This window comes from Sphingomonas sp., assembly GCF_965227385.1.
Classification (GTDB): Bacteria; Pseudomonadota; Alphaproteobacteria; order Sphingomonadales; family Sphingomonadaceae; genus Sphingomonas.
Map to the genome: position 1 here is coordinate 2035935 of NZ_OZ245750.1, position 221162 is coordinate 2257096.

At 66.3% G+C, this 221162-nt stretch carries 227 protein-coding genes, 2 tRNA genes and 3 pseudogenes (2 of these 232 cut by a window edge); 129 read left to right on the top strand and 103 right to left on the bottom strand.

Features of this window, described 5'->3' with window-relative positions; all coding sequences use genetic code 11:
* Together ACO05N_RS09805 and ACO05N_RS09810 are read left to right on the top strand one after the other, a co-directional pair.
* On the top strand, positions 1-680 hold the end of the coding sequence (locus ACO05N_RS09805) for a ribonuclease R family protein (protein ID WP_422056924.1). Its footprint begins 1669 nt before the window's first position; the window shows 680 of its 2349 coding nt (coding positions 1670-2349); the start codon falls outside the window, past its left edge; its stop codon occupies positions 678-680.
* A gap of 127 nt (positions 681-807) precedes the next feature.
* Entirely contained in the window at positions 808-1122 is a 315-nt protein-coding gene (locus ACO05N_RS09810) for a hypothetical protein (protein ID WP_422056925.1), read from the top strand.
* Here ACO05N_RS09810 and ACO05N_RS09815 read toward each other — a convergent pair.
* The gene (locus ACO05N_RS09815) at positions 1119-2288 is read right to left on the bottom strand and encodes a saccharopine dehydrogenase family protein (protein ID WP_422056926.1); all 1170 of its coding nucleotides are present in this window, start codon (positions 2286-2288) and stop codon (positions 1119-1121) included. The two genes, ACO05N_RS09810 and ACO05N_RS09815, sit on opposite strands and share 4 nt — an antisense overlap.
* Positions 2289-2347: 59 nt before the next feature.
* On the bottom strand, positions 2348-3022 hold the full coding sequence (locus ACO05N_RS09820; protein WP_422056927.1) for an HPP family protein: 675 nt from the start codon (positions 3020-3022) through the stop codon (positions 2348-2350).
* Positions 3023-3156: 134 nt separating this feature from the next.
* On the opposite strand from ACO05N_RS09820, the gene ACO05N_RS09825 reads away from it, so the two are divergent.
* On the top strand, positions 3157-3453 hold the full coding sequence (locus ACO05N_RS09825) for a hypothetical protein (protein WP_422056928.1): 297 nt from the start codon (positions 3157-3159) through the stop codon (positions 3451-3453).
* 14 nt (positions 3454-3467) lie between these two features.
* On the opposite strand, the gene ACO05N_RS09830 is transcribed toward ACO05N_RS09825, so the two are convergent.
* Positions 3468-5261 (bottom strand): ABC transporter transmembrane domain-containing protein, encoded by a 1794-nt coding sequence (locus ACO05N_RS09830; RefSeq protein ID WP_422056929.1) that lies wholly within the window; start codon positions 5259-5261, stop codon positions 3468-3470.
* Positions 5262-5410: 149 nt separating this feature from the next.
* Between ACO05N_RS09830 and ACO05N_RS09835 the strand changes: the two genes are divergently transcribed.
* A complete protein-coding gene (locus tag ACO05N_RS09835) occupies positions 5411-6640 on the top strand; it encodes a polyhydroxyalkanoate depolymerase (protein WP_422056930.1) in 1230 nt (409 codons plus the stop codon).
* Between the two features lie 16 nt (positions 6641-6656).
* Here the strand turns inward: ACO05N_RS09835 and ACO05N_RS09840 are convergent, their stop codons facing one another.
* The 5 genes from ACO05N_RS09840 to ACO05N_RS09860 all read right to left on the bottom strand — a co-directional run bounded on the left by ACO05N_RS09840 (position 6657) and on the right by ACO05N_RS09860 (position 11198).
* The gene (locus ACO05N_RS09840) at positions 6657-7031 is read right to left on the bottom strand and encodes a YkvA family protein (RefSeq protein WP_422056931.1); all 375 of its coding nucleotides are present in this window, start codon (positions 7029-7031) and stop codon (positions 6657-6659) included.
* 124 nt (positions 7032-7155) lie between these two features.
* The gene (locus ACO05N_RS09845; protein WP_422056932.1) at positions 7156-8331 is read right to left on the bottom strand and encodes an acetyl-CoA C-acyltransferase; all 1176 of its coding nucleotides are present in this window, start codon (positions 8329-8331) and stop codon (positions 7156-7158) included.
* Positions 8332-8356: 25 nt separating this feature from the next.
* Positions 8357-8830 (bottom strand): MaoC family dehydratase, encoded by a 474-nt coding sequence (locus ACO05N_RS09850; RefSeq protein WP_422056933.1) that lies wholly within the window; start codon positions 8828-8830, stop codon positions 8357-8359.
* 157 nt (positions 8831-8987) lie between these two features.
* Complete coding sequence (locus ACO05N_RS09855; protein WP_422056934.1) at positions 8988-10181, bottom strand: mechanosensitive ion channel family protein; 1194 nt, start codon at positions 10179-10181, stop codon at positions 8988-8990.
* A 9-nt stretch (positions 10182-10190) separates the two neighbouring features.
* Positions 10191-11198 carry a DNA topoisomerase IB gene (locus ACO05N_RS09860; protein WP_422058731.1) on the bottom strand — a complete coding sequence of 336 codons (1008 nt, stop codon included), beginning with the start codon at positions 11196-11198 and terminating at the stop codon, positions 10191-10193.
* A gap of 102 nt (positions 11199-11300) precedes the next feature.
* Here ACO05N_RS09860 and ACO05N_RS09865 point away from each other — a divergent pair, with 102 nt between their 5' ends.
* Together ACO05N_RS09865 and ACO05N_RS09870 are read left to right on the top strand one after the other, a co-directional pair.
* Positions 11301-11852: a type 1 glutamine amidotransferase domain-containing protein gene (locus ACO05N_RS09865; RefSeq protein ID WP_422056935.1), complete on the top strand. Its 552-nt coding sequence runs from the start codon at positions 11301-11303 to the stop codon at positions 11850-11852.
* Positions 11853-11935: 83 nt separating this feature from the next.
* Positions 11936-12868: a right-handed parallel beta-helix repeat-containing protein gene (locus tag ACO05N_RS09870; protein ID WP_422056936.1), complete on the top strand. Its 933-nt coding sequence runs from the start codon at positions 11936-11938 to the stop codon at positions 12866-12868.
* Between the two features lie 2 nt (positions 12869-12870).
* Here the strand turns inward: ACO05N_RS09870 and ACO05N_RS09875 are convergent, their stop codons facing one another.
* Genes ACO05N_RS09875 through acnA form a run of 3 tightly spaced genes read right to left on the bottom strand, consistent with a single transcriptional unit; the run spans position 12871 to position 16261 of the window.
* A complete protein-coding gene (locus ACO05N_RS09875; protein ID WP_422056937.1) occupies positions 12871-13230 on the bottom strand; it encodes a hypothetical protein in 360 nt (119 codons plus the stop codon).
* Positions 13227-13595, bottom strand: coding sequence for a hypothetical protein (locus ACO05N_RS09880; protein WP_422056938.1), 369 nt, complete (start codon positions 13593-13595; stop codon positions 13227-13229). The genes ACO05N_RS09875 and ACO05N_RS09880 overlap by 4 nt, the downstream gene beginning before the upstream one ends.
* Positions 13592-16261, bottom strand: coding sequence for an aconitate hydratase AcnA (acnA, locus tag ACO05N_RS09885; RefSeq protein WP_422056939.1), 2670 nt, complete (start codon positions 16259-16261; stop codon positions 13592-13594). The genes ACO05N_RS09880 and acnA overlap by 4 nt, the downstream gene beginning before the upstream one ends.
* 422 nt (positions 16262-16683) lie before the next feature.
* On the opposite strand from acnA, the gene ACO05N_RS09890 reads away from it, so the two are divergent.
* Together ACO05N_RS09890 and ACO05N_RS09895 are read left to right on the top strand one after the other, a co-directional pair.
* On the top strand, positions 16684-18390 hold the full coding sequence (locus ACO05N_RS09890; protein WP_422056940.1) for a hypothetical protein: 1707 nt from the start codon (positions 16684-16686) through the stop codon (positions 18388-18390).
* 298 nt (positions 18391-18688) lie between these two features.
* A complete protein-coding gene (locus ACO05N_RS09895) occupies positions 18689-19450 on the top strand; it encodes a hypothetical protein (RefSeq protein ID WP_422056941.1) in 762 nt (253 codons plus the stop codon).
* A 36-nt stretch (positions 19451-19486) separates the two neighbouring features.
* Here the strand turns inward: ACO05N_RS09895 and ACO05N_RS09900 are convergent.
* Positions 19487-19918, bottom strand: a pseudogene (locus ACO05N_RS09900) (methyl-accepting chemotaxis protein); the annotation flags it as partial.
* The gene (locus ACO05N_RS09905) at positions 19849-20223 is read right to left on the bottom strand and encodes a hypothetical protein (protein ID WP_422056942.1); all 375 of its coding nucleotides are present in this window, start codon (positions 20221-20223) and stop codon (positions 19849-19851) included. The gene ACO05N_RS09905 and the pseudogene ACO05N_RS09900, both read right to left, overlap by 70 nt.
* A 132-nt stretch (positions 20224-20355) precedes the next feature.
* Between ACO05N_RS09905 and purT the strand changes: the two genes are divergently transcribed.
* Together purT and ACO05N_RS09915 are read left to right on the top strand one after the other, a co-directional pair.
* Complete coding sequence (purT, locus tag ACO05N_RS09910; RefSeq protein ID WP_422056943.1) at positions 20356-21522, top strand: formate-dependent phosphoribosylglycinamide formyltransferase; 1167 nt, start codon at positions 20356-20358, stop codon at positions 21520-21522.
* A 181-nt stretch (positions 21523-21703) separates the two neighbouring features.
* Complete coding sequence (locus ACO05N_RS09915; protein WP_422056944.1) at positions 21704-24019, top strand: hypothetical protein; 2316 nt, start codon at positions 21704-21706, stop codon at positions 24017-24019.
* A 177-nt stretch (positions 24020-24196) separates the two neighbouring features.
* Here the strand turns inward: ACO05N_RS09915 and ACO05N_RS09920 are convergent, their stop codons facing one another.
* Positions 24197-25711: a fumarate hydratase gene (locus tag ACO05N_RS09920; protein WP_422056945.1), complete on the bottom strand. Its 1515-nt coding sequence runs from the start codon at positions 25709-25711 to the stop codon at positions 24197-24199.
* 74 nt (positions 25712-25785) lie between these two features.
* Here ACO05N_RS09920 and ACO05N_RS09925 point away from each other — a divergent pair, with 74 nt between their 5' ends.
* Positions 25786-26178, top strand: a complete 393-nt coding sequence (locus tag ACO05N_RS09925; RefSeq protein ID WP_422056946.1) for a hypothetical protein — start codon at positions 25786-25788, stop codon at positions 26176-26178.
* A 71-nt stretch (positions 26179-26249) separates the two neighbouring features.
* Positions 26250-28280: a TonB-dependent receptor family protein gene (locus ACO05N_RS09930; protein ID WP_422056947.1), complete on the top strand. Its 2031-nt coding sequence runs from the start codon at positions 26250-26252 to the stop codon at positions 28278-28280.
* On the opposite strand, the gene ACO05N_RS09935 is transcribed toward ACO05N_RS09930, so the two are convergent.
* The 6 genes from ACO05N_RS09935 to ACO05N_RS09960 all read right to left on the bottom strand — a co-directional run bounded on the left by ACO05N_RS09935 (position 28277) and on the right by ACO05N_RS09960 (position 32763).
* Complete coding sequence (locus ACO05N_RS09935; protein WP_422056948.1) at positions 28277-29302, bottom strand: hypothetical protein; 1026 nt, start codon at positions 29300-29302, stop codon at positions 28277-28279. The two genes, ACO05N_RS09930 and ACO05N_RS09935, sit on opposite strands and share 4 nt — an antisense overlap.
* A 120-nt stretch (positions 29303-29422) precedes the next feature.
* Positions 29423-30715 (bottom strand): ATP-dependent protease ATPase subunit HslU, encoded by a 1293-nt coding sequence (hslU, locus tag ACO05N_RS09940; protein ID WP_422056949.1) that lies wholly within the window; start codon positions 30713-30715, stop codon positions 29423-29425.
* 7 nt (positions 30716-30722) lie between these two features.
* Positions 30723-31130: a hypothetical protein gene (locus ACO05N_RS09945; protein ID WP_422056950.1), complete on the bottom strand. Its 408-nt coding sequence runs from the start codon at positions 31128-31130 to the stop codon at positions 30723-30725.
* Positions 31127-31678: an ATP-dependent protease subunit HslV gene (gene hslV, locus ACO05N_RS09950; protein WP_422056951.1), complete on the bottom strand. Its 552-nt coding sequence runs from the start codon at positions 31676-31678 to the stop codon at positions 31127-31129. Before hslV ends, ACO05N_RS09945 begins: the two co-directional genes overlap by 4 nt.
* A 92-nt stretch (positions 31679-31770) precedes the next feature.
* Complete coding sequence (locus ACO05N_RS09955; RefSeq protein WP_422056952.1) at positions 31771-32184, bottom strand: holin family protein; 414 nt, start codon at positions 32182-32184, stop codon at positions 31771-31773.
* A 36-nt stretch (positions 32185-32220) separates the two neighbouring features.
* On the bottom strand, positions 32221-32763 hold the full coding sequence (locus ACO05N_RS09960; protein WP_422056953.1) for a glycoside hydrolase family 108 protein: 543 nt from the start codon (positions 32761-32763) through the stop codon (positions 32221-32223).
* A gap of 202 nt (positions 32764-32965) precedes the next feature.
* Here ACO05N_RS09960 and ACO05N_RS09965 point away from each other — a divergent pair, with 202 nt between their 5' ends.
* Both ACO05N_RS09965 and ACO05N_RS09970 read left to right on the top strand, forming a co-directional pair.
* Positions 32966-33727 (top strand): TlyA family RNA methyltransferase, encoded by a 762-nt coding sequence (locus tag ACO05N_RS09965; protein WP_422056954.1) that lies wholly within the window; start codon positions 32966-32968, stop codon positions 33725-33727.
* Between the two features lie 192 nt (positions 33728-33919).
* Complete coding sequence (locus tag ACO05N_RS09970; protein ID WP_422056955.1) at positions 33920-34072, top strand: hypothetical protein; 153 nt, start codon at positions 33920-33922, stop codon at positions 34070-34072.
* Positions 34073-34112: 40 nt separating this feature from the next.
* Here ACO05N_RS09970 and ACO05N_RS09975 read toward each other — a convergent pair whose 3' ends face one another.
* From ACO05N_RS09975 to ACO05N_RS10030, 12 genes are all read right to left on the bottom strand, one after another.
* Positions 34113-35609 (bottom strand): helicase HerA domain-containing protein, encoded by a 1497-nt coding sequence (locus tag ACO05N_RS09975; RefSeq protein WP_422056956.1) that lies wholly within the window; start codon positions 35607-35609, stop codon positions 34113-34115.
* Between the two features lie 182 nt (positions 35610-35791).
* Entirely contained in the window at positions 35792-36640 is an 849-nt protein-coding gene (locus ACO05N_RS09980) for a dienelactone hydrolase family protein (protein ID WP_422056957.1), read from the bottom strand.
* Position 36641: 1 nt separating this feature from the next.
* Positions 36642-38357 (bottom strand): gamma-glutamyltransferase family protein, encoded by a 1716-nt coding sequence (locus ACO05N_RS09985; protein WP_422056958.1) that lies wholly within the window; start codon positions 38355-38357, stop codon positions 36642-36644.
* Entirely contained in the window at positions 38354-40072 is a 1719-nt protein-coding gene (gene ggt, locus ACO05N_RS09990; RefSeq protein ID WP_422056959.1) for a gamma-glutamyltransferase, read from the bottom strand. Before ggt ends, ACO05N_RS09985 begins: the two co-directional genes overlap by 4 nt.
* Before the next feature lie 44 nt (positions 40073-40116).
* A complete protein-coding gene (locus ACO05N_RS09995) occupies positions 40117-41418 on the bottom strand; it encodes a dicarboxylate/amino acid:cation symporter (protein WP_422056960.1) in 1302 nt (433 codons plus the stop codon).
* Positions 41415-43001 carry an N-acyl-D-amino-acid deacylase family protein gene (locus tag ACO05N_RS10000; RefSeq protein ID WP_422056961.1) on the bottom strand — a complete coding sequence of 529 codons (1587 nt, stop codon included), beginning with the start codon at positions 42999-43001 and terminating at the stop codon, positions 41415-41417. The genes ACO05N_RS09995 and ACO05N_RS10000 overlap by 4 nt, the downstream gene beginning before the upstream one ends.
* Positions 43001-46069 (bottom strand): TonB-dependent receptor domain-containing protein, encoded by a 3069-nt coding sequence (locus ACO05N_RS10005; RefSeq protein ID WP_422056962.1) that lies wholly within the window; start codon positions 46067-46069, stop codon positions 43001-43003. Before ACO05N_RS10005 ends, ACO05N_RS10000 begins: the two co-directional genes overlap by 1 nt.
* Before the next feature lie 53 nt (positions 46070-46122).
* Positions 46123-47340 carry an FAD-dependent oxidoreductase gene (locus ACO05N_RS10010; protein WP_422056963.1) on the bottom strand — a complete coding sequence of 406 codons (1218 nt, stop codon included), beginning with the start codon at positions 47338-47340 and terminating at the stop codon, positions 46123-46125.
* Between the two features lie 150 nt (positions 47341-47490).
* The gene (locus ACO05N_RS10015) at positions 47491-48387 is read right to left on the bottom strand and encodes a LysR family transcriptional regulator (RefSeq protein WP_422056964.1); all 897 of its coding nucleotides are present in this window, start codon (positions 48385-48387) and stop codon (positions 47491-47493) included.
* A gap of 9 nt (positions 48388-48396) precedes the next feature.
* The gene (locus tag ACO05N_RS10020) at positions 48397-49221 is read right to left on the bottom strand and encodes a phytanoyl-CoA dioxygenase family protein (protein ID WP_422056965.1); all 825 of its coding nucleotides are present in this window, start codon (positions 49219-49221) and stop codon (positions 48397-48399) included.
* A 76-nt stretch (positions 49222-49297) separates the two neighbouring features.
* Positions 49298-49465 (bottom strand): hypothetical protein, encoded by a 168-nt coding sequence (locus ACO05N_RS10025; protein WP_422056966.1) that lies wholly within the window; start codon positions 49463-49465, stop codon positions 49298-49300.
* A gap of 52 nt (positions 49466-49517) precedes the next feature.
* The gene (locus ACO05N_RS10030; RefSeq protein ID WP_422056967.1) at positions 49518-49799 is read right to left on the bottom strand and encodes a hypothetical protein; all 282 of its coding nucleotides are present in this window, start codon (positions 49797-49799) and stop codon (positions 49518-49520) included.
* Between the two features lie 181 nt (positions 49800-49980).
* On the opposite strand from ACO05N_RS10030, the gene ACO05N_RS10035 reads away from it, so the two are divergent.
* The 4 genes from ACO05N_RS10035 to ACO05N_RS10050 all read left to right on the top strand — a co-directional run bounded on the left by ACO05N_RS10035 (position 49981) and on the right by ACO05N_RS10050 (position 53443).
* On the top strand, positions 49981-50637 hold the full coding sequence (locus tag ACO05N_RS10035) for a DUF1013 domain-containing protein (protein ID WP_422056968.1): 657 nt from the start codon (positions 49981-49983) through the stop codon (positions 50635-50637).
* A gap of 80 nt (positions 50638-50717) precedes the next feature.
* Entirely contained in the window at positions 50718-51815 is a 1098-nt protein-coding gene (locus ACO05N_RS10040; protein WP_422056969.1) for an MBL fold metallo-hydrolase, read from the top strand.
* A 43-nt stretch (positions 51816-51858) separates the two neighbouring features.
* Entirely contained in the window at positions 51859-52719 is an 861-nt protein-coding gene (locus ACO05N_RS10045) for a dienelactone hydrolase family protein (RefSeq protein WP_422056970.1), read from the top strand.
* Positions 52720-52816: 97 nt separating this feature from the next.
* On the top strand, positions 52817-53443 hold the full coding sequence (locus ACO05N_RS10050; RefSeq protein WP_422056971.1) for a glutathione S-transferase family protein: 627 nt from the start codon (positions 52817-52819) through the stop codon (positions 53441-53443).
* A 41-nt stretch (positions 53444-53484) separates the two neighbouring features.
* On the opposite strand, the gene ACO05N_RS10055 is transcribed toward ACO05N_RS10050, so the two are convergent.
* The 3 genes from ACO05N_RS10055 to ACO05N_RS10065 are packed head-to-tail and all read right to left on the bottom strand — an operon-like array spanning position 53485 to position 56769.
* Positions 53485-55230: a hypothetical protein gene (locus ACO05N_RS10055; RefSeq protein ID WP_422056972.1), complete on the bottom strand. Its 1746-nt coding sequence runs from the start codon at positions 55228-55230 to the stop codon at positions 53485-53487.
* Between the two features lie 17 nt (positions 55231-55247).
* Complete coding sequence (locus ACO05N_RS10060) at positions 55248-56609, bottom strand: putative O-glycosylation ligase, exosortase A system-associated (protein ID WP_422056973.1); 1362 nt, start codon at positions 56607-56609, stop codon at positions 55248-55250.
* Positions 56602-56769 (bottom strand): hypothetical protein, encoded by a 168-nt coding sequence (locus tag ACO05N_RS10065; RefSeq protein WP_422056974.1) that lies wholly within the window; start codon positions 56767-56769, stop codon positions 56602-56604. Before ACO05N_RS10065 ends, ACO05N_RS10060 begins: the two co-directional genes overlap by 8 nt.
* Positions 56770-56814: 45 nt before the next feature.
* Here ACO05N_RS10065 and ACO05N_RS10070 point away from each other — a divergent pair, with 45 nt between their 5' ends.
* Together ACO05N_RS10070 and ACO05N_RS10075 are read left to right on the top strand one after the other, a co-directional pair.
* Positions 56815-58056: a TIGR04063 family PEP-CTERM/XrtA system glycosyltransferase gene (locus ACO05N_RS10070; RefSeq protein WP_422056975.1), complete on the top strand. Its 1242-nt coding sequence runs from the start codon at positions 56815-56817 to the stop codon at positions 58054-58056.
* Positions 58057-58064: 8 nt separating this feature from the next.
* On the top strand, positions 58065-58955 hold the full coding sequence (locus ACO05N_RS10075) for a hypothetical protein (RefSeq protein WP_422056976.1): 891 nt from the start codon (positions 58065-58067) through the stop codon (positions 58953-58955).
* Positions 58956-59020: 65 nt separating this feature from the next.
* On the opposite strand, the gene ACO05N_RS10080 is transcribed toward ACO05N_RS10075, so the two are convergent.
* Positions 59021-59335 (bottom strand): hypothetical protein, encoded by a 315-nt coding sequence (locus tag ACO05N_RS10080; RefSeq protein ID WP_422056977.1) that lies wholly within the window; start codon positions 59333-59335, stop codon positions 59021-59023.
* On the bottom strand, positions 59332-59532 hold the full coding sequence (locus tag ACO05N_RS10085) for a hypothetical protein (protein ID WP_422056978.1): 201 nt from the start codon (positions 59530-59532) through the stop codon (positions 59332-59334). The genes ACO05N_RS10080 and ACO05N_RS10085 overlap by 4 nt, the downstream gene beginning before the upstream one ends.
* A gap of 102 nt (positions 59533-59634) precedes the next feature.
* Between ACO05N_RS10085 and ACO05N_RS10090 the strand changes: the two genes are divergently transcribed.
* On the top strand, positions 59635-60255 hold the full coding sequence (locus tag ACO05N_RS10090; RefSeq protein WP_422056979.1) for a S24 family peptidase: 621 nt from the start codon (positions 59635-59637) through the stop codon (positions 60253-60255).
* A gap of 4 nt (positions 60256-60259) precedes the next feature.
* Here the strand turns inward: ACO05N_RS10090 and ACO05N_RS10095 are convergent, their stop codons facing one another.
* Positions 60260-60445, bottom strand: a complete 186-nt coding sequence (locus ACO05N_RS10095) for a hypothetical protein (RefSeq protein ID WP_422056980.1) — start codon at positions 60443-60445, stop codon at positions 60260-60262.
* Positions 60446-60623: 178 nt separating this feature from the next.
* Between ACO05N_RS10095 and ACO05N_RS10100 the strand changes: the two genes are divergently transcribed.
* The 3 genes from ACO05N_RS10100 to ACO05N_RS10110 all read left to right on the top strand — a co-directional run bounded on the left by ACO05N_RS10100 (position 60624) and on the right by ACO05N_RS10110 (position 63104).
* On the top strand, positions 60624-60836 hold the full coding sequence (locus tag ACO05N_RS10100; RefSeq protein ID WP_422056981.1) for a hypothetical protein: 213 nt from the start codon (positions 60624-60626) through the stop codon (positions 60834-60836).
* A 73-nt stretch (positions 60837-60909) separates the two neighbouring features.
* Positions 60910-62682 (top strand): SLC13 family permease, encoded by a 1773-nt coding sequence (locus tag ACO05N_RS10105; RefSeq protein ID WP_422056982.1) that lies wholly within the window; start codon positions 60910-60912, stop codon positions 62680-62682.
* 56 nt (positions 62683-62738) lie between these two features.
* On the top strand, positions 62739-63104 hold the full coding sequence (locus tag ACO05N_RS10110; protein WP_422056983.1) for a zf-TFIIB domain-containing protein: 366 nt from the start codon (positions 62739-62741) through the stop codon (positions 63102-63104).
* A gap of 174 nt (positions 63105-63278) precedes the next feature.
* On the opposite strand, the gene ACO05N_RS10115 is transcribed toward ACO05N_RS10110, so the two are convergent.
* Positions 63279-64703, bottom strand: a complete 1425-nt coding sequence (locus ACO05N_RS10115; protein ID WP_422056984.1) for an aldehyde dehydrogenase family protein — start codon at positions 64701-64703, stop codon at positions 63279-63281.
* A gap of 89 nt (positions 64704-64792) precedes the next feature.
* On the opposite strand from ACO05N_RS10115, the gene ACO05N_RS10120 reads away from it, so the two are divergent.
* Entirely contained in the window at positions 64793-65767 is a 975-nt protein-coding gene (locus tag ACO05N_RS10120) for a quinone oxidoreductase family protein (RefSeq protein WP_422056985.1), read from the top strand.
* Between the two features lie 3 nt (positions 65768-65770).
* On the opposite strand, the gene ACO05N_RS10125 is transcribed toward ACO05N_RS10120, so the two are convergent.
* On the bottom strand, positions 65771-66382 hold the full coding sequence (locus tag ACO05N_RS10125) for a flavodoxin family protein (protein WP_422056986.1): 612 nt from the start codon (positions 66380-66382) through the stop codon (positions 65771-65773).
* Positions 66383-66417: 35 nt separating this feature from the next.
* A complete protein-coding gene (locus ACO05N_RS10130) occupies positions 66418-67713 on the bottom strand; it encodes a M20/M25/M40 family metallo-hydrolase (protein WP_422056987.1) in 1296 nt (431 codons plus the stop codon).
* 125 nt (positions 67714-67838) lie between these two features.
* Between ACO05N_RS10130 and ACO05N_RS10135 the strand changes: the two genes are divergently transcribed.
* Positions 67839-68630 (top strand): hypothetical protein, encoded by a 792-nt coding sequence (locus ACO05N_RS10135; RefSeq protein ID WP_422056988.1) that lies wholly within the window; start codon positions 67839-67841, stop codon positions 68628-68630.
* Between the two features lie 154 nt (positions 68631-68784).
* On the opposite strand, the gene ACO05N_RS10140 is transcribed toward ACO05N_RS10135, so the two are convergent.
* The 6 genes from ACO05N_RS10140 to ACO05N_RS10165 all read right to left on the bottom strand — a co-directional run bounded on the left by ACO05N_RS10140 (position 68785) and on the right by ACO05N_RS10165 (position 74949).
* A complete protein-coding gene (locus ACO05N_RS10140; protein WP_422056989.1) occupies positions 68785-69834 on the bottom strand; it encodes a phytase in 1050 nt (349 codons plus the stop codon).
* Between the two features lie 2 nt (positions 69835-69836).
* On the bottom strand, positions 69837-72173 hold the full coding sequence (locus ACO05N_RS10145; protein ID WP_422056990.1) for a TonB-dependent receptor plug domain-containing protein: 2337 nt from the start codon (positions 72171-72173) through the stop codon (positions 69837-69839).
* A gap of 96 nt (positions 72174-72269) precedes the next feature.
* Complete coding sequence (locus ACO05N_RS10150; protein WP_422056991.1) at positions 72270-72620, bottom strand: hypothetical protein; 351 nt, start codon at positions 72618-72620, stop codon at positions 72270-72272.
* A 116-nt stretch (positions 72621-72736) separates the two neighbouring features.
* A complete protein-coding gene (glnA, locus tag ACO05N_RS10155; protein WP_422056992.1) occupies positions 72737-74149 on the bottom strand; it encodes a type I glutamate--ammonia ligase in 1413 nt (470 codons plus the stop codon).
* A 130-nt stretch (positions 74150-74279) separates the two neighbouring features.
* On the bottom strand, positions 74280-74714 hold the full coding sequence (locus ACO05N_RS10160) for a DUF6968 family protein (RefSeq protein ID WP_422056993.1): 435 nt from the start codon (positions 74712-74714) through the stop codon (positions 74280-74282).
* Positions 74611-74949, bottom strand: a complete 339-nt coding sequence (locus ACO05N_RS10165; protein ID WP_224923404.1) for a P-II family nitrogen regulator — start codon at positions 74947-74949, stop codon at positions 74611-74613. The genes ACO05N_RS10160 and ACO05N_RS10165 overlap by 104 nt, the downstream gene beginning before the upstream one ends.
* A gap of 288 nt (positions 74950-75237) precedes the next feature.
* Here ACO05N_RS10165 and ACO05N_RS10170 point away from each other — a divergent pair, with 288 nt between their 5' ends.
* A complete protein-coding gene (locus ACO05N_RS10170; protein WP_422056994.1) occupies positions 75238-77049 on the top strand; it encodes a DUF885 domain-containing protein in 1812 nt (603 codons plus the stop codon).
* A 135-nt stretch (positions 77050-77184) separates the two neighbouring features.
* On the opposite strand, the gene ACO05N_RS10175 is transcribed toward ACO05N_RS10170, so the two are convergent.
* The 4 genes from ACO05N_RS10175 to map all read right to left on the bottom strand — a co-directional run bounded on the left by ACO05N_RS10175 (position 77185) and on the right by map (position 81670).
* Positions 77185-79161: a hypothetical protein gene (locus ACO05N_RS10175; protein WP_422056995.1), complete on the bottom strand. Its 1977-nt coding sequence runs from the start codon at positions 79159-79161 to the stop codon at positions 77185-77187.
* A gap of 131 nt (positions 79162-79292) precedes the next feature.
* The gene (locus ACO05N_RS10180) at positions 79293-80492 is read right to left on the bottom strand and encodes an NAD(P)/FAD-dependent oxidoreductase (protein WP_422056996.1); all 1200 of its coding nucleotides are present in this window, start codon (positions 80490-80492) and stop codon (positions 79293-79295) included.
* Positions 80493-80658: 166 nt separating this feature from the next.
* Complete coding sequence (locus ACO05N_RS10185; RefSeq protein ID WP_066660511.1) at positions 80659-80841, bottom strand: hypothetical protein; 183 nt, start codon at positions 80839-80841, stop codon at positions 80659-80661.
* Between the two features lies 1 nt (position 80842).
* The gene (gene map / locus ACO05N_RS10190; RefSeq protein ID WP_422056997.1) at positions 80843-81670 is read right to left on the bottom strand and encodes a type I methionyl aminopeptidase; all 828 of its coding nucleotides are present in this window, start codon (positions 81668-81670) and stop codon (positions 80843-80845) included.
* A 63-nt stretch (positions 81671-81733) separates the two neighbouring features.
* Here map and ACO05N_RS10195 point away from each other — a divergent pair, with 63 nt between their 5' ends.
* The 6 genes from ACO05N_RS10195 (at position 81734) to ACO05N_RS10220 (ending at position 89468) form a co-directional block, all read left to right on the top strand.
* Positions 81734-82489, top strand: coding sequence for a competence/damage-inducible protein A (locus ACO05N_RS10195; protein WP_422056998.1), 756 nt, complete (start codon positions 81734-81736; stop codon positions 82487-82489).
* A gap of 70 nt (positions 82490-82559) precedes the next feature.
* On the top strand, positions 82560-83666 hold the full coding sequence (locus tag ACO05N_RS10200) for a hypothetical protein (protein WP_422056999.1): 1107 nt from the start codon (positions 82560-82562) through the stop codon (positions 83664-83666).
* A 152-nt stretch (positions 83667-83818) separates the two neighbouring features.
* Positions 83819-85219, top strand: a complete 1401-nt coding sequence (locus ACO05N_RS10205) for a M16 family metallopeptidase (protein ID WP_422057000.1) — start codon at positions 83819-83821, stop codon at positions 85217-85219.
* Position 85220: 1 nt separating this feature from the next.
* Positions 85221-86636: a M16 family metallopeptidase gene (locus ACO05N_RS10210; protein WP_422057001.1), complete on the top strand. Its 1416-nt coding sequence runs from the start codon at positions 85221-85223 to the stop codon at positions 86634-86636.
* A gap of 212 nt (positions 86637-86848) precedes the next feature.
* On the top strand, positions 86849-88180 hold the full coding sequence (locus ACO05N_RS10215; protein WP_422057002.1) for a hypothetical protein: 1332 nt from the start codon (positions 86849-86851) through the stop codon (positions 88178-88180).
* Positions 88181-88289: 109 nt separating this feature from the next.
* Positions 88290-89468: a hypothetical protein gene (locus ACO05N_RS10220; RefSeq protein WP_422057003.1), complete on the top strand. Its 1179-nt coding sequence runs from the start codon at positions 88290-88292 to the stop codon at positions 89466-89468.
* A 19-nt stretch (positions 89469-89487) separates the two neighbouring features.
* Here the strand turns inward: ACO05N_RS10220 and ACO05N_RS10225 are convergent, their stop codons facing one another.
* The 11 genes from ACO05N_RS10225 to rplK form a co-directional block, all read right to left on the bottom strand.
* On the bottom strand, positions 89488-89853 hold the full coding sequence (locus ACO05N_RS10225; protein WP_422057004.1) for a hypothetical protein: 366 nt from the start codon (positions 89851-89853) through the stop codon (positions 89488-89490).
* Between the two features lie 119 nt (positions 89854-89972).
* Complete coding sequence (locus ACO05N_RS10230) at positions 89973-90350, bottom strand: hypothetical protein (protein WP_422057005.1); 378 nt, start codon at positions 90348-90350, stop codon at positions 89973-89975.
* 99 nt (positions 90351-90449) lie between these two features.
* Entirely contained in the window at positions 90450-90830 is a 381-nt protein-coding gene (rplL, locus tag ACO05N_RS10235; RefSeq protein WP_257845036.1) for a 50S ribosomal protein L7/L12, read from the bottom strand.
* A 56-nt stretch (positions 90831-90886) separates the two neighbouring features.
* A complete protein-coding gene (rplJ, locus tag ACO05N_RS10240) occupies positions 90887-91402 on the bottom strand; it encodes a 50S ribosomal protein L10 (protein WP_422057006.1) in 516 nt (171 codons plus the stop codon).
* A gap of 438 nt (positions 91403-91840) precedes the next feature.
* Complete coding sequence (locus ACO05N_RS10245; protein WP_422057007.1) at positions 91841-92158, bottom strand: hypothetical protein; 318 nt, start codon at positions 92156-92158, stop codon at positions 91841-91843.
* Between the two features lie 19 nt (positions 92159-92177).
* Positions 92178-93653 carry a L,D-transpeptidase family protein gene (locus tag ACO05N_RS10250; protein ID WP_422057008.1) on the bottom strand — a complete coding sequence of 492 codons (1476 nt, stop codon included), beginning with the start codon at positions 93651-93653 and terminating at the stop codon, positions 92178-92180.
* A gap of 91 nt (positions 93654-93744) precedes the next feature.
* Positions 93745-94065, bottom strand: coding sequence for a DMT family transporter (locus tag ACO05N_RS10255; protein ID WP_422057009.1), 321 nt, complete (start codon positions 94063-94065; stop codon positions 93745-93747).
* Between the two features lie 126 nt (positions 94066-94191).
* Entirely contained in the window at positions 94192-94650 is a 459-nt protein-coding gene (locus ACO05N_RS10260) for a YaiI/YqxD family protein (protein WP_422057010.1), read from the bottom strand.
* Between the two features lie 157 nt (positions 94651-94807).
* A complete protein-coding gene (locus ACO05N_RS10265; RefSeq protein WP_422058732.1) occupies positions 94808-96550 on the bottom strand; it encodes a DEAD/DEAH box helicase in 1743 nt (580 codons plus the stop codon).
* Between the two features lie 173 nt (positions 96551-96723).
* Positions 96724-97422: a 50S ribosomal protein L1 gene (gene rplA, locus ACO05N_RS10270; RefSeq protein WP_066663143.1), complete on the bottom strand. Its 699-nt coding sequence runs from the start codon at positions 97420-97422 to the stop codon at positions 96724-96726.
* Positions 97423-97426: 4 nt separating this feature from the next.
* The gene (gene rplK / locus ACO05N_RS10275; RefSeq protein WP_422057011.1) at positions 97427-97858 is read right to left on the bottom strand and encodes a 50S ribosomal protein L11; all 432 of its coding nucleotides are present in this window, start codon (positions 97856-97858) and stop codon (positions 97427-97429) included.
* A gap of 271 nt (positions 97859-98129) precedes the next feature.
* Here rplK and ACO05N_RS10280 point away from each other — a divergent pair.
* The 8 genes from ACO05N_RS10280 (at position 98130) to ACO05N_RS10315 (ending at position 102251) form a co-directional block, all read left to right on the top strand.
* Positions 98130-98206, top strand: a tRNA-Trp gene (locus ACO05N_RS10280).
* A 45-nt stretch (positions 98207-98251) separates the two neighbouring features.
* Positions 98252-98824: a YqaA family protein gene (locus tag ACO05N_RS10285; protein WP_422057012.1), complete on the top strand. Its 573-nt coding sequence runs from the start codon at positions 98252-98254 to the stop codon at positions 98822-98824.
* Positions 98821-99231 carry a ketosteroid isomerase-related protein gene (locus tag ACO05N_RS10290; protein ID WP_422057013.1) on the top strand — a complete coding sequence of 137 codons (411 nt, stop codon included), beginning with the start codon at positions 98821-98823 and terminating at the stop codon, positions 99229-99231. Before ACO05N_RS10285 ends, ACO05N_RS10290 begins: the two co-directional genes overlap by 4 nt.
* A complete protein-coding gene (locus tag ACO05N_RS10295) occupies positions 99228-99815 on the top strand; it encodes a GNAT family N-acetyltransferase (protein ID WP_422057014.1) in 588 nt (195 codons plus the stop codon). The genes ACO05N_RS10290 and ACO05N_RS10295 overlap by 4 nt, the downstream gene beginning before the upstream one ends.
* Positions 99812-100708, top strand: a complete 897-nt coding sequence (locus ACO05N_RS10300) for a carbon-nitrogen hydrolase family protein (protein WP_422057015.1) — start codon at positions 99812-99814, stop codon at positions 100706-100708. Before ACO05N_RS10295 ends, ACO05N_RS10300 begins: the two co-directional genes overlap by 4 nt.
* Before the next feature lie 169 nt (positions 100709-100877).
* Entirely contained in the window at positions 100878-101075 is a 198-nt protein-coding gene (secE, locus tag ACO05N_RS10305; RefSeq protein ID WP_422057016.1) for a preprotein translocase subunit SecE, read from the top strand.
* 25 nt (positions 101076-101100) lie between these two features.
* A complete protein-coding gene (gene nusG / locus ACO05N_RS10310) occupies positions 101101-101640 on the top strand; it encodes a transcription termination/antitermination protein NusG (RefSeq protein WP_422057017.1) in 540 nt (179 codons plus the stop codon).
* A 278-nt stretch (positions 101641-101918) separates the two neighbouring features.
* Positions 101919-102251, top strand: coding sequence for a hypothetical protein (locus ACO05N_RS10315; protein ID WP_422057018.1), 333 nt, complete (start codon positions 101919-101921; stop codon positions 102249-102251).
* Between the two features lie 64 nt (positions 102252-102315).
* On the opposite strand, the gene ACO05N_RS10320 is transcribed toward ACO05N_RS10315, so the two are convergent.
* The 3 genes from ACO05N_RS10320 to ACO05N_RS10330 all read right to left on the bottom strand — a co-directional run bounded on the left by ACO05N_RS10320 (position 102316) and on the right by ACO05N_RS10330 (position 107519).
* Positions 102316-103167 (bottom strand): hypothetical protein, encoded by an 852-nt coding sequence (locus tag ACO05N_RS10320; protein WP_422057019.1) that lies wholly within the window; start codon positions 103165-103167, stop codon positions 102316-102318.
* A gap of 87 nt (positions 103168-103254) precedes the next feature.
* Complete coding sequence (locus ACO05N_RS10325; protein WP_422058733.1) at positions 103255-105504, bottom strand: putative bifunctional diguanylate cyclase/phosphodiesterase; 2250 nt, start codon at positions 105502-105504, stop codon at positions 103255-103257.
* Positions 105505-105755: 251 nt separating this feature from the next.
* Positions 105756-107519 (bottom strand): fatty acyl-AMP ligase, encoded by a 1764-nt coding sequence (locus ACO05N_RS10330; protein ID WP_422057020.1) that lies wholly within the window; start codon positions 107517-107519, stop codon positions 105756-105758.
* A 135-nt stretch (positions 107520-107654) separates the two neighbouring features.
* On the opposite strand from ACO05N_RS10330, the gene ACO05N_RS10335 reads away from it, so the two are divergent.
* The 5 genes and pseudogenes from ACO05N_RS10335 to ACO05N_RS10355 all read left to right on the top strand — a co-directional run.
* The gene (locus ACO05N_RS10335) at positions 107655-108188 is read left to right on the top strand and encodes a regulatory protein RecX (RefSeq protein ID WP_422057021.1); all 534 of its coding nucleotides are present in this window, start codon (positions 107655-107657) and stop codon (positions 108186-108188) included.
* A 65-nt stretch (positions 108189-108253) separates the two neighbouring features.
* Complete coding sequence (locus ACO05N_RS10340) at positions 108254-108844, top strand: cold-shock protein (RefSeq protein WP_422057022.1); 591 nt, start codon at positions 108254-108256, stop codon at positions 108842-108844.
* Positions 108845-108854: 10 nt separating this feature from the next.
* Entirely contained in the window at positions 108855-109310 is a 456-nt protein-coding gene (locus ACO05N_RS10345) for a DUF192 domain-containing protein (RefSeq protein WP_422058734.1), read from the top strand.
* Between the two features lie 57 nt (positions 109311-109367).
* Positions 109368-109760 (top strand): NADH:ubiquinone oxidoreductase subunit NDUFA12, encoded by a 393-nt coding sequence (locus ACO05N_RS10350; protein WP_422057023.1) that lies wholly within the window; start codon positions 109368-109370, stop codon positions 109758-109760.
* 194 nt (positions 109761-109954) lie between these two features.
* Positions 109955-110188, top strand: a pseudogene (locus tag ACO05N_RS10355) (DUF2155 domain-containing protein); the annotation flags it as partial.
* A gap of 35 nt (positions 110189-110223) precedes the next feature.
* Here the strand turns inward: ACO05N_RS10355 and aat are convergent.
* The 7 genes from aat to ACO05N_RS10390 form a co-directional block, all read right to left on the bottom strand.
* Positions 110224-110979, bottom strand: coding sequence for a leucyl/phenylalanyl-tRNA--protein transferase (aat, locus tag ACO05N_RS10360; RefSeq protein ID WP_422057024.1), 756 nt, complete (start codon positions 110977-110979; stop codon positions 110224-110226).
* Positions 110976-111713 carry a ParA family protein gene (locus ACO05N_RS10365; protein ID WP_422057025.1) on the bottom strand — a complete coding sequence of 246 codons (738 nt, stop codon included), beginning with the start codon at positions 111711-111713 and terminating at the stop codon, positions 110976-110978. Before ACO05N_RS10365 ends, aat begins: the two co-directional genes overlap by 4 nt.
* A 76-nt stretch (positions 111714-111789) precedes the next feature.
* A complete protein-coding gene (locus tag ACO05N_RS10370; protein WP_422057026.1) occupies positions 111790-112647 on the bottom strand; it encodes a sigma-70 family RNA polymerase sigma factor in 858 nt (285 codons plus the stop codon).
* Positions 112644-113102 carry a carboxymuconolactone decarboxylase family protein gene (locus ACO05N_RS10375; RefSeq protein WP_422057027.1) on the bottom strand — a complete coding sequence of 153 codons (459 nt, stop codon included), beginning with the start codon at positions 113100-113102 and terminating at the stop codon, positions 112644-112646. The genes ACO05N_RS10370 and ACO05N_RS10375 overlap by 4 nt, the downstream gene beginning before the upstream one ends.
* A 119-nt stretch (positions 113103-113221) precedes the next feature.
* The gene (locus ACO05N_RS10380) at positions 113222-113605 is read right to left on the bottom strand and encodes a hypothetical protein (protein WP_422057028.1); all 384 of its coding nucleotides are present in this window, start codon (positions 113603-113605) and stop codon (positions 113222-113224) included.
* Between the two features lie 98 nt (positions 113606-113703).
* On the bottom strand, positions 113704-115008 hold the full coding sequence (locus ACO05N_RS10385) for a DNA polymerase Y family protein (protein ID WP_422057029.1): 1305 nt from the start codon (positions 115006-115008) through the stop codon (positions 113704-113706).
* Between the two features lie 179 nt (positions 115009-115187).
* Positions 115188-115727, bottom strand: coding sequence for a DNA-deoxyinosine glycosylase (locus ACO05N_RS10390; RefSeq protein ID WP_422057030.1), 540 nt, complete (start codon positions 115725-115727; stop codon positions 115188-115190).
* A gap of 25 nt (positions 115728-115752) precedes the next feature.
* On the opposite strand from ACO05N_RS10390, the gene ACO05N_RS10395 reads away from it, so the two are divergent.
* From ACO05N_RS10395 to ACO05N_RS10500, 22 genes and pseudogenes are all read left to right on the top strand, one after another.
* Entirely contained in the window at positions 115753-116082 is a 330-nt protein-coding gene (locus tag ACO05N_RS10395; protein ID WP_422057031.1) for an Mpo1-like protein, read from the top strand.
* Between the two features lie 46 nt (positions 116083-116128).
* On the top strand, positions 116129-117121 hold the full coding sequence (locus tag ACO05N_RS10400; RefSeq protein WP_422057032.1) for a cysteine synthase A: 993 nt from the start codon (positions 116129-116131) through the stop codon (positions 117119-117121).
* A 50-nt stretch (positions 117122-117171) separates the two neighbouring features.
* Complete coding sequence (locus tag ACO05N_RS10405; protein ID WP_422057033.1) at positions 117172-117489, top strand: hypothetical protein; 318 nt, start codon at positions 117172-117174, stop codon at positions 117487-117489.
* 384 nt (positions 117490-117873) lie between these two features.
* Complete coding sequence (locus tag ACO05N_RS10410; protein WP_422057034.1) at positions 117874-118344, top strand: division/cell wall cluster transcriptional repressor MraZ; 471 nt, start codon at positions 117874-117876, stop codon at positions 118342-118344.
* A 53-nt stretch (positions 118345-118397) separates the two neighbouring features.
* Entirely contained in the window at positions 118398-119303 is a 906-nt protein-coding gene (gene rsmH / locus ACO05N_RS10415; protein ID WP_422058735.1) for a 16S rRNA (cytosine(1402)-N(4))-methyltransferase RsmH, read from the top strand.
* Positions 119266-119940, top strand: coding sequence for a hypothetical protein (locus ACO05N_RS10420; protein WP_422057035.1), 675 nt, complete (start codon positions 119266-119268; stop codon positions 119938-119940). Before rsmH ends, ACO05N_RS10420 begins: the two co-directional genes overlap by 38 nt.
* Positions 119937-121679: a peptidoglycan D,D-transpeptidase FtsI family protein gene (locus ACO05N_RS10425; RefSeq protein WP_422057036.1), complete on the top strand. Its 1743-nt coding sequence runs from the start codon at positions 119937-119939 to the stop codon at positions 121677-121679. Before ACO05N_RS10420 ends, ACO05N_RS10425 begins: the two co-directional genes overlap by 4 nt.
* A complete protein-coding gene (locus tag ACO05N_RS10430) occupies positions 121676-123091 on the top strand; it encodes a UDP-N-acetylmuramoyl-L-alanyl-D-glutamate--2,6-diaminopimelate ligase (protein ID WP_422057037.1) in 1416 nt (471 codons plus the stop codon). Before ACO05N_RS10425 ends, ACO05N_RS10430 begins: the two co-directional genes overlap by 4 nt.
* Entirely contained in the window at positions 123088-124464 is a 1377-nt protein-coding gene (locus ACO05N_RS10435) for a UDP-N-acetylmuramoyl-tripeptide--D-alanyl-D-alanine ligase (RefSeq protein WP_422057038.1), read from the top strand. The genes ACO05N_RS10430 and ACO05N_RS10435 overlap by 4 nt, the downstream gene beginning before the upstream one ends.
* A complete protein-coding gene (gene mraY, locus ACO05N_RS10440; RefSeq protein WP_066659781.1) occupies positions 124464-125534 on the top strand; it encodes a phospho-N-acetylmuramoyl-pentapeptide-transferase in 1071 nt (356 codons plus the stop codon). Before ACO05N_RS10435 ends, mraY begins: the two co-directional genes overlap by 1 nt.
* Positions 125531-126847, top strand: a complete 1317-nt coding sequence (gene murD, locus ACO05N_RS10445) for a UDP-N-acetylmuramoyl-L-alanine--D-glutamate ligase (RefSeq protein ID WP_422057039.1) — start codon at positions 125531-125533, stop codon at positions 126845-126847. The genes mraY and murD overlap by 4 nt, the downstream gene beginning before the upstream one ends.
* Complete coding sequence (locus ACO05N_RS10450) at positions 126844-128073, top strand: FtsW/RodA/SpoVE family cell cycle protein (RefSeq protein ID WP_422057040.1); 1230 nt, start codon at positions 126844-126846, stop codon at positions 128071-128073. Before murD ends, ACO05N_RS10450 begins: the two co-directional genes overlap by 4 nt.
* A complete protein-coding gene (gene murG / locus ACO05N_RS10455) occupies positions 128070-129233 on the top strand; it encodes an undecaprenyldiphospho-muramoylpentapeptide beta-N-acetylglucosaminyltransferase (RefSeq protein ID WP_422057041.1) in 1164 nt (387 codons plus the stop codon). Before ACO05N_RS10450 ends, murG begins: the two co-directional genes overlap by 4 nt.
* The gene (gene murC, locus ACO05N_RS10460; RefSeq protein ID WP_422057042.1) at positions 129230-130660 is read left to right on the top strand and encodes a UDP-N-acetylmuramate--L-alanine ligase; all 1431 of its coding nucleotides are present in this window, start codon (positions 129230-129232) and stop codon (positions 130658-130660) included. The genes murG and murC overlap by 4 nt, the downstream gene beginning before the upstream one ends.
* A complete protein-coding gene (locus ACO05N_RS10465) occupies positions 130657-130851 on the top strand; it encodes a hypothetical protein (protein WP_422057043.1) in 195 nt (64 codons plus the stop codon). The genes murC and ACO05N_RS10465 overlap by 4 nt, the downstream gene beginning before the upstream one ends.
* Positions 130824-131732: pseudogene (gene murB / locus ACO05N_RS10470) on the top strand (UDP-N-acetylmuramate dehydrogenase); the annotation flags it as partial. The gene ACO05N_RS10465 and the pseudogene murB, both read left to right, overlap by 28 nt.
* 45 nt (positions 131733-131777) lie before the next feature.
* Positions 131778-132710, top strand: coding sequence for a D-alanine--D-alanine ligase (locus ACO05N_RS10475; RefSeq protein WP_422058736.1), 933 nt, complete (start codon positions 131778-131780; stop codon positions 132708-132710).
* Complete coding sequence (locus ACO05N_RS10480) at positions 132707-133618, top strand: cell division protein FtsQ/DivIB (protein WP_422057044.1); 912 nt, start codon at positions 132707-132709, stop codon at positions 133616-133618. Before ACO05N_RS10475 ends, ACO05N_RS10480 begins: the two co-directional genes overlap by 4 nt.
* 3 nt (positions 133619-133621) lie before the next feature.
* Complete coding sequence (gene ftsA, locus ACO05N_RS10485) at positions 133622-134884, top strand: cell division protein FtsA (protein ID WP_422057045.1); 1263 nt, start codon at positions 133622-133624, stop codon at positions 134882-134884.
* Positions 134885-134996: 112 nt separating this feature from the next.
* Complete coding sequence (ftsZ, locus tag ACO05N_RS10490) at positions 134997-136484, top strand: cell division protein FtsZ (RefSeq protein ID WP_422057046.1); 1488 nt, start codon at positions 134997-134999, stop codon at positions 136482-136484.
* Positions 136485-136614: 130 nt separating this feature from the next.
* Positions 136615-138489: a hypothetical protein gene (locus tag ACO05N_RS10495; RefSeq protein ID WP_422057047.1), complete on the top strand. Its 1875-nt coding sequence runs from the start codon at positions 136615-136617 to the stop codon at positions 138487-138489.
* Positions 138490-138529: 40 nt separating this feature from the next.
* Entirely contained in the window at positions 138530-139693 is a 1164-nt protein-coding gene (locus ACO05N_RS10500) for a deoxyguanosinetriphosphate triphosphohydrolase (protein ID WP_422057048.1), read from the top strand.
* Positions 139694-139778: 85 nt separating this feature from the next.
* Here the strand turns inward: ACO05N_RS10500 and ACO05N_RS10505 are convergent, their stop codons facing one another.
* On the bottom strand, positions 139779-140054 hold the full coding sequence (locus ACO05N_RS10505; RefSeq protein ID WP_422057049.1) for a hypothetical protein: 276 nt from the start codon (positions 140052-140054) through the stop codon (positions 139779-139781).
* Positions 140051-140287: a hypothetical protein gene (locus tag ACO05N_RS10510; protein ID WP_422057050.1), complete on the bottom strand. Its 237-nt coding sequence runs from the start codon at positions 140285-140287 to the stop codon at positions 140051-140053. The genes ACO05N_RS10505 and ACO05N_RS10510 overlap by 4 nt, the downstream gene beginning before the upstream one ends.
* Between ACO05N_RS10510 and ACO05N_RS10515 the strand changes: the two genes are divergently transcribed.
* Together ACO05N_RS10515 and ACO05N_RS10520 are read left to right on the top strand one after the other, a co-directional pair.
* Entirely contained in the window at positions 140286-141731 is a 1446-nt protein-coding gene (locus ACO05N_RS10515; RefSeq protein WP_422057051.1) for a DUF1800 domain-containing protein, read from the top strand. The two genes, ACO05N_RS10510 and ACO05N_RS10515, sit on opposite strands and share 2 nt — an antisense overlap.
* Positions 141732-141735: 4 nt before the next feature.
* On the top strand, positions 141736-142890 hold the full coding sequence (locus tag ACO05N_RS10520) for a DUF1501 domain-containing protein (protein ID WP_422057052.1): 1155 nt from the start codon (positions 141736-141738) through the stop codon (positions 142888-142890).
* 4 nt (positions 142891-142894) lie between these two features.
* Here ACO05N_RS10520 and ACO05N_RS10525 read toward each other — a convergent pair whose 3' ends face one another.
* Positions 142895-143704 carry a class I SAM-dependent methyltransferase gene (locus tag ACO05N_RS10525; RefSeq protein ID WP_422057053.1) on the bottom strand — a complete coding sequence of 270 codons (810 nt, stop codon included), beginning with the start codon at positions 143702-143704 and terminating at the stop codon, positions 142895-142897.
* Between the two features lie 76 nt (positions 143705-143780).
* Between ACO05N_RS10525 and ACO05N_RS10530 the strand changes: the two genes are divergently transcribed.
* The 10 genes from ACO05N_RS10530 to tatC all read left to right on the top strand — a co-directional run bounded on the left by ACO05N_RS10530 (position 143781) and on the right by tatC (position 151825).
* Complete coding sequence (locus ACO05N_RS10530) at positions 143781-144362, top strand: hypothetical protein (RefSeq protein ID WP_422057054.1); 582 nt, start codon at positions 143781-143783, stop codon at positions 144360-144362.
* A 79-nt stretch (positions 144363-144441) separates the two neighbouring features.
* On the top strand, positions 144442-145359 hold the full coding sequence (rarD, locus tag ACO05N_RS10535) for an EamA family transporter RarD (protein WP_422057055.1): 918 nt from the start codon (positions 144442-144444) through the stop codon (positions 145357-145359).
* A gap of 56 nt (positions 145360-145415) precedes the next feature.
* Entirely contained in the window at positions 145416-147146 is a 1731-nt protein-coding gene (gene argS / locus ACO05N_RS10540; RefSeq protein WP_422057056.1) for an arginine--tRNA ligase, read from the top strand.
* Positions 147147-147857 carry an SPOR domain-containing protein gene (locus ACO05N_RS10545; protein WP_422057057.1) on the top strand — a complete coding sequence of 237 codons (711 nt, stop codon included), beginning with the start codon at positions 147147-147149 and terminating at the stop codon, positions 147855-147857.
* Positions 147858-147952: 95 nt separating this feature from the next.
* Positions 147953-148954 (top strand): beta-N-acetylhexosaminidase, encoded by a 1002-nt coding sequence (nagZ, locus tag ACO05N_RS10550; protein ID WP_422058737.1) that lies wholly within the window; start codon positions 147953-147955, stop codon positions 148952-148954.
* Positions 148951-149682 (top strand): segregation and condensation protein A, encoded by a 732-nt coding sequence (locus ACO05N_RS10555; protein WP_422057058.1) that lies wholly within the window; start codon positions 148951-148953, stop codon positions 149680-149682. The genes nagZ and ACO05N_RS10555 overlap by 4 nt, the downstream gene beginning before the upstream one ends.
* Positions 149679-150281 (top strand): SMC-Scp complex subunit ScpB, encoded by a 603-nt coding sequence (gene scpB / locus ACO05N_RS10560; RefSeq protein ID WP_422057059.1) that lies wholly within the window; start codon positions 149679-149681, stop codon positions 150279-150281. The genes ACO05N_RS10555 and scpB overlap by 4 nt, the downstream gene beginning before the upstream one ends.
* A gap of 28 nt (positions 150282-150309) precedes the next feature.
* The gene (locus ACO05N_RS10565) at positions 150310-150558 is read left to right on the top strand and encodes a twin-arginine translocase TatA/TatE family subunit (protein WP_422057060.1); all 249 of its coding nucleotides are present in this window, start codon (positions 150310-150312) and stop codon (positions 150556-150558) included.
* Positions 150559-150605: 47 nt separating this feature from the next.
* Positions 150606-151046: a Sec-independent protein translocase protein TatB gene (tatB, locus tag ACO05N_RS10570; RefSeq protein ID WP_422057061.1), complete on the top strand. Its 441-nt coding sequence runs from the start codon at positions 150606-150608 to the stop codon at positions 151044-151046.
* Positions 151043-151825, top strand: coding sequence for a twin-arginine translocase subunit TatC (gene tatC, locus ACO05N_RS10575; RefSeq protein WP_422057062.1), 783 nt, complete (start codon positions 151043-151045; stop codon positions 151823-151825). Before tatB ends, tatC begins: the two co-directional genes overlap by 4 nt.
* Positions 151826-151838: 13 nt before the next feature.
* Here tatC and ACO05N_RS10580 read toward each other — a convergent pair whose 3' ends face one another.
* The 3 genes from ACO05N_RS10580 to ACO05N_RS10590 all read right to left on the bottom strand — a co-directional run bounded on the left by ACO05N_RS10580 (position 151839) and on the right by ACO05N_RS10590 (position 154054).
* Positions 151839-151973: an entericidin A/B family lipoprotein gene (locus ACO05N_RS10580; protein ID WP_294018957.1), complete on the bottom strand. Its 135-nt coding sequence runs from the start codon at positions 151971-151973 to the stop codon at positions 151839-151841.
* Positions 151974-152285: 312 nt separating this feature from the next.
* A complete protein-coding gene (locus tag ACO05N_RS10585; RefSeq protein ID WP_422057063.1) occupies positions 152286-153815 on the bottom strand; it encodes a sensor histidine kinase in 1530 nt (509 codons plus the stop codon).
* Between the two features lie 53 nt (positions 153816-153868).
* A complete protein-coding gene (locus ACO05N_RS10590; RefSeq protein WP_422057064.1) occupies positions 153869-154054 on the bottom strand; it encodes a NepR family anti-sigma factor in 186 nt (61 codons plus the stop codon).
* Positions 154055-154286: 232 nt separating this feature from the next.
* On the opposite strand from ACO05N_RS10590, the gene ACO05N_RS10595 reads away from it, so the two are divergent.
* The 3 genes from ACO05N_RS10595 (at position 154287) to ACO05N_RS10605 (ending at position 155974) form a co-directional block, all read left to right on the top strand.
* Entirely contained in the window at positions 154287-155093 is an 807-nt protein-coding gene (locus tag ACO05N_RS10595) for a response regulator (protein WP_422057065.1), read from the top strand.
* Between the two features lie 49 nt (positions 155094-155142).
* Complete coding sequence (locus ACO05N_RS10600) at positions 155143-155280, top strand: hypothetical protein (protein ID WP_422057066.1); 138 nt, start codon at positions 155143-155145, stop codon at positions 155278-155280.
* A gap of 79 nt (positions 155281-155359) precedes the next feature.
* Positions 155360-155974: a sigma-70 family RNA polymerase sigma factor gene (locus ACO05N_RS10605; protein WP_422057067.1), complete on the top strand. Its 615-nt coding sequence runs from the start codon at positions 155360-155362 to the stop codon at positions 155972-155974.
* 17 nt (positions 155975-155991) lie between these two features.
* On the opposite strand, the gene ACO05N_RS10610 is transcribed toward ACO05N_RS10605, so the two are convergent.
* Positions 155992-156192 (bottom strand): hypothetical protein, encoded by a 201-nt coding sequence (locus ACO05N_RS10610; RefSeq protein ID WP_422057068.1) that lies wholly within the window; start codon positions 156190-156192, stop codon positions 155992-155994.
* A gap of 80 nt (positions 156193-156272) precedes the next feature.
* Between ACO05N_RS10610 and glnE the strand changes: the two genes are divergently transcribed.
* The 7 genes from glnE (at position 156273) to ACO05N_RS10645 (ending at position 163212) form a co-directional block, all read left to right on the top strand.
* A complete protein-coding gene (glnE, locus tag ACO05N_RS10615) occupies positions 156273-158960 on the top strand; it encodes a bifunctional [glutamate--ammonia ligase]-adenylyl-L-tyrosine phosphorylase/[glutamate--ammonia-ligase] adenylyltransferase (protein WP_422057069.1) in 2688 nt (895 codons plus the stop codon).
* Positions 158957-159433, top strand: coding sequence for a peroxiredoxin (locus ACO05N_RS10620; protein WP_422057070.1), 477 nt, complete (start codon positions 158957-158959; stop codon positions 159431-159433). The genes glnE and ACO05N_RS10620 overlap by 4 nt, the downstream gene beginning before the upstream one ends.
* Entirely contained in the window at positions 159430-160242 is an 813-nt protein-coding gene (locus ACO05N_RS10625) for a ferritin-like domain-containing protein (RefSeq protein WP_422057071.1), read from the top strand. The genes ACO05N_RS10620 and ACO05N_RS10625 overlap by 4 nt, the downstream gene beginning before the upstream one ends.
* A 99-nt stretch (positions 160243-160341) precedes the next feature.
* On the top strand, positions 160342-161517 hold the full coding sequence (locus ACO05N_RS10630) for a M23 family metallopeptidase (RefSeq protein WP_422057072.1): 1176 nt from the start codon (positions 160342-160344) through the stop codon (positions 161515-161517).
* A 103-nt stretch (positions 161518-161620) separates the two neighbouring features.
* Positions 161621-161962: an iron-sulfur cluster insertion protein ErpA gene (gene erpA / locus ACO05N_RS10635; RefSeq protein ID WP_422057073.1), complete on the top strand. Its 342-nt coding sequence runs from the start codon at positions 161621-161623 to the stop codon at positions 161960-161962.
* Positions 161963-161969: 7 nt separating this feature from the next.
* Entirely contained in the window at positions 161970-162743 is a 774-nt protein-coding gene (xth, locus tag ACO05N_RS10640; protein ID WP_422057074.1) for an exodeoxyribonuclease III, read from the top strand.
* A 223-nt stretch (positions 162744-162966) separates the two neighbouring features.
* Positions 162967-163212, top strand: coding sequence for a hypothetical protein (locus ACO05N_RS10645; RefSeq protein WP_422057075.1), 246 nt, complete (start codon positions 162967-162969; stop codon positions 163210-163212).
* A gap of 56 nt (positions 163213-163268) precedes the next feature.
* Here the strand turns inward: ACO05N_RS10645 and ACO05N_RS10650 are convergent, their stop codons facing one another.
* Positions 163269-164429: an N-acetyltransferase gene (locus ACO05N_RS10650; protein WP_422057076.1), complete on the bottom strand. Its 1161-nt coding sequence runs from the start codon at positions 164427-164429 to the stop codon at positions 163269-163271.
* A gap of 160 nt (positions 164430-164589) precedes the next feature.
* Between ACO05N_RS10650 and ACO05N_RS10655 the strand changes: the two genes are divergently transcribed.
* On the top strand, positions 164590-165711 hold the full coding sequence (locus tag ACO05N_RS10655) for a fatty acid desaturase family protein (RefSeq protein ID WP_422057077.1): 1122 nt from the start codon (positions 164590-164592) through the stop codon (positions 165709-165711).
* A 159-nt stretch (positions 165712-165870) separates the two neighbouring features.
* Here ACO05N_RS10655 and lptG read toward each other — a convergent pair whose 3' ends face one another.
* The 12 genes from lptG to ACO05N_RS10715 form a co-directional block, all read right to left on the bottom strand.
* The gene (gene lptG, locus ACO05N_RS10660) at positions 165871-166974 is read right to left on the bottom strand and encodes an LPS export ABC transporter permease LptG (RefSeq protein WP_422057078.1); all 1104 of its coding nucleotides are present in this window, start codon (positions 166972-166974) and stop codon (positions 165871-165873) included.
* Entirely contained in the window at positions 166971-168170 is a 1200-nt protein-coding gene (gene lptF / locus ACO05N_RS10665; RefSeq protein ID WP_422057079.1) for an LPS export ABC transporter permease LptF, read from the bottom strand. The genes lptG and lptF overlap by 4 nt, the downstream gene beginning before the upstream one ends.
* Positions 168171-168255: 85 nt before the next feature.
* Positions 168256-170214, bottom strand: coding sequence for an ATP-binding protein (locus ACO05N_RS10670; protein ID WP_422057080.1), 1959 nt, complete (start codon positions 170212-170214; stop codon positions 168256-168258).
* A gap of 40 nt (positions 170215-170254) precedes the next feature.
* Positions 170255-171445, bottom strand: a complete 1191-nt coding sequence (gene spt / locus ACO05N_RS10675; protein WP_422058738.1) for a serine palmitoyltransferase — start codon at positions 171443-171445, stop codon at positions 170255-170257.
* A 68-nt stretch (positions 171446-171513) separates the two neighbouring features.
* Entirely contained in the window at positions 171514-171756 is a 243-nt protein-coding gene (locus ACO05N_RS10680; protein ID WP_422057081.1) for an acyl carrier protein, read from the bottom strand.
* Positions 171757-171982: 226 nt separating this feature from the next.
* Complete coding sequence (locus tag ACO05N_RS10685; protein ID WP_422058739.1) at positions 171983-172885, bottom strand: NAD-dependent epimerase/dehydratase family protein; 903 nt, start codon at positions 172883-172885, stop codon at positions 171983-171985.
* Between the two features lie 2 nt (positions 172886-172887).
* Positions 172888-173991, bottom strand: coding sequence for a glutamate 5-kinase (gene proB / locus ACO05N_RS10690; protein ID WP_422057082.1), 1104 nt, complete (start codon positions 173989-173991; stop codon positions 172888-172890).
* 164 nt (positions 173992-174155) lie between these two features.
* Complete coding sequence (locus ACO05N_RS10695) at positions 174156-174710, bottom strand: hypothetical protein (RefSeq protein WP_422057083.1); 555 nt, start codon at positions 174708-174710, stop codon at positions 174156-174158.
* Between the two features lie 117 nt (positions 174711-174827).
* Complete coding sequence (locus ACO05N_RS10700) at positions 174828-175742, bottom strand: alpha/beta hydrolase (RefSeq protein WP_422057084.1); 915 nt, start codon at positions 175740-175742, stop codon at positions 174828-174830.
* Between the two features lie 69 nt (positions 175743-175811).
* Positions 175812-176600 (bottom strand): MipA/OmpV family protein, encoded by a 789-nt coding sequence (locus ACO05N_RS10705; protein WP_422057085.1) that lies wholly within the window; start codon positions 176598-176600, stop codon positions 175812-175814.
* 77 nt (positions 176601-176677) lie between these two features.
* On the bottom strand, positions 176678-177727 hold the full coding sequence (gene obgE, locus ACO05N_RS10710) for a GTPase ObgE (RefSeq protein ID WP_422057086.1): 1050 nt from the start codon (positions 177725-177727) through the stop codon (positions 176678-176680).
* A 2-nt stretch (positions 177728-177729) separates the two neighbouring features.
* On the bottom strand, positions 177730-178362 hold the full coding sequence (locus tag ACO05N_RS10715; protein ID WP_422057087.1) for a TetR/AcrR family transcriptional regulator: 633 nt from the start codon (positions 178360-178362) through the stop codon (positions 177730-177732).
* Positions 178363-178410: 48 nt separating this feature from the next.
* On the opposite strand from ACO05N_RS10715, the gene ACO05N_RS10720 reads away from it, so the two are divergent.
* From ACO05N_RS10720 to ACO05N_RS10735, 4 genes are all read left to right on the top strand, one after another.
* Complete coding sequence (locus ACO05N_RS10720) at positions 178411-179271, top strand: metal-dependent hydrolase (RefSeq protein ID WP_422057088.1); 861 nt, start codon at positions 178411-178413, stop codon at positions 179269-179271.
* Between the two features lie 107 nt (positions 179272-179378).
* A complete protein-coding gene (locus ACO05N_RS10725; RefSeq protein WP_422057089.1) occupies positions 179379-180563 on the top strand; it encodes an efflux RND transporter periplasmic adaptor subunit in 1185 nt (394 codons plus the stop codon).
* 12 nt (positions 180564-180575) lie between these two features.
* Positions 180576-183761 carry an efflux RND transporter permease subunit gene (locus tag ACO05N_RS10730; RefSeq protein ID WP_422057090.1) on the top strand — a complete coding sequence of 1062 codons (3186 nt, stop codon included), beginning with the start codon at positions 180576-180578 and terminating at the stop codon, positions 183759-183761.
* Positions 183758-185212, top strand: coding sequence for an efflux transporter outer membrane subunit (locus tag ACO05N_RS10735; RefSeq protein ID WP_422057091.1), 1455 nt, complete (start codon positions 183758-183760; stop codon positions 185210-185212). Before ACO05N_RS10730 ends, ACO05N_RS10735 begins: the two co-directional genes overlap by 4 nt.
* A gap of 987 nt (positions 185213-186199) precedes the next feature.
* Here ACO05N_RS10735 and ACO05N_RS10740 read toward each other — a convergent pair.
* From ACO05N_RS10740 to hspQ, 4 genes are all read right to left on the bottom strand, one after another.
* The gene (locus ACO05N_RS10740) at positions 186200-186754 is read right to left on the bottom strand and encodes a GNAT family N-acetyltransferase (protein ID WP_422057092.1); all 555 of its coding nucleotides are present in this window, start codon (positions 186752-186754) and stop codon (positions 186200-186202) included.
* Positions 186755-186925: 171 nt separating this feature from the next.
* Positions 186926-187195 carry a 50S ribosomal protein L27 gene (rpmA, locus tag ACO05N_RS10745; protein ID WP_257845123.1) on the bottom strand — a complete coding sequence of 90 codons (270 nt, stop codon included), beginning with the start codon at positions 187193-187195 and terminating at the stop codon, positions 186926-186928.
* 13 nt (positions 187196-187208) lie between these two features.
* On the bottom strand, positions 187209-187577 hold the full coding sequence (gene rplU, locus ACO05N_RS10750) for a 50S ribosomal protein L21 (RefSeq protein ID WP_066656559.1): 369 nt from the start codon (positions 187575-187577) through the stop codon (positions 187209-187211).
* Between the two features lie 238 nt (positions 187578-187815).
* The gene (gene hspQ, locus ACO05N_RS10755; RefSeq protein WP_422057093.1) at positions 187816-188196 is read right to left on the bottom strand and encodes a heat shock protein HspQ; all 381 of its coding nucleotides are present in this window, start codon (positions 188194-188196) and stop codon (positions 187816-187818) included.
* 133 nt (positions 188197-188329) lie between these two features.
* Here hspQ and ACO05N_RS10760 point away from each other — a divergent pair.
* Positions 188330-188419: transfer RNA gene (locus tag ACO05N_RS10760), tRNA-Ser, on the top strand.
* A gap of 210 nt (positions 188420-188629) precedes the next feature.
* Positions 188630-189565 carry a 50S ribosomal protein L11 methyltransferase gene (locus ACO05N_RS10765; RefSeq protein ID WP_422057094.1) on the top strand — a complete coding sequence of 312 codons (936 nt, stop codon included), beginning with the start codon at positions 188630-188632 and terminating at the stop codon, positions 189563-189565.
* Between the two features lie 145 nt (positions 189566-189710).
* Here ACO05N_RS10765 and ctrA read toward each other — a convergent pair whose 3' ends face one another.
* A complete protein-coding gene (gene ctrA, locus ACO05N_RS10770; protein WP_224920516.1) occupies positions 189711-190418 on the bottom strand; it encodes a response regulator transcription factor CtrA in 708 nt (235 codons plus the stop codon).
* A 330-nt stretch (positions 190419-190748) separates the two neighbouring features.
* Here ctrA and ACO05N_RS10775 point away from each other — a divergent pair, with 330 nt between their 5' ends.
* Complete coding sequence (locus tag ACO05N_RS10775) at positions 190749-193781, top strand: TonB-dependent receptor domain-containing protein (protein WP_422057095.1); 3033 nt, start codon at positions 190749-190751, stop codon at positions 193779-193781.
* A 62-nt stretch (positions 193782-193843) separates the two neighbouring features.
* Here the strand turns inward: ACO05N_RS10775 and ACO05N_RS10780 are convergent, their stop codons facing one another.
* Positions 193844-194746 carry a LysR family transcriptional regulator gene (locus ACO05N_RS10780; protein WP_422057096.1) on the bottom strand — a complete coding sequence of 301 codons (903 nt, stop codon included), beginning with the start codon at positions 194744-194746 and terminating at the stop codon, positions 193844-193846.
* Between the two features lie 114 nt (positions 194747-194860).
* On the opposite strand from ACO05N_RS10780, the gene ACO05N_RS10785 reads away from it, so the two are divergent.
* The 8 genes from ACO05N_RS10785 (at position 194861) to ACO05N_RS10820 (ending at position 200192) form a co-directional block, all read left to right on the top strand.
* Positions 194861-195559 (top strand): pirin family protein, encoded by a 699-nt coding sequence (locus ACO05N_RS10785; protein WP_422057097.1) that lies wholly within the window; start codon positions 194861-194863, stop codon positions 195557-195559.
* Positions 195560-195639: 80 nt separating this feature from the next.
* A complete protein-coding gene (wrbA, locus tag ACO05N_RS10790) occupies positions 195640-196242 on the top strand; it encodes an NAD(P)H:quinone oxidoreductase (RefSeq protein WP_422057098.1) in 603 nt (200 codons plus the stop codon).
* Between the two features lies 1 nt (position 196243).
* Complete coding sequence (locus tag ACO05N_RS10795; protein WP_422057099.1) at positions 196244-197032, top strand: DODA-type extradiol aromatic ring-opening family dioxygenase; 789 nt, start codon at positions 196244-196246, stop codon at positions 197030-197032.
* A gap of 40 nt (positions 197033-197072) precedes the next feature.
* The gene (locus ACO05N_RS10800) at positions 197073-197759 is read left to right on the top strand and encodes an RluA family pseudouridine synthase (RefSeq protein ID WP_422057100.1); all 687 of its coding nucleotides are present in this window, start codon (positions 197073-197075) and stop codon (positions 197757-197759) included.
* Positions 197749-198153 (top strand): alternative ribosome rescue aminoacyl-tRNA hydrolase ArfB, encoded by a 405-nt coding sequence (arfB, locus tag ACO05N_RS10805; protein WP_422057101.1) that lies wholly within the window; start codon positions 197749-197751, stop codon positions 198151-198153. The genes ACO05N_RS10800 and arfB overlap by 11 nt, the downstream gene beginning before the upstream one ends.
* Positions 198154-198195: 42 nt before the next feature.
* A complete protein-coding gene (locus ACO05N_RS10810; RefSeq protein ID WP_422057102.1) occupies positions 198196-198627 on the top strand; it encodes a hypothetical protein in 432 nt (143 codons plus the stop codon).
* Between the two features lie 46 nt (positions 198628-198673).
* A complete protein-coding gene (locus ACO05N_RS10815) occupies positions 198674-199159 on the top strand; it encodes a GAF domain-containing protein (protein WP_422057103.1) in 486 nt (161 codons plus the stop codon).
* 139 nt (positions 199160-199298) lie between these two features.
* Positions 199299-200192 carry an RcnB family protein gene (locus ACO05N_RS10820; protein WP_422057104.1) on the top strand — a complete coding sequence of 298 codons (894 nt, stop codon included), beginning with the start codon at positions 199299-199301 and terminating at the stop codon, positions 200190-200192.
* Positions 200193-200289: 97 nt separating this feature from the next.
* Here the strand turns inward: ACO05N_RS10820 and ACO05N_RS10825 are convergent, their stop codons facing one another.
* Positions 200290-201606 carry a M28 family peptidase gene (locus tag ACO05N_RS10825; RefSeq protein WP_422057105.1) on the bottom strand — a complete coding sequence of 439 codons (1317 nt, stop codon included), beginning with the start codon at positions 201604-201606 and terminating at the stop codon, positions 200290-200292.
* Between the two features lie 6 nt (positions 201607-201612).
* Positions 201613-202068, bottom strand: a complete 456-nt coding sequence (locus tag ACO05N_RS10830; protein ID WP_422057106.1) for a universal stress protein — start codon at positions 202066-202068, stop codon at positions 201613-201615.
* Positions 202069-202207: 139 nt separating this feature from the next.
* On the opposite strand from ACO05N_RS10830, the gene ACO05N_RS10835 reads away from it, so the two are divergent.
* From ACO05N_RS10835 to ACO05N_RS10855, 5 genes are all read left to right on the top strand, one after another.
* On the top strand, positions 202208-203491 hold the full coding sequence (locus ACO05N_RS10835) for a pyruvate dehydrogenase complex dihydrolipoamide acetyltransferase (RefSeq protein ID WP_422057107.1): 1284 nt from the start codon (positions 202208-202210) through the stop codon (positions 203489-203491).
* A 10-nt stretch (positions 203492-203501) separates the two neighbouring features.
* On the top strand, positions 203502-203723 hold the full coding sequence (locus ACO05N_RS10840; RefSeq protein ID WP_422057108.1) for a hypothetical protein: 222 nt from the start codon (positions 203502-203504) through the stop codon (positions 203721-203723).
* Positions 203716-204099, top strand: coding sequence for an acyl-CoA thioesterase (locus ACO05N_RS10845; RefSeq protein WP_422057109.1), 384 nt, complete (start codon positions 203716-203718; stop codon positions 204097-204099). The genes ACO05N_RS10840 and ACO05N_RS10845 overlap by 8 nt, the downstream gene beginning before the upstream one ends.
* 50 nt (positions 204100-204149) lie before the next feature.
* Positions 204150-205550, top strand: coding sequence for a dihydrolipoyl dehydrogenase (lpdA, locus tag ACO05N_RS10850; protein WP_422057110.1), 1401 nt, complete (start codon positions 204150-204152; stop codon positions 205548-205550).
* Positions 205551-205621: 71 nt separating this feature from the next.
* Positions 205622-206896, top strand: coding sequence for an amidohydrolase family protein (locus tag ACO05N_RS10855; protein ID WP_422057111.1), 1275 nt, complete (start codon positions 205622-205624; stop codon positions 206894-206896).
* Between the two features lie 55 nt (positions 206897-206951).
* On the opposite strand, the gene ACO05N_RS10860 is transcribed toward ACO05N_RS10855, so the two are convergent.
* The 3 genes from ACO05N_RS10860 to ACO05N_RS10870 form a co-directional block, all read right to left on the bottom strand.
* Positions 206952-207770, bottom strand: coding sequence for a lectin ESA-2 (locus ACO05N_RS10860; RefSeq protein ID WP_422057112.1), 819 nt, complete (start codon positions 207768-207770; stop codon positions 206952-206954).
* Positions 207771-208037: 267 nt separating this feature from the next.
* The gene (locus ACO05N_RS10865) at positions 208038-208517 is read right to left on the bottom strand and encodes a bactofilin family protein (protein WP_422057113.1); all 480 of its coding nucleotides are present in this window, start codon (positions 208515-208517) and stop codon (positions 208038-208040) included.
* Between the two features lie 2 nt (positions 208518-208519).
* Positions 208520-209755, bottom strand: coding sequence for a hypothetical protein (locus ACO05N_RS10870; protein ID WP_422057114.1), 1236 nt, complete (start codon positions 209753-209755; stop codon positions 208520-208522).
* A gap of 96 nt (positions 209756-209851) precedes the next feature.
* Between ACO05N_RS10870 and ACO05N_RS10875 the strand changes: the two genes are divergently transcribed.
* From ACO05N_RS10875 to rplN, 18 genes are all read left to right on the top strand, one after another.
* Positions 209852-210484 (top strand): SAM-dependent methyltransferase, encoded by a 633-nt coding sequence (locus ACO05N_RS10875; RefSeq protein WP_422057115.1) that lies wholly within the window; start codon positions 209852-209854, stop codon positions 210482-210484.
* 181 nt (positions 210485-210665) lie between these two features.
* Entirely contained in the window at positions 210666-211037 is a 372-nt protein-coding gene (rpsL, locus tag ACO05N_RS10880; RefSeq protein WP_066664461.1) for a 30S ribosomal protein S12, read from the top strand.
* Between the two features lie 59 nt (positions 211038-211096).
* The gene (gene rpsG, locus ACO05N_RS10885; protein WP_422057116.1) at positions 211097-211567 is read left to right on the top strand and encodes a 30S ribosomal protein S7; all 471 of its coding nucleotides are present in this window, start codon (positions 211097-211099) and stop codon (positions 211565-211567) included.
* 94 nt (positions 211568-211661) lie between these two features.
* Positions 211662-213755: an elongation factor G gene (fusA, locus tag ACO05N_RS10890; RefSeq protein WP_422057117.1), complete on the top strand. Its 2094-nt coding sequence runs from the start codon at positions 211662-211664 to the stop codon at positions 213753-213755.
* A gap of 90 nt (positions 213756-213845) precedes the next feature.
* Complete coding sequence (tuf, locus tag ACO05N_RS10895; RefSeq protein WP_422057118.1) at positions 213846-215042, top strand: elongation factor Tu; 1197 nt, start codon at positions 213846-213848, stop codon at positions 215040-215042.
* A gap of 101 nt (positions 215043-215143) precedes the next feature.
* Positions 215144-215461 (top strand): hypothetical protein, encoded by a 318-nt coding sequence (locus ACO05N_RS10900; RefSeq protein WP_422057119.1) that lies wholly within the window; start codon positions 215144-215146, stop codon positions 215459-215461.
* Positions 215462-215596: 135 nt separating this feature from the next.
* Positions 215597-215905, top strand: coding sequence for a 30S ribosomal protein S10 (gene rpsJ / locus ACO05N_RS10905; RefSeq protein WP_066664400.1), 309 nt, complete (start codon positions 215597-215599; stop codon positions 215903-215905).
* 267 nt (positions 215906-216172) lie between these two features.
* Positions 216173-216931: a 50S ribosomal protein L3 gene (gene rplC / locus ACO05N_RS10910; RefSeq protein WP_422057120.1), complete on the top strand. Its 759-nt coding sequence runs from the start codon at positions 216173-216175 to the stop codon at positions 216929-216931.
* Between the two features lie 2 nt (positions 216932-216933).
* On the top strand, positions 216934-217548 hold the full coding sequence (gene rplD, locus ACO05N_RS10915; protein ID WP_422057121.1) for a 50S ribosomal protein L4: 615 nt from the start codon (positions 216934-216936) through the stop codon (positions 217546-217548).
* The gene (locus ACO05N_RS10920) at positions 217541-217852 is read left to right on the top strand and encodes a 50S ribosomal protein L23 (RefSeq protein ID WP_294019504.1); all 312 of its coding nucleotides are present in this window, start codon (positions 217541-217543) and stop codon (positions 217850-217852) included. Before rplD ends, ACO05N_RS10920 begins: the two co-directional genes overlap by 8 nt.
* A gap of 2 nt (positions 217853-217854) precedes the next feature.
* Positions 217855-218700 (top strand): 50S ribosomal protein L2, encoded by an 846-nt coding sequence (gene rplB / locus ACO05N_RS10925; RefSeq protein ID WP_422057122.1) that lies wholly within the window; start codon positions 217855-217857, stop codon positions 218698-218700.
* 3 nt (positions 218701-218703) lie between these two features.
* Positions 218704-218982, top strand: coding sequence for a 30S ribosomal protein S19 (gene rpsS / locus ACO05N_RS10930; protein WP_422057123.1), 279 nt, complete (start codon positions 218704-218706; stop codon positions 218980-218982).
* Position 218983: 1 nt separating this feature from the next.
* A complete protein-coding gene (gene rplV, locus ACO05N_RS10935) occupies positions 218984-219364 on the top strand; it encodes a 50S ribosomal protein L22 (RefSeq protein ID WP_066664412.1) in 381 nt (126 codons plus the stop codon).
* A gap of 3 nt (positions 219365-219367) precedes the next feature.
* Positions 219368-220075, top strand: a complete 708-nt coding sequence (rpsC, locus tag ACO05N_RS10940) for a 30S ribosomal protein S3 (protein WP_422057124.1) — start codon at positions 219368-219370, stop codon at positions 220073-220075.
* A gap of 12 nt (positions 220076-220087) precedes the next feature.
* Positions 220088-220519, top strand: a complete 432-nt coding sequence (gene rplP, locus ACO05N_RS10945; RefSeq protein WP_066664424.1) for a 50S ribosomal protein L16 — start codon at positions 220088-220090, stop codon at positions 220517-220519.
* A gap of 3 nt (positions 220520-220522) precedes the next feature.
* Positions 220523-220726, top strand: a complete 204-nt coding sequence (gene rpmC / locus ACO05N_RS10950) for a 50S ribosomal protein L29 (RefSeq protein WP_257845155.1) — start codon at positions 220523-220525, stop codon at positions 220724-220726.
* A 14-nt stretch (positions 220727-220740) separates the two neighbouring features.
* Positions 220741-221010: a 30S ribosomal protein S17 gene (gene rpsQ / locus ACO05N_RS10955; RefSeq protein WP_066574429.1), complete on the top strand. Its 270-nt coding sequence runs from the start codon at positions 220741-220743 to the stop codon at positions 221008-221010.
* A 78-nt stretch (positions 221011-221088) separates the two neighbouring features.
* Positions 221089-221162: the beginning of a 50S ribosomal protein L14 gene (rplN, locus tag ACO05N_RS10960; RefSeq protein WP_066574426.1), read on the top strand. The gene runs 295 nt beyond the window's last position; 74 of the gene's 369 nt are visible here — the first part of the coding sequence; the start codon lies at positions 221089-221091; the stop codon falls past the right edge of the window.

A 221162-nucleotide genomic window follows, 5' to 3' on the forward strand; every position in this document is an offset into this window, starting at 1 on the left:
TCCACGCCGAGGTGATGACGCAGGTGCTGCGGACGCAGACCCAGGCCTATTACGGCCCGCAAAATGCCGGACATTTCGGGCTGGCGCTGGGCAGCTATGCGCACTTCACCTCGCCGATCCGCCGCTATGCCGACCTTGTCGTCCACCGCGCGCTGACCGAGGCGTTCAAGCTGGGGCCGGGCGGCGAGTTGCCGGCGGACAAGGACATGGAGCGGACCGGCGAGCTGATCAGCAAGCTCGAGCGCCGTGCGATGGAGGCGGAGCGCGATACGATCGACCGCTATGTCGCCGCCTATCTGGCCAGCCATGTCGGCGAGGTGCTGGATGCGCGGATCACCGGGGTGCAGTCGTTCGGGTTCTTTGCGACGGTCGATGGCATCGGGGGCGACGGGCTGGTTCCGGCGCGCGATCTGGGGCGTGAATATTTCCGCTATGACGAGGCCGGGCAGCGGCTGGTGGGCGAGGATACTGGCGCTGAGTTCGCGCTGGGGCAGCGGTTGCAGCTCAAGCTGGTCGAAGCGAACCCGGTATCGGGCGCGCTGCGCTTCGAACTGCCCGACGGCAAGGGCAGCGGATCAGGCCCGCGTCCGGACGGCGAGCGGCGCAAGTCCGGCCCGCCGCGTCCGCTGAAGCGGCGCGGGCGTCCAGCGAACATCAAGCATCAGGGGCGCAAGCGCTAAAAATGTTGGTCATCCCGGACTTGTTCCGGGGTCCACTGTGCGGCAAGCGCAGCGCATGCGGCTCAAGGTTTGAGCTCGCGTCGCGGTGGACCCCGGCACGAGGCCGGGGTGACGAAGGGGGTTTGGCATGGCCGTCGTCGAATCGGTGCCGATCACGAAGTTCGCGCGCGGGCGCCGGCGCATCGTCGATCATTTCTGCGCCGAGCACGCGATCACGCCGCTCAGCACCATCCTCTATACCCCGCCTGCCGAGCTCAAGCCGGTGTTCGACAAGCTGATCGCGCAACGTGTGATCCGGCGCGAGGGGCAGGGCTATTACTGGCTCGACCTGCGCGCGCACGATGCGGTGATCGCGCACCACCGCCGCAAGCGCGCCCCGGTGCTGATCGCGGTATCGGTCGCGCTCGCGCTGGTGCTGACGACGTTCTTCTACGTCGGCTAGGGCTTCACCACGAACTTCAGCCCGGCATTCGCCTCCAGTCGCGCCTTCAGCGGCTGCGCCATCAGCGCGCCCGGCGTCCACACCCCGCCTTCACCCGCGACATCGCGGATCAGGCAGAGTGCGGCCTCGGCGATCATCTTGCTGGTTGAGCCATAGCCGGGATCGCGGTCGCCGGTGACGGTGCAGGTCAGCGACTCCCCGGTCGGCATCTCCGCGATGAAGTCGATTTCGTAGAAGCCCGCCTCGCGCTCTTCCTTTGACGGGCCTTCGCCGGGAGCGGGGCCCTTGTCGGCATTCATCGGGTTCATCTTGGCGATCGCCTCGGCCGCAGCCTTGCCGATGTCGCCAAGGCCCGGGGCGACCATCATCTCGTCATAACGGAAGTCGGTGCCATAGGGGTGGCCGGCGAGAAAGTTGGTGCGATGGACATTCTTGGTGTTGATCACCGCCATCACGAACGGGGCGACCCAGCCGCCGGCCGCCGCGTCATATTCGGGCATCACCCCCTTGGGCTGGTCCGGGCCGGTGAAGCCGGGCGTAAGCGCGAAGGGATCGAGCAGAACCTTGAACACCGCCGGGTTCTTCGCCGCCGCCGCCGCCGTCGCCTTCCCGCTGGCGAAGGTGCCGCCGGAGAAGGTGCCCTGCATCTTGCGCACGCGGCCCTTCACGCGCGGGGCGGGGCGGCCCCATTTGGCGATCGCCGCCTGCTCGGCGGTCCACACGCCCAGGTCGAAGGGGATCGAATCGAACCCGCACGACAGCACGATGCGCGCGCCGCTCGCCTTCGCCGCATCCTGATGCCGCGCGATCACGTCGTGCATCCAGTTGGGCTCGCCGCACAGGTCGACATAGGCGGTGCCGGTCTCGACGCACGCCGCGACCAGATCATTGCCATAGAGCTGATACGGCCCGACCGTGGTCAGCACGACGGTCGCCCGCGCGGTCAAGGCGCGCAGTGCGGCGGGATCGTCGGCATTGGCGGTGAGCAGCGGGGTGTCCGCGGGCGCGCCGATCTCGTCGCGGACCCGTTCGAGCTTAGTTAGCGAGCGGCCGGCCATTGTCCATTTGAGCGAACCATCATTGTAACGCTGCGCCAGATATTCGGCGACGAGGCGACCGGTGAAGCCGGTCGCGCCATAAACGATGAGATCGAATTCGCGGGTCATGCCATCCTCTCAAGCTTTTGCCCGAGCGTACCGCACTTTCCAAAAATTGAAAGGCCGGGTCAGTGCCCGCGTCGCGCCCGCGCGTGGGTTTCCGCCAGCGACAGCAGCACGTCCAGATCCTCGCGACTGATGTCGAAACTGTCGGGCAGCTCCGCGAGCGCCCGGTCGATATCGTCGAGGTGCAGCCCGCTTGCCACTGGGGGCATCGCCACAGGCGCCGCGCGATGCGGGTAGCTGTGCGTCGACAGCCGGTGGAACACCATCGCCAGCATCACCAGCGCGACCGAATTGAGCGCGACCGGAGCAAGGGCGAAGGAATAGCCCGCCGCATGCACGCTCTCGCCTCCGATCACGGCGGTGAGCGCAGCGGCGCCACCCGGCGGGTGCAGGCACCGGCACAGCGACATCGCCAGGATGGCCAGCCCGACGGCAAGTCCCGCGGCGATCATCGGATCGGGGATGTGCCGATAGACCGCGATCCCGACCAGTGCCGAAAGGGTGTTCCCGCCCACCACCGGCCAGGGCTGCGCCAAGGGGCTGGCAGGCACGGCAAAGATCAGCACCGCCGACGCCCCCATCGGCGCGACGATCAATGGCAGGTCCGCTGCGGTCAGCTCCAGCCCTGCGCCGATCGCCATGGTCAGCGCGAGACAGATCGTCGCTCCGATACAGGCAATGACCCGGTCGAGCGGCCGTGCACCGGCGAGAATCGGCTGGAACAGGCGAAAGCGCATGCCGCGCTCTACCGTCCGACCCGCGCACAGGCGAGCAGGGGAATTCTGCGTCGGGCAAAGGTCCATCTATCCGTGGCCTTGAAACCGCGCGCTCGCTTTCCGACTATCGGCGCTTCAACGGAGAATCGCACACCATGCCGCTCAACGGCGCATCCGATCTTGGCCAGTTTCGTGTCCAGCGCCATTTCGCCGAGCATCGCGCGATCTCGCCTGGTACCGCGATCGAATATGCGCCAGGTCCGGTCGAGCGCGCCGCGTTCGATCGATTGCGCGCGACCGGCGTGATCCGCGAAGCGCATCCGGCACATTACTGGTTCGACCTCGACCGCATGGGTCGCGAGCGCGAATCGACGCGTAATCCGAAGCTAAAGGTTGCGCTCGCGCTCGGTGCGGTGCTCGCCTTCGCTGCCTGGTATCTCTCGCGCTACTAGAGCCCGACTAGGCTCTAGACCGTTTCGCTGAATTGCAGGCTGGCGAGCCGGGCATAGAGGCCGCCCTTCGCGACCAGTTCGCCATGCGTGCCGGTCTCAACGATGCGCCCCTCATCCATCACGATGATGCGCTGCGCCGCACGCACGGTGGCGAGGCGGTGGGCGATGACCAAAGTCGTGCGCCCCTGCATCAGCCGCTCGAGCGCATCCTGCACCAGCCGCTCGCTTTCCGCATCGAGCGCGCTGGTCGCTTCGTCGAGCAGCAGGATCGGCGCATCGCGCAGCAGCGCTCGGGCGATGGCGATGCGCTGGCGCTGCCCGCCCGACAGCCGCGCGCCGTCTTCGCCAAGGAAGGTGTCAAGCCCTTGTGGCAGTTCGCGCAGAAACTCGGCGGCATTGGCGGCCTCGGCGGCCTGCCAGATCTGCTCCTCGGTCGCGTCCCAGCGGCCATAGCGCAGATTGTCGCGGGCGCTGGCGGCAAAGATCACCGTCTCCTGCGGCACCATCGCCATGCGCGCGCGCACCTGCGCCGGATCGGCCTTGGGCAGCGGCACGCCATCGACGCGCACTTCGCCCGCCTCGGGGTCGTAGAAGCGCTGGACCAGCTGGAACAAGGTCGACTTGCCCGCGCCTGACGGCCCGACCACCGCCACCGTCTCGCCCGGCGCGACCGACAGGGTGAAGTCGTTCAGCGCCGAAACCTCGGGCCGCGTCGGGTAGCGGAAGGTGACGTGATCGAACGCGATCGCACCCTGCGCCGGCTCGGGCAGCGCCACCGGATTGGCGGGGGCAGCGATCTCCGGCTCCTCCGACAACAGCTCGGCCAGCCGCGCGGCGGCGCCCGATGCGCGCAACAGATCGCCATAGACTTCGGTCAGCGCGCCGAACGCACCGGTCACCAGGCCGGCGGTGATGACGAAGGCGGTGATCGACCCGCCCGAAATCCGCCCCTGCGCGACGCCATAGACCGCGTCCCACATGATGAGGGTAATCGCGGTGAACAGCGCGAAGATGACCAGCGCGGTCATCAGCGCGCGGGTCGCGAACCGCTTGCGCGCGGTCGAGAAGCCGCGATCGACCGCGTCCTGGAACCGCGCACTCTCCCGATCTTCCTGCCCGAATGCCTGCACGATCCGCATCGCGCCGAGCGTTTCCGACGCGATCGAGCCGATGTCGGCGACACGATCCTGACTGGTGCGCGAAAAGCGGCGCACGCGCCCGCCCAGCCACATGATCGGCAGCACGATCACCGGAATCCCGACCAGAAGATAGGCGGCGATTTTCGGCGCCAGCACGAACAGGTACAGCGTGCCGCCGATCGCGATCAGCAGGTTGCGCAGCGCGACCGAGACGGTGGTACCGACGATCTGCTCCACCACGGCGGTATCTGCGGTGAGGCGGCTGGCGATTTCCGACGGGCGGTTCTCCTCGAACCAGCGCGGGGGCAGGCGCAGCAGGTTGCGATGCACCGCCGCCCGCATGTCCGCCACGGTGCGCTCGCCCAGCCACGACACGAAATAGAAGCGCATCGCGGTGGCAAAGGCGAGCACCACCACGACCAGCAACAGCCCCTGGAAATAGCCGCCGATCTGCGCCGGATCGGAAGTCGGGCCGAAGCCCTTGTCCACCACTTCCTTGAACGTGCGGGGGATCCACAGCGTCGCACCGGCGGCCAGCAGCAGCGCGACGATCGCCAGCGTCAGCTGGAGCGGATAGCGGCGCGTATAGCCCCACACGATCGTCAGGCTCGACAGCTTGCGCTGCGGCGGGGCGGGGGCAGGGGCGGGGGGCGGTGTGGGCTGGGCCATGCCGCCGCCTAACGCGAAGCGGGATGCAAGGGAACAGGCTTCACGGATCGAAAATCCGGTACGCCGCGTTTGCACTGCAGCATGAGCGCGCTATAAAGTCTGTGAGACCGTTGTCATTGCCCCGCCCGGGGCGGGGATGTTGATTGCCGATGCTGTATAACGCCTACGAACTTCAGCGCTCGATGCTGGCCGGCGCGAGTGCGCTGGCGAATTTCAGCGCGGGCCTGCTCAACAATCCGGCCAATCCCTTTGCCTATTTCGGCGGCGGCCCGATCCTCGCCTCCGCTCTGGAAGTGTTCGCGCATGCTTCGGCACCGCGCGGCAAGCCCGAATTTGGGCTGGATTTCACGGAGATCGACGGCAAGCGGGTCGAGGTCCGTGAGGAAATCGTGCTGCGCAAACCGTTCGGCCAGCTCAAGCGCTTCGTGCGCGAGGGCGTCGCGGGCGGTCCCAAGCTGCTGATCGTCGCGCCGATGAGCGGCCATTTCGCGACGCTGCTGCGCGGCACGGTGCAGCGGATGCTGCCGGTTGCCGATGTCTACATCACCGACTGGCGCGACGCGCGGCAGGTGCCGCTTAGCGATGGGCGGTTCGATCTCGATGACTATGTCGATTATGTCATAGAATTTCTCGCCACGATCGGCGCGGAGGGCGATGCTCGCCCGCATGTGCTCGCCGTCTGCCAGCCCTCGGTGCCGGTCTATGCCGCTGTCGCGCTGATGAACGCCGACAAGCATCCCAACACGCCGCGCACGCTGACCATGATGGGCGGCCCGATCGACACGCGTGAGGCACCGACCGCCGTCAACACGCTCGCGACCGAACGTCCGCACAGCTGGTTCAGTCAGAATGTGATCGCAACCGTGCCTGGAACCTACCCGGGCGCGGGGCGCACCGTCTATCCGGGCTTCCTCCAGCTCGCCGGGTTCATGACGATGAACCTGGGCAACCACATGAATTCCCACTGGGAAATGTTCAAGCATCTGGTCAAGGGCGATGATGAGAGCGCCGAGGCGACGATGCGTTTCTACGACGAATATCGCTCGGTGTGCGACATGACGTCGGAATTCTACCTCCAGACGATCGATGTCGTGTTCCAGTCGCACGCGCTGCCCAAGGGCGAGATGATGCACCGCGGCCGCCGCGTCGATCCGGCCGCGATTACCGACACTGCGATCCTCGCGATCGAGGGTGAGAAGGACGATATCTCGGGCCTTGGCCAGACCAAGGCCGCGCTGACCATTGCGACCAACTTGCCGGCCAAGATGAAGAAATACCACATGGCCCCGGATGTCGGCCATTACGGCATCTTCAACGGCAGCAAATGGCGCAACCGCATCGCCCCGGTGCTGGAAGAGTGGATCGCGACGCACAGCTGAGCGGGCCGCGCCCGCGTCAGTCGTAGCCCAGCATCAGGAACTCGTAGACCACGAACGCGATCAGCGCCCAAAGCGCGATCACGATGGCGATGCCCCAGCGGCTCACCGGGCGCTCGGCGGCCCGCTCCGCCGTCGCGCGGTGCTCCGCCATTAGCACGGCGGGAACCAGCTTTTCGAACAGCCACACGCCTGCCGGGATCAGGATTGCGTCATCGACCAGCCCCAGCACCGGGATGAAGTCGGGGATCAGGTCGATCGGCGACAGCGCATAGGCGGCGACCAGCAGGCCGACCAGCTTGGCAAACACCGGCGTGCGCGGATCGCGCACCGCGAGCCACACGGCATGCGCCTCAACCCGGATGCGATGCGTGAAGGACTGTCGGTTCGCCATCCGCCTGCGATGTGCCACCACCTGCGCGGCGTCAAGCGCGGCCAAGTTTTGCGTGGCATCCAACCCACAGGAAAAAAGCCGGCGGATCGCTCCGCCGGCTTTTCGATTTCAGTCGGGGGAGCCGTTAGAGAACCTCGAACAGCCCCGCCGCGCCCATGCCGCCGCCGACGCACATCGTCACGACGACGTACTTGGCACCTCGGCGCTTGCCCTCGATCAGTGCGTGGCCGGTGCAGCGTGCGCCGGTCATGCCATAGGGGTGGCCGATCGAGATCGACCCGCCATTGACGTTGAGCAGCTCGTCCGGGATGCCGAGCTTGTCGCGGCAGTACAGCACCTGTACCGCGAACGCCTCATTCAGCTCCCACAGGCCGATATCGTCCATCTTGAGGTTGAAGCGGTCGAGCAGTGCGGGGATCGCATAGACCGGGCCGATGCCCATCTCGTCGGGCTTGGTGCCGGCGACCGCCATGCCGACATAGCGGCCGAGCGGGGTCAGGCCGCGCTTTTCGGCGACCTTTTCCTCCATCAGCACGCTGGCCGAAGAGCCGTCCGACAGCTGCGAGGCGTTGCCCGCGGTGACGGTGCCGTTCGGGACGACCGGCTGGAGCGACTGAAGCCCCTCCAGCGTGGTCTCGGGGCGATTGCCCTCGTCCTTGGTCAGCGTCACTTCCTTTTGCGAGACTTCCTTCGTCTCCTTGTTGACGATGTTCATCGTCGCGGTGACGGGGATGATCTCGTCGTCGAACTTGCCGGCGGCCTGGGCGGCGGCGGTGCGCTGCTGCGACTTGAAGCCATATTCGTCCTGCGCCTCGCGGCTGACGCCATAGCGCGCGGCGACCACTTCGGCGGTCTGCAGCATCGGCATGTATACGTCATTGTGCATCGCCAGCAGTTCGGGATCCATCGCGACGCGCATCTGCGGCGTCTGGACCAGGCTGATGCTCTCCACGCCCCCGCCGATGGTGATGTCCATGTTGTCGACCACGATCTGCTTGGCGGCGGTGGCGATCGCCATCAGGCCGCTGGCGCACTGGCGGTCGACCGACATGCCCGACACGCTGGTGGGCAAGCCCGCACGCAGCAACGCCTGACGCGCGATATTGCCAGCCTGATGTCCCTGCTGCAGCGCAGCGCCCAGGATCACGTCCTGCACCTCGGCGCCATCGATACCGGCGCGCGCGACCGCGGCCTCGATCGACTTGGCGGCAAGCGTCTGGGACGGAAGCGCGTTGAACGCACCGCGATAGGCGCGGCCGATCGGGGTGCGGGCAGTGGAAACGATAACGGCAGAACGCATGCGGACAGTCCCTTCGGTTTATTGTCTATACAAAAAGCTGGCTGATCCATTCGGCGATCAAGGCAGGCTTGTCCTGCCCCTCGATCTCGATGGTGAATTCGACGGTCTGCTGCCACTGGCCGGGACGCTTCTCGACCAGTTCGAGCGTCTTGAACCGCCCGCGCACCCGGCTGCCCGACCGTACCGGCGTCAGGAACCGGACCTTGTTGCCCCCATAATTGACGCCCATTTTCAGCCCCTCGATCCGGGGCTGGGGCGTTTTCTGGCTGAGCAGCGGCATCAGCGACAGGGTCAGAAACCCGTGCGCGATCGTGCCGCCGAACGGGGTCATCGCGGCCTTGGCCGGATCGACATGGATGAACTGATGATCGCCGGTCGCATCGGCGAACTTGTCGATCATCTCCTGCGACACGGTCACCCAGTCCGACACGCGTTCGTCGCCCGCCTGCGCCGCAAGCTGCTGGATGGTGACGCGGTCCTGCGTGTCGGTATCGGCCATGACAAACCCCTGCGGCAAGCTCTCCCCCGCATCTAAGGCGAAGCGGGGCGCGGGGCAAGTGGGGCCTACTGGAAATGCGAAACGATCGCCTTCCGTAAGGGAAGATGGGGCCGGATCGCCAAACCCGATCTTCTAAAACCATGAGGGGAGCGCCGAATCAGCGCTCTCCCGCGTCCTTGTCCACCCGCATGACCGGCTGCACCTCGGGATAGGGCAGGATCAGCTTGCCGCTCGGGTCCGCAGTGTAGGTGGTCTGGGTCGGATAGGGGATCGAGATGCCTTCTGCGGCAAAGCGGCGCAGGATGCCAATAATGACCTTGTCCCGCACCTTGTGCGCGGTCGGCCAGTCGTCGCCCGGGATGTCGAACCATAGGTTGAAGTCGACCGAACTTGCGCCGAGCCCTTCGTAGCTGGCCCGCGCCACGTTGCCGCCTGCCTCTTCGACGATGCCCGTCAGGATTTCGGGGAGAGCCTCAAGCTGCTCCGGCGGGGTCTCATAGGCGACACCCACCGGCAGCTTGATGCGGATATGGTCGCGATTGGAGATGTTCTGGATCTCCTTGTCGAGCAACTGCTTGTTGGCGATGATCCGCACTTCGCCATCGAACGATCGCACACGGGTGGACTTGAGGCCGATCTGTTCAACCACGCCGGTGGTCTGGTCGTAGGTCACCTTATCACCACGTCGGAACGGCTTGTCGAAGATAATCGCGAGCGCGGCGAACAGGTCGGCAAAGATGCCCTGCGCCGCCAGACCGATCGCGATGCCGCCGACGCCCAGACCGGCGACCAGACCGGTCACGTTGACGCCGAGATTGTCGAGCACCACCACCAAGGCGATCGCGAAAAGCGCGACGGTGACGAGCAGGCGGATCAGGCCCAGCGCGGACAACAGCGCCTCGCCGTGATAATTTTCGGCCTCGGTCTTCTTCTCGATCGCGCCCAGAATGATCTCGCGCGCCCAGATCGCCCCCTGAAACACCGCCGCGACGGTGAACAGGAAATTGATCGTCCGCGCGACCATCTCCGGCGGCATGGCATAGCCCGACACCAGTTTGGCCGAGGTCATGATGATGAAGAAATTGCCGGTGCGCGATACTGCGCGCCCGATGATCGTGCCCCAGCCAGCCGGGCCGACCGAGCGATCGCACAGCTTCATCCCCCAGCGGCGCAATCCATGCAGCAGGAAGAAAATTCCGGCGGCAATCCCCGCCGCGATCAAGATTTGGAGCCAGTGGGTTTGCACCCACAGGCTTGAATCGGTGAAGAAGGCGCGCGTTTGTACCTCAAGCGCTTCGCTGGAGTTGGCGGCGGCCTGTTCGGCGGCGGCGGCGGTATTGGAAACGGTCATGTAGATCCTTCAGGCAGCCTGGGCTGTGATCCCGTCACGCTCGAGAAAGGCGATGAGCCCGCGTTCCGCGCGTGACAGGTAGCGCGTGGTGCGCGGGAGCGCGAGAGTCTCGCGAAACGCGGCCTGCGCATCGCGGTCCTTGGCGAGTTCGATCAGATTGGGGTGGACATAGGATTTGCGGGCGATGCTCGGCGTATTGCCCAGCGCAGCGGTCACCGGCTCCAGCAGCGTCTTCAGTCCCACGTGGCCGGGCGCGGTCGCCAGCGTCTCGAACGCGATCACGCTCGCGCCCCAGGTGCGGAAATGCTTGGCGGTGAAATCATCGCCCATCGCGTCGCGGATATAGGCGTTGACGTCGCTCGACGTCACGGGATGCGCCTCGCCCGCATCGTCGAGCCAGCCGAACAGATGCTGGCCCGGCAGATCCTGGCATTTCCTGACGAAGCCGATCAGGCTGCCGTCGGTGATGCGCAGCACGCGAATGCGGCCCGACTTGGCGCGATATTGCAGCTTGAGGCTCCGGCCCTCCAGCTTGGCGTGGCGGCGGCGCAGCGTGGTCGCGCCGAAACTCTTGTTCGCCTTGGCATAGCCCTCATTCCCGACACGGATATGGCCAAGGTCGAGCAGCCGCACCACCGCCGCTACCGCGCGGTCACGGCTCAGCGCGCGCTTGCGCAGGTCGGTTTCGATCTTCGCGCGCAGGCGCGACAGGCGATGGCCAAAACTGGCGCAGCGGTCGTACTTCGCCGCTTCCTGCGCGGCGCGGAAATCGGGGTGGTAGCGATATTGCTTGCGCCCGCGCGCATCGATCCCGGTCGCTTGCAGATGCCCGTCGGCATGCGGACAATACCAGGCGTCGGTATAGGCCGGGGGCAGGGCGATCGCGTTCAGCCGGTCGATCTCGTCGCGATCGGTGATGCGGTTGCCATCCGCATCCCAATAGCCCCAGCCGCCGCGCACCGCCTTTCGCGTGATGCCGGGTTGCCGATCGTCGCAATAGCGCAGCGCGCCGCTCATTTCGCCCTCGTCATGGCGGATCAATGCGCATCCCGCCGCATCGTTCCGGAACCCGCGCGCAACTGACCTGTTGAGGGGGCAACCCCCACGAGGAGAATGAATATGGCCGAGCTTTCCCAGGCACGCGTGCTGATGATCGCAACCGACGGATTCGAACAATCCGAACTGATGAAGCCGCGTCAGGCGCTGATCGACGCGGGCGTTCAGGTGACGCTGGCGTCGCTGAAGCTGGACCCGATTACCGGCGAAAGCGGCGGTGAAAAGGGTGAGAGCATCACCCCCGACACGCTGGTCAGCGATGTCGACAGCGAGGATTTCGACGCGCTGGTGCTGCCCGGCGGCGTTCACAATCCCGACACGCTGCGCATGGACGACACCACTATCGGGCTGATCCAGGAGTTCTTCGACGACGGCAAAACCGTCGCCGCGATCTGCCACGCACCCTGGCTGCTGATCGAGGCCGACATCGTCGACGGCAAGCGCGCGACGAGCTGGCCCAGCCTGCGCACCGATCTGGAAAATGCCGGCGCGACGGTGGTGGATGAAGAGGTCGTGGTCGATGAGAACCTGATCACCAGCCGCAATCCCGACGACATCCCTGCCTTTATCGACGCAATCAAGACCGCGTTGACCAAGGAAACGGCCGACGCCTGACCCATCCGAGCCCCTCCCGCACGCGGGAGGGGCTTTTTAACATTCCGGGCGCATATCCTCCGGCAAACCGCCGGAGCTTCCCCATGCGCCTGTTCACGCTCGCCGCCGCATTGTTCGCCACCACCGCCCCCGCGCTACCACAGGGGCAGGAGGCGCCGTTCACCATCGCGGAAACCGGCCAGTCCTTCTCCAGCCTCCAGGAAGCGGTCACCGCGATCGGCGAGCGCCGCGGCACGATCCGCATTGCACCGGGCCGCTATGGCGAATGCGCGGTGCAGGAGGCGGGCGACATCACCTATGTCGCGCAGGTGCCAGGCAAGGCGGTGTTCGATCGCGCAATCTGTGAGGGCAAGGCGACCTTGGTCCTGCGCGGCCGGGCCGCGAAGGTCGACGGCATCGTGTTCATGCGCACGCTGGTGGAGGACGGCAACGGCGCCGGCATCCGGCTCGAAACCGGCAATCTCTTTGTCACCAACGCAATGTTCATCGACGGCCAGTGCGGCATCCTCACCGCCAGCGACCCGCGCGGATCGATCACCATCGAGCGCTCGACCTTCGCTGGCCTGGGCAAGGACCCGACCGGCAATGGCGCGCACGCCATCTATGTCGGCAATTACGGCAGCCTGCGCGTGTTCGAATCCCGCTTCGAGCGCGGGACGGGCGGCCATTATGTGAAGGTCCGCGCGCCGCGCGTGGAAATCCTCAACTCCAGCTTCGATGACAGCCTGGGTCGCAACACCAATTACGCGATCGACCTGTCCAACGGCGCATCGGGCCGGATCGCGGGTAATGCGTTCGAACAGGGACCGGCCAAGGACAATTACGGCACGATCATCGCCGTCGCGCCGGAAGGGGCAAAGCACAGCTCTGCAGGGCTGGTGATCGAGGGAAACAAGGCGTGGCTGTCGCCGGGCTTCAAGGAGTCGACGACCTTTGTCGGGAACTGGTCGCGCGACGCGGTGACGGTGCGCAATAACGTTCTGGCCGATCGGATCGCGGTGATGGCGCGGCGCTAAGGTTACCCTCGACAGACGATCCGGAACGCCGGATCCTTGGCGGGATTTGCGATCTTCTGGCGCGGGCGCTTGCCGACCGGGAATGCGCGCTCGCGCACGACACGGCCGCGCGCCAGCAGGCGCTGTCCGCGCAATTCGGTGATCCCGGCGGCGCAATCCATCGCGACCGTGCCGATGATCGTCCCCTCCACGCCAAGTGACGTGGTGCGGGTGCGGAACACGCGCCATTTGCCCTCGCGCTTGATCCCCGCCGTGTCGATCGACAGCGATGCGTTGGCGGCGCCGGGGACCTGTTTCCACGTTTGCGCGGCGGCGGGAAGGGCGAGGGCGATCAGGCCGAGCATAAGCGTGACGCGGATCATTCGAGCGGCTTTCCGTTGCAGACGAAGTCGATGAGCTTGCGCATGAACGGATGGTCGGGATCCGCCGGTTCGCGATTTTCAGGTGCGACGTCGGTCGTCTTGCCCGATTTCACGTCGGTAAGCCGAATGATCATCGCCTGGCGCTTCGCACACGACACCGAGAGATCGATATAGACGTCGCTGGTCGCCGGCGTTTCTGCGGTGTCGAGCAGGCGGATGACCTTCCCTCCGCCCGCGTCCTTGACGCTGGTCGGATCGACAAACACCGGCCCCTGGCCCTTTTCCTGGAACCGGATCCATGGCGCCCCCGGCTCACGGTCGAGGCACAGCCCGGCCGCGAACAACGGGAGCGCCATGCAGATCATGCCGCCAGCTTCCGCAGGACGTACTGCAGGATGCCGCCGTTGAGGAAATATTCCAGCTCGTTGACCGTATCGATGCGGCAACGGGTCAGGAAGGTTTCGGTGGTGCCATCGGCGCGGGTCAGCTTGACCTCGACATCCTGACGCGGGCGCAGGGCCGATACGCCGGTGATGGTGAAGGTCTCGTCGCCCTTGAGGCCGAGCGTTTCGCGGGTCACGCCCTCTGCGAACTGGAGCGGGAGGACGCCCATGCCGACCAGGTTGGAGCGGTGGATACGCTCGAAGCTTTCGACAATAACTGCCCGGACGCCAAGGAGATTTGTGCCCTTCGCCGCCCAGTCGCGCGACGATCCGGTGCCATATTCCTTGCCGCCGATGACGACCAGGGGGGTGCCGTCGGCCTTGTGGCGCATTGCCGCGTCGTAGATCGGCATGACTTCGCCGTGATAGTGGGTCATGCCGCCTTCGACGCCGTCAAGCATCTGGTTCTTGATGCGGATATTGGCGAAGGTGCCGCGCATCATGACTTCGTGATGGCCGCGGCGGGCGCCGTAGCTGTTGAAGTCGGCCTTGCTAACCTGATGTTCTTGCAGCCATTTTCCGGCCGGGCTGTCCGCCTTGATCGAGCCGGCGGGGGAGATGTGATCGGTGGTGATCGAATCGCCAAAGATCGCCAGTGGCTTGGCTTCGATGATGTCGGTCACCGGCTTCGGGCCCATCGTAAGCCCCTCGAAATACGGGGGATTTGCGACGTAGGTCGATCCGGCGCGCCAGCTGTACGTGTCGGATCCGGTGACGTCGATTGCCTGCCAGCGCGCGTCGCCGGAAAAAACGGTCGAATAGCGGCTAACGAACATGTCGCGGGTTAGCGCGCCATCCATCACCGACTGGACTTCCGCGGTCGAGGGCCAGATGTCCTTCAAGTAGACGGGACCGTCCGTCCCCTCGCCGATGGGCGTGGTGATGAAGTCCTGAACCACCGTGCCCTTGAGCGCATAGGCGACCACGAGCGGGGGCGAGGCGAGGAAGTTGGCGCGCACGTCGGGCGACACGCGGCCTTCGAAGTTGCGGTTGCCCGACAGGACCGACGCGGCGACGATGTCGTTGCCGTTGATCGCGGCGCTGATCGGCTCGGCCAGCGGGCCGCTATTGCCGATGCAGGTGGTGCAGCCATAGCCGACCAGGTTGAAGCCGACCTGGTTCAGATAATCCTGCAGCCCGGCCTTGATCAGATAGTCGGTCACGACCTGCGACCCCGGGGCGAGCGAGGTCTTGACCCACGGCTTGGGGCTCAGGCCCTTTTCGACCGCCTTCTTGGCGACGAGGCCGGCGGCGATCAGCACGCTGGGGTTCGAGGTGTTGGTGCAGCTGGTGATCGCGGCGATCACGACGTCGCCGTCGCCGATGTCATGGTCGCGGCCTTCGACCGGCACGCGGACGGCCTCGTCCTTCTTGTAGACCGAGGTCAGGTCGGCGTTGAACACGTCATCGACGCTGCCCAGCAGCACCTTGTCCTGCGGACGCTTCGGACCGGCGAGCGAGGGCTGGACGCTGCCCAGATCGAGTTCGAGCACGTCGGTGAACACCGGCTCTGCATTCGGATCGAGCCAGAAGCCCTGTGCCTTGGCATAGGCCTCGACCAGCGCGACATTCTCTTCCGAGCGACCGGTCAGGCGCATGTAATCGAGCGTCTTGTCGTCGATGCCGAAGAAGCCGCAGGTCGCGCCATATTCGGGCGCCATGTTGGCGAGCGTCGCGCGGTCGGCCAGCGACAGCGAGGCGAGGCCCGGGCCGAAATATTCGACGAAGCGGCCGACCACGCCGCGCGCGCGCAGCATCTGGGTGCAGGTCAGCACCAGATCGGTCGCGGTGATGCCCTCGGCCAGTTCGCCGGTAAACTTGAAGCCGACGACTTCGGGGATCAGCATCGACACCGGCTGTCCGAGCATCGCGGCCTCCGCCTCGATCCCGCCGACGCCCCAGCCGAGCACGCCCAGGCCGTTGATCATCGTGGTGTGGCTGTCGGTGCCGACGCAGGTATCCGGATAGGCGACCAGATCGCCCTCCGGCGTGGTCGAGGACCACACCGCCTGCGCGATATTTTCGAGGTTCACCTGATGGCAGATGCCGGTGCCGGGGGGTACGACCTTGAAGTTGTCGAGGCTCTTGCTGCCCCACTTCAGAAAGTCATAACGCTCCATGTTGCGCTGATATTCCAGCTCGACGTTATCCTCGAACGCCTGGGGCGTGCCGAATTCGTCGACCATGACCGAGTGGTCGATGACGAGGTGGACGGGCACCTGAGGATTGATCTTCGACGCATCGGCGCCGAGCGCGTTCATCGCGTCGCGCATCGCGGCGAGGTCGACCACGCAGGGAACGCCGGTGAAATCCTGCATCAGCACGCGCGCGGGGCGATACTGGATCTCACGCTCCGGCGCGCGCGGGTTGTTCTGCCAGTCGACGATCGCCTGGGCATCCTCCGTGCTGACGGTCACGCCGTCTTCGAAGCGGAGCATGTTTTCCAGCAGCACCTTCATGCTGAACGGCAGACGGCTGACATCGCCCAGCTTCTCGGCCGCCTTGGCAAAGCTGAAATAGGTGTAGCTCTTGCCACCCACGGTAAGCGTGTCGCGCGTCCCGAGGCTGTCCTGACCGATGGCTGTCATGTGCGGGTCCCTTTCCCTGTCGTGTTGACGCCGGGCGTCACGGGGAGGCGGCAAATGCCGCGCGAGCGCGCCGGTGTGCGAATGCGAAGATTCGCGTGGCCGATAGCAGGCAGGGGGCGTGGGGGGAAGGGGAGGGGGTGTGGGGAGAGGGGTGGGGATTTTGTTGGGGGGCAAGTCGATAAATGACCACACGTCTCGTCTCCCCACTCAGTCGCTCGGAAAATGAAGGGAAGGGGTAGCTTCCATTCATGCCTCGGGCCCTAGCGCACGTGCACTTCCACTAAATCTCGGCTGGCGGCGAGGTATTGTCAGATGCGTTGATAAGTGACTAGTTTTTGGGAGGGGAGGCCGATTTGAAACCACCGACAAACGCATGGCCGAATTCCGAGGTTGCTCGCGGCGTCCTATTTTTTGCGCAGCACATGCGTGAAATGCTAACGCAATCATCCTTCGAAAGTTTTCGCGTCTCAACGCTCGACCTTATGTCCCGCCTTACCGAGTTGCTCGACACTCTTCAGGCCGTAGAAGAAACGCGTTTACCGATGGCGACGATTGAGCCCGTACTCGCCGAGGTTCTGGCGTCGCTTAAGAGTGATCCCGTTGCTCGTACGGTGGTGCAAAACGAGATTGAGATACTAGCGGGCTATAAGAGGCCGAGCGATCTCAAGAAGCCGGAGGCTGCGTCTCTATTCGGTCTGGGCGCGCTGCTGATCAAGCGCGTTGGGAGTGATTACGGTCACAAGCTCGAATCGGCCATTCTCGAATGCTATGGCGATAAGCAGCGTCGAAATCGCCTCCGCCAGTCCTGCTCTGCCTACTGCAGCTACCTAGTAAACATCGGCTACAGTAAGAAACATCTCGTTGAAATAATTGATCAACGTTTCTTCTCTGAAGACATAGGAAAAATAGAAAAGCGGACATTGCAGCGATTTTTTACCAGTTTATCCAAGGTGGATCGGCAATTTCGGATCTGGGTCGCGGCCCCTGCCACTACTGCAAACTTTATCAGTAAGCTTGGCCTTGAGGGGTTCGACGTTCATACCCACCGCAACTTGCCCGCGGATGTTCGCGCGGCGTTCGGCGCTAAACCCGGATTCGCCCCCGTCAAGCGGTACATTTCGCGCTGTATTGAGGCTAAGGATCGATATTCCGCTGTGGGAAGGCTTAGTCAGTCGCTGGCCTCTATCGACTCATTTGTTATCCTCGGGCGCGAAAGTATCGATCTGACATGGGATGACCAAGCGTACGTCCGGACACCACGGGCAACTCAGGGTGAGTTCCTCTCTGGCGATGTATTTTCGCTTCAGGGGCCGACCCGGCCGGTAAAGGGGGGGGCGGCACGCATCGTACGTTCGCAGGCACGGCGCGCAATGAGTAACTTTGACGAACCGTCGACTGAACGGTTGCTGAGTGCAGTAAATACGGCGGCGCTGGCGAGGACCTCGCCCAATCTTGAAAACCACCTGATCTCACTCTGGTCAGCGATTGAAGTGCTGCTTAGCAACCCTCCTGCAGGTGTGCCGAGAATCATACACTATGTTGATCTACTGGCGCCCTGCATCTGCAGCAAATATGTACGGCGCTACATCGTCGCAATTTATGACGCGATTCATGCCTCTTACACGGCGCCCTTCACTCGATTGATTCGCGGGCTGGCCTTGCCAGTTGAGGTCGATGAGTACACCCGATTTACTCACATCGCGTTCGATCCAGCGTTCAAGGGTGAGCAGACGGCACTGCTAGCAATGCTCTCTGGCAATCCGCTTGCGCTGCACCGGCTTTGGAAGCTCGAAAACAACTTCGGAAGGCCGTCCGCGTATAGCTCCGCTCTTTTAAGCCATGAAGAGCGGGTGCGATGGCAGCTCCACCGCATTTATCGAACGCGTAATCAGTTAGTTCATTCTGGATCGGTCCCAGTATATCTCGAGCCTCTGGTCCTAAATATGCTTGAATATTTTCGATCGACAATAGGACCGGTAATAGGGCGGGCGAGTAAGGAGGAAAATTTGGCCGATATCGATCAGATGGTCTCCGAAATCGGCGTTGATTTTCAAATTGTAAAGCGGCGGGTCGCGAGTTATGGAAAGCCTGAATTTGATGTATCGGATTATCCATTTTTTTACCGTTAGTATTATACTTAGAATGTTAAATTATTCTAAAGGAGATTGGTGCCGCTGCCAAATCAAGATGTCCTCGTGGATTCGAATCAAATAATATGTCTTATGGTAATACGTATTCTAAGCATCGTTTAATATTAAATATGCGGCCTTCTATCCACAGGAATTTGTTATAAACGTTTCCGTATTGTGCAAACTTCTATAAGCAAGCGATGTTGATCACCAGTCACGCCCGTTCCCAAAATGTTCTTTCCTACAAGCCCCGTCGCGTATAACTGGTTCCCCCTCAACGTGACGGACGGGGTGGGGGATGATCAAGCAACCGTATATGCGCTGGACGCAGGATACCGAGACGGCGTTTCTGCTGGCGCTCAAGGCGACGGGGACGGTGCGGGCGGCGGCGGATGCGGTCGGGCGGTGTGTCGGGTCGGCCTATAAACGGCGGCAGCGGCGGCCGGAGTTTCGCGAACGCTGGGACGCGATGGTTGCCGAGTGGCAGGCGCAGTGGATCGAGCAGCGCGGGACCAAGGTCGCGGAGACTGCGCCGCGCGAACGCTGGGACGGGTGGTCGGACGTGCGGCGGCGGGCGTTTCTGCGCGCGCTGGCCGAGACGGGCGCGATTGCCGAAGCGGCGCAGCGGGTGGGGATGTCGCGCAGTGCGGTGACGCGGCTGAAGGCGCGCTCACCCGAATTTGCGGCGGCGTGCGATGCGGCGCTGGCGCGGGCGCTGCCGTGCCTGGAGCAGGTGGCGTGGGAGCGCGCGGTCGAGGGCTGGGACGAGCCGATCGTCCATGGCGGCAAGGTGACGGGGACGCGGCGACGCTATTCTGAGACGCTGCTGCGCACGCTGCTGGTCCGCGAACAGGCGGCGCGGCAGGCGGAGCGGGTGGTGGCGGCGAAGGCGCGGACGGTGCCGGACTATGCTGCGCCGGATGAGACCGATGCGGCGTTGCTGAAGGCGCTGGACCGGATCGCGCAGGGGCGGCGGCGTGAGGCGGTGGTGCGGGCGGATGCGTGGCAGAACTATGAGCGCGCGGTGATCGCGGGGGAGCGGCCGGGGCTGGTGCCGTGAGGGCCTGGCCTTGATCCTCCCCCTGGCGGGGGAGGATCAGGCGCGTGACCGGATCAGAATGTGTCCCAGGGATCGCCACCCGCGACGGCCCGCCGGGGGGGGGCGGGGCTGGCGCGGCGGTACGCGGCGTCTTGCGGGCCGGTTGACGCGCTGGGGCTGCAGGGCGCGGGCGGAGGCGGAGGTTTGTTCGACCATCGCGGCATTCTGTTGCGTCGACTGGTCCATCGCGGTGACGGCGACGCTGATCTTGCGGATCGCGGTCGCCTGTGCCTCGTTCGCGCGGGCCATGTCGGCGAGGAGGACGTGGACTTCGCCGACATCGCCCGAGATGTGGGCGAAGGCGGAGTCGACGTTGCGGACCATGTCGACGGCGGTGCCGATATCGGTTTGGGTCGCAGTCAATTGTTCGCGGGCGCGGCCGGCCTCTTCCTCGGCGCGCATCGCGAGGGCGGAGACCAGGTCGGCGATTCGAGGCTGGCGCGCATGCGGCCCACGCAATCCTGATAGGCGGTACAGGCGATCGGACCGGTCAGATCGCCGGCCGCCAGCGCCTCCATGCAGACGACGGTGTTCACATAGGGGTCGCAGATCGAGCGGCGGAACTTCAGGCCGAGGATGGTGCCGATGGCTGCGGTGACCGCGCCGGTTGCGGCCATGATCCAGTCGCCACGGACCAGGCCGATCAGGCTGGTCAGCAGCATCAGGCCGATGAGGCTTCCGAAGGCGACGAGCATCTTTTGCCGGATGGGCGCGACCGCTTTAGGCCAGCGCATCAAGATTGGAGCGCTTTCGCTTGTTCTACCAGCATTTCGGACCGTTATTGCGGGACGGCGGCAGCGGCGGTCGCTGCTGGGGGGATAAATTCGCCGTTTCCTGCGCGTACCGCATCGCCTAACGCTCTCCGCATGACCTTTACCGCGAAAATCCTGCTGCTGGGCTCCGGGGAACTGGGGCGTGAGTTCGTCATTTCGGCCAAGCGGCTGGGGGCGCAGGTGATTGCGTGCGACAGCTATGCGGGCGCGCCGGCGATGCAGGTGGCGGACGGGTGCGAGGTGTTCTCGATGCTCGAAGGCGATGCGCTGCGCGCCGCGATCGATCGGCACGCACCCGACCTGGTGGTGCCGGAGATCGAGGCGATCCGGACGGAGGTGCTGGCCGAAGTCGAGGCTGCGGGGGTGACGGTGGTGCCGTCGGCGCGCGCGACGATGATGACGATGAACCGCGACGCGATCCGCGAGGTGGCGGCGGTGGAGCTGGGGCTGCGCACGTCGCGCTATCGCTATGCCGAGAGCCTGGAGGAGGTGCTGGCGGGCGCCGCGCACACGGGGCTGCCGTGCGTGATCAAGCCGGTCATGTCCTCATCGGGCAAGGGGCAGACGACGGTGCGCGAGGCGCACGCGCTGGAGGCGGCGTGGGACTATGCCGTGGCGAACATGCGCGGCGACCGGCGACGGGTGATCGTCGAGGAGTTCGTCGATTTCGATTACGAGATCACGCTGCTGACCGTGCGGACGCGCGAGGGCGTCGTCTTCTGTCCGCCGATCGGGCACCGGCAGGAGCGGGGCGACTATCAGGAGAGCTGGCAGCCGGCGGCGATGACTCCCGGCGCGATCGCGGCGGCGCAGGAGATGGCGCGCAAGGTGGTCGACGATCTGGGCGGCTATGGGCTGTTCGGGGTCGAGTTCTTCGTGAAGGGGGAGGAGGTGATCTTCTCCGAACTGTCGCCGCGGCCGCACGACACCGGGATGGTGACGCTAATCTCGCAGAATCTGACCGAGTTCGACCTGCATGCGCGCGCGGTGATGGGGCTGCCGGTGCCGGAGGTGGTGCTGCGCGGGGCGGCGGCTTCGGCGGTCATCCTGGCGGACCGGGACAGCGAAGCGCCGGGCTATGACGGACTGGCCGACGCGTTGGCCGTTCCGGGCGGCGAGGTCGATGTGCGCATCTTTGCCAAGCCGACGACGCGGCCATACCGCCGGATGGGGGTGGCGCTGGCACTGGCGGAGGACATCGATGCCGCGCGGCGCGTAGCGGTAGAGGCAGCGGGCAAGGTGCGGATCGTCTATTGGTGAAGTAGAGGTTGTCGCCGAATTCTAATTGATCTCATGGTTAGTCCGCGCGAACCATGATCTTACCATAACGGAGCATATTCGGATCGACTTATTCGCGTCAGCTATCCGATACGTAAGTAAGCAGCTAGTCTTTCCTTCAAACTGACCTATTCTACCCCTGAGAATCGAAAAGGGGGTCGCGATGAGGGGCTATCGTTACAGCCTTGCAGGGGTCGTCTTTATGTCTCTGGCATTGGCTGGATGCATCACGGCCCCTCAATATGAGGCGCCAGCCCGGGTCAAATGGGCGGACGAGGCCGGTTCGGTCACCGTATCGCCGATATCCGTGACACGCTGGGAAGATGTCGCGGCCAGCCTTCAGCCGAAGTTCAAGATGGACAGCGATGTCGCGCTGGCGGCGTCGATTCCGATGACGCAAACGCTCGACCAACGGTTTTCCGACATTCTTGCCGCCAGTCTTCAGGCCGCGCTGCCAACGGCGACCGCGAGCCGTAGTGTGACCACCACGACGGATCCTGAAACCGGCGAGACCACTACCAGCATCGATGCCACGCGCACGCGCCGCAGTGGCGATCCCGCAAATGCTCCCGCCGCCGCCGCAGTGCCGGCCACAACCGCAGCGGCGCTGGCAGCACTAGCCGCCGATAAGCCGGGTCGCGATCCGATGCTGCGCTATCTGGCGGCGACGGCCCTGTTGCAGGAAGTCACGCTGCTCAACCGCTATGTCACCGACAAGATTCAAACGCCCGGCGACCAGGCGTTTCTGGTCAGGCTTCAGCTGGCGGTCCTGCCGAACCGTCGCGGCATGCCGTATGACGTGCTGACCGACGTCACCCTGCACGCGGACGATGTGCAGGCACATGCCGGGCTGGCACCTAAAGGGACGGCGGCGTCGGGCTGCAAGGGCTCGTATGACTCATTGAGCATCGTACCGATGGTCGTTACCGACAATCTGGAAGGGCTGCAGGCGTCGCGTTCGTCCGACGTCGCGCGGCAGATCGGGATTGCGTTGCTGGGCACGGTTCAGGGCATTGGGGCCAGTGGTTCCTTTGGCCGAACAACCAACTTGTTACGCGCCACCCAGGGCAATGAAACCAACAGCCTGCTCACGATCGCCAAGCTGGCCGACGATACCGTTCGGGTCCGGCTGGGTGCGGTCCAAAGCCCGACCTACCAATATGCGACCTTGCCGCGCACGCATAACATCTCGCTGCTCGTGATCTATCGCCCGTGCAAGGACGCGGCGGGGAAGTTCGAAACTGCGCAGCAAAGAACGATCACCGCGATCACCCGGACTACGTTTCGCGATGCGATGTCGGGTGCGGCACTGCCATACGAAGATGCGTCAAATCGGCTGTATCGTCAGATGGGTGAGCTGCGCGCCAAATACCCAGGGCGGTTCAGCTATCTTGAATTCGCCAGGCTTTACCAATGGGCGAACCAGCAGGACCGCAAGAGGTTCTTCGACTATATCGACCGGAAGGCGCTGCGCACCCAGGGCTGTGGCGGTGGCATTGGCGACACGCTGATTGGCGTAAAGCGATATCCGGATGATCCCAAACTTCTGGACATGCCGGACGACAGCAATCTGGTCGATTTGACAGAAAACTTGGATGGCGATGCGGTCAATGAGACGGTAGATCCGCCGCTGTCTGCCGAGTGCCGGGAACTGTCCCTCGCACGGTATCGCATGATCGCCGCTGCGCTGTGGACCGATCTGCTCAGTGTCAGGCCTGTCGGCGAGTTTGCGTATACACGCATCCCGCTGGCGCTGCGCACGACGAACCGGACATTACCAGTCGATCAGACGGCGCTGGTGACCTACTCACAATCGGAAACCAGCGTCACGCTCAGTCAGGCTCAGGATCTGATCGGCTTGCAACGGCTGCGTGCGACGTTGCTCGACGGTACCAACAATCGCAGTATCGCGGCGACCGAGACAACGATCGCCGCCGATGGTGCCTCGGTGTCGGCAAAATTTCCCCCGCTGAAGCGGTTCGGAGACGTCGCCAAAAGCGGTTACAGCGTCGAGTTGTCGGTCGAGGACTACGGGACCGATGACCCGTGCAATCGCAACCCGCCGCCGGCTCCCGCAACCGCTTGCAGGAAAACCTATTCGGCTGTCGTGTTCGATGGCGCGCCGACAACGACTTCGCCCTATTCGGTGAGCGCAACCGCCAGCGGGATCGTGGCGGACGGCAACGGCAAGGGCCGGTTGAACGTCAGCATTGCACAGAAGGGGACCGACCCGATCTCGCCGAAGCTTTTCCTGCGTATCGAGGGGGCGGAGCTTTCAAAGATCGACGTGTTGCGCGGCGCGAGCGTCGAGGTGAAGTCGGACGGATGGAGGATCACCGGAAGCGGCGAGCTGACCTTGTGGATGGAGAATCTCATTCCGAACCAGGTCGTTACAATCTCGCTGGAGGACAACGGTACCGCGGTTCCGAATGCGGTCAAAAAGACCGTGCTCAGTGCCGCGCCCGTAAAGCGGGATTAGGACGCGGCTCTGCCGAAGATCCAGCTTGGCCTAGTAGCGCAGCGCGTGCGGTTTATGCGGTGCGCCGGGTTGGAAGAGTGCTGCGAGCAGCGTGGCGGGGAGCCAGATGGGGAGGCGATCCTGGATTGTCTGTTCGCTACTGCCTCTGACGGCCCCGGCCTGCGCCGGGCCCACGGGTCAGGCGAGCAGCTTTTCCTTCGCGATCTTGTCCTTCCACACCAAGGGCGCGAGCTGGTGGACGTTGTTGCCCTCGGCATCCACCGCGACGGTGACCGGGAAGTCCTGCACCTCGAATTCGTAGATCGCTTCCATGCCGAGGTCTTCGAAACCGACGACCTTGCTGCCCTTGATGGCGCGGGCGACGAGGTAGGCGGCGCCGCCGACGGCCATGAGGTAGGCGCTCTGGTGATCGCGGATCGCTTCGGTGGCGGCGGGGCCGCGTTCGGCCTTGCCGACCATCGCGAGCAGGCCTTGCTCCAGCATCATGCGGGTGAATTTGTCCATGCGCGTCGCCGTGGTGGGGCCGGCGGGGCCGACCACTTCCTCACCCACCGGATCGACCGGGCCGACATAATAGATGACGCGGCCCTTGAACTCGACCGGGAGTTCCTGGCCCGCCGCGAGCATATCGGCGATGCGCTTGTGCGCGGCGTCGCGGCCGGTGAGCATCTTGCCGTTCAAGAGCAGGCGGTCGCCCTGTTTCCAGCTCTGCACGACCTCGGGCGTCAGCGTGTCGAGGTCGACGCGGATCGCGGCCTTGTCCGGCGTCCAGTTGACGTTGGGCCATTCGTCGAGCTTGGGGGCTTCGAGATAGGCCGGGCCGGAGCCATCAAGCGTGAAATGCGCGTGGCGGGTGGCGGCGCAGTTGGGGATCATCGCGACCGGCTTGCCGGCGGCGTGGCAGGGGGCATCCATGATCTTGACGTCGAGGATCGTGGCGAGGCCGCCGAGACCCTGTGCGCCGATGCCGAGCGCGTTGACCTTGTCGAAAATCTCGATGCGCAGCGCCTCGAGGTCGTTCTGGGGCCCGCGCTGCTTGAGGCTGGCCATGTCGATCTGCTCCATCAGCGCCTTCTTGGCGAGCAGGACGCAATGTTCGGCGGTGCCGCCGATGCCGATGCCGAGCATGCCGGGCGGGCACCAGCCGGCGCCCATCTGGGGCAGCATTTCGAGCACCCAGTCAACGATCGAGTCGCTGGGGTTCATCATCTTGAACTTCGACTTGTTCTCGCTCCCGCCGCCCTTGGCCGCGACGTCGACATGGACCTTGTCGCCCGCGACCAGCTCGACATGCAGAACGCAGGGGGTGTTGTCGCGGGTATTGCGACGCGTGAAGGCCGGGTCGGCGAGGACCGAGGCGCGCAGCTTGTTTTCGGGGTTGAGATAGGCGCGGCGCACGCCCTCATCGACCACGTCCTGAAGGCTGCGCGAGGTGTCGTCGAGCTGGCAGTTCATGCCCCATTTGACGAAGACGTTGACGATGCCGGTGTCCTGGCAGATCGGGCGATGCCCTTCCGCGCACATGCGGCTGTTGGTCAGGATCTGCGCGATCGCATCCTTGGCGGCGGGGGACTGTTCGGCCTCATACGCCACGCCCAAAGCGCGGATATAGTCCATCGGGTGATAGTAGCTGATGAACTGAAGCGCGTCGGCGACGCTGTCGATAAGGTCGTCGGTCTTGATCGTAACCATTGCCTGTCCCTGTCCACTTTTGTCCGCTCCTTTAGCGGATGACAGGCGGGTTTCCAGCCGCTAACCGCGCTCCCGTGTTCCGGGGGCTGATCCTTTCGCATCGTTGGTGGGCCGCGGCGCTGATCGCGCTGGCGCTGGCGATGAAACTTGCCGTGCCGGCGGGGTTCATGCCGGTCGAGCGCGCTGGCACGATCGTCGTGATGGTCTGCACCGGCATGGGCCAGCAGCAGGTCGAAATCGACGTGCCGGGCATGCCGGTCAAGGAGGATGGCGCGACGCGGGCCGCGGGACAGCCCTGCGCCTTTGCCGGGCTGGGCATCGACATGATGCCGGGGGTGGACCCGGTGCTGCTGGCCGGAGCGCTGGCGTTCATTCTGGCGCTCGGCTTTGCTGGCGTCGCGGTGGTGCGCGTCGAGCGGGTGCGGCAGCTGTGGCCGCCATTGCGCGGGCCGCCGCTGATTTCCTGATCCCTTCGTAACCTTACACGAACCAGCGCGCGGGACAGTGATCCTGCGCGCCGATCAGGAATACCCATATCATGAACACTCAGTTTGCGGCCGCGCTGCTTGCGGCCACTTGCCTTGCGACTCCCGCTCTTGCCGATGACAGCGATCAGGTGCCGGTGATCATCGTCACCGCCAAGGCCAACCCCGAAGACCCGCCCATCGTCGCCGAGGCGCGTGAGCGGCTGGCGCGGACGCCGGGGTCGGTGTCGGTGGTGGCGGCCGAAGCCCATGAGGACCGGTTTGCGGTCGGGACGCCCGACATCCTGCGCGACGTGCCGGGTGTGCTGGCACAGAAGCGCTATGGCGAGGAGGGGCGGTTGTCGATCCGGGGATCGGGGCTGGACCAGAGTTTCCACCAGCGCGGCGTGCTGCTGGCGCAGGATGGCGTGCCGTTCGCCGATGCCGACGGTTTTTCGGACTTTCAGAAGATCGACCCGCTGGGGGCGCGCTTTGTCGAGGTCTATAAGGGCGGCAACGCGCTGCGCTTTGGTGGCGCACAGCTGGGTGGGGCGATCAATTTCGTGACGCCTAACGGGAAGACCGCGCAGTCGCCGGTGCTGGTGCGGGTTGAAGCCGGGAGCGACGACAGCGTGCGCGGCGTCGCGCAGGTCGCGGGCAAATCGGGGGCGTTCGATTTCTACGCCGGGGTCAATGCGTTTCACACCGACGGCTATCGCGTGCAGGGTTATCAGGATCAGATCCGCGGGACGCTCAATCTGGGCTGGTCGTTCGGTGACGATAATGAGGTGCGGGCGATCCTCTACGCCGCCGACATTTATCAGGGGGTGCCGGGGACGGTGACGCTGGACCAGGCGCTGTCCAACCCGCGCGCGCCGGGGACGACGGCGGTGTTGCAGAACCAGCGGCGCAACCAGGGCGTGTTTCGCGGAACGCTCCAGACGCGGCTGCGGCTGACGGACAGCCTGGTGTTCGAGGGCGGGGTCTATGCGACGCAGACCGATCTGTATCACCCGGTCGGCATCTTCATCGTGCAGGACACCGATACGCAGGGCGCGTTCGGGCGGTTTGACTGGAAGGGCGAGCTGGGCGGCATGAAGGCCGACCTGTTCTTTGGCGCATTCTATCGCGAGGGCGGGACCGAGCAGGATCTGTTCGTCAATGCGGCGAGCGCACAGGGACCGCGGATCGGCGATGCGCGGCAGGTCGCCAATGCGATCGACCTGTTCGCCGAGGGGCGGCTGTTCGTGACCGAGGGGCTGGCGCTGGTCGGCGGGGCGAGCTGGGGCCATGCCGGGCGCGATTATCTGAACCGGCTCAACGGGCGCACCGCCGAGCAGGAGTATGAGTGGTTCGCGCCGCGCGTCGGGCTGCTTTACGAGACTGGCGACGCGCAGGTGTATGCGAACTTCACCCGCTCGGTCGAGCCGCCGCATTTCGGGGCGCTGGCGCAGACGAACCTGCTGGGGTCGGTGTTCGTGCCGCTCGACCCGCAGCGCGCCTGGACGGCGGAGATCGGGACGCGCGGGCGCAGTGGCGCGGTCGCGTGGGACGTCACTGCCTATCGGGCGTGGGTGAAGGGAGAGCTGCTGAGCTTCTCCACCTCGCCGACCATTCCCTCGACCATCTTCAACGCCGACAGGACGGTGCATCAGGGGATCGAGGCGAGCCTGGACTGGTGGATCCTGGATGGGTCGGAGGGCAAGCTGCGGCTGCGCCAGACCTATGCCTGGTCGGATTTCCGGTTCGACAACGATCCGGTCTATCGCGACAACCGCCTGCCGATCGCGCCGGTGCACAGCTATCGCGCCTCGCTGCGCTACGAGGGCGGGAGCGGGCTGTTCGTCGAGCCCAACCTCGACTGGCGGCCGCAATCGACCTGGGCGGATTATCGCAACACGTTGAAGGTGCCGGGCTATGCGCTGTTGGGCATCGGGGCGGGGTTCGAGCTGGGCGGGGTGACGTTGTTCGCCGATGCCCGGAACCTGACCGACAAGCGCTATGTGTCGGATCAGTCGGCGGCGATCACTGCGACTGCGGCGAGCGCGATCTTCCACCCCGGTGAGGGGCGGACGGTGATGTTCGGGCTGCGGACGCGGTTCTAACCTGCGGGCGACGGGGCGGCGGGGCAACCGCCGTCCCTCACTCCACTCACGCTGCCCACACCCAGAATGATCTTGGCTCGGCGGGAGAAGGTGAGGGCTTGCCAGCGGCCGGCATTGCCGGTGGCGGTGCGGCTGCGCAGATAGGTGAGGTGGAGCAGTTCATATTGCTCGTCGTCGATCTGGCCGGCGTCGATCAGGCAGGTCCATTGCGCGACGTTCCAGGCATAGTCGCGGCTGACGCCGTCCTGATCGACCGCTTCGCTCAGCCCCTGATACCAGGCGAGCATCGCTTTCAGCCGCTGCGGGCGCTGGTCGGGGGTGAGGTCGGCGAGCTTGCGGCGCAGGCGGGCGGCGTCTTCGTCGTTGGGCAGTGTCTTTTGCTGGACGCGGGTGTCGATCGCCCATTTGACCTTGCGCGGGGTGATCGGGCCGGTGGGCCAGAGGCGAAAGAGTTCGGCGCGGACTTCGAGCAGCAGGGCGACATAGGTGTCGGTCTGGACCTGAAGCATCGCGTCATGGTCGAAGATCGCGGTGAGTTCGGCGATGGCGACGGGGTTGAGCTTACCGTCCGGGCCGTGCGCCGCGAGGATGCCGTCGCGGCATTTCTGGCGGACTGGGGTTTTGAGACAGTCTTTCGAGAAGAACAGCTTGCCGTAGGTTGGCGCGAGATCCTTCAGGGTTCGCTTGAAGCGGCGGCGGCTGTGGAAGCTGTCGCGCCAGGCGGTGAGGACGGGTTGCAGGCTGCCGGTGCCGTAATTCCATTGCGACATGCCGACCGAGACCAGCATCGAATCGAAATTGCCGACCGGCATCGCCCAGCAGCCCATGGTTTCGGGGATCGATGTTTCGCGCATCCGGGCGAAGATCGCGGTGCGGTCGAGGCCGATCTGGGCGAGCTGGGTTGCGGCCTGCGGGTCGATGCGGATGTGTGGGGTGTCGGCGACTTCGCGGCAGGGGGGACGGTCTTGGGCTGCGGCGGGGAGGGCGGCGGTGAGCGCTGCGAGGATGGCCCAGAGTTTCATTTTGGCTTCCCCTCTTGTCGCCCCGGGCTTGACCCGGGGCTGGGCTGTCTTGCTGGCGGTTAGAACAGAAGAAGCCTTGGCCCGGGTCAAGCCCGGGCAGACGAAAGAGGCGGCGAGGGGTTACAGCACGTAGCGGCTGAGGTCGGTGTTGCGGGCGATGCTTGCCAGTTGCGAATCGACATAGGCGGCGTCGACCACCAGTTCGGTCCCGCTGCGGTCCTCGGCGTCGAAGCTGACTTCTTCGAGCAGCTTTTCCATTACCGTCTGGAGGCGGCGGGCGCCGATGTTTTCGACTTCGCCATTCACCTCCGCCGCGATGCGGGCGACGGCGCGGATGCCGTCGTCGGTGAAGCGCACATCGACGCCTTCGGTGCCGATCAGCGCGCGGTACTGTTCGGGCAAAGATGCCTTGGTGTCGGAGAGGATCGCGACGAAATCATCCTCGGTCAGGCCCTTGAGCTCGACGCGGATCGGCAAGCGGCCCTGCAGTTCGGGGAGCAGGTCGCTGGGCTTGGCGACGTGGAACGCGCCGGACGCGATGAACAGGATGTGGTCGGTCTTCATCGGGCCGTATTTTGTGGCGACCGTGGTCCCCTCGATCAGCGGGAGCAGATCGCGCTGGACGCCCTCGCGGCTGACGCTGCCGCCGCGCACGTCGCTGACCGCGATCTTGTCGATTTCGTCGAGGAAGACGATGCCGTTGGCTTCGGCGTCGGCGAGCGCGACGCGGGCGACGTCGTCCTGATCGAGGCGCTTGTCGGCCTCTTCCTCGACCAGCTTGGCCCAGGCGGCGTGGACGTTCATCTTGCGGCGCTTGAGCTGGGGGCCGCCAAGGCCCTTCATCATTTCGCCCAGATTGATCATCTGCGGCCCCGCGCCGGGGATGTCGAACGGCATGCCGCCCGAGGCTTCGACCTCGATCTCGATCTCGGTATTGTCGAGATGGCCTTCGTTGAGGCGCGCGCGGAAGGCTTCGCGGGTGGCTTGCGAGCTGTCTTTGCCGGTCAGTGCGTCGAGCAGGCGGGTCATCGCCGCAGCCTCGGCCTTGTCCTTAACCGCAGCGCGGCGGCGTTCCTTCTCCAGCCGGATCGCTTCCTCGACCAAGTCGCGGGCGATCTGTTCGACGTCGCGGCCGACATAGCCGACTTCGGTGAATTTGGTCGCCTCGACCTTCACGAACGGAGCGTCGGCGAGCTTGGCGAGGCGGCGGCTGATCTCGGTCTTGCCGCAGCCGGTCGGGCCGATCATCAGGATGTTCTTGGGCGTCACTTCGTCGCGCAGATCGGCCTTGAGCTGCTGGCGGCGCCAGCGGTTGCGCAGCGCGACGGCGACTGCGCGCTTGGCGTCGCGCTGGCCGATGATATGCGCGTCGAGCGCGGCGACAATGGCTTTGGGGGTAAGGCTGTCGGTCATGTCTGGGTCAGATTCTCTGGTTCGGTGCGGTCAGTTCAAGTTCGGCGGCGGGCGCTGCGGCGAGCCATGCTTCGGCCTCGGCCATGGCCATGAAGATGCGCAGGCGCGGATGACTCTGGGTGCGTTCGGCCTGCAGCTTGTTGAGGCGGCTGCCGACGACCGACGCGGCGCGACCGGTGGTGAGCGCGAGCCCGCCCTCGGCGATCTGCGGCAGTAAGTCGGCGACGTCGTTTGCCTGGACCGGAAAGTCGCGCGAGTCGACAAGGATGTCATAATCCCGTCGGAACGTGCGCACCTCGCCTGCCTTGGCACCGGCCGCGGCGGCGAAGGCGTGAACCGTCTCCACCGTCCAGAAACCGTGGATCACGGCAACGATGCGGTTGCGCCGAGCGTCGTAGTCGATCTGGAAGTTCATGCCGTGGCGTCGAGGCTTTCGACGGTCAGCCGATCATTGGTATAGACGCACAGCTCGGCGGCGATGGCCATGGCCTTGCGGCACATCGTTTCGGCGTCGGGCTCGTAATCGTTGAGGGCGCGCGCGGCGGCGAGGGCGAAGTTGCCGCCCGATCCGATCGCGGCGATCCCGGCTTCGGGCTCGAGCACGTCGCCGTTTCCGGTGACGATCAGCGTCGTCGCCTTGTCCGCGACGATCAGCATCGCTTCGAGGTTGCGGAGATATTTGTCGGTGCGCCAGTCCTTGGCCAGTTCCACCGCGGCGCGGAGCAGCTGGCCCTGATGGCGCTCGAGCTTGCTTTCCAGCCGTTCGAACAGGGTGAAGGCGTCGGCGGTGGCGCCGGCGAACCCGGCGATGACACTGCCGTCACCCAGCGGGCGCACCTTGCGGGCATTGGGTTTCATCACGGTCGAACCCTGCGAGACCTGGCCGTCGCCGGCGATGACCACGCGGCCGCCCTTGCGCACGGAGAGGATCGTTGTGCCGTGCCACTGTATCTTGTCGCTCATGCGCCGGGATATGGGGAGGGGGTCTTGGACTTGCCAAGACCCCCGGCGCAAACTGACGAAGTTACGCGGAACGACCGCGATTCTGTCAGCTTCTATTTCTCCACGCCCTTTATCTTCCCCCACTGGCGCGCGGCGGTGTAGCCGAGATAGCCGGTGCCGAAGAGCGCGTAGAGCGATTCCGGGATGCCGGTGAGATAGGCGTTCATGGCGGCGGCGATCCCCTTGGCCATGTCGGGCTGGACCGCGCCGATCAGGCCCATCGGGATCGCCCAGAGCAGCAGTGCGTACATGACGTAGAGGAAGCTGGGGCGGGCGCGGCTGGTCCAGGGGTCGGAGGATTGCGCCTCGGCGACGATGGCGGAGAGCTGGGTGCGGACCGCCTCCATCTCCTGCGTGCCTTGCAGCTTGAGCAGTTCGAGCTTGGCGGCGTCGCGCGCCTTGGGGTCGGGGATGATCTTGTCGATCAGGCCGGCGATGGGGCCGATCAGGCTGGCAATGACACTCATGATGGATCTCCTGACAATGCTGACGAAATTGCAGGCTTACGAACCGATCCGGTTCGCGAGCCAGCCATAGAGAAAGGCTTCGTTGGCGGGGCGGCTTTCGGCGAGCGCGATGTAGCGTTCGCCCTGCAGCGCCTCGACCGCTTTCAGCAGCACGCGTTCGCCGGGCGGGCCGCGCGTGTCGAGGAAGGCGGCGAGTGCGGCGAGGGTGACCGGGCCGATCTTCCCGTCGACGCCCATGTCGGGATAGTCGCGGCCGTTGCGGTTGAGGCCGTTGAGCGCGCGTTGCAGGAAGCGCGCGGCGACGGCGGGGCCCATGTTGACGCCGGTATCGAACAGCTCTGCCGCCAGCGCTGGCGCGCGTTCGGCGACCTGGTCGAGGCGCGGGCGGAGCCAGTAGAGGCGGCGGTAGATGGCGGCGGCTTCGCTGCGCGGAAAGACGCGCATGTCGCCGGAATAGCCGTGCGCGCGGGCGACGCGTTCGGTGACGCCCCAGCGGGTTGCGCCGCCGCGATCGGCGGGGTGGTCGCTATAGCCGCCCTCGCGGACGATCACGTCGTCGATCAGTTGGTCGATGGTCATGATTTGTTCCTCCTTCCCGACTCGCGATAACCTATATGGTTCGTTGTAGGAAAGGGGTGTTTGTCGTTCCGGGCTTGGGCCGGGACCGAGCTGCTTCGGCCGGCGAGAAGAACAGCCCTGCCCCGGGTCGAGCCCGGGGCGACGAAGGGGGTGTGGTGCGTGCTGGGCGTGACGGCGGCGGCGGGAGGCGTTAGGGCAGGCCATGGCCAAGACACGACCCGATCAGCTGCTCGTCGAACGCGGACTCGCGGAGAGCCGCACGCGGGCGCAGGCGTTGATTCTGGCGGGGCTGGTGTTCAGCGGCGACAAGCGCGTGGACAAGCCGGGGCAGGCGATCGCGCCCGATGCGCCGCTGACGGTCAAGGGCCGCGACCATCCGTGGGTGTCGCGCGGCGGGGTGAAGCTGGCGCATGCGCTGGATCATTTCGCGATCGATCCGAGCGGCATGGTGGCGATCGATGTGGGGTCGTCGACCGGCGGCTTTACCGATGTGTTGCTGAGCCGGGGCGCGGTTCGGGTCTATGCGGTGGACAGCGGGACGAACCAGCTGGCGTGGAAGCTGCGCCAGGATGAGCGCGTGGTGGTGCATGAGCAGACCAGCGCGCGGGTGCTGACGCCGACGCATATCCCGGAGCCGATCGACATCGTGGTGTGCGATGCGAGCTTCATTTCGCTGGCCAAGGTGCTGGAGCGGCCGTTCGCGTTCGTGCGCGAGGGGGCGTGGGTGGTCGCGCTGATCAAGCCGCAGTTCGAGGCGGGACGCGGCGAGGTCGGCAAGGGCGGCGTGGTGCGCGATGCCGCCGTGCATGAACGGGTGTGCGCGGAGGTGGTCGGCTGGCTGGAGGGGCTGGGGTGGAGCGTCGCGGGAGTGACGACGAGCCCGATCACCGGGCCGGAGGGGAATGTCGAATTTCTAGTCGCCGCGCGCGCCGGGGCGGCGGGGGAGATGGCGACTGGCGCCTGATGCCGCAGGTTCGTCGTCCCGGTCTTGAGCCGGGACTGGGCTGCCTGTGGCGAGCGCGAGAATAGCCGGGGCCGGCGACGAGGGCGATTTGCGAAATCCTGTTTTGGGTACGTGCAAACCCCTATGACGATTCTGTGACTCGACAGCGCCGGGGACGAAGCGCAGCATGAGTCTTCCTGTGGGGAGGATGTCATGCGGATGTCGCTAATTGATACCGCTACCGAACTGTTTCGCGAGACGCCGGCTGAGGCGTTGGCGCCTGAGCCGGCGGTCCGGTGGTGCGCCTATGTCGAGGCGATCGGGGCGTGCGCGGTGCTGGTGATGGTGGGGCTGGTGCTGGCCTGAGGCTTTATCCTCCCCCTGGCGAGGGAGGATTAGCGTGTCATTAGAGCAGCTTCGCACGTTCGGCTGCGCGCACCGCGGTGCGGCCGACCGGCGGGGGCTTGGCGGGATCGGGCCAGGATGGCGCGGTGGTCCAGCCGAGATGGGGGAGGCTGACGCTGCGCTTGCCGGACAGGTCTGTGCGCGCGACGATCAGGCCCTTTTCCTCGATATGCGCCATCATGCGCTTGGCGCGGCCCATCGAGCTGGTGCCGTAGAGCGCGGCGATCCGCGCGTCCGAGGGGCAGGGTTCACCGGCGCGCGCCGCCTTGGCGATGCCGAGGAAGGGGGCAAGCATCTCCTCGGGCAAGGAGGCCGCGAGGGTGAGCGCGTCGTCCCAGCCGGTGCGATCGGTGATGCCGGCGCGGGCGAGCGCGAGCGCGCTGCGGAACGCGGGCAGGTCGAGCCCCGCATCGACGCCGCGCATTTTGCAGCGCACGCCATAATCCTGAAAGATCGTGGCGAGCGGCGCGCGGCTGTCTTCGGCACCGATTTCGGCGAGGATCGCGCGGCGGATATCTTCCTGCTCGCCTTCCTCCAGCACCGGCATGTCGGGGACCGGGGCGGGCGCGGGGATGGCGACGGCGCGCATCAGGTCGGCCATCGGCACCGGCGCTGGCGGCGGCGGGGGTGGCAGCTCGTCCTCGGTCGGCGGGGCGAAGAGCATGTCGCGCATGTCTTCGGTCGGGGCGGTCGGGAGCGGGGTGAGCTTGGGGCTCACCGCCTTTGATCCGGTTTGCACCGCGCCGATCCGCACGCTGATCGGGCGACGGGTGATCGCCGGGCCGAGCGCGAGGAACTCGCCGCGCGCGAGGTCGCGGATCGTGTCGGCCTGACGCCGGTCCATGCCGAGCAGGTCGGCGGCGCGGGACATGTCGATGTCGAGAAAGGTGCGGCCCATCAGGAAGTTCGACGCTTCGGCGGCGACATTCTTGGCGAGCTTGGCGAGGCGCTGGGTGGCGATGACGCCGGCGAGGCCGCGCTTGCGGCCGCGGCACATGAGGTTGGTCATCGCGGCGAGCGAGGTGCGGCGGGCTTCCTCGGTCACTTCGCCGGCGGCGGCGGGGGCGAAGAGCTGGGCTTCGTCGACGACGGTGAGGACCGGATACCAATGTTCGCGCGGGGCGTCGAACAGCGCCGAGAGGAAGGCGGCGGCGGCGCGCATCTGGCCGTCGATCTCGAGTCCCTCAAGGTTGAGGACCACCGACGCGCGGTGTTCGCGGACGCGGAGCGCAAGGCGGGCGAGTTCGGTGAGGCTGTATTCGGCGGCGTCGACCGCAATATGGCCGAAGGCTTCGGAGAGGCTGACGAAATCGCCCTCCGGGTCGACCACGACCTGCTGCACGTAAGCGGCGCTGCCTTCGAGCAGGCGGCGCAAAAGGTGCGACTTGCCCGAGCCCGAATTGCCCTGAACGAGCAGACGGGTGGCGAGCAACTCCTCCAGATCGACGGCAACCGGGTTGCCGCCGCTGTCGAGTCCCATGTCGATACGGGCGGTCATCGCTGGGGGCTTTGGCGTATGCCGGGGGGTGGGGGCAAGGGGGTTGCGGTGCAATTCCTCCTCGGAACGGGGAGCTGGCAGCGCGTAGCGCCGACGGAGGGGGCCCGAGGCAACGGAATCGCTTGCCGTGAGCCCCCTCCACCATGCTGCGCATGGTCCCCCTCCCCGTTCCGGGGAGGATTTTACGTCTTCAGCCGCTCGGCCAGGGAGGCGAGGATATCGGCCTCCGTCGCAGCCTTTGCCGTCACGTTTGCCTCGACCGACTGGCGGGATTTGGTGGGGGTGTCGTAGCTGTGCGTCGCGCCTTCGAACATGCGCAGGGCGATGTCGTGGCCGTTGCCCTTGCTGCGCGCGACGAAGGTTTCGCAGAGCTTGGGCGAGACCTCTTCATCCGCCGTGCCCATGAAGACGCGGACGGGGTGGTAGGGTTTGTAGCCGTCCTTGTCGAAGCGCTTCTTGAGGCCGCAGCCGGGGTAGAGCGCGACGCCGGCGGCGAAGCCGATCTTGCGCATGTCGCCGGGCTTGTCGTCGGCCATCGCGGCGAGCGTGGCGCTGGCGCCGTTGGACCAGCCGAGCAGGGCGACGCGGTTGGGCACGATATCGGGGCGCGACTGGAGGTAGCGGAGCGCGCCATAGGCGTGGAGCGGGCGGAAATTGACTTCGTCCACTTCGGGTGGGCGATCGGCATAGGTGCCGGCGGCAAAGCCGGTGGGGTGGCCGACCGCGCCGAAGTCATCGACCATCAGCGCGAGATAGCCGTTCTCGGCCAGCAATTTGCCCCATGCCTTGTGGCGTGAGGCGAGGGTGGTGGCGTCGTACTTGCCCTTCGCCAGCGACGAATAGGCGCCGCCGCGACCGTGCATCATCACCACCGCCGGTGCCTTGGCGGGGGCGTTGGCGGGCTTGAACAGGTAGCCCTTGACCTGCGTCTTGCCGTCCCGGCTGAGGAACTGGACTTCCTCGACCTGCACCTGCTGGGCGGCGACGGGGGCGGCGATGATCAGGGCGATGGGGGCTACAGACAAACGCATCCTATTTCCTCGCTGGCAAAGTGATGGTTTTCGCGACGCCGTCGCGGCGGGGATCGGCGCCGCCGTCGACCTTGCCGTTGCGGATCATGACGCCGTGCAGGCCCGAATCCTCGCCGGTGCCGCCGCGCACCGTGACGCCGCGTTCGGCCATGGCGGCGCGGAGGTCGGGGCTGAACTTGTCCGCCTCGCCATTGAAGCTGCCGCCGCGTGCGACGAGGTTGGGGAGCGCGATGGCGTCGGCGACGGGGAGTTTCCAGTCGATTATGCCGACCAAAGCCTTGGACACGTAACCCAGGATCGCGTTGCCGCCGGGCGATCCGATCGCGCCGGCCAGGCTGCGGTCGGGGTTCAGGATGACCGTGGGCACCATCGACGAGCGCGGGCGCTTGCCGGGGGCTATCACGTTCGGGCCGGTCGGTACGAACGAGAAATCGGTCATCTGGTTGTTGAGGAAGAAGCCGTCGACCATGCGCCCGGTGCCGAAGAAGCTTTCAACCGTGGTGGTCATCGACACCGCGTTGCCGTCACCGTCGATGACGATGAAGTGCGAGGTTCCGGCGACTTCTTTGGTGGCGTCGATGCGCGCGGCGATGGCGCCGGGGGGCGTGCCGGCGCTGGGTGCGGGACCGGCGCGGTCGCCGATCAGCGCGGCGCGGCTGGCGACATAGGTGGGGTCGAGCATGCCCTTGACCGGGACCGTCGCGACATCGCCGACATAGGCGTCGCGGTCGGCGTACATCAGTCGGCTGGCCTCGGCGTACTTCACCCAAGCGACGGGGTCCTTGGGGCCGCGCGATGCGATGTCGGTGCGCTCGATCATCGCCATCAGCTGCAACAGGCCGACGCCCGAGGAGGGCGGGGGCGGGGCGCAGAGGATGTAGCTGCGGTAGGGGTTGCACAGGCCTTCGCGCACGACCGGCTTGTAGGCGGCGAGATCCGCCTCGGTCATGGAGCTGGCGAGATCGCCTTCGCGAACGCGGGCGACGATGCGGCGGGCGGTTTCGCCCCGGTACATCGCGTCCGGCCCTTGCGCGGCGAGGCGGCGGAGGAAGGCGGCGTAGGCGGGGTTGCGCAGCGTGTCGCCCGCCTTGATCTTGCTGCCATCGGCGTTGCGGAAATAGGCGAGCGAGTCCGGGGTGTTCGCCTGCGGGCCGCCGGAATTGACGAAGCGGCCGAGCCGAGCGGTCACGGTGAAGCCGTTGGCGGCGGTCTGCTCCGCATCGGTGAACAGCTCGCGCCATTTGAGCTTGCCATGCTGGCCCTGCGCCAGTGCCATCATGCGCACGACGCCGGGGACGCCGGTGGCGCGTCCCGACAGGACGGCGGTGCGGAAGGACAGCGGCTTGCCGTCTGGGCCCATCAGCATGTCGGGGGTGGCACCCGCCGGGGCGGTTTCGCGGCCGTCATAGACGGTGACGGCTTTGGACTTCGCGTCGTAGCGGACCATGAATGCGCCGCCGCCAAGACCGCTGCTCTGCGGCTCGACCAGGCTGAGCATCGCCTGCACCGCGACCGCGGCGTCGACCGCGCTGCCGCCCTTGCGCAGGACATTCAGGCCAGCCTCGACCGCGAGCGGGTGGGCGGCGGCGACGAAGGCCTGGCGCTCGGGCGCGGCGACGGGCGCGGGGGCGGCGGTCTCGACCGCACCGCGCGGGGCGCAGGCGGTGAGGCCCGCCGCGGCCAGCGCGAGCAGGAAATGGGCGCGGGTCAGCTTCATGGTTCGATGGCCTTTGCGCCAGGGCGGCGGGGGTCGGCGGCGCCGAGGAAGAGATTGTCGGTGATCATGATCGAGTGCGCGCTTCCCATGGTTTCGTCCGAAGTGATGCGATGCCCCTTTGCCTTGAGCGCCGCAACCGTGTCAGGGTTGAAGCCGGGTTCAACGCGCAACGACGCATTGTTGCCCTGATAGATGCGCGGGCGGTGGGTCGCCTCATCGACGTTCAGGCCATAGTCGATCGCGTTGACGACCACCTGAACCACCGTGGTCGGGATCGTGCTGCCGCCCGGCGTGCCGGTGACGAGCCAGGGCTTGTCGCCCTTGAAGATGATCGTCGGCATCATCGTGGACAGCATGCGCTTGCCCGGCGCCATCGCGTTGAGCGGGGGCGGGGTGCCGGTGCGCTGTGCCTCCCACGCCTGTTCATGGCTGAAATTGTTCATCTGGTTGTTGAGCAGGATGCCGGTGCGCGCGATCATCACGCCCGAGCCGAAGTCCGAGCCGAGCGTGGTGGTGAGCGAAACGGCATTGCCATCGGCATCCGCGACCGAAAGGTGGGTGGTCGACGGGCTTTCGAACTTGAGCGGATCGCCGACCGGAGCGTCGGCACCGGGGATCACCCTGTCGGTCGAGATCAGCTTTGCGCGTTCGGCGGCATAGGCCTTTGACGTGAAGCCCTTGACCGGGGCGGTGACGAAGGCCGGGTCGCCGAGCACGCGGTAGCGGTCGGCATAAGCGAGCTTCATCGTTTCGGCGAGGAGGTGGAGCGAGGCGGCGCTGCCTTGCCCTGCGGCTTTCAGGTCGAACTGCTCGAGGATGTTGAGGATGTTGAGCAGGGTCGCGCCGCCCGCGCTGGCCGGGGGCGGGGTGTAGACGGTATAGCCGCGATAGCTGCCGACCAGCGGGTCGCGCTCGACCGGCTTGTAGGCGGCGAGGTCCTCCAGCGTGATCAGGCCGCCATTGGCCTTCATGTCCGCGACGATGCGGCGGGCGATTTCGCCGGTGTAGAAGGCCTTGGCGCCGCCCTTCTGGATCTCGCCCAGCGTCCAGGCGAGGTCGGGCTGTTTCAGCACATCGTCCTTGGCATAGAGGCTGCCATCGGGCTTGTAGAAGGTTGCCTTGCCCGAGACGCTGTTGCTCAGGCGCTCACGGCCCCAGCCGAAGACGAAGGCTTCGTCGGCGGTGAGCTTGACGCCGTCGCGGGCGAGGCGGAGCGCGGGTTCGACGACCTTGGCCCAGGGGAGCTTGCCCCATTTGCGGTGCGCGTGCTCGAGACCGGCGACGCTGCCCGGGACCGAGGGGGCGAGATAACCATAGGAGGCGATGCCGCGTTCCTTGCCCTTGTTATCGACGAACATTGCGGCGGTCGCGGCGCGCGGGGCGATGCCGCGGAAATCGATCACGCGGACCTGTTTCGACCTGGCGTCATAGACGGTGATGAAGCCATCGCCGCCGACATTGCCTGCGCGTGGCAGGGTTACGGCGAGCGCGAAGGCAACTGCGACCGCCGCGTCCACCGCGTTGCCGCCGTCGCGCAATATCTGCGCGCCGACGCTGCTCGCCATCTCGTTCTGGCTGACCACCATCCCGCGCGTGCCGACGACCGGCGAGTGGATCGAGGGATATTCGAGGAGGTGGCGGCTCTGCGCGGCGACCGGGACGGGCAGCGCGAGCGCGAAGGTGGCGAGGGCGAGGGTGAGGTTACGCAGGAACATGGGCGGGGTCCGTTTCATCGATTCTTGGCCTTGAGTAATCGGCCTCAAACATCGTCTTTCGAATTGTAGCGATCCACGTCCATCTCGCCCTCCCAGCGGGCGACCGCGGTCGCGATCGAGAGGTCGGAGGTGACGTTGGGGATGGTGCGGATCATGTCGAGGATGCGGTCGAAGGGAAGGATGAAGCCGACGACGATCGCGGTCTGCTCCGGCGTGATGCCGATCGCGTGGAGCACGGCGGCGAGCACGAACAGCGAGCCCGACGGGACCGGGGCGACGCCCATGGCGACGATGGTCGTGGTCGCGGCGATGACCAGATAATCGGCGAGCTGCAGGTCGACGCCGAATGCCTGTGCCGAAAACAGCGTAAGCATCGCGACATACATCGCCGCGCCGTCCATGCCGATCGTTGCGCCCAGCGGAAGCACGGTCGATGCGACGGGGGGCGAAACGCCAAGGTTACGCTCGGCAACGCGGATCGCGACCGGGAGGGTGGCGCTGCTGGACGAGGTCGAGAAGCCGACCATGATCGCATCGGCAATGCCGCGGAAGAAGGGGAGCGGCGACAGCCACGCCATCAGCCGCACGACGATCAGGCCGTGGATCAGCAGCGTGACGATCGCCGAGCCGACGACGACGCACAGGCCAAGCTTGAGCACCGCGATGAAGCTGGACGGGCCGGTGGTGCCCATGACGACCGCGATGAGGGCAAACACGCCGAACGGAGCGGTTTCCATCACGAAGCCGACGATGCGGAGCATGACTTCGGAACCGGCGTTGAGCAGCTGGCGCACTGGCTCCGCGCCCTTGCCCGCCGCGATCACGCCCGCGCCGACGAGGATCGCGAAGAAGATCACCGCGAGCGTCTTGCCCTCTGCCATCGCGCCGATCGGATTGTCGGGGATGATTTCCATGAACATCTGCGCGGTGTCGGGCGGGGTGCCCATCGCCTTGGGAATCGCGCCGGCAAAGCTCGCGCCGAGGCCGGGGGCGATCAGCGTGGCGACGATCAGGCCGGTGGTGACCGCGAGTGCGGTGGTGAAGACATACATCGCCAGCGTCTTGACGCCGATGCTGCCGAGCCGCTTCGGGTCGGCGAGCGCGGCGACGCCCGAGGCGATCGTGAGGAACACCAGTGGCACGACCAGCATGCGGATCAGGCGGACGAAGGCGGTGCCGATCCAGCCGATCGACGTCGCGCCCTCACCCCAGGCGAGACCCACCGCTGCGCCGAGGACCAGCGCGGCGAGAATGCGCTTCCACAGCGCGACGCCGAACCACCAGGCAAAGGCGCGCTTGATCGGGCCGCGGCGTTCGGCGGGATCGAACAGGGTCGTGTCGGTCATGCGGGGCAGGTCCATTCGGTTTGGCGCGGTTTGGGCAGCGGGCGGCCGGCGAGGGTGCCGGTGAGCTGGCCCTTGTCCACCGCGAGGCGGCCGTTGACCAGCACGTAGCGGACGCCGGTGCTGGGGAGGTCGGGCCGGTCATAGGTGGCGCGTTCGGCGTAGGTGGCGGGATCGAGGATCGCGATGTCGGCGAACTTGCCGGGGGCGAGGACGCCGCGATCGGGCAGGCCCAGAATCTGCGCGGTCTGGGCCGAGGAGCGCTGGACGAAGCGTTCGGGCGTCATCAGCTTTGCCTGACGCACGAACATGCGCCAGCCGCGCGCGAAGCTGCCCATGCGGCGGGGGTGGCCGCTGGTGGCGTCGGAGCTGCCGACGACCCAGCTCTGGCGCGCAAAGGCGTCGATGTCGCGCTGCGTCATGTTGAAGCTGGCGATGCTGGTGCCGGGATCGGCGATCAGGATGCGCGCGGCGGCGTCGAGCGGGTCGCGCTTCCATTGCGTGGCGAGCGCATCGAGCCGCTGGCCCTTATGCGGGCCGCTGACCATCAGGATCGCGTGCGCGCCGCCGCGGATGCGCAGTTGTTCGGCCATCTCCTTGCGGAGTTGCGGTTCGAGCGCCTTGAGGTTGGCGACCATCGCGGGTGCGCCGCCATCCTGCGCGCGGCGGGGCACGAGCGCGGCGGCGAGCGAGGTGCTGGAGGCTTCCCACGGATATTGGTCGGCGGTGATGGCGACGCCGGATTTCTGCGCGGTGGCGATATGGGCAATGACCTTGGGGGCCATGCCCTGAACATCCGCGCCGAGCGCCTTGATATGCGCGATGTGCAGCGGGAGCCTGCCGTCGCGGGCGATGGCGATGGCTTCGTCGATCGCGGGGATCAGGCCGATGCTCGCGCTGCCCTCGTCGCGCAGATGGGTTTCGTAGATGCCGTTGAAGCGGCCCGCGACGCTGGCGAGCGCGGCGACTTCGCCGGTCTTTGCGAAGCTTTGCGGGGCGTAATAGAGCCCGGCGGATAGGCCGAGCGCGCCGTCGCACATGGCGCGGGCGACGTGAGCCTGCATCTGTTCGAGTTCGGCGGAGGTCGGCGCGCGATCGCGGTTGCCGACGACTTGCAGCCGGATCGTGCCGAAGCCGGTGAAGCTGGCGACATTGGGACCGGTGGGGTTGGCGGAGAGGCGCGCGAACAGGCCCGCGATGTCCGCCTCGCCGCCGCCGTCATTGCCGATGGCGATGCTGGTGACGCCCTGCAGCAGGTGGTTGGCGAGCTGACGCCGCATCGCATCGGGCGCGCGGGCGTCGGGGCCGCTGTGCGTGTGGGGGTCGATGAAGCCGGGGGTGACGGTGAGGCCCCGGGCGTCGAGGGTGCGCCGCGCGGTGACCCCATGCGGACGCTGGCCGATATAGAGGATGCGGTCGCCGTCCACGCCGATCTCCGCCACCCGCGCCGGGGTGCCGGTGCCGTCGATGACCTGGCCATTGGTGATGACCAGATCGATCGTGCGGGGTGCGGGGACCCGGTCCTGACCTGCCCCAAGGGGCAGGAGCAGGAGCGGGGCCGCCATGACGCGGACGGCTGTTCGCATCAGAACCGCTTGCTGATCGAGAAATAGATCTGGCGGCCGCGGTTGCTGTAGAGGTCGCCGATATAGCCGTTGCTGTTATCGGCGATCGGGGCGAGCGTGTTGAACAGGTTGCGCGCGCCCACGCGCAGGCGGAGATTGTCCATCGGACCGCCATCCACCTCATATTGTGCGTACAGGCTGTGCGTCATGTAGTCGTCAACGCGGAAGCGGGTGCCGTCCGCGAGCGAGGCCGAGGTATCGTCCACCGCGCCGACATAGCCGCCATAATAGCCGATGCCGAAGCCGTCATAGCGCCAGGTGACGCTGGCCGAGGCGCGCCATTTCGGACGACCGTTCTGCTCGATCAGATCCTGCGCGCCGGCAATGATGATCGACGAATCGATCGTCCCCGCCGCCTGTGCGTCGACCAGCGCCTGCGCCGCCGGACCGGGCACCTGATAGAATTCGAGCAGGCGTGCGGCGTTCACGCGGACGCTGAAGTCGCCGATGCCGGTGTCCTTGACCTGGTAATAGACGCCAAGGTCATAGCCGCGCACCGAACGCGGCGAGAGGTTGGTGTAGTTGTCGATCACCTGGACGATGCGCCCGACCGGGGCGATTCCGGTGCCGGCGACCGCGTCGATGTCCGCCTGGGTCGGCGCGACACGCTGGACGTTCGGGTTGGACGACCCCTGCAGGCGCAGCAGGTAGTCGAGGATCAGCGCGTTGCCGTCGCCGAACAGGCCGATCACGTTCTTTTGCCGGATTTCCCAGTAATCGGCGGTGAAGGTCAGGCGTCCGGCCTTGCCCATGTTGAGCTGGAAGGTGCCGCCGACCGAGAGGTTGTCGGATTCCTCCGGCTTCAGATCCTGGCTGCCCGACCGGTTGCTGACCACGCCCTGGCTGCGCGAGCACGCGTCGAAATTGGCGATCGCGCCCGAGCGCAGGTCCGCCTCGCAGCGGATCCAGTCGGTGCGGGTGTTCGAACGCTGGATGCCGTTTTCGAACAGCTGTGGCAGGTTGGGCGCGCGGAAGCCCTGCGACCAGCTGCCGCGCAGCTGGAGGTTGGCAAAGGGGTACCAGGATGCCGCAACCTTCGGCTTCGCGACGGTGCTGAACCCCTGATAGGATTCGACGCGGCCGGCGAGCTGGAGGTCGAGCGAGCGGATCAGCGGCACGTTCATGTCGGGCGCGACCAGAGGCACCGCGAATTCGAGGAAGCCCGAGAAGGTGTCGCGCGATCCGCCGCTGTCCGGGGTCGGGCTGGCGCCCATTGTGTCGCTGCCGTTCGAGCTGCCGTCGAGCGCGACGAACCGGATCGTGCCGTCGAGCCGGTCGTCGCGGTCGTCGGCAAATGTTTCGTGGCGGAACTCGACGCCCGCCGCCATGCCGACGCGGCCGCCGGGCAGGGTGAACAGGTCGTTCTTGCTGATCTTGAAATCGCCCATCGCCAGTTCGGTCGTGCTGACACGGCCGATATCGACCATGAAGCCATCGATGACGCTTTGCGGGTTGGGCGTGCTGTCATAGCGACCCGGGTTGAGCGGATCGCCGCCGTTGAACGGGTTGTACGCGCTCGCGTCGAGGCGGCTGAGGGCTTCCTGGAACTTGGTCAGGCTGACCGTGCGCATGCTGTCGGCGGTGCGCGCGCGCGAATAGAGTGCGGCGCTGTCGAAGTCGAAGCCGAGCACTTCGCCGCGGAACCCGGCGAGGAAGCGGGTGGTGTCGTTGCGGACATTCACCACCAGCGGGCCGGCATCGACCGGGCGATAGTCGATCAGCTCGATCGGCACGCCGGAGGCGGCGACGCCGCTGAGGCCGGGGATGCGGAACGCGCTGCCGGTCGGACCGAACGGATTGTAGTAGCCGTTGGCCGGAATGATCAGCCGCTGGCTGGCGAGCGCGGTGTCCTGCTCGCGCTGCGACTGAAAATCGGCGCGATACCATCCCGCCTCGGCGAAGAATTCGAGGCCGCCGTCGAATTCATGGTTGAAGAAACCGAACAGGTTGATGCGGTCGTTGCGCCCCTGAATGGTGCGGACATCGTTGATGTCGTATTTCAGATTATTGTCGGAGGTCAGGGTCGACAGCGAGCTGTTGTCGAAGCAGGTCCCGGCATAGCCGCTGGCGACGATGCACCCGTCATTGGTGTTCGGCTGAATGTGGAAGATGCCGCTGCTGGTCAGCGAGGTGCCGTTGACCGACGCGGTTGTGGTGGAGGCAACGAAGCTGTTGGTCAGCCGCTGGAACTCGCCCCAGATGCTGTCGACCGAGGTGTTGTCGAAATCGCTGTCGCCCGCGAACGGCGTACCCGCAACCAGCGGACGCAGATCGGCCGATTGCGAATTGCGGCGTTCGCGCGCGTAGAGCGGGTCGCGATGGTTATACGAGCCGAACACCGAGATGTTCGACTTGCCACCGTTGAAGCGGTGGCCGAATTCAAACGCGAACTCCGCCTCGACCTGGCCGGAATCTTCGGTGAAGCCGATTTCGGCGGTGGTGCGCAGGCCGCGGAAATTGTCCTTGAGCACGGTGTTGATCACGCCTGCGACCGCGTCCGAGCCGTAGATGGCGGCGGCGCCGTCGAGCAGCACTTCGACCCGACGCACGCCGAGCACGGGGATGGTGTTGGTGTTGACGCTCTGCACCGGCACGAGGTTCTCGCTCTGCGTGCCGGGGTGGAGGACCATGCGTCGGCCGTTGAGCAGGACCAGCGTGTTGCCGGTGCCGAGCGCGCGCAGGTTGATCGATGCGGTGTCGCCGCGCGCGTCGTTGATGCCGCCCGCGTCGCGGCTTTCGTTGAAGGCGACGTCGCCGGCCTGGGGGATCGAGCGGAACAGATCATCGCCGCTGGTCGCCGCAGTGGCGGCGATGTCATCTTCGTTCAGCACGGTGACGGGCAGCGCGCCGGCGACGTCCGCGCCCTTGATCTGCGAACCGATGACGACGACTTCCTCGGTCGAATCCTCCTGGACATCGGCGGCGGTCTGCGGCGCGTCGGCGGGCGATTCCTGGGCCATGGCGGCGGTGGCGGAGGCGAGCAGCGAGATACTCCCCAACAGGCTGGCGATCCGGTTCGTGGTCTTCATGGTCGTGTCTTCCCTGTTTCCTGTTGTCATGTGCCTTGGCGTCTGGTGCGCCTTCAGCTCCCCTCTGCGATGAGTTCTGCGACGCGTTCTGCGCTGCCGGCGGCGTAGGTCCAGCCTAGCGCGCCATGCCCGGTCGCCGCGATCACGCCCGGCGCGATGGTCCGGGTGATCGGAAGCGAGTTCGGGGTCATCGGTCGCAGGCCGGCCCAGCTCGTTTCGATTTGGTCATAATCGGCGGCGTGAGGCAATGCCGCGCGCGCACTGTCGACCAGTACGCGCAGCCGCGCCGGTTCGACGCGCGTGTCGCGCTTGCCCAGCTCGGCCAGGCCGGCGATGCGCATGCGATTGCCGATGCGCGCGAAGACGACGCGATTGGCAACGTCGGTGATGCTCGCGCTCGGCGCGGCGGGGCCGGGAGGCAGGGTGATCGAATAGCCCTTCATCGGCTGAATGGGCAGGCGCACGCCGAGCTGACGGGCGAGCGCGACCGATCCGGTCCCGGCGGCGAGGATGATGCGGTCCGCCCCGACCCGTGCGCCATCGCTGGTGACGATCGCGGGCCCCGCGCCATTGGCGATGATCCGGGCGACGCCGGTTCCCATCATCGAGCTGCCCCCCGCGCGCAGCAGCGCGTCGTGCGCACTGACGCAGAAGCGGTGGGGGTCGCCGACCTCTTCGTCGCGGGTGTGCAGCGCGCCGACCATCGCCTCACGGATCGGGGCGAGCATCGGTTCGGCAGCCACCGCACCATCGGGGTCGAGGATCGACTGGCTGATGCCATGCGCGGCCTTGAGCGCGGCCATGTCCTGCGCTGCGGCGAAGGAGGCTTCGCTGCGGTAGATGTGGATCTTGCCCGGCGCGCCATGGCCGAAGTCGAGCGCGTGGCGCGCGGCAAGCCCGGCCAGCGCGCTGCGCGAGCGGGCGGCAAGGTCGAGGCCGGCTATCGTGTTGTCGCGGAAGCGCGTCGCGGTGCCATTGCGCAGAAAGGCGATCGCCCAGGCGATGAAGTCAGGATCGAGCCTGAGATGGAAGCGCAGCGCACGGTCGAGGCCCAGCAGCACGCGCGGGATCTGCGCCAGTGTCGACGGGCTCGCCAGTGCATCGGTATAGCCATAGCTGAGCTGGGCGCCGTTGGCGAAGGAGGTGCCGAGGCCGGGACCGGCCGCGGAATCGATCACCGTGACGCGGTGGCCGCGCTCGGCGAGGGTCAGCGCCGTCGCCATGCCGACCACGCCTGCGCCCAGCACGATAACCTCGCGCGGGACGGTCATGCCGCCAGCTCCGGGTTCCGGTTGATCAGAATGCGTCTCCCCCAACCCGCAGCAGCTGGACGGACATTCCAACCGCGCGGTGAAAAGCGACATTAAAGTTCAAGACGCCGACGAAAAGCGCGCAATCGCTGCTTTAGGTATAGACTGCGTTTATGGCTTGGCGCGGTTTTCCTCGAGTACCTGCTGGAAGGTGCGCAAGAAGGCGCGGGCCGCGCGCGACGGCTGGCGCTCCTCCAGCGTGACCCAGGAAATGGTGAAGCGCAGCGGCGGGTTGGTAGGCAGCCACGTAAAGCCCGGTGCGCGCCAGGCGCGGGCGGTGAATTCGTCGATCACCGTGACGCCGCGCTCGAGCTGGGCAAGGCGGGCGGCGATGAAGAAGGTTTGCACCGACACGGTTTCGCGAAAGGCGATGCCGCGCGCGCGGGCGGCTTCGGTCAGCACCGCCCCGATCGGCCCGGCGGCGGCGACGCCGATGACGTCGCGGTCGGCGAGCTGTTCGAGCGGGAAGCGCTCGCCCGGATCGGGGAACATGCCCTCGGGGTACTGAACGACGAGTTCGCCCTCCGCCATCGCCGCACGTGCCAGCCGGGGGTGAGGCGGGGGCGTGTAGGCGATGGCGAGATCCAGCTCGCGCTCGATCAGCGAACGGAGCAGGTCGTCATGGTGATGCGTATGCACCTCGAACGTCACGCGCGGCCAGTCGCGCCGGAACTGCGCCATCGCCAGGGGCACCATGTCGAGCGCGAGGCTGGGGACGATGCCCAGCCGGACATGCCCGCCGCCGGAGTGCGACAGGTTGCGCGCGGTCTGCTGCAACGTGCCGAGCCGGTCGAACAGGTCTCCGGCCTCCCGCATCAGCGCATGCGCCTCGTCGGTCGGGATCAGGCGGCCGCGCGACAGCTGAAACAGGCGCAGGCCAAGGCTGTCCTCGGCATGGTGCAGCGTTTTCGAAACCGAGGGTTGCGACACGCCGAGCGCGCGCGCCGCGGCGCTGATCGACCCGTGCTGATAGACGGCGTGGACGATCTCCAGCTGGCGCAGACGCATCAGGCGGGGTCAGACATAATGGGGTTCAGGGTGCTCGTGCAGCGCCTCGTAATGGACCAGCACCGGTTCGGGACCGAGCGGCACCGGGCGGCCATCGCGGAACGCCCATTCGCCGCGGTCGCAATCCTCAGCGCGGACATAGCCGTTGATGTAGAAGCGGCGCTGGTGATCGGCGGTGTTGCGGCCCGATCCATGGACCAGATAGGGGCTCCACATCGCGACATCGCCGGGCTCCAGCTCCAGATCGATAACGCTGGCGGGGTCGATTCCGGCGGTGCGCAGCGCGTCGTCGGTCATCTCGTTGCCCAGCACTTCGGTCGATGTGTCGAGCGCGAGCGGACCGCTGCGGTGGCTGTCGGGGATCATCCGCATCGCGCCGCTGGCGCGGGTATGCGGATCGATGGCGAGGCCGGTCTGGATGTAGGAATCGCCCAGATTGCGATAGGCTGCGTCGGGCTTGCGGAAGCGCGAATCCTGATGCCAGGCGAAGTCGCCCTTCGATCCCGGCGCCTTCCAGTGGAGCTGGTTGATGATCTGTTTGATTTTGCCGCCGATCAGCGGAGAGAGCAGGTCGACCCAGCGCGGGTCGAGCCGGACGGAATCCAGCACCGCATTGTGATAGGACGGCCATTGCACCATCGGCACGAGCGGGGTGCCGGTGTCGTCGGGACGGACATTGTAGAACAGGTTGCCGTGCCGGAAGCTGCGGCCATGCGCCACGCCCTCCGCATGTACGGCATCGACGGCGGCGGCGATGTCCGCAACCTCTGCCGGTGAAAAGACGCCACGAACAACGGCATAACCGTGTTCGCGATACTGGGCGACGTGATCCATAGCGGCCTCCGCACACGCGTTACGCGTGCGAGGCTTTCACTGGATCGGGAGTGCGTCAACCCTGTGACGGCACGCGTCACTCGGTTGCGGCGGTCGGTTCTGCGCCGGCATCGGTGGCGTTGGCGTCAAGCATGTCGGCGGCGGCATTGAGCTGCGCAGCCTCATCGGGCGATACGCCGGTCGTGTCGTCGGCGCCGTTGCAGGCGTCGAGCAGGATGAGTGGCAGCAGGATGATGGCGCGCATGGTTCCCCCCGGAGATGCGCGGGGCCGTCAGTGCGACGGCCCCGGCGACAAATCAGTTGTTCTTGTCGAGTTCGTCCTCGGCCGCATCGGCGGCGTTGCCGGCGCGGTCGGCGCCTTCCTCGATCGCTGCACCCGCGCGGTCTGCCGCGTTTTCGGCGGTGCTGAGCGCGCCATCGGTCGCGGCCTCGACGTCGTCAGCCGCCTCGCTCATCGTCGCGTTCGCGTCGGCGCCGATCGCCTCTGCAGCCTCGGCGGTTTCGTTCTGCGCCTTGTCGCTGCATGCGGCGAGACCGAGCGCGGCAACGGCGGCGAGCGGGAGAAGGGCCTTTTTCATCTGATATCCTCTCTGAAACGGAGTCTGTTCGGGGCACGACGCCTGAACCGAAACTAGGTTCCGTTTCGGATCAGGGCAATCCGGGGGCAAACCCCTTGCCTATATCGGTCCTTTTGCCTAGATCGAGCCTGTGGTCGGCCGCCCGTGGAGGGCGGCCCTTATTGTTTCTGGAGACTTTGACGTGGCTCAGCCGCTCATGCCGCATGCGACCGCTTCCTGGCTGGTCGACAATACCGCGCTCAGCTTCGAGCAGATCGCCGATTTTTGCGGCCTGCACATCCTGGAGGTGCAGGCGATCGCGGACGATACCGCATCGACCAAGCTGACCGGTCGCGATCCGGTGCGCGCGCACGAGCTGACGATGGAGGAAATCGAGAAGGGTCAGGCCGATCCCGATTACCGCCTGAAGATGAGCAAGGGGCCCGAGCAGGTGCGTCGGACCAAGGGCCCGCGCTACACCCCGGTCAGCAAGCGCCAGGACAAGCCCGACGGCATCGCCTGGATCATCCGCAACCATCCGGAGATTTCGGACGGCGCGATCGGCAAGCTGATCGGTACCACCCGTACCACCATCGCCGCGATCCGCGATCGTTCGCACTGGAACATCGCCAATATCGTGCCCAAGGACCCGGTCACGCTGGGCCTGACCAGCCAGCGCGAGCTGGACGCTGCGGTCGCCAAGGCGGCGAAGGCGGCTGGGATCGAGGCGCCGGTCGACACCCGTCTGGAGGGCGACCGCGAGGCGCTGCTCGAGCAGCTGCGCGCCGAGCGCGAGGCGGCGTCGCGCGAGTCGACGACGGGCGTCGAGCTGGATCGGGATACGCTGTTCAAGAGCTGATCGCCCCCATTTTCGGTTTTCCGGTATCGTGACGGCGCGCGGACTCGACAAGCGGGTCCCGCGCCGTCACTGTTTCCGGTATGGCTGAACCGGCGATCTCTCCCGATATCTCGCTGACCCAGGACGAAAGCTTTGTAGCGACCAGTCATCGCGGGCTGACCTATCCTCTGGGCGAGCGCACCCCTGCGGTGGGAGAGGCGATAGCGGTCGCGCGCGGCGTGCATTGGGTACGCATTCCGATGGACGGACCGCTCGACCATATCAATTGCTGGCTGGTCGCCGATGGCGATGCGACGACGATCGTCGATACGGGCCTGAACGTCGATCCGTCGGTCGAAGCGTGGCGCGCGCTGTTCGCGGTTGAGCCGCTGGCATCCGCGCCGCCGCATCGCGTGATCTGTACCCATTTCCATCCCGATCATATCGGCCTTGCCGGATGGCTGGGGCGCAAGTTCGATGCGCCGATCTGGATGACGCGCGGCGAGTGGCTGATGGGGCGGCTGCTGACCGCCGATGTGCGCGACGCGGTGCCGGACGAGCAGATCGCCTTCTGGCGCGCGGCGGGATGGGACGACGAGCAGGTCGCGGCGGCGAGCGCGAAGGGCTTCGGCCAGTTTCGTCGCATGGTCGCGCAGATGCCGCTGGGCTATCGCCGGATCGTCGATGGCGAGGAGCTTGCGATCGGCGATGCGACGTGGCGCGTGGTGGTGGGATCGGGGCATTGCCCGGAACATGCGTGTTTGTGGAACGCGGGCGACGGCGTGCTGATCGCGGGGGATCAGGTGCTGCCACGCATCAGCTCCAATGTCTCGCTGGGCGTGAGCGAGCCCGAGGCCGATCCACTGGGCGAATGGCTGGCGTCGATCGAGAAGCTGTTGCAGCTGCCCGACGACCTGCTGGTGCTCCCGGCGCATGGCGCGCCGTTCACAGGACTGCATGTCCGGCTGGCGGCGTTGCGTGACGAGCATCGCAAGCGGCTGGATATCCTCGCCGAGCATCTGGTCGAGCCGCGCCGCGCGGTCGACTGCTTCGGGCGGATGTTCCGCCGGACGATCACCGGCGACATGCTGGGCCTCGCGACCGGAGAGACGCTGGCGCATCTGCGGCGGCTGGAGGTCGAAGGACGGGCGGTGCGCGAGGTGCGCGACGGCGCGTGGTGGTATCGCGGGGTAGGTTAGGTTAGCGTCGCCGCGCCGGGAAGCGAATCTGGAGAGCGATGCGATGTGCGATGATCTGACCAACGCCGACAATGAGCAGCTGATCAAGGGCATCAGCCGGCGCGAATTCGGCGCGGCGGCGGGCGCTGCGGGACTGATGGCGCTGCTGCCGACTCCGGCCAATGCCATGGGCATCCAGTCGACGGACGTCACGTTCAAGACCCCGGACGGAACCGCCGATGGATTTTATGCCGCGCCGAACAAGGGCAGGCACCCGGCGGTGCTGGTGTGGCCCGACGTGATGGGCCTGCGCCCCGCATTCCGCCAAATGGGCGAGCGGCTGGCGCAATCGGGCTTTGCGGTGCTCACGATCAACCCCTTTTACCGGTCGGTGAAGGGACGCTTCCTGCAGCCGGGCGAAAGCTATGCGACGCCGAGCGTGCGCGAGAAGATCGGGCCGTGGCGCGCGCTGCTCACCCCCGATGCGGTCGTGCGCGATGCGACTGCGGCGGTGGCGTGGCTCGACGGGCAACGTGCGGTGGACAAGAAGCGCGGGGTCGGCACCACCGGATACTGCATGGGCGGGCCGTTCACGATGCGCACCGCCGCGGCGCTGCCCGACCGGGTGAAGGCCGGCGGGTCGTTCCATGGCGGGGGCCTGGCCACCGACAAGCCGGACAGCCCCCACCTGCTGGTGCCAAAGATGAAGGCGCGCTTCCTGTTTGCGGTCGCCGAGAATGACGACAAGCACAATCCGGACGAGAAGGAGCTGGTGCGCAAGGCGTTTGCCGATGCGGGGCTGGCCGCAGAGATCGAGGTGTACCCGGCGAACCATGGCTGGTGCCCGCCCGACAGCCAGGTTTACGATCAGGTGCAGGCGGAAAAGGCGTGGGCGCGGTTGCTGGAGACGTTCAAGGGGCTGTGAGTTGGTCATCCTCCCCCTGGCGGGAGGATGACTTAGCGCTTGACCCGCGCTGCGATCTCGTTCCTATTTCGTTCTTATTGGACCCGGAGGGAAGACGATGACGCTGACGCTCTATACCAACCCGATGTCGCGCGGACGGATCGCGCGCTGGGCGCTTGAGGAGGCGGGTGCAGAGTATGACACGGTGGTCATCGACTACGGCCCGCGCGCGCCTGAATTTCTGGCCGTAAACCCGATGGGGAAGGTGCCGACCATCGTGCATGACGGCGTGGTGGTGACCGAATGCGCGGCGATCTGCGCCTATCTGGCGGATGTGTTTCCGGCGGCGAAGCTGGCACCGCCGGTCGATGCGCGGGGGGCCTATTATCGCTGGCTGTTCTTTGCGGCGGGGCCGCTGGAGCAGGCGGTGACCAGCCGGTCGATGGGATGGGACGTCGGCAATGATCCGCAGAAGCAGGGGATGCTCGGCTTTGGCGATTTCGACCGGACGATCGACGCGCTGGACACGGCGGTGCGCGCGGCGGGTGACGGCTGGCTGGCCGCGGATCACTTCACGGCGGCGGACCTGTATGTCGGCGCGCATCTGAGCTGGGGGACGCAGTTCGGGACGATCCCGAAGCGCGATTCGTTCGTGGCGTTTGTCGAACGGGTGCAGGCGCGCGAGGCGGCGCAGCGGGCCAATGCGCTCGACGATGCGCTGATGCCGGCACCGGCGGAGGGGTGAGAGTGGCTTGACGCTCCCCCGCCGGGGGGAGGGTTATGGGGTCACGCCACCACGCGCGATCCCAGCCTTGCCGCGAGATATTCGAGATTGGCGATGCGGCGCCACACCGCGCTGTCGTTGATCGAGACCGGGTTGAAGAAGCGGCGCATCGCAGGGAAATCGAGGTCGATCACCCGGCTCATGTAATCGGGGGTGAGCGTGCCGCCATGCTCGTCGCCCATCGCGCCGAGGCGGCGGCGCAGCGCATAGGTATGGCGGCGCAGCCAGACCGGGCGGATGCGGGTCAGCCATTCGGTCCGGCGATGCGCGAGATTGGGCGGCCCCGTAAAATCATGGCCATAGGCCGAAGGCTGGGCTGCAAGCACCGGGTCGATCGCGTTCAACAACGCCGCCTCGAACCGCCCGGCATATTTGAGCGGCATCGGCAGCGTCATCGCCTCTGCCACCACGCGATGGTCGAGGAACGGCATGAGGTACGGGCTGAACCGCGCCTCCAGGCTGATTTCGCGCCCGAACAGCGCGCGGCAGCGGATGCGGGGGTAGATCTGCTCGACCCGGTTGCGCGCAAGCTTGCCGGTCGCGTCGGGAGGGGCGAGCGATGCGGCTATCTTGTCCGCGATCGCGTCGATGAACCCGCGCGGATCGAAGCCCGCGGTGGCGTCGGCCGGGGTGAAGCGGGCGAAGAAGGTCTGTGCGATGTCGTGCGCGGTGAAGCGACGGTCGGGCAGGTAGAAGAAGTTGCGGTAGATCTCGCCGCACCCGCCCGACACGGCGAGCGCGCCATCGGCATGGCGGGCAAGCTGTGCCGCGCCGTTGGTGCCATTGTCGAAAATGTTGCCGAAGGTCGGCAAGCCGTCGAACTGACGGAAATTGCGCTCGACCAGTTCGGCAAAGGCGTCGGGCGGGACGACGCCATCTTCCTTGTCGAGCCATTCGATCGGGAAGCCGAGTTCAGCGCCGATATGCCGGGCGATGACGACATCCTCGTCGCCCGGGACGCCATAGACATAGACATGCGGGTCGCAGCCTTGCGCGCGCAACGCGGCGAGGACGAGGCGCGAATCGAGCCCGCCCGACAGCGGCGCGCGGACATTGCCGCCGAGCGCATCGACATGCGCGCCGACGATGGCGAGCAGCCGGTCGCGGTGGCGCGCGATGCGGTCGGGCAGCGTGTCGGCGCTCGGGGCAGCCGGCAGGGGCTTGGCGACGCCATGCCGGACGGTGCCGGTCGCGGTCAGCTCGACGACGGCGTTGGGCGAGAGAGTCTTGAGCTGGTCGAACACCGTGTCGTTGCCGACCGGCATGACATTGAAGACCAGCTCATACACGCCCTGCGCGTCAAAGCTGAGGCGCGGGAGCGCGCGGGCGGCGGCAAGGAAGGTGGTGGCGAAGACGCGGTCGTCGCCATCGTGGAACAGCTGAAAGGCCGAGAAATAGTCGCCGAACAGGAAGCTGCGGCCCCCGCGCCGGACGAGCGCGACGAACTGGCCGCCGAGCCGGTCCCAATCGAGCGCCAACGGGTCCATTTCGCGCAACGCGGCGAGCGCGGGTTCGCCCATCTTGCCGTCCGCCACCAGCGTTCCAGCGACCGCGACGAGATCGTCGCCGCGCTGGAGCAGCGATGTGGGTCCGGCGATGATGTGGGCGACGTGGAGCAGGGTCCAGCCGGGCAGGGCAAGCTCGGTGGGTTCGGGATAGCCTTGCTCGCCCAGCACTGCACGCGCCTCCGCCAGCGCGGATGCTGCGAAGCGCGGATTATCGTTCCGGACAAGAAACAGGCTGGCCATGGTCGCGTCCTAACCGATCATGCCGCCGCCGGCGCGGGCGAAGTGCGCTTCCGGCCCATCGGGCGGATGCCTTCCTCCGCCCGTTTGCGCGCGAGATAGGTGTCGAGGCCGATCTGGGCGCCGACCAGCATGTAGACGAACGGGTTGAGCGCGATGCCGACGAACAGCGACCCGAACAGATAGATGATGTGCCCATGCTGAAGCGCGGTGGCGAGCGGGGCGATCCACGCCTTGTCGGGTGAGGTATCGCGATAGCGGCGGCGCAGCACCTCCATCCGCAAAATACCACCGAGATGGATCATCAGCCACAGGATGAAGCCGGGCCAGCCCTGTTCGCCCAGCATCTCGAAAAAGGCCGAGTGATAGGCGCGCGACTTGTCGATTTCGGGCGTGCGCACCACGGTGCGGCTGGCGCCTTCGCCGACAATTTCGATCTTGTCGTATTTGATCTCGTTCTGGCGATAGGCTTCGAACCCGCCGCCCATCGGGTGGGTCTTCACATACTCCCAGGTCCATTTCCAAACCTCGATCCGGGTCGAGGCGCTGGCGTCGGACTGGTAGGTCTGAATCGTGCCCATCCGCTCGGTAAAGCTGGCGGGGAGGAATGGGACCGAGGCGATAGCGAGGAAGCCCGCTCCCGCGACATAGAGGATGCGCCGCTTGACGTCGCGCAGCATCAGCACCGCGAGCAGGCCGATGCACAACAGGCCGGTGCGCGCCTGCGTCCCCACCGGCATCAACAGGCAGGCGAAAATCAGGGCATAGCCGAACGTCTTTACGCGCCAGTCGGGCGGGAAAATCGTGCCATATTTGGTGAACCACAGGATCAGCGGGATGAGGCAGATCGACACCGCGGAAATGATGCTGCCTTCGAACAGGCCGGAGTTGTTGTCGACGATCAGCTTGAGCTGGCCATAGCCGCCGCCGCCGAGCGCGGTCTTGACCCCGCCGGCAATGATGATCGTCGCGACCGAAAGCAGCATGAACAGCAGCAGCGCCTCGATCCGCAGCCGCGTGCGCAGGGTGAGGGGGAGGAAGATCGCAAAGGCCAGCGCCTTCCACACCCAGTCCCATTTATACACCGCGTCGATCGGGAAATCGGCGTTGATCGTGGTGAAATAGCACCAGCCGAGCAGGGCCAGCATCAGTCCCTGGCGTGGGGCGACGCGCACGTCGCGCTTGTCGTCCATCGCGAGCCAGGACAGCACCGCGAACCCCACCGCCATCGCCGAAATCGGAAATGCGTTGAGCAGGAAATAGCTCATCCGCTGCGGCGAGACGATGTCGATATAGACATAGGCAAGCACGAACAGGAACGGCCGGCGCAGGCCGAGCGCGAAGATGGCTCCCAGAAATGCGATGAAGGCGAGATCACGCACCGGGGCGTTTCCAGCCACGCTTGGGCGGCGGCGGCTTGCCGTCCAGGCTGTCGTCATCGACTGCCGGGCTGTTCACCAGACGCCAGGCGACGACGAGCAGCAGCCCGTGAGTCAGCGCGAGAACCAGCGTGTCGATCATCGTGGGAGCGGGGATAACCAACTCCGGTTGACGGGCCGTTAAGTGATCGCGTGGCAGAGGGACGGCATGCGGATCCTGCACGTCCTTGATCATTCGCTGCCGCTGCACAGCGGTTATACCTTTCGCACGCGCGCGATTTTGAAGGCGCAGATGGAGCGCGGCTGGACCGTCGCGGGGGTGACCGGACCGCGTTATCATACGGGGGATTCACCGTTCGAGACGCTGGACGGGATCGACTTCCACCGCACGAAACAGATGCGGCGATTGCCGCCGGTCGTCGGCGAGCTGGCGGAGATTGCATCGTTCGCACGGCGGATCGGGGAAGTGGTCGAGCGGTTCCGGCCCGATATCCTCCACGCGCACTCGCCGGTGATCGACCCGCTCGCGGCGATGCGTGCGGCGAAGCGCTACGGCTTGCCGCTGCTGTATGAAATCCGCGCTTTCTGGGAAGATGCAGCGGTCGGCAACGGCACCGGGACCGAGGGGTCGGCGAAATATCGCGCGATCCGGGGGCTGGAGACCTGGGCCGCGCAGCGCGTCGATGCGGTCGCGGTGATCTGCGAGGGGCTGAAGCGCGATCTGATCGCGCGCGGGATCGATGCGGGTAAGATCATGGTGTCGCCCAATGGCGTCGACCTGCACCTGTTCGGCGATCCGGTACCGCGCGACGCGGCGCTGGCGGCGCAGCTTGGGCTGGAGGGGGCCGATACGATCGGGTTCATCGGCAGCTTCTACGACTATGAGGGGCTGGACGATCTGATCGCGGCGATGCCGGCATTGCTGGCGCAGCGGCCCAGGGCGCGGCTGGTGATGGTCGGCGGCGGGCCGATGGAACAGGCGTTGCGCGCGCAGGCGGCAGCGTCGAGCGCGGCGCATGCGATCCACTTCGTCGGACGCGTGCCGCACGAGCAGGTCGAGCGCTATTATTCGCTGATCGACCTGCTGGTGTACCCCCGCAAGCACATGCGGCTGACCGATCTGGTGACGCCGCTCAAACCGATCGAGGCGATGGCGCAGCACAGGCTGGTCGCGGCGTCCGATGTCGGCGGCCATCGCGAGCTGATCCGTCATGGGGATACCGGGACGTTGTTCCCACCGGACGACCCGGCGGCGCTGGCGGATGCGGTGGCGGGGGTGTTTGCCGATCGCTCCGGCTGGGACGCACAGAAAGAGCGGGCGCGGCGCTGGGTCGAGACCGAGCGTAACTGGTCGTCAAACATTTCACGCTACGAACCTGTTTACCAAAAATTGATCGACGCCCGATCACGGGAATCCAAATGGTTGCGTACGCCCTCGTTCAACGTCTGACCCCCAATGTGGCGCTTGCGCTCGCCGGTGGCGCGGGCGCCTGCGCGGTGCTGGCCAGCCTGGTGCTGCCCGGCGCGCTGCTGGAGGACATGGTACTCGCCAGCGGGATCGCCGCGTTCGTGCCTGCGGCCGAGCCGCCGCTGGGTACGACGGCGCGGTTGTGCATCGGGCTGTTCACTGGCGGGCTGATTGCGCTGATCGCGTGGATGGGCATGTCGGCGCTGATCGCATGGATCGATTCGCGCGTGGCTGACGCGGCGGAGGGCGAGCCGCGCCCGACCGTGCGGCGCGCCGATGCGCATCCCGACGCGCGACCGCGCGTACCGCTGCGCGCCAGCGACCTGGAGATGCCGGAATATCGCCCTGTGTCGGCGGTGGGACCGGACGCGGAGCCGAGCGTCGCCGATATTCTGGACCTTTCCGACGCCGCGCTGCCGGACGAGCCGGCGATCGCGATGGGACCGCCGTCCGAGGGGCGACCGATCCACGCGCCGCTGCCGGAAGTTCAGGAACTGCCCGCCGATCTCGACCAGCCGCTGGCAGCGTTCGACCCCTATGCCATTCCGGCGGTGCCGATGGTTCCGCCGCCGCCGGTCCGTCCGCTGCGCCGCCGCGCCGCGCGCGCGCCGATCTATGATGTGAGCGAGCGGTTCGAGACGTTCGAACTGACCCCTGCGGTGCGCGCCACGCCCGAGTCCGTCGTGCCGCCCGAACCCTTGCCGGAGATGGCGCCGCCGATCGCGGCGCCCCAGACCGAGGCAAGCGTGCAGGCATTGCTCGAGCGACTGGAAAAGGGCCTGGGCAAGTTCGCGCCGCCTCCGCCCGAACCTGCCCCCGACCCCAGGCGCAAGCTGGAGGACACGCTGTCCGAACTGCGCCGGATGGCGATGCGGGCCTAGCGATCGTCTGATCCTCTCCCTCCGTTGCCTTCGGCGCCACTCCCCCCGGACGGGGGAGGATTGAGTTAGCGCTCTTCCACCGTCAGCACGCCGATCCCCATCTCGACGCGATCGCCAATGCGGGTGTGCGACTCCACCGTCAGGTCCGCCACCAAATGCCCGCGCAGCGCAAACTCCGCGTCGGGCAGGTCGGCGATCCAGGCGTCGATTGCGCGGGAGGGCGCAGCGGCTAGGAGCAGCTCGTGGCGCGCCCCGGCAAAGGTGGCGCTGGCCCAGCGGGTCCAGCCGGCCGAGACGATCGTCAGGTCGATCCCTTGCTGAATGGCGTGGCGGAGCAGGGCGCGTTCGAGCAGCACGCCGGCATCGGGGCCGCGGCTCATCGCGCATCTCCCCGGGGGACCACGGCCGGCGGTCGCGCCAGTTGCGCCTCGATCCGCGCGCGCAGTTCCGGGCCGGGATCGCGGCCGTTGCGCAGATCGTCCACCAACCGCGGATCGTTGACCGCCAGCCGCCCGAATTTGGTGCGCGGCATGCCGGTTTGCCGCAAATATCGTTCGATCTTTCCCAGAATCGCCATCGCCCTTCCTCACGCTACGGGGCCGCTCCCCGACTCGTGTGTTCATTAAATGTTCTCATTTCCAACTTGTCTAGGAAAAATCCTGCGTATATGGATGGGATCATGGATTCACAGGATCAGCGGCAGGCATTGGCGTCGGCGGCGGTGGCACGGGGGGCATCGCTGGCGGAGCTGTCGCGGCTGATCGGGCGCAACGCGGCCTATCTGCAGCAGTTTGTGACGCGGGGCAGTCCGCGGCTGCTGGCGGAGGGGGACCGGCGACGGCTGGCGCGCTATCTTGGCCTCAGCGATTCAGCGCTGGGTGGGCCGGCGGTCGAAGGGCTGGTGGCGGTTGCGCGGGTTGATGCCGGGGCGGCGGCCGGGCGCGGCCGGGTGGTGGAGAGCGAGCGGGTGAGTCCGCTGCTGCTCGACCCGGCATTGCTGCGACGGCTGGGTGTGCGCGCGGACATGGCATCGACCATTCGTGTCGAGGGCGCGTCGATGGAGCCGACCCTGTGCGACGGCGACGAGATCCTGGTCGACGGCGCGCGGCGGGTGCCGGGGCCGCGCGCGGCGATCCATGTGTTTCGCCGCGATGGACTGTTGGCGGTCAAGCGGCTGCGGTTGATGGGCGGCGAGATCGAACTGGTCAGCGACAATCCCGACTATGGGCGCGAGATCGTGCCGCTGCACGCAATCGATGTCGTCGGCCGCGTGGTGTGGATGCACCGCGCGCTGGTGTGATCGCTCAACGACTGCCGCGCACGCGATCGATCAGTGCGACGATGATGAGCAGCGCGATACCGATGCCGAGCCCGGCAAGGAAACCGATCGAGGGTTGTCCCTGGCGCACGCCGACCACCGTGCCGGCGATCAGCGACAGGGCGAGAAGCGCGCCGCCGGCGATCGGCGCGGGTTTGGATGAGCGGTTCATGCTCGCGCCATGCCATGTCTCGTGCCGGGACGCCACTGTCCCGTCACGGCACGTGCGGCACGCCCGAAACCCCTATGGTTTCCAGCGATTTACCCTTGCAACCCGCAGGGCGGCGCGACTTTGTGCGAGCTGGCACGCGCGGTGCGTGTGGGCGCGCGAGACTGCGCAAGGAACTTCGATGTCGCCCATCCCCTATCTCGCCGACCGCGCCCATGTCACCGACGCCGCCGACCTGATCCGGTCATTTGGCGACGATGCCGGGCTGGAAGCGGCGGCGCGCGCGGACAGGTTCCGCGACCTGGGCAACCACATCAATTTCTGCCGCTGGCGCCAGATCGAGCGGCTGATCGTGCTGATGAGCGTCAACCGCGCGGTCGGTACCGTCCATTGAGATAATGGTTCCCCGTATCGTGATGTGACGCAACCGGCGCACCACAACCGCGTTATGCGCGGATGGGGGCCAGATGACGTTACCGCAGATCCTGTCGATAGCCGTGCTCGTGGGCATGATGGCGCTCTTTCTGTGGGGGCGCTTCCGCTATGACGTGGTCGCGGTCATGGCGCTGCTCGCCGCCGTGGCAGCCGGCATTGTCGCGCCGGACAAGGCATTTAGCGGCTTCTCTGACGACATCGTGATCATCGTCGGATCGGCGCTGGTGCTGTCGGGCGCGGTGCAGCGATCGGGCGTGATCGAGCAGCTGATGCGCCTATTGCAGAAGCGGGTGACGCGGGTGCGATCGCAGCTGTTGTTGCTGTCCGCCAGCGTCGGGCTGGGTTCGGCGCTGGTCAAGAATATCGGCGCGCTGGCGATGCTGATGCCTGCCGCGTTTCAGATGGCGAAGAAATCGAACAGCTCGCCCAGCGTGTTCCTGATGCCGATGGCATTCGCGTCGCTGCTCGGCGGGCTGATCACGCTGATCGGCACGTCGCCCAACATCATCGTCAGCCGGGTGCGCGAGGAGATGACTGGCCAGCCGTTCGGCATGTTCGATTACGCGCCGGTCGGGCTGGGACTGACCCTGGTCGGGCTGATCTTCCTGCGTTTTGGCTATCGCCTGTTGCCAATGGATCGTCGCGCCGCGCCGACCATGGGCGAAGCGCTCGACATCAACGACTATGCGACCGAGGCCAAGATCGTCGCCCAATCGGCGGCGAAGGATGAGCGCGTGTCGGCATTCCTGGAACGGCACGACCATGAGGTCGCGATCACCATGTTCCTGCGCAACGGCGTGCGCGCGACGCCGTGGCCCGACATGCTGCTGCGCGAGGGCGATATCCTGATTCTGGGCGGCACGCCGGATAGCCTGGAACGGGCGATCGCGCGCGACCGGCTCGATTTCGTCGGCACCAGCGAAGCCCCGGAATCGGGCGAAGGCGATGAGATCGGGGTGATCGAGGCGGTGGTGGGTCCCGGGTCGCCGCTGGTCGGCGGAACGGCGGGATCGCTGATGCTGCGCCAGCGCTATGGCATCAACCTGATCGCGGTGTCGCGGCGGGGGGAGCGGATCGTGCGGCGCATGCCCAATGTCGTGTTCCGCGCCGGCGATGTGGTCGTGCTGCAGGGGCCGCTGGGCGCGCTCCCGGGGACGCTGACCGAACTCGGCGCGCTGCCGCTGGCCGAGCGCGAGCTGCGGCTGGGCAGCGTGCGCAAGGGGCTGTTGCCGATCGCGGTGCTGGCGGTGGCGATGGCGGCGACTGCAACGGGCGCGGTGCCGGTGACCATCGCCTTCTTTGCGGCGGCGGCGGTGGTGGTGCTGCTGGGCGCGCTCCCGCTGCGTGAAGCATATGACCATGTCGAATGGCCGATCCTGATCATGCTCGGCGCGCTGATCCCGGTCAGCGACACGCTGCGCAGTACCGGAGTGACGGAGATTATCGGCACGTGGCTGTCGGCGACGGCGTCGGGCCTGCCACCCTGGGGCGCGGTGGCGCTGATCATGGCGGCGGCGATGGCGGTGACGCCGTTTCTCAACAACGCCGCGACGGTGCTGGTGATGGCGCCGATCGCCGCCACGTTCGCGGGCGATCTGGGGCTGAGGCCCGAGGCGTTCCTGATGGCGACGGCGGTTGGCGCGGGATGCGATTTCCTGACCCCGATCGGGCATCAGTGCAACACGCTGGTGATGGGGCCGGGCGGGTATCGGTTCAGCGATTATGCGCGGCTGGGGGCGCCCTTGTCGCTGATCGTGCTGGTCGTCGGTACGCCGCTGATCCTGTGGTTCTGGCCGGTCGGCTAGTTGCAGGCGGTGGTCTGCGTTCCTAGCTGTCCGTTGAACCAAGAAGAGGAGAGATCATGCGTACCCCCGAAGCCGTTGCCGGCATGCTGTGCCCCGTGTGCAAGGTGGGCCTCCATATGAGCGACCGGCAGGGGATCGAGATCGATTATTGCCCGCAATGTCGAGGCATCTGGCTGGACCGCGGCGAGTTGGACAAGATCATCGAGCGTAGCGGCGTAGCCGAAGCCCCGGCCGCTCCGCAGGCGCCGCAACCCCCCATGCCGCCCCCGCCGCCGATGCCGCCGCAGGGCAGCCCGTGGCAGCAGCCGGGCGGCGGCTATGCCCAGCCGGGCTATGGCGGCGGATATGGCCATCAGGGTCACGATCCGCGCTATTACAAGCACAAGCGCAAGAAGAGCTTTCTGGAAGAGCTGTTCGACTGAGCCAATTCCTCCCCCAGCTCGCTGGGGGAGGGGAACCGCTGCCGCAGGGGGTGGTGGGGCGGCTGCGTAGACAGCCGTGAACAGCTCGGCAAATTCCGCCGTCTGACGACGGCGGCCCCTCCGTCAGCGCTGCGCGCTGGCACCTCCCCTGCGGAGCAGGGGAGGAACGTTAAGTCACGCCAGCGCGCCGACCATCGCTTTCACCTCCATGAACTCCGCGAGGCCATATTTGCCGTGCTCGCGGCCATTGCCGCTCTGCTTGTAGCCGCCAAAGGGCAGGTCGGGGTTGGGCTGGCCGCCATTGATATAGACCATGCCGGCGCGCAGGCGCGGGGCGACGCGCTTGACCGCTTCGGGGCTGCCGAACACCACCGCCGACAGGCCATAATCGGTGTCGTTGGCGATCCGGACGGCGTCTTCCTCGCTGTCATAGGGGATGATCGTGACGACGGGTCCGAAGATTTCCTCGCGCGCGATCATCATGTCGTTGCGCACGCCCGAAAACAACGTCGGCTTGACGAAATAACCGGTGTCGATGCCGTCGGGACGGCCCGGGCCGCCGGTCTCCAGCGTCGCGCCTTCCTCCAGCCCCTTGCGGATCAGGCCCTGGATTTTCTCCCACTGGGTCTTGTTTACGACCGGGCCGATATGGCGTCCCTCGTCGGCGGGATTGCCGCAGGTCGTCGCCTTCATCACCTCGGCGGCGGCAGCGGCGGCTTCCTTTTCGAGCGCGGCGGGGACGAGCAGGCGGGCGGGGGCGATGCAGCTCTGGCCCGAGTTGAGCAGGACGCTGAACAGCGTTCCCTTGACCGCCGCCGCGACATCCGCGCCCTCCAGCATCAGCGAGGGCGACTTGCCGCCCAGTTCCTGATGCACGCGCTTGACCGTGTCGGCGGCGTTCTTGGCGACCGCGACGCCGGCGCGGGTCGATCCGGTGAAGCTCACCATGTCGACGCCCTTGTGCTTGCTGAGCGCGGTGCCGACGCCGGGGCCGTCGCCATTGACGAGGTTGAACACGCCCGCCGGAACCCCGGCCGCATCCATCACCTCGGCAAAGATCGCGGCGCAGCTCGGCGCTTCCTCGCTAGGCTTGAGGATCATGGTGCAGCCGGCGGCGAGCGCGGGGGCGACCTTGGACACGATCTGGTTGAGCGGCCAGTTCCACGGCGTGATCATCGCGACGACGCCGATCGGCTCATGGACGACCAGGCTGTTGCCGACCGTTTCCTCGAACTCGAACTCCTTGAGCGCGCGGGCGGCGGACATCAAATGGCCGATGCCGGAGCCGACCTGCGCGGTCTTGGCGAGGCTGAGCGGCGCGCCCATCTCGGCGCTGATCGCCTGCGCCATGTCGTCCATGCGCGCCTTGTATTCCGCGATGACGCGCTCAATCAGCGCAAGGCGATCCTCGACGCTGGTGCGGGAAAAGGTTTCGAAGGCAGCGCGCGCAGCCGCGACCGCCTTGTCGACATCGGCCTGAGACCCCAAAGTGATTTCTGTGGTGGCAGATTCGGTAGCTGGATCAATGACTTGATGGATCGTTCCGCCCTCGCTTTCGATCCATTGGCCGCCGATATAGTGTTTGAGGTAGCTGCGCATCCTGGTCTCCGAAAAATTTGAGGTTCGGGTATGGAGGCTTATGTGGCGAGCGGGGGCACGGGTTGCAACCTGAAACTGGAGATGAGGCGATGGCGCGGCAGGCAGTGATCCGGACGACTGGCGGACCGGAAGTGATCGAATGGGTCGAGGTTGACCTGCCGCCGCCGGGTTCCGGCGAGGTGCGCATGCGGCACGAAGCGGTGGGGCTGAACTTCATCGACACCTATCATCGCTCGGGCCTGTATCCGGTGCCGCTGCCCAGCGGCCTTGGCAGCGAGGCGGCGGGCGTGGTCGAGGCGCTGGGCGAGGGCGTGACGGCGTTCGCGGTCGGCGATCGCGTGACGACCTATGGACCCGCACTCGGCGCCTATGCCAGCGCGCGCAACGTCGTGGCGGACGCACTGTTGCCGATCCCCGATGGCATCGGGTTCGACGTGGCGGCGGCGGTGACGCTCAAGGGGTGCACCGCCGAATATCTGATCGAACGCTGCGCGCGGGTGCAGCCGGGGCAGATGGTGCTGGTCCACGCCGCTGCGGGCGCAACCGGGCAGCTGATCGTGCAGTGGCTCAAGCATATCGGCGCAACCGTGATCGGCACGGTCGGATCGGCGGAGAAGGCGGAGCGTGCACGGACGATCGGCGCGGATCATGTGATCGAATATAAGCACGAGGATATCGCCGCTCGGGTGCGCCAGATTACCGGGGGCGAAGGCGTGCCGGTGGTGCTGGACGGGGTCGGCGGATCAACCTGGGAGGCTTCGCTCAAGTCCACCGCGCGGCGGGGCATGATCGTCAGCTTCGGCAATGCCGGTGGGCCGGTCACGGGGGTCAATCTGGGGACACTGAGCCAGCATGGCTCGCTGTTCGTGACGCGGCCGACGCTGTATCACTATTATGCGACGCACGAGGAGCGTGCGGCGGGCGTGGCGCGGGTGTTCGATCTGGTCGCGCGTGGCGTGCTGGAGGTCGAGATCGGGCGGCGCTACAAGCTGGAGGAGGCGGCGGAAGCGCATCGCGCCATCGCCGCCGGAGAGACGATAGGCGCGACGTTGCTGATCCCGTGAGCGTCAGCCTTCGCCGGGATAGGGCTTGGCCTTGAGCAGCCCGGCGAGGTGCGCGGCGTTGCCGGCGACCATCGCGGCGGTTTCCTTGACCTTCTTCGGCGTCTTGTCGAGGTCCTGAAAATCGGTTGAGCCCATCGCTTCGCCGACCCAGTAGCAGGCGGCGACCGCGGGGACGGTGTAGCCGACATCGTTCAGCGCCTGGAACAGCTGGGCCGAGCTGAAATGCGCGCCGTCCTCATTGCCGACGATCGCGGCAACCGCGACCTTGGAATAGCTCGGCATGCGCCCCTGATCGTCGGTTTCGGAGATGAATGCGTCCATTCGCTCGAGCACGCGCTTGGCGATGCTGGAGATCTGGCCCATCCAGATCGGGCCGCCAAAGATCAGGATATCGGCGGCGAGGATCTTTTCGCGCAGCGCGGGCCAGGCGTCGCCATCACCCTCGTCCGAAGACACGCCGGGCTTGATGTCCAGCGCGGCGACGCGGACGGTTTTGGTGATGGTGACGTCATGCTTGGCGAAGGCGTCGGCGAGGACCGCGATCATCGCATCGGTGGAGGAGCGCTCGGACTCATCGGCCTTGAGCGTGCAGTTTAGGGCTAGGGCGTTCAGCATCCCCGCACGACGCGCGGGGATACCGAAGCGTTCCGTCAATTGCGCTTTTCGCGGCTCAGCCGGGTGATGAAGGCGGCGCTGCGCAGCGCCTGAAGCGGGATCGATTTGAGGTCGACCCACTCGCCCTCGGCATGCGCATTGCCGCCAGCGACGCCGAGGCCGGCGAGCGTGTCGACGTCCGCGGCGACGAACGCGCTGTCGGCGGCGCCGCGGCGGGCGGGGTCCATCTCGGCCATTTCGGGGAGCTTGAGGTCGCGATTGACCGCGTTGAGTCTGGCCAGCAGCGCGCGGTTGCCGTCGGTCGGGGCCATCGGCGGATAGCCTTCCTGAAAGTCGAGGCTGGCGGTGGTTCCGGGCAGGTTCCTGGCCACGATCGCCTGCATCGCGGCGCGAGTCCTGGCCTCCTGTTCCGGCGTCAGCGCGCGCAGGTCGCCGCGTGCGACGGCTTCGGCGGCGACGATGTTGGTCTTTCCGCCCGCGCTGACCTGATAGTTGTTGTCGGCGAGGGTTGCGGGGGTGCCCGCCGCCATCACGCCGACGTTGAAGGTCAGATTCTGCTCGGGCAGCGTGCGGCGGAATTCGTCGAGGATGCGCGCCAGTTCATAGGCCGCGCCATAGCCGAGCGAGGCACCGAACACGCCGCTGCTATGCCCAGTCTTGCCAGTGGTGCGCAGCGTCCAGTTGGTCGAGCTGCGCCGCGCGACCGTGCCGGTGTCCTTGCCATCCTCGCGCGCGAGATTTTCGTATTCCAGCGCGACATCCGCCCATTTGCCGGCGGCGATCAGGTCGCGGCGCGCGATGGCGAGCGGGGCGCCGGTGCGCTCTTCGTCGCCGGTCAGCACGATCTTGATGTCCGCATGTTTAAGCGTTCCCGCCGCCTGCATCGCGCGCATCGCGGCGATGATGACAACGATCCCGCCCTTGTCGTCGCCGATGCCGGGGCCGGTCGCGCGGTCGCCATCGCGGACGAATTTCTGAAAGGGGCTTTCAGGTTCGAACACAGTGTCGAGATGCGCGATCAGCAGGATGCGCTTGCCCTTGCCATTGCCTTTGTGCGTCGCGACCAGATGGCCGGCGCGGCCGGTTTCCTTCATTTCGATCCATTCGACCGCAAAGCCCAAAGGCTCCAGCTCAGCGCGCACCATCGCGCCGACCTTGGTCACGCCATCGATGTTGAGCGAGCCGGAGTTCTGGTTGACCAGCTTCTCCAGCAGCGCGACGTGCCGGTCGGTTTCGGCCGTGATGGTCGCCGCCATCTTGTTCTCGGCGGGGGTCTGTGCGGCGACCGGAGCGGCAACCAGCAGGGCGAGTGGGGCGAGAGCGCGGAACATGAGCCGGTTAAAGCCGCTGGAGCCGCGCGCGGCAAGAGCAGGCGATGGGTTCAGTTTGGATGTGATCACATCCAAAAGGGATGCCGCACCCAAGTCGCCGCGCTAGACCAGGCGTGGGGGTGCCGATGTTTCGATGGTTTGGACCGAAGCTGCCGATCGACCGCGACGAGTTCGAATGGCTGCTCGCCGTGTTCGCCTGGCTGATCCAGACGGTCGATCGCGATCAGGCGTATCGCGACGCGGTGCTGATCCTGCCGACGCGCGACTTCTTCCCGCCCAGCGCGGCGCAGGGGCACGACCGGGCGATCGAGCTGTTCGAACAGGTGCGGGCGCATGCGGGCATGGCGGAGTGGGAGTGCGTACTGGTGCCGGGCGAGGAAGAGCGCGAGACACGGATCGCGCCGGGCCATGCGCTCAAGCATGACTATAGCCCGCCGGGCGGCACCTTCGGCCATGACGGCAATCGCGTCGTCATCACCTACAACCCATCGGCACTGGCGCGACCGGCCGACCTGGTCGCGACGTTTGCGCACGAGTTGTCGCATTACCTGATCCACGCCGACGGCAGCATGCCGCCGGGCGGCGCGGCGCTGGAGGAACATGCCACCGACGTCGCCGCGGTATTCCTGGGCTTTGGCGTGTTCATGGCCAATGGCGCGAAGAATTTCGCACAGTTTCAGACCGGCGAGGAACAGGGCTGGGAAATGCGGCGGCAGGGTTATCTGAGCGAGGAGGCGCTGACGGCGGCGCTGGCGATCTTCGTGCGCATGGCGGGTGTCGAGGCGGCGGATGCCGAAGCCGAGTTGAAAGACTATCTGCGCGGGGTGTTTCGCAAGACGCTGGCAGTGATCGATCACGATTATCCCGCACTGCGTAGCACGCTGGAAACGGCGGGCCTGGGCGACTGGAGCGACTGACCGGCCGGGGTCGGTCGAACGTGGTATTCGAATGGGCGGTATGGAATTCCAACGGGGCGGGCAGTTGCAGGGATGCGAACATGTCGCGGCACAACGCGCCGCCGGTGGTTACCGGCGGTCGACGTTGCGCCGCGCCATGTCCTGTCCGTGAAATTTACTGGATGCCCAGCGCCGCCTTGATGTCCGCCCAGGCGACATATTTGAAGTTCTGGGCCTTGGGCGGGTTGTAGCCGTCCTGCGCCACGAACAGCCCGCCGGGATAGGTGGGACCGAAGTCGCCGGGAGCGAAGTCGATCCCGTCGGTCTCTTCCGTCGCGCCAATGGTGCTGCCCGCGGCGATCCGGAAGCGACCGACATAGGAGTCGTCGGACAGGCGATAGACGGTGTAGGCGTGGTCGCCCTGGCTGCTGACGATCACGTAACCGCCACTGCCGGTGCCTTCGGGCGCAAGCGTCACGCCCTCGACATCGATCACCAGCTTCTGCCCATCGGCCGGCGCGATCAGCGTGCCGGCGACGGGGCCGTCGGCGCGGGCATCGAAGCGCCACAGGCCGACATTTTCCTCACCGACATAGAGGCGCTGGGTGCGCGCGTCGGCAGCGCAGCCTTCGGACTGGGTGGCGAGCTTCATCGTGCGGACGATCGTGCCGGTCGGGGCGGCGCCCGACAGGTCGAGCGCGACCTGACGGATCGTGCCGTCCTTGATCACGTTGAACGCATGCAGCGTGTCGCCGACCGCCATAAGGCACAGACCATAGGCCTCACCCGCGCCGACCGGCACGATGCCGAGCGGGGTCAGCCGGGCAGTCGCGGGGTCGAGGCGGAACAGCGCGAGCTTGGCATTCTTGCGATCGTTGCGGTCGCTCGCCGCCACGATGATGCCGAGCGGCCCCATGTCCTTGAGGTCGACATTGTTGACCTGGCCCGCGTCGATGAAGAACCGGTCCTTGCCGGTCAGGTCATAGACGTGCAGCCCAGCCTTCTTGTCGGTGCCGACAATCAGGCTCGCCGCAGGGTCTGCCGGGTTGCGCCAGATCGCGGGATCGTCCGCCGCATCGGCGTTGGTCGTGCCGACCGCATCGGTCTCACCGCGCGCCTGAACGCTGGCGGCGGGGGTGGTGGGGACCACCGGGACAGGACGCCCGGTGGTCGCACAGCCTGCTGCCACGAGCGGCAGCAGGGCGAGGGTGAGGGTCCGCTTCATCATCAGAACGCCAGACGTGCCATGACCTGGAAGACCGGCCCAGCGGTTTCGCTCTCGAGTTCATATTCGTCGAAGTCGCGCGCCTGCTGCTCTTCGAAAGTGTTGAACTTGTTGAACACTTCCCTCTTCGCGCCGTTCAGCAGGTTCGACCCCACCGCGCGGATCGTGAACGCCTTGCCGAACCGCTTTTCCACGAACACTTCAAGGTCGGCGCCATAGGTGGTGCGAACCTCTTCCGCGACGATGCGATCGTATGCCGCGCCCTGCTTGCGATAGGTGGCGCCAAATGCGGCGCCGAAGCTGGGGATGTCCTGGATGAAGCCGAAATTGTAGACGATGTTCGACTGGCCGTTGAAGCGGCGCTTGCCCAGCTCGTCGGTGATCTCGCTGTCGAGCAGCGACAGGTTGCCGAAGACGCCGGTGTCGGGCAGGCCGAGGAAGCCGAGGCTGGTCGACAGGTCGAATTCGACGCCATAGACCTTGCCGTCGCCGGTGTTGCGCGGCTGGTAGACCCAGGTGATTTCGTCGTCGGTCGGATCGGCAGGGTCGCCGAGGTCGGTGGCCGAGCCATAGGCCCGCGTGTTGAAGATTTCGACCAGATCGGCGACGTCGCGATAGAAGAGGTTGATGCCGATCACGCCGGTGCGACCCAGGCGGTGCTCATAGCCAAGGTCCACGCCCCACGCCTTTTCAGGCCTGAGCAGCGGGTTGCCCTGAAGGTCATTGTCACCCAGCTCTTCCTCGAGCGTCACCGGGCTGATGTAGTCGAAGCGCGGGCGACGGACCGTGCGCGCGCCCGAGATGGTCATACGGCCATCGCCCAGTTGGATCTTGGCCGACGCGCTGGGCAGCAGATGCGCATAGTCGGTGTCGATGTTGAGGCCGCCCGGCGTCCGGTCGTCGATCGAGACATTGGTGGTCTCGTACCGGACGCCGACTTCCCAGGTGATCACGCCGTTCTTGCCCTCGACCAGGGCGAATGCATCCTTGCGCTCTTCCTTGATCGTGCTCAGCCCGCCCGTGATCGGCGCGAAGCCGACAAAGCCGGCCGGGAACTGGTCGGGCGTGTTCGACGCCGTGTTCCACACGCGCGTTCCGGCGGGCAGGTTGAAGCGCTGGCGCATGGCTTCCTGAATGTCGGTGTCGCGGTCCTTGCTCTGGTAGAAGGCGCCGAACACGACCTCGATGCCCTTGCTCGCGTCGACGGCGTGCTCCAGGCCGGCCGAAAATTCCTTGTCGACGATATGGGTGTCGAACCGGTCGCCGGTGAAGCGCGGGCTGGACCGGTTGAACTCGATCTCGTTCTCGGTTTCCCACTGGTCGTCGATGAACTCGGCATAGCCGAGCTTGAGCTTGGTTTTGCCGGCCGCCCAGCGCTGGGTCAGCTTGCCGTTGATGCTGAAGTTGCGCTGATCGATATTGTTGATGTTCGAATTGTCGACGAGCAGGCCGGGAACGGTCGGGTTCGCGCCCGGGACCGGGCCGTAGACTCCGTTTGCGGCATTATATTCGAAGCTGCGCTCGGTCTCGATCCGGTCGGTGCGGACCCAGAAGCCCGACAGTTCGAAGTCAGTGCTCTCGCCGCGGATGTCGTAGCTGGCGTTGATCGTATAGTCGGTGCCGTCGCGGACGTCCGATTGATCCTCACGGTTCTGGAAGACGCCGCCGGGCTTGTCGAAGCGGACGCTGTATTTCTTCTTCGGATTGTAGCGACCCTGGATGTTGCCGCCGATCAGCAGGCGACCCGGGCCGACCTGACCGCCGAACACCGCGCCGAAGCTCGGCTTGACCTTGCCATCGTCGAAGGCCAGCGCGCCGGCGCGCAGATAGCCGCCGTCGAGCTGATAGCCGTCACGCAGCACGATGTTGAGCGTGCCGGCAACCGCGTCGCCGGTGCGACGGGCGGAGGAGGAGCGGACGATCTCGACCTGCTTGACCAGCTCGGCCGGGATACGGTCGAGGAAGAAGCTGCGGTCGGCGTTGGTGCCGGGCACCTTTTCGCCGTTGATCAGGATCTGGGTATAGCCCGGGTCGAGGCCGCGCAGGCGCGCGCCGTCGCTCTCGATCACGTCCGACAGGAAGGTGACGCTGGGAACGCGCTTGAGCGCGTCGCCGGCGGTCAGCGGCTCGAAGCGCTGGAAGAAGTCCTGGTCGTAGACCAGCTCGGGCTCGGCGCCTTCGGTGCGGTAGCGATAGGCGATGGTGCCCTTCACCACGATTTCCTGCGCCGTTTCGATGCTGTCGGCGGCGGGGGCGTCTTGCGCGACCGCAGGCGCCGCGGTGGCGAGCGCGATCGTGGCGATGCTGGCACCAGCCAGCGCATTCAGAATCAGTTTCATTGCGTCCCCCGATGATGAGTCGAGGGGGCGCTTAGGTGTGATGCGTGTCAGTTCGGCGCGATTTGGGTGTCAAAACGGTTGCGCAACGATGACTCTTTAGTGACGTTGCCCTGGTGGCACGGTTGGCATGTGGCGGATTTGTGCCATCGCTACTCCCATCGCGGCATCTTCAATACCGCCGCTAACCGGTCGATCCGGAACGCCGGTCGCCGCCGCCGTTGCCGCCTCAACCTGTTGCATCGCCTGGGCAATGGACTGCGCGGTAACGTCGGCCATCGGGTTGACTGCGAGGCCCGGGATCGCGGTCGCAAGCTGCGCATCGATCGCGGCGAGCGCGTCAGTGACGGGCGGGCTTGGTGGTTTGGGAGCTGACATGTTTCTCCTCCAGTGGGGCCGGTGGGGTTGCGATCCGGCCTGCAAGCACATCATGCCTGAAACGATCGGCATCCGAAACGATACTTAAGGGGCGTCGGGCGGATCATGCGAAAACGCCCGGGCCTTTCGACCCGGGCGTCTCGCTGTCCGGCACCGCCTCCCCCGAAGCGGCGACGAAGGTTCGGCGCTTAGGCCGAATAGTACATGTCGTATTCAACCGGCGACGGCGTCATTTCCCAGCGGGCGACGTCAGCGCGCTTCAGTTCGATATAGGCTTCGATCTGGTCCTTGCTGAACACGTCGCCCTTGAGCAGGAAGTCCATGTCCGCCTCGAGGCTGTCGAGCGCTTCGCGCAGCGAGCCGCACACGGTCGGGACCTGGCTCAGCTCTTCCGGCGGCAGGTCGTAGAGGTTCTTGTCCATCGGGTCGCCCGGATGGATCTTGTTCTGGATGCCGTCGAGGCCGGCCATCAGCAGCGCCGCATAGCAGAGATACGGGTTGGCCAGCGCGTCCGGGAAGCGGAATTCGACGCGCTTCGCCTTGCTGCCCGCGCCATAGGGGATGCGGCACGATGCCGAACGGTTGCGGCTCGAATAGGCGAGCAACACCGGGGCTTCGTAGCCCGGTACCAGCCGCTTGTAGCTGTTGGTGGTCGGGTTGGTGAAGGCGTTGAGCGCCTTGGCATGCTTGATCACGCCGCCGATGAAGTAGAGGCACATGTCGGACAGGCCGGCATAGCCATTGCCCGCGAACAGCGGCGTGCCCTTGTCCCAGATCGAGATGTGGGTGTGCATGCCCGAGCCGTTATCTTCCTTGATCGGCTTGGGCATGAAGGTCGCGGTCTTGCCATAGGCATGGGCGACCTGATGCACGACATATTTGTAGATCTGCATGCGGTCGGCGGTCTGGACCAGCGTACCGAAGGTCAGACCCAGCTCATGCTGCGCCGCGGCGACTTCATGGTGATGCTTGTCGCAGGGCAGGCCCATTTCGAGCATGGTCGAGACCATCTCGCCACGGATGTCGACCGCGCTGTCGACCGGCGCGACCGGGAAGTAACCACCCTTGGCGCGCGGACGGTGGGCGAGGTTGCCGCTTTCATATTCCTTGCCCGAGTTGCCGGGCAGTTCGATGTCGTCGATCGCGTAATAGCTGGTCGAATAGCTGTTTTCGAAGCGGACGTCGTCGAACATGAAGAATTCGGCTTCCGGGCCGACATAGACGGTGTCGCCGATGCCGAGCGACTGGAGATACGCCTCCGAACGCTTCGCGGTCGAGCGCGGGTCACGGGCGTAGAGCTCACCGGTCGAGGGCTCGACGATGTCGCACACCAGGATCAGCATCGGGGTGGCCGAGAACGGATCGGTCCAGACCGCGTCCAGATCGGGCTTCAGGATCATGTCGGATTCGTTGATCGCCTTCCAGCCCTCGATCGACGAACCGTCGAACATCAGGCCGTCGGTCAGCTCATCTTCGCCCAGCACGCTGGCGACCATGGTGAGGTGCTGCCACTTGCCCTTGGGGTCGGTGAAACGCAGGTCGATCCATTCGATCTCCTGATCCTTGACCATCTTCAGAATGTCGGCGGCGGTGTTAGCCATTGGAACCAAGCCCTTTCTGTTTTTGTCCTGCACTGCCCCGGGGAGCGCCCGGGGCGGAGAATCATATTGCGCTGCGGTGCAGCTTCGTGAAATTTTTGCAGTGCGTCAATTCTACGCGCTGCGGTCGTCCTTATTCGAGTTTCGGTACCCTTAAACCGAGGTCATTTTCGCCCAGCCATGAGACCGGCGGCCGGACTTCAGGCGTCCCATCGGCGACATAGCGAAGCCGGTGTTCGGCACCGCCGATCGCCAGCAACAGCGCCTGCATACTGTCGATCCCGACCGCGTAATCCCGCTTCGTTTCGCCGTCCGGAAATTCAATCGTGTAGAAGCATCGCCATGGCGGGTCTGTTGGGTCGGCATCATAGCGCGGATCGGGATATGGCGCGGGTTGGTGAAACGAAACGACCACCGCTCCGTCATCGCGGTCGAAGGTGCGTCCGGCGATGACGGGGCCAACATCAGATCGCATTCTCGTCGCGCTCGCCGGTGCGGATGCGCAATGCGGTTTCGATCGCGGTGACGAAGATCTTGCCGTCGCCGATGCGGCCGGTTTGCGCGGCATTGGCGATCGCCTCGACCACGCGCTCGGCAAGCGCGTCCTCGACCACCACTTCCAGCTTCACCTTGGGCAGGAAGTCGACGACATATTCCGCGCCGCGATACAGCTCGGTATGCCCTTTCTGGCGGCCAAAGCCCTTGGCTTCGGTCACGGTGATGCCCGACACGCCCACTTCGTGAAGCGCCTCCTTCACCTCATCCAGCTTGAACGGCTTGATGATGGCCTCGATCTTTTTCACGGTTTCATCCCTCTGTGACGCCGGCGCGAATCCCGATCGGTCCAATTCCGCAGCCAGGGTGACGGCGGAATGGTCCACGATCAAGCGGAACGCCCCTGTCGCGCGACGTTGCATGGGGCGTGCCAGTTTCGCGATCCGCGAAATTCCGTGGAAGGGCCCGGGCGCGGGTTAACAACTGCCTAACAAATGGGCAGCGCGGCCGATCGGTTGCGCGATTGCGGTGCAGCCTTGCGCGACCGACGGGCGGGTGTAATGTCTGCCTATCACACCAGTTCCAAGGATTTCCCCATGCGCGTTTCGCTTCTTCTCGCCGCCCTGCTTGCCGGCGTCTCCGCCGTGCCCGCCACCGCGCAGCAGCAACCGGCCCCGGCCGCGCAACCGGGCGAGGGGGCCGAGGATGCGAAGCTGCAGGCCCTGTTTCATGCGAGCGACGAGGCGTCGCTGAAGCGCAATCCGCTGATGGCGCTGTTCCGCGGCGACATGCGTTATGCCGACCGGCTCGGCGATTATTATACCGACGCTTTCATCGCGGCGGAGAAGGCGGCGAACGCGGCCGACCTGGCGGCGCTGCGCACGATCGACCGCTCCAAGCTGACGGAGGTCAACCGCGTCGCATATGACGTGTTCGAGGCCGACCAGCTGCGCGCGAAAAAGGGGTTCGACGACAAGATCCTGGCGGTGACCAAATATCTGCCGATGGACCATTTTACCGGCTTTCAGGCATTTTATCCCGACTTCGCATCGGGACAGGGCGCGGCGCCGTTCAAGACGCTGGCCGATTACGAGAACAACCTGAAGCGCAACGCTCAATATGCCGCGACCTATGACCGGGTTATCGGCCTGTTCCGTGCGGGCATGAAGCGCGGGATCGTCCAGCCCAAGCTGGTCGTCACCAACATGGTCGGGCAGTTCGACAATCTGATCGCGCAGGGTGTGGAGGAGTCGGTCTTTTATGCCCCGGTCAAGAAATTCCCCGAGGAGATTTCGGAGGCCGATCAGGCGCGGCTGAAGGCGGCCTATGCCGCGCAGGTGCGTGACGTGATCCTGCCGGCGCACAAGAAGATCCGCGACTTCCTGGCCAACGAATATCTGCCCGTCGCGCGCGACAGCGTCGGCACATCGGCGTTGCCGGGCGGTGCGGCGGTCTATGCCTATGCGATCGAGAGCAACACGACGCTGCCGCTGACCGCCGACTATGTCCACAATCTGGGGCTGTCGGAGGTCAAGCGCATCCTTGCGGAGATGGAGGCGCAAAAGGCGAAGGTCGGGTTCAAGGGGACGCTGCCCGAATTCTTCACCCACCTGCGCACCGACAAGCGGTTCCAGCCGGAAAGCGCCGACGCGCTGCGCGCCGGGTTCGAGGCAATCGGCAAGCGGGTGGACGCGCGGATCAGCGAGCAGTTCGCGCTGGTGCCCAAGACCCCGCTGGAGATCCGACCGGTCCCGGCCTATCGCGAGAAGACCGATGCGGCGGGCAGCTATTCGTCGGGAACGCCCGACGGGTCGCGGCCGGGCGTGTTCTACTTCAACGCCTATGACCTGCCGACGCGCTACACCTGGGGCATGGAGACGCTGTACCTGCACGAAGGCGCGCCGGGGCATCATTTCCAGATCAGCCTGGCGCAGGAGAATGCGGCGCTGCCCGCGTTCATGCGCTTTGGCGGCAATACCGCCTATGTCGAGGGCTGGGCGCTCTATGCCGAAACGCTGCACGACGAGCTGGGCGTCGCGGTCGAGCCGTATCAGCGCATGGGCGGCCTGAACGACGAGATGCTGCGCGCGATGCGGCTGGTGGTCGATAGCGGGCTGCACGCCAAGGGGTGGAGCCGGGAGAAGGCGATCGACTATATGGTCACCAACTCGCCGATGTCGCAGACCGACGCGGTGGCCGAGGTCGAGCGTTACATCGCGATGCCGGGCCAGGCGCTGGCATACAAGATCGGCCAGCTGACGATCCTGAAGGCCAAGGCAAAGGCAAAGGCGACACTGGGCGCGAAGTTCGATCCGCGCGGCTTCCATGCCGCGGTGCTGGACACCGGCGCGCTGCCGATGCCGGTGCTGGAGAAGAAGATCGCCGATTGGGCGGCGGGGGTGAAGTAGGGGGCGATCCCCACAGGATCGTCACCCCGGCCGTCGTGCCGGGGGCTATTCTGCCTCACATCCTGCGATCGAGCCCCTTGCCTTGCGCTCAGCATCCCGGTGCACGCCGGCACGCGGACGGGGTGACGAAGTACGTTAGCGGCTCGCCTTCCACGCCGCCTCGACCATCAGCCGTGCGGCTTCGGTGCGTTTGCGAGCCAGCGCGAGGTCGTTGAGATTGGCGCGTGCCGCGTCGCCGGTGAAGCGCGCGGAGGTGCGGGCTGCCAGTGCGATGCGGGCGGGGGTGAGCGCGGCGCCGGCGCGGCCGGAACGGAGCAGCGCGCGGGCGAAGGGTTCGGCGACATCGAGCAGTTGCGGGCTGTCGGTTCCGTAGATGCGGGACGCGGCGGCGATACGGTCGGCGAACAGCCGTATGCCTTCGTCCTTGCCCTGCAGCGTCAGGTTTGTGGCGAGCGCGCGCAACGCTTCGGTGCGGTATTCACCCTCCCATGGGATCATGTCGTTGCCCTCGATCTTTGCCAGCAGCAGGCGGCGGATCGGTTCGGCGTGCGCGGCACGGCCCTGACGTTCGAGCAGATGGGCGAGGCGGGCGCGGGTGAAGACATTGGGGTCGTCGAACATCGCGGCAATGTTCATCTTGTCGTCGCTGTCGCCCAGCGCCAGCGCCTCGCGCGCATGCGCCTCGGCCTCGGCGAGCGCACCGGATGCCTCGAGCGCATCGGCGCGGGCGAGCAGGTAAAACATGCGCCGCCATTCGTTGACGTCCTTTGCGGCGCGGACGCGGGCGATGCCGTCGGCGGTGAAGGCGAGCGCGTCGGCAACCAGCCCGCGCGCGAGCAGGGTGCGGGTGATCCCGGCGAACGCCTCACGCGAGTCATCGCCCTCGAAATTGTCGTAGCGCAACGAGAGCGCCCAGATGCGGCGGTAGAGGAGTTCGGCCTCGGCCATGCGGTTCTGGGCCTCGACCGCGCCGGCAAGTTCGATGACGTAGCCGAGCGCGCCGTTCGATTCCGGCCCCCAGCGCTTTTCGGCACTGGCGAGCAGGCTGGCGAGGATCGGCTCGGCCCTGGCCGGGTCGCCGGTTTCGACATAGAGGTTGGCGAGGACCGATCCGGCATTTTGCAGCGCGAGGTCGTCGAATTTGAGCAGGCGGAGATACACCGGGTAGACGCGCTCATAGATCGCGATGGTCGCGGCATTGCCGCTGCCGGTCTGGCCGGCGACCTCGATCAGCCGGTCGGCGGCGCGGCGGGACAGGGGCGCGCCGGGCGTGTCGCCCACGACCTGTTGCACCGCGCGGATCCCCGCATCGACTTCGCCCATCGCGAACATCAAGGCGAGTTCGGCGTCGGCGGGCGGGGTGCCGGGCTTGCGCGCCTTGACAAAAGCGGCGCGGGCACCGGCAAAGTCCCCGGCGGTGCGCAGGATCTGGCCCTGCACCCGGTAGAGATCGCGCACCGCATCGGGCGCGCGGGCGGCGGGGCGGTCGAATGCGGCAATGGCGAAGGCGACGAGGCGCGCGGCGCGGGGCTTGTCCTGCCCACCCCAGTTTTGAACGCTGACCGCGCGCTGCGCCATGTCCTTGGCGAAGGCGGTTTCGAACGCGGGATAGGCGGCGGCGACGAAGGGAGCGAGGAAGGCGCGGGCGCGCGCTTCCTCTCCGGCGAGGACGAGGCCGTAGGTCATGAAGAAGATGTCGTCGATATCGTCGGTAGCGACCGGGCCGGTCTCACTGGTCCGTTCCGCCGCGCCCTTCATGCGATAGGCGGCGGTGAGCCAGGCCCAGCGCGCGAAGGTCGCGAAGTCGCGCGCCTTCATCGCCGCGGTGCGGGCATCGAGCCAGCGCGAATAGACGTCGAACTGGGTCTGGTCCTGCAATTTGGCAACGTCATCGGCGGGGCCGGCGAGGGCGAGCGCTTCGCGGACCAGCGGCGCGGCGTCGGCACGGCGGCCGACGATAAGGTGTTCGGCTGCCTGGATCAGCAGAGTGTCGGCGCGGGCCTGAGCATCGGGCTGGAGGGCGGGAAGCTGCGCGGGGGACGGGGCGGGCGCGTCCTGCGCGAGCGCGGGTGCGGCGAGCAGCAGGCCGATGGCCAGGACGGTGATACGCATGCGATCCTCCCGCGCGGCGTTGTGGCAGCGCGGGGCAGGGGCGGCAACGGTCGAAATCTGGCAAGTGTTGGAAATCGGGCGAGATCGTGAGCAATCCATCCTCCCCCTTGCGGGGGAGGATTACATACGGATCAAATCGCCATTCCCGCCGCCCAGCCGCTCGACCAGGCCCATTGGAAGTTATAGCCGCCGAGCCAGCCGGTGACGTCGACCGCTTCGCCGATCGCGTAGAGGCCGGGGGCGGTGCGGGCTTCCATCGTTTGCGAGGAGAGGTCGGCGGTGCTGATGCCGCCGATCGTGACCTCGGCCTTGGCATAGCCTTCGGTGCCGTTGGGGTGGAAGGTCCAGGCGGCGAGGGTGCGCTCGGCTTCGACGAGGCGCTTGTCGGCGATGTTGTGGAGTTCGGTGTCGAGGCCAAGCTGGTCGGCGAGCGTGTCGGCGAGGCGGTTGGGGAGGGCGTCGCCGAGTAGCTTGCGCAGCGTGGTTCGGGGGGCGGCGCGCTTGGCTTGCGTCAGCCAGCCGGGGGCGCGGTCGGGGAGGAAGTCGATTTCTACCGGCTGGCCGTGCCGCCAATAGGAGCTGATCTGAAGGATCGCGGGGCCGGACAGGCCGCGATGGGTGAAGAGCGCGGCTTCGCGGAAGGTGGTTTTTCCGGCGCGCGCGGCGACCGGGGCGGCGACGCCGGAGAGTTCGCGGAACAGCACCTCGTCGCCGCCGAGCGTGAGCGGGACGAGCGCAGGGCGGGGTTCGACCACCTTGAGGCCGAACTTGCGTGCGAGGTCATAGGCGAAGCCGGTCGCGCCCATTTTGGGGATCGACGGTCCGCCGGTGGCGATGACGAGCGCGGGGGCGGTGGCGGTGCGGTCGCCCCAGCTCACCGTGTAGCGGCCATCGGCGTGGCTCACGTCGCGGGTGGCGTGGCCGAGGGCGATTTCGACGCCGCCCTTCTCGCATTCGTCGAGCAGCATTGCGACGATCTGCTTGGCACTGCCGTCGCAGAACAGCTGGCCGAGCGTCTTTTCGTGCCAGGCGATGCCGTGCCGATCGACCAGTTCGATGAAATCGTGCTGAGTGTAGCGGCGCAGCGCGGACTTGGCGAAATGCGGGTTGGCGGAGAGGTAGCGGTCAGGCGCGATGCCCAGATTGGTGAAATTGCACCGCCCGCCGCCGGAGATCAGGATTTTCTTCCCCACCTGATCGGCATGGTCGATCAGCAGCACGCGCCGCCCGCGCCGGCCCGCGGTGAACGCGCACATCAGGCCGGCTGCGCCTGCGCCGAGGATGATGATGTCGTAGGAGGTGAGGGTGGACAGGGCGGCGCTTTCCAACATTGGTTACCACGGCCCTTCGACGACGCTTGCGGCGGCGACAACAAAAAACATGCCGGGGTCCACCGGGCGGCAGGCGCGAAGCGAGAGGCTCAAGCGCCGGATGTGCGGCACAGTGGACCCCGGCACAAGGCCGGGGTGACGATTGGAGCTTTGGAGAGCGGAAGCGCTAGCGCAGCTTCGCGATCGTCAGGCCGTCCTGCTTGGCGCGGTCCTTGACCGATTCCTCGCTGCGGGTCAGCGCCTTGGCGATTGCCTTGAGCGCCATGCCCTTCTTCGCGAGCGTGTGCAGCTTCTGGATCTCGTCCTGCCGCCAGGGTTGGCGGTGGCGCTCAAACTTCCCCTCGGCCATGTCAGGCGTAGGGCGGGTTGTGGCGGCCGGTGGGCGACTGGGTGAAGATTTCGCAACCGTCCTCGGTAATGCCGATCGAATGTTCGAACTGTGCCGAGAGCGAGCGGTCGCGCGTGACCGCCGTCCAGCCATCGTCGAGCAGCTTCACGTCCGGCCGGCCGATGTTGATCATCGGTTCGATGGTGAAGAACATGCCGGGCTTGAGCTCCGGCCCGGTGCCGGGGCGGCCGACATGGACGACTTCGGGCGCGTCATGGAACACGCGGCCCAGGCCGTGGCCGCAGAAATCGCGGACGACGCCATAACGGTGCTTTTCGGCATGGCGCTGGATGGCGTGGCCGATATCGCCCATCGTATTGCCGGGCTTGGCCATTTCGATCCCGATCATCAGGCATTCATAGGTGACGTCGACCAGACGCTTGGCCTTCAACGGCACGTCGCCGACCAGGTACATGCGGCTGGTATCGCCGTGCCAGCCGTCGAGCAAAGGCGTCACGTCGATATTGACGATGTCGCCGTCCTTGAGCGCCTTTGGCCCCGGGATGCCATGGCAGACGACATGGTTGATGCTGATGCAGCAGCTGTGCGTATAGCCGCGATAGCCGAGCGTCGCGGGGACCGCGCCGCCGACGAGCATCCGCTGACGTACGAAATCGTCGAGCTCCGCAGTGGTCACGCCGGGTACGACATGCGGCACCAGCGCGTCGAGGATCTCGGCAGCGAGCTTGCCCGCGGCGCGCATCCCGGCAAAGCCATCGGGACCGTAAAGTTTGATCGCCCCGTCGCGGGCGAAGTTGGTGTCGGCGGTTACGGCAACATATTCAGTCATGCGCGCCATATAGGGCCTAAAGGGTAACTTTGCGAGGCTGGAAGCACGCGCTATGGCGGGATTATGAGCGAGCGCATCTGGACCGCCGGGCTGGTCATCATCGGGGACGAGATCCTGTCGGGTCGCACCCAGGACAAGAATGTCGCGCAGATCGCGATCTGGCTGAACGTGCAGGGCATCCGCCTGTCGGAAGTGCGCGTGGTGCCCGACGTGCAGGAGCGGATCGTCGCGGCGGTCGATGCGATCCGCACCGGCTATGACTATTGCTTCACCACCGGCGGGATCGGGCCGACGCATGACGACATCACGGTCGATGCGATCGCCGCGGCGCTGGGCGTGCCGGTGGTCGTCCACCCGGAGGCGCGCGCGACGCTGGAACGCTATTACGAGACGCGCGGCGGGCTGACCGAGGCGCGGCTTCGGATGGCGCGGGTGCCGGAAGGGGCGGACCTGATCCCCAACCGCATGTCGGGTGCGCCGGGCATCCGGGCCGGCAATATCTTCATCATGGCGGGCGTGCCGCACATTACCGCGGGCATGCTCGACGCGCTGACCGGTACGCTGGAGGGCGGCAAGCCGGTGGTGAGCGGAACGATCGGCTGCTGGGTCGCCGAGAGCGAGGTCGCCGACATCCTGCGCGCGACCGAGAAGGCGCATGCAGGCGTTGCGATCGGCAGCTATCCGTTTTTCCGCGAGGGGCGGGTGGGCGCGAATTTCGTTGTCCGCGCAACCGATGATGCGGTGGTCGCGGCGTGCCTGGCCGACCTGACCGCGCAGCTGGAAGCGACGGGGCGCGATGTGACGCAGGGCGGGATCTGACGCCGGAGCCAGCGTAGCGGCACTGAAAGCGACTGATCGACCTTCGTTGCGGCTGTGATACAGACATCGGATGCGATGCATTCTTGTTCTCGCCATGCTGAGCAGCATCGCCATGCCGGCGGTAGCGGGTCAAGCGCTCGCGCTGACGGATGGGGAGGAGCGGCGCCTCGACGCATTCCGGGCGGAGAAGACGGCACGTCGACTTGCTGCGCAAAAGGCTGCCAAGGAGGCCGATTTTCGCACCGCTCAGCGGATCTGGGAGGAGATCGCCGCCGACTGTGAAGCCGCGCTGGCGGATGTGAAGCCGTGCAGCGAGTTTTATGGCGCTCTGATGGCCGCTGCCAGCCGGACGGGCGACACGGTCATGGAGCGCTATGCCGAATCCAAATGGCGCGTCGGCGTGTTCGTGGCGAGCGCTCCGGTCCCCGCGACAGCGAAGGAAGCCGAACGGCGGGTCGGCCTGCGGGACAAGACCCTCGATATAGCCGCGGCGGAGACGGTGCTCCGGCAGGCCATCGCCCGGTCCGCTGGGACTGATCCCGCCGTGCACGGGGAGCAGAGCGATTTCCATTTGGCGCTGGTGCGAATTTATCTGGCGCGGCGTGACATGGCGAAGGTGGCGACCCACGCCGTCCAAGCCGCCGAGATGGCCGAACGGGCGGATACGCTGATGGCGGCGATCAAACCTGGCGAGGTGCGGCAAAGCGACGATTCACGCTGGTTCTGGTCCCGCAGGATCTCCGCGCAATTGGCCGATGAGTTCGAGAGAGCGGGGCAACATGCAGCGGCGGGAACCGTATTCCGCGCGTTGTTGGCCTATGAACCCGAACGCAGTCGCTGGCTCGTGCTGGGCCGGCTTGCCCGCGTGATCCATCTGCAGGGACGCGCGGCTGAGGCGGCGAGTCTGTCGTTGCAGGCACTCGCTCAGCAGCGGCGCTATCATGTCGCGACCCATCCCGGCCTGATCGCGACCTATGGCCATGTTGCCCGCGACTATGCGGGACTGCCCGACGGTGCGGCGACGTCGCGCACGCTGTTGCGGCTGCAAGACCAGGCGTTGCGCGCACGCATTGCGGCTTATGCGAGTTTCGACGCCGCCGCGCAGCGCGAACTGGCGCGCGCCGGGCGCGATTACCGGTTCGGGGTCGCGATCAACTGGCACCTGGCGCACCGCTGACGTGCGTGCCGCACCTCCGCACGGCGGATGAGGAGCGAACTTTAGCAACCCGTCGCTGATCTTCGGCCAGCGCCCCTTGCCCTCGCGCGCTGTACTGATAGGCTAATACAGCTGACGAGTCAGAGGGGATCGCCATGACAGTGAAACGATGGATGACCGCGCTTGCGCTGGCCGGGACGGTGCTGCCACTCGGGCTCGCCGCGACGCCTGCCGCAGCGCAGACCGCGCCGGCCAGGCTGCAGGTCGAGATGCAGTATTTCACGCTCGACAATGGGCTGCGCGTCGTGCTGGCCAAGGACACGCTGAGCCCGACGGTCACCGTCGGCGTCTATTACGGCATCGGGTTCCGGATCGAGCCGCGCGAGCGCACGGGCTTTGCGCATCTGTTCGAACATCTGCTGTTCCAGGGATCGAAGAACGCGCCGAAGGGCGTGCATATCAGCACGATCAGCAATGCCGGCGGCATCCTCAATGGATCGACCCGCTACGACTTCACCAACTATTTCGAGGTGGTGCCGTCCAACGCGCTGGAGCGGATGCTGTGGCTCGAGGCGGATCGCATGTCCGCGCCGGTGATCAACGACGAGGTGCTGAAGAACCAGCAGGGCGTCGTGGGGAACGAGGTCAAGGTCAACGTCCTCAACCAGCCCTACAGCACCTGGCCGTGGATCGACCTGCCGATGCTGGCCAATACCAACTGGTACAACAGCCACAATTTCTACGGCGAGCTGAAGGAGATCGAGGCGGCGACGGTCGCGGACGCCAAGCAGTTCTTCGACAGCTTCTACAAGCCGTCCAACGCCGTGCTCGTGGTCGCAGGCGACATCGATTATGCCGCGACGAAGGCGATGGTCGAGAAATATTATGGCTGGATGCCCAAGGCGCCGCCGGTCAAGCTGCCCGACATCAGCGAGCCGCGCCAGACGGCGGAGAAGTTCCGCGCGCGCACCGACGCTCTGGCGCCGAAACCCGGATGGGCAGCAGGCTATCATGTCCCTGCGCGCGGCACGCCCGAATGGTTCGCGATGGGCCTGATCGACCAGATGCTGGTCAAGGGCAATGACAGCCGCCTGTACCGCAAGCTGGTCGCCGAGACGGGCATTGCGGGCGAGGTTGGCGGCGGGATCAATTTCCCGCTGGGCAACATGTTCAACTATCAGGGGCCGATGTTGTGGAGTTTCAACTTCACGCATGATGCGAACCGCAGCCGCGACGAGATCAAGGCGGCGGTCGATGCGGTGATCGAGGAGCTTCGCACGAAACCCGTGACTGCGGAGGAGCTGGCGCGGGCGCGGACCAAGATGCGCTCGTCGCTCTATTCGACGATCGACGGCACCGGGCGGATCGGCCTCATCGACCTGCTCGCCGTCTATGCGCTGTTCGACAATGATCCGAACAAGGTCAACACGCTGGAGGACGGGTTCGCCAAGGTGACGCCCGAGCTGATCCGGAAGACGGCGCAGGAATATCTGCGCCCGACCAACCGGTCGATCTATGTCATCGATCCCGGTGCGGCCCAGCCCGCGCCCGCCGCTCAGCAAGGAGGCAAGTGAGATGCGCCGCATGATCGCCAGCCTGACGGCTGCCGCCCTGCTCGCCGCGCCGATGGGCGTTGCCGCGCAGGAGCTTCCCTCGACCCCGCCGCCGATCCCCGCGCCCAAGCCGTTCAAGGTGCCGGCAAGCGAGACCTATGTCCTGGCCAACGGGATGAAGGTGACGCTGATCCCCTATGGCGTCGTACCCAAGGCGGTGGTGTCGCTGCAGACCTATACCGGGTCGATCAACGGAGGGTCGGACACCTGGCTCGCCGGGCTGACGCTCGACATGATGCGGGAGGGCGCAGGGGGCATGACCGCAGCGCAGATCGCGCAAAAGGCCGCCGAGATGGGCGGCGGGATCGGGACCGGTGCGGGTGCGACTTCCTCCAGCGTGTCGATCAACGTGCTGTCGGAGCGGATCACGGACGCGATCGGACTGGTCGCCGATGTCGCGCAGCGGCCGAGCTTTCCCGAGGCGGAGCTGGCGCGGGTCAAGGCAAACTGGAACCGCCGCCTTGCGATCGCGCTGACTCAGCCGGGGACGCTGGCCAATGCGGCGGTGACGCGCGCTTATTATGGCACCGACCACCCCTATGGCCGGGTGCTGCCGACCCCGGCGCAGTTCAACGCCTATGACGCCGCCAAGCTGAAGGCGTGGCATGCCGCGAATTTCGGGGCGAAGCGCTCGCACCTCTATATCGCCGGGCGCTTTGACGCGGCGGCGGTGAAGGCGGCGGTGGAGAAGGCATTCGGCGGCTGGGCTGCGGGGCCGGAGCGGGCGCTGATCCCGGTCAACCCCAAGCAGGGTCCGCAGGTGCTGCTGGTCGACCGGCCGGGCGCGCCGCAATCGACGATCAACCTGGTCTTCCCCGCGCCCGACGCGGGCACGCCGGGCGATATTCCGACGCGGGTGATGAATGCGCTGCTCGGCGGATCGTTCAGCTCGCGCATTACGCGCAATATCCGCGAGAATAAGGGGTACACCTATTCGCCGGGATCGAGCGTGGCGCTGTTGCCGACCAATGCGCTGTGGACGTTCAACGCCGATGTCACGACGGCTGCGACCGGCCCGTCTCTGACCGAGGTATTCAAGGAAATCCGCGCGCTGCAGACGACTCCGCCGGGCGACGAGGAAGCGAACGGGATGCGCCAATATATGGCCGGGCTGTTCGCGATCCAGAACTCGACCCCGGGCGCGCTGGTCAACACGCTGGCGACGCGCGATGCCCTCGGCCTGCCGCGCGAGTGGCTGGACAATTATGTCCCGGCGACGCTGGGCGTCAGCAATGCGCAGATCAGCGAAGCGGCAAAGCGGTTGCCACTCGACAAGATGACGCTGGTTGTCGTGGGTGACCTCAAGGTCGTCACGCCGCAGCTTCAGGCTTTGCCGGAACTAAAGGGTATCGAATTCAAGACGGTGACCGTTCCCTGAACAAATGTTCATGTTCTTCGTCAACTAGTCACGGGGGCGGCGCAAGTCGTCCCCGAATGTTTTGCAGTAAAGTCGAATCATCGACTGGCCGATGGGCGATAACAACTCGCCGCAAATTTGAGCCGTGGCTGCGACGAATCGCGGGTTCCACTTGTTGACCCCCCGTTATGACCCACACAGCACATCATGCGCGACCCGCGCTTCGCCGAGCAGTGGCGCTGCTTTTCGCCGCCGCCGCTCTCCCCGCAACCGCGCTGGCACAGGACACGGTGACGCCGCCGACCGTGCTGGCTCCGACCACGTCGGCTCCGGCTCCGCAACCGGTCACGCCGCCGCCGGTTCAGGTGCCGACGGCGCAGACGGCCCCCTCCGGCGCATCCAGTGTGCCCGTCGCCCCCGGCGTGCTCGAACAGGCTCGCCAGGAGGATCGCGAGCGGGCGGCGGCACGCCAGGCCGAAGCGCGTCAGGCCCGTACGACCCGCGCGGTCGAAGCGCCGCAGCGTGCCGCACCGGCAGCCGAACCGGTTGCTGCAGCGCCAGCCGCTGCACCCGAGACCAGCCCCGCTCCTGCGGAGCCGGTCGCGCAGGAGGTGCCGCCAGCGGTCGACCCTGTCTCTGAAGCCGTGCCTACGCCGGTCGAGACCGCGCCCAGCGAGGGCGGGACAATGTGGCTGATCCTCGCCGCACTGGGGGGGGTTGCCGCCCTGATCGCCGGCGCGATGCTGCTGCGCCGCCGCCGTGCGGACGAACCCTATATCGCGGAGGAAGTCGCGGTAGCCGCACCGGTCGAGCCGGTGCGTGAAACAGTCGCTGAACGTCCCATGCCCAATCGCGTGGTCGAGCGTCCGGCCGCCGATCCTGTCGCCGCCGCTCCGGCATTTATCGCACCGCGTCATGAGCCCGAACTGGGCGAGCGGATCGCACCTCTGGCCAAGCCAATCACACCCAAGCGGGATGTGGAAAAGCCCGCACTGGAGAATGTCGCGCTGAGCGAGGCGGATCCCGCGGATGTTGCCGCGATGCTGGGCGGGGCCAAGCCGGCTGGCGCGCGTCCGCAGCTGGAACTGGCGATTCGCCCGATCCGGGCCGGGATGAGCCGCCGCGGGGCGTCGGTCGGATTCGAGCTGACCGTCGCCAATGCCGGCGGCGCGCCGGCCGAGGACGTGCGGATCGGCGCATTCATGCTGGGCGAGCACAGCGCCCAGCAGAGCGACATCGAGCGTATGCTGACCAACCCGCCGCAGGACTCGCGCGTCGATGCCGAAACGATTGCGCCGGGCGACGGCACGATGCTGGAAGCCATGCTGACCATGCCGCGCGAAAAGGTCGACGCGATCGCCGGTGATGACGATGGCTTTACCCCGGTGCTCGTCGCCGATGCCCGCTATCGCCTGCCGGACGGGCGCGAAGGGCGCACGGCCGCAGCCTTCCGCATCGGCCGCGTCAATGGCGGTACGCAGCTGGAGCCGATCGCGATCCAGGACGATCCGTCCATGTATGCCGATATCGAGGCCGAACTGGTCGGCGTTCCGGCCAAGCTGTAATGTCGGACCACTGTATCCGCCCTGGTTTGCGCCGGGGCGGGTAGCTTTTCAGGCGGGCCTGCGCATTTTTTGATGCGCGGGCCCGCCTTCTCCATGCTAGGCGCGGGCCGTGACTGCGACGACCCTCCGCGCGACCACCGCGCTGACCATGATCCTGGTGCTGATGAGCCCGGCTGTTGCCCAGGATGCGCAACGGCCGACGGTGATCACGCCGCCGATCGGCAATTTCGATATCAACCCAAATCCGACGCCGCGTGCGACGCCGACGCCGACGCCCGCGCCACAGCCAACGGTGACGCCGGTGCCGATCCCGCCGCGCGCGACGCCGTCCCCGCGCCCGACTGCTAGCCAGCCAGCCGCGCGTCCTACATCGCAAGCACCGGGCCAGCCGACGCCACAGCCCAGTCCGACCCGGTTCGGGCCATCCGACTTCACGCCGGTGGCAACGCCGCAGGCCGGCGCGGCTCCGGAAGAGGCCAGCCCGACTTCGGTGACGGAGCCACGCAGCGACACGCTGCCTGTCTGGCTATGGCCAGCGCTGGCGGCGGCTGCGGCGCTGGTTGTGGGACTTGGTGCCGGTCTGGCGATCGCGGGGCGCCGCCGCCGTCGTCGCGATGAGGACGCGGAGGCCGAGATCGCCGAGACGCCGGTGATCGCGTCGCCGCCCACGCCTGGCCCGCCCGCGCGCGCCGGTGTGGCCAAGTCGCCCGTGCCGCCACGCCCGGCCGCCCCGGTTCCCGCTGCGCCACGGCCCGCCGCCGGAGCGGTTGCGCCGGTGCCGCCGCCCCCCGGACCGCTGGTGACCGAGATCCGTCCGCTGCGGGCCGCGATCCGCGACAATATGGTGCGCATCGATTTCGAGCTCTACATCCAGAATCGCGGGGCCGAGACCGCCGACAATGTGCGCGCGGTGCTCGGCCTGTTTGCGGCCAATCCCGATCAGGACGCCCAGATCGCCGGCTTCCACGCCGCGGCGCGCATGGCACCTGGGTCGGAGCCGTTCAGCATCGCGCCGGGCGGCATCCACATGCTCAAGGGGCAGGTGACCCAGGCGGGTGAGCAGATGCGCGTGGTCAATGTCCAGGGCAAGCCGATGTTCGTGCCGATCCTACCGGTAGCGCTCAAATGGTATTCCGGCCTGTCGATCCGCACGCTGCGCGACAGCTTCATGATCGGAACGGTTCCGGCGCAGGGCAGCGACCGGCTGGGACCGCTATGGGTCGAGCGCGCCGCCGAGGGGTTCGGACGGCTGGCGGCGAAGCGGTACGTGCCGAAGGACGCGGGCTAGCGGGGGGTGCTGCGTCAACCTAACGCTGTCGGACCTTGGCCCGCATCGTGGGGTCGGCGTCCTGGGCCGCTTCGCAGCCTTCCAGCAGCTGAATCGTCGCCTTCCGGTCGTTCGCGGCGTCCATCCTGTCGGCGACCGCCAGCGCCTCTGCATTGATTTCGGCAAGCCAGACCGAACCGCCATGATGATCGGCGAGAGCGGAAAAGCGCCGCATCATCTGCTCGGCGACCGGGGGCTGGGAGATCTGCTTGGCGGTTTTCGCGGCAATCCCGAAAATCACCATGCAGTGGATCGGGTTGGCGCTGTCGAACGTGGTGGTGTCGACCGTGCTGCAACCCGTCTGGAGCAGCACGGCACTCGTCGCGCAGAGCAGGGCTCGGGTCATGGGTCGCTCCTCTCCGCATCGCGATGCGCGCAGGACGTAAATCTTTCGTTATCAAGCGGATGAAGCGTTCCGGGTGGTCGAAACGCGAAGGGTTTGCGGGGCCGAGGGGCGGACGGACCCTAACGCAGGACCAGCACCAGCAGGACGATGATCGCCGCACTGGCGATTAGCAGGACCGCCATCATCCGGCTGAGATTGCCGAGGCCGCGCCATGAGACCGCTTCATCGAGCAGCGGACTGTCCGGCGTGATCGTCGCGGGATCGACGCCGGTTTCGTGGGTCAGGGCGGCGGCGAACCGATCCCATGTGTCGGGGGCATTCGCGACCTCGGCGGAGAGTCCGTTCCGCAGCGAGCGGAACACGTCGCCCGCCGTCTGCCAGGTCGGCGCGTCGGCATAATCGAGCGTGACGCCGAACGTCGCCTCGACCTCATCGATCGCCGCGATCTCGTCGCCGTCACCCCAAAGACCGACGCTGACGGGCTGATCTTCTTCCATGGGCGCGCATCGCTAACAGCCTGCAGGCGTTCCGCCAACGAAAAGGGGCGGCCCGTTGCCGGACCGCCCCCTTCACAAGCTGCTGGTGCAGCCGCGAGATTACTTGATCTCGACGGTCGCGCCGGCTTCTTCGAGCTGCTTCTTGAGCTTCTCGGCTTCGTCCTTCGACACGCCTTCCTTGACGGCCTTCGGCGCGCCCTCGACGAGAGCCTTCGCTTCGGTCAGGCCGAGGTTGGTGATGGCGCGGACTTCCTTGATGACGTTGATCTTCTTGCCACCGTCGCCGGTGAGGATCACGTCGAACTCGGTCTGCTCTTCAGCGGCCGGAGCGGCACCGCCAGCAGCGCCGCCAGCAGCGGCAACCGCGACAGGAGCAGCGGCGCTGACGCCCCACTTCTCTTCGAGGAGCTTCGACAGCTCAGCGGCTTCGAGGACGGTCAGTTCCGACAGCTGGTCAACAAGAGCGTTCAGGTCAGCCATTTGATATTCCCTTCAAAAATTCAGATTGGTTCGAAAAATCGCAAATGAACGTCGGCTCAGGCCGCGTCCTTCTCCGCATAGGCATTGAACACGCGGGCGAGCTGCGCCGCGGGTGCCTGGGTGATCGACGCGAGCTTGGCTGCCGGTGCCTGAAGCAGGCCGACAATCTTGCCGCGCAGTTCGTCGAGCGAAGGCAGCGATGCGAGCGCCTTCACGCCTTCCGCGTCGAGCAGCATGCTTCCCATTGCGCCGCCGACGATCTCGAGCTTGTCGTTCGTCTTGGCGAAATCCGACACCACCTTGGCGGCGGCGACCGGATCGGTCGAATAGGAAAGCGCCGTCGGACCCGTCAGCAGGTCCGCGAGCACCGCATAATCGGTGCCCTCGATCGCGATCTTGGCAAGGCGGTTCTTTGCGACCTTGTAGCTCGCGCCGGCTTCACGCGCCTTGTTACGGAGGTCCGTCGACTGCTTGACGGTCATCCCGAGGTTGCGGGTGACGACCACCACTGCGACCTCGTTGAAGGTGCTGTTCAGCTCGGCAACGGCCTGGGTCTTCTGAGAACGATCCATGCCTGTCTCCTCACTATGCCCCGGCCAGGGCCGGAGCGGTTACGCCAGAAACCGGGCGGCTGCCCGATTCCCATTGTCCGTGGGGGCATGATCGTCAGGGCCGGAAGGGTCCGGCGGGCTGACCCGGACGCTCCGCGATGCGAAGGCGACCGGTGTAAATCTCTGTCCCCGTCTTGGTGGGAGATTAAGTGTGGCCAGATGCCGCACACCCACTGTCTCGGACGGAACGCGCTGCGGTTGTCCCGCGACGCGAAGGCGCGCTCATAGCGGGTGGGGGGCAGGAGTCAAGGGTGGGGACCGCCCGCGTAGCGTGCGGTGGAGGGGCGGCTGCGCAGACAGCCGTGAACAGCTCGGCAAAACTCCGCCCTCTGTGAGGGCGGCCCCTCCGTCGCCTTCGGCGCCACCTCCCCTGTGGGGCAGGGGAGGAATTAGAGTGGCTTACTCCGCCGGGGCGGTCTGGTTGCCCGCGCTGTCGCCGCGCTGGACGCGAGCGGTCATGCCGACGGCTTCGGCGTCGTCCTGAATCTGCTCTTCGTCGGGCTGGGCCGGTTCGGCGACCGGGGCCGGGGCGGCCATGTTGTCGATCGCCATCGGCGCAGGCTCCGCCAGATTTTCTTCGGGTAGATCCTCGGTCAGCTCCATCGCGTTGACTTCGTTCTCGACCGGCGCGGTTTCCTCCGACGCACCCGAACAGGCGGCGAGCGCCGCGGCGGCGGCGAGGGCGGTGGCGAGCTTGAGCGTGTTGCGCGTGTTCATGTCTGTCTCCCGGTGTGGCTCAGCGCGCGGACTGGGCCTGGGTGGCCGAGCGCGCCTCGATCTTGGATGCAAGCGTCTTGTCCCAGTTATAGGGATCGCCGCGGAAATTCATCGCCCCGTTCGCGCTGCCATAGGCGGTCCAGTAGAGCAGGTAGACCGCGACCTGCTTTTGCAGCGGGACGCGCGTCGTCTTGCCCTCGGCAACGGTCTCCGCAACCTTTTCCGGCGTCCAGACGGGATCGCCGGCCATCAGCAGGTTGGCAAGGTCGGCCGGGCGTTCGAGGCGGATACAGCCATGGCTGGCAAGCCGGTCGAAGCGCGAGAAGGTGCCCTTGCTCGGCGTATCGTGCAGATAGACCGCGAAGGGGTTGTTGAAGTCGAACTTGAACTTGCCGAGTGCCGAGTGCGACGGCTGTTGCTGCAGACGGCGGTTGGCGCCGGTGCCGATCACCTTGAACCCGTTGCGTGCGAGATAGGCCGATCCCTTGGGGAACAGCTCGCGCGCGGCAATGCCGGCGGGGACGTTCCAGGGCGGGTTGATGACGACCGAATGGATGTTGGACACCAGCATCGGCGTCTCGCCGCCGCCGGGCTTGCCGGTCACGCCGCGCATCGACATCACCGGCCGGTCGCCTTCGAACACCGCGACGCTGGCCGAGGCGATGTTGACCTGAACTCGGTCGGTCGGCATCGACTTGGGCATCCAGCGCCAGCGTTCCATGTTCGCCATGATCTGACGCAGCCGCCCCTCGACCGGCACGTTGAGTGCGGCAAGCGTTCCGCTCGACACGGTACCGGTGGGGTTGAGGCCGTAGCGGCGCTGCGCGCGGATCACGGCTTCCTTCAGCTCGGCATCGAAGCTGTTGCCGAGGCGGGCGACGCCGTCATCCTCGACCGCGAGCCGGGCGCGCAGCGCGGCGACGCGCGGGCCGGTGGAGCCGACCGTCATGTCGGGGCCGGCGGGGATCGCGCTCCAGCCGCCCGCCGCCTCGATCAGGCGATAGCGGGCGAGGCCGGCGCGCAGCGTCTCATAGCCCTCGTACGGCGGGGCGAGGTCGGCAAACCATGGCGCCAGCCGGTTGTCGGCAAGCGCGCGGGTGAGGCCGGGAATCGGGTCCCACGCCGCCGGGCGCAGCGCCCAATCCTCCTGAAAGTCGGCGGTGTCGAGCCGACCGATATGGATCGCGCGGGCATAATCGAGGGCGGCGCGGACCAGTCCTGCGTCATCGGCGGGGAGCACTTCGGCCGCCTGGGTCGAATAGCGCAGGCCATGGGCGATCCGGCCCTGCACGATGATGCGGCGCAGCTGTTCCGCCTGCGCCGGGGTGACCGCGGGCAGGGGCAGCGCGACCGGAGTCGGCTGGGCCTGAACCGGCGCGGCGGTCGGAGATGCGCTGGGCGTCGGCGACGGCGCGGCCGTCTGGGCCAGCGCTGCGGTCGCCGTCGAGAGTGCCAGAGAGGCCACGATCAGACGCGGCCCGGTTGGTGCGAACATCGAAAACTGCTTCCTTTTGACCGGTGCGGGCGATGATAAGGGCGACGTCGGCGGTTGTCACCCGCCGACGCGCCGGTTCACGCGCCCGATGTCAGACCGATGCGTTCAACTTGGTCCCGGCAACGCCGATGACGATCAGCGCCATGAACCCGGCCTGTACCAGCGACACCTTGTCGCCGAACAGGATCACGCCGCCGATGATGACCCCGACCGCGCCGAGCCCGGTCCAGATGGCATAGGCGGTGCCCGCCGGGATGTCGCGCATCGCCAGCGCGAGCAGCGCCATGTTGAGGAAGCTGAGCACGATCGGCACGATCGCAGATTGCCAGGTGCCGGCGGTCGCGGCCCATTTGAGGCTCAATGCCCAGATGATTTCGGTGAACACGGCAATGCCGAGGATGATCCACGCCATGCGGAAGTCTCCATGCGTGCGGGCTCGGGATAAGCGGGCGCGCAGGCCGGAAACCCGTAAGAGGCGGCGCGCCGTACCGGGCAGGCCGGTGTTGCGACCGCCTCCATACCCCCGGAAGGGTGGGGGTCAAGTCCGGGCGAGGCGCACCAGCACTTCGTCGAGCGCCGAAAGGAACCGCGAGCGGTCCTGCTTCCCGAACGGGGCGGGGCCGCCGATCTGGTCGCCCCCGGCGCGCAGATCGGCCATGATCGCGCGGGTGGCGATGGCGGCGCCGATCGAGCTGGTGGTGAACGGCTTGCCGGTGGGGGCGATAACGGTGGCGCCCGCCTTGAGGCAGCGGTCGGCGAGCAGGATGTCAGCGGTGATCACCACCGTCTTTGGTCCGGCACGCTCGGCGATCCAATCGTCCGCCGCGTCGAACCCGTCCGAGACGATGCTGCGCGTGATCAGCGGGTGATCCGGGATGCGGATGAAGCTGTTGGCGACGATCGTCACCGGCACGTCGCGCCGCCACGCGACCTTGTAGATCTCGTCCTTGACCGGGCAGGCGTCGGCGTCGACCAGGATGTCGATGGGGGCGGTCATGCCATTTTCTCTTCAGCGTCACCCCGGCCCTGTGCCGGGGGCCACTGTACCGAACATCCCAACGGGTGCGGCATGTACCCCGCGTCAGCCGCGAACGACAGGGCGGGCTGAGCAGTAGACCCCGGCACAGGGCCGGGGTTACGAGCGTATGCGGCAATCACTTCTTCGGCGGTTTGCCGCGATGGGGCTTGGGCGAGCGCGGCGGCTGGCCTGCGCCCGGACCACCCGCAGGACGCGCGCGGTGCATTGGGCGGCTGTGGTTGCGCGGCTTGCCGTGACGCGGTTCGTGGTCGCCACGCGTGCCGGGCGGGGGCGGGCCGTCGGCCTGCTCGATCAACACATCCTCGTCCGGCCCCGCCGATTTGGCCACTTCGCGCGCGAAGCGGTCGGCAATGGCGCTGGGCACCTGGAAGCGGGTTTCGCCGGCACCGATGCGAATCGCGCCGATCTCGCTCTTGGTCACGTGGCCGCGACGGCAGATCAGCGGCAGGATCCAGCGCGGATCGGCATTCTGGCGGCGGCCGACATTCATGCTGAACCAGACCGTATCGTCAAAGCCTGGACGATGGACCGGCCCGCGCTGATCGGACGGGCCACGATCGATCAGTTCCTCGGGCGCGGGCATCGATGCGCGGTGTGCGCGGACCAGGGCGGCGGCGATATCCTCCGCCGTCATCTTTTCCATCAGCTCGGCGGCGAGGGCGCGATCATCCTCGTCCGGCTCGACCGGGGCGGTGATCTTTTCGATCAGCCGGTCGCGGTCCTTGGCCTTGATGTCCTCGACGCTGGGAACCGGCAGCCACTCGGCATTGATCTTCGCCTGCTTCAGCGTCATTTCGACGCGGCGGCGGCGCGGATAGGGGACGATGAGCACGGCGGTGCCCTTCTTCCCAGCGCGCCCGGTGCGGCCCGATCGGTGCTGAAGCGCCTCGGCGTCGCGCGGCAGCTCGACATGGATCACCAGGCTGAGCGTGGGCAGGTCGATCCCGCGCGCAGCGACGTCGGTGGCGACGCAGACGCGCGCGCGGCGGTCGCGCAGTGCCTGCAGCGCATGGTTGCGTTCCGACTGGCTGTGCTCGCCCGACAGCGCCACGGCGGAAAAGCCGCGCTCGACCAGATTGGCGTGGAGATGGCGGACATTGTCCCGGGTCGCGCAGAACAGCATCGCCGTCTCAGCCTCGTGGAAGCGCAGCAGGTTGATCACGGCATGTTCGATGTCGGACGGCGCGACGGTGATCGCCTGATAGGCAATGTCGCCATGGCCGCGATCCTCGCCCACGGTCGAAATGCGCAGCGCGTCGCGCTGGTAGCGCCTGGCGAGCGCGACGATCGGCTTTGCAAGCGTGGCGGAGAACAGGAAGGTGCGGCGCTCGGTCGGGGTCGCGTCGAGCAGCGCCTCCAGCTCCTCGCGAAAGCCCATGTCGAGCATTTCGTCGGCTTCATCGAGCACCGCGACCTTGAGCGCGGACAGGTCGAGCGCGCCGCGCTCGAGATGGTCGCGCAACCGGCCCGGCGTGCCGACGACGATATGCGTGCCGTGCGACAGCGCGCGCCGCTCACGCGAGGCGTCCATGCCGCCGACACAGGTCGCGACCCGCGCGCCCGCCGCGGCATAGAGCCAGCCCAGTTCCTTGGCGACCTGAAGCGCCAGTTCGCGCGTCGGGGCAATGACGAGCGCCAGCGGCAGGCGCGGCGCGGGAAGCGCGCCGTCATCCAGCAGGTCTTCGGCCATGGCCAGACCAAAGGCGACGGTCTTGCCCGACCCGGTCTGGGCCGAGACGAGCAGGTCGCGGCCGCGCGCGTCGTCCTGCGTCACCTGGGCCTGAACGGGGGTCAGCGCTTCGTAACCGCGCTGGGTCAGCGCCTCGGCGAGGCGGGTGGGGAGGTGTGAAAAGGGCATCAAGCTCACAAATATGCCGCGCGCCCCGCGGGCAGCGCGTCGGAATCGAATTTGTCGCGGGGATTTGCGCGCCCCTTAGCGCATTCTTGCAGCTTTGGCGAGGGGGTGGCCCGGGAACGAAAAAACCCCGGGGTTGCCCCCGGGGTCCTTCGTGTTTCGCAGCGTTGCGAAGATCAGATCGCCGACACCTGGGCGACGTCGACCTTCACGCCCGGGCCCATCGAGGACGAGACTGCGACCTTGCGCAGATACTTGCCCTTGGCGCCCGACGGCTTTGCCTTGATCACCGCATCGACCAGCGCGTCGAAGTTCGAGCGCAGGTCGGCGGCCGAGAACGACGCCTTGCCGATGCCCGAATGGATGATACCGGCCTTTTCGACGCGATATTCGACCTGGCCGCCCTTGGCAGCCTTGACCGCTTCGGCGACGTTCATGGTGACGGTGCCGAGCTTCGGGTTCGGCATCAGGCCCTTCGGACCCAGCACCTTGCCGAGGCGGCCGACCAGACCCATCATGTCCGGGGTCGCGATGCAGCGATCGAACTCGATCTTGCCGCCCTGCACGATCTCGAGCAGGTCTTCGGCACCGACGACGTCCGCACCCGCTTCGCGCGCTTCGTCCGCCTTCGCGCCCTTGGCGAACACGCCGACGCGAACGGTCTTGCCGGTGCCAGCCGGGAGCGTGACGACGCCACGGACCATCTGGTCGGCGTGACGCGGATCGACGCCCAGGTTCAGCGCGACTTCGATCGTCTCGTCGAACTTGGCGGTCGCGTTCTTCTGTGCCAGCGCGATGGCTTCATCGACGCCGTACAGCTTTTCGCGGTCGACGGTGCCAGCGAGGGCCTTCTGCTTCTTGGTCTGCTTAGCCATGGGTTCAGCCCTCCACCACTTCGAGGCCCATCGCGCGGGCAGAGCCTTCGATGATGCGCGTTGCGGCATCGAGATCGTTGGCGTTGAGATCCTTCATCTTCGCGGTCGCGATATCGGCGAGCTGCGCGCGCGTGATCTTGCCGGCCGAGATCTTGCCCGGCTCCTTCGAGCCCGACTTGAGGTTTGCGGCCTTCTTGATGAGGTAGGTTGCCGGCGGCTGCTTCGTTTCGAAGCTGAAGCTGCGGTCAGCGTAAACGGTGATGACGGTGGGGAGGGGGGTGCCCTTTTCCATCTCGCCGGTCGCCGCGTTGAACGCCTTGCAGAACTCCATGATGTTGACGCCGCGCTGACCCAGCGCCGGACCGATCGGCGGCGAGGGGTTGGCGGAGCCCGCAGGCACCTGGAGCTTGATATAGCCCGTGATTTTCTTTGCCATGTGTCTCACTCTGTCGCTGGACGGGGGCAAGCCCACGCCCGGTTCAAGTTTAGCGGTCCAAGCGCCCCGGACTTGCGATCCGGTGCTCCCGCAATTCCAACGGTATCCGGTGGAAGCGCGCGCCCTTAACGGCGAAGCGGGAAAAAGGCAAGCGCGTGCTTTTCCGCTTGCAATGTTGGAATGCGTGTGTTCTATATATGTTCTATTCGGGTTTTGGTCGCAAGCGGCTCTTGTGCGATTCCCAAAGCGTCGCTAAAGCGCGGCACCGCACAGGGGTGTAGCTCAGCTGGTTAGAGCGTCGGTCTCCAAAACCGAAGGCCCTCGGTTCGAATCCGAGCTCCCCTGCCACTTTCCCGGGCGCGCCCCGGTTCCCTTGCAGAGGTATCGCCCCGCATGTTCCGCGCGCTCTATGACTGGACGCTGAGGCTGGCCGGTCATCGCCACGCCGACCGCTATCTGGCGACCGTCAGCTTTGCCGAATCGAGCTTTTTCCCGATACCGCCTGACGTCATGCTGGTGCCGATGGTGCTGGCGCGGCGGGATCAGGCGTATCGGATTGCGACGATCTGCACGATTGCGTCGGTGCTGGGCGGGCTGTTCGGGTACGCCATCGGCTATTTTCTGACCGGGTTCGCGCATCAGGTGCTGGAGTTTTTCCGGCATGGCGCATTCGAGGGTTTCACCGCCGCCTATCAGAAATGGGGCGCGGCGCTGATCCTGGTAAAGGGGCTGACCCCGATCCCGTTCAAGCTGGTGACGATCGCCAGCGGCCTGTCGCACTATCCGCTGGGCCTGTTCATCCTGCTGTGCACGATCACGCGTGGGGCGCGCTTCTTCCTCGTCGCGTTCCTGCTCAAGAAATATGGCGAGCCGGTGCAGAAGGTGATCGAGGAGCGGCTTAACCTGATCGGCTGGCTGGTGCTCGCCGCGCTGATCGGCGGCTTTGCGGTGGTGGCGCTGGTATGAGCGCGGAGGCGACCCGGGCGCTGATCGAGCGCTATTACGCCGCGTTCAATGCCGGCGACAGCGAAGCGATGCTCGAGTGCCTGACCGAAGATGTCGCGCATGACATCAACCAGGGCGGGCGGCAGAGCGGGAAGGCGGCGTTCCGCGATTTCCTGGCCCATATGGACCGGTGCTACCGCGAGCGGCTGACCGATATCGTGGTGATGACGGCGCCGGATGGTGCGCGTGCGGCGGCGGAGTTTGTTGTCCATGGCGAGTATCTGACGAGCGACGAAGGGCTGCCCCCCGCGACCGGCCAGACCTATGTCCTGCCGGCAGGGGCGTTCTTCGAAGTCCGCGACGGCGCGATCGCCCGCGTCTCGGTATACTACAACCTTGCCGACTGGATCGCCCAGGTAGGCGGATGAGCATCAGCGTCCGCACGCTCGATCCCGGCGAGGTGCAGGAGCGCATCGCCGATCTGGCGCGGTTGCGGATCGCGGTGTTTCGCGAATGGCCGTACCTCTACGATGGCGATGCGGGGTATGAGAGCGGGTATCTCGCCAGCTTTGCCGCCGCGCCGCATGCGGTGCTGGTCGCGGCGTTCGATGGCGATGACATTATCGGCATGGCGACCGCGTCGCCGCTGAGCGCGCAGGGCGCTGCGGTGCTGGAGCCGGTGGCGGCGCATGGGTTCGACGTTCCCACGACCTTTTACTTCGGCGAATCGGTGCTGTTGCCGCAGTGGCGCGGGCGGGGGATTGGCCATGCGTTTTTCGACCAGCGCGAGGCGGGGGCGCGGCGGGCGGGGGCGGCCCACGCCACCTTCTGTTCGGTGATCCGGCCCGACGACCATCCGATGCGGCCGCCGGGCGCGCGCAGCCATGCGGCGTTCTGGACCGCGCGCGGCTATCGCGAAGTGCCGGGGCTGGTCTGCACGATGCACTGGGCGGACCTGGGCGAGGCGGGCGAGACGCCGCACCGGCTGCAATTCTGGAGCCGCGCGCTGTGACCGCCTTCATCCTTGCCGCTGCGGCCTATCCGGTCGAGCAGCTTGCCGATTGGGATGGCTATGCGGCCAAGATCGCGCGCTGGGTCGCGGAGGCGGCGGACGGCGGCGCCAGACTCGCGCTGTTCCCGGAATATGCCGGGATGGAGCTGACCGCGCTCGATCCCGCGAGCGTCGATGACCTGCACGGGTCGATCGCGGCACTGGGCGGGCTGGTGGAGCGGGTCGATGCGCTGCACGCCGAATTGGCGGTGCGGCATGGCATCCATATCTGCGCCGGGAGCCTGCCGGTGCGGGAGGGCGACGGGGTGTTCCGCAACAATGCGCGGCTGTTCGCGCCGAGCGGCAAGATGGGCACGCAGCGCAAGATCGTGATGACGCGGTTCGAGCGCGAGGAATGGAATATCGGCGGCGGCGCGCCGCTGACCGTGTTCGACACCGATCTGGGGCGGATCGGGATCGCGATCTGTTACGATGTCGAATTCCCGTTGCTGGTCCGCGCGCAGGCGGAGGCGGGAGCGACCCTGATCCTCGCGCCATCGGCGACCGACAGCCTGCACGGATATCACCGCGTGCGCGTGGGGGCGCAGGCACGGGCGCTGGAGAACCAATGCTATGTCGCGCAGGCGCCGGTGGTGGGGGAGGCCGAATGGACCCCCTCGCTCGGCACCAGCCATGGCGCGGCGGGGATCTATGGCCCGCCCGATCTGGGCTTTCCCGCCGATGGCGTGGTGGCGATGGGCGCGATCGATGCGCCGGGATGGGTGTTCGGGGAGATCGACCCGGCCAAGGTCGCGCGGGTGCGGCGCGAGGGGGCGGTGTTCAACTATCGCCATTGGGGGGAGCAGGGCGCGCGGGTGACGCTGCCCGTGGTGGAGATTGTGGATTTGCGGTGAGGGGGAGGATTGAAAAGGGCCGCGTCCCAAGCCCCTTGCCCCCCTGTCGCACAGTCGCTAGATAGCGTCCCCAATCCGACAGCGTGATGGGGTTCGCCGGGTTCCTTCCTCAAGGAGCCGGGCGGAGAAACCTGTCCCGATGCCGGGCAATTTATTCGTGAGGCAGAACGTGGCGAAGACGAGTCCGCTGGAATTCATGCGCCAGGTGCAGGCCGAGACCAAGAAGGTCGTGTGGCCCACCCGCAAGGAAACGATCATGACCGCGGTCATGGTGTTCATCATGGCGACGCTGCTCGGCCTCTTCTTCTTCGGCGTCGACCGTCTGTTCGGCGCGATCGTGAACTTCCTCCTCAGCCTCGCGGGCTGAGCGGCCAGATAACGGGAAACATTCCATGGCGGCGCGCTGGTACATCATTCACGCCTATTCGGGCTTCGAGAACAAGGTTCGGGACCAGATCCTGGCCGATGCGACGCGGCTGGGCCTCGACGCGCTGGTCGAATCGGTCGAAGTGCCGGTCGAGACCGTCACCGAAGTGCGGCGCGGCAAGAAGATCCAGTCGGAGCGGAAGTTCTTCCCCGGCTATGTCCTCGCCAAGCTGAGCATGAACGACGACGTCTATCACCTGGTCAAGAATACGCCGAAGGTGACGGGTTTCCTTGGTTCGTCGGGCAAGCCCCAGCCGATCAGCGAGGCCGAAGCGGCGCGCATCCTGAACACCAAGGAAGAAGCCGCCGCGGCGCCCAAGCAGCAGGTCAAGGTCGATTACGAGATCGGCGACGCGGTCAAGGTGCTGGAAGGCCCGTTCGCGAGCTTCAACGGCGTGGTCGAGGAACTGGATTTCGACAAGTCGAAGGTCAAGGTGTCGGTGTCGATCTTTGGCCGTGCGACGCCGGTCGAGCTGGACTTCGATCAGGTGGAGCGGTCGAAGTAAGGCTTCGATACAGGTTTGGTTACGGGAAAGCCGGGGTGAGAGCCCCGGCTTTTTTGTTTGAGCGTCAAACGCTTGCATCGGGTGCGTGCAACCTTATTGTGTGTCACATGAGTGACACACGCCTGTCGCGCGGATTTGCGCTCGATCTTGCCGCTATCGGACTGCTTGCGGGTGCCGCAGTGCATCTGGCTGCGTGGTTGATGGGCGCGGGGTGGATGGCCGCATTGGGGGCGCCACCGTCGATTGTCGCTTCCGCGGCGGCGGGAAGTTGGCCCGCGTTGCTCGGCACGCTCGCGATCGCGACGTTGCTCGTCGGCATCGCGCTGTCGTGCTTCCTGGTGGCTCGCCGGATGGGCAGGTTGCTTGGCCTTCGGATCGCACTCGGGATCTTCGCTGTCATCTTTCTTGCGCGAGGATTGCTGGTCGTTCCCTTCCTCTGCGCCGGTCAGCGAGAATGGCACACGCCGGCCGGTAAGATCGTCGTCACAGGAGAGTGGTTTGCGACGGGATCGCTTGTCGTTCTCGTGATCGGGCTTCTGATCTGTCTGGGGCTTTATCAGACACGATCAAAAGCGCGCTCGCTGGACATCGGTTCGGCGCTTCCCCGCTGAATCCTGGCGCGTCATCAATCAGATATCCGTGACGGACCACCTGCCTGCTTGGGAACGTGCCGCGTCACCCCTTCCCCTTCCGCCACCCCTTGACCTGATCGAGTGCCGGTAGCGTCGGGCACGGCTCCTCAAACGGGCTCTCGCTGGCCGCCGCCGTCGCGGAGCGGCGGGCGGCTTCGGCGACGTCGAAGGCGTCGCGGGCGCGTTGCAGGCGGGCTTCGTACATGGCGGACAGGCGGTAGCTGTGCGCTTCGCGGCTTTCTCCGCGGCGACGCTTGATGTGCGGGGGTTCTTCCTGAAGGCGGACGCTCTGGTGGTGGAGGCGCAGCAGCATCAGCGCCTCGTCCGCCGTCATGCTGGGGATCGCCGGGGGATCATTGTGGCGCCAAGCGTCGTCGCGATAGCTGGAGGCGAGGGCGGCTTCCATCAGCGCCATTTCGACGCGCTCATAGCCGGTTTCGAGCGCGAGCTGCATTTCGCGGGCGAAGGCGGGGCTCTGGCGGCGGCGGGCGTAGAAGGCGGAGTGGCTGAAGCCGGCGGCTGCGGCGGAGAGGCGGACGTTCGCGGTGGCGCTGAGCGCGGAGAGGAACGCCTGTTCGGCGGCGCGGTCGAGCGCGCGGGCAGGGAGGGTGCGCAGCTGCATCCGGCCCGACGCGGTGCGGACCGCGCGGGGCTCGCTGGTGTCGGGCTGGTCGGTCGTTGGGTCGCTTTCGTTGAGGCGCGCATGCGCGATGACGAGCGCGGCGTCCCATTCGGCGGCGAAGGCGGCGTCGCGGGAGCGGCGCTTGGTCATGGTCGAGCGGTGGAAGCCGAGGCTGCGCGCCGCCTCCCGCGCATTGCCGGTGCGGCGGAGCGCGGCGAGGAAGGCGGCGTTCTCCTTGGCCTGACGCCGATTGAAGGGGCGGGTTCCGGTCACCGGTGAGTGTTCCGAAACCAAATCCAACATTGCAAGGGGGCGTGGGGGTTGGCGCAATTCCCTCCCTTTCAGGGAGGGGAGGTTGGATCACGCCACGCGCATGGCATCTTGCTGGCTGTCGCGGGTGGCGAGGATGCGGGCTTCGGTGACGGGGAGGGGGCGGCCGAAATAATAGCCCTGGACCTTGGTGCAGCCGAGCGCCTGGATCAGGCGGTGCTCGTCCTCGGTCTCCACGCCTTCCGCCGTGGTGGCCATGCCGAGGCTCTGCGCCAGCGCGACGACGGCGCGGATGATCGCGACCGCCTCTTTCTGGCCCTTTGACGCGCCCTGCACGAAGCTGCGGTCGATCTTGATCGAGCTGAAGCGGGTGCGCGAGAGGTAGCCGAGCGAGGAATAGCCGGTGCCGAAATCGTCGAGGCTGAGGCGCACGCCCATGTCGAGGATCGCCTCCAGCGTCTGCACCGCGGCGGTGCCTTCGCGCATGAACACGCTTTCGGTGACTTCGAGTTCGAGGCGGCTGGGGTGGAGGCCGCTGTCCGTGAGCGCGCGGCCGACGAACGCGGCGAAGCTGGCATTGTGCAGCTGTTCGGGGCTGACATTGACCGCCACGCGGATCGGGTCGTCCCACTTGGCCGCCTCGATACAGGCGGCGCGCAGCACCCATTCGCCGATCGGGGCGATCAGGCGCGCCTCTTCGGCAAGGGGCACGAATTTGGCGGGAGAGATCGGGCCGAGTTCGGGGTGGGTCCAGCGCAGCAGCGCCTCGAACCCCATCAGCGCGCCGGTGCCGGCCTGGACCACCGGCTGATAGAGCAGGTGAAACTGGTCGTTTTCAAGCGCGGCGCGCAGCGCGATTTCGAGGACGCGACGCTCCTCCGCCTCGACATGCAGCTGCGGCTCATAGGCGTGGAGCTGGCCACCACCGGCGTCCTTGGACCGGTAGAGCGCGAGATCGGCCGAGCGGATCAGCATCTCCGCCGTGCGCCCGTCGCGCGGGCCGAAGGCAAGGCCGACGCTGGCGCCGATATAAAGGGTGTGATTGTCCACGTCATAGGGCGCGGAGAGCACGTCGATGATGGTGCGGGCGAGCCGTTCGACCGCTGCGCTGTCATTGGCGTCGCGCACGACCACCGCGAACTCGTCGCCGCCCAGCCGCCCGATCATTTCATTGACGGTCATCAACTGCTTGAGGCGTTCGGAAACCCGCATCAGCAGCCGGTCGCCGACCGGGTGGCCGAGCGTGTCGTTGACCGCCTTGAACCGGTCGAGGTCGATCATCATGAAGGCGCAGCGCGCGCTCCACTTGTCGGCTTCGGCCATGGCGGTGGCGAGCGCTTCGTTGATCAGCAGGCGGTTGGGCAGGCCGGTGAGCGTGTCGTAGCGCGCCATCTGGCTGATCTTGTTCGCGGATTCGCGTGCTTCGGTGACGTCGGAGCCGACCCCGCGAAAGCCGAGAAAGCTGCCGTCTTCGTTGAAGCGGGGCGAGCCCGTGAGTTCCCACCAGCGCTCTTCGCCGTCGACCATGACGGGAAGGAGGATGTCGCGGAATGGTTCGCGCTTCTTGAGCGAATCGGCGAGGTCGCGCAGCCCCTGTGCGAAATTGCCGCTTTCCCAGGCGGATCCGGCGAGCACTTGAAGGAAGGGCATGCCGTTGATCGCCTTGGGATCGACCCCGATGGAGACGGCGAAGCGCGGATTGGCGCGGCACACGCGCCGCTGGGCGTCGGTTTCCCACAGCCAGTCGGAGCCGTGATCCTCGAACTCGCGCAGCAGCAGGCTGACCGTTTCGTCGCGTTCGGAAAGCGCGATTTCATTGGCGCGGATCACCACCAGCGCCTTACCGCGCGCGAAACAGGCGATGACCAGCAGCGCCGTGAAGAGCAGCGCGGCGGCGCCCAGCGCGGGCGACTGGGTAAGGGCGAGCGCAGTGGCATTGGCAGTGCCGAGCACGACGAGGAAGCAGATCGTGGCGAGCGGGAGTGCGGCCATGGCGACCGACGAGGCGACCATCAGGATCGACAGCACGATCCACATGCCATTGGCCGCTTGGGCATCATCGTACGCACCGAACAGCAGCGGCGCGATCGACCAGACTGCACCGAGTGCGATCCCGTCGAGCATGGTGTCGCGCACGTCGCGCAGCGTCGCGGTACGTTCGGTGCGGTGGCGCACGGCGAGGCGGCGGAAGGCGACGGCGGTGCCGACGGCAGCGACCAGCGCGCCCCAGCTGGCAAGCTGCCACAGCGGCGCCAGGCTGGCGTAATTGAGGAAGATCAGCGTCGCGCCAAGCACGTTGGCGGCGAGCATGAACAACGCCAGCTGGCTACCCGCGTTCATCTGAGCCGCACGGATCGGTCCCCAGTCGGTGGTATCCGCCGGGTCATAGAGTCCGAGCAGCGCGCGGACATCGATCCGCGGGCGCGCGAACTGGGAGGTGGTCTGGCTCGTCACGCGCGCAGATTTAGCGGGGTGAGGTTAGCGATCGGTTAGAGACGGAAGGCGAGAAGGAAATATTTCCGGCGGCCCGCGGGCAGTCGCCCCTCAAACCCTCCCCCTGGCGGGGGAGGATTGGTGGAGAAAGCGACGCCTTAGGCAGCGATGCTGTAGGGCTTGATCTCGCCGTTCAGATACTGGTTGCGCGCCTTGGCACGGCTGAGCTTGCCCGAGCTGGTGCGCGGGAGCGTACGCGGCGGGATCAGTTCGATGACGCAGTTCATGCCGGTGACCGCGCGGACGCGCTCACGGATTTCCTCGCGCAGCTTCTGGCGCTCTTCATCGTCGCTGGTGCGGCACTGGACCAGCACGGCGGGGGTTTCCTCGCCACCGGGCGTGGTGATTGCGAAGGCCGCGACGTCGCCCTGCTTGAAGGCGGGGAGCTGTTCGACCGCCCACTCGATGTCCTGCGGCCAGTGGTTGCGGCCGTTGACGATGATCATGTCCTTGGCCCGACCCACGATGTAGATATAGCCTTCGGACAGATAGCCCATGTCGCCGGTGTCGAGCCAACCGTCCTTCATGCAGGCTTCGGTCGATTCGGGATCGCGGAAATAGCCGACCATGACGCTGGGGCCACGGCACCACACCTTGCCGATCGCGCGGTCGGGCAGCGGAGTGCCGTCCTCCTCGCGGATCTCGATCTCCATGTCCTTGACCGCCTTGCCGCAGTTGACGATCGCACGGAAGCGCTGGGGGCGATCCCCACCGTTCACGCCGCCCGACAGCTGGGTTTCCTCGACCAGTTCGACCAGAATGCCCTCACCCGGGGGCATGATCGACACGGCGAGCGTCGCTTCGGCAAGGCCGTAGCTGGGCAGGAAGGCACTGGCCTTGAACCCGGCATCGGCGAAGGCATCGACGAAGTTCTGCATCACGTCGGGACGGATCATGTCCGCGCCATTGCCCGCGACGCGCCAGCGGCTGAGGTCGAAGCGTTCCGACGCCTTGGTCTGGCTCGACATGCGGCGCGCGCAGATGTCATAGCCGAAGGTCGGCGAATAGGAGAGGGTCGTGCCCTGGTTGCGGGAGATGAGGTCGAGCCAGGCGAGCGGGCGCCGGGCGAAATCCTCGGTCTTCAGATAATCGGTCGAGACCTGATTGGCGACGACCGAGAGGAAGCAGCCGACCAGCCCCATGTCGTGATACCAGGGCAGCCACGAGATGCAGCGGTCGCTGTCTTCCAGCTTCATGCCATGGCTGTGCGCCGAGAGATTGTTGAGCAGCGCATGGTGGGTGATCGCCACACCATGCGGGAAGCGGGTCGAGCCGCTGCTGTACTGAAGATAGGCGATGTCGTCGGTGCTCGCCTTGGGCAGCTCCACCTCGGGGGCTTCGCGGGTGGCGAAGCTTTCCCAGTCGATCCCCTCGACGCCCTTGAGGCGCGCGGCTTCGCCGGCCATCGCCGACAGTTCGGCGGGGTAGAACAGCATCGACGGATCGCAGCTGTCGAGCTGGACCGACAACTGGTCGATATAATGCTGGCTGCCGCCGAAGCTGGTCGGCAGCGGCAGTGGCACCGGCCAAGCGCCGGCATAGATTACGCCGAAGAAGAGCGCGGCGAAATCGGTGCCGGTTTCGGCGATCAGCGCGATCCGGTCCTGTGGCTTCACGCCCGCGGCGATCAAGCGGCGCGCCTGTGCCAGCGCGTCTTCGCGCATTTCGCGGAACGGGTAGGGCCGTGTCAGCGTCCCGCGCGCGTCGTGAAAGTTCAGCCCGCGGCTGCCCTGCGCGGCATAGTCCAGCGCATCGCCGAGCGTTTCAAACTCCGCCAGCCGGCGGGGAAGGGTGCAGTCGGTCGGCGTCGGCTGCAGCGTTGCGCCCTTCACTTCGACCTGATCCTTGACGTCCAAAGCCATATCCTAATTTCCGTGCCCCTGATCGTGTCAGGCCACCCGCCCGTCATCGACGATAGGCCCCACATCAGAAATGCGGGCGGCTCTGCTACGCACTGGCGTTCAAATTCGGTTGTCAGTGTGGCACAAACAAGGCGCATGCGCCCCACTCGCCGCCCTGTACCGCCATTGGACCGCGCCGCGCTGGACCGGTTGGCGCTGCGCTATGTCGAACGGTTCGCCACGACGCGGGGTAAACTGGCCGCTTATCTGACCCGCAAGATCCGCGAGCGCGGCTATGACGGAACGCCGCCCGACCCTGCGGAAATCGCGGAACGCTTTGCCGAGCTGGGCTATGTCAACGACCGCCTCTATGCCGAGAGCAAGGCAGCGGCGATGGCGCGACGCGGGCTGGGTGCGCGCCGTGTCGGGGATGCGCTGCGCCATGCCGGTGTGCAGAGCGAAGATGCCGAAGCGGTCGCCCCCCAGGTCGAAGCCAGGGCGGGGCAAAGCGCCATCGACTTTGCCCGGCGCAAGCGAATCGGTCCCTTTGCCGCCGAACCAGCCGATCGCGAGCGGATCACCAAGCAGGTGGCGGCGATGGTGCGCGCGGGCCATGCTCCGGCACTGGCGTGGCAGATCGCCCGCATGAGCCCCGGGGACGATCCGGATTTCCTGACCGACGAACATTAACCACAAAGGATTCGCACCTTCCCGAAATGCTGTGTTAACGTCGGCGGTCAGGGGGAAATAGTGTAATGCGAGCCGACCTGCAGCGCGTCCCGATTCTGGAAGGGGAGCCGGAAAATCCGGCGGTGACCCCCGTGTTTGCCGAGGACCCCGCAGATGAGACCCATTGGGGCACCGTCAAATGGTTCGACGTCACGCGCGGCTTTGGGTTCATCGTCGCCGATGATGCCGATGCGGGCGACATCCTGATCCATTTTTCGGTCCTGCAGCCGCATGGTCGCCGCAGCCTTCCCGAAGGCGCGCGGGTCGAATGTTCGGTGGTGCAGCGCGACCGCGGCCTGCAGGCGCGCGAAATCCTGCAGCTCGACCTGACCGACGCGGTAGAGCCGGTACGGATGCGTTCGGGGGCGGGCGACCGGATCGACCGGATCAAGCTGATCGAACAGGCCGGGCCGTTCGAGCCGGTGACCGTCAAATGGTTCAACCGCCTCAAGGGCTATGGCTTTCTGGTGCGCGATGGCGAAACCGCCGATATATTCGTGCATATGGAAACCCTGCGCCGAGCGGAGATTTATGACGTCGAACCCGATCAGTCGCTGCGCGCCCGCATTGTCGAGGGCGAAAAAGGGCCGCTCGCGGTCGTGGTGGAGCCGGCTTGACCGCGCAGTGATGCTCGCGCTCGGCGCGGCGCTGCTGCTGCCCGGTTGTACGGCACAGGATGGCGACGCGGCGACGCAGGCGGCGGCAAAGACCGCGATCGTGACAGTCGAAACGGGGACGAATCACCATGTGTTCAAGGTCGATGTCGCGCGCACGCCGGAGGAGCAGAAACAGGGCCTGATGTTCCGCACCGGCATCCCCGCCGATGGCGGCATGTTGTTCGCGCCCTATCCGCCCGAGGGCGGCGCGCCGCGTGAGGCGAGCTTCTGGATGAAGGATACGCCGAGACCGCTCGACATCATCTTCATCCGCGCCGACGGCACGATCGCGACGATCGCCGAGAATACGGTGCCGTTTTCGGAAGATCCGGTGCGGTCGGGCGAGCCGGTCGCGGCGGTGCTGGAAATCAATGGCGGCCGCGCGGCGGAGCTGGGGATTTCCCCGGGGGACAAGGTGCGGTGGTAACGATGGTGCGTGCAAACGGCGTTGCCCAGCCGCGTCGGGCGGCGTAAAGCGCGGGCCATGGGAATCTTCGCGAACATCTTCACCTGGTGGAACGGCTCCACCTTCGGCACCTGGGTCGGGCTGCGCGGCAAGGATCAGGTTGGCGAGGACGCGCTCGGCAATCTGTATTTTCAGGGCGGGGCCGACATGCATGGCCGCCCGCGGCGCTGGGTGATCTACAAGGGGTCGAATGATTCGAGCCGGGTGCCGCCCGAGTGGTTCAGCTGGCTGCACCATCAGATCGACGATGTGCCCGATCGCGCGCTGCCGCCGGTGCGCCAATGGGAGCAGCCCGCGGTGCCGAACATGACCGGCAGCGCTCTGGCCTATCGCCCGCCGGGTGCGCTCGAAAAGGGTGGCCAGCGCGTCGGTGCGACGGGCGATTACGAAGCCTGGACCCCCGGCGCCTGATGCGCCGGAGCCGGATGGCTGCGCTGCTGCTGGCGCCGGTCGCGCTTGCGGCATGCGGGGGCAAGCCGGTCGAGAACAAGGGCGATGCCGCCGACACGGTCGAGGTGCAGCCCAAGGCGGCCAGCGCCGGTGCCGGGGCAGAGATCGTGGCAGTCGATGCCGGGCCGACCGCGTCGGTGACCGGCGTGACGCCGATGGCCGAGCGGGTGGCGGTGCTGGGGCTGCTCAACAAGCGCAACGGCGTAGCGCGTGAGCTGACGCTCAAGCCCGGACAGGCGATGCGCGCGGGCGATGTCGTCGTGCGGTTGCGCGCGTGCGAAAAGACCGCGCCGTGGGAAACGGACCAGCTGACCGGCGCGTTCGCTCAGGTCGATGTCCGCGGGACCGACGGCAAGGTCGCGCGCGTCTTTTCCGGATGGCTGTACAAGGAGCGGCCGGCGCTCAATGTCGTGCAGCACCCGATCTACGACGTCTGGGTCAAGAGCTGTGCGATGACCTTCCCCGATACCGGAGGCGAGGTGGTGGGCGGTAGCGCGGCGGGTGCGCCGAAGCGGTCGAGCGCGCCAAAATCGCCGGAAACCGGAGAGGCGGCACCCGCTCCGGCGGCAAGCCCGGCAGCGCCTTCGCCGAGCGAGTCCGACAGCAACGAGAGATAATCCTCGCGCGGGATCTCCACTGCGCCCAATGAGGCGAGGTGTTCGGTCATGAACTGGCAGTCGAGCAGGGTGAAGCCCCCGACGCGCAGCCGCGCCACCAGCGCCGCAATCGCCACCTTTGACGCATCGCGTGCGCGGCTGACCATGCTTTCGCCGAAAAATGCGCGGCCGAGCGCAAGGCCGTAGAGCCCGCCGACCAGCCGGTCGTCGTCCCAGCATTCGATCGAATGGGCAAAGCCAAGCCGGTGCAGGGCGACGAAGACGCGCTCGATCGCGGGGTTGATCCAGGTGTCGGGTCGGTCGGGCGCGCTTTCGGCGCAAAGCGCGATCACCGCTTCGAACGCAGTGTCGGCGGTGATACGGAACCGGTCGGTGGCGAGCGTCTTGCGCAGCGAGCGGGACAGATGAAAGCCATCGAGCGGGAGGATCGCGCGCTGGCGCGGCTCGACCCAGAAGACGCTGGGATCGTCGCGATGTTCCGACATCGGGAACACGCCCATCGCATAGGCGCGCAGCACCAGATCGGGGTCGAGATCGCTGGCGCGGGCGGTTTGCCGCGTCATTTGGTCCCTTTGCGCGGCGTGGCGAGGCGCTTTTCGACCGCCTGCCACAGTGCGTCCACGGCGCGCGTGCCGGGGCTGCGCGGGGCAAAGGCGCCGAGCGGGGCGCGGCGCACGGCCATCGCCTCGATCAGGCTGGCCATCGGGATGACCGGCCAGTCTGGATTGCGCTCCAGTGCCTCGGCATGGAGGCGGCGGCGGCGGTCGACCATCGAATGGACCGGCATCAGCGGCACCTTGGCCTTGCCACCAAGATGGCGCTCGACCTCTGCCAATGCCCGTTCGGACAGCGGGGAGGGGATGACCGGGACGATGATGAGGTCGGCGGCGCGCATCACCTGTTCGCTGGTTTCGGTCAGCCCGGGCGGGCAGTCGAGCAGGACGCGGTCATAATCGCCGGACAGCTGGCCCAGCAATTTGGCCAGGCGCTTTTTCTTGTCGAGCTCATGAAACAACAGGTCGAGACCGCGGAGCGAGGCGTCGGCACCGAGCAGATCGAGCCGTTCGATGCCCGTCGCATGGATCAGCCGGGCCGGCTCGACATCCTTGCTGAACACCGATTGCGCCGTCGCCTTGCCGTGACCGCCGCCGAGCAGGAAGGTCGAGGCGGCCTGCGGGTCGAGGTCCCACAACAGGGTGCGGCGGGCAGAGCGGGTGGCGGCACACCAGGCCAGGTTCACCGCCAGCGAGGTTTTGCCGACGCCGCCCTTCAGACTGTACACCGCGATCGTCGCCACGCCCTGCTTCCTCCCGCCATGAACTGCGCCATCATCCTTGTTCCGGACGGAGATAACAAGATGACGACAGGCGTTGTCAGTGGAGGTGACGCAATTTGTCGGGGTTGCGCGTGATGTAGATGGCGACGATCCGGTCGCCATCGATCTCGAGCGCGGTCGTCTGAATCTCGCCGTCCGCCTCCATCGTGACAAATCCGGGCAGGCCATTGACGAAGCCGGCGCGGACGAGGTGTGAGCCATATTTGCGGAAGAGCACCGCGAGCGACTTGTGGAGCTTCATCACATGCCTGAAGCTCCGCACCAGCCGTACGGCAGCCGCGCGCTTGCCGCCGCCATCGGAATGGATGCTGACATCGTCGGCGAGCATGGCACCGAGCGCGGTCAGGTCGCCGGTGCGGCTGGCGGCGAAAAAGGCGTTGGCGATCTCCAGTCCGCGTTGCTGCTCGACGTGGAAGCGCGGGCGGGCGGCGCGGACATGGTCGCGTGCGCGCGCCGCGAGCTGACGACAGGCAGCGGGGTCGCGGTCCAGCGTCGCCGCCACGTCCTCGAACGACGCGCCGAACACGTCATGGAGGAGGAAGGCGGCGCGTTCGAGCGGGGAAAGCCGTTCGAGCGCGAGCATCAGCGGCAGGGTGACGTCCTCGTCCGGGGCCTCCTCCACCACCGGGTCGGGGAGCCAGGGGCCGATATAGGTTTCGCGCTGATGGCGGGCGGATCTGAGCCGGTCGAGGCACAGCCGGGTCACGGTGCGGCGCAGAAACGCCTCGGGCTCGCGCACGGCGGTGCGATCGGTGCGCATCCAGCGGATGAAGGCGTCCTGCACCGCATCCTCGGCATCGGCGACCGAGCCGAGCATGCGATAGGCGACGCGGATCAGTCTGGGGCGCAGCGGATCGAAGGTGTCCGCCGCGCCCGGTTGATCGATCGGCGTCACGCCGCCGCCTGCGCCGCGGCGGGTTCGATCCACAGATCGAAGGCGACGGCCAGGCGGTTCCACCCGGTGATGATGTTGATCATCAGCGTCAGCTTCACCTGCTCCTCCTCGCTGAATTCGGCGGTCAGCGCGTCATATGCTTCGCGATGGGTGTGGCCTTCGGAGAGGCGCGTCAAGGCATCGGTCCAGGCGAGGGCGGCGCGTTCGCGGGGGGTGTAGCAAGGTGCTTCGCGCCAGGCGGCGAGGAGGTGGAGGCGCTGTTCGCTCTCGCCCTTTGCGCGCGCTTCGGCGGTGTGCATGTTGAGGCAATTGGCGCACTGGTTGATCTGCGACGCGCGAATCTTGACCAGTTCGATCAGCGCGGGCTCAAGGCTGGCGTTGATCGCGGCAGAGGCGGCGAACCAGGGCTTCATCACGCCGGGGGCTGCGGCGAAGGGGTCGAGTTTGGCAGTCATGGTCATGCTCCGTACTGGGTTGCACGGACATGACGCGGCGGGTGCGGCGGATGTGACATGGCGCACAAAAAAAGAGCCGACTTTCGCCGGCTCTTTGGGTGAACTGAATGGGTCGACGTTCAGCCCTTGCAGGTGAGCGTGCCCTTGCCCGGGATTTCGACCGTGGCCGATTCCGGGGTGCCGGTCAGCTTCCAGCCACCCTCGGCAGTGAAGGGCTGGCCCGCTTCCGGTGCGGTCAGGCGGGTCTTGGTACCGCCCTTTTCGGTGGCGACGGTGACCAGCTTGTCCTGGTTGAAGAATTCGACGAACACGAGCGCATTGCCAGGCTGGCAGCGCATCGAAACGGTCGCCTTGATCGACGGCGGCAGCTCGACCGGCGCAGCGTTGGCGAGCTGCGATTCCATTGGATCGGGCGCGCGTTCGCTGATCACTTCGGGTTCTTGATTGCAGGCGGAGAGCGCGAGCAGCGCGACCGCGGCGGCGGGGAGGAGACGCATGTTCATAGCGGAACTTTCCTTTGCGCACGCAACATCGGGGGTCAAGATATAACGGATAACAGACGCTCAACGCATATTGCGTCGCATCGTTACAATATCATGTGTCATTCGTGGAATTCGTCCAGATCCGGGATCCTGCCAAAGGCGATCTTGGTCCCGACCCGATCCGCCCGGCTGCCGTCCATCGGCCCGACCGAAACGGCGTGGCGGCCGAACTTTTCGTTGATCCGGTCCATCGCCTTGCTGAGTGACAACGTGCGGGTTTCGCGGGCGAGTGGATCGTCGGGGTCGAGCGCGCCGAACAGCGATTCCTGCGCGGCGCCGACGGGTGCGATTTCGGACAGGGTCACACCGATCATGCGGATCGCGAAGCCGCCGGGGCGGGTGCGGCCGGCGGCGGCGAGGCGGGGGAAGATCGCGTCGAGCGCGGCGAGGATCGCGAAGCTGTCCTGCGTCGCGGGCAGCTTCATCGAGGTGCGCCAGACCGATTTGTCGTCCTCGAACTTCGCATGGAGCACCAGCAGGCGGCTGACATAGTCCTTGCGGCGGAGCCGGGCGGCGCATTTGAGGGCAAGGCGGCGGGCGGTGAGGCGGACGGGTTCGAGACCGCGTTTGCGGGGCGACAAGACGTGGCTGTGGCCGATGGTGCGGTTCTGCGTCGGCTTTTCGGGCAGGTCGAAGCCGTGGAGCAGATACCACAGCCGGTCGCCATTGACCCCGCCCCAGGCCGACCCCGCATCGCGCGGGCGGCGTTCGCACAGCTGGCCGATGTCGTTGATGCCCTGTTGCGCCAACCGTTTCTCCGTCTTCGCGCCGATCCCCGCAATGTCGCGCAGCTTCAGCGAGAACAGGCGGTCGGGCAGCATTTCCTGCGTCAACACGGTCAGGCCGTCGGGCTTTTCCATGTCGCTGGCGAGCTTGGCCAGCAGGCGGTTGGGGGCGATGCCAACCGAACTGGTCAGGCATTCGCCGACATTGGCGATGATCCCCGCCTTGATCCGCCGTGCCAGCGCCATGGCCTGATCGGGGCTTTTTTCATTGTCGAGCAGGCGGCAGGCGACTTCGTCGATCGAGCAGACCGCGGTGACCGGGATGTGCCGCCAGATTTCGGCGACGATCGCCTCATGGAACTCGACATATTTCGCGTGGCTGCCGGGGACGACGACGAGGTCGCGGCACAGACGCTTGGCCTCCCATACCGGGGTGCCGGTGCGGATGCCGTATCTCTTGGCCTGGACCGATGCAGCGATGGCGACGGTGGTGTCGCTGTCGACCGGGGCGACGATGATCGGCTTTCCCCGAAGGTCGGGGTTCAACTGCTGCTCGACCGCCGCAAAATAGCTGTTGAGGTCCAGGTACAGCCAGCGCAGCGGCCGGGGCGGGAAATCGAGGAATGCCGGGTCGGCCATCGCCGGAACAATAGCGGAACACACGGCGAGAGTCACGGGTCTGCGCGCGGCCGATGCCCGATATCCGTCGCAGGAAAGGCTGGTGAAAGGGCGGTGTTGTCATTCGCGGGTGGCAGGTGCGCCGGGAGGGGGCGACATGAAGATGGGCGACGCCGAAATGCCGGCGCGGCTGGCCCGGCCTAATCAGCAGCGCGCCGGACTGGCGGTGTGGCGGCAAGAATGGCGCGCAGTGCAAGCCACGCGGGGAGCTTTGCGGCAATGCCGATGGTGTGCAGCGGGCTGGAGGAGGGCAGGGCCAGGACGGTCCAGCGCTGCGCCGCAGCGCCGAGCTGGCGCAGGCCGAGGCGGTGGGCGGTGGCGCCGTTGAACGCGATGGCGGCGAGATCGGGCAGGCTGGCGGCGAGGGTGGCGAGGTCGTTGGCCTCCACATCGGCGATGGCGGCGTCGCTGCTGCCCGTGCGGGTCGCGCTGCCGACGGCGTCCCACAGGCCGATGCGGGCTTCGAGAAGGGCGGCGAGGCGGGCTTCGTAGGGGAGGGTGGGGAGGTCGGCGCGGTCGATCACGGCGGCGATCAGGCGCCAGAACTGGTTCTGCGGGTGGGCGTAATATTGCCGTGCGGCGAGGCTGCGCTCACCGGGCAGGCTGCCGCAGATCAGCACGCGGGTGCGGGCGTCGGTGACGGGCGGGAAACTGGCCTTGCGCGGCGGACTTGATTGCATGGGAGGGCCGGCATAGCATCGCGCCATGGCCCGCGCGATCACCCGCTATGCCGATTTCTGGCCTTATTATCTGCGCGAGCATGGCAAGCCGCAGACGCGGGCGCTGCATTATGCCGGGACGGCACTGACCTTTGTCGCGCTGGCGGCGGGGATTGCGTGGAATGCGTGGTGGTTCATCGCCGTTCCGCTGGCGGGCTATGGCTTTGCCTGGGGCGCGCATTTCGGGGTGGAGAAGAATCGCCCGGCGACCTTTACCTATCCGCTCTGGTCGCTGGCGAGCGATTATCGCATGTTCTTTCTGTGGCTGACCGGGCGGCTAGGGCCGCATCTCAAGCAGGCTGGTGTAGCCGCATAGTTTCGCTTGCTTGCGGCGCCGCGGGGGCAGTGCCTATGTTCCAGCCATGAAAGTTGCACAGGATACCATCGCGCTGATCGGAAACACCCCGCTCGTCCGGCTGAAAGGGCCGAGCGAGGCCGCCGGGTGCGACATTTTCGGCAAGTGCGAATTCGCTAACCCCGGCGCAAGCGTGAAGGATCGCGCGGCGCTGTTCATCGTCGAGGATGCCGAGGCGCGCGGGCTGATCCAGCCGGGCGGGACGATTGTCGAGGGGACGGCGGGGAATACCGGGATCGGCCTGGCGCTGGTCGCCAATGCTAAGGGGTACAAGACGATCATAGTCATGCCCGAGACGCAGAGCCGCGAGAAGATGGACACGCTGCGCGCGCTGGGCGCGGAGCTGGTGCTGGTGCCGGCTGCGCCCTACTCCAACCCCGGCCATTTCGTGCACACGTCGCGGCGCATCGCCGAGGAGACGCCGAACGCGATCTGGGCGAACCAGTTCGACAATATCGCCAATCGCCGCGCGCATATCGTCGGCACGGCGGAGGAGATCTGGGCCCAGATGGAAGGGCGGATCGACGGCTTTACCTGTGCTGCGGGGACCGGGGGCACGATTGCCGGCGTCGGCCTGGGCCTGAAGGAGAAGGACGAGAAGGTCCGCATCGCACTGAGCGATCCGCATGGCGCGGCGCTGTACAATTATTACGCGCATGGCGAGCTGAAGGCTGAAGGGTCGTCGGTGGCCGAAGGGATCGGGCAGGGGCGGATCACCGCGAACCTGGAAGGCGCGCCGATCGATACGCAGTTCCGCATCGGGGACGATGAGGGGATGGAGTGGGTGCGCCGGTTGCTCGCCGAGGAGGGGCTGTGCCTGGGGCTGTCGTCGGGGATCAATGTCGCGGGCGCGGTGGCGCTGGGGCGCGAACTGGGACCGGGCGCGCGGGTCGTGACGATCCTGTGCGACACGGGATTCCGTTATCTTTCAACGCTGTACAACCCGGAATGGCTGCGACTCAAGGGGTTGCAGGTACCCGAGTGGCTCGATCGCGGTTGAATCAAGGTACAAAACGGGGTTCGACAATCGGCTGTTAAGGCGTTACTTTTATGCCACAGCTTATGAAGTCGATGCCCAGCGATCCTCAATCCAGCATGCAGCGGGTCCGCGTCGGACTGACCGGACTTGCCACCGTGCTGCTGCTGATCGGGGTGGCGAGCGCGATCTTTTCCTCGGCGCGCGATGAAGCGCCGGTGGTGGCCGAGGGCGCGCCCAAGCCCGAAGTGGTCGCCAACATGACCGAGGGCATGGTGACCAACAGTGCGGCTGAGCCCAAGGACGAGCCGATCGCCGAGCTCGGCATCGCGCCGCGCATCGAAGAATCCCCCGCGCCCGACCTCACCCCAGCCCCCGTCGCCGGGGAATGAGCGCCGCCCACCTGCGTCTTCGCGCCGTGCCGCGGGAATTCCTGGGAATTGCCGCCACCGGCCGCCTGTCCTGCCGAAAGGCTGGAACCTTGCGCCATGATGTCCCACCGCCACCGTGGAACATAAGGTGTTCACTTAACGAATGAAGTGAAAACAGCGGTAACCCAAGGCATAAAGTGGGGCAAATTCCCGCGAAATCCCGAGTTCAGGCATTGAAAACCCGGACCGCTTGCGATAGGCCAGCGGTTAACAGGGTAACCTTTATCGTCGGCCATCATGGGTCCGGGGCGTGCGATGGCGCGCCGCGACAGGCGGAAAGGCGTGCCCGGGAGGCAAGGGGCAAGGGTGGCACGCAGCGGCTACAGAGGGGTCGGCTTACAGCTGGTGGACGACAAGGGTCGTGTCGCCATCCCCTCTGCCCTGCGCGCGACGCTGGAGAAGAACAGCGGCCACCCGACCGACAGCAAGGAAGCCCGCGTCGCGATCCTGTCGCCCCACGAAACCGACAAGTGCCTGGTCGCCTATGACGAGCCCTATTTCGATGTGGTGATGGAGCGGCTCGACGCGCGTGCGACCGAGTTTGCGGGTGATCGCGGCCAGGCCGACGCCAATATCTGGCGCGACGGCGTGGGGGCGAGCGAGAATATCGCGTTCGATCCGTCAGGCCGCTTCGTGCTGCCCGGCATGCTGGGGCACCTCGCCGGGATTCCCAAGGGCAGCTACGCGTTCTTCATGGGCGTCGGCGCGATGATCGAGGTGTGGAACCCGCGCACCCTGCTCGACCATCCGACCATCTCCGAGCAGATCAAGGCGGCGTGCCGTTACTGCCTGGAAGAGAAGGGGGTGACGCTGTGACCGCGCCCTTCGCCCATGACGATGTTAACCAGGATCGTCCACATATCCCGGTCATGCTGGCCGAAGTGCTCGCCGCGCTAGCGATCCAGCCGGGCGAGCGGCACGTCGATGGGACATTCGGTGCCGGTGGCTACACGCGCGCGTTCCTCGAGCGGGGTGCCGAGGTGGCCGCCTTCGATCGCGATCCAGACGCGATCGAAGGCGGTCAAGCACTTGTGGATGCGAGCGAAAATCGTCTGGTCCTGATCCAGTCGCCCTTTTCCGCGATGGACCGGGAGCTCGATGCACGCGGCCTGTCGCCGGTCGATGGCGTGACGCTGGATATCGGCGTGTCGTCGATGCAGCTCGACCAGGCGGACCGGGGGTTCAGCTTTCAGGCGGACGGTCCGCTCGACATGCGGATGAGCCAGTCGGGCATGACCGCGGCCGAATTGGTTAACGAAATCAGTGAGTCCGATTTAACCACGATACTGAGAAATTACGGGGAAGAAAAACAGGCCCGACGTGTGGCACAAGCGATCGTGAAGGCACGGCCTCTCGCGCGCACGGGGGACCTGGCCAATGTGGTGCGGCGGGCCCTTGGGTACCGACCGCATGAGAAGAAGGACCCGGCCACCCGGACCTTCCAGGCGATCCGGATACACCTCAACCGCGAGCTCGACGAGCTTGAGGAAGCGCTGGTCGCGTCCGAGCGGGCGTTGAAGCCCGGCGGGCGGCTGGCGGTGGTGACGTTCCACAGCCTGGAGGACCGGATGGTCAAGAAATTCCTGCGCGAACGCAGCGGGAGCGAGCCGACGGGATCGCGGCATCGCCCGATGGTCGCGGCGGAACAGGCGCCGAGCTTCGAACCGCCCGCAAAGGCGATCCGGGCCGGCGAGGATGAGATTGCGGTGAACCCGCGTGCCCGGTCGGCGACATTGCGTGTCGCGCGGCGCACGGCGGCACCGGCGTGGCGTTGAGGAGGCGGTGATGGCGATCAAGGCGTTGAGCGGCTTTGGATGGTTTCTGACCGGCGTGATCGTTGCGCCGGCCTGTTACCTGGTGTCGTCGCAGGTTGCGGCGGAGCGGTCGAAGGTCGAGGCGGTCGAGCGCGCCATCGCCAAGGCGCACAAGGACATCCGCGGCCTCGAAACCGAATTCGACACGCGCGCCAACCTTGCCCAGCTCGAGCGGTGGAATGGCGACGTGATGCGCTACACCGCGCCGACGCCGCGCCAGTTCCTGGCGAGCGATACCGAGCTGGCGGCGCTGCGCCCGATGGAGGGTGACGGCACCGCCGAGCGCTATGCCGCGATGGTCGTGCCGCAGGGCCTGCCCGAGGTGGTGAGCGGTCCCGCGGTGGCGAGTGATGCGGTTGCGGCGGTCAAGCCGGTGATGGAGAAAGCGGCGGTCGAGAAGTCCGTGGTCGTGAAGACGCCGACGGCTCCGGTCGCGGTGGCGGCTGCGACGGTGACGAAGCCAAAGCGGGTGGGTGCCCCTGTGCCGGTGGTGGCGAAAAATGCGGCGGTGGCATCGCTGGACAGCAAGCTGCTGAAGGACTCGAGCTTTGGCGACCTGATGCAGGGCGTCCGCGCAGAGGCGCGTAAATTGCGGTGACGGTCCTGGTCGCCCCAGCACCGCGGATCCGCGCCCGGGACGGCAGCCGCGCGTCGCCGATCGCGATCGCGCATGTGCGGCTGATGATCCTGACCTTGCTGTTCGCGGCCGCATTCGCGGTGATCGTCGGGCGGCTGGCGCTGCTGGCGGTGTTTGCCGAGCCGCAACGCGCGCCCAGCGTCAATGCGATGCTGGTCCCGCTGCGCGGTGACCTGGTCGATCGCAACGGCGCGCCGCTGGCGCGGACGATCGATGCCTGGTCGATCGGGGTGCGGCCCGACCGGGTGATCGGTAACAAGGCAGAGCTGGCCCAGATGCTGGCCGCGACGCTGCCGGGCAAGAGCGCCGGGGACTATGCCAGGCTGCTCAACAGCGGTGCGAAGTTCACCTATCTGAAGCGGCGCGCGGTGCCCGAACTGGTCGCCGCCGTCCATGCGCTGGGCGAACCGGGGATCGAGTTCGCGCGTGAGCCCCAGCGGCTGTATCCGCAGGCCACGCTGGCGGCCCATGCGCTGGGTTTTGTCGATTTCAACGGCAAGGGCGTGAGCGGGATGGAGCATATCCTGGACCGCCAGCTGACCGACCCGGCGCAGCGCGGGAAGCCGGTTGCGCTGTCGATCGACCTGCGTGCGCAGGCGGCGCTGGACAGCGAGCTGGGCACGGCGATGGCGAGTTTCCAGGCGCAGGGCGCGGCCGGCGTCATTCTGGACGTCGCGACGGGCGAGGTGGTGGCGATGACGTCGCTGCCGACGTTCAACCCCAATAACGTCAAGGGCTCGAACCCCGAGCATTTCCGCAACAATGTGACGCAGAGCGTGTACGAGCTGGGGTCCACCTTCAAGCCGCTGACCATGGCGTTCGCGATCGAAAGCGGCGTCGCGCCGTCGATGGCGAAGCGGTACGATGCGACCGAGCCGCTCAAGGTCGGCGGGTTCCGGATCCGGGACGACCATGCGCAGAAGCGCTGGCTGAACATTCCCGAGACGCTGATCCATTCGTCCAACATCGCCACCGCGCGGATTGCCGACGAGCTGGGCAAGGACCGGATGGAGGCGATGTTCCGTGGCCTGGGCTTCGACACCAAGGCGCCGATCGAGCTGGGCGGCGTCGCCGGGCCGCTGTGGCCGAAATACTGGGCGCGCACCACGGTGATGACCACGGCCTATGGCCATGGCATCGCGGTCACGCCGCTGCATCTGGCCAGCGCCTATGCCGCAATGGTCAATGGCGGGGTGTGGCGTCCGGCGACGCTGCGCAAGGTCGAGCCGGGCAAGGTCCCGACGGGGCGGCGGATCATTTCCGAGGCGACCAGCGCGCGGATGCGCCAGCTGATGCGCCTGATCGTGACGCACGGCACCGGTAGCAAGGCGGATGCGCCGGGCTATCGCGTCGGGGGCAAGACCGGCACCGCCGAAGTGCCCGGACGCGGTGGATATCAGCGCAACAAGAACGTCTCGACCTTCGCAGCGGCTTTCCCGATGGACGCACCGCGCTATGTGGTGCTGGTGATGCTCGATTCGCCGATCGGTAATGCGCAGTCTGCGGGCCAGTCCACCGCCGGGTGGACCGCGGCCCCCGTCGTCAACCGCGTGGTGATGCGCACCGGCGCGATGCTGGGTGTCGTCCCGGACGAGCGGCGCGATGTCGACGTGTCCGACCTCACCCCGCTGCTGTGGAAGGCGGAGGCCAAGGGCAAGCCTGCCGCCGTCGCCGCGCTGGGCGCGGGGGTGGACGAGTGAAGCTCGCCGAACTGACCGGCGGGGACGAGCGGGACATCGTCACCGGTTTCGCCATCGACCATCGCAAGATCGCGCCGGGCAGCGTGTTCGGCGCGTTTCGCGGCGCCCGCTTCAATGGCGAGGATTATATTGCCGAGGCGGTGGCGCGCGGGGCGATTGCCGTCGTCGCGCGGCCCGAGGTGAACGTCGAGGGTGCGGCGCATATCGCGAGCGATCACCCGCGCACCGAATTTGCGCGGATCGCGGCGCGCTTCTTCGCGCCGTTCCCCGAGACGTCGGTGGCGGTCACCGGGACCAACGGCAAGACGTCGACGGTCGAAATGGTGCGGCAATTGTGGCTGATGGCCGGGCATCATGCGGCATCGATCGGCACGCTGGGCGTCACCACGGCGGGCGAGATGGTGTCGACCGGGCTGACCACGCCCGATGTCGTGACCTTCCTGTCCAACGTCGCGGGGCTGGCGCGCGAGGGCGTGACGCATCTGGCATTCGAGGCATCGAGCCATGGCCTGTCGCAATATCGCACCGAGGGGCTGCCGGTGCGTGCGGCGGCGTTCACCAACCTGAGCCGCGATCATCTCGACTATCACAAGGACATGGCGGATTATCTGACCGCCAAGCTGCGGCTGTTCGCCGATGTGCTCGATCCCGACGGCACGGCGGTGGTGTGGGCCGACGATCCGCACAGCGAGCGGGTGATCGACATTGCGCGGATGCGCGGCAACCGCATCATCACCGTGGGCGAGCATGGCGACACGATCCGGCTGGTATCGCGCGCGCCGACCCTGCTCGACCAGAAGCTGGAGATCGCATTCGGGGGCGAGACCCATCGCGTCGGCCTGCCGCTGATCGGGGGCTATCAGGCGGCGAACGCGCTGGTCGCGGCGGGGCTGGTGATCGCGACCGGGGGCGATCCGGCGCAGACCTTGGCCAATCTGGCGCGGCTGCAGCCGGTGCGCGGGCGGCTGGAGCGCGCGGCGATCAGCAGGACCGGGGCGCCGGTTTATGTCGACTATGCGCATACGCCCGATGCGATCGAGGCGGCGATCGCGGCGCTGAAGCCGCATGCGGCGGGGCGGCTGATCCTGGTGTTCGGCGCGGGCGGCGACCGTGACCCGGGCAAGCGCGAGCCGATGGGGCAGGCGGCGGTCGCGGGTGCCGACCTGGTGTTCGTCACCGACGACAATCCGCGCGGCGAGGATGCGAGCGAAATCCGGCGCGCGGTGATGAAGGGCTGTCCCGCGGCGATCGAGATCGGCGACCGGCGCGCGGCGATCGAGGCGGCGATTGCAGCGGCGGGATCGGAGGATATCGTGCTGATCGCCGGCAAGGGACATGAGCAGGGGCAGATCGTGGGGGATATGGTGCTGCCGTTCGACGATGTGAGCGTCGCGCGCGAGGCGGCGGCGTGAGGTCGCTGTGGACCTCCGCCGAAATCGCATCCGCGACGGGCGGGACGGCTTCGGCGGAGTTCGACGTCGATGCGGTTGCGTTCGACAGCCGTGAGGTCGGGCCGGGGGCGCTGTTCTTTGCGCTGACCGGCGAGATAACCGATGGGCACAAGTTTCTCGATCAGGCCTTTGCCAGCGGCGCGGCGGGGGCGGTGGTGTCGCGGGCGACGGCGCATCCGCATGTCCTGACCAGCGACACGATGGCGGCGCTGGAGGATCTGGCGCGGGCCAGCCGGGCGCGGATGGGCGGGGTGGTGATCGGCGTGACCGGATCCGTCGGCAAGACCGGGACCAAGGAGGCGCTGTTCGAATGCCTCGACCGGCCCGAGCCGGGGCAGGCGCACCGATCGGTCAAAAGCTACAACAACCACACCGGCGTGCCACTTAGCCTGGCGCGGATGCCGCGCGATACGCGGTTTGGTGTGTTGGAGATGGGGATGAACCATGCCGGCGAGCTGGCGGCGCTGACCCGGATCGTGCGGCCGCATATCGCCATCGTCACCACCATCGCACCGGCGCACACCGAATTCTTCGACAGCGTCGAGGCAATCGCCGATGCGAAGGGCGAGATTTTCCAGGGGCTGGAGCCGGGTGGTACGGCGATCGTCCCGTTCGACAGCCCTTATCGCGACCGGTTGATCGCGGCGGCACAGCCGCATGCGGCGCGGATCGTGACGTTCGGCCTCGGCAAGGGCGCCGATGTGCGCGCGGTCGAGGTGGTGCATGGCCAACCGGGCGGGACGTTCGTCACCGCGCAGATCGGCGCGGACAAGACGCTGAGCTTTACCCTGTCGCAGCCGGGTGATCACTGGGTCGCCAATGCGATGGCGGTGCTGGCGGCGGTGGACGCGGCGCGCGGCGATCTGGAGCAGGCGGGACTGGCGCTGGCCGAGATGGGCGGGATCGCCGGGCGCGGGGCGCGGTTCGGTGCGAAGGTCGGTGACGGCGAAGCGCTGGTGATCGACGAAAGCTATAACGCCAACCCGGCATCGATGCGCGCGACGCTGGCGGTGCTGGCCGCGACCCCGGCGACGCGGCGGATCGCGGTGCTGGGCGAAATGCGCGAGTTGGGCGAGCAGTCCGGTGACTTCCACGCCGAACTATCCGAGCCAGTTCTGGCGGCAGGCGTTGAAGCGGTGCTTCTTGTCGGTGAGGGGATGACGCCGCTTGCCGCAGCGCTTGAGGGGCGGGTCGAATTGGTCCATGTGCCCGACGCCGCTGCGGCGCGCGCGTCGCTGGAGGCGATGCTGCGCGCCGGGGACGCGGTGCTCATCAAGGGTTCGAACGGGGTCGGGCTGTCGCGGGTCGTCGCGGCGCTGGCGGGAAGGGGCTAATGCTGTACGAACTGGCCGAATGGCTTGGCTTTCCGGGGCTGCTCAACCTGTTCCGCTACCTCTCGTTCCGCACCGGGGCGGCGGTCGCGACCGCGCTGTTCATCGGCCTGATCCTGGGACCGCGCTTCATCGGCTGGCTGCGTGTCCGCCAAGGCAAGGGACAGCCGATCCGCGCCGACGGGCCGCAGAGCCACCTGGCCAAGCGCGGTACGCCGACGATGGGTGGCCTGATGATCCTGACCAGCCTGACGCTGGCGCTGTTGCTATGGATGGACCTGTCCAACCCATATATCTGGGCGTGCATCTTCGTGACGCTCGGCTTCGGGATGATCGGGTTCCTCGACGACTATGACAAGGTGCGCAAGGCGAGCACTGCGGGCGTTTCGGGCAAGGTCCGGCTGCTGGGCGAATTCGCGATCGCCGGCGTCGCGGCGTGGGTGATCACGCTGCAGAACGGGACGATGCTGTATGTGCCGTTCTTCAGCCAGTTCAGCGTCGATCTGGGCTATTTCTACATCGTCTTTGCCGCGTTCACGATCGTGGCGTTCGGCAACGCGGTCAACCTGACCGACGGGCTGGACGGGCTGGCCACCATGCCGGTGATCATCGCGAGCATGGCGTTCATGCTGATCGCCTATGTCGTGGGCAACAAGGTGTTCGCGACCTATCTTGGCATCCCGCATGTCGCGGGGGCGGGCGATCTGGCGATCTTCTGCGGTGCGATCGTCGGCGCGGGCCTTGCGTTTCTGTGGTTCAATGCGCCGCCGGCGGCGGTGTTCATGGGCGATACCGGGTCGCTGGCGCTGGGCGGCGCTTTGGGTGCGATTGCCGTCACCACGCATCATGAACTGGTGCTGGGGATCATCGGCGGTCTGTTCGTGGTCGAGGCGCTGAGCGTCATCATCCAGGTGTTCTGGTACAAGCGCACCGGCAAGCGCGTGTTTCGCATGGCGCCGATCCACCATCATTTCGAGCAGCTTGGCTGGAGCGAGCCGACGGTCGTGATCCGCTTCTGGATCATCGCCTTCGTCCTCGCGCTCGCGGGGCTGGCGACGCTGAAGCTGCGGTGATCGTTTCCGCCGCCTGGCGCGGGAAACGCTTTGCGGTACTCGGGCTGGCGCGGTCGGGGGCGGCGAGCGTGCGTGCGCTTGTGGCCGGCGGGGCGCAGGTTGTCGCGTGGGATAGTGACGCGGCCAAGCGCGATCCGCGTGAGAGCTGGCAGCCCGGATTTGAGACGGCGGATATTCGGTTAGCCGATCTGCTGGAAGCCGATCTCACTGGGTTCGCTGGCGTAGTGGTATCGCCCGGCGTTCCCCTCAACACCCATCCGATCGCCGCCAAGGCGCGCGATGCGGGCGTGCCGATCATCGGCGATATCGAGTTGTTTGCGCAGGCGCGGGGCGAGCTTCCGGCGCACAAGGTGATCGGGATTACCGGGACCAACGGCAAGTCGACCACGACCGCGTTGATCCACCATATCCTCGAGAGCGCGGGCATTCCGGCGCGGCTGGGCGGGAATATCGGGTTGCCGATCCTGGGGCAGGAGCCGCTGCCGGAGGGCGGGGTCTATGTGCTCGAACTGTCGAGCTATCAGATCGACCTGACCCGGAGCCTCGATTGCGAGGTCGCGGTGCTGCTCAACATCACGCCGGACCATCTCGACCGCTATGACGGGTTCGATGCCTATGCGGCGTCAAAGGCGCGGCTGTTTGCGATGCAGTCCAGGGGGCATGCCGCGATTATCGGCATCGGGGACGAGGCGTCGCAGGGCGTGGCGAAGCAGGTCGCGCGATCGGGGCGGGCCGAGGACCTGACCAAGATCGCGCCCGGTTTCTGCATGGATCAGTCGCGCTGGCCCGCGCTGCAGGGGCCGCACAATGCGCAGAACGCGCTTGCCGCGATCGCCGCGTGCGAGGCGCTGGGGGTGGATCAGGCGAGCATCGATCGTGGCCTTGAGAGCTTTCCCGGCCTGCCGCACCGGATGGAGCGGGTCGCGACGCGGAACGGCGTGCTGTTCGTCAATGACAGCAAGGCGACCAATGCGGAATCGACCGCCCCGGCGCTCGCGGCCTATCCGCGGATCCACTGGATTTTGGGCGGCAAGGCCAAGACTGCGGACCTGGACGCCTGCCGTTCGGGTTTCCCCCATATTGTCCGCGCCTACACCATCGGCGAAGCGACGGAGATGTTTGCGGAAATCCTGATGGACGAGATGCCGGTCGAACGCTCGGGCACACTGGCTGAGGCGGTGCGCGCGGCTGCCGCCAATGCAGTGGCGGGGGAGACGGTGTTGCTATCCCCGGCGTGCGCGTCGTTCGACCAGTTCCGCGATTATGAGGATCGCGGCGACCAGTTCCGCGCGGCGGTGGAGGCTTTGGCATGAGTGACGTCATTCGCGCGACCACCAAGCGCAAGCCGCTGCGCGAGCGGTTCGAGGACCAGCTGAGCCGGGGCAGCAAGACGCCGCTGGGCCTGTGGTTCTGGGAGATCGACCGCATCCTGCTGCTGCTCGCGTTCCTGCTGATCGGGATCGGTCTGGTCGCGGTGGCGGCGGCGTCGCCGGCGTCGGCCGAACGCTATTCGGATACGACCAAGCAGTTCGCGTCGATGCATTATTTCTGGCGACAGGCGCTGTGGATCGGCCTGTCGATCCCGGTGCTGCTGGTCGTGTCGATGCTGCCGGTCGGGCTGGCGCGGCGCGGCGCGATTTTGGGCACGGCGATCTGCGTGCTGCTGGTCGGCCTTGCCGCCTTCTTCGGCGCCGAGGTCAATGGCGCGCGGCGCTGGATCGGGGTGGGCGTCGCGTCGTTCCAGCCATCGGAGTTTCTGAAGCCGCTCTATATCGTCACCACCGCCTGGCTGTTGTCGCTGCGCGCCAAGGATCCGAGCCTGCCGGTGATCCCGGTGACCGGTGTGCTGACCGCAGTGATTGCGGCCTTGCTGATGAAGCAGCCCGATTTCGGGCAGACGATGATCTTTGCCGCCGTGTGGGTCGTGCTGCTGATGCTGGCCGGGATTTCGACGCGCGCAATCGGGTTCCTGGGCGGCGCGGGCGTGGCGGGGGTGGTCGCGGCCTATCTCTTCTACGACACCGCGCGCACGCGCATCGACAGCTTCCTGTTCCCCGACCCCGAAAAGGCGCAGGCGGAGCATTACCAGACCGACATGGCGCATGCGGTGCTGACCGGCGGCGGCGCGACCGGCACCGGCCCTGGCGGCGGGACGGTCAAGTTCAAGCTGCCCGAGGCGCATACCGACTATATCTTTTCGGTCGTGGGTGAGGAGTTCGGGTTGATCGCGTGCATCGTCATCGCGCTGATCTACCTCGCCATCGTGGTGCGCGTGCTGATCAAGCTGCTGGACGAGGAGGACTCGTTCCGGTTGCTCGCGGCGGCGGGGCTGGCGGCCCAATTCGGGATTCAGGCGGTGATCAACATGGCGGTCAATACCGGCCTTGCCCCCTCCAAGGGGATGACCTTGCCCTTCATTTCCTATGGCGGATCGTCGATGGTGGCATTGTCGATCGGAATGGGACTGCTGCTCGCTTTCACGAGGCGGAACCCGTATCTGAAGCGCTCAAGCTATACGGTTCGAGGAAGCAATAAATGACTTCGGGACGGCAATACGTCCTCGCCGCCGGGGGCACCGGCGGACATATGGTTCCCGCTGCGGCACTGGCGGCGGAGCTGATGCGGCGCGGGCACAAGGTTGCGCTGATTTCCGACGAGCGCGGGGTACGCTTCCCCGATCTGTTCGACGGGATCGAGACGCATGTCGTTCCGGCATCGCGCTTTGCCGGTGGGCCGATCGGGTGGCTGAAGGCGCTGCGCACCATGGCCAAGGGGCGGGCGCAGGCGCGCAAGCTGTATCGCCAGCTGCGTCCGGCGGCGGTGGTGGCGTTCGGCGGCTATGCGTCGATGCCCGCGCTGTCGGCGGCATTCGCGGCGAAGGTGCCGACGGTGATCCATGAGCAGAATGCCGTGCTGGGCCGGGTCAACCGGCTGGTCGCGGGCAAGGTGGGGGCGATCGCCACCAGCTATGCTGAGGTGGCGCGGCTGAAGCCTGCTTATGCCAACAAGACCCATCTGACCGGCAATCCGGTGCGGGAGGCGGTGCTGGAGCTGCGGCTGCGGCCCTATCCGCCGCTGGAGGAGGATGGGATTTTCCGGGTGCTGGTGACCGGGGGAAGCCAGGGCGCGTCGGTGCTGAGCCAGGTGGTGCCCGATGGCCTCGCGCTGCTGCCCGTCCATTTTCGCCGCCGGTTGCAGGTGACGCATCAGGCGCGGGTCGAGGATATCGACGAGGTGCGCCGCAAATATGCCGAGCATGGCATTCCGGCGGAGATTGCGACGTACCTGCCCGACCTGCCCGAGCGGCTGGCCTGGGCGCATATCGTCATCGCACGGGCGGGGGCGTCGACCATTGCCGAGCTGACTGCCGCCGGGCGTCCGGCGATCCTGGTGCCGCTGCCGAGCGCGACCGACGATCACCAGACGGCGAATGCGCGCGAGATCAGCGCTGCCGGTGGCGCGCGGACGATCCCGCAGCGGGCGTTCAGCGCGCAGGAACTGGCCAAGCAGATCCAGAAGCTGGGGCTTGACCCCGAGGGGCTGGCGCATGCCGCGGCATGCGCGCGCAGCGTCGGGCGGCCCGATGCGGTGCGCGACTTGGCCGATCTGGTGGAATCGATCGACGCCGACTGGGCGTCGGCAGGAATGGGACATGCCGAGCCGGTGAAGATCGCGCAGGGCGGGGAGGCGTTTGCGTGAAGGGTGTCGCCAAGGATATCGGCACGATCCATTTCGTCGGCATCGGCGGGATCGGCATGTCGGGCATTGCCGAGGTGATGCATAACCTGGGTTACAAGGTGCAGGGCAGCGACAGTGCCGAGGGGTATGTCGTCGAAGGGCTGCGCAAGCGTGGGATCGCGATCACCATCGGGCAGAGCGCGGACAATCTGGGCGATGCGGCGGTGGTCGTGACATCGACCGCGATCAAGCGCGACAACCCGGAGGTGCAGGCCGCCTATGCCGCGCGCATTCCGGTGGTGCGGCGCGCGGAGATGCTGGCGGAACTGATGCGGCTCAAGTCCACCGTTGCGGTGGCGGGGACGCATGGCAAGACGACGACGACGAGCATGATCGCGGCGCTGCTGGATGCGGGCGGGATCGACCCGACCGTGATCAATGGCGGCATCATCAACCAATATGGCTCCAACGCGCGGCTGGGCGACAGCGAGTGGATGGTGGTCGAGGCCGATGAGAGCGACGGCAGCTTCCTGCGCCTCGACGGCACGATCGCTGTCGTGACCAATATCGATCCCGAGCATCTCGATCACTATGGCAGCTTCGAGCGGGCCAAGGACGCCTATGTCGAGTTTGTCGAGAATGTGCCCTTCTATGGCGCGGCGTTGCTGTGCCTCGACCATCCCGAGGTGCAGGCGATCATTCCAAGGGTTCGTGATCGCCGGATCGTGACCTATGGCTTTGCCGCCAGCGCGGACGTGCGCGGCGTCAATGTCGTGCCCTATCCGGGCGGCAACAAGTTCGAGGCGATCATTCGCCATCGCGACGGGACGACGCGGTCGATCGAGGGGATCGACCTGCCGATGCCCGGGCGGCACAATGTCCAGAACGCGCTCGCCGCGATCGGCGTCGCGCTGGAAATGGGCATCGACGATGCGACCATCCAGAACGGCTTTGCCAAGTTCGGCGGCGTCAAGCGGCGCTTTACCAAGGTCGGCGAGATCGCGTTCGAGGGGCAGCTGCCGGCGATCGTAATCGACGATTATGGCCATCACCCGGTCGAGATCCGCGCGGTGCTGTCGGCGGCGCGGGAGAGCGCGCAGGGGCGGGTGATCGCGGTGGTGCAGCCGCACCGCTACTCGCGGCTCGGCAATCTGATGGATGACTTTGCGCAGGCGTTCAACGACGCCGACATGGTGCTGGTGACCCCGGTCTATGCGGCGGGTGAAGCGCCGGTCGACGGCGTGAGCGGCGAGGCGCTGGTCGAGCGGACGCTGGCACGCGGGCATCGGCTGGCGGAGAGTGTTGCCGATGCCGATGCGCTGGCGGCGCGGATCGCGGAAGTTGCGCTGCCGGGCGATCTGATCGTGTGCCTGGGCGCGGGCGACATCACCAAATGGGCGGCGGGGCTGGCCGAAGCGGTCGATGCCAAGCGGAGCGTAGCGGCATGAGCGACTGGTTCACCCTCGCCACGGATATGCAGCGCGAAATCCTGCGCGCGCAACAGGCGCAGATGGATGCGGCGCAGACGATGCTCGACGCGGGCAAGGATGTCGCGAAGCTGCAGGAGGCGGGGGTGAAGGCCGCCGAGGCGAACCTGTCCTACTGGAAGCAATGGGCGAAATTCTGGGGGATGAAGTGAGCGCAACGCTTCTCCCCACGGTGCGGGGGAAGCTGACCCCCGACGCGCCGCTGGCCCCGCTCGTGTGGTTCAAGAGCGGCGGGACGGCGGAGTGGCTGTTCGAGCCTGCCGATGTCGATGATCTGTGCGAGTTTCTGGCGCAGCTCGACCCGGCGGTGCCGGTGATGGCGTTGGGGCTGGGGTCGAACCTGATCGTGCGCGATGGCGGGGTGCCGGGCGTGGTGGTGCGGTTGGGCAAGGCGTTTGCGAAGGTACAGGCCGAGGGTCAGACACTGACTTGTGGCGGCGGGGCGAGCGGGATTCTGGTGTCGTCCACTGCGCGGGATGCGGGGATTGCGTGCGTCGAGTTTCTGCGGTCGATCCCCGGTACCGTGGGCGGGTTCGTGCGGATGAATGGCGGCGCTTACGGGCGCGAGACCAAGGATATTCTGGCCGACTGCGAAGTGGTGTTGCGGTCGGGCGAGAAGCGCACGCTGCCGGTCGATGCGCTGGGCTATACCTATCGCCACTCCGAACTGCCCGAGGGGGCGATCGTGGTGAGTGCAAACTTTCGGGGTGAGCCGGGTGCGCCTGCCGCGATCCAGGCCGAGATGGACCGCATCGCCGCCGCCCGTGAGGCGTCGCAGCCGCTGCGCAGCAAGACGGGTGGGTCGACCTTCAAGAACCCCGAGGGTGACAAGGCGTGGCGGTTGGTCGATGCGGCGGGCTGTCGCGGGTTGAAGCGCGGCGGGGCGCAGGTGAGCGAGAAGCACACCAACTTCCTGATCAACACCGGTGACGCGACGAGTGCGGATATCGAAGGGCTGGGCGATGAGGTCCGCGCGCGGGTCAAGGCCGCGAGCGGGGTTGAACTCGAGTGGGAAATTCAGCGTGTCGGCTTGTTCGCCGACGACGCCAACCAGGAACGTGGCGAAGTGAGTGACAATGTGAAGCCCCTCCACGTTGCAGTCCTGATGGGTGGCTGGTCGGCCGAGCGGCCGGTGTCGCTGATGTCGGGCGCGGGGATTGCCGAGGCGCTGGAGTCGCTTGGCCATACCGTCACGCGGATCGACATGGATCGCGACGTTGCGGCGAAGCTGGCGGCGGCGAAGCCCGATGTCGTGTTCAACGCGCTGCACGGCACGCCCGGCGAGGACGGGACGGTGCAGGGAATGCTCGACCTGATGGGGCTGCGCTACACGCACTCCGGCATGGTTACGTCGGTGATCGCGATCGACAAGGTGCTGACCAAACAGGCGCTGGTGCCGCATGGCATTCCGATGCCGGGCGGGCAGATCGTGTCGACCGCGTCGCTGTACGAGGCCGATCCGATGCCGCGCCCCTATGTGCTGAAGCCCGTCAATGAGGGGTCGTCGGTGGGCGTGGCGATCGTCACGGCCGAGGGCAATTACGGAAACCCGATCTCGGCGCAGGCGAAGGGCCCGTGGCAGGAGTTCGATAAACTGCTTGCCGAGCCGTTCATCCGGGGGCGTGAGCTGACCACGGCGGTGCTGGGCGACAAGGCACTGCTGGTGACGGAGCTCAAGCCCAAGAGCGGGTTTTACGACTTCGACGCCAAATATACCGACGGCATGACCGACCATATCTGTCCGGCAGAGATTCCGGACGAGATTACCGAGGCGTGCAAGAAGATCGCGCTCGAGGCGCATCGGCTGCTCGGGTGCAAGGGCGCGTCGCGGTCGGACTTCCGCTGGGATGACACCCAGGGGCTGGACGGGCTGTTCCTGCTGGAGGTCAATACCCAGCCGGGGATGACGCCGCTGAGCCTGGTGCCGGAACAGGCCAAGGCGCTGGGGATGAGCTATCCGCAGCTGGTGCAGGCGATCGTCGATGAGGCGATGAAGGACGGGGCCGGATGAGCCGCAAGCCCGCCACCAAGCGCCCCACGGTCAAGCCCAAGCGCCGCGCGCAATCGAAGCGCAAGCAGCCGCATCTGCTCGACCGGATGGTCGCGGCGATGCCGGTGAGCGAGGCAACGCTGCACCGGATCATTGCGTGGAGCATCACCGGCATCGCGGTCGCGTCCCTGATCGGCGTGGCGACGCTGTTCGGCGTGCCGGGCGCGGTCGGGACGGCGTTGGCCGAGGGCGTGGGGCAGGCGGGCTTTCGCGTGCAGCAGGTCGAGGTGACCGGGATCAAGCGCGCCGACAAGATGACGGTCTATAACTACGCGCTGGACGAAAAGAGCCGCGCGATGCCGCTGGTCGATCTGGACGAGGTGCGTGGGCGGTTGATGACGATCGGCTGGGTCGCAGATGCGCGCGTGTCGCGTCGCCTGCCCGATACGCTGGTGGTCGACATCGTCGAGCGCAAGGCGGCGGCGGTGTGGCAGCATCAGGGGCAACTCATGCTGATCGATGCCGAGGGCGTGCTGCTGGAGCCGGTGTCGGCGGACGCGATGCCGGACCTGCCGCTGGTGATCGGCGATGGCGCCTATGCGCAGCAGCCGGCCTATCAGCGGTTGCTGGCGGCGGCGCCCGCGCTGCGCCCGCTGGTCAAGGCCGCGACATGGATCGGCAATCGCCGCTGGGACTTGAGCTTCAATACCGGCGAGCGGCTGGCGCTACCCGAAGGGGAAGATGCGGCGGCCAAGGCGTTGGTCAAGTTCGCCGAGCTGGACGGGGCGGATCGGTTGCTGGGGCGCGGCTATCTGCGCTTCGACCTGCGCGATCCGACGCGGCTGGTGGTGCGAATGCCAGGGCAGGTAGTGCGCAAAGAGATTGAATCGGCGGCAGAAACTGCCAGTGTGAATGTGCAGGGGGAATAAGACATGGCCAAGACCGCGCCCGAAGGACTGATTACCGCACTCGATATCGGATCGTCGAAGGTGTCGGCGCTGATCGCGCAGAAGGGCGATGGCGGCGAACTGGTCGTGCTCGGCACCGGTCAGCGCGAGAGCCGGGGCGTGCAGCGCGGCTATATCGCCGACATGGCCGCGACCGAAGTCGCGGTGCGCGAGGCCGTCGAGCAGGCCGAGCGGATCGCGGGCACGAACATCGAGGATGTGTGGGTCAGCTTCTCGGCGGGCGGGCTGGAGTCGAATATCCTGCGGCTTGAGGTCGATCTGGGCGGGCATCGCGTCGAACAGTCGGACATCGACGACCTGCTCCGCGCGGGGCGTGAGGCGATCAATCCGGGCGGGCGGATGGTGCTGCATGCGCAGCCGACGCGCTACACGCTCGACGGGCTGGCGGGGGTCAAGCAACCGCGCGGGCTGCATGCCGAGCGGCTGGGCGTGGACATCCATGTCGTGTCGACCGAGGGTGCGCCGGTGCGCAACCTGGACCTGTGCGTCCGTTCGGCGCATCTGGAGGTGCGCTCGATCATCGCCGCGCCGGTCGCGACGGGGCTGGCCTGCCTGTCCGAGGAAGAGCGCGAGCTGGGTGTGGCGCTGGTCGAGATCGGCGCGGGCGTGACCAATGTATCGGTGTACAAGGACGGCGTGCTGACCGGCCTCTCGTCGATCCAGCAAGGGTCGGCGGACATCACCGACGATATCGCGAGCGCATTCGGAACGCGGCGCGGGCAGGCCGAGCGGATGAAGTGCTTCTATGGCAGCGCCAACATGACGCCGCGCGACAATCACGACATGATCGACATCGCACCGGCGAGCCTGGAGGAAGAGGGCGATGGCGCGCGGATCACGCGGGCGCAGCTGATCGCGGTGATCCGCCTGCGGCTCGACCGGCTGATGGCGGAGATCGCCAAGGAACTGACGCGGCTCAATTTCGAGGATCCGGTCGGGCGGCAGATCGTGCTGACCGGCGGCGGGGCGGAGCTGAAAGGCGTGGCGGATTATGCGCAGCAGGCGCTGGGCCGGTCGGTCCGCGTCGGGCGTCCGCGCGGCCTGTCGGCGCTGCCCGAGGCGCATGCCGGGCCGGCGTTCGCGACGCTGGCGGGGCTGGCGACGTTTGCGGCGGCCGATCCCGTCGACCTGCGCACGCTGGAGCCGTCGCGCGGGCAGTTGGTGGTGCGGAGCAACCCGAAAGCCATGATCCAGCGGATGATGGCGGCGTTTCGGGCCAATTATTGACATTTCCTGTGGGCGACGGCGGATATCGCTGGAATGGCCCCCGGCGATGGTGCAGAAACAGGGTTACAAACAGGTGTCGCTTGGGGTGCGCGCCTGAGGAGACACAAAGAAGATGAGCATCGACTTCCTTCCGCCCGACCTGGATGAACTGACGCCGCGCATCACGGTGATCGGCGTCGGCGGCGCGGGCGGCAACGCGATCGCGAACATGATCCGCGCCGAAGTGCAGGGCGTCGAGTTCCTGGTCGCCAATACCGACGCGCAGGCGCTGAAGCAGTCGAGCGCGGGTCAGCGCATCCAGCTGGGTGCGAAGATCACGCAAGGGCTGGGCGCGGGCAGCCGGCCGGAGATCGGTCGCGCCGCCGCCGAAGAAACGATCGAAATGGTGCAGGAAGCGCTGAAGGGCGCGCATATGTGCTTCATCGCAGCCGGCATGGGCGGCGGCACCGGCACCGGTGCGGCGCCGGTCATCGCCAAGGCGGCGCGCGACATGGGCATCCTGACCGTCGGCGTGGTGACCAAGCCATTCGCGTTCGAGGGCAAGAAGCGCGCGATGTCGGCGGAAGCGGGCATCGAGGAACTGCAGAAGTTCGTCGATACGCTGATCGTCATCCCCAACCAGAACCTGTTCCTGGTCGCCAACGCCAACACGACGTTCAAGGAAGCGTTCGAGATGGCGGACGAGGTGCTGCAGCAGGGCGTGCGCGGCATCACCGACCTGATGGTCATGCCGGGCCTGATCAACCTCGACTTTGCCGACGTCCGTGCCGTGATGAGCGAGATGGGCAAGGCGATGATGGGCACCGGCGAGTCGAGCGGCGACAACCGCGCGATCGAGGCGGCGCAGCAGGCGATCGCCAACCCGCTGCTCGACGGCGTGTCGCTGGATGGTGCGAAGGGCGTCATCGTGTCGATCACCGGCGGCGAGGATATGCGCCTGCTCGAAGTGGACGAGGCCGCGAACCATATCCGCGAGCTGGTCGACGACAATGCCAACATCATCTGGGGTTCGGCGTTCAACCCCGACCTGGAAGGCAAGATCCGCGTGTCGGTCGTCGCGACCGGTATCGAGGCCGATGCGTCGGCCAAGCCGGCCGCTCCGGCTGCCGCCGAGGCCAGCCGCAGCTTCTCGTTCGGCACCGTGCGTCGCCCGCTCGGCGCAGCCGCCCCGGCCGCGGAAGCCCCGGCAACCGTTGCTCCGGAGCCGCAGCCCGAGCCTGTAGCGCAGGTCGCACCGGAGCCGGAAGCACCCGCGCCGGCGCCGGCCGCAACGGATGAGGATGAATTCACGCTGGAAGCGCCGACCGCGCTGCCCGCCGACGAAGCGGACGAGCTGGTGCTCGGGTCCGACGCGGTCGTCCCGGAAGCCCCCGCCGCGCAGGAGCCGCCGCGCGAGCCGACGATCCGCCGTCGCTGGCTGACCGGTGGCGATGACGAGGAAGTTTCGGTGCCCGCACCGGCCCCTGCCGAAGCGCCCAAGGCCAAGACCGGCGGCACGCTGTTCGAGCGCATGGCCGCGGCGCGCAACGGATCGAAGGACGACGACGACAAGGATCCGCTGGACATCCCGCGCTTCCTCAACCGTCAGAACAACCAGTAATCGAACGGGGCTCCGCGCGTGCCGCGTGCGGAGCCCCGGCGTCCCGTCGTGGTTACGCCCCGGCCTGTCCCCGGCGGATCGCACTGACAGCTGATGTTCAGCCCCTGGATGATGTAGCCTGCGGACTCCCATGAAAAGCGCAGCCCGATCCATCCGCCTTTCCCTGCTGCAGAGCGTCGCGCTCGTGCTCGCGGTTCCGGCGGTTGCGCCGCATGCGGTCGCGCAGGAAGTGGCACCACCGCCGACGCCCAATGCCGACCGGCTGGCGGAGCAGATGCGCATCCTTGCCACCGACCCGCGCAACGTGCCCGCGTTGCTGGCGGCTGGGGAGCTGAGCGCACGGCTGAACGATCCAGCGGCGGCGGCGGGGTTCTTTGCCCGTGCGCAGGCGCTGGCACCCGGCAATCCGCGCGTCGCGGCGGGTCAGGCGATGGTGATGGTGCGGGCGGAACGGCCGGGCGAGGCGCTGCGGCTGTTCGCGCTGGCCGAGCGCGGTGGCGTGGCGATGGCGCCCTATGCCTCGGATCGCGGTCTGGCCTATGACCTGATCGGCGCACAGGCGCATGCCGAGCGCGAGCATCGCATTGCGATGGCACAGGGAGCCGATGACGAAACGGCGCGCCGCTTTGCCTATTCGCTGGGGATCAGCGGACGCACGGATGAGGCGATGAAGGTGCTCGATCCGCTGCTCCGCCGCAGCGACCGCGCGGCGTGGCGCGCGCGCGCCTTCATTCTGGCGATGAATGGCGATGCTGCCGGGGCCGACCGGATCGCGGCGAGCATGATGGGCGGCGTGGGCACGGCATTGTCGCCGTTCTTCCGGCGCCTGCCTACTCTTAGCCCCGCCGACAAGGCGTTTGCGGTGCATTTCGGCGAGCTGCGCCGTACCCCTTCGCGCATCGCCGATGCGCAGGTCGCGCCGCCCTTGCCCGCGATTGCGCCGGTCCAGATGGCCGCCGCGCCGCCCCCGCCTGCGCAACCGCGCGGGCGGTCGTCCGCTTCACCGTCGGCAGCGGCAAGCCCTGAGCGCCGGATGAGCGCGCGCGAGCGGCGGGCGCAGGAAGCGGCTGCCGCGCGCCAGGCGGCGGCTGATGCCGAAGCAAAGCGGATCGCCGATGCGCGCGCGGCGCAGGAGGCGGAGGCGCAACGGCGCGCCGAGGCCGCACGGCTTGCCGAGCAGCAGCGGCTGGAAATGGAACGCGTCGCAGAGGCGCAGCGCCAGGCCGAAGCCCGGCGGCTGGCCGATGCGGAGCGTGCGGCCCAGGCGCAGCGTGAGGCGGATGCCCGCGCCGCGCAGGAGCGCGCAACGCGGGAGGCCGAGGCGCGACGCTCGGCCGAAGCGGCGACGGCATCCGCTGCCGCTCCACCGCCGCCAGCTGCGCCGGTCGAGGTCGCCCGCGCTCCGGTCACGGTCGTCACGCCGCAGCCGGCCCCGCGGCAACCAACGCCGCGCGTGGGGAGCGAGGACAATGTCATCGCGCGGATCATGGCGGGGATCACCATTCCCGCGTCCGAACTGGGCGTCGATCCGCTGCCTGGGCGGGCTCCCGAGCCGGAGCCGGTTGCTGCGACGGCTGCTGCACCTGCGCCGGTTGTCGAGGCGGCCAAGCCGAGGCCCGAGCCGGTGGCCAAGGCGGCTGTAGCCACAAAGCCGGACGCCAGGGCCAAGCCCGGCACTGCCGCCAAGGTGGAGGCCAAGGCGAAACCGAAGATCGACCCGGCCAAGGCGGAGCCGGCGCGGCATTGGGTTCAGGTCGCCGGCGGAGCGGATGTCAAGGCGCTGCCCAAGGCGTGGAAGGCGGCGATCGCCGACGCGCCGGCCGAATTCCGCGGCAAACAAGCATGGACGACCCCGCTGCGCTTTACCAACCGGTTGCTCGCCGGGCCGTTCAAGACGGCGGCGGCCGCACAGGAGTTTGTCAACGCGATCCGCAAGAAGGGCGTCGAGTCCTTTGCGTGGACCAGCGAGGCCGGACAGAAGATCGAGAAGCTCGACGTCAAATGATCTATGCGGCGGCGATGCCGATTCGCCTGAATGTCGCCCGATGACCCTAGCCCCGTACGCCAGCGATCCCGCGTGCAGTCGCGGGCGGCTCCACGACGAAGGACAGGGCACCGCACGCGGGCCGCGCGATGCGTTTCAGCGCGACCGCGACCGCATCGTGCATTCGATCAGCTTTCGCCGGCTGCGCCACAAGACGCAGGTGTTCATGGCGCCCGATGGCGACCATTTCCGGGTCCGGCTGACCCACAGCCTGGAGGTGGCGCAGATCGGGCGGACCGTCGCGCGCACGCTTGGGCTGAACGAGGATCTGACCGAGGCCTTGTGCCTTGCACATGATATCGGCCACCCGCCGTTCGGCCATGCCGGGGAGCGGGCGCTGGAGGAAGCGCTGAACGGGCAGGGCGGGTTCGACCACAATGGCAACACGCTGCGTGCGCTGATGGTGGTCGACTGCCCCTATCCGGGGTGGGACGGGCTGAACCTGAGCTGGGAGACGCTGGAGGGGCTGGCCAAGCATAACGGGCCGGTGACCGCGCCCGGCTGGGCGCTGGCGGCGGCGGATGCGGCATTTCCGCTGGAGCTTACCCAGCATAGTTCGCTGGAGGCGCAGGTCGCGGCGATTGCCGACGACATCGCCTATGACAATCACGATATCGATGACGGGCTGCGCGCAGGGCTGCTGACGCTCGATCAGCTGCTGGACGTGCCGCTGGTCGCGCGCGGGTGGGATGCGGTGCGGGCGCGGTTCCCGGACGGTTCGCCCAAGCGCCTGATGCGCGAGCTGGTGCGGGCGCAGATCGGGGTGATGGTCAACGACCTGCTCGACGAGACGCGGCGGCGGATTGCCGAGGCTGGAATCGAGACGGCGGCCGATGTGCGCGCGGCCGGGCGGGCGCTATGCGGCTTTTCCGACGCGATGCGCGAGGAGGAGCGGGCGCTCAAGCGTTTCATGTACGCCAACCTCTATCACCATCCGCACCAGCTGGCAGCGGCGGAGATGGCGCATGGAGTGATCGCGGGGCTCTATGCGGCCTATGCCACCGACCCGGCACTGATGCCCGAGGCGTGGCGCGCGACGCTGCCCGAAGGCGAGCCGTGGCGGAGCCGTCATATCGCCGATTTCATCGCGGGGATGACCGACCGCTACGCGATCTCGCGGTATCGCGAGGTGGTCGGGGCGATCGAGTTGCCGGAAGGGTTTTGACGCGAAATGGGAGGACGTCGCCGTCCTCCCCCTTCCGTCGCCGCTGGCGATACCTCCCCCTTGCGGGGGAGGCTTTGCGTTTCGCTTAGCGCGCAGCCGTCTGAACGGCGGGGGCGAGCGGCTTGGCGATGCGGAACGACACCGGGGTACCGCCCACGCGGCCGGTGACCTGCTTGCCGCGGACGACCAGCGTGTAGGACGAACCGCCGGGAAATGCCTTGCCCTCGAGCACGGTGGCGTCGCCATCCTGCTTGCTGGTGTAGACATAGGTGACGCCGTCACGCTTGAAGCTGCGCTCGCTGGCATAGGCGGCGACCGGCAGGCTGAGGAGGACGGCGGCGCTGATGAAGGTCTTGATCACGATCTTTCTCCCTTGAAGATTTGAAGGGCCAGATCGGCATCCAATATTGTTCTGTTCTTGCGCCCATTGATATGCTGCGCCGCAACAATGCCAAGCGCGAAGGATGCAAGTGCGATTGCGCTGGACGCATCGAGGGCAGAGCGAGTGATTTGTGCGACAAATTGTGCTGCTGGCACAGATTTGCGACAAAGCGGGTGTAGCGTTCGATGGTCACTCTTCGGGATATTGCCCATGTCGGACGCGAGCATTGCCCTCAACCGTTTCGGATTAGGCGGAAGGGCGGATGCGTCCGCACCGGCTGATCCGCGCCGCGCGCTGATCGACCAGATGGCGCGGTTCGATGCGCGGCCCGGCGCCATCGCGGCGCTGCCCGGTACGCCGGTGATTGCCGCCGCAGTTGCCGACTATCTGGAAGAGCTGCGCATGGTGCAGCGCGCGTTGCGACAAGAGCGCCGCGCGGGCGATGCGATGCCCGAGGGCGAGGCGGCCGACCCGGCGCGACAGGTGCGTCAGGCCAATCGGCAGCAGGGGCGCGACTTCTACATGACCGCGGCCGGCGCTCGCGCGCAGGCAGCGGTGGCCAGCGACACGCCCTTCGTCGAGCGATTGGTACATTTCTGGTCGAACCATTTTGCCGTTTCGGCGGACAAGCAGACCATGGTTGGCCTGGCCGGCGCGTTCGAGTTCGATGCGATTCGGCCGCATGTGCTGGGCAGCTTTCGCGACATGCTGCACGCGGTGGAGCGGCATCCGGCGATGCTGCTCTATCTGGATCAGGCGCAGTCGGTCGGGCCGGGCAGCGTTGCGGGGCAGGCGGCCGCGCGGCGCGGCGGGCCGCAGCGGGTGGGCCTCAACGAGAATCTGGCGCGCGAGATATTGGAGCTGCACACGCTGGGCGTACGCACCGGCTATACGCAGGCGGACGTGACCGAATTTGCCCGCGCGATGACCGGTTGGAGCGTTGCGAGAATCACGCGCGGTCCGGCGGCGCGCTTTGCCGGGCTGGAGGGCAAGCCGGGGAGTTTCGTCTTTGCCGGGCGCATCCATGAACCGGGGACGCGCACGATCCTCGGCAAAAGCTATACCCAGCAGGGTGAGCGGCAGGCGGCGGCGGTGCTCGACGACCTGGCCGTGCATCCGGCGACGGCGAAGCATATCGCGGTGAAGCTGGCGCGGCATTTTGCGGGGGACGAACCGCCAGCCTCGCTGGTCGGCAAGCTGGAGGCGGCATTCCTGAAATCCGGGGGCGACTTGCCGACGCTGTATCGCGTGCTGATCGAGGCGCCAGAGGCCTGGGTGGCGCAGCCGGTCAAGTTTCGCACGCCGTGGGAATGGTCGATTGCCGCGATGCGTGCGCTCGGCACGCGCCAGATTCCAGGTGAGGCGGTGCTGGGGCTGATGAACCAGCTCGGCCAGCCGGTGTGGCGGCCGGGATCGCCCGCCGGGTTCGACGATATCGCGGCGAGCTGGGCCGGGCCGGACGCAGTAATGCGGCGGGTCGAGGCGGCCGAGCGGATGGCGGCGCGCACCCGCGACACGATCGATGCCCGCGCGCGGGCGGCGGTGCTGTTCCCCGGCGCGCTCAGCGCCACAACGAGCCAGTCGATTGCACGCGCCGAAAGCGCGTCACAGGGCGTCGCGCTGATGCTCGTCGCCCCCGAATTCATGCGGAGATAATGTGATGATCAACCGCCGCAATCTTGTTCTGACCGGCGCTGCGGGTGCGCTGTCGCTGGGCTTTGCGCCCCGCCTTGCCTTTGCGCAGGCTGCGAGCGACCGCCGGTTCGTGTTCATCATTCAGCGCGGTGCTGCCGATGGGCTCGGTACGCTCGCGCCGGTGGGCGATCCGGCCTTTGCCGCGCAGCGCGGGGTGCTGGCGCAGGATTTCGCCGACGCGACCAAGCTGGACGCGATGTTCGCGCTGCACCCGAACCTGAAGAATGTGGCGCAGATGTATGCGGCGAAGGAGGCGCTGTTCGTCCACGCGGTCGCATCGCCCTATCGCGACCGATCGCATTTCGATGCGCAGAATGTGCTCGAGACCGGTGGCGCGGCGGCCTATCAGCTCAAGGACGGTTGGATGAACCGCCTGCTCTCCGTGCTGCCGAATGACGAGCGCAAGGGCATCGCGATTGCCGCGACGATCCCGATGGCGCTGCGCGGCAAGGTGGAAGTGGCGTCCTATGCGCCATCGGTCCTGCCGGATGCGTCGGACGACCTGCTCGGGCGGGTCGCGATGCTGTATGCGCAGGATCCGCAGCTGCACGCGATCTGGGAACAGGCGACGGCGACGCGGACGCTGACCGGCGATCTGGCGGCGAACAACGGGCGCAATGCGGCGGCGACGGGTTCACTCGCTGCGCGGCTGCTGGCGGCGGACAATGGCGCGCGGATCGCGATGATCGAGACCGGCGGCTGGGACACGCATGCCGGGCAGCGCGGACGGCTGGGTGCGCAGTTGAACGGCCTCGACCAGATGATCGCGGCGTTGAAGACTGGCCTCGGGCCGCTGTGGGGCAAGACGATGGTGCTGGTTGCGACCGAATTCGGGCGGACGGTGAAGGTCAACGGCACGCAGGGCACGGACCATGGTACCGGATCGGTCGCCTGGCTGCTGGGCGGCGCGGTCAAGGGAGGGCGCGTCGTCGCCGACTGGCCGGGGCTGAGCGATGCGGCGTTGTATGAAGGGCGCGACCTGCGCCCGACGGCTGGGCTCGACGCGGTGATCGGCAGCGCGGCTGCGGCGCATTTCGGGGTCGATCCTGCGCGCGCAATGCCGGCGCTGTTCCCCGGGCAAAAGAGCGCGCGGGCGATGGACGGGTTGGTACGGGTTTGACGCTTCAGTCCGGCTTGCGCGCCATACCCACCAGCGCGGTGGAGGTGATCCCCTCCGGCGGCAGGTCGGCGGCGAGGGCGGCGGCTTCTTCGGCAAAGGCGGTGCGCTGGGCTTCGTCGAGCAGTTGCCACACTGGCGACCACCCATAGGCAAGCTTGGCGTGGTCGCGGAACCAGTCGACCGGCGGAGCGGGCCAAGCATAGCTGACCGAATGGACGGCTACGGGCTGTAGCCCCGCCTCAACAAAGGCCGCGTCGAGCAATTCGGGTGCGTTGAACAGCCGCGCCATCGGCAACGGCACCGGCTGGTCGGGGAACAGCCGCTGGGCGGCTTGCGCGAAGAGCTGAGCGGGACCGGCGCCGCCCGCATTTTCCCATACCGACACGACAGCAAGGCCATCAGGGCGGAGCACGCGCGCCATTTCGGCGAAGCCTGCGGCTGGCTCGGGGAACATGAACACGCCGAAGATCGAGAAGGCGGCGTCAAAGTGATCGCTGGGGAAGTCGAGACTTTGGCCGTCCATCACCAGTGCCCGCTGGCCGGGCGTGACCTCGGCAGCGCGGGCCTGAGCGATCTCGACCATGCCGGGCGAGAAGTCGATGCCGACCGCGTCTGCACCGTCGCGTAGCGCCGCCACCAGCAATGCACCGGCCCCGGTGGCCACATCTAGGACGCGCGCGCCTTTGGGCAGCGCGGCAAGCTCCCACGCGGCCTGCGCATAGCGGCCCGTCATCCGGTCAGCCTCGGCGGCATAGTTGGTGGAGACCGAATCCCAGTGAGCGGGATCGTGGATTGCGGGAGCATTGCCGGACATGATGTTTCCATAATGATATAATGTTACATTTGTCAACAGCTTGCGTACCGCGCCATTTGATCGCACCGACCATGATATGGCCTATGTCACGCTTTTTCTGCTCGCCTTCGGGGTCAATCTGTTGCCCGCATTCGGGCCGCCGACCTGGTCGATCATCGTGCTGTATGGGATCAATGGCGATCAGGCGCTCTGGGCTCTGGTGCTGATCGGGGCGGTGGGCGCGGCGCTCGGGCGGCTGATGCTGGCGGTCGGGGCGCGGCATTTCGGGAAATGGCTGCCGCAACGGATGCAGCGCAATATCGCGGCGGCGCGCGTCGCGGTGGAGCGGCGCAAGCATAATGTGCTGATCCTGCTGGCGCTGTTCGTCATCTCGCCGCTGCCGTCGGCGCAATTGTTCATGGCGGTGGGGCTGGCGCGCGTGCCGCTGCTCGGCTTTACCGCCGCCTTCTTTACCGGGCGGCTGTTTACCTACGCCTTTTACGGCTGGACCGCGCGCAAGGTGCGGGAGAGCGACATCGGCGAAGTGATGTTTGCCAATCTGACAAGTCCCTGGGGGATCGCGTTGCAGGTGGCGATGCTGGGCGTGCTGGTGGCGCTGGTGAGCATCGATTGGTCACGGTGGCTGAACGTCGATCGCGACAACGCGCCCAAGGAGTGAAGCGCACGCGCTTGGGCCGAAACGAAATCTTTCAAGCGCTTGCCTTTCCGCAGCGCAGCAAAGCGCCTATCTCCTACCCATGGCCCGGTCCGATCCGCCCCCAGCGCCCGAGCGCCTCGACCGCGCCGGGCTGGTGCAAGGGCTGGGGGCCTATGGCATCTGGGGCGTGCTGCCGCTGTTCTTCTTCGCGCTGAAGGGCGTCGGCGCGGGCGAGGTCGTCGCGGGGCGGGTGCTCTGGTCGCTCGGGCTGCTCGCGATCGTCATTCTGGCGCTGGGGCGAACGTCGGCGATCATTGCTGCGCTGCGCAATCGCCGCGCGATGCTGTTGCTGAGCGCAAGTGCGGCGCTGATTTCGGTGAACTGGCTGGTCTATATCTGGGCGGTGCATCACGGCCATGTGCTTGAGGGGAGCCTCGGCTATTTCCTCAACCCGCTGGTCAATGTGCTGCTGGGCGTCGTGCTGCTGCGCGAAAAGCTCGGGCGGGCGCAGACGGTGGCGGTGGCGCTGGCGGGACTTGGGGTCGCTGTGCTGGCGCTGGGCGCGGGGCAGGGGATCTGGATCAGCCTGACTTTGGCCTTTTCGTTCGGCTTTTACGGGCTGGTGCGCAAGGTTGCGCCGGTCGGTGCGCTGGAAGGGCTGACGCTGGAGACCGCGATCCTCTCGCCGTTTGGCTTGGCCTATCTCTACTGGCTGTCGACGCATGGCGGGCTGGAGTTCGGCAACGAAACGCTGGCGACGACGCTGCTGGTGCTGTCGGGCGTGGTGACTGCGGTGCCGTTGCTGTTGTTCGCTGGAGCGGCGCGGCGGCTGCCCTATTCGACGCTGGGGCTGCTGCAGTACCTCGCCCCGACGATGCAGTTCGTGCTGGCGATCACCTATTTCGGGGAGCGGGTGACTACCGCGCACCTTATCTGTTTCGCGCTGATCTGGACGGGCCTGGCGATCTATGCCGCCGACGGACTGCTGGCCGCGCGCCGCCGCCGCGTCACCGCGTGACGAACGCCCCCGGGTGCGCTAGAGCGCCCGGCTTCGGAAAACCATTGGACCCGCACATGACGCTCTACACCCGTTTTGCCGCCCATCTCGACGCCGCGCTGGATGCCCTGGTCGCATCCGGCGATCTGCCGGCGGGGCTGGAGCGACGCGCGGTGACAGTGGAGCCGCCGCGCGACGTGACGCATGGCGACCTGGCGACCAACGCCGCAATGGTGCTGGCCAAGCCGGCGGGCACCAACCCGCGCGCGCTGGCTGAGAAGATCGCGGCCGAGCTGGAAAAGCTGGACGAGGTGTCGGCGGTGTCGGTCGCCGGGCCGGGCTTCATCAATATGAGCCTGACCGATGCGACGTGGCGCGGTGAGCTGGCCGCGATCACGCAGGCGGGCGAGGCCTATGGCCGGTCGCAGGGCGGCGCGGGCGTGACGGTGAATATCGAATATGTCTCCGCCAACCCGACCGGCCCCATGCATATGGGCCATTGCCGCGGCGCGGTGGTGGGCGATGCGCTCGCCAGCCTGCTCGAAGCGGTCGGGCATAAGGTGATCCGCGAATATTATGTCAACGACGCGGGCGGGCAGGTCGATGTCCTCGCGCGGTCGGCGCATATCCGGTACCGCGAGGCGCTGGGTGAGAATGTCGGCGACATTCCCGAAGGCCTGTATCCGGGCGAGTATCTGAAGCCGGTGGGCGAGCGGCTGGCGCGCGAGCATGGCGATGCGTTTATCGGCAAGGGCGAGAGCGCGTGGCTGGCGCTGTTCCGCAAGGAAGCGGTCGCCGACATGCTCGTCATGATCCGCAACGACCTCGCCTTGCTCGGCATCCATCACGACCTGTTTTCGTCCGAGGCGGAACTGCAGGCGGCGGGCAAGCCGGAAGAGGCCGAGGCGTGGCTGCGTGCCAACGACCTGGTCTATGACGGCGTGCTCGAAGCGCCCAAGGGTGAGACGCCCGAGGATTGGGAGCCTGTCGAGCTGCCGCTGTTCCGTTCGACCGAATTCGGCGACGATCAGGATCGCCCGATCAAGAAGTCGAACGGCGCCTGGACCTATTTCGGCGCGGACATGGCGTACCACTTCCAGAAGGCGCAATCGGCCGACCAGCTGATCGACATCTGGGGTGCGGACCATGCCGGGACGGTCAAGCGGATCACCGCCGCCGTCGCCGCGCTGACCGGGGGCAAGACGCGGTTCGACGTCAAGCTCGTCCAGATGGTGCGCCTGCTGCGCGCGGGCGAGCCGGTGAAGATGTCCAAGCGTTCGGGCAATTTCGTCACGCTGGCGGATGTAGTGCAGGAGGTGGGCAAGGACGTGGTCCGCTTCACCATGCTGACCCGCAAGGCCGATGCGCAGATGGATTTCGACTTCGCCAAGGTGGTCGAGGCGTCGAAGGACAATCCGGTTTTCTATGTCCAATATGCCCATGCGCGGGTGGCATCGCTGCACCGCAGGGCGGTGGACGCCGGGCTGGATGTGTCGGGCGCGGCCGATCTGTCCCTGCTTGATACACGCGAATTGGGGCTGGTGAAGCTTGCCGCACAGTATCCCCGCGTGGTCGAAGGCGCGGCCGCAGCGCGTGAGCCGCATCGAATCGCCTTTTATCTCTATGACTTGGCGGCTGAGCTGCATTCGCTGTGGAATCTTGGCAATGACGATCCGGCGCGGCGCTTCCTGCTGACCGACCAGCCCGAGCTGACCCGCGCACGGCTTTTCCTGGCCGACGCAATCGGGCAGGTTATTCGTAACGGCCTCAACATCATGGGGGTCGAAGCGGTTCAGGAGCTGAGCTGAATGAACGCGGGCGAGGAGTATAATGACGACCGGCTGCCCTGGTTGGAGACGGTCGAGGATGAGTATCGCGAAGGGCCGTCGGTCCTGCGCATCATCCTGCTGGTGCTGGTGGGGCTGGCGATCATTGCGGCGGCAGCCTTTGGCTGGTGGTGGTATCAGCGCACGGTGACGGGCGAAGGCACCGGCGCGCTGATCAACGCGCAGGAGGGCGAATACAAGGTCAAGCCGGACGAGCCGGGCGGCATGAAGGTCGAGGGCGAGGGCGACACCGTCTTCGCCGCGAGCGAGGGGGCGACCACCAACGGGTCGGTCGATGTCTCGGCGGTGCCGGAGACTCCGGTCGACGGCAAGGCTGCGCCCAAGGCGAGCCCGACCCCGGTCAAGGGCGCTAGCCGCGTCGTGGCGCCGATCCCGACCGGATCGGTTCCCAAGGCCGCCGCGCCGGCCCAGGCCGCGCCGGGGCCGTCGGCGGGCAGTGCCACAATCCAGCTCGGATCCTTTCCGAGCGAAGCAGAAGCCAATGCCGCCTGGGCGCGACTGTCCAAGCGCTTTTCCTACCTTGCGCCGCTCGGCAAGGGGATCGCCAAGGCGGATGTGAACGGCAAGACCTTCTATCGCCTGCGCGTCAATGCGGGCAGCAACGGGCAGGCGCGCGAGTTGTGCGGCAAGCTGAAGGCTGCGGGCGAGGCATGTTTCCTCGCGGCGGGGTGACGCAGCCCGTCGCGCTGCGCTTGTCGAAGCGCCGTTCTTCTCCCTAGAAGAGCAGCACTGCCCTTCGACATGCTTGGGGCGAACGGAGGTTTGTTCTGAAGCCCGTGATTTTCGGCCTGTCCGGCCCTGTCCTTACCGCCGACGAAGCTGCGTTCTTCCGCGACGCGGATCCGCTCGGTTACATCCTGTTCGGGCGCAACTGCGTCGATAGGGCGCAGATGCGCGCGCTGACCGACAGCTTGCGCGATCTGTCGGGTCGCGACGATCTGCCGATCCTGATCGATCAGGAGGGCGGACGCGTCGCGCGGATGCAGCCGCCCGAATGGCCAGCCTTTCCCGCCGGTCCCGCCTTCGATGCGCTGTACGAGGTCGCGCCGTCGTCGGCGATCGAGGCGGCGCGGGCCAATGGCCAGGCGCTGGCGCTGATGCTGGCCGAGGTCGGGGTCAATGTGAACTGTGCGCCGCTGCTCGACGTGCGCATGCCCGAGACGACCCCGGCGGTGGGCGGGCGGACTTTCGGGAGTGATCCGATGCGCGTGGCCGCGCTCGGCCGCGCGATGCTCGACGGGATGGCGAAGGGCGGCGTGGTCGGCGTGGTCAAGCATATGCCCGGCCATGGCCGCGGCGTGGTCGACAGCCATTACGAGCTGCCGGTGGTCGATGCCGACGATGCCGCGTTGGAGCGCGATATCGAACCGTTCCGCACGCTCAGGGACGCGCCGATGGGGATGACCTGCCATGTCGTGTTCAAGGCGTGGGATGCGGACCATCCCGCGACGCTGTCGCCGACCGTGATCCGCGACGTGATCCGCGGGCGGATCGGATTCGACGGCCTGCTGATGACCGACGATATCGACATGAAGGCGCTGAGCGGCACGGCGGGCGAGAAGGCGGCGCAGGCGATTGCGGCGGGATGCGATGTCGCGCTCGATTGCTGGGCGCGGATGGGCGAGATGGAGGAGATTGTCGGGCGCCTGAGCGATGCGCCGCCGGTGACGCTAGCGCGGCTGGAGCGGGCGATGGCGCGCGCGCGGCCCGAGCCGGGCGCGATCGACGACCTGATTGCCAAGCGGGAGGCGTTGCTGGCGCTGGCATGACCGATCCCGCGCCCCTCACCATCGACATCGACGGCTGGGAAGGGCCGCTTGACCTGTTGCTGGCGCTGGCGCGGAGCCAGAAGGTCGATTTGCGCCAGCTGTCGATCCTGCAGCTGGTCGACCAGTATCTGACCTATGTGAACGAGGCGCGCGAGCTGAAGCTGGAGCTGGCTGCGGACTATCTCGTGATGGCGGCGTGGCTGGCCTATCTCAAATCGGCACTGCTGCTGCCGCGCGATCCGGAGATCGAGCCGAGTCCGGAAGAGATGGCACTGCGGCTACAATTGCGGCTGGAGCGGTTGAGTGCGATGCGCGAGGCGGGGGCGCGACTGGTGGCGCGCGACCGGCTGGGGCGCGACGTGTTCACGCGCGGCGCGCCGGAGGGGCTGAAGACCGTGCGCAAATCGCGCTGGCAGGCCGAGATTTATGACCTGATCGCCGCTTACGGCCAGATCAGCGCACGCACGCGGCCGGTGATGCACATCGTCGCGGTGCGGCCGGTGATGACGCTGGAGGATGCGATCCACCGCGTCTCCGAACTGATCGGGCAGCGGATCGAGTGGAGCACGATCGAGAGCTTCCTGCCCGAGGATGCCAGCGGTTCGTACCGCAAGTCGGCGCTGGCCAGTTCGTTCGTCGCGGCGCTGGAACTGGCCAAGCAGGGGCGGGTCGAGATCCGCCAGAAGTCCGCCTTTGCGCCGCTGTATCTGCGCGGGATCGAGGCATGACGCCGCCCGATGAAACGATGCGTGCGGTGGAGGCGGTGCTGTTCGCGGCGGAGCAACCGCTGACGCTGACCGATCTGCGCGCCTATATCGGGGACGAGGCGGATATCGCGGGCGCGCTGGTGGCGCTGACCGAGCATTATGCCGGGCGCGGGATCGAACTGGTCGAGCGCGGCGGGCGCTGGCATTTCCAGACCGCGCCGGACCTCGCCAATTTCCTGCGCCGCGATCGCGAGGACAGCCGCAAACTCTCCCGCGCGGGGATCGAGACGCTGGCGATCATCGCCTATCACGAGCAGGTCACGCGCGCCGAGATCGAGGCGATTCGCGGCGTGCAGATCAGCAAGGGCACGCTCGACGTGCTGATGGAGGCGGGGTGGATCCGCCCGGCGGGGCGGCGCGAAGTGCCGGGACGGCCGCTGATGTACGCGACGACGCCCGAATTTCTCAGCCATTTCGGGCTGGCGAGCCGCCGCGACCTGCCCGGGATCGACGATTTGCGCGCCGCCGGGCTGCTCGATCCGGTCGGTCTGGCGTTCGAGGCTGCACATTCGGAGTGCGCAGACCCGGAAGCGGTGGAAACTGCCGACGAAGACGACTAGATAGCCGGGGAATCAACGGAGAGTTCCGATGGGTAGCATGAGTCTGGTTCACTGGCTGATCGTCGGTGTTCTCGTAATCCTTCTGTTCGGCGGCAGCCGCTTCTCGAACATGATGGGAGACGTCGCCAAGGGCATCAAGCAGTTCAAGAAGGGCATGGCGGAGGACGACGACGCGGCTCCCAAGCCCGCCGAGATCGAAGCCAAGCGCGTAAGCGACCCGCAGCCGCACGTCCCGAACACCGCGACCGAAGCGCGTCCTGCGCAGGACGAGCGCTGATTTTTCCGCCGCGGCCCGACGCCGCGGCCTTGCTGGCCGGCTGATCGATGCTCGATTTCAACGCACCCGAATTTCTGGTGGTGGGCATTGTCGCCCTGCTGGTGATTGGGCCGAAGGATTTGCCCAAAGCGATGCGCTTTGTCGGCCACTGGGTCGGAAAGGCGCGCCGCGTCGCGAGCCAGTTCCGCAGCGGATTCGACAATATGGTCCGCGAGGCCGAGCTGGCCGAGATGGAAAAGAAATGGGCGGAGGAGAATGCGCGGATCATGCGCGAGCATCCGCCCGAGAAAATGCTCCCCGCGCCGGTCTATGATCCCAACCCGCACGGCGCCGCACCGGCAAACCCGGCAGGTCCGGACGAGGATGCGCCACCCGTGATGACCGAGGCTCCGGCGCTGCTGGACGATCCGGCCGACACGGTGCCGGATGCCGCGACCGAGCCGACGCGCAAGCCGCGCGCGCCCCGCAGGAAGAAGGCGGAGTCGTGAACGACACCGACGAACTCGCCAACACCGAAGCGCCCCTGCTCGACCATCTGATCGAGCTGCGTCGGCGGCTGCTCTATTGCGTGGTGGCGCTGGTGGTGACCTTTGCCGCCTGCTTCTACTTCGCGCGGCCGATTTTCGGATTTCTGGTGCACCCGCTCGCTGCGGCGGGGCAGGATCGGCTGATCTTCACGCAGATTTTCGAAGCGTTCCTGGTCCAGATCAAGGTGGGCTTCTTCGGTGCGCTGATGCTGTCCTTTCCGATCATCGCCAACCAGTTGTGGCAGTTTGTCGCGCCCGGCCTGTACCGCAAGGAAAAGCGCGCGCTGCTGCCGTTCCTGCTGGCAACCCCGGTCCTGTTCTGTTCGGGCGCGGCGATGGCCTATTATTTCGCGATTCCGGTCGCGCTCAACTTCCTGCTCGGGCTGGAGGGCGACCTGGGTGGCGGGGTGAAGCAGGAGGCGCTTCCGGCCGTCGGCAACTATCTCGATTTCGTGATGCAGTTCATCTTCGCGTTCGGCATCTCGTTCCTGCTGCCGGTGCTGCTGATGCTGCTCGAGCGGGCGGGGATCGTTACCTACGAGCAGCTGAAAAGCGCGTGGCGCTATGCGGTGGTCGCTGCGTTCGCCATTGCGGCGGTGTTGACCCCGCCGGATATCGGGTCACAGCTGTTGCTGGCCGGGCCTTTGTGCGGCCTGTATTTCCTGTCGCTGATCGCCATCAAGATTACGCGCCGGAGCCGCGAAAAGGAAGCGGCGGCCGAAGCCGCCGCTGAAGGGTAAGAAGAGCTCAGGCTTATTTGGCGTCTTCGGCGGTCTTGGCGACGGTATCGCCAGCCGACTCGACGTCGCGGCCCAGACCTTCGACCGTGTTGCAGGCCGACAGTGCAAGGCCACCCGCCAACATCGCAATCGTCAGAATCTTACGCATCACGCTTCTCCGTTTCCACAGTTGTGCGAGGGCGAAATGCCCGGCACGCGACATCGTTCCGCGCGTGATCTTAACGGCTTAGGTGATGTCGCTGAGACGAATAAGGCCCGGAAGCGTCACCGGGGGGGGGGGAGGGGTTGACGCTTCCGGGCCTGTGTCGTGGATAGCGAGAGCGGGGGGGCAAAAGGTCACTATCCGAAGTAAAAAACACGCAACCCGAACCGGGGTTCCAACAGCCTACAATTTTTTTTCGGTTTTTCGTTGGGCGCGTCGGTTATCTGCGCGCCCGTGGAAACCATGAGGAACGCGCGGTCAGGTCCGGCCGGTGATCGCGATCGCGAGTTCGAAGGCGCCGATCAACGGATCGTGATGCAATTGCGACCGTAGCTGCCGCACCAGCCCGCCGATGACGCGGCCGTATCGATGCTCATGCAATGCCGCAAATTCCGGTGAGTCGGTCAGCGCCGGCGAACTGATGCGCAGCACCGTGCTGTCGGGCTTTGCCGGGTCGCTCTGGGTCGAAATGTTGATCTGCGCGCCGGGCGACGCGAGCATCGCGAGCTCGACGATCTCGGTGATCAGGAACGAAATCGCGACCGCCGCATCCTGCGATACCAGCAGCGGTTCGATATTGAGCATGATCCCCACCGCGTTGCGCTCAGGCGCGGTCGCGCGGATATTCGATGCAAGCTCGCCGATCACTGCGCGAATCTCGATGCCGCGCGTATCCTCGAAGCCGGCATAATGGTGGCGATGGACGACCGCGAGCGCATCGACGCGGCGCTGGATCGAGGCATAAGCCTCTAGCGCGCCCGGCTCGGCAGCGACGCGGGCATGGAAATTGATCAGGCTGGCGATGACCTGCAGGTTGTTCTTGACCCGGTGGTGCACTTCGCGCGTCAATTTGGTCTGGCGTGACAGGCCTTCGGCAAGATCGCGTTCGTGCAACTGGACGGTCTGGCTCAGCTCCCGGAAGGTGTCGCCGAGGGCGCGGATCTCCTGGGCCGGGATATCGCTGCCCGCGATGGGATCTATCACCTCGCCCGGTTGATACGCGCCGACCGTGGTGCGCAAGCGACGCAATGGACGGATCAGCAGCCGGTCGACCACAAACCACGCGATCGTGGCGGCGAGGAACCACATCAGAAACGGTGACAAGGCCGCGATGATCGCCGAGGACGTGACCGGTGCGCTCGGCACCGTCATCTGCAGCTGCAAATCCTCGATATCCAGATCGACGGTCTGTCGTTCGGTCCGCGCGAGCAGCGTCTGCGCGCTGAGCTCGCGCAGGACCAGCGAACGATCGGCGCTGATCAGTTCCATCCCGTAATCGCCCGCCATGCCCGTGGGTGCGGCCGACTTGGCGAGGAAATCGGTCGGGAAGAACGCCCGGGCAATGTGTCCTGCCGGCCCGGTAACTTCGATCTGTGCGCCGGTTCCGGGCAGCAAGCGGATCGGAGAGGGCGCGTCGGATGCAGCCGGCGACAGGGCCGACGGAATGGGTTGGCCGCAGATGAGCCGCATCGACGGGTCGAGCACCACATAGCGGATGCCCTGCGCGGCTTGCGGCTCGAACAGGCCCGCCAGACGTCCGCAATTGGGCGCCTGGTCCGGACCACTGGGGAGGGCGCCGCGCACCTCGCGCAGCTCCCAAGCGAGCTCGCCGCGCAGCGAGCGCGCAGCTTCGCTCATGGCAACCCGCAGGCGCGCGCGAACCTCTTGGTCCGCGATGCGGGTGGTTTGCAGCGACGCAAGAAATGCGACGAGCGCCAGCGGCAGGAGTGCCGCGCTCAGGATCAGAAAGACCTTGGCACCGGTCGGCATTCGGGCGATGGCAACCATGGGGCCAGCGCCGCCCTGGCGCTTCAACTCATCCACCGCCATGCACGCTCAATTCAGTCGAGCTTGCGCAGCAGGTCGAGCAGGTCGTCGGGAATATCCTCACCCGCGGCATCCTGATAAACGCGCCGCAGCGCATCGCCGATATTGCGATCGGATTGCGGCGCCGCGCCGCCCATTTGCGGCGGCTGGTCCGCGCCGTTTGACGGCGTCGCCTTGTTTTTGTCGTCGGCCGGAAACACCTCGTCCCCCTGATTGCCCGGGATACGGGCGGATGCACAATATTTTCGACGGCTGCAAGCCATCACCCATCCGACGCAGGGTCGAACAGCGGGGATGAAACCAATCCGAAGCTCGTTTGTTCCACAGGCGATGCGAAATCCGGGGAGGGGCTTCCTTTGGATCAGCATATGCCTTGTAATGCACTGATACCGTAGCCAAACAGCCGGTATTGCCGAAGGAGAATATGTTCCCATGTCGCTAGGACAGCAGCTCGCGCCTCATCTGCCTTTTCTGCGCCGTTATGGTCGCGCGCTTACCGGCAGCCAGACCGAGGGCGATCGTTATGTGCGCGCCACGCTCGAGGCGATCGTCGCAGCGCCCGAAGAATTTCCGCGCACCGTCGATCCGCGGCTGGGGCTGTACCGTACCTTCCAGGCGATCTGGAGCTCGACCCATCCCGATGCAGACCGCGATCCGGGCGATGTCGGCAGCCCGACCGAGAATGAGGCTATTGCCCGTGCGCGCCTTGCCCGGCTCGCACCGCGTTCGCGTCAGGCGTTGCTGCTGACGGCGATGGAAGGTTTTACGAGCGAGGATACGGCCTATCTGCTGGATGAATCGGCCGATGCGGTCGAGGATTTGGTGTCGCATGCGCTCTCGGAGATCGAGCGCCAGACGCGTGCGCGCGTCCTGATTATCGAGGACGAGCCGCTGATCGCGATGGACCTGGAAACGATCGTCCGCGATCAGGGCCATGACGTGACCGGCGTGGCGGTGACGCGCGACGAGGCAGTCGCACTCGCGATGGAGGATCGCCCCGGCCTGGTGCTGGCCGATATCCAGCTGGCGGACGACAGTTCGGGCATCGACGCGGTGAAGGATATCCTGGCGCAGTTCGATGTGCCGGTAATCTTCATCACCGCCTTCCCGGAGCGGCTGCTGACCGGTGAGCGGCCCGAGCCGACCTTCCTGATCACCAAGCCGTTTCAGCGGTCGACGGTGAAGGCGGCGATCAGCCAGGCGCTGTTTTTCGACCAGGCGACCGTCCCGGCGACCTGAAAGTTCCATTTCTTACGGACCTAAAACGGTTCTGGGGGGTTGTGCGGTCATGGCTGACCAAAACGACCCCCTGCATATCGAAACCGACCGCGTCCGTGCTGGGGCCACCCCGCACATGACGCGGTATATCCTGGCGATCTCGCTGACACTGATCATCGTGATCTTTGCGATTTTCCTGCTGATATGAACGATCTGCTTGGTGGATGCGCGCGGCGCGTCTATCTACTGTGGTGCGGCAGAATGCTGCGCAAGACGAACGGATTTTGATGAGCGACACCGACGAATACGCGCCAGTGGAGCATGTTGCGCTCTCTGACCCCGAGTTCAAAAAGCAGCTCGCGGTTGTGATCCCGCATCTGCGTGCATTCGGGCGCTCGCTTTCGGGCAGTCGCGACCTGGCCGACGATCTTGTGCAGGAGACGTTGATGAAGGCATGGGCCGCGCGCAAGCGGTTCCAAGCCGGAACGAACATGCGCGCATGGACCTTCATCATCCTGCGCAACCTGTATCTGAGCCAGATGCGCCGCGCGCGGTTCAAGGGCGAATGGGACGATTTGGTTGCCGACCGCATTCTCGCCGCGCCCGCCAGTCAGGACCGCCATGTCGAGCTGGCCGACATGCAGCGGGCACTGCTGCATCTTCCCCAGCCCCAGCGTGAGGCGCTGATCCTAGTCGGCGCGGGCGGCTTTGCTTATGAGGAAGCAGCCGAGATTTGCGGCGTGGCTGTCGGAACGATCAAGAGCCGCGTCGCGCGTGGCCGCGTCGCGCTGGAGACGCTGATGAGCGGTGGCGATCTGCCGTCACGCGCGGACAGCGTCAGCGACGGGCGCAGCGCGCTGGACACGATCATGGATCAAGTCGACGTACTCAGCCGCGAATGAGGGAACCGGCGGGTGGGTCAACCGTGGTCGTTGTGCCCGGTTCCTCGATTGACCGCGCTCAGCCGGCCCAGCAGTTCCTGCATATCCGAAGGCAGGTCCCGGTCGTCCAAATAGGTCTCACGAAGAACGAAGCCGATCGGGTCGGTCGCGCGTGGCGCTTCCACCCAATAGCCGCTATCGCGTTGCCCGGAAGGCGATCGAGGTGCTTTGGAACCCATGCGATACAGAACGTCTCTTTTGCAAATTTGTTGCTTGACAGATCAGAAACTGTCTGATCGCCAGCCGAAACGATAATTGTATGGCTGGATCTGACCCTGCGATTGCCCACGCAATCGCACGTGCTGCGGGTAATGCGCCCTTCCTGGCTCATCTGATCGAGCGTGAGCAGGCACTGATCGGCGACATCGTAAATGCGGTACGCGATCCTTTTTCCGCGGCGCGGATCGACGATCCAGCCATGCCGCTGTCCCGTCGATTGCGGATCGAGCGGCGGCGACTGGCGCTGGCGGCAGCGATCGGTGATCTGTCGGGGCAGCTCGATTTCGCCACGGTGACCCGCGCATTGTCGGATTTTGCGGACTATGCGCTGGATGCCGCGATCGGCGGAGCCATCGTCGAGCGGGTACCGGGGGCGGAGCCGCGCGGGCTCGCCGCGATTGCGCTTGGCAAGCAGGGGAGCCATGAGCTCAACTACTCGTCCGACATCGACCCGATCCTGATCTTCGACGCTGCCACGCTGCCACATCGCGAGCGCGATGCGGTCGAGGAGGCGGCGGTGCGGATCGGGCGGCGCGTGGTCGAGATTTTGCAGGCGCGCGATGCCGATGGCTATGTGCTGCGCATCGACCTGCGGCTGCGCCCCTCGCCCGAGGTGACGCCGATCGTGCTCCCGGCCGAGGCGGCGATCAGCTATTATGAATCGCAGGCGCTGCCCTGGGAACGGGCGGCCTTCATCCGCGCGCGGGCGGCGGCGGGGGATCGCACGCTGGGGCAGGGGTTCCTCGACACGATCCGTCCGTTCGTATGGCGGCGCGCGCTCGATTACGGCACGATCCGCGAGATTCGCGGCATTTCGCGCCGCATTCGCGATCACCATGCGCAGGGCCAGGCATTCGGGCCGGGGTTCGACCTGAAGCGCGGGCGCGGGGGCATCCGCGAGGTCGAGTTTTTCGCGCAGATCCACCAGCTGATCCATGGCGGGCGCGATCCGGCTTTGCGCGCGCCGGCGACGCTCGATGCGCTGGCGGCGCTGGCCGCGGCGGGGCGGATCGACGCGGATGCGGCAGCGCAGCTGCGCGACGCCTATATCCTGTTCCGCACGATCGAGCATCGCGTGCAGATGATCGACGACCGTCAGACCCATGCGCTGCCACATGGCGAGGCGCTGGACGCGGTAGCGCGGCTGCACGGACTCGACCGCGGCGGCGACCTGCTCGACCTGCTGCGCCCGCATGTCGAGGCGGTGGGACGCATCTATGACGCGCTCGACAGCGACGATGGCGGACAGGGTGCGACCGGGGCGGCGGTGGCCGAGGCGGGACTGGCCGAGGCCGGATTTGCCGATCCCGCAAGCGCGACCCGGCTGATCGAAGGATGGCGCAGCGGGCGCTATGGCGCATTGCGCAGTGCCCCGGCGCAGGCGGCGATGGAGGCGGCCTTGCCCCCGCTGATCGCCGCGATCGGCCAGTCGCCCGACCCGGGTGCAGCGCTGGCGCGGCTCGACACGATCCTGTCGCGGCTGCCGACCGCGCTCAACCTGTTCCATTTGCTGGAGGCGCGGCCGACACTGGCCCGGCTGCTCGGCACGATCCTGAGCCACGCGCCGACGCTGGCCGATGCCCTGGCACGCCGGGTCGAGCTGCTCGACGGGCTGATCGACGCGAGCGCGCTGGCACCGGTGGGGTCGGTGGCGGAGCTGGCGCGGGATATGGCGCGGCGCGAGGCGGGGGACGATTACCAGCGATTGCTGGACCATGTCCGCCAGATCGTCGGCGAGAAGCGCTTTGCCCTGGGCGCACAGATCGTGGCAGGGGCAAGCGACCCGCTCGACGTGTCGGCGGGCTATGCGCGCGTGGCGGAAGCTGCACTGGCGGTGCTGGCCGAGGCGACCGTCGCGGAATTCGCGGGGCGGCACGGGAAGGTGCCGGGCAGCGAACTAGTGATCCTTGCACTCGGCCGGTTCGGCGGCGGGGCGCTGACCCATGCCAGCGACCTCGACCTCATCTTCCTGTTCACCGGCGATCACCTTGCCGAATCCGATGGCGAAAAGCCGCTGGGCGCGGTGACCTATTATAACCGCCTTGCCCAACGCGTGATTGCGGCGCTGTCGGTCGCGACGGCGGCGGGTGCGCTGTACGAGGTCGATACGCGGCTGCGCCCGTCGGGTGCGCAGGGGCCGCTCGTGGTCTCGCTCGACGGCTTTGCCCGCTATCAGCGCGAGGAAGCGTGGACCTGGGAGCATATGGCGCTGACCCGGGCGCGCACGGTGTTCGGATCGGCAGCTGGGCGCGGGGCGGTGGCGGGGGTAATCGCCGACGTGCTTGCAGGTAATCGGCCACAGCGGGATATTGCGGCGGAGGCGGCGAAGATGCGCGCCGACATGGCTGCGCACAAGCCGCCACAAGGGCCGCTCGACGCAAAGCTGTTGCCGGGCGGTCTGGTTGACCTGGAATTTTCGGTCCACACGCTTCAGCTGGTGCACCGCACGGCGTTCATGCCGGGACTGCGGGAAGCCGCGGATGTATTGTCCGCCGCAGGGCTGCTGTCGCCCGGGATCGGCGCCGCGCATGACTTCCTCACGCGCCTGCTGGTGACGATGCGGCTCGTGGCGCCGGATGCCCAGCCTCCGGGTGCAGCGACCCGTACAATGGTGGCCCACGCGGTCGGCGCGGCGGAATGGAATGATGTGGTTGCGTTGCTCGACCGGCACCGGCAGGAGGTCGCCGGGGCCTGGGCCATGGCGGCGCAAGCGCAAGGGAGCGGATGATGCGTATCGAGGAAGGCGACAAGATTCCGCCGGTCGAGCTGATCGATCTCGACGGCAACGGCTTTCGGCTGGACGGGATGATCGGGGCGCCGCTAGTGCTTTATTTCTACCCCAAGGACGACACGGCAGGTTGCACCCGCGAGGCGCAGGATTTCAGCGCGTTCAAAAGCCAGTTCGACGCGCGGGGGGTGCGGCTGCTCGGCGTATCGCGCGACAACACGATCAAGCACCAGAAGTTCGTCACCAAATATGATCTGACCGTCCCGCTGGCGACCGACCCGGATGGGAAGGCGCTGGAAGCGTTCGGGTCGTGGGTCGAAAAATCCATGTACGGCAAGAAATATATGGGCATCGACCGCTCGACGTTCCTGTTCGACGCCGATGGGACGCTGGTGCGGGCGTGGCGCAAGGTGCGCGTGCCCGGCCATGTGATCGAAGTGCTGGAAGCGGCGAAGGAGCTGGGTTCGGCGTGACCCGGACGGTGGCCGGGGCGGCGCGGGCGGTGCTCGCCGCCGCCGATCCGCTGGCAAAGGTCGCCGCGGCACGACAGGCGGCGCGCGACTGGCGGCTCGGGCGGCTCGACTTCGCGTTCGACGTGGCGATGCCCGACGAACCGGCGCGCCCCGATGCGCCCGAATTGTTGCCGCCCAACCGCATGCCCAAGCGCGGCAAGGGCGGATCGGAGCGCGGCCGCGTCGCGCTGATTCACGCGCTGGCCCATATCGAGTTCGTCGCGATCGACCTGGCGTTCGACCTTGTTGGACGGTTCGGCGCGCAGTTTCCGCGCGCCTTCACCGACGACTGGATGAAGGTCGGCGCGGATGAGGCAATGCATTTTGCGCTGCTCGACCGGCGATTGAAGCAGCTGGGCAGCCATTATGGCGCGATGCCCGCCCATGCCGGCCTGTGGGAGGCGGCTGTCGCGACTTCGGGCGACGCTGCCGCCCGCCTGGCGGTGGTGCCGATGGTGCTGGAGGCGCGCGGGCTGGATGTGACGCCGGCGACGATCGAGCGGTTCGCAGCGGTTGGCGACGATGCCACGGCCGCAATTCTCAGGCGGATTTTCCGCGACGAGATCGTGCACGTCGCGGCCGGCACGCGCTGGTTCGAATCGCTCTGTGCGGCGCGGCGAATCGATTCGCGTGTGGAATGGCGCGCGCTGCTGGATCGTTATTTTCGCGGAACGGTTAAGCCTCCGTTCAACGACTCGGCGCGCGAGACAGCCGGTCTGACGCGCGACTATTACGAAAGCCTTGCCGTACCCGGTGGGATCAGTCTCTAACCCAATCCGTCGGATGCGGAGGGGCTGCTTCCTGACGCGATTGCTTAACGAAGGCGTGTGCCACCTGAATTGGCGCGTGTCTGTGGTTGCCGGGGACTCATGGTCAGCACTACACTCAACGCGAATTTGGTAACGCGGTTCCGCGATCTGTTCACGACCCGTGATTTCATCTTTCATGACGGCCGCGACCTGAAGCGGTTCAGCGTGGCGGGACGGACCCAGGCGATCCTCGCCGGCGTCGCTGCCATCACCGTCACTTTCTCTGCCTATGGCGTGTCGCAGGCCGCGTTCGGCGCGATCATGGCGACCGGCGTCGCCGGCACCGCAGCGACGCCCGAAGCGCGGATGGAAAAGATGCGCGCCGAGATGACCCGGCTTGAGGCTGATGTCGCTGCCATCAAGGAAGCCGCCAAGGTCCAGGCCGCGCGCGTGGAACAGCGCCAGAAGATCATTGCCGGCGTGCTGAGCGGCAAGGGTTCGCCCGCCGATGTCGGCATGCCGATCGAGAATGTGTCGGTCGATGCCGATAGCGCGATGGCGCGCGAGGTGCTCGCCCCGCTCCGCCAGGTCGAGGCGCGTCAGACGCAGCTGGCGGCAAAGGCGCACCGCACCGCGCAAATCCGCCTCCACCTGACCCAGCAGCAGCTGCGCAAGATGGGTATCCAGCCCGAGCGCTTCGTCGGCGGCGGCATGGGCGGTCCGTATGAAGCGGCACCCGAGGGTACAGCCGCAGCGGGCGAGGCGAGTGCCGACGCGCAGTTCCGCTCGCTGTTCCAGACCTGGCAGAAGCTCGACGTGCTCGAACAGTCGGTGATTGCGATCCCGTCGCTCCAGCCGGTCGAAAATATGCGCCTGACCAGCAGCTTCGGCGTCCGCTCCGATCCGTTCCATGGCACGGCGGCGATGCATGCGGGCATCGACATTCCGGGGCCGGTCGGCACGCCGATCTATGCCACTGCGGACGGCGTGACGGGCCGTACCGGTCGCTTTGGCGGTTATGGCAACCTCATCACGATCGACCATGGCAAGGGCATCGAGACCCGCTATGGCCATCTGTCCAAAATCCTCGTCGCGCCGAACACCCGGGTGCGTCGCGGCCAGTTGATCGGCCTGATGGGGTCGACCGGCCGGTCGACCGGCAGCCATCTTCACTATGAAGTCCGTGTCGACGGCAAGGCGCTGAACCCGATGCCGTTCATGCAGAACGCCAGCGTGATCGAGCAGGTCGAGCAGAGCGCCGCACGGCTGCAGCTGACCGCGGTCGGCGGTAACTGATCCAGACGAAATAACAGGAGAGGGACGGGGCCGCACCGGGACAACCGGGCGGCCCTTTTGCGTTTGGCTTGCGGCCATCGTGTGGGACGCCTATCTGCTGGGCATGGCAACCGCGCTTTCCGAAGAGATCGGCCTTACCCCCGCTGCTGCCGCGCGTGTCGCGGCGATTGCAGCCAAGCAGGGCAAGCCCGCCGTGCTGCGCCTCTCGGTCGAGGGCGGGGGATGTTCAGGCTTTCAGTACAAGTTCGAGCTGGCCGATGCGCCCGCCGATGACGATGCGATCGCGCGGACCGATGGCGTGACGCTGCTGGTCGATTCGATCAGCCTCGATCTGGTGCGCGGGGCGAGCGTGGATTTCGTCGAATCGCTCGGCGGTGCGGCATTCCGCGTGACCAATCCCAATGCTGCATCGGGCTGCGGCTGCGGCACCAGCTTCGCCGTCTGACCGCGCCTTGAAAATCGTCAGCTACAATGTGAACGGGATCAAGGCGCGACTGCCGCGCCTGGTCGAATATCTGACCGAGCAGCAGCCCGATGTGGTCTGCCTGCAGGAGCTGAAGTCGGCGGACGAGGGCTTTCCGGAGGCAGATATCCGTGCCGCGGGCTATGGCGCTGTGTGGCACGGGCAGAAGGGGTTCAACGGCGTCGCCATCCTCGCCAAGGGCGCGGATCCGGTCGAGCGCAAGCGCGGCTTGGCGGGCGAGCCCGAGGACGAGCATAGCCGCTATATCGAGGCGGAGGTGAACGGCGTGGTGATCGCGTCGATCTACCTGCCCAATGGCAACCCGGTGCCGGGGCCGAAGTTCGATTACAAGCTGCGCTGGATCGATCGGCTGTCGGCGCACGCGCGCGACCTGCTGACCGAAGAGCGGCCGGTCGTGCTGGCGGGCGATTACAACGTCATTCCCAATGACGATGACGTCTATTCGGTCAGGGCAATGGCCGATGACGCATTGATGCAGCCGGACTCGCGGCAGGGGTATCGCGCGCTGCTGGCGCAGGGCTGGACCGACGCGCTGCGCACACGCTTTCCGGCGGGGCGGGTGTGGACCTTCTGGGACTATCAGGCGGGTGCATGGCAGCGCGATGCAGGTTTCCGCATTGACCATCTCTTGCTCAGCCCGATGGCCGCGGATCGCTTTGGCGATGCTGGCGTCGACAAGGACTATCGCGGTCGCGAGAAGGCGAGCGATCATGCGCCGACCTGGGTGAAATTGCGCAGCTAGCGCCGGGTTGATGTCCGCTTTGGCGCAATCGCCGCGCTGAACAATGGTGAATTTTCCTGATCTTCGGTGAATATTTTCCCGATCGTTGCTCTTGCAACGAGCTAAACCATTGTTTTTGCAGAATTCGAGTGTTTGGCATGACTAATGCACTAACACAGCTGCGGGTAGAGCAGAGCAACCAGCCGGCCCGCAAGCCCCAAGCAATTCCCGAGGAGACTTTATCATGCGCAAGTTCATCACCGCCGCGGCAGCCAGCCTGATCATTGCCAGCGCCGCCCCCGCGATGGCCCGTGACACCGCTCCGTCGGCGTCGGCTCAACCGGACGACGCAGCCGCCGTGCAGGCGGATACCAAGCGCTATTGCGTCGTGACGAAGACCACCGGTTCGCGCCTGGCGAAAAAGACCTGCAAGACCCGCGCGGACTGGATCGCCCAGGAGAATTTCGATCCCCTCGCCCCCGAACGGTAACGAGGGCGCGGCCCGCGGCGCCCCCTATCGCCGCGGGCCGCAATTACCGATCGCCGTCAGCCAAGTTCCTTCGCGTAGATCTGGTAAACCCGGTTCACCCGGCTCTCGATCGTCTCGGCGATGGCGTTCATCCCCTGATTATCGTCAAGCACCCAGCCGATTTCACCACGCGACGCACCGAAATCGGCGACCGCATCGCGCCGGATATATTCGATCATCATGAAAGCCAGCTGGCTCGCCATGCGTGATCCCTGCAGCTTCTTGAGCACGCCCATCAGGGGAACACGCATCGTGCGCGCCTTGCCGCGGTGCAGCCACCACAGCAGCTTGGCCCAGCCGAGCGGGAACAGGTTGCCGTCGAGCGGCGCGATCGCTTCGTTGAGGTCGGGCAGGGTGATCATGAACGCGACCGCCTCGCCATCCAGTTCGGCGATGCGGATCAGCTTTTCGAACACGATCGGCTTCAGCTTCTTGCCGACATCGTCGATCTCCGGCTGGGTCAGCGGCACGAAGCCCCAATTGTCCGACCAGGCATCGTTGAGGATACCAAGGATGATCGCGGCCTCTTCCGCGAAGCGCGACTTGTCGACGGTACGGATGCGGATGCGATCGTTCTTTTCGCCCAGCGCGATGATGCGTTGGACCAACGGCGGAAACGCATGTGTGATGTCCAGCTCATAGGTTTTGAGCTGCTTGACCGGGGCAAAGCCCGCATCCTCGATATAAGTGCGATAGGCCGGCTTGTGATGGCCCATCATCACGGTCGGGGCGTGATCATGGCCCTGGATGAGCAGACCCGGCTCTTCCCAGATCGACAGCGAGACGGGGCCGATCACGCGGTTCCTCCCCTTTTTGCGCAGCCAGTCCTGTGCAGTGTTGATCAGCGCGCGCGCGACCGTGGCATCCTCCGCCTCGAACAGGCCAAAAAAGCCGGTGCCGGGGCCGAAGCCCTGTTCCGCCGGCATTTCCAGCGCCAACCGGTCGATATGCGCGGCAATTCGTCCCACCGGGCGGCCATCGCGTTCGGCCAGGAACAACTGCGCCTCGGCGTGGCTGAACCAGCCATTTTTCCTCGGATCGATCGCGCCCGCGACCTCGCTGCGCAGCGGCGGCACCCAATTGGGGTCGCCGCGGTTGAGGCGATAGGCGAGTTCGATGAAATCGCGCTTGTCCGCCTTGCTGGTAACCGGACGGATGGCGAGGGGGGCGTTGGCCACGAATTGGCACCTTTCGTTGATGTCGGTCAAAGCAGTCACGCCAAGCAGGCGACAAGTCAACCGCACGCGATTGAGTTGGTGGCACGGCGCCGGCCCAGCTCGGCTGGACTGCAAACGGGAGACTGTTGAAATGCCACGCAATAGCCACGATCTGCTGGCAATGCCTTACGCTATGAACACCCTCGCCCTTGATGCGGCCGTGCCGGACCGCGCGGCTGACGCGCCCGCCGCGCCGGCGAAGATCCGCCTGTCGGGCATGGCCGATGACAAGGCGATGCTGCGCGCGGCGGCCGAACTGACACGCGACCTGCAGACGCCCAGCCCGCGGATTTACTGGACCGATTTCCTGGGCTCGGCAGCAATTGGCTATGCCGCGCTGGCCGGGGCGATCCTTGCCCCGTCACTGGGCTGGGCTCTCGCAAGTGCGGTGCTGGCGGTGCTCGCGCTCTATCGCGCAAGCCTGTTCATCCATGAGATTACGCACCTCAAGCATTCGCTGCTGCCCGGTTTCCGGGTGGGGTGGAACCTGCTGCTCGGCATCCCGATGATGCTGCCGAGCTTCATGTACGAGGGCATTCACACGATCCACCATACGCGCACGCGCTATGGCACGGTCGAGGATCCCGAATATCTGCCGCTGGCGCTGATGAAGCCGTGGACGCTGCCGGTGTTCCTGCTGGTCTCGACGTTGATGCCGGTCGGCCTCTTGCTGCGCTTTGGTGTGCTGGGTCCGCTGTCGCTGCTGTCGAAGAAGCTGCGCCGCATCGTTGTCGGCCGTTATTCGGGCCTGCAGATCAACCCGAAGTTCGAGCGCAAGTCGCCCGAAGGCGAATTTGCGAAACAGTGGCGCTGGCAGGAAATCGGCGCGAGCGTGGTTGCGGTGACGCTGATCGCCACGGTTGCGACCGGCGTGCTGCCGCTCAAGGCGTTTCTGACCTATATGCTCGTGATCTCGGGCGTCGCGGTGCTCAACCAGGTTCGCACGCTGGTTGCGCATCTGTGGGAGAATGAGGGCGAGCCGCTGACGGTGACCGCGCAGTATCTAGACAGCGTCAACGTGCCGGGCGGGTTCCTGCCCTATCTGTGGGCGCCGGTTGGCCTGCGCTTCCACGCGCTGCATCACCTGTTGCCGAGCCTGCCCTATCATTCGCTGGGCGAGGCGCATCGGCGGCTGTCGGAGGCGCTGGGGGCCGACTCGACCTATCAGGGCGCCAACTACCCGACACTGCGTGGACTGATGGCGCGGCTGGCGGCGAGCACGATGAAGGTGCGGGCGGGCTGACGGCCGCTGCGAGCGTGATCGGATTGGGGCGGCGGGCGAATGCCTTGCCGCCCTTTCTCGTCTGTCCGGGCTCGACCCGGGCCGGGGCTACTTCCTCATTCGACCAAGGCAGCACGGCCCCGGGTCAAGCCCGGGGCGACGTTGGAGGGGGAAGTCCCGCTATTCCTCGCTCTTGAGCAGCACCGCTTCGCCGATCATCGCGAACAGCAGGAACGGTGCCCAGGCGGCGAGGAAGGGCGGGTAGGCGCCCAAATTGCCCATCGCCAGCGCGAAATTGTCGGCGACGAAATAGAGGAAGCCGAGGCCCATTCCCATTACCGCGCGCACGAACAGCTTGCCCGAGCGCGCGATGCCGAAAGCGGCGACGGCTGCGAGCAGCGGCATCAGCACGGCGGACAGCGGGCCGGACAATTTGTGCCACAGCGCGCCCTCCAGTGCCTTGGTCGGGCGACCGGCGGCGCGCAGGTCGTCGATCGCTTCGGCTAGCGCGCCGAACGACATGCTTTCGGCAACGACGTTGGACAGGGTAAACTGGTCGGGGCGGACGCCCTGCGCGACCACGACGCTGCCCAGCGGGGTCAGCTTGCCGGTCGCGACGTCGAACCGCTCGGCCCCGGTGACGCGCCAGCCATCGCCTTCGCGCCGCCCGGTCTTGGCGCGCACGAGCGATTTCAGCGCCGCGCCGTCACGCTCATAGACGGTGATGCCGCCCAGGATCGCCGCGTCGCCGCGACCCTTGATCTGCTGGGCATGGACCAGATGGCTGCCGTCGCGCACCCAAACGTTCGAGCGGTCGCCGCGATCGATCGGCAAGGGGCCATATTCGACCTTCTTCCACGCCGCCAGCGTCGTGCTGGCGCGCGAGACAATGCGGTCATTGAAGGTAAAGGAGATGATGGCGACACCCAGCCCCGCGATCATCAGCGGCGCCAGGACCTGATGCGCCGAGAGGCCCGACGCCTTGAGCGCAATAATCTCGCTGTTCTGGTTCATCGTGGTGAAGGTGATGATCGTGCCCAGCAACACCGAGAAGGGCAGGAAGGTCGCAATGATCTGAGGCACGCGCAGGCTGACATATTGCCACACTTGCGCATCGCCATTGCCGGGATAGGCTAGGATCCGCCCGGATTCGCTGAGCAGGTCGAGCGTCTGAAGGATCAGCACCAGCCCGATCAGGAAGGCAAAGGTATTGATGAGGAACGATCGCGCCATATAGAGCGACACGGTCCGCGACGGGAAGAAATCGGTGAGCGCGTGGATCATGCCGCCGCCTTCCGCTTGCGCCGGCCAGGCAGATATTTGGCCACCGATTTCCACGCCTTGGCGAAGAATTTCTCGAGCGCGCCGATCGGTTGTCCGCCCGGGACGAAGGCTAGGGTGTAGTACATCCAGAACACCAGTCCGGCGAAGATCAGGAACGGGCCCCACAGAGCGATCAGCGGGTCGATCCGCCCCAGGCTCCCGATCGATTGGGCGTATTCGTTGATCTTATGATAGGTGACGATCATCACGATCGACAGGAAAACGCCGAGCGCCGATGTCGATCGCTTGGGCGGTACCCCCAGGGCCAGCGCGAGGAAGGGCAGCAGCAGCATCGTCGCGACCTCGACCACCCGGAAGTGGAAGGTCGATCGGCTGGCATCGCGCTCCTGCTCGCTCGCCTGCGGATCGCTCCCGATCTGGGCGAGCTGGGGCAGGGTGAGCTCCAGCTTGTTCTCGCCACGCTGGCGAAACTGTTCGAACTTGGGCAGGTCGATCGGCAGGTCATGCGCGTCGAAGGTCAGCACGCGCGGCACGTCGAACTTGGGCGACTGGTGGATCAGCGTACCCTTGGTCAGGCGAAAGATGATGACGTCGGGATCGTCGGTGCGCAGGAACTGGCCCTTTTCCGCAGTGGCGGACACGATGTCGCCGCCGGGCGCACGCGCGCTGACGAAGATGCCGGAAAGATCGCGGCCTTCATTCTTGCTCTCCTCGATCCGCAGCGTCATGCGATCGCCGAGATTGGTGAACTCCCCGACCTTGATCGACGCGCCGAGCGCGCCGGTACGCAATTCGAACCGCAGACCTTCGTAATTGTAGCGGGCATAGGGCTGGATATAGCCGACGATCGCGAGGTTCAGCGCGGCGAGTGCGATGGCGTACATGAACGGCACGCGCAGCATGCGCCCATAGCTCATCCCCACCGCGCGCAACACGTCGAGCTCCGACGTGGTGGCAAGGCGGCGGAAGGCGAGCAGGATGCCGAGCATCAGCCCGATCGGGATGCCGAGACCCAGATACTCGGGCAGCAGATTGGCGAGCATCTGCCACACTACGCTGACCGGCCCGCCCTCGCTCGCGACGAAGTCGAACAGGCGCAGCATCCGGTCGAGCACCAGCAGCATTGCCGAGATCAGCAGCGTGGAGATCAGCGGGACCGCGATCAGGCGCGCCATGTACCGGTCGAGTGCGGTCATCGAATTGGGTTCGCGCCTTCAAACTGATTACATGTCGGCCGCGCCGACGGGAATAGGCCTGCTATATCGAAGGTTGCAGGTAAATCTAGCCTGTGGCCGCGTCGGTATGCTCTTGGAACGCGATCGCGTCCGCCAGCGCCTGTTCCAGACCGGCAAGGGTAAAGGGTTTGCGCAGCACCGGCCGGGCCGCGAAGCGATCCTCGTCACCCTCGCCGGCATAGCCGGTGACATAGAGGATGGCGACCGACCGCAGCTGCGGTTCGAGCGCCGTGACCATTTCCGGCCCGGTCTGGCCTGGCATCAGCACATCGGTCATCACCAGATCGAGCGCACGCAGGCCCGCGACGATGCGCGGCGCGGCCAGCGGATCACTGCACGCGACCGGGCGGTGGCCCAGTTCCTCCAGCGCGGCCAGCGTGGCGATGAGGACGCGCGAGTCGTCCTCGACCACCAGAATGTCGAGTGCGCGGTGGGGCCCAGGCCGTGGTCCCACCCGTTCGACGACCGGAGCTGTGCGCGTTGCGGTCGCATGGCAGGGCAGGAGCATGGTCACCGTGGTACCGACGCCCACGGTCGATTCGATCCGCACCTCGCCCCCGGACTGCCGGACAAAGCCGAAAATCTGGCTGAGGCCGAGGCCGGTTCCCTTGCCGACCGGTTTGGTAGTGAAGAACGGTTCGAACACCCGGTCCATCACTTCGCGGGTCATGCCCGTGCCGGAATCCGTCACCGAAATGCGGACATAATCGCCCGGAGCACATTCACCGGCATCGTCGCCATCGAGCGCGACATGGCCCGATGCGATGATCAGCGTACCGCGCCCGTCCATCGCATCGCGCGCGTTCACCGCAAGGTTGAGCAGCGCATTTTCGAGCTGGACGCGATCGGCCCAGACGCACCATTCGGTCCCCTCGCTGCGCGTTTCGATGACGATCCCCTCGCCCAGCGTGCGGTCGAGCAGCACCGACATGCCCTCGATCAGCTCGGTCGGTTCGATCGCTTCGGGAGCGAGCGCTTCGGAGCGGGCGAATCCGAGCAGCTGGCGGGTCAGCGCCGCGGCGCGGCTCGCGCCCTCGCCGGCATTGTCGATATGCCGCAGCGCTTCATCGGCATCAGGGGGCAGATTGCGTTTCGCCAATTCCAGCCCGCCAAGGACGACGGCAAGCATGTTGTTGAAATCATGCGCAATCCCGCCTGTCAGCTGACCGACTGCCTCCATCTTCTGGACTTGGCGCAGCTTGTCCTCGGCGGCCGCGCGTTCGCGCGCTTCGGCCTGAAGCCCGGCGGTTGCAGCGGCGACCGCGGCTTCCATCTCGACCGAGCGCGCGCGCTGGACCTCGGCTTCGGCGGCTGCGGCGGCACGGTCCCGGATTGCGCGGACATTGAGCCACGCCAGGATGATTGCGCCGAAAGCGAGCAGGACGCCAAAGATCGCGAGCTTGTTGGTTTCCTGCACCGCGTTTGCGGCAGTCGCCCGCGCTTGTCCCGCGCGTGCACTGAGCTGCGTTCGTTCGGCGGCGAAAATGGCGCCGGATTCGCGGGTCAGCACCGCCAGATGGGGCGACCGGCGCGCCTCGTTGAAAAAGGCATAGGCCGCCGCGTTGCGTCCGAAATTGGTATTCTGAGCGACCTGTGCCAGTTCGGCGCCGCGCGCGACGAAGGCGCTTCGCAACCGCGCGGCGCGCGCACGCTGCTCACGATCGCCCCGGATCCGGCGTTCGAGCAGGCCGAGCTGGCCATCGGCGCGACGCCACTGTTCGATATAGTCGCGTCCCATCCGCCGCTCGCCCGCCACGACATAGCGGCCCAGCGTTGCCTCTGCGCTTGCCATGGTGGCGGAGAAGCTCTGGACAAGGACCATCGCTTCATAGCTGTCGGATTGAAGGTCCAGGGCGATTTCGCGCTGGCGATGGGCGTCGTATTGATTGCCGACCAGCGCGGCGAGCACGCCGATGCCCAGAGCTCCGACCACGATCATCAGCCCGGCGCGCCAGTCCAGTTCGGACAGGCGGCGGGTCAGGGTCGTGAGGCGGTTCTCACTCATGCGACGATGTCCAGGCGGTCGCCGTGGCCGGCACCGGCGGTCAGGCGATGACGCCGACCGCCTGGCCCGCCGCCTTGAACATGCCCAGGATGCGCTGGATCTGTTCGGGCGTATGCTCCGCGCACAGCGAACAGCGCAGCAGGAATGTGCCGGCAGGGGTCGCGGGGGGACGGGCAAGGTTCACGTACAGCCCGTTTTCCAGCAGCGTCTGCCACATCGCCGCGCCCTGAACCTGATCGGTCAGGATCACCGCGATGATCGCGCTGTCGGCCTGTTCAGTCCCGAGCTTGAAGCCCATTTCCTTGAGGCCCGCGTGCAGCGTGCGGGCATTGTCCCACAGCTGCTCACGCTTCCTGGTCGCGGTCATCAGCTTGCGGATCGACGTCGCGGCGGTAGCGACGACGCTGGGCGGAAGCGACGCGGTGAAGATATAGGGACGGCAGGTGAGGCGGATCGCCTCGAACTTCGGGTGGTTCGAGACGCAGAAGCCGCCGACAGTGCCGACCGACTTGCTGAACGTGCCGACGATGAAATCGACATCGCCCTCACACCCCAGTGCCTCGTAAACGCCGCGGCCATTGGGGCCGTAAAAGCCCATCGAATGCGCTTCGTCGGACAGCACCATCGCGCCGTGCTTCTTGGCGACGGCGACCATTTCCTTGAGCGGGGCGATGTCGCCGAGCATCGAATAGACGCCCTCGAGCACCACCAGCTTGCCCGCTTCGGCGGGGAGGCGGCCAAGGCGCTTGTCGAGATCCTCGACGCTGTTGTGGCGGAAGCGGACGATTTCGGCGACGCCCTGCTTGCAGCCATCATAGATCGAGGCGTGGCTGTCGGCGTCGAGGATGATGTAGTCGCCCTTGCCGGCGAGCGTCGAGATCATGCCGAGATTGGCCATGTACCCGGTCGAGAACACGATCGCGCCGGTGGTGCCGTAGAAGTCGCGCAGTGCCTGTTCGACCTCCATATGGTCGCGGAACGTGCCGTTGAGCATGCGGCTGCCATTCGTGCCGCTGCCGAATTTCTCCAGCGCTTCCTTGCCCGCCGCGATCACGTCGGGATCGAAGGTCATGCCCATATAATTGTAGGTGCCGAGCAGGATCGTGTCCTTGCCCTTGATCACCGCTTCGGTCGGCGATTTCACCTGCTCCATCACCACCGCATAGGGATCGGTGAAGCCGGCATCGAGCAGCGCCTTGCGCTCCGCGATGATCGCGTCGAACTTGCTCATCAGATCGGGCTTGTCACCCGTCAGCGGAGCCGGAACGTCGGAGGTGGCAATGGCTTCGGTCACGTAGATTAGCCCTTCAGCTTCTGGACCGCGTCGACCAGCTGGCCGACCGTCTCGATCTCGGCCTGCATGTTCATGGTGATGATGATGTCGAACTCGTCCTCGATCGCCGCGACGAAATCCATCACCGTCAGGCTGTCCCATTCGAGATCGCCGGCGAAGGTGGTGGTTTCGGTCAGCGCGACGCCCTTCTTGTTGAAGGGTTCGATCTGGCCGGCGATGGTGGCAAAGGTGTCGTTACGGTCGCTCATGCGCGGTCCTTACTGGTGTGGGCTGGCACTGCCAAGCGATTGCGGCGGAATTGCGGGAAGAGCGGGGCGGCGCCTGACACCCCTTGGTGGGAAAACTGACGATTTTGAGCGGTTGTCATGCGAAGTGTCAGGCGGCCTGGCAGCGGTAATAGTGGGAGGGGGCGGGCCGGAACCATGAGGCGACCCAAGCAGCGAAAATCCAACATTTCAAGGGCGGGCGCGATCCCTAAAGCAATCGGTTCGACCGGTACCAGTCCGCCGTTTGAACCAGCCCGTCGCGCGTAGAGATTTGCGGGGTCCACAGGCTGGCAGGCGGGCGGTGGTGAGGGGTTGCCGTCCAGTCCGGATGGCTGAGATAGGCCGCACGATCGGGGGTGAGCTTGGCATTCGCCTCACGCAGGAAGCGGTCGGCGTGACCGACAAGGTGGAGCAGCGCGCGCGGGACGTGGAGCGGGATCGGCCGCTTGCCGACCGCGCCGCCGACCAGCCGGGCGAATTCGGCATGGCTGTAGCCGCCATCGACCCCGTCATCGCATTCGTAGATGTGGCGACCCGTGTCGGTTTCGGCCATCGCGACCAGCAGCCGGGCGAGGTCGTGGACATGGACCAACGAGACGCGGCCAGCCGGGGGCAGCACGACAAACCCGAACTTCGCCATCCGGAAGATGTCGCGCATCTCCAGGTCGCCGGGGCCATAGACGCCGGGCGGGCGGACCATCGTCCAGTCGAGGCCGGATTTGCGCACTTCGTCCTCGGCGCGCTCTTTCGATCGGCCATATTCGGACAGCTCCGGCTCGCGCGCCGAGAGCGACGAGACGTGGACGAAGCGACGCACGCCCATTGAGGCGGCGGCGGCGGCCATGCGCGCGGTGCCATGGACATTGCCATTGATGAAGCCGGCAGGGCTGAGCGCGTTCACCACCCCGGCGATATGAACCACCGCATCGGCACCGCTGGCGAGCCGGGCAAGCGCATCCTCGCTGTCGAGATTGCCGGCGATCCAGGTGACGCCGTCGCGCGGTGCCTGATCGCGGCGGGTGAGCGCGCGGACGCGGTGGCCGCGGGCGAGCGCGTAGTCGACGGTCGCCTTACCGACGAAGCCGGTAGCACCGGTGAGGGCGAGGGTCAGGCTCACAGCAGCACCATGTGGTTGCGGTGGACCAAAGCCGCGCGGGGGGCGTAGCCGAGGATCTCGCCCTGATCCTCGCTGCGGGTGCCGAGGATCGCCTGCGCTTCGCCCGCATCATATTCGGCGAGGCCGCGCGCGATCGGGCCGTTGGGCCCTTCGATGGTCACGAGGTCGCCGCGGAAGAACATGCCCCGCACGCCCGTGGCGCCGATGGCAAGCAGGCTGCGTCCTTCGGTGAGCGCCGCGGCGGCGCCGGCGTCGATCGCGATGCTGCCCTTGGCGGTGAGGCGACCTGCGAGCCAGGCTTTCCGGGCGCGGGTGCGTTTTTCGGGGAGGAAGATGGTGTGGCGCGCGTCGGCGGACAGCGGGCGGTCGATCCGGCCGCTGGCGATGGCGAGGCTGACCCCGGCGCTGGCGGCGATCCGGGCCGCTTCGATCTTTGATACCATCCCGCCCGATCCCATGCCGGATGCGGAGCCGCGATCGGCCATCCCCTCGATCCGCGCGTCGATCTGGGTGACCTGCGCGATATGCTGCGCGCCGGGGAGGGCGGGGTTGCGGTCGTACAGGCCGTCGATGTCGCTGAGCAGCACGACGCCGTTTGCATCGGCGGCCTGCGCGACGCGGGCGGCGAGGCGGTCATTGTCGCCGAAGCGGATTTCGGCGGTGGCGACGCTGTCATTTTCGTTGATGATCGGGACCACGCCGAGGCTGAGCAGGCGGCCGAGCGTCGCAGCGGCGTTGAGGTAGCGGCGGCGATCCTCAAGATCGTCGAGCGTCACCAGCATCTGCGCGGCGGTGAGGCGGTTCGCCGCGAGGACTTCGGCCCAGACCTGGCTGAGCGCGATTTGCCCGGTGGCGGCGGCGGCCTGCGCATCCTCAAGGCTGGCGCGGCCGCCCTTGGGCAGGTTGAGGCGGCGGGCACCGAGCGCGATTGCGCCCGAGGAAACGACCGCAACCTGCTGCCCCGCCTGCACGCGTTCGGCGATGTCGGCGGCGATCCCCTCAAGCCACTCACGCCGCACACCGCCGTCCGGGTCGACGAGCAGCGCCGATCCGATCTTGACGACGAGGCGTGGGCAGGAGGCGGGCGGGAAGAGGTTCATCGCGCGCGGCATACAGGCGAGGCGGGCGATGTGGGAAGTGGGAAGTGCAGGCGCGACCGAAGCACGCGCCCATTGACCATCAGGCCCGTCCAGCCGACAGGCCCGACACATCCCGTACCGAACTTCCAGATTGAGCGACGATCGATATCCGAACGCTATCCCGGTTAGGGGCGCCACGTCACCGAATTGAAAAACCGATCCTTGGGCCAGCTCCGGTCCTTCTCGAAGTGTCGGACCGAAACCGTCAGCCACTTGTTGCCGACGTACATCGTGCGGGAAGTTTGAATCTGGTCGCCACCTGCGCCGAAGCCAGAATAAGCATAGACCAGCTCAATCCCGCGCATTCCAGGCAAAGGCATCTCAGACGGTTTGAGCGGGCGCTGGCTGATGAACCTTTTGCTGACCGCCGCGTCGCCACCATCCTTTGCTTGCGCGATATCTTCAGCAATCTTCTTATCGACATCGAACGGCGTGTCGCCAATCACAGCCTGGACGAAGTAGAAAGCGCTGAAGTCTCCGGCGGCGTCGCGACCCGTGTAGTTGAGTTGGATCACCCGGCTTCTGATCTCCTCATTCCGCACATCGACACGCTCAGCATCACCCGGAAGCTCAGCGGAGAGCGCCGTCGGCTGGGTGTAGCGCTGCCAGTTCTGCTGAACGGGGAGGGTCGCAGAAACGGCAATCGTCGCGAGGGTCCAGATCTGGTGTGACAAGGTCATACATCCCCCTTCAGGCTTGTTTATGCGCCGCTTTATCGATGCACATTAATCTCGACAACGGTCGCTTCCGGTCCAAAACGATCCAGCAGTCGTGCGAAAAGTGGCACGAGTCCCGGGCTAAAACCGCGTCTTCAGCCACGCATCGACGATGGGCGTCGCGGGATAGTCGGGCTGGCCCAGCTTACGATTGACCTCCGCATGGCCGATCAGCCCGCGACCCTCGATCCGCGTGACCTGGGCCGGGGTGCCGACTTTGCGGAGTGCCGCGCCCAGCGCTTCGGACTGACGCTTGCCGTCGTCGCGATCGACATGGAGGATCAGGAACGCAGGGGCGTTGGGGCCGTCGGCGTGGAGGGTGGGGGACAGCGCCTTTTGCCGTGCGGGGTCGCTGCCGAATGCTTGGACATAGGTGTCGTGCATGAACTTCCCGCCGTCGGCGATCTGCGCTGCGACGTCATAGGCCGCGCCGTCGAGCGGGATCACGCCGCGAATGTCGCTGAGTGCAAAGCCGGCGGCGCGGGCGTAGCGGGGGTCGGTGCCGACCAGGGCGACGAGGTGCGCGCCCGCGCTGTGGCCCATCAGCACCATGCGCGCGGGGTCGATGTTGAGCTTTCCCGCCTTGCCGCGCAGCCAGGCAAAGGCGGCGGCGACATCGGCGGCCTGATCCTCGACCTTCGCGGCGGGGACGAGGCGGTAGTTGACCGAGGCGACGGCATAGCCCTGTTCGAGGAAATGCGTCACCTTGGCCGTGCCGGTCGCGTTGCGCTTGTCGCCGCGCTTCCACCCGCCGCCATGGACGAAGATCACGATCGGGGCGGGCTTCGCCTTGTCCTTTGCCGCCCAGAAATCGAGTTTTTGCAGCGGGTCCGTGCCGAAGCTGTGCTCGACCATGCCAGGGGCGGGAGCCTCTGCGCCGCGGGCGGCGGCGCGCTCGGCCATGCGCTCGGCCAGCCGCTCGCGCAATCGCTGTGCATCCGCCACCGGAACCGCCACCAGCGCCAGCCCCGCAAAACCCAGGATCACTCGGATCATGTCCACCCTCCAGCTGCGTTCCCCAGACAAATGGCGGGTCGTTGCTGAACCGGAACTGTCCGGCTGTGGTTACTCGCCGCCGAAGGTGTAGCTGAGCGCGAGACCGACCGAAGGCTGGCTGCGCGACCCCGCCGTGCGGACATAGGGTGAGCGCCCGGCGTCGCCGACCAGATGATCGTAGCGGGCATAGGCGCTGAGCCCGATGCGCTTGCTGAGCTGGCGCAGATAGCCTGCGGCGAGCCCGACGCCCTCGATTCCGCCGTCGGGGCGGAACTGGGCCAAGCCCGATGCCGCGCTGTCCGCTGCGGTGATGCCATACCAGGCGCGGTGGTATCTGCCGTCGGCCAGGGTCACGCGCGGGCCGATCGAGACGAGCCATTTGTCGCCGTCGCGCGCGACGTAATCGGCGCTGACTTCCCCAACCAGACCGTCATGGCCGCTCACCGCCTGACGCGCTTCGGCGCGGACGCGGATGTTCTTGGCGAGATAGGTCTGGGCAAAGCCGCCGATTTCGAAGCTGAACCCGACTTCGTGGAGCGGGACGCCGATATCGGCAGCCTTGCGCTTGCCGCGAAAGCCAAGCGCGGGGCCGAATTCGACGCCGCCCGCGTCAACCACCGGGAAGCCGAAGCTTTCATCCGGCGCCTCGAATTCGAACGGGTCGTCGCCGCGTGCGCGCGAGATGTCGAAGAACGGGCCGAAGGACAGCTCCCGGGCGCCGGGCGTCTTGGGCGACAGCTGCGGCCCGAGATAGATGCGGGTGCGCAGCGGTTCGCGCGTCGGTTCCTCACCTTGCTCCTGCGCGGCGGCAGGCAGGGCGATGGCGATGAGGGCGAGCGGGACGAAACGATACAGCATGGCGCACAATCTAGGCGATTGCGGCACAAGCGCCAGTCAGTCGCGCGCGAAAATCTCGTCGTGCGGGATGGTCGGGTTCAGATCGGCGACCACTCCACCTCTTCCGCGCCGTCATCGTCTTCGCTGACGCGGGCGTGGTCGGGGCCGATCGCTTCGAGCAGCTTGTCGAGCGCCCAGTCGACGCCGATGCCCGCTGCGCCGGAGATCGCGATGACCTCGGCCCCGCTGGCCTCCTCCAGCTCGGCGGAGAGTGCGGCGATCAGCTCGTCGTCGAGCGTATCGATCTTGTTGAGCGCGACGATGATCTTCTTGTCGAGCAGGCCGGCGCCGTAGGCGTCGAGCTCGTCGCGGACGATGCGGTAGCTGGTGGCGACGTCCTCGTCGTTGGCGTCGACCAGGTGCAGCAGGACCTTGCACCGCTCGATATGGCCGAGGAAGCGGTCGCCGATGCCGGCACCTTCGGCCGCACCCTCGATCAGGCCGGGGATGTCGGCGATGACGAATTCATTGCCCTTGTGCCGCACCACGCCGAGCTGGGGACGGGTGGTGGTGAAGGCGTAGGCGCCGACCTTGGCCTGGGCATTGGTCACGGCGTTGATGAAGGTGGATTTGCCGGCATTGGGGAGGCCCACGAGCCCCGCGTCGGCGAGCAGCTTGAGCCGCAGCCACACGAACATCTCTTCGCCCGGCCAGCCGGTGCCGTGCTGGCGCGGAGTGCGATTGGTGCTGGTCTTGTAGCTGGCATTGCCGCGCCCGCCATCGCCACCCTTGAGGAACACGATGCGCTGACCCGGTTCGGTCAGGTCGGCGAGCAGGGTGCGCTCCTCGTCATCGGCCAGAATCTGGGTGCCGACGGGAAGCTTGATCACCAGATCCTCGCCGCCCGCACCCGTCTTGTTGCTGCCCGATCCGCCATGACCGCGTTCGGCGCGGAAATGCTGAGTGTAGCGAAAGTCGATCAGCGTGTTGAGGCCGGGCACCGCTTCGAAAATGATGTCGCCGCCCTTGCCGCCATCACCGCCGTCGGGGCCGCCATATTCGATATATTTCTCTCGGCGGAAGCCGACGGCGCCGCCGCCGCCCCAGCCGGATTTGATGTAGATTTTGGCCTGGTCGAGAAAATGCATGATTAAATGTCCTGACCCCACATCTTCTGGAAGCGGGGCGATCCGGTGAGTTGGCGCAGGGCGATTTCGCGCGCCGCGCCACGGGGGAGGTCGAGCGAGCGGGCCAGCTGTTCGCCGAGCAGCGCGTCGCCCATGGCCATGAGGACGAGCGCCAGCGTATCCTCGCGCAGCGCGACGCCCGACTCTTCGCCCTCGACCGCAGCGATCTGATCCACAAGGCCGTGGATGACTTCGAGGATCGGGTCGAGCGCGTCTTCATTGCCCGACAGGATCATCCAGCTGGCCAGCGCGCCTGCGCCCGATTTGTCGAACGCATCGAAGGCGAGATCGACCACTTCGCGCGGCTTGTCCTCGGTCGGCGCGGTGCCGTTGGCGCGAGCCTCATGGATCAGGCGGACGATGCGCGCGCAGACGGTTTCCGCGAGGCTGCGGGCGAGCGCGCGCTGCAACCCGGCGGCCGAGCCGAAATGGTGGAGCAGATTGGCATGGGTACGCCCGATCCGCGCGGCAACGGCCTTGAGCGTGACGGCCTGGGGGCCAGCCTCGATCAGGATCGCGCGTGCGGCCTCAAGCGCGGCGTCGCGTGATTCTTCGGGGCTGAGCCGACGGCGTTCGGAGATGGGTGTTATTGACATTCGTGTAAGTAAGCGCTAGTTCCTTGCCCAGAGCCTTGGAGCAAAATGATGTCGAACGCAAAGACTCCCGCCGATCTTACCATTACCCCGCGCGACCGCCGGTTCGGACGCGGGCAGCAGCAGGACCGGCTGTGGCTGGGTGGAGACATGGCCGCGACCGCATTTTATAATGCATTGTCGGTAACCTTTCCCAAGGGTGAAGCCTATTTCATCGAGAGCGTGAAGGCGTTCCGCGACGGCGTCGACGAGAAGCTGGCGCGCGAAATCAAGGCATTCACGGTGCAGGAGGTGGTGCACAGCCGCGAGCATGTCGCGTTCAACAAGCGCGTGCTGGATCATGGCTATGACATCAGCCGTCTGGAATCGCGCGTCGATCAGGTGCTGGAGATCGCACGGTCGCGGCCCAAGATCGTCCAGCTCGCCGCGACCATGGCGCTCGAACATTACACCGCGATCCTCGCGTCCGAGCTGATCAGGAATCCGAAGCATCTCGCCGGTGCGGACAAGGAGAATGCCGATCTGTGGCGCTGGCACGCGCTGGAGGAGATCGAGCATAAGGGCGTCGCCTACGACACCTATCTCCACGCGACGCGCGGCATGAGCCGGTGGAAGCGGTGGAAGATCAAGTCGTTGACGATGCTGTTGATCACGGTGACCTTCTGGAAGCACCGGATCGAGGGGACGCTGGACCTGATGGCGCAGGATGGCGTCACCGGGTGGCGCGCAAAGGCGATGGTGGCCAAATATCTGCTGGTGTCGCCCGGCATCGTCACGCGGATGATTCCGGCGTGGCTGAGCTACTTCATGCCCGGTTTCCACCCGTGGAATCACGACGACCGCGCACTCATCCAGAAAGCGGAAAGCGACTATGCGGCGGCCGTGATGCCGCGCGGAACCGTCGCCGCCTGAGCGCGTTCTGAATTACTGAACGGAAAATATCAGAAATTATCCGTTCCGGGGTTGAAACCGCTTTTCCGCCTCCCCAATTGCTGCAACGCAATAAGGGGAAATACAATATGCGTGTCCTGGCAGGCTTCGTGGCGCTGGCGGCTTTGAGTGCATGTGGTGGCGGACAGCCGACTGCTGCCCCGCCGCCGCCCGAGGTCATGGTGGCAGCGCCGCTTCAGCGCGAAGTGATGGATTGGGACGACTATACCGGCCGCTTCGTCGCGCCGGAGGATGTCGAGCTGCGCGCCCGCGTCAACGGTGTCATTACCGCGGTCCATTTCCGCGACGGCCAGGACGTCCGCAAGGGGCAGGCGCTCTTCACGATCGATCCGCGCCCGTATCGCGCGCAGCTGATGCAGGCGCAGGCGCAGATCGCCCGCGCACAGGCCGCGCTGAACAACGCCCGGCAGGTCACGGCGCGCAGCCGCGCGCTGGCGAGTGCCCAGGCGGTGAGCGCCGAGGAGCTGGAAGCCAATGTCGCCGCCGAGCGCAGCGCCGCCGCCGATCTGGCCGCGGGCCGCGCTGCCGCGTCGCAGGCGATGCTCAACCTCGGCTTCACCACCGTACGCGCTCCGTTCGGCGGGCGCGTTTCGGACCGCAAGGTCAGCATCGGCGATTTCGTCGCCGAGGGGCAGACCGTGCTGACCCGGGTCGTGTCGCTCAACCCGATCTGGTTCGAGTTCGAGGGCGCCGAAGCCTTTTACCTCAAGAATCTGCGTCAGGATCAGCGCGGCGAGCGCGGATCGTCGCGCACCACTGCCAATCCGGTGCAGATCCAGCTCGCCGACGAGAATGAGTATCGCTGGAACGGCCGCATGGCGTTCCTCGACAACGCGGTAGACCCTAATTCGGGTACGATCCGCGCGCATGCGGTGGTGCCCAACCCGACCGGATTCCTGACGCCCGGCATGTTCGGCCGCGCGCGCCTGCTCGGTTCGGGCAGCTATCGCGCGATGCTGGTGCCGGATGAAGCGATCGTCACCGACCAGACCCGGCGTCTGGTCTATGTCGTGAGCAAGGACAACAAGGCGACCCCGCGTGTCGTCGAGGTCGGCGCGAAGGCCGAAGGCTTGCGCATCGTCCGCGACGGTCTTGCGCCGACGGACCGCGTGATCCTGACCGGGGTCGGGCGGCTTCAGCCGGGCGCGCCAGTCACGCCCAAGGCAGGCAAGATCACGCCCGACGCGACCAAGCAGGCCGCACCCACGCGTCCCATCGATCCGCCGGCTTCGGGCCAGGCGACCGTCCAGTAAGGGGCGCGTTCCATGAAATTCCCCCATTTCTTCATCGACCGGCCGATCTTTGCGGCGGTGCTGTCGATCCTGATCGTGATCGTCGGCGCCATCGCCTATCCGTCGTTGCCGATCGCGCAATATCCCAACATCGCGCCGCCGACGGTCGTCGTGACCGCAGCCTACCCCGGCGCGAGCGCCGAAACTGTCGCCGAAACCGTTGCCGCACCGATCGAACAGGCGATCAACGGCGTCGACAACATGTTGTACATGACGTCGTCGTCGACCGGGAACGGCCAGACGCAGATCACGGTGGCGTTCAAGCAGGGCACCAATGTCGATCAGGCGCAGGTGCTGGTGCAGAACAAGGTCGCGACCGCCGAGCCGCGACTGCCAGAGGATGTGCGGCGCATCGGCGTGACGGTGAACAAGAGCTCGCCCGACTTCCTGATGGTCGCGTTCTTCACCTCGCCCGACAACAGCCTCGATATCCAGTATATCTCCAACTACGTCACGCTGCAGGTGCAGGATCGCATCGCGCGGATTCCGGGCGTGGGCCAGGCGCAGGCGTTCGGCGGACGCGACTATAACATGCGCGTGTGGATCGACCCCGGCCTTGCCGCTGCGCGCGACATGACCGTGGACGAAGTCGTGAACGCGATTCGTGGCCAGAACGTGCAGGTCGCCGCCGGCACCGTCGGCGCGCCGCCCTATGGCAATGCGAGTCCCGCGTTCGAGCTGGGCGTCCAGACCAAGGGACGGTTGACCACGCCGGACGAATTCGGCGCAATCGTGGTCAAGCGCGACACGACGGGTCGCCTGACGCATCTGCGCGATGTGGCGCGGGTCGAGCTGGGCGCGCAGGATTACAACTTCAACGGTTATCTGAACGACAAGCGCGCGGTCGGCGTCGGCATCTTCCAGCTGCCCGGCTCCAACGCGCTGGCGACCGCCGACGCGGTGAAGGCCGAACTTGACCGCCTGGCCAAGGATTTCCCGCCGGGGATGAAATATTCGATCGACTACAACCCGACCGAATATATCGCGGAGTCGATCACTGCGGTCGAACACACGTTGATCGAAGCACTGGTGCTGGTCGTGCTGGTGGTGCTCATCTTCCTGCAAAGCTGGCGCGCGGCGGTGGTGCCGATCGTGGCGATCCCGATCTCGCTGGTCGGCGCGTTCGCGGTGCTGCTGGCGTTCGGCTATTCGCTCAACACCCTGTCGCTATTCGGCCTGGTCCTCGCCATCGGTATCGTCGTCGACGACGCGATCGTCGTGGTCGAGAATGTCGAGCGGCTGATGGAAGAGGAGGGGCTGTCCCCCAAGGACGCGGCGCACAAGACGATGGACGAAGTGTCGGGCGCGATCATCGCGATCAGCCTGGTGCTGGTCGGCGTGTTCGTGCCGACGATGTTCATTCCGGGCATTTCGGGCGCCTTCTACCAGCAGTTCGCGATCACCATCGCTTCGGCGACGCTGATTTCCGCCTTCGTGTCGCTGACGCTGTCACCCGCGCTGTGCGCGCTGGTGCTCAAGCATAAGGGGCATCACAGCGAACCCGCACCGGGCTGGCGTGGTCTGCCCGCGCGGGCAGGGGCGGCGTTCAACCGCGGATTTAACCGGCTGTCGGAGAATTACGGCAAGCTGACCGCGCGACTGGTGCGCATGCTGATGGTTGTCGGCGTGGTCTATGTCGCGCTGATCCTCGTCGCCGGCTGGCGCTTTACGTCGACCCCGTCGGGCTTCATCCCGCCGCAGGATCAGGGTTATCTGATCGGCGCGGTCCAGTTGCCGCCGGGTTCGTCGCTGAACCGCACCGACGCGGTAGTGCAGCAGGCGATCGCCGAGGCGCGTAAGCTTCCCGGAGTCAAATATGTCGTGGGCTTTGCCGGCCTCGACGGAGCGAGCTTCTCGACCGCACCGAACACCGGCGTGCTGTTCTTCGGCCTGGCGCCGCATGCCGAGCGCGACGCGACCGCAGACGAGATTCAGGGTGCGCTTTATGGTGCGCTCGCACCGATCAAGGGTGGCGACATCCTCGTCATTCCGCCGCCCCCGGTTCCCGGGATCGGCACCGGTGGCGGGTTCAAGATGATGATCCAGGACCGCGAAGGGCTGGGCTATAACGCTCTCGCGCAGTCCGCCTTCGGCATGATGATGGGCGCGAACCAGCAGGAGAGCGTCGCGGGTGCCTTCACCCTGTTCAACACCGGCACACCGCGGCTGACCGCGGATGTCGATCGCGAGCGGGCGGAACGGATGGGCGTGCCGGTGTCGAACGTCTTCTCGACGCTGGGTGCTTATCTCGGCTCCTCCTATGTCAATGACTTCAACTATCTGGGTCGCACCTTCCGCGTGACGGCACAGGCCGACGCACCCTATCGCGACGATGCGACCGACATTCAGGGTCTCAAGACCCGGTCGGCGTCGGGCGAGATGGTGCCGATGAGTTCGGTGATGACGTTGAAGAACGACAGCGGGCCGTATCGCGTGGTGCGCCACAACCTCTATCCCGCGGCTGAATTGCAGGGCGATTCCAAGCCCGGCTACTCGACCGGTCAGACGCTCGATTCGATGGAGACACTCGCGGCGCAGACGCTGCCGCAGGGGATGAGCTTCGAATGGACCGAACTGGCGCTGGAGCAGAAATCGGCGGGAAATACCGGCGTCATCGCATTTGGCCTGGCGGTGGTGTTCGTCTTCCTGTTGCTCGCCGCGCTCTATGAGAGCCTGGTGCTGCCGCTGGCGGTGATCCTGATCGTGCCGATGTGCCTGCTTGCCGCGATCCTGGGCGTCAACGTGATGGGGATGGACAATAATATTCTGACGCAGATCGGCCTTGTGGTGCTGATCGGCTTGGCTGCGAAGAACGCGATCCTGATCGTCGAGTTCGCGCGCCAGAACGAGGATCAGGGCATGGACATGTTCGAAGCGGCGAAGCACGCAGCGCATCAGCGCATGCGTCCGATCGTGATGACGTCGATCGCCTTCATCCTCGGCGTGCTGCCGCTGGTGATCGCGAGCGGGGCGGCGGCGGAGCTGCGCCAGGCGCTGGGCGTCGCGGTGTTCTTCGGCATGATCGGCGTGACGATCTTCGGCCTGATCTTCACCCCGGCATTCTATGTCATCAGCCGCAAGTTCGGCATCTGGGCGAACGCACAGCGCGCGCGCCTGGGCCGCAAACCCCATGATCCCGTGACGGAGCCTGCAGCATGAAGCGCCTTTTCATCGTGAGCGCGAGCGCGGCGCTGCTCGCAGGCTGCTCGGTCGGCCCGACCTATCAGCGGCCGGAAACTCCGCCCGCGGCGGCGGCGGCATTCGTCGATCCCGGCATGACCAAGGTGTCGGCGGGCGCGGTCGAGGGCGAATGGTGGCGGCTGTTCAAGGATCCGGTGCTCGACCGGCTGGTGGTGGAGGCTCTGACCTACAACACCGACATCCGCCAGGCGTCGGCGAACCTGAAGCGCGCACGCGCAATCCTGTCGGAATCGCGCGGGGCGCGGTTGCCGGGGACGAGCGTGAGTGCGGGCTATACCCGGTCGCGCACCGGAGCGGAGAGCGCGCAGGGCGCGCTGCCTGCTGGCCTGGATGGGGTCGAGGGCGACTTCTTCCGGGTCGGGCTGGACGCATCCTATGAGGTCGACCTGTTCGGCCGGGTGAGCCGATCGATCGAGGCGGCGCGCGGCGATGTCGATGCGGCGCAGGCGGCGCTCGACGGCGCGCGCGTGGCGATCGCGGCGGAGACGGCGCGGACCTATGCAGCAGCGTGCGGCTTTGCCGCGCAGGCGGCGGTGGCGCGCGAGACGGTGCAGCTCCAGTCCCGCACGCTCGACCTGACCCAGCGGCTGTTCGACGCTGGGCGCGGCACGATCCGCGATGTCGACCAGGCGCGGGTGCTGGCCGAGAATGCCCGCGCGCAGGTGCCGGCGTTCGAGGCGGAGCGGCGCGCAGCGCTCTATGCGCTGGCGACGCTGACCGGCAAGCCGCCGGCGGAGCTGGACGGGCAGGCCGATGCCTGCGCCACGCCGCCGGGCGTGTCGGCGCTGATCCCCGTCGGCGATGGCCAGGCCTTGCTTGCCCGCCGCCCCGATGTGCGTCAGGCCGAGCGGCAGCTGGCGGCGGATACGGCGCGGGTGGGGGTGGCGACTGCCGCGCTCTACCCGTCGATCACGCTGGGCGGATCGGTGTCGCTGGGCGCGCAGAATATCGAGGATCTGGGCAAGAGCTCGTCGTTCAACTTTTCGCTCGGGCCGCTGCTCAGCTGGAACTTCCCCAACATCACTGCAGCGCGCGCGCGGGTTCGTCAGGCCGAGGCAGGGGCGGAGGGTTCGCTCGCGGCGTTCGACGGTACGGTGCTGACCGCGCTGCGCGAAGTCGAACAGGCGCTGGCGCGCTATTCGGGTGAGATCGAGCGCAACGTCGCGCTGCGCCGCGCCGATGCATCGGCGACCAACGCCGCGCGGATCGCGATCCTGCGGTTCGAGGCAGGGCGCGACAGCCTGCTCCAGCGCATCGACGCCGAACGCGAGCGGGCAGGGGCGCGTGCGGCGCTCGCCCAGTCGAATGCCGCGCTGGCTGAGGCGCAGGTCGCGCTGTTCAAGGCGCTCGGCGGCGGCTGGGAAACCGCGCCCGATGTGGTGCGGCGCGAGGCTGCGGCGGCTGACTGAGGTCCAGAGTTTCGGACGGAGCCGTGTTGCGTAACTGGCTCCGTCCGATCAATTGACGCCAGTGTTGCTCCCAAGCCCTTCCCCTTCAGGGGAAGGGTTGGGGTGGGACCATCTTCTTGGCGACCGGCCCCGGTGGGTCCGATGTCGGCATCCCCCAACCATTTCTGCGACCTTGGTCATCCCGGCCCTGTGTCGGGGCGACGAAGGAGATTGGGCGGCTTACGACCCCATGGCTGACATCAGCGGCGGCGGCTCGGAGCCGGTTCGCTGCGCAATGCTGTAGAAATCATAGCTGCCGGAACCGTGATGATTTTAGAGCGTGATTCTAGCAGATTGTACCCAGGGGCAAACAGCCGCAGGCAGGCGGCATGCGCTGTTTCGCGTAGGTCGTAGGCGGGCAACCGAATATGTCGAGGTTGTGTTGTGGCACGAGCATGATGAGCGACAGGGATGTAAATTCGGTAATGGAACCGGCCGTCAACGCCGGTTCTCAGGGCTGGTGCTACCGATGGTACGCCCAAGTCGCTGCCGTTGTCACTGAATGGCCCGAAGGCGACTAGCCCATTTCCATCGCGAGGCGGGCAGAAATCCGCATCTACGTACAGGCTGTCGATCTCCTCCGAGAGAGCCGTTAGGCTCGTGCCTGAAACCAGGCGGACTTCCAGAAATCGGCCGTAGCTGGAGGATGTTTCGTCAGAGAGGGGCACATCAGTCGCGACGCGCACGGACTCAACGGCGTATTCACCGAGATCCTGCCCGCATCCGGTAAGCAGGAGGAGCGCCGAAATAGCGGGAAACGGCGTCGCGACTTTCACGACTTATGCTTTAGCAGCCCAGGATCCGCTTTCCACCCAATGCCGCACATTTGTACCTCATTCGGGCGAATGTGTGCGGGTGAGGCATTCGCCGTTGTTCGCGCGCAGTCTCGATGAGACTTCACTGCCCCACACCAACCCCTCCCCTGAAGGGGAGGGGCTTTTTAGAACCTCACGCCGCCATTCGGTCGCACGGGTCGGTGCAGTCCGAGTCCGACAGGCGTTGTTCGAACTCGACCGTCACGTCCGCGCCGCCGCGACCCAGCGAGTGGCGCGGGATCGTGCGGCCGGTCGGGCGGAAGCCGAGCTTGCGCAGGACGCGGCCCGATGCCGGGTTGTCGGCGAAGTGGCTGGCGATGAGCGTGGGGACGCGGAGCGTGCGGGCGATATCGATTACCGCGCGGCCGGCCTCGGTCGCATAGCCGCGACCCCAGGCTTCGGGCGCGATCCAATAGCCGAGCTCCACACCGCCGTGCTCCATTCGGTCCAGCCCGATGCAGCCGACGATGCGGCTGGTGCCGCCATCCAGCGCGCAGATCAGGAAGACGGGCAGGTCGCTCGCCTTGCGCTCGATCATCAGAAATTCTTCGGCGTCGCTCACCGCATAGGGCCAGGGGGCGCGGCTGAGGTTGCGGACAACCTCGTGATGGCCGATCGCGCGCGCCAGTTCGGGTGCATCCTCGATCCAGCCGGGCCGCAGCATCAGCCGCTGTGTACGTGCGAACATCTTACTCTCCTCGCGGACCCGCCGATGCCCCGGCATGATGACCGGAGCGCGACAGTTGGGGTGGGGAGGGAGCAATAAAAAAGGGAGACCGGGGTGACCCGTCTCCCTTTTGCGGTCTCCAGATTTGGAGACCCGGGTCACCCTGGCGGGCAACCCGGATGGTCGCCCAGATTATTCGGCCGCAGCCGCAATCATTTCTACCGAGCAGAATTTGCGACCGAGCTTGCCGTCGTGGAATCGCACGCGGCCGTCGGTAAGCGCAAACAGGGTGTGGTCCTTGCCGATGCCGACATTGACGCCCGGATAATACTTGGTCCCGCGCTGACGCACGAGGATGTTGCCGGCAATGGCGACTTCGCCACCGAACTTCTTCACGCCGAGACGCTTGGACTGCGAGTCGCGACCGTTGCGCGAAGAGCCGCCTGCCTTCTTATGTGCCATTTCGGATTACTCCTTACGCTTCCGCGGCCGCCGGGGCATCGCCCTCGGTCGCCTTGGCCTTAGCGGCCTTCTTCTTGGTCTCCTGCGCACCGATGGCGGTGATCTTCAGGATGGTGTGGTTCTGGCGATGGCCGTTCTTGCGGCGATAATTGTGCCGACGGCGCTTCTTGAAGACGATGACCTTCTCGCCCTTTTGCTGGGCGACGATTTCGGCCGAAACGGTCAGGCCGTCGGTCGACTTCAGATCCGAACCTTCGCCAGCGAGCAGCACGTCACCCAGGGTGATCGTCGAACCGGCTTCACCGTCGAGCTTCTCGACGACGATCTTGTCTCCTGCGGCAACGCGATACTGCTTGCCGCCCGTGCGCACGATAGCGAACATGGGCCTCATCTCAATTTCAAAAGCATGTGCCCGCGCAGGACAAGCCCGGCGGGAGGAACGGCGCGGTTATGGGATTCGCCCGGGGAAGTCAACCTTGTTTGCGCCTTTGCCCGGGCATTGCCCGGAGTGCGGTGCCAGCCCGCTGCCCCGCCCGGCGACCCACTTCAGCGTATCTTTGACAGGCGGCCGGGTGGGGGAGCAGGCTGGCACCGCATCTGCGCCGTCAGGCGCATCAGAGTTAGTGCCGGTGCTCGCGCTTCAGCTGGTAGCGACCATCGCTGAGCTCATCGAACAGCCCGCCGATCGCGGGGTGGTCGACCGGCTCGTCGCTGTCGTCCGCGACCAGGTTCTGCTGGCTGACATAGGCGACATAGCTCGACTCGGCGTTTTCGGCGAGCAGGTGGTAAAAAGGCTGGTCCTTGCGCGGGCGCACATCCTCGGGGATCGCCTCATACCATTCGTCGGTGTTGGCAAAGACGGGATCGATGTCGAAGATCACCCCGCGGAAATCGAACAATCGGTGCCGGACCACTTCCCCCAGATTAAAGCGCGCATGCGCGACCGGAGGAATGGGGACGCCGGCAATCGCCAGATCGAGCGGGTCGGAGGCGCGAGTCATGCCTGTAATCTAATGCGCTTTACCGCCCTTACAAGAAGAGTGCGGCAAGGCGCTTGCATGCCCGCCAACCTTGGTCTAGAGGCGCCCGCTCGACCGGACGGAGCGGCATGCAAATGCCCTGCGGACCCCTCGCGGAGAGGTGGCAGAGTGGTCGATCGCGCCGCACTCGAAATGCGGTTTACGGGGAACCGTAACGTGGGTTCGAATCCCACCCTCTCCGCCACCATTTCCACACCCGGCGCCAACCACGGCATTGACGTTTTGGCGCGCTCCATCAACGTGCGATGCAGGGCCAGATGGGGGCGTTTACGTGGAAGCACCAGAAGACATTTTTAGCCGCTATCCGACCGTCCGCGGCAATGCGGCTGGCATGGCGCGACTATGCGCGGTGCTGCGGAAAAAGGGGCTATGCGACGACGCGCTCGCGCTGGGCATGGCCGCGATCCGGCATGCGCCCCACGACATGGTGATCCGGGACATCGTGCATCAGTCGCTGTCGACCGGCGTGCCCGCCTATCATTGGCGCATGCTGCGGGATGACCCGCGCAACGCGATTTACGCCCGGGCGATAGCGCGCCATGTCCGCGCTGGGATGACGGTTCTGGAAATCGGCACCGGTGCAGGATTGCTGGCCCTGATGGCAGCGCGCGCCGGCGCGCGGGTCGTTACCTGTGAGTCCAATCCGATGATCGCTGCCGCCGCGCGCGAGATTGTCCGGTCCAACGGATTGTCGGACCGGATCACCGTAATTGCAAAGCGGTCCGACACGCTCGAAATCGGCACCGATTTGCCGGAGCCTGCGGATCTGCTGGTTCACGAGATTTTTGGCGATACGCTGTTCAACGAAGGTGTGGTTGCCGCGTTAGCCGATGCCCGCCGACGCCTGGTCAGGCCCGATGCCGTCATCCTCCCGCGGAGCGCGGAGTTGCGCATTGCGCTCGTCGAGCGCGGCAGGGGGGCGGATATGCCGCTGGGAGCCGCGGAGGGGTTCGACCTCACGCCGTTCGATCTGCTGAAAAGTCCGCGTTTGATTTGGGCGAGGCCGAACACGTCAGGCGTCCAGCAGCGCTCGGACGCCATTCCGATATTGGCAACGTCGTTTGACCAGGCAGATGTCCCGGACCATCGCAGCGAGACCGCCGTACTCACGACCCATGGCGGTCGGGTCGATGCGATTGCGCAGTGGATGCGGATCGATTTTGGCGCGGGCGACAGTCTCGAGAACGACCCCTTCGGCACCTATGTCTCGCACTGGAAGGCGTCGCTGTTCGATCTGGTGCAGCCGATCGACACCCGCGCGGGTGATCGGATGGAGGTGACCTGCCGCCAGGAAGGCACCACCACAAGGATGAATGCCGTCCCGTGCTGACCGTCGCGATCCAGGCCGAACGCCGTTACATTCGGCGCGCTGCCGAAAATCGTCCGGGGACGCCGTAAGCCACCGCGCATAAAGAACGGGCCGCGTCATCCCCCCGGATGACGCGGCCCGCTTTGCCCCACGCGACGAACGTGTATCAGGCGACGGCGCTGACTGCGCCAGCAGCTTCCTCGGGCTCGCGCAGCACATAGCCGCGGCCCCAGACGGTCTCGATATAATTCTCGCCCTCGCACGCCATGCTGAGCTTCTTGCGCAGCTTGCAGATGAAGACGTCGATGATCTTGAGCTCGGGCTCGTCCATCCCGCCATAAAGGTGGTTGAGGAACATTTCCTTGGTCAGCGTCGTGCCCTTGCGCAGCGAGAGCAGCTCCAGCATCGCATATTCCTTGCCGGTCAGGTGCACGCGGGCGCCATCGACCTCGACCGTCTTGGCGTCGAGGTTCACGGCGAGCTTGCCGGTGCGGATGACCGACTGGCTGTGGCCCTTGCTGCGGCGCACCACGGCGTGGATGCGGGCGATCAGCTCTTCGCGATGGAAGGGCTTGGTGACGTAGTCGTCGGCACCGAAGCCGAACGAGCGCACCTTGCTGTCCATTTCGTTGATGCCCGACAGGATCAGTACCGGGGTCTGGACACGCGCGACACGCACCTTCTTCAGCACGTCATAGCCGTGCATGTCGGGGAGGTTCAGGTCGAGCAGGATGATGTCGTAATCATACAGCTTCGCCAGATCGAGGCCTTCCTCGCCAAGATCCGTTGTGTAGACATTGAACCCTTCGGTCGCGAGCATCAGCTCGATGGCCTTGGCGGTCGTCGGCTCGTCTTCGATCAGCAGCACGCGCATCGGCTGATTTCCCCTGTGCCGGTTGCAGGCCCCCTGTGGCACACAACGCGACTGATTCATTAACCTAAGCTGGTATGAAGGCAAAAGGTTAATTTTGCCCTAACCGGCCTGACTCCACGAGTCGCGAGACCTTTGCGACGGGCCGCTGGACAGGGTCTCGCCGGGCGGACGGCAAAAATCATGTCAAGTCCATCGACGCGCGTTATAACCCATGGCTATAGGCGTCCCCCGTATTTTGCATTTGCTAACACTTGCCGTGCGTGATTAATTTCCCGGTTTCCGGCGAAGCCGACATAAAAGTGCGCGCGGGATCAACAAGGGGGTTGGGGTATGAAGTTCAAGACCGCATTATTCGCGACGGCATGCTGCATTGCCGGTCCGGCGTTCGCGCAGGATGTGCCGACGACACCTGCGCCGGAAGCGTCCGGCGAGCGAGAAGTGCTGATCACGGGCTCACGCATCAAGCAGGACCCGACCAGGAGCGCGCTGCCGCTGCAGATCATCTCGAACGAGGATCTCGCCCGCGAAGGCATCAACAGCCCCGAACAGTTGATTAACTTCCTCAGCACCAACGGCAACGGTGCCGACAATCTGGCGTCCAATGGCGACGTTACCAGCGGTGCGCAGCGCGGGACCAATGGCCTGTCCGCCGCCAACCTGCGCGGACAGGGTTCGGCCGCGACGCTGGTGCTGCTGAACGGCCGCCGCGTTGCTGCGCACGGTCTGACCGGTTCGGCGGTCGACGTGAACCAGATCCCGTTCGCCGCGATCGAGCGGGTCGAGATCCTGAAGGATGGCGCTTCGGCGATTTACGGCACCGACGCGATCGGCGGCGTGATCAACTTCATCACCAAGACGAATTTTCAGGGGATAACCCTGAACGGCTTCACCGACATCACCGAGGAGGGTGATGCACCGATTTATCGCGTTTCGGGGACCGTTGGCTATGGCGACCTGAAGGAGCAGGGGTTCAACGTCATGGCGGCCGTCAGCAAGAGCTGGAACGGCGTGCTTTATGGTCGCGACCGCGACTTCGTGAACGGCAACCAGCCCAATCGCGGCCTGTCGATCGATACGCGCGGAACGCCGATTGGGACCGCGTTCCCGATCAATCCGACTGCGGCGGGCGTCGGCATCACCCAGGGCGGCACGCTGTTGGGCAGCGCGGCCAGCACGGCAGCAGGCGGCGGCTTCTATCTGCCGGGCCTGACGTTCCCGGGTAGCACCCAGCGCGCCGATGGCGGCATCAACATCTTGGACCTCCCGGGTGGGGCAGGATGCGACTCGTTCGACGGCGGCATGGCGTATGACGAAGTGCTGTGGGCAGTACCGGGCGCGCGCTATGCCTGCGCATACGACACCGGCCGCGCCGCGGTGCTTCAGCAGCCGATCGACACGTTGACCTATTACGGTCGCGCGACGGTCGCGCTTGGTTCGCATCGCATCTCGGCGGAAGTTACGGGATCGAAGGCGAACTCGGCCAAGCGCTTCTCGGAAAACCAGTACACGTCGAACAATACCACGCTGCCGATCGCATTTCCGCTCAATTCGCTGACCGCGGCGACGTATAATGACGTCTATGACCGCATTGCAGCGGTGTTCCCGGCGATCGGTGCGCCGGGTGACCGCACGGTGGACGCAGTCGGCAATTATGGCAAACCGATCACCTTCCGCTATCGTTGCATCGATTGCGGTCGCCGCGATTACACGACCGAGACCAAGACGTTTCGCGCCGCGATCGGTGCCGAAGGTCCGATCGGCGCCGGGTTCGACTACCGGGTAGGCGCGTCCTATGCCCGCAGCGAAGCCGCGTCGGTGCTGGGCGGCGGCTATCATTACACGGGCGTTTACACGACGACGGTCGCCAATGCGGCCGGCAGCACGTCGGGCATTCCCGGTGCGGTCGTGGGCGGAGCAGATTCGCGCGCGCCGACCGCGCCCGGCGCCAGCGCACCGGGCATTGTCGGCCTGTTCAACAGCGGCATCCTCAATCCGTTCTCGCTGACCCAGTCGGCGGCCGCGATGGCGGCGCTGGATGCGGTTTCCGCGCGCGGGACCGCACTGTATTCGGGCAAATATGAGGTGAAGCAGGCCGATCTGTCGATCTCCGGTCCGCTCTTCCCGATCTGGGGCGGTGATGTGCAGATTGCGGCAGGTGTCGACTACCGCCGCGAAGAATACGGCTTCAACGGGTCGTCGGCGGCTGCGCTTGGCTCCCCGGCGATCTTCAACGCCGCGTTCGACAATGCCAACGCGCTGACTCCCAAGAGCCGGGATGTGAAGGCGGCCTATGCCGAAATCCTGCTTCCGATCCACGACATGTTCGAGGTGCGGGGCGCGGTGCGCATCGACGACTATACCGGCTTCGGATCGACCACCAATCCCAAGATATCGGCCAAGTTCCAGCCGTTCGACTGGCTGATGTTCCGCGGGTCGTTCAACACCGGTTTCCGGGTGCCGACCTTCAATCAGATCTTCAACGGCGTCACCATCTCGCCCAACCCCGGCAACTCGCGCTACGACCCCACGACCTGTTCGGCTGGACGCGTGGATTCGACGATCCCGGGTTGCGCCGCGATCACGCCCGAAACCGTTACGGGCGGCAATTTGAACCTCGGCCCGGAGACATCGGAGCAGTATAGCGGCGGTGTCGTGTTCCGTCCGATGGCGCGTTTCAGCGCGTCGGTCGATTTCTGGAGCATCGCCGTCGACAATACGATCGGATCGCTGACAATCGATCAGCTGCTGTTCAACCAGTCGCTGTTCCCCGATCGCGTGATCCGGGCCGGCGGCGCGGGAACGCCGATCACCACGCTGGACCTGCGCGCCGACAATATTGGTTCGCGGCGGACCCAGGGCCTGGAAGTCTCGCTGCGGGGCGGCACCGACTTGTTCGGCGGCGTGCTGACTGCCGGCCTCGATGGCACCCGTCTGCTCAAGAAGCGCGAACGGTTCCTGGCCACGTCGCCTTATGGTCCCAGCCTGATCGGCCGCTTCACCTATGCCGGCGACCTGGGCCTCAAGTGGAAGCACAATGCCTATATTACCTGGACCAACGAGGATCTGACCTTCAGCCTGTCGCAGATCTATCGCGACGGCTATACCAACAACGCGCTCCCCGCTTCGGCAACGCGACCCGACTATAACCCGACGGTCGACAGCTACACGCTGTACAATTTTGCTGCGACGGTGCGCGTGCAGAAGGGGTTCACGATGACGATGGGTGTTCGCAACATCTTCGACACCGACCCGCCCTTCGCGATCACCTATGACTCGAACACCGGTGCGGGCAGCTCGTGGGAGCCGCGCGTTGCGGACCCGCGTGGCCGTTCGTTCACCTTCTCGACCGAGGTGAAGTTCTGATACCGCACTAGGCTACCCAAGCACGGGGCCGGTCCGCAGCGATGCGGGCCGGCCCTTTGCGTTCACACGCGCGTGCAGAGGTTGCGGAAACGCTGCGACAGGAACTCGATCACCAGCTCGACCCGCGCCGGGCGCAGCGTGCTGGGCGGGGTGAGGAGGTGCAGCGCGACATTGGGCGGGGACCAGTCGGCGAGAATCTCGACCAGCCGCCCGTCTGCCAGTTCGCGGTCGATGATGAAGTCGGGCAGGCGGGCAATGCCAAGGCCCGCGAGCAGGGCCGGCATCATCGCGTCGCCATTGTCTGTGATCAGTGGACCGGCCGGGCGCACCGCTGCTTCCTCACCATCCGCCTTGCGGAACTGCCAGGCGCCGATCGCATTGGCGTAGATGAAACAGGCATGGTGGGCGAGCTCGGCGGGATGGTGCGGGGTGCCGTGCCGCTCAAGATAGGACGGGGCAGCGACCACGCGCGCCTTGATCGGCGCCAGCCGACGTGCCCGCAGCGAACTGTCCGGGAGATCGGCGATCCGCAAGGCAATGTCGAACCCGTCCGCGACGATGTCGACGCGGGCATCGGAGAGGCGCAAGTCGATCTGGATGCCGGGATGTTCGACAATCAGGTCGCCGATGGCTTCGGCGACGAAACGGATGCCGAAGGTGATCGGCGCCGCGATGCGGACCAGGCCCGACGGCGCCTTGGCCGAATCGATCGCGGCCTCTTCCGCCGCCTGCGCTTCGGCGAGGATGCGCCCGGCGCGCTCGGCCAGCGCCGTCCCGCTGTCGGTCAGGGTGAGGCGGCGCGAGGTGCGGTGGAACAGGGCGGTGCCAAGCTGTGCCTCCAATCGCGCAATCGCCTTGGAGACGGTCGCTTTGCTCACGCCGATTGCGCTGGCAGCGCCGCTGAACGAGCGGTGCTCCACCACGCACGCGAAGATTGCCCAGGCTTCGAAATCGGGAAGGCGCATGGTCGAAGTCCCCTGTTGAAGATATCCGTATAAACCTGAAACGATCCGTTTCAAACGTTTCCATTTACGCGCCGAACCTCCGAACTATCTTGGAGCTCAAGCAAGGAGGTTCCGATGATCGAGAAACGCTCGTTCGACAGCCTGGGCCATGCCGATCACGGGTGGCTCAACGCACGCCATCATTTCAGCTTCGCCAATTATTATGACCCGGCCCGCATGGGATGGGGCGCGATCCGCGTCTGGAACGACGATGAGATTGCCCCGAACAGCGGCTTTCCGCCGCATCCGCACAAGGACATGGAGATCATCACCTATGTCCGCACCGGCGCGATCACGCATCAGGACTCGATGGGCAATACCGGCAAGACCGGCGCCGGCGACGTCCAGGTGATGAGCGCGGGCACCGGAGTGCGGCACGCCGAGTATAACCTTGACTCCGAGACGACGACGCTGTTCCAGATCTGGATCATGCCGCGCGCTGGCGGCGGCGCGCCGAGCTGGGGCGCCAAGCCTTTTCCCAAGGGCGAACGCTCGGGCAAGTTCGTGACGCTCGCCAGCGGCTTTGCCGAGGATAGCGACGCGCTGCCGATCCGCGCCGATGCCCGGGTGCTGGGCGCGACGATCAAGGCCGGCGAAAGCGTGACGCACAGCGTGGGGCAGGGGCGGCATGCCTATCTGGTCCCTGCGGTGGGCAGGATCGAGATCGACGGCAAGCCCTTCGATGCCCGCGACGGCGCCGCGCTGAGCGGTGGCCAAACGGTGACCATCACCGCCATCGAGGACGCAGAGATCGTCCTGGTGGACTCGGAATAACGACCCCCCGGAGCGGTCCGCAGCCCCCCCTCCCAAGGCGGGCCGCTCCACCCCTTTCAGTTCAGTCAAGGAGACATGCCGTGACCAAGGTCCTGGTGCTTTATTACTCGTCCTATGGCCATATTGAAGCGATGGCCGAAGCGGTTGCCGAGGGCGCACGCTCGGCCGGTGCGACCGTGGACATTCGCCGCGTGCCGGAGACCGCGCCTGAGGCGGTGGTCAAGGCCGCCGGCTTCAAGGCCGACAGCGCGCATCCGCTGATCGACGGCCCCGACGCGCTCAAGGACTATGACGCGATCATCGTCGGTTCGCCGACCCGCTTCGGGCGCATGGCGAGCCAGATGGCGTCGTTCTGGGATACCGCCGGCGGTGTGTGGTATCAGGGTGCGCTGCACGGCAAGGTCGGCGGTGCGTTCACCTCCTCCGCGACCCAGCATGGCGGCAACGAGACGACGCTGTTCAGCATCATCACCAATCTGCTGCACTTCGGTCTGACGATTGTCGGCCTCGACTATGGTCATGCCGACCAGGGCAAGATCGACGAAGTCCTGGGCGGCGCACCCTATGGTGCTACGACCGTTGCGGGCGGCGATGGGAGCCGCATGCCGAGCGACATCGACCTGGCCGGCGCGCGCTATCAGGGCCGTCGCATTGCCGAGGTCGCGACCAAGCTGATTGTCTGACATGACGCGCGCCGTGCAGCCCGCATTGTTCGTGTCGCACGGTTCGCCGATGATCCTGTTCGAACCCAGCCCGGCGCGGGATTTCCTCGCCGGGCTGGCGTCGCATGTGGCGCGGCCCGACGCGATCCTGATGATCTCCGCTCATCACGACATGGCAGAGGCGGTGGTGACCTCGGGAACCGACCTGCCCACGATCCATGATTTCGGCGGCTTTCCGCAGAAACTGTTCGACCTGCGTTACCCTGCCAAGGGCGATCCCGCGCTGGCTGAAGCGGTGGCACAGTTGGTGGCGCAAGCCGGGCATCCCGTGGTTCTCGACTCCACGCGCGGGCTCGATCACGGCGCCTGGGTGCCGTTGATGCTGGGCTGGCCCGATGCCGATATTCCGGTGGTCCAGCTGTCGATCAGCAGTGCGCATCCGCCGCAATGGCATTACCGTGTCGGCCAGGCGATCGCCCCGCTGCGCGACCGCAACGTGCTGATCATCGGCTCGGGCAGCCTCACGCACAATCTGCGTGCGATCTTTGTCGAGGGGCGCAACCATGATGCGCCGGTACCCGATTGGGTGTCGGGGTTTGCGCAGTGGGTGAAGGAGCGGTTCGACGCCGGGGACACCGAGGCGGTGCTCCACGCGGTCGAGCGTAGCCCGCACGGTCGGGCGAACCATCCGACGGTGGACCATATCCTGCCGCTGTTCACCGCGATGGGGGCAGGGGGCGGGCCAGCGCAGCGGCTGCACCATAGTTACACCTATGGCGTGCTGGCGATGGACGCCTATCGCTTCGGCTAGAGGGCTGGCGTCATGCGCGTTGCGGTGGCAAGGCGCGGTCATGATCCAGGATCACGTTCTTTTCATCGATGGCGAGGCGATCATCATCGACAAGCCCGCCGGGCTTCCGGTCGATCCGCCGCGCGACGGGTCGATCAGCCTCGAAAACCATCTCGCCAATCTGACCTTTGGCTTCAAGCGCTGGCCGACGCCAGTGCATCGGCTCGATCGCGACACCAGCGGGTGCCTGTTGCTCGCGCGCAATCCCAAGGCGCATGCGCGGTTCCAGCAGGCGTTCGAGGCTGGGCAGGTGACCAAGCGCTACCTGGCGGTGATCGACGGGATTCCCGATGCGCCGTCAGGCATGATCGATCTGCCTTTGGTCAAGATTTCCAGCGCCGAGCGGGGCTGGCGCATGACCGGCAGCCCGAACGGCAAGGCGGCGCGGACGCGCTGGCGGATGTTGGCGCAGAAGGACGGGCGTGCCTTCATCGCCTTCTATCCCGAAACCGGGCGCACGCATCAGATCCGCGTTCATGCGGCCGAGGGGCTGGGCTTTCCGATCACCGGCGACCCGGTTTATGGTGTGGCGAACGGGCGCAAGATGATGCTCCACGCCGCGCAGCTGACCGTGCCGCGCCCCGGCAAGCCCGACATCCATGCCGAGGCACCGACCCCCGACACGTTCCGCGCGTTCGGCTTTGCGGGCGGGCAGCCCCAGGACGATCTGGGCGACGATGCCGGCTGAACTGCCCGAGGCGGCGATCGTCGAGGAAAAGTTCCTCGCCGCGTCGGGGCCGGGCGGGCAGAATGTCAACAAGGTGGCGACCGCAGTTCAGCTGCGCGTCAACGTATTTGCGCTGGGCCTGCCGCCCTATGCCTATGCCCGGCTCAAGGAATTGGCAGGCAGCCGGATGACGTCCGGCGGCGAGCTGGTGGTGACGGCGCGCAAGTTCCGGACCCAGGACGCCAACCGCGCCGATGCGCGGGCGCGGGTGATCGAGCTGATCGATAAGGCGCATGAGCAGCAGGCGCGGCGGGTCAAGACCAAGCCGAGCAGAGCGGCGAAGGCGCGGCGGGTCGATGAAAAGAAGGGCCGGTCGGCAGTCAAGGCAGGACGAGGCAAGGTGCAGATCGATTGATGCTTTGGCGCAACGATTTTTCGACCAATGCGTTGCCGCGCGATGATCCGATTGCCCCTGATCCTTCCGCTCGCCCTTGTCGCCGCCTGCTCGCAGGAGCCGGTGCTCGAGGATGTCACCCAGAATAATGCGCAGGCGATGGAGCCGATGGGCCGGCCCGATCCGGTCGCGTCCGCCCCGGCCCAGACCGCCGCAGGCACGATCCCTGCGGCCTATCACGGCAAGTGGAGCGCGAACGCGGCAGATTGCGGCAAAGAGGGCGACGTAACCCGGTTGACGATCGCGCCCCGCGAGCTGCGCTTCTATGAAAGCAGTGCCGCCGTTACGGCGGTCAGCAGCACCGACCAGTCGATCAGCGTGACCGCACGTTACACCGGCGAAGGTGAGACCTGGGAAGCGACGCGGACCTTGGCCCTGTCGGGCGACGGAAGCAGCCTGACGGTGGATGGCATGCCGCGGGCACGTTGCCCTTGAGGTCTCTGCCCTTGCATCGCGACGCGGCGCACGCCAACTGCGGCCTATGTACAGCTTCGACATCGCGGCCGGATCCAAGGCCGAACTCTATCGCGATCTTTCCGCCGCGCTCGACGCGCTGACGGCGGGGGAGCCTGACGCGATCGCCAACATGGCGAATGCCGCGTCGCTGATCGGCCAGTATCTGCCCGACCTCAACTGGGCGGGCTTTTACCGCAATGTCGGTGGCGAGCTGGTGCTCGGACCGTTTCAGGGGAAGGCGGCGTGTATCCGCATCCCGTTCGGCCGGGGCGTGTGCGGCGCGGCGGCGGCAACGCGTGAGACGCAGCTGGTCGAGGACGTCCACGCCTTTCCCGGCCACATCGCGTGCGACGCGGCGAGCAATGCCGAGCTGGTCGTACCGATCGTGCATGACGGCGAACTGATTGGCGTGCTCGACCTCGACAGCCCGGTTACCGGTCGCTTCGATGCCGAGGATGCGGCGGGGTGCGAGGCGTTGATGGCGCTGCTCGCCCCGAGAGTCGCGGGCTGAGCGCTGCCCCGCATTGGGACTTTCTTAACCATGGTGCGCGGTGGGATCGGCGCGCCTTCAGTGTTAAAACGCTGTAAAGAGGCGCGGTCCTTCTTCCCTGCTTGAATGGCTGCGCCTCGCCAGAACAGCGAGTGTGCCGATGCGTGTCCTGACCCTGACGACCTTGTCGATTGCCGCCATTGCGGTTGCGACCCCTGCACAGGCGCAGCGGGTGTGGCGCGATGGGCAGTGGGTCCAGCGCGACCGCGCGCCGGTGCGTTATCCCGAGCGGTCAGTTCCCGCAACGCGGATCGATCCGCCCCGCGCAACCCAGCGCGGTGGTCGCTGGGGCCCGATGGTCGGCGGGCGCTGGCATGCCGGGTCGCGCGCGCCAGGCGGGTGGAGCGCCTATCGCCGGCCGGTGCGCGGCTGGACGCTGCCAAGCTATTGGGTCGGTGGTGGCTTCTGGATCGACGACTGGTCGAGCTGGGGCCTGAACCGCCCGCCACATGGCTATGGCTGGCTGCGTTACTATGACGATGCCGTGCTCGCCGATCGCGATGGCCGGGTGTGGGATTCGGTCAGCGGAGTTGACTGGAATGGCGGCGGCGGGGGCGGTGGAGCTGCCACGGCCTATGCCGGCGGCGGCTACGCGTCGGCAGCAGCGGCTGGCGGCGGCGGTGGCGGCGGCTATGGCGCAGGCTACGCGGCTCCGGACTACGAGGATGACGGTTACGAGGATGAGCGCCCCGTGCAGCGATCGATCCCCGCACAGCCATACCCGGGGGGGTATGCTCCGCCGTCCTGCGCCAGCCCATGCGGCGCGCAGGGCGGCGGCTACGCGCGCGGCTATTATGGCGGCAGCGGCTATTACATGGCCGGGCCGACGGTGACGACGATCGTCATCCAGTCGGGCGCGACCACGACGACTACCGTGACCGAAGAGGTGATCGAGGAGGTCGAGGAGGTCCGCACCTACCGCACACCGGTGAAGACCGTGCGGCGCTATCCGAGCAAGACGGTGCGACGGTCGACCAAGGATTGCTGTCGGTAAGGACAACCTTCGTTTGCCTTGAGCTTGTCGAAGGGCGATCCCAAACAGATGTTTCGCTTGCGGCCCTTCGACAGGCTCAGGGCAAACGGATGTTGGGTCAGTTCCGCGGCGGCCTTGTCCCGAACGTAACGATGCTTTCGCTACCGTCCGAGGCGACCGCCGACACACCGATGAAGTGATCGTCGACCACCACGTCCTTCAGCACCGTCTCGGTTCGCCCGGCGACGCCGCGCACCTCTGACCAGTTCTGGGTGTCGTTGCGGCGCCAATATACCTTGTAGCCGCGCGCACCGGGCACGGCGTTCCAGCGTACCTTGGTATCCGCGCTCACTGCGCCGTCTAGGACGACCCCGGATGGCGCTGATGGCGCGTTGGCGAGGCGGCGGATCGTCGCGATGTTGAGCGCGGTGACCTTCGCCAGATAGGGGAAGTCCATCTTGTCGACCGTGTCGCCATAGACGCGGCCGCTTTCGGTGCGCAGGTCCTGATGCTGCTGGTCGTAATTCTCCGCCGCGACCGAGAAGCGAACGGCGGGGTAGCCGAGGCGCAGGAACGGCTCGTGATCGCCGCCGCGCCCGAAACGATCGGGGCGGCGGACGACGAACACGTCAAGCGCGTCCTTGTCCGACTCGCGCATCCCGTCGGCTACCTTGTCGATCGCCTTGGCGAGTGCGCGGCTGGGGCCGTCATCTTCGCCACCATCGCCGCGACGACCGATCTGGCCGGGCAGGTCTTCCGACGCGCGGATGCCTTCGGAAAAGACGCGCACGCGATCGGCGATGCGGACGCCGTTCTGGCCGACGGTATTGCCGACGATGTCGTTGTTGAGGACCGCGATCACCTCCCAGCCGCGCTCCTTCGCGGTCTCGGCGAGCAACGTACCGCCCCACAGACCCTGTTCCTCGCCCGACAGCAGCGCGTAGACGATCGTCGCCTTGTGCTTCGACTTGGACAGGATACGGGCCGCCTCGATCACCAGCGCGGTGCCGGAGGCGTCGTCATTCGCGCCGGGGGCGTCGCTGGTGGAGTCCATCACGTCGCTGACGCGCGAATCGATATGACCCTGGACGATCACCACGCGTTTGGGGTCTTCGCCCTGCTGAAAGCCGAGGACGTTGACGACCTCGACCCCGTTCGGCGCGCGCGGGCCGGTGAAGGTGCGGCCGATCCGCGCGACCTTGATGCAATCGCCGCACGCCGCGCCGATCCGGTCGAGCTCCTCCGCGCCCCATTTCCGCGCCGCGCCGATGCCGCGCACGGGATCGTCGGGGGAGGAGAGGGTGTGGCGCGTGCCGAAGCTGACCAGCTTTTCCACATCGGCCTTGAGCCGCTCGGGGCTCGGTGCGTCGACGGGCCTCTGCTGGGCGGCGGCGGGGGCTGCGATCAGCAGCGCGGGGAGGATCAGTGTTCGCATAGGGCCTCAGCTTAACCGGTCGATCGCCTCGCGGTCGAGGCTTCCCGGGATGATCATCAGCGGCACCGGCAGAACCGCCATGTCGCCGCTGGTGAAGTGGGTGACGATCGGGCCGGGCTTGCCGCCGACCGCTGCGCCGAGGACGAGCGCGGCAATGTCGGGATTGGCCTCGATCCGCTCGCGAATGATCTTGGGCCCATCGCCTTCGACCACGGTGATGCTGGGCTTGAGCCCCGATTCCTGGATCAGCGTGCCCGCCGCACCGGCGACCAAAGCTTCCGCGCGCTGTCGCCCCTCTTCCTCGATCGTCGCCATCACGCCGCCCCACTGGACGAAGTCGGGCCTGGGAATCAGCGCCAGAATCTCGACCCCGCCGCCGGTCTTGACCGCGCGGCGCGCGGCGAAGCGCAGCGCGATCTGTGCCTCGGGGCTTTCGTCGATCACGACCAGATAGGTACGCATGAAACCAGTTCCCCCTCCGTTGGTGACAGGTGGTGACGCGTCAGGGCGGGAAGCGCAAGGGGCGGGGTTGACCCGCGCCGTGCATCGCGCAAGGAGGGCGCGACACACCCACCACCCCACGACAGGATCCTCCCCACCCATGTCGATCGAAATCAAGATGCCCGCTTTGTCCCCGACGATGGAGGAGGGCACGCTCGCCAAATGGCTGGTCAAGGAAGGCGACACGGTCAAGGCCGGCGACCTGATGGCCGAGATTGAAACCGACAAGGCGACGATGGAGTTCGAAGCGGTCGATGAAGGCGTGATCGCCAAGATCGTCGTGGCCGAGGGCACCGACGGCGTGAAGGTCGGCACCGTGATCGCCGTGCTGGCGGGCGAGGGTGAGGACGCCGGTTCGGTATCCGCGCCGAAGGCTGAGTCCCCCAAGGCGGAAGCGCCCAAGGCCGAGGCTGCTCCGGCGCCCGTTGCTGCGCCTGCACCCGCTCCGGCTGCGGCCCCCAAGGCCGATGGCGATCGCATCAAGGCGAGCCCGCTGGCGCGCCGCATTGCCGCCGAAAAGGGTGTCGACCTGTCGGGTGTGCGTGGTTCCGGCCCCAACGGCCGCATCGTCAAGGCCGATGTCGCCGACGCCAAGCCCGGCGCTGCACCCGCGCCCAAGGCCGCCGAGGCACCCGCGGCAACTGCTGCATCGGCTCCGGCTGCTGCCCCGGCGTTGGTCTGGTATGACGAGAGCATCCCGCACGAGGTCGAGAAGCTCAGCAACATCCGCAAGACGATCGCGCGCCGCCTGACCGAGGCGAAGCAGACGATCCCGCACATCTATCTGACCGTCGACATCCAGCTCGACGCGCTGCTCAAGCTGCGCGGCCAGCTCAACAAGAGCCTGGAAGCGCGCGGCGTGAAGCTGTCGGTCAACGATATGCTGATCAAGGCGCTGGCCGTTGCGCTGACCCAGGTTCCCAAGTGCAACGTGACTTTCGCGGGCGACCAGCTGGTCAAGTATAGCCGCGCCGACATCTCGGTCGCGGTGTCGACGCCGACCGGCCTGATCACCCCAATCATCCGCGACGCGGCGAATATCGGCCTGGCGTCGATCTCGACCCAGATGAAGGCGCTGGCCGACCGTGCGAAGGAGGGCAAGCTCCAGCCGCACGAATATCAGGGCGGCACCGCCAGCATCTCGAACATGGGCATGTTCGGGATCAAGCAGTTCGACGCAGTGATCAACCCGCCTCAGGCGATGATCCTGGCGGTCGGCGCGGGCGAGAAGCGTCCGTACATCGTCGACGACGCGCTGGGCGTCGCCACCGTCATGTCCGCGACCGGCAGCTTCGATCACCGCGCGGTGGACGGGGCCGATGGCGCCGAGCTGATGAAGGTGTTCAAGGCGCTGGTCGAATCGCCGATGGGCCTGCTGGCCTGAGTCCGCCGCCATGCGTGTCCTGATCGAAGCATTGCACATCGCCGCGGGGATCGCGGTCGCGCTGCTGATCGGGGCGCTGGCGAGCTGGGCCTATCCGCTCGCGCGGGCAGATGTGTGGCTGGTCACGGGCATTGCGATCCTGTGCATCGTCGTGATGGGCGTCGGGCCGATGCGGCGCGCGATGTGGTTGCAGCGCAACCCGCAGGGCGGGGATGGCGGTGGCGATGCCTGACCGCGTTCCTCCCGCGATCGAACCCGCGATCCGCGTCAGCACCATGCCCGCCGACGCCAATGCCTATGGCGATATCTTCGGCGGCTGGCTGGTGGGACAGATGGACCTTGCCGCCGGCCTTGTCGCCGCGCGCCGCGCGAAGGGCCGCGCGGTCACGGTCGCGATGGACTCGATGCAGTTCCACGCGCCGGTGGCCATCGGTGACGAGGTGTCGGTTTATGCGCAGATCGTGAAGATCGGGCGCAGCTCGATGCTGATCGAGGTCGAAGCCTGGCGCCGCTGTCGCCACGGCGAAGAGCGCGAGCTGGTCACACAGGCTAACTTCACTTTTGTCGCGATCGGCGAAGATCGCAAACCGCGGCCGGTGGACGGTTAGTCCGCGCGGTCCCATTTCCTTTCAACCCTCTCTTCCCCAGGGGCAAAACCATGGCTGAATCCTATGACGTGATCGTGCTCGGCTCCGGACCTGGCGGCTATGTCGCCGCGATCCGCGCGAGCCAGCTCGGTCTCAAGATCGCGATCGTCGAGCGCGAGCTGCTCGGCGGCATCTGCCTCAACTGGGGGTGCATCCCGACCAAGGCGCTGCTGCGCTCGGCCGAGATCTTCCACTTCATGCAGCATGCCAAGGACTATGGTCTGGCGGCGGAGAAGATCAGCGCTGACCTCGACGCCGTGGTCAAGCGCTCGCGCGGGGTGGCCAAGCAGCTCAATCAGGGCGTCACGCACCTGATGAAGAAGAACAAAATCGCGGTGCACATGGGCACCGGCAAGCTGACGGGTAAGGGCAAGCTCAGCGTCACCGCAGCGGACGGCAAGGTGACCGAGCTGACGGCGAAGAACATCATCCTCGCCACCGGCGCGCGCGCCCGCGATCTGCCCAACCTGCCCGCCGACGGCGAGCGGGTGTGGACCTATCGCCACGCGATGACGCCCAAGGAAATGCCCAAGAAGCTGCTGGTCATCGGATCGGGCGCGATCGGGATCGAGTTCGCCAGCTTCTACAATGACATGGGCGCGGACGTGACGGTGGTCGAAATGCTCGACCGCATCGTGCCGGTCGAGGACAAGGACATCTCCGCGCATCTGGAGAAGGCGCTCAAGAAGCAGGGCATGACCATCATGACCAGCGCCAAGATCGACAAGATTGCAGCCGACAAGAGCGGCGTGAAGGCGACCATCACCGGCAAGGACGGCAAGGCGGTCGATGGCGACTTCAGCCATGTCATCGTCGCGATCGGCATCGTACCCAACACGGCGGACATCGGCCTCAAGGAACTGGGCGTCGAGGTCGACGATCGTGGTTTCCTGAAGACCGACGGCGCGTGCCGCACCAATGTCGATGGGCTGTGGGCGATCGGCGACATCACGGCGCCGCCCTGGCTGGCGCACAAGGCCAGCCATGAGGGCGTGATCGCTGCAGAGGCGATTGCGGGCAAGCATCCGCACGCGATGGACCCGCGCAACATCCCGGGCTGCACCTATTGCCACCCGCAGATCGCGAGCGTCGGCCTGACCGAAGCCAAGGCCAAGGAAGCCGGCTATGAGGTCAAGGTCGGCAACTTCCCCTTCATCGGCAACGGCAAGGCGATCGCGCTGGGCGAGCCGGACGGGTTCGTGAAGACGGTGTTCGACGCCAAGACCGGCGAGCTGCTCGGCGCGCACATGATCGGCGCGGAAGTGACCGAGATGATTCAGGGTTATACGATCGGCAAGACGCTGGAGACGACCGAGGCGGAGCTGATGGAAACCGTCTTCCCACACCCGACGATCAGCGAGTCGATGCATGAAAGCGTGCTGGCGGCGTACGGGCGGGTAATCCACGTCTGAGTACATGCCGGGCGATTGACCTTTGCCCCGTTCCCGGCGAGCGTGTCGCCAACGGGGCAAAGGAGCATCGCATGAAATTGGGCATGATCGGCGCGGCGCTGGCGCTGGCTTTGGCCAGTCCGGCGGCGGCGGAAACGGTGGTCGTTACCGCCGACCGGATGATCGACGTCGTCAGCGGCAAGGTGGTCGAGCATCCGGCGATCTTCATCACCGATGGCCGCATCACCAGCATCGCCGACGCGCGCACCGTGCGCTGGGGCAGCGACGTGCGGCATATCAACCTGAGCGGCAAGACGGTGCTGCCCGGGCTGATCGACATGCACGTCCATCTCGACAGCAACCCGCTCTATGGCGGCTATACCGGCCTTCAGTTCACCGACAGCTTCTGGGCGATCCAGGGGACGGCGAATGCGCGCGCGATGCTCAGGGCTGGCTTCACCACGATCCGCAATGTCGGGTCCGAGAATTATGCCGATGTCGGGTACAAGCAGGCGATCGAGGAAGGGCTGATCGCCGGACCGCGGATCGTGCCGGGGGCGCATTCGCTGGGTGCGACGGGCGGGCATTGCGACAGCACCTATCTGCCGCCGTCATTCAAGTCGAAGGGCGTCGCGGTCGGCGACGGGGCGCAGGAGCTGCGCCGGATCGTGCGCGAGCAGCGCAAATATGGCGCCGAGGTCATCAAGATCTGCGCGACGGGCGGCGTCTTTTCGCGGAACACCGAGCCGGGGCAGCAGCAGCTGTCGGAGGACGAGATGCGCGCGATCGCGGACGAGGCCCATCAATGGGGGCTGAAGGTCGCGGCGCACGCGCATGGCGCGGCGGGGATCAAGGCGGCGATCCGTGCCGGCATTGACACGATCGAACACGCCAGCCTGGTCGATGACGAGGGGATCCGGCTGGCCGCGGCGCGCAAGCAGCCGGTGTGGTTCTCGATGGATATCTACAACACCGAATATACCCAGGCCGAGGGCAAGAAGAACGGCGTGCTCGAGGATAATCTGCGCAAGGATCGCGAGATCGCGCAGATCCAGCGCGACAATTTCCGCAAGGCGCATGCGGCGGGCGTCAGGATGGTGTTCGGCAGCGACGCCGGGGTGATGCCGCACGGCACTGCCGCCGGGCAGTTCAAGATCATGGTCGATTACGGAATGACCCCGATCGAGGCAATCCGCGCCGCGACGCTCAACGCCGCCGAAGCACTGGGGCGGACCAAGGATGTCGGGGCGATCGAGGCGGGTCGCTATGGCGACCTGATCGCGGTCGAAGGCGATCCGCTGAAGGACGTGTCCGTGCTGACCCGCGTTACCGATGTGATCAAGGGTGGCGCGCGCGTCGCCGAATGACCGGTGAAATGCCGGGTCCGCGGCGGGAGTATTCGCGGACCCGGCGGCGACGCGCTCAGGCGGGAGCGAGCGCGTCGGCGGTGGCAGGAATCAGGTTGAGGCCAATCGGCCCTTCGCCCGAATAGGTCATGCTGCCCTCCAGCGCCGCACCGGTGCCGGTGACATTGACCGCGACGACGCCCTGCGTGTCGCGGCAACCGATCACCCAGGTGCCGCCCGGATGCCAGGGTGCGCTGTCGCCGCCCCATTGGTTGAGCACGCTATAGGTGTTCGCCATCGTCTGCGTGCCGCGGAAGCCGATCGGTCCTTCGCCCGAATAGGTCATCGTTCCGATCAGGGTCTTGCCATTGTCGGGACTGGTCACGTCGATTGCGGCCACCGGCTGGTCCGGGCGGCAGCCGAGGATCCACAGCCCGCCCTGATGCCATGGAGCGCTGTTGCCCCATTGGTTGGTCGTGTCGAACGCGGTGCCGTCCGACATCGCACCCGTGACCCCGATCGGGCCTTCTCCGGCATAGGTCATCGAGCCGGTCAGCGTCTGCCCGCCATCGGTTGAGCCGAGGTCAAACGCGACGGCATTCTGGCCATTGCGCGCGCCGAGCAGGAACAGTCCGGCGTCGTGCCACGGCGCGCTATCGCCGCCCCACTGGTTTTCGACCTGATAGCAATTGGTGGTGACCAGCGTCGCGCGGACGCCGATCGGGCCTTCGCCTTCATAGGTCATCGACCCGGTGAAGCTGCGCCCCCCATCGCCCGAGCTGATCGCCAGCGCGATCGGGTTCTGCCCGGCGCGGTTCCCGATGCTGAGCAAACCGCCATCGTGCCAGGGCGCGCTGTCGCCGCCCCATTGGTTCTGAATCGCATAGATCGTCACGCTGCTCTCTCCTGAACATCCGCCCGACACGGGCGCGCGCCAGGGCGGCCGGATCGGGGCAAAGTTGTGGCCGATACGCTGGGACCGATCGCCGGATTCGGCGATGATCGAGCTTAGCGCAGCGCAGGGTTGCGCGCTGGAGAGTGAGCGCCATTACGGATGCAGCTGCCGCAGCGAATCGCGTTCGCATGCAACAAGGGCGCGTCCCGCAAGGAACGCGCCCCGAAACTCCGGGCGCGGACGCATGCCCGCGCCGAAACGTTTGGGTCAGTTCGATCCCATGACCGACGCGACCGTAACCGGCGCGGCAATGCCCGGCTGTAGCGGTTCGGCGCGAACCGGCGCAGCTGTGATGGCGCTCATATGCTTGAGCCGCCCATCGATATGGCCGCCATTTTCGATCGTGATGTTCTCATATTCGACATCGCCGGTGATGCGCGCGGTGCGCTCGACGGTGAGCAGCTTGGCGCGGACCGTACCTTCGATCGCACCGGCGAGGCGCGCGCTTTCGGCGGTGACGCTGCCGAAAATCTGGCTGTCGGCGCCCTGCGCGAGCGTGCCGCAATCGACATCGCCCTCGACCCGCCCCTCGATATGCAGTTCGCTGGTCGCGCGGATGCTGCCGGTGATGACGATGTCCGGTCCGATCACCGAAAACATGCCGCGCTTCGACGTACCGTTGCTCGGCGCCGGCGGTGCGGGCGGCATCGATGGACGGTCATCACGCGAACGATTGCTGTTGAACATTGCTACTCCCCACTTCCCCGGAATCTGAGTCGCTGTTCAATATCATAGCGAAACCCGCCTCGCAGCACGGCTGGTCCCGGATTTCGTCCCGTTGGGGGATTATCATTTGCATTCGGAACTGCCAGCGGCCTCGCGGCGATCCAGGTTGCCGCGATCATGCAGGCGGCACCCAGCGCGACCATCGGTGCGCCAAGCCCGAGATAGCCGGTGATCGCGGCGAACGATCCGATCTGGACCAACGCGGCGAGAGCGAAGGCGGAACGGGTACCGCGCGCGATCGCGAACGCCAGAATCAGCATGTCGGCGAGCAGGAAATAGCGCTCATGCATGCGCGGCAGCAGCCCTGCGGTGAGCAATGCGGCGAGCGCGGCCATGCCGACTAGCCCGGCGGCATCGAAGCGGACGATCTGCATCTTGGCGACGAACCACGCGCTTGCGCCAAGCGCGGCGGCGAGCGCGAGGCCGAACAGGCGGGGGGCAAAGTCGGGCGCGATCATGCCGGCGAGCGACCAGATGTTTGGCGCGTTGCGCGCTATGTCGTTGCTGAACGTGCCCGCCTGCCGGAAATAGATCGTGGCGAGGTCGGCGGGCGGCCAGCCAGCGAGGAGGGCAGGGGCCATCAGCGCGAGCAGCGCGGCCGGAGCGGCGAGCCACTCGACCAACGGCACCCGTCGCTGGATCGCCAGGGCGAGAAAGAAAGGCGCGACCAGCACTGCCTGCGCCTTGAACGCGACCGCGACTCCGCACCAGGCGAACATCGCCACATGCCGCCGCTCGACCGCCATGGCGACTGCCATCAGGCAGGCGGCGACATAGATCGCGTCGCACTGGCCCATCAGCAGCGCGTTGAACGCGACCGAGGGGAGTGCGACGACCAGGGTCGCCCAATGCGCCCGCTGTGCCACGCCAAGCGCGCCAAGCAGGCGGTGCATCGCGAGAGCCAGCGCGACGGTCCCGGCGACCGAGAGCAGTTTGATCACGCTCATCGGATCAAGCCAGTTGGCCAGCGGGCTGATGAGCGCGAGCAGATAGAGGTAGCTCGGCATGTAGTTCGAGAAGGGACGCGCAAAGGCGTCGGCGATGCCGTCGGCGCGGATCGTCTCCAGCCAGGGGATGAGATAGGCGGTCATGTCCGGGGTGAAGAGCGGCCACAGCGCCCAGGCCTGCACCGCTGCGACGAGCGCGACCAGCAGGGGCGAGGGAGCGGGGAAACCCGGACGGACGGCGGCGGACGACATGGCATCGCGGATAGGGCGAGGCGCTGAAGATCGGGTTAAACGTGCCGCGGCAGGCGGTGGACAAGCCGCTGTCGTCGTTGCACACACCGCGCACCGATGCTGCGTTCGCTGTCCTCCGCCGCCCGCCTTCGCCTGCTTGCGCTGATCCTGGCCGTGGTCGCGCTAGGGCTGATCGCGCTGGGCGCGCGGTGCATGCTGCCGACGATGGTGAGCTGTTCCGCCACCACCATCTTTGGTGGCCCCAAGCTCGACGTCCCGTACAAGAGTACCCGGCGCGACGTGGTCGCGTTGATGCTGGAGATGGGGGAGGTGAAGGCGGGTGATACCGTCATCGACCTCGGCACCGGCGACGGGCGCATCCTGATCGCGGCTGCAAAGGAGCGTGGCGCGCAGGGGTTGGGCGTGGATCTCGATCCCGTGCTGATCCGCAAGGCCCGCGCGGCGGCGCGCAAGGCGGGGGTCGACGACAAGGTGCGATTCGAGGCGGCGGACCTGTTCAAGACCGACCTGAGCTCGGCCGATGTGGTCACCATGTATCTGCTGCCCGAAGTCAATCTGCGCCTGCGTCCCCAGCTGTTCGCGCAGCTGAAGCCGGGCACCCGCGTCGTCAGCCACGCATTCGACATGGGCGACTGGACGCCGGAGGCGAAACGGCAAGTCGGGGGCGCGACCGTATATATGTGGCGTATCCCCGAACGACCGACGGCGACCATCCAAACACCCCGTTGACCGGTCGGGGGCACGCGTATATAGGCCGCGCGCTCGCAGGGATTCCGTCCCGCGAGCTTTATTGAGCTGAACGTTGTTGGAGACGCCAGGGCCCGGAGGCCGCGCTAAGGCCGCCAGGGTCCTTTCGTATTTTCCGGTCACACGGCTCCAGCAAAGTAACCATTGGAAGGTGAAGGGCTTCATGCCGACGATCAACCAGCTGGTCCGCAAGGGCCGCGTTTTGCAGAAGACCAAGTCGAAGGTCCCTGCGATGGAGCAGAACCCGCAGAAGCGTGGCGTTTGCACCCGTGTCTATACCACGACCCCGAAGAAGCCGAACTCGGCGCTTCGCAAGGTGGCCAAGGTCCGTCTGACCAACAGCCGCGAGGTCATCTCGTACATCCCCGGCGAGGGGCATAACCTGCAGGAGCACTCGGTGGTGCTGATCCGTGGCGGCCGCGTTCGCGACCTTCCCGGCGTCCGCTATCACGTGCTGCGCGGCGTGCTCGACACCCAGGGTGTCAAGGATCGCAAGCAGAGCCGTTCGAAGTACGGCGCGAAGCGTCCGAAGTAAGCCAGAGTAAGCCCCGGACAGGTTCCGGAACCGGCTGAAGTTTTAGAAGGAAATTCAAGATGGCACGTCGTCGTCGTCCCGAAAAGCGGGAAATCCTGCCCGATCCCGTGTACGGGGATCAGGTTCTGTCGAAGTTCATGAACAGCGTGATGCTGGACGGCAAGAAGGCCGTCGCCGAAGGCATCGTCTATTCGGCGCTTCAGGTTGTCGAGCAGCGCGCAAAGAAGGACCCGCTGGGCGTTTTCCACGAAGCGCTGAACAACATCAAGCCGGGCATCGAAGTGCGCAGCCGCCGCGTCGGCGGTGCGACCTATCAGGTCCCGGTCGAGGTGCGCCCCGAGCGCGCTCAGGCGCTGGCGATCCGCTGGCTGATCAGCTCGGCGCGTAACCGCAGCGAGAACACCATGTCGGCGCGTCTGTCGGGCGAGCTGCTGGATGCCTCGAACAATCGCGGCAACGCGGTGAAGAAGCGCGAAGATACGCACCGCATGGCCGAAGCGAACCGCGCGTTCAGCCACTACCGCTGGTAAAGACGGCGTTGCCGGTCTTTTACCGGTAACATTCTTGCCTATATCCCGGGGAGTCGCTTCTGGCGGCTCCCCATACCCTTAAGGAACCACGATCATGGCCCGCAGCCATCCGCTCGATCGCTATCGCAATATCGGCATCATGGCGCACATCGACGCCGGCAAGACGACGACGACTGAGCGCATCCTCTATTACACCGGCAAGTCCTACAAGATCGGCGAAGTGCATGAAGGCACGGCGACGATGGACTGGATGGAGCAGGAGCAGGAGCGCGGGATCACGATCACGTCGGCTGCGACCACCTGCAAGTGGAAGGCCGAGGACGGCGCGGGCCCCGAGCATCTGATCAACATCATCGACACCCCTGGCCACGTCGACTTCACGATTGAAGTCGAGCGTTCGCTGCGCGTGCTCGACGGCGCGGTCGCGTGCTTCGACGGCGTTGCCGGCGTTGAGCCGCAGTCGGAAACCGTGTGGCGTCAGGCGGACAAGTACAAGGTTCCGCGGATGTGCTTCGTCAACAAGCTCGACCGCACCGGCGCCGATTTCTATTTCTGCGTCGACACCATCGTGGAGCGCCTGGGCGCGCGTCCGGCCGTCCTGTACCTGCCGATCGGCATGGAAGGTGGCTTCAAGGGTCTGGTCGACCTGGTCAACAACCGCGCGATCGTCTGGCTCGAAGAGTCGCTGGGCGCCAAGTTCGAATATCAGGACATCCCGGATGACCTTAAGGAAAAGGCCGCCAAGTATCGCAGCGAGCTGATCGAAATGGCGGTCGAGCAGGACGACGAGGCGATGGAAGCCTATCTGGAGGGCAACGAGCCCGACGTCGCGACGCTCAAGAAGCTGATCCGCAAGGGCACGCTCGAAATGGCGTTCGTGCCGATCCTGTGCGGCTCGGCGTTCAAGAACAAGGGTGTTCAGCCGCTGCTCGACGCAGTGGTCGACTACCTCCCGTCGCCGCTCGACATTCCGGACGTTCAGGGCGTGAAGCTCGACGGCGAGACCCCGGATTCGCGACCGGCGGACGACAATGCGCCGTTCTCGGGCCTGGCGTTCAAGATCATGAACGATCCGTTCGTCGGCTCGCTGACCTTCACCCGCATCTATTCGGGCACCCTGTCCAAGGGCAGCTACCTGAACTCGGTGAAGGACAAGAAGGAAAAGATCGGCCGTATGCTCCTCATGCACGCGAACTCGCGTGAGGACATCGACGAGGCGCGTGCAGGCGACATCGTCGCGATCGCGGGTCTGAAGGAAACGACGACCGGCGACACGCTGTGCGACGCGGCCAACCCGATCATTCTCGAGCGGATGGAATTCCCCGAGCCCGTGATCGAGCTGTCGGTGGAGCCGAAGACCAAGGCCGACCAGGAAAAGATGGGCCTCGCGCTCAACCGCCTGGCTGCCGAGGATCCCTCGTTCCGCGTTTCGACCGACCATGAGTCGGGCCAGACCATCATCAAGGGCATGGGCGAGCTCCATCTCGAGATCTTGGTCGACCGCATGAAGCGCGAGTTCAAGGTCGAGGCGAATGTCGGCGCGCCGCAGGTGGCGTATCGCGAATACCTCAAGAAGCCGGTCGACATCGACTACACCCACAAGAAGCAGTCGGGCGGTACCGGCCAGTTCGGCCGCGTTAAGGTCAAGCTGACCCCGGGTGAGCGCGGTTCGGGCTTCGTCTTCAAGGACGAGATCAAGGGCGGTAACATTCCAAAGGAATATATCCCGGCGATCGAAAAGGGCTTCCGCGAAACGGCGATGACCGGTTCGCTGGTCGGCTTCCCGATCATCGACTTCGAAGTGCTGCTGTATGACGGCGCGTATCACGACGTCGACTCGTCGGCGCTGGCGTTCGAAATCTGTGCCCGCGCCGCGATGCGCGAAGCGGCGCAGAAGTCGGGCATCACGCTGCTCGAGCCGATCATGAAGGTTGAGGTCGTGACCCCCGAGGACTATCTTGGCGACGTCATCGGCGACATCAACAGCCGTCGTGGCCAGATCCAGGGCACCGACAGCCGCGGCAATGCGCAGACCGTCGATGCTATGGTCCCGCTGGCCAACATGTTCGGTTACGTGAACCAGCTCCGCTCGTTCACGCAGGGACGCGCGCAGTACAGCATGCAGTTCTCGCATTACGACGAAGTGCCGCCGAACGTGGCCGAGGAAGTGAAGGCTAAGCTGGCGTAAGGCTGGCGTTGGACGAAATTGATCGCTATGGGGCCGCGTTCTCGTGAGTCCCATGGCGGTCCGGGAAATTGACTCAGAAGGTAGGAAATAATGGCGAAGGCAAAATTTGAGCGGACCAAACCGCACCTCAACATCGGCACCATCGGTCACGTCGATCACGGCAAGACCTCGCTGACCGCCGCGATCACCAAGGTTCTGGCAGAGAACGTCGCGGGCAACGCCGCGGTCGACTTCGCCAACATCGACAAGGCTCCGGAAGAGCGTGAGCGCGGCATCACCATCTCGACCGCGCACGTCGAGTATGAGACCGATACGCGCCACTATGCGCACGTCGACTGCCCCGGCCACGCCGACTATGTGAAGAACATGATCACCGGCGCGGCGCAGATGGACGGCGCGATCCTGGTCGTGTCGGCTACCGACGGCCCGATGCCGCAGACCAAGGAGCACATCCTGCTCGCCAAGCAGGTCGGCGTTCCGACCATGGTCGTCTTCCTCAACAAGGTCGACCTGGTCGACGACGAGGAAATCCTCGAGCTGGTCGAAATGGAAATCCGTGAAGAGCTCAGCAAGCGCGAGTTCGACGGCGACAACATTCCGATCATCCGTGGTTCGGCGACCTGCGCCCTGTCGGGTTCGGACGACAAGCTGGGCAAGGACGCGATCCTCGCGCTCATGGCCGCTGTCGACGAGTCGATCCCGCAGCCGGAGCGTCCGCTGGACAAGCCGTTCATGATGCCGATCGAAGACGTGTTCTCGATCTCGGGCCGCGGCACCGTGGTGACCGGCCGCGTCGAGACCGGCGTTGTGAAGGTTGGCGAGGAAGTCGAGATCGTCGGCATCCAGCCGACCGTCCGCAAGACCACCGTGACCGGCGTCGAAATGTTCCGCAAGCTGCTCGACCAGGGCCAGGCCGGTGACAACATCGGCGCGCTGATCCGCGGCGTTGCACGTGACGAAGTCGAGCGCGGCCAGGTTCTGGCCAAGCCGGGTTCGATCACCCCGCACACCGACTTCCAGTCGTCGGTGTACGTCCTGTCGAAGGACGAGGGTGGCCGTCACACGCCGTTCTTCGCGAACTATCGTCCGCAGTTCTACTTCCGCACCACCGACGTCACCGGCACCATCGAGCTGCCGGCCGGCACCGAGATGGTCATGCCGGGCGACGAAGTCGCTCTGGGCGTGAAGCTGATCGCGCCGATCGCAATGGACGTCGGCCAGCGCTTCACGATCCGCGAAGGCGGCCGCACCGTCGGTGCAGGCGTCGTCAGCGGCATCGACAAGTAATCGACGCCCGCAAGGGCTGAGAATGAAGAGCCCGGCTTCCCCCAGGGGAGGCCGGGCTTTTTGTCGGTTGAGCGGCGTATGATCGCTTAGACGAGGTGCTGATGGGGATGATCAAAGCCAGGCGTGAACATGTCGAGGCGCGGACTCGGGCGGTTATCCAGGCAATCATCACATCGACGCCATGGGCGGAGCATTTGGATGGTGTGACTGCGATTCCGTGGATGGATCGTCGCGAACTGTTTCGTTGGGTATTTGATGACCTAGAGGGGCTGGAAGGCGAGGAATGGCTTGGGATTCTAGAGACTGGTGTCATCGAGACGATGGGGTGGCTGGGCCGAGATTTCTGCGATGACCCAGCTACCATCGCCGCCATCATCTCGTTCGTAGGTCGCCATCCGGATATGACCATTGTTGAATAGCGACAGACGGCGAAAAATCCGGGTCCACCCCCTTGCCAACTCCCTGCTTCCGCTGTAGTGGCCCGCCTTCGTTTTAGCGTATGAACCAGCAAGAGGCGTGTTTCACGCGCCCCGCTCTTTCGCATTGGTAGGGACATGGACAACAATATCCGCATCCGCCTGAAGGCGTTCGACCACCGCGTGCTCGATCAGGCCGCAAGCGATATCGCCGACACCGCGCGCCGCACTGGCGCCATGATCCGTGGCCCGATCCCGCTCCCGACCCACATCGACAAGTTCACGGTCAACCGTGGCCCGCACATCGACAAGAAGTCGCGTGAGCAGTTCGAGACGCGCACCTACAAGCGTCTGCTCGACATCGTTCAGCCCACCGCCCAGACCGTCGACGCGCTGATGAAGCTCGACCTCGCCGCTGGCGTTGACGTGGAGATCAAGCTGGCCTAAAGGCCGCGCTCTCCCAACGAGATTCGCGATTCCACTGGAGTCGCGCAGGGCTGGCCGGATCGATCCCGATCCGATGAGCTGCCCGGAGCGAAAGCTCTAAACGACATAGGGATACCGCCGGACTTCGGTCCGGGTCTGCGTCCCCCGTCTTTCCTGCCTTCGGGTCGGAATTCAGCCCGGACGGGGGCTCGCATCGCATATTCGGGCTGAGGCACGCACCCTTCGGAATGGTCCGCGGGGTGCCTCTGTATTGAGGAGCAGTTGATCATGCGCACTGGCGTGATCGCGAAGAAACTGGGGATGACCCGCCTGTTCAAGGACGATGGCCGCCACGTGCCGGTTACCGTTCTGAGCCTCGAAGGCGTTCAGGTCGTCGCCCGTCGCGAAATGGACAAGGACGGCTACACCGCCGTGCAGCTGGGCGCTGGCAGCGCCAAGGCGAAGAATGTCGCCAAGCCGCAGCGCGGCCAGTTCGGCAAGGCCGAGGTGGAGCCCAAGGCAATCCTCGCGGAGTTCCGCGTGGATGCGGACGGTCTGCTTGACGTGGGCGCCGAGATTTCGGCCGACCATTATGTCGCAGGTCAGTTCGTCGACATCCAGGGTCGTACGCAGGGCAAGGGCTTTGCGGGCGGCATGAAGCGCTGGGGCTTCGGCGGTATGCGTGCAACGCACGGCGTGTCGATCAGCCACCGCGCACTGGGTTCGACCGGTAACCGCCAGGATCCGGGCAAGGTCTTCAAGAACAAGAAGATGGCCGGCCATATGGGCGACAAGAACCGCACGCAGCAGAATCTCGAAATCGTCGGCACCGACGTCGAGCGCGGCCTGATCTTCGTCAAGGGCTCGGTCCCTGGCTCGAAGGGTGGCTGGTTGTTCGTCAAGGATTCGGTGAAGGTCGCGCGTCACGCCGACGCGCCGTTCCCCGCCGGCATCAAGACTGCTGCCAACAGCAACGACACCGCCGCAGCGGACACCCCGGCCGACACGGTCGAGGCGCCTGAGGCGACCGAAGGCCAGGAGGGCTGAACGTGAAGGTCAAGGTTCAAACCCTCGACGCCAAGGAATCCGGCGATATCGAGCTCAACGATGCCGTGTTCGGCATTGAGCCCCGCGCCGACATCCTGCACCGTGTCGTAACCTGGCAGCTGTGGAACCGCCGCGGCACCGCCCGTCCGACGCGCGAGCGTTCGGAAGTCTCGCGTACCGGCAAGAAGTTCGGTCGCCAGAAGGGCGGCGGCACGGCCCGTCACGGCGATCGTGCAGCCCCGATCTTCATCGGCGGCGGTAAGGCCCATGGCGCCCGTCTGCGCGACTTCAACATCTCGCTGAACAAGAAGGTTCGCGCGCTGGGTCTGAAGATGGCGCTGTCGAGCCATGCCAAGGCGGGCTCGCTGATCGTCCTCGACGGGTTCGAAGCGAGCAAGACTTCGGCGCTGAAGGATCAGTTCGCTGGTCTGAAGGTCGGCAAGAAGACGCTGGTGATCGACGCAGACGCCGGCAACGGCTTCCTCGCCGCCCGCAACCTGGCGGACGTCAACGTCCTGCCGGCGGTCGGCGCCAACGTCTATGACATCCTGAAGCACGACACGCTGGTCCTGACCCGCGCTGCCGTCGAAAAGCTGGAGGCGCGCTTCAATGGCTAAGAAGGAGCAGATCGACATCCGTCATTATGACGTGATCGTCGCGCCGCACATCACCGAGAAGTCGACGCTGGTTTCTGAAGCCAACGCCGTCGTCTTCAAGGTCGCGAACGATGCGACCAAGCCGCAGATCAAGGCGGCGGTCGAGGCGATCTTCGGCGTCGGTGTCACCGCGGTGAACACGATCGTCCAGAAGGGCAAGACGAAGCGCTGGAAGGGTAAGCCCTACACGCGCAGCGACATCAAGAAGGCGATCGTCACCCTCAAGGATGGTGACTCGATCGACGTGACGCAGGGGGTCAACTGACCATGGCGCTCAAGAATTACAACCCGACCTCGCCGGCGCGGCGCGGCCTGATCCTGGTGGACCGTTCGGGTCTGCACAAGGGCGGCCCCGTCAAGGCGCTGACCGAGGGCAAGCGCAAGACCGGTGGCCGCAACAACAAGGGCCATGTGACGTCGCGTGGCATCGCCGGCGGCCACAAGCAGCGCTACCGCATCATCGACTTCAAGCGTCGCAAGTGGGACGTCGAGGGCACCGTGGAGCGGATCGAGTATGATCCCAACCGCACCGCCTTCATTGCGCTGATCAACTATGGCACCGCCGAAACGCCGGACTATGCCTATATCATCGCTCCCCAGCGCCTTGGCGTTGGCGACAAGGTGATCGCAGGCAAGAAGACCGACGTGAAGCCGGGCAACGCCATGGAGCTGGGCCAGATGCCGGTCGGCACCATCGTCCACAATGTGGAGATGAAGCCGGGCAAGGGCGGTCAGATCGCACGTTCGGCCGGCACCTATGTGCAGGTCGTCGGTCGTGACCGCGGCATGGTGATCGTTCGCCTGAACTCGGGCGAGCAGCGCTACATCCGCTCGGACTGCATGGGTACCGTTGGCGCCGTGTCGAACCCCGACAATGGCAACACCAACCTCGCCAAGGCTGGCCGCAACCGCTGGAAGGGCATCCGCCCGCTGACCCGCGGTGTTGCCAAGAACCCGGTCGATCACCCGCACGGCGGTGGTGAAGGCCGGACCTCGGGCGGCCGTCATCCGGTCACCCCGTGGGGCAAGCCGACCAAGGGTGCGCGCACCCGTCACAACAAGGCGACGGATAAGTTCATCATCCGCAGCCGCCACGCGAAGAAGAAGGGCTAACCTATGGCTCGCTCCGTTTGGAAGGGTCCGTTCGTGGACCTTCACCTCCTGAAGAAGGCGGAAGTCGCTCAGGAGAATTCGGGCCGCGGTGGTCCGATCAAGACCTGGTCGCGTCGTTCGACCATCCTGCCGCAGTTCGTCGGCCTGACCTTCAGCGTCTACAACGGCCGCAAGTTCGTGCCGGTGTCGGTGAACGAGGACATGGTCGGCATGAAGCTCGGCGAGTTCGCCCCGACCCGGTATTTCCCGGGCCACGCGGCCGACAAGAAGGGTAAGCGCTAAGATGTCGAAGCCCAAGGCTCCCCGTCGCGTTGGCGACAATGAGGCGCTGTCGGTTGGCACGCAGATCCGGGGTTCGGCGCAGAAGCTGAACCTGGTCGCAGGGCTGATCCGCGGCAAGAAGGCCGGCGACGCGCTCAACATCCTCTCCTTCAGCACGAAGGCGATGGCGGTTGATGCGCGCAAGGTGCTGGCTTCGGCCATCGCCAATGCCGAAAACAACCACAACCTCGACGTCGACGCGCTCGTCGTCGCCGAGGCGTCGGTCGGCAAGTCGATCACCATGAAGCGGTTCCACACCCGTGGCCGCGGCAAGTCCACGCGCATCCTGAAGCCGTTCTCGCGCCTTCGGATCGTGGTGCGCGAAGTGCAGGAAGAGGCGTAACTCATGGGTCACAAGAGCAACCCGATCGGTCTGCGCCTGCAGATCAACCGCACCTGGGACAGCCGCTGGTTCGCCGAGGGTGCCGATTATGGTCGCCTGCTGCTCGAGGATCTGAAGATCCGCGAGTACATCATGAAGACGCTGCCGCAGGCGGCGATCTCCAAGGTGGTGATCGAGCGTCCCGCCAAGCTGTGCCGCGTCAGCATCTTCGCTGCGCGTCCCGGCGTGATCATCGGCAAGAAGGGCACGGACATCGAGAAGCTTCGCAAGAAGCTGGCGTCGATGACCAGCTCGGACGTGTCGCTGAACATCGTCGAGATCCGCAAGCCTGAAGTCGACGCCAAGCTCGTCGCGCAGGGCATCGCCGATCAGCTGGAGCGCCGCATCGCGTTCCGCCGCGCCATGAAGCGCGCCGTTCAGTCGGCGATGCGTCTGGGTGCGGAAGGCATCCGGATCAACTGTGGCGGCCGTCTGGGCGGCGCGGAAATCGCGCGTTCGGAATGGTATCGTGAAGGCCGCGTTCCGCTGCACACGCTGCGCGCGAACGTCGATCATGCCACCGCCGAAGCCCACACCGCTTATGGCGTGTGTGGTGTCAAAGTCTGGATCTTCAAAGGCGAGATCCTGGGCCATGATCCGATGGCGACCGATCGCCTGAACATGGAATCGCAGACGTCCGGCGTTCGCCCGGCGCGCGATGACCGTCGCTAAGGGTTAGAGACAATGTTGCAACCGAAGCGCACCAAGTTCCGCAAGGCCTTCAAGGGCCGGATCAAGGGTGAGACCAAGGGCGGCGCGACGCTGAATTTCGGGTCGTACGGCCTGAAGGCGCTGGAGCCGGAGCGGATCACCGCACGCCAGATCGAAGCGGCCCGCCGCGCGATCACGCGTCACATCAAGCGTCAGGGCCGCCTGTGGATCCGCGTGTTCCCGGACCTGCCCGTGTCGAGCAAGCCGGCCGAAGTCCGCATGGGCTCGGGCAAGGGCTCGCCTGAATATTGGGCAGCGCGCGTTGCGCCCGGCCGCATCCTGTTCGAGCTGGACGGCGTTCCCGGCCCGCTCGCGGCAGAAGCGTTCGAGCGTGCGGCGATGAAGCTGCCGATCAAGACCAAGGTCGTGGCCCGCCTCGGCGACACGTCGCACCTGGAGGGTTAAGAGATGACCAAGGCAACCGATCTGCGCGCCAAGAGCGACGATCAGCTGGGCGAAGAGCTGGGCAACCTGAAGCGCGAGGCATTCAACCTGCGTTTCCAGGCCGCGACCAGTCAGCTCGAGAAGCCGAGCCGCGTGAAGGAGGTCCGCAAGGACATCGCCCGCATCAAGACGCTGCAGAACGAGCGCTCGCGCTCGGCTGCGAAGTAAGAGGACACTGAACCATGCCGAAGCGCGTGCTGACCGGGCAGATCGTGTCCGACAAGGGCGACAAGACGGTGGTCGTGAACGTGGAGCGCAAGGTCAAGCACCCGCTCTACGGCAAGATCATCCGGCGCTCGAAGAAGTATCACGCCCATGACGAGGCGAACGAGTACAAGGCTGGCGAGACCGTGCGCATCGAAGAGACCGCGCCGATCAGCAAGCTGAAGACCTGGAAGGTGATCGAGCGGGTGAACACCCACGCGACCCCCGAGCGGGCCGACATCGCTTAAGGCCCCCAAGGGTCTCAAGAGTTCAACTGGAACCCCCGGGACGTGTCCCGGTAGGCCAAGAGAGAAGGAACCGGATCAATGATCCAGATGCAGTCCAATCTCGACGTCGCAGACAACAGCGGCGCGAAGCGGGTGCAGTGCATCAAGGTGCT

Bases quoted from the DNA above. Each gene is read 5' to 3' on its own strand.
- ACO05N_RS09810 (WP_422056925.1), top strand. From the start codon at position 808: ATGGCCGTCGTCGAATCGGTGCCGATCACGAAGTTCGCGCGCGGGCGC.
- ACO05N_RS09815 (WP_422056926.1), bottom strand. From the start codon at position 2,288: ATGACCCGCGAATTCGATCTCATCGTTTATGGCGCGACCGGCTTCACC.
- ACO05N_RS09820 (WP_422056927.1), bottom strand. From the start codon at position 3,022: ATGCGCTTTCGCCTGTTCCAGCCGATTCTCGCCGGTGCACGGCCGCTC.
- ACO05N_RS09825 (WP_422056928.1), top strand. From the start codon at position 3,157: ATGCCGCTCAACGGCGCATCCGATCTTGGCCAGTTTCGTGTCCAGCGC.
- ACO05N_RS09830 (WP_422056929.1), bottom strand. From the start codon at position 5,261: ATGGCCCAGCCCACACCGCCCCCCGCCCCTGCCCCCGCCCCGCCGCAG.
- ACO05N_RS09835 (WP_422056930.1), top strand. From the start codon at position 5,411: ATGCTGTATAACGCCTACGAACTTCAGCGCTCGATGCTGGCCGGCGCG.
- ACO05N_RS09840 (WP_422056931.1), bottom strand. From the start codon at position 7,031: ATGGCGAACCGACAGTCCTTCACGCATCGCATCCGGGTTGAGGCGCAT.
- ACO05N_RS09845 (WP_422056932.1), bottom strand. From the start codon at position 8,331: ATGCGTTCTGCCGTTATCGTTTCCACTGCCCGCACCCCGATCGGCCGC.
- ACO05N_RS09850 (WP_422056933.1), bottom strand. From the start codon at position 8,830: ATGGCCGATACCGACACGCAGGACCGCGTCACCATCCAGCAGCTTGCG.
- ACO05N_RS09855 (WP_422056934.1), bottom strand. From the start codon at position 10,181: ATGACCGTTTCCAATACCGCCGCCGCCGCCGAACAGGCCGCCGCCAAC.
- ACO05N_RS09860 (WP_422058731.1), bottom strand. From the start codon at position 11,198: ATGAGCGGCGCGCTGCGCTATTGCGACGATCGGCAACCCGGCATCACG.
- ACO05N_RS09865 (WP_422056935.1), top strand. From the start codon at position 11,301: ATGGCCGAGCTTTCCCAGGCACGCGTGCTGATGATCGCAACCGACGGA.
- ACO05N_RS09870 (WP_422056936.1), top strand. From the start codon at position 11,936: ATGCGCCTGTTCACGCTCGCCGCCGCATTGTTCGCCACCACCGCCCCC.
- ACO05N_RS09875 (WP_422056937.1), bottom strand. From the start codon at position 13,230: ATGATCCGCGTCACGCTTATGCTCGGCCTGATCGCCCTCGCCCTTCCC.
- ACO05N_RS09880 (WP_422056938.1), bottom strand. From the start codon at position 13,595: ATGATCTGCATGGCGCTCCCGTTGTTCGCGGCCGGGCTGTGCCTCGAC.
- acnA (WP_422056939.1), bottom strand. From the start codon at position 16,261: ATGACAGCCATCGGTCAGGACAGCCTCGGGACGCGCGACACGCTTACC.
- ACO05N_RS09890 (WP_422056940.1), top strand. From the start codon at position 16,684: ATGCGTGAAATGCTAACGCAATCATCCTTCGAAAGTTTTCGCGTCTCA.
- ACO05N_RS09895 (WP_422056941.1), top strand. From the start codon at position 18,689: ATGATCAAGCAACCGTATATGCGCTGGACGCAGGATACCGAGACGGCG.
- ACO05N_RS09905 (WP_422056942.1), bottom strand. From the start codon at position 20,223: ATGCGCTGGCCTAAAGCGGTCGCGCCCATCCGGCAAAAGATGCTCGTC.
- purT (WP_422056943.1), top strand. From the start codon at position 20,356: ATGACCTTTACCGCGAAAATCCTGCTGCTGGGCTCCGGGGAACTGGGG.
- ACO05N_RS09915 (WP_422056944.1), top strand. From the start codon at position 21,704: ATGAGGGGCTATCGTTACAGCCTTGCAGGGGTCGTCTTTATGTCTCTG.
- ACO05N_RS09920 (WP_422056945.1), bottom strand. From the start codon at position 25,711: ATGGTTACGATCAAGACCGACGACCTTATCGACAGCGTCGCCGACGCG.
- ACO05N_RS09930 (WP_422056947.1), top strand. From the start codon at position 26,250: ATGAACACTCAGTTTGCGGCCGCGCTGCTTGCGGCCACTTGCCTTGCG.
- ACO05N_RS09935 (WP_422056948.1), bottom strand. From the start codon at position 29,302: ATGAAACTCTGGGCCATCCTCGCAGCGCTCACCGCCGCCCTCCCCGCC.
- hslU (WP_422056949.1), bottom strand. From the start codon at position 30,715: ATGACCGACAGCCTTACCCCCAAAGCCATTGTCGCCGCGCTCGACGCG.
- ACO05N_RS09945 (WP_422056950.1), bottom strand. From the start codon at position 31,130: ATGAACTTCCAGATCGACTACGACGCTCGGCGCAACCGCATCGTTGCC.
- hslV (WP_422056951.1), bottom strand. From the start codon at position 31,678: ATGAGCGACAAGATACAGTGGCACGGCACAACGATCCTCTCCGTGCGC.
- ACO05N_RS09955 (WP_422056952.1), bottom strand. From the start codon at position 32,184: ATGAGTGTCATTGCCAGCCTGATCGGCCCCATCGCCGGCCTGATCGAC.
- ACO05N_RS09960 (WP_422056953.1), bottom strand. From the start codon at position 32,763: ATGACCATCGACCAACTGATCGACGACGTGATCGTCCGCGAGGGCGGC.
- ACO05N_RS09965 (WP_422056954.1), top strand. From the start codon at position 32,966: ATGGCCAAGACACGACCCGATCAGCTGCTCGTCGAACGCGGACTCGCG.
- ACO05N_RS09970 (WP_422056955.1), top strand. From the start codon at position 33,920: ATGCGGATGTCGCTAATTGATACCGCTACCGAACTGTTTCGCGAGACG.
- ACO05N_RS09975 (WP_422056956.1), bottom strand. From the start codon at position 35,609: ATGACCGCCCGTATCGACATGGGACTCGACAGCGGCGGCAACCCGGTT.
- ACO05N_RS09980 (WP_422056957.1), bottom strand. From the start codon at position 36,640: ATGCGTTTGTCTGTAGCCCCCATCGCCCTGATCATCGCCGCCCCCGTC.
- ACO05N_RS09985 (WP_422056958.1), bottom strand. From the start codon at position 38,357: ATGAAGCTGACCCGCGCCCATTTCCTGCTCGCGCTGGCCGCGGCGGGC.
- ggt (WP_422056959.1), bottom strand. From the start codon at position 40,072: ATGTTCCTGCGTAACCTCACCCTCGCCCTCGCCACCTTCGCGCTCGCG.
- ACO05N_RS09995 (WP_422056960.1), bottom strand. From the start codon at position 41,418: ATGACCGACACGACCCTGTTCGATCCCGCCGAACGCCGCGGCCCGATC.
- ACO05N_RS10000 (WP_422056961.1), bottom strand. From the start codon at position 43,001: ATGCGAACAGCCGTCCGCGTCATGGCGGCCCCGCTCCTGCTCCTGCCC.
- ACO05N_RS10005 (WP_422056962.1), bottom strand. From the start codon at position 46,069: ATGAAGACCACGAACCGGATCGCCAGCCTGTTGGGGAGTATCTCGCTG.
- ACO05N_RS10010 (WP_422056963.1), bottom strand. From the start codon at position 47,340: ATGACCGTCCCGCGCGAGGTTATCGTGCTGGGCGCAGGCGTGGTCGGC.
- ACO05N_RS10015 (WP_422056964.1), bottom strand. From the start codon at position 48,387: ATGCGTCTGCGCCAGCTGGAGATCGTCCACGCCGTCTATCAGCACGGG.
- ACO05N_RS10020 (WP_422056965.1), bottom strand. From the start codon at position 49,221: ATGGATCACGTCGCCCAGTATCGCGAACACGGTTATGCCGTTGTTCGT.
- ACO05N_RS10025 (WP_422056966.1), bottom strand. From the start codon at position 49,465: ATGCGCGCCATCATCCTGCTGCCACTCATCCTGCTCGACGCCTGCAAC.
- ACO05N_RS10030 (WP_422056967.1), bottom strand. From the start codon at position 49,799: ATGAAAAAGGCCCTTCTCCCGCTCGCCGCCGTTGCCGCGCTCGGTCTC.
- ACO05N_RS10040 (WP_422056969.1), top strand. From the start codon at position 50,718: ATGGCTGAACCGGCGATCTCTCCCGATATCTCGCTGACCCAGGACGAA.
- ACO05N_RS10045 (WP_422056970.1), top strand. From the start codon at position 51,859: ATGTGCGATGATCTGACCAACGCCGACAATGAGCAGCTGATCAAGGGC.
- ACO05N_RS10050 (WP_422056971.1), top strand. From the start codon at position 52,817: ATGACGCTGACGCTCTATACCAACCCGATGTCGCGCGGACGGATCGCG.
- ACO05N_RS10055 (WP_422056972.1), bottom strand. From the start codon at position 55,230: ATGGCCAGCCTGTTTCTTGTCCGGAACGATAATCCGCGCTTCGCAGCA.
- ACO05N_RS10070 (WP_422056975.1), top strand. From the start codon at position 56,815: ATGCGGATCCTGCACGTCCTTGATCATTCGCTGCCGCTGCACAGCGGT.
- ACO05N_RS10080 (WP_422056977.1), bottom strand. From the start codon at position 59,335: ATGAGCCGCGGCCCCGATGCCGGCGTGCTGCTCGAACGCGCCCTGCTC.
- ACO05N_RS10085 (WP_422056978.1), bottom strand. From the start codon at position 59,532: ATGGCGATTCTGGGAAAGATCGAACGATATTTGCGGCAAACCGGCATG.
- ACO05N_RS10090 (WP_422056979.1), top strand. From the start codon at position 59,635: ATGGATTCACAGGATCAGCGGCAGGCATTGGCGTCGGCGGCGGTGGCA.
- ACO05N_RS10095 (WP_422056980.1), bottom strand. From the start codon at position 60,445: ATGAACCGCTCATCCAAACCCGCGCCGATCGCCGGCGGCGCGCTTCTC.
- ACO05N_RS10100 (WP_422056981.1), top strand. From the start codon at position 60,624: ATGTCGCCCATCCCCTATCTCGCCGACCGCGCCCATGTCACCGACGCC.
- ACO05N_RS10105 (WP_422056982.1), top strand. From the start codon at position 60,910: ATGACGTTACCGCAGATCCTGTCGATAGCCGTGCTCGTGGGCATGATG.
- ACO05N_RS10110 (WP_422056983.1), top strand. From the start codon at position 62,739: ATGCGTACCCCCGAAGCCGTTGCCGGCATGCTGTGCCCCGTGTGCAAG.
- ACO05N_RS10115 (WP_422056984.1), bottom strand. From the start codon at position 64,703: ATGCGCAGCTACCTCAAACACTATATCGGCGGCCAATGGATCGAAAGC.
- ACO05N_RS10120 (WP_422056985.1), top strand. From the start codon at position 64,793: ATGGCGCGGCAGGCAGTGATCCGGACGACTGGCGGACCGGAAGTGATC.
- ACO05N_RS10125 (WP_422056986.1), bottom strand. From the start codon at position 66,382: ATGCTGAACGCCCTAGCCCTAAACTGCACGCTCAAGGCCGATGAGTCC.
- ACO05N_RS10130 (WP_422056987.1), bottom strand. From the start codon at position 67,713: ATGTTCCGCGCTCTCGCCCCACTCGCCCTGCTGGTTGCCGCTCCGGTC.
- ACO05N_RS10135 (WP_422056988.1), top strand. From the start codon at position 67,839: ATGTTTCGATGGTTTGGACCGAAGCTGCCGATCGACCGCGACGAGTTC.
- ACO05N_RS10140 (WP_422056989.1), bottom strand. From the start codon at position 69,834: ATGAAGCGGACCCTCACCCTCGCCCTGCTGCCGCTCGTGGCAGCAGGC.
- ACO05N_RS10145 (WP_422056990.1), bottom strand. From the start codon at position 72,173: ATGAAACTGATTCTGAATGCGCTGGCTGGTGCCAGCATCGCCACGATC.
- ACO05N_RS10150 (WP_422056991.1), bottom strand. From the start codon at position 72,620: ATGCCGATCGTTTCAGGCATGATGTGCTTGCAGGCCGGATCGCAACCC.
- glnA (WP_422056992.1), bottom strand. From the start codon at position 74,149: ATGGCTAACACCGCCGCCGACATTCTGAAGATGGTCAAGGATCAGGAG.
- ACO05N_RS10160 (WP_422056993.1), bottom strand. From the start codon at position 74,714: ATGCCGCGCAAACCGGCCGCATCGGCGACGGCAAGATCTTCGTCACCG.
- ACO05N_RS10170 (WP_422056994.1), top strand. From the start codon at position 75,238: ATGCGCGTTTCGCTTCTTCTCGCCGCCCTGCTTGCCGGCGTCTCCGCC.
- ACO05N_RS10175 (WP_422056995.1), bottom strand. From the start codon at position 79,161: ATGCGTATCACCGTCCTGGCCATCGGCCTGCTGCTCGCCGCACCCGCG.
- ACO05N_RS10180 (WP_422056996.1), bottom strand. From the start codon at position 80,492: ATGTTGGAAAGCGCCGCCCTGTCCACCCTCACCTCCTACGACATCATC.
- ACO05N_RS10185 (WP_066660511.1), bottom strand. From the start codon at position 80,841: ATGGCCGAGGGGAAGTTTGAGCGCCACCGCCAACCCTGGCGGCAGGAC.
- map (WP_422056997.1), bottom strand. From the start codon at position 81,670: ATGACTGAATATGTTGCCGTAACCGCCGACACCAACTTCGCCCGCGAC.
- ACO05N_RS10195 (WP_422056998.1), top strand. From the start codon at position 81,734: ATGAGCGAGCGCATCTGGACCGCCGGGCTGGTCATCATCGGGGACGAG.
- ACO05N_RS10200 (WP_422056999.1), top strand. From the start codon at position 82,560: ATGCGATGCATTCTTGTTCTCGCCATGCTGAGCAGCATCGCCATGCCG.
- ACO05N_RS10205 (WP_422057000.1), top strand. From the start codon at position 83,819: ATGACCGCGCTTGCGCTGGCCGGGACGGTGCTGCCACTCGGGCTCGCC.
- ACO05N_RS10210 (WP_422057001.1), top strand. From the start codon at position 85,221: ATGCGCCGCATGATCGCCAGCCTGACGGCTGCCGCCCTGCTCGCCGCG.
- ACO05N_RS10225 (WP_422057004.1), bottom strand. From the start codon at position 89,853: ATGACCCGAGCCCTGCTCTGCGCGACGAGTGCCGTGCTGCTCCAGACG.
- ACO05N_RS10230 (WP_422057005.1), bottom strand. From the start codon at position 90,350: ATGGAAGAAGATCAGCCCGTCAGCGTCGGTCTTTGGGGTGACGGCGAC.
- rplL (WP_257845036.1), bottom strand. From the start codon at position 90,830: ATGGCTGACCTGAACGCTCTTGTTGACCAGCTGTCGGAACTGACCGTC.
- rplJ (WP_422057006.1), bottom strand. From the start codon at position 91,402: ATGGATCGTTCTCAGAAGACCCAGGCCGTTGCCGAGCTGAACAGCACC.
- ACO05N_RS10245 (WP_422057007.1), bottom strand. From the start codon at position 92,158: ATGAACACGCGCAACACGCTCAAGCTCGCCACCGCCCTCGCCGCCGCC.
- ACO05N_RS10250 (WP_422057008.1), bottom strand. From the start codon at position 93,653: ATGTTCGCACCAACCGGGCCGCGTCTGATCGTGGCCTCTCTGGCACTC.
- ACO05N_RS10255 (WP_422057009.1), bottom strand. From the start codon at position 94,065: ATGGCGTGGATCATCCTCGGCATTGCCGTGTTCACCGAAATCATCTGG.
- ACO05N_RS10260 (WP_422057010.1), bottom strand. From the start codon at position 94,650: ATGACCGCCCCCATCGACATCCTGGTCGACGCCGACGCCTGCCCGGTC.
- ACO05N_RS10265 (WP_422058732.1), bottom strand. From the start codon at position 96,550: ATGCCCTTTTCACACCTCCCCACCCGCCTCGCCGAGGCGCTGACCCAG.
- rplA (WP_066663143.1), bottom strand. From the start codon at position 97,422: ATGGCTAAGCAGACCAAGAAGCAGAAGGCCCTCGCTGGCACCGTCGAC.
- rplK (WP_422057011.1), bottom strand. From the start codon at position 97,858: ATGGCAAAGAAAATCACGGGCTATATCAAGCTCCAGGTGCCTGCGGGC.
- ACO05N_RS10285 (WP_422057012.1), top strand. From the start codon at position 98,252: ATGTTCCGCGCGCTCTATGACTGGACGCTGAGGCTGGCCGGTCATCGC.
- ACO05N_RS10290 (WP_422057013.1), top strand. From the start codon at position 98,821: ATGAGCGCGGAGGCGACCCGGGCGCTGATCGAGCGCTATTACGCCGCG.
- ACO05N_RS10295 (WP_422057014.1), top strand. From the start codon at position 99,228: ATGAGCATCAGCGTCCGCACGCTCGATCCCGGCGAGGTGCAGGAGCGC.
- nusG (WP_422057017.1), top strand. From the start codon at position 101,101: ATGGCGGCGCGCTGGTACATCATTCACGCCTATTCGGGCTTCGAGAAC.
- ACO05N_RS10325 (WP_422058733.1), bottom strand. From the start codon at position 105,504: ATGAACGCGGGTAGCCAGCTGGCGTTGTTCATGCTCGCCGCCAACGTG.
- ACO05N_RS10330 (WP_422057020.1), bottom strand. From the start codon at position 107,519: ATGGCTTTGGACGTCAAGGATCAGGTCGAAGTGAAGGGCGCAACGCTG.
- ACO05N_RS10335 (WP_422057021.1), top strand. From the start codon at position 107,655: ATGCGCCCCACTCGCCGCCCTGTACCGCCATTGGACCGCGCCGCGCTG.
- ACO05N_RS10340 (WP_422057022.1), top strand. From the start codon at position 108,254: ATGCGAGCCGACCTGCAGCGCGTCCCGATTCTGGAAGGGGAGCCGGAA.
- ACO05N_RS10345 (WP_422058734.1), top strand. From the start codon at position 108,855: ATGCTCGCGCTCGGCGCGGCGCTGCTGCTGCCCGGTTGTACGGCACAG.
- ACO05N_RS10350 (WP_422057023.1), top strand. From the start codon at position 109,368: ATGGGAATCTTCGCGAACATCTTCACCTGGTGGAACGGCTCCACCTTC.
- aat (WP_422057024.1), bottom strand. From the start codon at position 110,979: ATGACGCGGCAAACCGCCCGCGCCAGCGATCTCGACCCCGATCTGGTG.
- ACO05N_RS10375 (WP_422057027.1), bottom strand. From the start codon at position 113,102: ATGACTGCCAAACTCGACCCCTTCGCCGCAGCCCCCGGCGTGATGAAG.
- ACO05N_RS10380 (WP_422057028.1), bottom strand. From the start codon at position 113,605: ATGAACATGCGTCTCCTCCCCGCCGCCGCGGTCGCGCTGCTCGCGCTC.
- ACO05N_RS10385 (WP_422057029.1), bottom strand. From the start codon at position 115,008: ATGGCCGACCCGGCATTCCTCGATTTCCCGCCCCGGCCGCTGCGCTGG.
- ACO05N_RS10390 (WP_422057030.1), bottom strand. From the start codon at position 115,727: ATGCAATCAAGTCCGCCGCGCAAGGCCAGTTTCCCGCCCGTCACCGAC.
- ACO05N_RS10395 (WP_422057031.1), top strand. From the start codon at position 115,753: ATGGCCCGCGCGATCACCCGCTATGCCGATTTCTGGCCTTATTATCTG.
- ACO05N_RS10400 (WP_422057032.1), top strand. From the start codon at position 116,129: ATGAAAGTTGCACAGGATACCATCGCGCTGATCGGAAACACCCCGCTC.
- ACO05N_RS10405 (WP_422057033.1), top strand. From the start codon at position 117,172: ATGCCACAGCTTATGAAGTCGATGCCCAGCGATCCTCAATCCAGCATG.
- rsmH (WP_422058735.1), top strand. From the start codon at position 118,398: ATGCTGGCCGAAGTGCTCGCCGCGCTAGCGATCCAGCCGGGCGAGCGG.
- mraY (WP_066659781.1), top strand. From the start codon at position 124,464: ATGCTGTACGAACTGGCCGAATGGCTTGGCTTTCCGGGGCTGCTCAAC.
- ACO05N_RS10450 (WP_422057040.1), top strand. From the start codon at position 126,844: ATGAGTGACGTCATTCGCGCGACCACCAAGCGCAAGCCGCTGCGCGAG.
- murG (WP_422057041.1), top strand. From the start codon at position 128,070: ATGACTTCGGGACGGCAATACGTCCTCGCCGCCGGGGGCACCGGCGGA.
- ACO05N_RS10465 (WP_422057043.1), top strand. From the start codon at position 130,657: ATGAGCGACTGGTTCACCCTCGCCACGGATATGCAGCGCGAAATCCTG.
- ACO05N_RS10480 (WP_422057044.1), top strand. From the start codon at position 132,707: ATGAGCCGCAAGCCCGCCACCAAGCGCCCCACGGTCAAGCCCAAGCGC.
- ftsA (WP_422057045.1), top strand. From the start codon at position 133,622: ATGGCCAAGACCGCGCCCGAAGGACTGATTACCGCACTCGATATCGGA.
- ftsZ (WP_422057046.1), top strand. From the start codon at position 134,997: ATGAGCATCGACTTCCTTCCGCCCGACCTGGATGAACTGACGCCGCGC.
- ACO05N_RS10495 (WP_422057047.1), top strand. From the start codon at position 136,615: ATGAAAAGCGCAGCCCGATCCATCCGCCTTTCCCTGCTGCAGAGCGTC.
- ACO05N_RS10500 (WP_422057048.1), top strand. From the start codon at position 138,530: ATGACCCTAGCCCCGTACGCCAGCGATCCCGCGTGCAGTCGCGGGCGG.
- ACO05N_RS10515 (WP_422057051.1), top strand. From the start codon at position 140,286: ATGTCGGACGCGAGCATTGCCCTCAACCGTTTCGGATTAGGCGGAAGG.
- ACO05N_RS10510 (WP_422057050.1), bottom strand. From the start codon at position 140,287: ATGGGCAATATCCCGAAGAGTGACCATCGAACGCTACACCCGCTTTGT.
- ACO05N_RS10520 (WP_422057052.1), top strand. From the start codon at position 141,736: ATGATCAACCGCCGCAATCTTGTTCTGACCGGCGCTGCGGGTGCGCTG.
- ACO05N_RS10525 (WP_422057053.1), bottom strand. From the start codon at position 143,704: ATGTCCGGCAATGCTCCCGCAATCCACGATCCCGCTCACTGGGATTCG.
- ACO05N_RS10530 (WP_422057054.1), top strand. From the start codon at position 143,781: ATGGCCTATGTCACGCTTTTTCTGCTCGCCTTCGGGGTCAATCTGTTG.
- rarD (WP_422057055.1), top strand. From the start codon at position 144,442: ATGGCCCGGTCCGATCCGCCCCCAGCGCCCGAGCGCCTCGACCGCGCC.
- argS (WP_422057056.1), top strand. From the start codon at position 145,416: ATGACGCTCTACACCCGTTTTGCCGCCCATCTCGACGCCGCGCTGGAT.
- ACO05N_RS10545 (WP_422057057.1), top strand. From the start codon at position 147,147: ATGAACGCGGGCGAGGAGTATAATGACGACCGGCTGCCCTGGTTGGAG.
- ACO05N_RS10555 (WP_422057058.1), top strand. From the start codon at position 148,951: ATGACCGATCCCGCGCCCCTCACCATCGACATCGACGGCTGGGAAGGG.
- scpB (WP_422057059.1), top strand. From the start codon at position 149,679: ATGACGCCGCCCGATGAAACGATGCGTGCGGTGGAGGCGGTGCTGTTC.
- ACO05N_RS10565 (WP_422057060.1), top strand. From the start codon at position 150,310: ATGGGTAGCATGAGTCTGGTTCACTGGCTGATCGTCGGTGTTCTCGTA.
- tatB (WP_422057061.1), top strand. From the start codon at position 150,606: ATGCTCGATTTCAACGCACCCGAATTTCTGGTGGTGGGCATTGTCGCC.
- ACO05N_RS10580 (WP_294018957.1), bottom strand. From the start codon at position 151,973: ATGCGTAAGATTCTGACGATTGCGATGTTGGCGGGTGGCCTTGCACTG.
- ACO05N_RS10585 (WP_422057063.1), bottom strand. From the start codon at position 153,815: ATGGTTGCCATCGCCCGAATGCCGACCGGTGCCAAGGTCTTTCTGATC.
- ACO05N_RS10595 (WP_422057065.1), top strand. From the start codon at position 154,287: ATGTCGCTAGGACAGCAGCTCGCGCCTCATCTGCCTTTTCTGCGCCGT.
- ACO05N_RS10600 (WP_422057066.1), top strand. From the start codon at position 155,143: ATGGCTGACCAAAACGACCCCCTGCATATCGAAACCGACCGCGTCCGT.
- ACO05N_RS10605 (WP_422057067.1), top strand. From the start codon at position 155,360: ATGAGCGACACCGACGAATACGCGCCAGTGGAGCATGTTGCGCTCTCT.
- ACO05N_RS10610 (WP_422057068.1), bottom strand. From the start codon at position 156,192: ATGGGTTCCAAAGCACCTCGATCGCCTTCCGGGCAACGCGATAGCGGC.
- glnE (WP_422057069.1), top strand. From the start codon at position 156,273: ATGGCTGGATCTGACCCTGCGATTGCCCACGCAATCGCACGTGCTGCG.
- ACO05N_RS10620 (WP_422057070.1), top strand. From the start codon at position 158,957: ATGATGCGTATCGAGGAAGGCGACAAGATTCCGCCGGTCGAGCTGATC.
- ACO05N_RS10630 (WP_422057072.1), top strand. From the start codon at position 160,342: ATGGTCAGCACTACACTCAACGCGAATTTGGTAACGCGGTTCCGCGAT.
- erpA (WP_422057073.1), top strand. From the start codon at position 161,621: ATGGCAACCGCGCTTTCCGAAGAGATCGGCCTTACCCCCGCTGCTGCC.
- ACO05N_RS10645 (WP_422057075.1), top strand. From the start codon at position 162,967: ATGCGCAAGTTCATCACCGCCGCGGCAGCCAGCCTGATCATTGCCAGC.
- ACO05N_RS10655 (WP_422057077.1), top strand. From the start codon at position 164,590: ATGCCTTACGCTATGAACACCCTCGCCCTTGATGCGGCCGTGCCGGAC.
- lptG (WP_422057078.1), bottom strand. From the start codon at position 166,974: ATGATCCACGCGCTCACCGATTTCTTCCCGTCGCGGACCGTGTCGCTC.
- lptF (WP_422057079.1), bottom strand. From the start codon at position 168,170: ATGACCGCACTCGACCGGTACATGGCGCGCCTGATCGCGGTCCCGCTG.
- ACO05N_RS10670 (WP_422057080.1), bottom strand. From the start codon at position 170,214: ATGAGTGAGAACCGCCTCACGACCCTGACCCGCCGCCTGTCCGAACTG.
- spt (WP_422058738.1), bottom strand. From the start codon at position 171,445: ATGAGCAAGTTCGACGCGATCATCGCGGAGCGCAAGGCGCTGCTCGAT.
- ACO05N_RS10680 (WP_422057081.1), bottom strand. From the start codon at position 171,756: ATGAGCGACCGTAACGACACCTTTGCCACCATCGCCGGCCAGATCGAA.
- proB (WP_422057082.1), bottom strand. From the start codon at position 173,991: ATGAACCTCTTCCCGCCCGCCTCCTGCCCACGCCTCGTCGTCAAGATC.
- ACO05N_RS10695 (WP_422057083.1), bottom strand. From the start codon at position 174,710: ATGACCTTGTCACACCAGATCTGGACCCTCGCGACGATTGCCGTTTCT.
- ACO05N_RS10700 (WP_422057084.1), bottom strand. From the start codon at position 175,742: ATGATCCGAGTGATCCTGGGTTTTGCGGGGCTGGCGCTGGTGGCGGTT.
- ACO05N_RS10705 (WP_422057085.1), bottom strand. From the start codon at position 176,600: ATGCTGTATCGTTTCGTCCCGCTCGCCCTCATCGCCATCGCCCTGCCT.
- obgE (WP_422057086.1), bottom strand. From the start codon at position 177,727: ATGCATTTTCTCGACCAGGCCAAAATCTACATCAAATCCGGCTGGGGC.
- ACO05N_RS10715 (WP_422057087.1), bottom strand. From the start codon at position 178,362: ATGTCAATAACACCCATCTCCGAACGCCGTCGGCTCAGCCCCGAAGAA.
- ACO05N_RS10720 (WP_422057088.1), top strand. From the start codon at position 178,411: ATGTCGAACGCAAAGACTCCCGCCGATCTTACCATTACCCCGCGCGAC.
- ACO05N_RS10725 (WP_422057089.1), top strand. From the start codon at position 179,379: ATGCGTGTCCTGGCAGGCTTCGTGGCGCTGGCGGCTTTGAGTGCATGT.
- ACO05N_RS10730 (WP_422057090.1), top strand. From the start codon at position 180,576: ATGAAATTCCCCCATTTCTTCATCGACCGGCCGATCTTTGCGGCGGTG.
- ACO05N_RS10735 (WP_422057091.1), top strand. From the start codon at position 183,758: ATGAAGCGCCTTTTCATCGTGAGCGCGAGCGCGGCGCTGCTCGCAGGC.
- ACO05N_RS10740 (WP_422057092.1), bottom strand. From the start codon at position 186,754: ATGTTCGCACGTACACAGCGGCTGATGCTGCGGCCCGGCTGGATCGAG.
- rpmA (WP_257845123.1), bottom strand. From the start codon at position 187,195: ATGGCACATAAGAAGGCAGGCGGCTCTTCGCGCAACGGTCGCGACTCG.
- rplU (WP_066656559.1), bottom strand. From the start codon at position 187,577: ATGTTCGCTATCGTGCGCACGGGCGGCAAGCAGTATCGCGTTGCCGCA.
- hspQ (WP_422057093.1), bottom strand. From the start codon at position 188,196: ATGACTCGCGCCTCCGACCCGCTCGATCTGGCGATTGCCGGCGTCCCC.
- ACO05N_RS10765 (WP_422057094.1), top strand. From the start codon at position 188,630: ATGGCCGCGATCCGGCATGCGCCCCACGACATGGTGATCCGGGACATC.
- ctrA (WP_224920516.1), bottom strand. From the start codon at position 190,418: ATGCGCGTGCTGCTGATCGAAGACGAGCCGACGACCGCCAAGGCCATC.
- ACO05N_RS10775 (WP_422057095.1), top strand. From the start codon at position 190,749: ATGAAGTTCAAGACCGCATTATTCGCGACGGCATGCTGCATTGCCGGT.
- ACO05N_RS10780 (WP_422057096.1), bottom strand. From the start codon at position 194,746: ATGCGCCTTCCCGATTTCGAAGCCTGGGCAATCTTCGCGTGCGTGGTG.
- ACO05N_RS10785 (WP_422057097.1), top strand. From the start codon at position 194,861: ATGATCGAGAAACGCTCGTTCGACAGCCTGGGCCATGCCGATCACGGG.
- ACO05N_RS10795 (WP_422057099.1), top strand. From the start codon at position 196,244: ATGACGCGCGCCGTGCAGCCCGCATTGTTCGTGTCGCACGGTTCGCCG.
- ACO05N_RS10800 (WP_422057100.1), top strand. From the start codon at position 197,073: ATGATCCAGGATCACGTTCTTTTCATCGATGGCGAGGCGATCATCATC.
- arfB (WP_422057101.1), top strand. From the start codon at position 197,749: ATGCCGGCTGAACTGCCCGAGGCGGCGATCGTCGAGGAAAAGTTCCTC.
- ACO05N_RS10810 (WP_422057102.1), top strand. From the start codon at position 198,196: ATGATCCGATTGCCCCTGATCCTTCCGCTCGCCCTTGTCGCCGCCTGC.
- ACO05N_RS10815 (WP_422057103.1), top strand. From the start codon at position 198,674: ATGTACAGCTTCGACATCGCGGCCGGATCCAAGGCCGAACTCTATCGC.
- ACO05N_RS10820 (WP_422057104.1), top strand. From the start codon at position 199,299: ATGCGTGTCCTGACCCTGACGACCTTGTCGATTGCCGCCATTGCGGTT.
- ACO05N_RS10825 (WP_422057105.1), bottom strand. From the start codon at position 201,606: ATGCGAACACTGATCCTCCCCGCGCTGCTGATCGCAGCCCCCGCCGCC.
- ACO05N_RS10830 (WP_422057106.1), bottom strand. From the start codon at position 202,068: ATGCGTACCTATCTGGTCGTGATCGACGAAAGCCCCGAGGCACAGATC.
- ACO05N_RS10835 (WP_422057107.1), top strand. From the start codon at position 202,208: ATGTCGATCGAAATCAAGATGCCCGCTTTGTCCCCGACGATGGAGGAG.
- ACO05N_RS10840 (WP_422057108.1), top strand. From the start codon at position 203,502: ATGCGTGTCCTGATCGAAGCATTGCACATCGCCGCGGGGATCGCGGTC.
- ACO05N_RS10845 (WP_422057109.1), top strand. From the start codon at position 203,716: ATGCCTGACCGCGTTCCTCCCGCGATCGAACCCGCGATCCGCGTCAGC.
- lpdA (WP_422057110.1), top strand. From the start codon at position 204,150: ATGGCTGAATCCTATGACGTGATCGTGCTCGGCTCCGGACCTGGCGGC.
- ACO05N_RS10855 (WP_422057111.1), top strand. From the start codon at position 205,622: ATGAAATTGGGCATGATCGGCGCGGCGCTGGCGCTGGCTTTGGCCAGT.
- ACO05N_RS10865 (WP_422057113.1), bottom strand. From the start codon at position 208,517: ATGTTCAACAGCAATCGTTCGCGTGATGACCGTCCATCGATGCCGCCC.
- ACO05N_RS10870 (WP_422057114.1), bottom strand. From the start codon at position 209,755: ATGTCGTCCGCCGCCGTCCGTCCGGGTTTCCCCGCTCCCTCGCCCCTG.
- ACO05N_RS10875 (WP_422057115.1), top strand. From the start codon at position 209,852: ATGCTGCGTTCGCTGTCCTCCGCCGCCCGCCTTCGCCTGCTTGCGCTG.
- rpsL (WP_066664461.1), top strand. From the start codon at position 210,666: ATGCCGACGATCAACCAGCTGGTCCGCAAGGGCCGCGTTTTGCAGAAG.
- rpsG (WP_422057116.1), top strand. From the start codon at position 211,097: ATGGCACGTCGTCGTCGTCCCGAAAAGCGGGAAATCCTGCCCGATCCC.
- fusA (WP_422057117.1), top strand. From the start codon at position 211,662: ATGGCCCGCAGCCATCCGCTCGATCGCTATCGCAATATCGGCATCATG.
- tuf (WP_422057118.1), top strand. From the start codon at position 213,846: ATGGCGAAGGCAAAATTTGAGCGGACCAAACCGCACCTCAACATCGGC.
- ACO05N_RS10900 (WP_422057119.1), top strand. From the start codon at position 215,144: ATGGGGATGATCAAAGCCAGGCGTGAACATGTCGAGGCGCGGACTCGG.
- rpsJ (WP_066664400.1), top strand. From the start codon at position 215,597: ATGGACAACAATATCCGCATCCGCCTGAAGGCGTTCGACCACCGCGTG.
- rplC (WP_422057120.1), top strand. From the start codon at position 216,173: ATGCGCACTGGCGTGATCGCGAAGAAACTGGGGATGACCCGCCTGTTC.
- ACO05N_RS10920 (WP_294019504.1), top strand. From the start codon at position 217,541: ATGGCTAAGAAGGAGCAGATCGACATCCGTCATTATGACGTGATCGTC.
- rplB (WP_422057122.1), top strand. From the start codon at position 217,855: ATGGCGCTCAAGAATTACAACCCGACCTCGCCGGCGCGGCGCGGCCTG.
- rpsS (WP_422057123.1), top strand. From the start codon at position 218,704: ATGGCTCGCTCCGTTTGGAAGGGTCCGTTCGTGGACCTTCACCTCCTG.
- rplV (WP_066664412.1), top strand. From the start codon at position 218,984: ATGTCGAAGCCCAAGGCTCCCCGTCGCGTTGGCGACAATGAGGCGCTG.
- rpsC (WP_422057124.1), top strand. From the start codon at position 219,368: ATGGGTCACAAGAGCAACCCGATCGGTCTGCGCCTGCAGATCAACCGC.
- rplP (WP_066664424.1), top strand. From the start codon at position 220,088: ATGTTGCAACCGAAGCGCACCAAGTTCCGCAAGGCCTTCAAGGGCCGG.
- rpmC (WP_257845155.1), top strand. From the start codon at position 220,523: ATGACCAAGGCAACCGATCTGCGCGCCAAGAGCGACGATCAGCTGGGC.
- rpsQ (WP_066574429.1), top strand. From the start codon at position 220,741: ATGCCGAAGCGCGTGCTGACCGGGCAGATCGTGTCCGACAAGGGCGAC.